Source organism: Nocardioides nitrophenolicus, assembly GCF_016907515.1.
GTDB classification, from domain to species: domain Bacteria; phylum Actinomycetota; class Actinomycetes; order Propionibacteriales; family Nocardioidaceae; genus Nocardioides; species Nocardioides nitrophenolicus.
The window spans coordinates 1,398,012-1,621,728 of the sequence record NZ_JAFBBY010000001.1 but is presented as its reverse complement, the minus strand read 5'-3'; the positions used below and the strand labels follow the sequence as shown (position 1 = coordinate 1,621,728).

The 223,717-nt window shown below is 72.3% G+C and carries 227 protein-coding genes, 4 tRNA genes and 2 pseudogenes (2 of these 233 only partly in view); 128 read left to right on the top strand and 105 right to left on the bottom strand.

The features are described from left to right. Positions 1-334: the 5' portion of an ethanolamine ammonia-lyase subunit EutB gene (locus JOD66_RS08060; RefSeq protein WP_204836374.1), read on the bottom strand. The gene continues 1,067 nt to the left of window position 1, outside the view; only the first 334 of its 1,401 coding nucleotides appear in the window; the start codon lies at positions 332-334; the stop codon falls past the left edge of the window. A 219-nt stretch (positions 335-553) separates the two neighbouring features. Between JOD66_RS08060 and JOD66_RS08055 the strand changes: the two genes are divergently transcribed. From JOD66_RS08055 to JOD66_RS08025, 8 genes are all read left to right on the top strand, one after another. Next, complete coding sequence (locus tag JOD66_RS08055; protein ID WP_204836373.1) at positions 554-1,273, top strand: SDR family NAD(P)-dependent oxidoreductase; 720 nt, start codon at positions 554-556, stop codon at positions 1,271-1,273. Between the two features lie 38 nt (positions 1,274-1,311). Beyond that, positions 1,312-2,037 (top strand): SDR family NAD(P)-dependent oxidoreductase, encoded by a 726-nt coding sequence (locus JOD66_RS08050; RefSeq protein WP_204836372.1) that lies wholly within the window; start codon positions 1,312-1,314, stop codon positions 2,035-2,037. A gap of 28 nt (positions 2,038-2,065) precedes the next feature. Then, positions 2,066-2,938, top strand: a complete 873-nt coding sequence (locus JOD66_RS08045; protein WP_204836371.1) for a nitrilase-related carbon-nitrogen hydrolase — start codon at positions 2,066-2,068, stop codon at positions 2,936-2,938. Positions 2,939-2,993: 55 nt separating this feature from the next. Next, complete coding sequence (locus JOD66_RS08040; protein ID WP_204836370.1) at positions 2,994-3,836, top strand: polysaccharide deacetylase family protein; 843 nt, start codon at positions 2,994-2,996, stop codon at positions 3,834-3,836. Positions 3,837-3,915: 79 nt separating this feature from the next. Further along, positions 3,916-4,947 carry a sugar ABC transporter substrate-binding protein gene (locus tag JOD66_RS08035; protein ID WP_204836369.1) on the top strand — a complete coding sequence of 344 codons (1,032 nt, stop codon included), beginning with the start codon at positions 3,916-3,918 and terminating at the stop codon, positions 4,945-4,947. A 22-nt stretch (positions 4,948-4,969) separates the two neighbouring features. Further along, positions 4,970-6,484 carry a sugar ABC transporter ATP-binding protein gene (locus JOD66_RS08030; protein ID WP_204836368.1) on the top strand — a complete coding sequence of 505 codons (1,515 nt, stop codon included), beginning with the start codon at positions 4,970-4,972 and terminating at the stop codon, positions 6,482-6,484. Continuing rightward, on the top strand, positions 6,468-7,466 hold the full coding sequence (locus JOD66_RS28240) for an ABC transporter permease (protein ID WP_239545135.1): 999 nt from the start codon (positions 6,468-6,470) through the stop codon (positions 7,464-7,466). Before JOD66_RS08030 ends, JOD66_RS28240 begins: the two co-directional genes overlap by 17 nt. A gap of 92 nt (positions 7,467-7,558) precedes the next feature. Next, on the top strand, positions 7,559-9,334 hold the full coding sequence (locus JOD66_RS08025) for an ABC transporter substrate-binding protein (protein WP_307823385.1): 1,776 nt from the start codon (positions 7,559-7,561) through the stop codon (positions 9,332-9,334). 14 nt (positions 9,335-9,348) lie between these two features. Here the strand turns inward: JOD66_RS08025 and JOD66_RS08020 are convergent, their stop codons facing one another. After that, positions 9,349-9,816 (bottom strand): MarR family winged helix-turn-helix transcriptional regulator, encoded by a 468-nt coding sequence (locus JOD66_RS08020; protein WP_204836366.1) that lies wholly within the window; start codon positions 9,814-9,816, stop codon positions 9,349-9,351. A 17-nt stretch (positions 9,817-9,833) separates the two neighbouring features. Here JOD66_RS08020 and JOD66_RS08015 point away from each other — a divergent pair, with 17 nt between their 5' ends. Then, a complete protein-coding gene (locus JOD66_RS08015) occupies positions 9,834-11,888 on the top strand; it encodes an MMPL family transporter (protein WP_204836365.1) in 2,055 nt (684 codons plus the stop codon). Here the strand turns inward: JOD66_RS08015 and JOD66_RS08010 are convergent. Next, positions 11,852-12,928 carry an NADH:flavin oxidoreductase gene (locus tag JOD66_RS08010; RefSeq protein ID WP_204836364.1) on the bottom strand — a complete coding sequence of 359 codons (1,077 nt, stop codon included), beginning with the start codon at positions 12,926-12,928 and terminating at the stop codon, positions 11,852-11,854. The genes JOD66_RS08015 and JOD66_RS08010 overlap by 37 nt on opposite strands. A gap of 77 nt (positions 12,929-13,005) precedes the next feature. Beyond that, positions 13,006-13,079: transfer RNA gene (locus JOD66_RS08005), tRNA-Phe, on the bottom strand. A gap of 167 nt (positions 13,080-13,246) precedes the next feature. On the opposite strand from JOD66_RS08005, the gene JOD66_RS08000 reads away from it, so the two are divergent. From JOD66_RS08000 to JOD66_RS07990, 3 genes are all read left to right on the top strand, one after another. Continuing rightward, positions 13,247-13,319, top strand: a tRNA-Glu gene (locus tag JOD66_RS08000). Between the two features lie 108 nt (positions 13,320-13,427). Further along, positions 13,428-13,504 (top strand) — tRNA-Asp (locus tag JOD66_RS07995). Positions 13,505-13,587: 83 nt separating this feature from the next. Next, positions 13,588-13,944: a metallopeptidase family protein gene (locus tag JOD66_RS07990; RefSeq protein ID WP_307823384.1), complete on the top strand. Its 357-nt coding sequence runs from the start codon at positions 13,588-13,590 to the stop codon at positions 13,942-13,944. Positions 13,945-13,953: 9 nt separating this feature from the next. Here JOD66_RS07990 and JOD66_RS07985 read toward each other — a convergent pair whose 3' ends face one another. Genes JOD66_RS07985 through JOD66_RS07975 form a run of 3 tightly spaced genes read right to left on the bottom strand, consistent with a single transcriptional unit; the run spans position 13,954 to position 15,655 of the window. Next, positions 13,954-14,283, bottom strand: a complete 330-nt coding sequence (locus tag JOD66_RS07985) for a fluoride efflux transporter FluC (RefSeq protein WP_204836363.1) — start codon at positions 14,281-14,283, stop codon at positions 13,954-13,956. Next, a complete protein-coding gene (locus JOD66_RS07980; protein WP_204836362.1) occupies positions 14,280-14,672 on the bottom strand; it encodes a fluoride efflux transporter FluC in 393 nt (130 codons plus the stop codon). Before JOD66_RS07980 ends, JOD66_RS07985 begins: the two co-directional genes overlap by 4 nt. Continuing rightward, positions 14,669-15,655: an ATP-binding protein gene (locus JOD66_RS07975; RefSeq protein WP_204836361.1), complete on the bottom strand. Its 987-nt coding sequence runs from the start codon at positions 15,653-15,655 to the stop codon at positions 14,669-14,671. The genes JOD66_RS07980 and JOD66_RS07975 overlap by 4 nt, the downstream gene beginning before the upstream one ends. Before the next feature lie 250 nt (positions 15,656-15,905). Between JOD66_RS07975 and JOD66_RS07970 the strand changes: the two genes are divergently transcribed. Beyond that, the gene (locus JOD66_RS07970) at positions 15,906-17,396 is read left to right on the top strand and encodes an NAD(P)/FAD-dependent oxidoreductase (RefSeq protein WP_204836360.1); all 1,491 of its coding nucleotides are present in this window, start codon (positions 15,906-15,908) and stop codon (positions 17,394-17,396) included. A gap of 100 nt (positions 17,397-17,496) precedes the next feature. Here the strand turns inward: JOD66_RS07970 and JOD66_RS07965 are convergent, their stop codons facing one another. After that, positions 17,497-18,123 (bottom strand): PaaI family thioesterase, encoded by a 627-nt coding sequence (locus JOD66_RS07965; RefSeq protein WP_204836359.1) that lies wholly within the window; start codon positions 18,121-18,123, stop codon positions 17,497-17,499. 71 nt (positions 18,124-18,194) lie between these two features. Here JOD66_RS07965 and JOD66_RS07960 point away from each other — a divergent pair, with 71 nt between their 5' ends. After that, positions 18,195-18,728 (top strand): GNAT family N-acetyltransferase, encoded by a 534-nt coding sequence (locus JOD66_RS07960; RefSeq protein WP_204836358.1) that lies wholly within the window; start codon positions 18,195-18,197, stop codon positions 18,726-18,728. Here the strand turns inward: JOD66_RS07960 and JOD66_RS07955 are convergent. Then, positions 18,715-19,668 (bottom strand): hypothetical protein, encoded by a 954-nt coding sequence (locus tag JOD66_RS07955; protein WP_204836357.1) that lies wholly within the window; start codon positions 19,666-19,668, stop codon positions 18,715-18,717. The genes JOD66_RS07960 and JOD66_RS07955 overlap by 14 nt on opposite strands. 186 nt (positions 19,669-19,854) lie before the next feature. Between JOD66_RS07955 and JOD66_RS07950 the strand changes: the two genes are divergently transcribed. Further along, positions 19,855-20,268, top strand: a complete 414-nt coding sequence (locus tag JOD66_RS07950) for a Fur family transcriptional regulator (RefSeq protein WP_307823383.1) — start codon at positions 19,855-19,857, stop codon at positions 20,266-20,268. 10 nt (positions 20,269-20,278) lie between these two features. Here JOD66_RS07950 and JOD66_RS07945 read toward each other — a convergent pair. The 5 genes from JOD66_RS07945 to JOD66_RS07925 all read right to left on the bottom strand — a co-directional run bounded on the left by JOD66_RS07945 (position 20,279) and on the right by JOD66_RS07925 (position 23,576). Beyond that, positions 20,279-20,351 (bottom strand) — tRNA-Lys (locus tag JOD66_RS07945). 9 nt (positions 20,352-20,360) lie between these two features. Then, a complete protein-coding gene (locus tag JOD66_RS07940) occupies positions 20,361-21,116 on the bottom strand; it encodes a CPBP family intramembrane glutamic endopeptidase (protein WP_204836355.1) in 756 nt (251 codons plus the stop codon). Next, complete coding sequence (locus tag JOD66_RS07935) at positions 21,113-22,015, bottom strand: NAD(P)H-binding protein (RefSeq protein ID WP_204836354.1); 903 nt, start codon at positions 22,013-22,015, stop codon at positions 21,113-21,115. The genes JOD66_RS07940 and JOD66_RS07935 overlap by 4 nt, the downstream gene beginning before the upstream one ends. After that, positions 22,012-23,271, bottom strand: a complete 1,260-nt coding sequence (locus JOD66_RS07930) for an NAD(P)/FAD-dependent oxidoreductase (protein ID WP_204836353.1) — start codon at positions 23,269-23,271, stop codon at positions 22,012-22,014. The genes JOD66_RS07935 and JOD66_RS07930 overlap by 4 nt, the downstream gene beginning before the upstream one ends. Further along, the gene (locus JOD66_RS07925) at positions 23,268-23,576 is read right to left on the bottom strand and encodes a sigma-70 family RNA polymerase sigma factor (RefSeq protein WP_204836352.1); all 309 of its coding nucleotides are present in this window, start codon (positions 23,574-23,576) and stop codon (positions 23,268-23,270) included. Before JOD66_RS07925 ends, JOD66_RS07930 begins: the two co-directional genes overlap by 4 nt. Before the next feature lie 56 nt (positions 23,577-23,632). Between JOD66_RS07925 and JOD66_RS07920 the strand changes: the two genes are divergently transcribed. From JOD66_RS07920 to JOD66_RS07895, 6 genes are all read left to right on the top strand, one after another. After that, positions 23,633-24,511: a DICT sensory domain-containing protein gene (locus JOD66_RS07920; RefSeq protein WP_204836351.1), complete on the top strand. Its 879-nt coding sequence runs from the start codon at positions 23,633-23,635 to the stop codon at positions 24,509-24,511. A 76-nt stretch (positions 24,512-24,587) separates the two neighbouring features. Further along, the gene (locus JOD66_RS07915) at positions 24,588-25,352 is read left to right on the top strand and encodes a glucose 1-dehydrogenase (RefSeq protein ID WP_204836350.1); all 765 of its coding nucleotides are present in this window, start codon (positions 24,588-24,590) and stop codon (positions 25,350-25,352) included. Positions 25,353-25,470: 118 nt separating this feature from the next. Then, positions 25,471-26,448 carry an alpha/beta hydrolase gene (locus JOD66_RS07910; RefSeq protein WP_307823382.1) on the top strand — a complete coding sequence of 326 codons (978 nt, stop codon included), beginning with the start codon at positions 25,471-25,473 and terminating at the stop codon, positions 26,446-26,448. Next, positions 26,445-28,073 (top strand): flavin-containing monooxygenase, encoded by a 1,629-nt coding sequence (locus JOD66_RS07905; protein WP_204836349.1) that lies wholly within the window; start codon positions 26,445-26,447, stop codon positions 28,071-28,073. The genes JOD66_RS07910 and JOD66_RS07905 overlap by 4 nt, the downstream gene beginning before the upstream one ends. A 279-nt stretch (positions 28,074-28,352) precedes the next feature. After that, complete coding sequence (locus tag JOD66_RS07900; protein WP_036550836.1) at positions 28,353-28,556, top strand: cold-shock protein; 204 nt, start codon at positions 28,353-28,355, stop codon at positions 28,554-28,556. 138 nt (positions 28,557-28,694) lie between these two features. Then, positions 28,695-28,835, top strand: a complete 141-nt coding sequence (locus JOD66_RS07895) for a hypothetical protein (RefSeq protein ID WP_204836348.1) — start codon at positions 28,695-28,697, stop codon at positions 28,833-28,835. A 217-nt stretch (positions 28,836-29,052) separates the two neighbouring features. Here JOD66_RS07895 and JOD66_RS07890 read toward each other — a convergent pair whose 3' ends face one another. Then, positions 29,053-30,102 (bottom strand): hypothetical protein, encoded by a 1,050-nt coding sequence (locus tag JOD66_RS07890; protein ID WP_204836347.1) that lies wholly within the window; start codon positions 30,100-30,102, stop codon positions 29,053-29,055. Between the two features lie 31 nt (positions 30,103-30,133). Between JOD66_RS07890 and JOD66_RS07885 the strand changes: the two genes are divergently transcribed. The 6 genes from JOD66_RS07885 to JOD66_RS07860 all read left to right on the top strand — a co-directional run bounded on the left by JOD66_RS07885 (position 30,134) and on the right by JOD66_RS07860 (position 35,990). Beyond that, complete coding sequence (locus JOD66_RS07885; protein WP_307823380.1) at positions 30,134-30,994, top strand: NUDIX domain-containing protein; 861 nt, start codon at positions 30,134-30,136, stop codon at positions 30,992-30,994. 196 nt (positions 30,995-31,190) lie between these two features. After that, positions 31,191-32,291, top strand: a complete 1,101-nt coding sequence (gene pstS / locus JOD66_RS07880; protein WP_204836345.1) for a phosphate ABC transporter substrate-binding protein PstS — start codon at positions 31,191-31,193, stop codon at positions 32,289-32,291. A 115-nt stretch (positions 32,292-32,406) separates the two neighbouring features. Next, positions 32,407-33,375 carry a phosphate ABC transporter permease subunit PstC gene (gene pstC, locus JOD66_RS07875; RefSeq protein ID WP_307823379.1) on the top strand — a complete coding sequence of 323 codons (969 nt, stop codon included), beginning with the start codon at positions 32,407-32,409 and terminating at the stop codon, positions 33,373-33,375. Further along, positions 33,372-34,427 (top strand): phosphate ABC transporter permease PstA, encoded by a 1,056-nt coding sequence (gene pstA / locus JOD66_RS07870; RefSeq protein WP_204836343.1) that lies wholly within the window; start codon positions 33,372-33,374, stop codon positions 34,425-34,427. Before pstC ends, pstA begins: the two co-directional genes overlap by 4 nt. Positions 34,428-34,438: 11 nt before the next feature. Then, entirely contained in the window at positions 34,439-35,218 is a 780-nt protein-coding gene (gene pstB, locus JOD66_RS07865) for a phosphate ABC transporter ATP-binding protein PstB (RefSeq protein WP_204836342.1), read from the top strand. A gap of 28 nt (positions 35,219-35,246) precedes the next feature. Next, complete coding sequence (locus tag JOD66_RS07860; RefSeq protein WP_204836341.1) at positions 35,247-35,990, top strand: response regulator transcription factor; 744 nt, start codon at positions 35,247-35,249, stop codon at positions 35,988-35,990. On the opposite strand, the gene JOD66_RS07855 is transcribed toward JOD66_RS07860, so the two are convergent. The 3 genes from JOD66_RS07855 to JOD66_RS07845 form a co-directional block, all read right to left on the bottom strand. Further along, positions 35,977-37,005 (bottom strand): inorganic phosphate transporter, encoded by a 1,029-nt coding sequence (locus JOD66_RS07855; RefSeq protein WP_204836340.1) that lies wholly within the window; start codon positions 37,003-37,005, stop codon positions 35,977-35,979. The genes JOD66_RS07860 and JOD66_RS07855 overlap by 14 nt on opposite strands. A 4-nt stretch (positions 37,006-37,009) precedes the next feature. After that, positions 37,010-37,630, bottom strand: coding sequence for a DUF47 domain-containing protein (locus tag JOD66_RS07850; protein ID WP_204836339.1), 621 nt, complete (start codon positions 37,628-37,630; stop codon positions 37,010-37,012). A gap of 141 nt (positions 37,631-37,771) precedes the next feature. Beyond that, the gene (locus JOD66_RS07845) at positions 37,772-39,940 is read right to left on the bottom strand and encodes an RNA degradosome polyphosphate kinase (protein ID WP_204836338.1); all 2,169 of its coding nucleotides are present in this window, start codon (positions 39,938-39,940) and stop codon (positions 37,772-37,774) included. Between the two features lie 84 nt (positions 39,941-40,024). Here JOD66_RS07845 and JOD66_RS07840 point away from each other — a divergent pair, with 84 nt between their 5' ends. Beyond that, complete coding sequence (locus JOD66_RS07840) at positions 40,025-41,044, top strand: alpha/beta hydrolase (RefSeq protein ID WP_307823378.1); 1,020 nt, start codon at positions 40,025-40,027, stop codon at positions 41,042-41,044. A gap of 149 nt (positions 41,045-41,193) precedes the next feature. Here the strand turns inward: JOD66_RS07840 and JOD66_RS07835 are convergent, their stop codons facing one another. The 3 genes from JOD66_RS07835 to mshD are packed head-to-tail and all read right to left on the bottom strand — an operon-like array spanning position 41,194 to position 46,267. After that, on the bottom strand, positions 41,194-41,808 hold the full coding sequence (locus JOD66_RS07835) for a hypothetical protein (protein ID WP_204836337.1): 615 nt from the start codon (positions 41,806-41,808) through the stop codon (positions 41,194-41,196). Next, positions 41,790-45,374, bottom strand: coding sequence for a coiled-coil domain-containing protein (locus tag JOD66_RS07830; protein WP_204836336.1), 3,585 nt, complete (start codon positions 45,372-45,374; stop codon positions 41,790-41,792). The genes JOD66_RS07835 and JOD66_RS07830 overlap by 19 nt, the downstream gene beginning before the upstream one ends. A gap of 11 nt (positions 45,375-45,385) precedes the next feature. After that, positions 45,386-46,267, bottom strand: coding sequence for a mycothiol synthase (mshD, locus tag JOD66_RS07825; RefSeq protein WP_307823377.1), 882 nt, complete (start codon positions 46,265-46,267; stop codon positions 45,386-45,388). A 69-nt stretch (positions 46,268-46,336) separates the two neighbouring features. Between mshD and JOD66_RS07820 the strand changes: the two genes are divergently transcribed. Continuing rightward, entirely contained in the window at positions 46,337-47,884 is a 1,548-nt protein-coding gene (locus tag JOD66_RS07820) for an FMN-binding glutamate synthase family protein (protein ID WP_204836335.1), read from the top strand. Positions 47,885-47,890: 6 nt separating this feature from the next. Here the strand turns inward: JOD66_RS07820 and JOD66_RS07815 are convergent, their stop codons facing one another. Further along, positions 47,891-48,631, bottom strand: coding sequence for a response regulator transcription factor (locus tag JOD66_RS07815; RefSeq protein ID WP_204836334.1), 741 nt, complete (start codon positions 48,629-48,631; stop codon positions 47,891-47,893). A gap of 131 nt (positions 48,632-48,762) precedes the next feature. On the opposite strand from JOD66_RS07815, the gene JOD66_RS07810 reads away from it, so the two are divergent. From JOD66_RS07810 to JOD66_RS07800, 3 genes are all read left to right on the top strand, one after another. Further along, positions 48,763-49,038 (top strand): MoaD/ThiS family protein, encoded by a 276-nt coding sequence (locus JOD66_RS07810; RefSeq protein WP_204836333.1) that lies wholly within the window; start codon positions 48,763-48,765, stop codon positions 49,036-49,038. 74 nt (positions 49,039-49,112) lie between these two features. Then, positions 49,113-50,510, top strand: a complete 1,398-nt coding sequence (locus tag JOD66_RS07805) for an O-antigen ligase family protein (protein ID WP_204836332.1) — start codon at positions 49,113-49,115, stop codon at positions 50,508-50,510. An 82-nt stretch (positions 50,511-50,592) separates the two neighbouring features. Next, entirely contained in the window at positions 50,593-51,318 is a 726-nt protein-coding gene (locus tag JOD66_RS07800) for a TylF/MycF/NovP-related O-methyltransferase (protein ID WP_204836331.1), read from the top strand. Between the two features lie 31 nt (positions 51,319-51,349). On the opposite strand, the gene JOD66_RS07795 is transcribed toward JOD66_RS07800, so the two are convergent. The 3 genes from JOD66_RS07795 to JOD66_RS07785 form a co-directional block, all read right to left on the bottom strand. Beyond that, a complete protein-coding gene (locus JOD66_RS07795) occupies positions 51,350-52,057 on the bottom strand; it encodes a sugar transferase (protein ID WP_204836330.1) in 708 nt (235 codons plus the stop codon). Positions 52,058-52,152: 95 nt separating this feature from the next. Further along, positions 52,153-53,379, bottom strand: a complete 1,227-nt coding sequence (locus tag JOD66_RS07790; protein ID WP_204836329.1) for a glycosyltransferase family 4 protein — start codon at positions 53,377-53,379, stop codon at positions 52,153-52,155. A gap of 14 nt (positions 53,380-53,393) precedes the next feature. Further along, positions 53,394-54,377, bottom strand: a complete 984-nt coding sequence (locus tag JOD66_RS07785) for an NAD-dependent epimerase/dehydratase family protein (RefSeq protein WP_204836328.1) — start codon at positions 54,375-54,377, stop codon at positions 53,394-53,396. A 149-nt stretch (positions 54,378-54,526) separates the two neighbouring features. Between JOD66_RS07785 and JOD66_RS07780 the strand changes: the two genes are divergently transcribed. Then, complete coding sequence (locus JOD66_RS07780; protein WP_204836327.1) at positions 54,527-55,516, top strand: GDP-mannose 4,6-dehydratase; 990 nt, start codon at positions 54,527-54,529, stop codon at positions 55,514-55,516. Between the two features lie 22 nt (positions 55,517-55,538). On the opposite strand, the gene JOD66_RS07775 is transcribed toward JOD66_RS07780, so the two are convergent. Then, on the bottom strand, positions 55,539-56,636 hold the full coding sequence (locus JOD66_RS07775; protein ID WP_204836326.1) for an NAD-dependent epimerase/dehydratase family protein: 1,098 nt from the start codon (positions 56,634-56,636) through the stop codon (positions 55,539-55,541). A 126-nt stretch (positions 56,637-56,762) separates the two neighbouring features. On the opposite strand from JOD66_RS07775, the gene JOD66_RS07770 reads away from it, so the two are divergent. After that, a complete protein-coding gene (locus tag JOD66_RS07770; protein ID WP_204836325.1) occupies positions 56,763-57,770 on the top strand; it encodes a glycosyltransferase family protein in 1,008 nt (335 codons plus the stop codon). A gap of 438 nt (positions 57,771-58,208) precedes the next feature. On the opposite strand, the gene JOD66_RS07765 is transcribed toward JOD66_RS07770, so the two are convergent. Both JOD66_RS07765 and JOD66_RS29420 read right to left on the bottom strand, forming a co-directional pair. Next, positions 58,209-59,102, bottom strand: coding sequence for a class I SAM-dependent methyltransferase (locus tag JOD66_RS07765; protein WP_204836324.1), 894 nt, complete (start codon positions 59,100-59,102; stop codon positions 58,209-58,211). A 57-nt stretch (positions 59,103-59,159) separates the two neighbouring features. After that, positions 59,160-60,203 carry a glycosyltransferase gene (locus JOD66_RS29420; protein WP_204836323.1) on the bottom strand — a complete coding sequence of 348 codons (1,044 nt, stop codon included), beginning with the start codon at positions 60,201-60,203 and terminating at the stop codon, positions 59,160-59,162. A 36-nt stretch (positions 60,204-60,239) separates the two neighbouring features. Between JOD66_RS29420 and gmd the strand changes: the two genes are divergently transcribed. Continuing rightward, a complete protein-coding gene (gene gmd, locus JOD66_RS07755; RefSeq protein WP_204836322.1) occupies positions 60,240-61,235 on the top strand; it encodes a GDP-mannose 4,6-dehydratase in 996 nt (331 codons plus the stop codon). Positions 61,236-61,246: 11 nt separating this feature from the next. Continuing rightward, entirely contained in the window at positions 61,247-62,122 is an 876-nt protein-coding gene (locus JOD66_RS07750; RefSeq protein ID WP_204836321.1) for an FkbM family methyltransferase, read from the top strand. 238 nt (positions 62,123-62,360) lie between these two features. On the opposite strand, the gene JOD66_RS07745 is transcribed toward JOD66_RS07750, so the two are convergent. The 4 genes from JOD66_RS07745 to JOD66_RS07730 form a co-directional block, all read right to left on the bottom strand. Continuing rightward, positions 62,361-63,014 carry an acyltransferase gene (locus tag JOD66_RS07745; protein WP_204836320.1) on the bottom strand — a complete coding sequence of 218 codons (654 nt, stop codon included), beginning with the start codon at positions 63,012-63,014 and terminating at the stop codon, positions 62,361-62,363. Further along, positions 63,011-63,742 (bottom strand): SGNH/GDSL hydrolase family protein, encoded by a 732-nt coding sequence (locus JOD66_RS07740; RefSeq protein WP_204836319.1) that lies wholly within the window; start codon positions 63,740-63,742, stop codon positions 63,011-63,013. Before JOD66_RS07740 ends, JOD66_RS07745 begins: the two co-directional genes overlap by 4 nt. After that, positions 63,739-64,698, bottom strand: a complete 960-nt coding sequence (locus JOD66_RS07735; protein ID WP_204836318.1) for a hypothetical protein — start codon at positions 64,696-64,698, stop codon at positions 63,739-63,741. The genes JOD66_RS07740 and JOD66_RS07735 overlap by 4 nt, the downstream gene beginning before the upstream one ends. A 103-nt stretch (positions 64,699-64,801) precedes the next feature. After that, complete coding sequence (locus JOD66_RS07730; protein ID WP_204836317.1) at positions 64,802-66,190, bottom strand: class I adenylate-forming enzyme family protein; 1,389 nt, start codon at positions 66,188-66,190, stop codon at positions 64,802-64,804. Positions 66,191-66,328: 138 nt separating this feature from the next. Here JOD66_RS07730 and JOD66_RS29415 point away from each other — a divergent pair, with 138 nt between their 5' ends. Genes JOD66_RS29415 through JOD66_RS07710 form a run of 4 tightly spaced genes read left to right on the top strand, consistent with a single transcriptional unit; the run spans position 66,329 to position 70,557 of the window. After that, the gene (locus JOD66_RS29415; RefSeq protein WP_204836316.1) at positions 66,329-67,600 is read left to right on the top strand and encodes a phthiocerol/phthiodiolone dimycocerosyl transferase family protein; all 1,272 of its coding nucleotides are present in this window, start codon (positions 66,329-66,331) and stop codon (positions 67,598-67,600) included. Then, entirely contained in the window at positions 67,597-68,901 is a 1,305-nt protein-coding gene (locus JOD66_RS07720) for an MATE family efflux transporter (protein WP_204836315.1), read from the top strand. Before JOD66_RS29415 ends, JOD66_RS07720 begins: the two co-directional genes overlap by 4 nt. 40 nt (positions 68,902-68,941) lie before the next feature. Next, on the top strand, positions 68,942-69,310 hold the full coding sequence (locus JOD66_RS07715; RefSeq protein ID WP_204836314.1) for a helix-turn-helix domain-containing protein: 369 nt from the start codon (positions 68,942-68,944) through the stop codon (positions 69,308-69,310). A gap of 26 nt (positions 69,311-69,336) precedes the next feature. Beyond that, positions 69,337-70,557, top strand: a complete 1,221-nt coding sequence (locus tag JOD66_RS07710; protein ID WP_204836313.1) for a HipA domain-containing protein — start codon at positions 69,337-69,339, stop codon at positions 70,555-70,557. Positions 70,558-70,627: 70 nt separating this feature from the next. On the opposite strand, the gene JOD66_RS07705 is transcribed toward JOD66_RS07710, so the two are convergent. Genes JOD66_RS07705 through JOD66_RS29015 form a run of 3 tightly spaced genes read right to left on the bottom strand, consistent with a single transcriptional unit; the run spans position 70,628 to position 72,329 of the window. Continuing rightward, complete coding sequence (locus tag JOD66_RS07705; protein ID WP_204836312.1) at positions 70,628-71,365, bottom strand: SDR family NAD(P)-dependent oxidoreductase; 738 nt, start codon at positions 71,363-71,365, stop codon at positions 70,628-70,630. After that, the gene (locus tag JOD66_RS07700) at positions 71,362-71,619 is read right to left on the bottom strand and encodes a phosphopantetheine-binding protein (RefSeq protein ID WP_204836311.1); all 258 of its coding nucleotides are present in this window, start codon (positions 71,617-71,619) and stop codon (positions 71,362-71,364) included. Before JOD66_RS07700 ends, JOD66_RS07705 begins: the two co-directional genes overlap by 4 nt. 8 nt (positions 71,620-71,627) lie before the next feature. Beyond that, positions 71,628-72,329 (bottom strand): acyltransferase, encoded by a 702-nt coding sequence (locus JOD66_RS29015; protein WP_204836310.1) that lies wholly within the window; start codon positions 72,327-72,329, stop codon positions 71,628-71,630. 242 nt (positions 72,330-72,571) lie between these two features. Between JOD66_RS29015 and JOD66_RS07690 the strand changes: the two genes are divergently transcribed. Further along, the gene (locus JOD66_RS07690; protein WP_204836309.1) at positions 72,572-73,633 is read left to right on the top strand and encodes a sulfotransferase family protein; all 1,062 of its coding nucleotides are present in this window, start codon (positions 72,572-72,574) and stop codon (positions 73,631-73,633) included. A 3-nt stretch (positions 73,634-73,636) separates the two neighbouring features. Here the strand turns inward: JOD66_RS07690 and JOD66_RS29410 are convergent, their stop codons facing one another. Further along, positions 73,637-74,686 (bottom strand): putative sugar O-methyltransferase, encoded by a 1,050-nt coding sequence (locus JOD66_RS29410; protein ID WP_204836308.1) that lies wholly within the window; start codon positions 74,684-74,686, stop codon positions 73,637-73,639. A gap of 82 nt (positions 74,687-74,768) precedes the next feature. Between JOD66_RS29410 and JOD66_RS07680 the strand changes: the two genes are divergently transcribed. Genes JOD66_RS07680 through JOD66_RS07670 form a run of 3 tightly spaced genes read left to right on the top strand, consistent with a single transcriptional unit; the run spans position 74,769 to position 77,817 of the window. Beyond that, a complete protein-coding gene (locus tag JOD66_RS07680) occupies positions 74,769-75,785 on the top strand; it encodes a glycosyltransferase family protein (protein WP_204836307.1) in 1,017 nt (338 codons plus the stop codon). Next, on the top strand, positions 75,782-77,026 hold the full coding sequence (locus JOD66_RS07675) for a glycosyltransferase family 61 protein (RefSeq protein ID WP_204836306.1): 1,245 nt from the start codon (positions 75,782-75,784) through the stop codon (positions 77,024-77,026). The genes JOD66_RS07680 and JOD66_RS07675 overlap by 4 nt, the downstream gene beginning before the upstream one ends. Before the next feature lie 23 nt (positions 77,027-77,049). After that, positions 77,050-77,817, top strand: a complete 768-nt coding sequence (locus JOD66_RS07670; RefSeq protein ID WP_204836305.1) for a class I SAM-dependent methyltransferase — start codon at positions 77,050-77,052, stop codon at positions 77,815-77,817. Positions 77,818-77,952: 135 nt separating this feature from the next. On the opposite strand, the gene JOD66_RS07665 is transcribed toward JOD66_RS07670, so the two are convergent. Beyond that, the gene (locus tag JOD66_RS07665; protein ID WP_275579803.1) at positions 77,953-79,413 is read right to left on the bottom strand and encodes a tyrosine-protein kinase domain-containing protein; all 1,461 of its coding nucleotides are present in this window, start codon (positions 79,411-79,413) and stop codon (positions 77,953-77,955) included. A gap of 112 nt (positions 79,414-79,525) precedes the next feature. On the opposite strand from JOD66_RS07665, the gene JOD66_RS07660 reads away from it, so the two are divergent. The 8 genes and pseudogenes from JOD66_RS07660 to JOD66_RS07630 all read left to right on the top strand — a co-directional run. Beyond that, positions 79,526-81,367, top strand: coding sequence for a DUF4012 domain-containing protein (locus tag JOD66_RS07660; protein WP_204836303.1), 1,842 nt, complete (start codon positions 79,526-79,528; stop codon positions 81,365-81,367). Positions 81,368-81,473: 106 nt separating this feature from the next. Next, a complete protein-coding gene (locus JOD66_RS07655) occupies positions 81,474-82,241 on the top strand; it encodes a HoxN/HupN/NixA family nickel/cobalt transporter (RefSeq protein WP_307823374.1) in 768 nt (255 codons plus the stop codon). After that, positions 82,238-82,876, top strand: coding sequence for a hypothetical protein (locus JOD66_RS07650; RefSeq protein WP_204836302.1), 639 nt, complete (start codon positions 82,238-82,240; stop codon positions 82,874-82,876). Before JOD66_RS07655 ends, JOD66_RS07650 begins: the two co-directional genes overlap by 4 nt. Before the next feature lie 11 nt (positions 82,877-82,887). Further along, positions 82,888-87,366: a LamG-like jellyroll fold domain-containing protein gene (locus JOD66_RS07645; protein WP_204836301.1), complete on the top strand. Its 4,479-nt coding sequence runs from the start codon at positions 82,888-82,890 to the stop codon at positions 87,364-87,366. Between the two features lie 75 nt (positions 87,367-87,441). Next, positions 87,442-87,585: a putative leader peptide gene (locus tag JOD66_RS29725; protein ID WP_372442485.1), complete on the top strand. Its 144-nt coding sequence runs from the start codon at positions 87,442-87,444 to the stop codon at positions 87,583-87,585. Positions 87,586-87,750: 165 nt separating this feature from the next. Then, on the top strand, positions 87,751-88,599 hold the full coding sequence (locus tag JOD66_RS07640; protein WP_204836300.1) for a sulfurtransferase: 849 nt from the start codon (positions 87,751-87,753) through the stop codon (positions 88,597-88,599). Next, positions 88,599-88,907 carry a DUF1416 domain-containing protein gene (locus tag JOD66_RS07635; RefSeq protein WP_204836299.1) on the top strand — a complete coding sequence of 103 codons (309 nt, stop codon included), beginning with the start codon at positions 88,599-88,601 and terminating at the stop codon, positions 88,905-88,907. Before JOD66_RS07640 ends, JOD66_RS07635 begins: the two co-directional genes overlap by 1 nt. A 424-nt stretch (positions 88,908-89,331) precedes the next feature. Continuing rightward, positions 89,332-90,507: pseudogene (locus JOD66_RS07630) on the top strand (IS30 family transposase); the annotation flags it as partial. Positions 90,508-90,625: 118 nt separating this feature from the next. Here JOD66_RS07630 and JOD66_RS07625 read toward each other — a convergent pair. The 10 genes from JOD66_RS07625 to JOD66_RS07580 form a co-directional block, all read right to left on the bottom strand. Next, a complete protein-coding gene (locus JOD66_RS07625) occupies positions 90,626-91,417 on the bottom strand; it encodes a GntR family transcriptional regulator (RefSeq protein ID WP_204836298.1) in 792 nt (263 codons plus the stop codon). Between the two features lie 80 nt (positions 91,418-91,497). Further along, complete coding sequence (fabG, locus tag JOD66_RS07620) at positions 91,498-92,268, bottom strand: 3-oxoacyl-ACP reductase FabG (RefSeq protein ID WP_204836297.1); 771 nt, start codon at positions 92,266-92,268, stop codon at positions 91,498-91,500. 27 nt (positions 92,269-92,295) lie between these two features. Beyond that, positions 92,296-93,288, bottom strand: a complete 993-nt coding sequence (locus JOD66_RS07615; RefSeq protein ID WP_204836296.1) for a phosphotransferase enzyme family protein — start codon at positions 93,286-93,288, stop codon at positions 92,296-92,298. Beyond that, on the bottom strand, positions 93,288-93,935 hold the full coding sequence (locus JOD66_RS07610) for a microcompartment protein (protein WP_204836295.1): 648 nt from the start codon (positions 93,933-93,935) through the stop codon (positions 93,288-93,290). The genes JOD66_RS07615 and JOD66_RS07610 overlap by 1 nt, the downstream gene beginning before the upstream one ends. Positions 93,936-93,989: 54 nt before the next feature. After that, on the bottom strand, positions 93,990-94,271 hold the full coding sequence (locus JOD66_RS07605; protein ID WP_204836294.1) for a BMC domain-containing protein: 282 nt from the start codon (positions 94,269-94,271) through the stop codon (positions 93,990-93,992). Between the two features lie 75 nt (positions 94,272-94,346). Further along, complete coding sequence (locus JOD66_RS07600; RefSeq protein ID WP_204836293.1) at positions 94,347-94,595, bottom strand: EutN/CcmL family microcompartment protein; 249 nt, start codon at positions 94,593-94,595, stop codon at positions 94,347-94,349. Beyond that, positions 94,595-95,089, bottom strand: a complete 495-nt coding sequence (locus tag JOD66_RS07595) for a hypothetical protein (RefSeq protein ID WP_204836292.1) — start codon at positions 95,087-95,089, stop codon at positions 94,595-94,597. Before JOD66_RS07595 ends, JOD66_RS07600 begins: the two co-directional genes overlap by 1 nt. Beyond that, a complete protein-coding gene (locus tag JOD66_RS07590) occupies positions 95,086-95,688 on the bottom strand; it encodes a BMC domain-containing protein (RefSeq protein ID WP_204836291.1) in 603 nt (200 codons plus the stop codon). The genes JOD66_RS07595 and JOD66_RS07590 overlap by 4 nt, the downstream gene beginning before the upstream one ends. Positions 95,689-95,691: 3 nt before the next feature. Then, positions 95,692-97,281 (bottom strand): aldehyde dehydrogenase family protein, encoded by a 1,590-nt coding sequence (locus JOD66_RS07585; RefSeq protein WP_204836290.1) that lies wholly within the window; start codon positions 97,279-97,281, stop codon positions 95,692-95,694. Continuing rightward, positions 97,281-98,567 carry a class-III pyridoxal-phosphate-dependent aminotransferase gene (locus JOD66_RS07580; protein WP_204836289.1) on the bottom strand — a complete coding sequence of 429 codons (1,287 nt, stop codon included), beginning with the start codon at positions 98,565-98,567 and terminating at the stop codon, positions 97,281-97,283. The genes JOD66_RS07585 and JOD66_RS07580 overlap by 1 nt, the downstream gene beginning before the upstream one ends. Before the next feature lie 217 nt (positions 98,568-98,784). Between JOD66_RS07580 and JOD66_RS07575 the strand changes: the two genes are divergently transcribed. Next, positions 98,785-100,353: an APC family permease gene (locus JOD66_RS07575; protein ID WP_204836288.1), complete on the top strand. Its 1,569-nt coding sequence runs from the start codon at positions 98,785-98,787 to the stop codon at positions 100,351-100,353. Between the two features lie 72 nt (positions 100,354-100,425). Next, positions 100,426-101,436: a response regulator transcription factor gene (locus JOD66_RS07570; protein WP_204836287.1), complete on the top strand. Its 1,011-nt coding sequence runs from the start codon at positions 100,426-100,428 to the stop codon at positions 101,434-101,436. Between the two features lie 21 nt (positions 101,437-101,457). Here JOD66_RS07570 and JOD66_RS07565 read toward each other — a convergent pair whose 3' ends face one another. From JOD66_RS07565 to JOD66_RS07550, 4 genes are read right to left on the bottom strand one after another with little or no spacing between them, the layout of a single operon-like run. Beyond that, entirely contained in the window at positions 101,458-102,237 is a 780-nt protein-coding gene (locus tag JOD66_RS07565; protein WP_204836286.1) for an SDR family NAD(P)-dependent oxidoreductase, read from the bottom strand. A gap of 28 nt (positions 102,238-102,265) precedes the next feature. After that, positions 102,266-103,591, bottom strand: a complete 1,326-nt coding sequence (locus JOD66_RS07560) for a M20 family metallopeptidase (protein WP_204836285.1) — start codon at positions 103,589-103,591, stop codon at positions 102,266-102,268. A 38-nt stretch (positions 103,592-103,629) separates the two neighbouring features. Continuing rightward, positions 103,630-105,153, bottom strand: coding sequence for a sodium:solute symporter family protein (locus JOD66_RS07555; RefSeq protein ID WP_204836284.1), 1,524 nt, complete (start codon positions 105,151-105,153; stop codon positions 103,630-103,632). Then, on the bottom strand, positions 105,153-105,416 hold the full coding sequence (locus tag JOD66_RS07550) for a hypothetical protein (protein ID WP_204836283.1): 264 nt from the start codon (positions 105,414-105,416) through the stop codon (positions 105,153-105,155). Before JOD66_RS07550 ends, JOD66_RS07555 begins: the two co-directional genes overlap by 1 nt. Before the next feature lie 225 nt (positions 105,417-105,641). On the opposite strand from JOD66_RS07550, the gene JOD66_RS07545 reads away from it, so the two are divergent. After that, a complete protein-coding gene (locus JOD66_RS07545; RefSeq protein WP_307823373.1) occupies positions 105,642-106,067 on the top strand; it encodes a TlpA family protein disulfide reductase in 426 nt (141 codons plus the stop codon). Beyond that, positions 106,067-106,534, top strand: coding sequence for a DUF4395 domain-containing protein (locus JOD66_RS07540; RefSeq protein WP_204836281.1), 468 nt, complete (start codon positions 106,067-106,069; stop codon positions 106,532-106,534). The genes JOD66_RS07545 and JOD66_RS07540 overlap by 1 nt, the downstream gene beginning before the upstream one ends. Before the next feature lie 39 nt (positions 106,535-106,573). Here the strand turns inward: JOD66_RS07540 and JOD66_RS07535 are convergent, their stop codons facing one another. The 4 genes from JOD66_RS07535 to JOD66_RS07520 form a co-directional block, all read right to left on the bottom strand. Beyond that, positions 106,574-107,491, bottom strand: coding sequence for a hypothetical protein (locus JOD66_RS07535; protein WP_204836280.1), 918 nt, complete (start codon positions 107,489-107,491; stop codon positions 106,574-106,576). A gap of 272 nt (positions 107,492-107,763) precedes the next feature. Further along, positions 107,764-108,192: a D-aminoacyl-tRNA deacylase gene (gene dtd, locus JOD66_RS07530; RefSeq protein WP_204836279.1), complete on the bottom strand. Its 429-nt coding sequence runs from the start codon at positions 108,190-108,192 to the stop codon at positions 107,764-107,766. After that, a complete protein-coding gene (locus tag JOD66_RS07525; protein ID WP_204836278.1) occupies positions 108,192-109,046 on the bottom strand; it encodes an SGNH/GDSL hydrolase family protein in 855 nt (284 codons plus the stop codon). The genes dtd and JOD66_RS07525 overlap by 1 nt, the downstream gene beginning before the upstream one ends. A gap of 12 nt (positions 109,047-109,058) precedes the next feature. Beyond that, positions 109,059-109,421, bottom strand: a complete 363-nt coding sequence (locus JOD66_RS07520) for a DsrE family protein (RefSeq protein WP_204836277.1) — start codon at positions 109,419-109,421, stop codon at positions 109,059-109,061. Between the two features lie 54 nt (positions 109,422-109,475). Here JOD66_RS07520 and JOD66_RS07515 point away from each other — a divergent pair, with 54 nt between their 5' ends. From JOD66_RS07515 to ygfZ, 4 genes are read left to right on the top strand one after another with little or no spacing between them, the layout of a single operon-like run. Then, entirely contained in the window at positions 109,476-109,970 is a 495-nt protein-coding gene (locus JOD66_RS07515) for a heme-binding beta-barrel domain-containing protein (protein WP_204836276.1), read from the top strand. Next, complete coding sequence (locus tag JOD66_RS07510; protein WP_204836275.1) at positions 109,963-110,388, top strand: Fur family transcriptional regulator; 426 nt, start codon at positions 109,963-109,965, stop codon at positions 110,386-110,388. Before JOD66_RS07515 ends, JOD66_RS07510 begins: the two co-directional genes overlap by 8 nt. Then, a complete protein-coding gene (locus JOD66_RS07505; protein WP_204836274.1) occupies positions 110,385-110,852 on the top strand; it encodes an adenylyltransferase/cytidyltransferase family protein in 468 nt (155 codons plus the stop codon). The genes JOD66_RS07510 and JOD66_RS07505 overlap by 4 nt, the downstream gene beginning before the upstream one ends. Next, complete coding sequence (gene ygfZ / locus JOD66_RS07500) at positions 110,849-111,814, top strand: CAF17-like 4Fe-4S cluster assembly/insertion protein YgfZ (protein ID WP_204836273.1); 966 nt, start codon at positions 110,849-110,851, stop codon at positions 111,812-111,814. Before JOD66_RS07505 ends, ygfZ begins: the two co-directional genes overlap by 4 nt. Positions 111,815-111,953: 139 nt before the next feature. Here ygfZ and JOD66_RS07495 read toward each other — a convergent pair whose 3' ends face one another. Together JOD66_RS07495 and cysD are read right to left on the bottom strand one after the other, a co-directional pair. Then, on the bottom strand, positions 111,954-113,213 hold the full coding sequence (locus tag JOD66_RS07495) for a sulfate adenylyltransferase subunit 1 (RefSeq protein ID WP_239545127.1): 1,260 nt from the start codon (positions 113,211-113,213) through the stop codon (positions 111,954-111,956). Then, positions 113,213-114,127, bottom strand: a complete 915-nt coding sequence (gene cysD / locus JOD66_RS07490; RefSeq protein WP_204836272.1) for a sulfate adenylyltransferase subunit CysD — start codon at positions 114,125-114,127, stop codon at positions 113,213-113,215. Before cysD ends, JOD66_RS07495 begins: the two co-directional genes overlap by 1 nt. 141 nt (positions 114,128-114,268) lie before the next feature. Between cysD and JOD66_RS28215 the strand changes: the two genes are divergently transcribed. From JOD66_RS28215 to JOD66_RS29010, 3 genes are all read left to right on the top strand, one after another. Continuing rightward, positions 114,269-115,045 (top strand): DUF4143 domain-containing protein, encoded by a 777-nt coding sequence (locus JOD66_RS28215; RefSeq protein WP_204836271.1) that lies wholly within the window; start codon positions 114,269-114,271, stop codon positions 115,043-115,045. Between the two features lie 73 nt (positions 115,046-115,118). Further along, positions 115,119-116,285 (top strand): nucleotide sugar dehydrogenase, encoded by a 1,167-nt coding sequence (locus JOD66_RS07480; protein WP_204836270.1) that lies wholly within the window; start codon positions 115,119-115,121, stop codon positions 116,283-116,285. A 118-nt stretch (positions 116,286-116,403) separates the two neighbouring features. Next, complete coding sequence (locus JOD66_RS29010) at positions 116,404-116,535, top strand: hypothetical protein (RefSeq protein WP_275579802.1); 132 nt, start codon at positions 116,404-116,406, stop codon at positions 116,533-116,535. Between the two features lie 26 nt (positions 116,536-116,561). Here the strand turns inward: JOD66_RS29010 and JOD66_RS07475 are convergent, their stop codons facing one another. Continuing rightward, on the bottom strand, positions 116,562-117,560 hold the full coding sequence (locus JOD66_RS07475; protein WP_307823372.1) for a sulfite exporter TauE/SafE family protein: 999 nt from the start codon (positions 117,558-117,560) through the stop codon (positions 116,562-116,564). After that, positions 117,560-119,458 (bottom strand): adenylyl-sulfate kinase, encoded by a 1,899-nt coding sequence (cysC, locus tag JOD66_RS07470; RefSeq protein WP_204836269.1) that lies wholly within the window; start codon positions 119,456-119,458, stop codon positions 117,560-117,562. The genes JOD66_RS07475 and cysC overlap by 1 nt, the downstream gene beginning before the upstream one ends. A gap of 137 nt (positions 119,459-119,595) precedes the next feature. Here cysC and JOD66_RS07465 point away from each other — a divergent pair, with 137 nt between their 5' ends. Both JOD66_RS07465 and JOD66_RS07460 read left to right on the top strand, forming a co-directional pair. After that, positions 119,596-120,045, top strand: a complete 450-nt coding sequence (locus JOD66_RS07465; protein WP_204836268.1) for a helix-turn-helix domain-containing protein — start codon at positions 119,596-119,598, stop codon at positions 120,043-120,045. An 8-nt stretch (positions 120,046-120,053) separates the two neighbouring features. Next, the gene (locus tag JOD66_RS07460; RefSeq protein ID WP_204836267.1) at positions 120,054-120,710 is read left to right on the top strand and encodes a hypothetical protein; all 657 of its coding nucleotides are present in this window, start codon (positions 120,054-120,056) and stop codon (positions 120,708-120,710) included. 106 nt (positions 120,711-120,816) lie between these two features. Here the strand turns inward: JOD66_RS07460 and JOD66_RS07455 are convergent, their stop codons facing one another. Then, positions 120,817-121,182, bottom strand: coding sequence for a hypothetical protein (locus JOD66_RS07455; RefSeq protein ID WP_204836266.1), 366 nt, complete (start codon positions 121,180-121,182; stop codon positions 120,817-120,819). 160 nt (positions 121,183-121,342) lie between these two features. On the opposite strand from JOD66_RS07455, the gene JOD66_RS07450 reads away from it, so the two are divergent. The 3 genes from JOD66_RS07450 (at position 121,343) to JOD66_RS07440 (ending at position 123,561) form a co-directional block, all read left to right on the top strand. Further along, complete coding sequence (locus JOD66_RS07450; RefSeq protein WP_204836265.1) at positions 121,343-121,663, top strand: DUF2516 family protein; 321 nt, start codon at positions 121,343-121,345, stop codon at positions 121,661-121,663. A gap of 63 nt (positions 121,664-121,726) precedes the next feature. After that, positions 121,727-122,731, top strand: coding sequence for a UDP-glucose 4-epimerase GalE (galE, locus tag JOD66_RS07445; protein ID WP_204836264.1), 1,005 nt, complete (start codon positions 121,727-121,729; stop codon positions 122,729-122,731). Further along, positions 122,728-123,561 (top strand): N-acetylmuramoyl-L-alanine amidase family protein, encoded by an 834-nt coding sequence (locus tag JOD66_RS07440; protein WP_204836263.1) that lies wholly within the window; start codon positions 122,728-122,730, stop codon positions 123,559-123,561. The genes galE and JOD66_RS07440 overlap by 4 nt, the downstream gene beginning before the upstream one ends. 12 nt (positions 123,562-123,573) lie before the next feature. Here JOD66_RS07440 and JOD66_RS07435 read toward each other — a convergent pair whose 3' ends face one another. Beyond that, positions 123,574-123,750 (bottom strand): hypothetical protein, encoded by a 177-nt coding sequence (locus JOD66_RS07435; RefSeq protein ID WP_204836262.1) that lies wholly within the window; start codon positions 123,748-123,750, stop codon positions 123,574-123,576. A 116-nt stretch (positions 123,751-123,866) separates the two neighbouring features. On the opposite strand from JOD66_RS07435, the gene JOD66_RS07430 reads away from it, so the two are divergent. The 6 genes from JOD66_RS07430 to JOD66_RS07405 are packed head-to-tail and all read left to right on the top strand — an operon-like array spanning position 123,867 to position 127,818. Further along, on the top strand, positions 123,867-124,763 hold the full coding sequence (locus tag JOD66_RS07430; protein WP_204836261.1) for a glucosyl-3-phosphoglycerate synthase: 897 nt from the start codon (positions 123,867-123,869) through the stop codon (positions 124,761-124,763). Then, the gene (folP, locus tag JOD66_RS07425; protein ID WP_204836260.1) at positions 124,763-125,620 is read left to right on the top strand and encodes a dihydropteroate synthase; all 858 of its coding nucleotides are present in this window, start codon (positions 124,763-124,765) and stop codon (positions 125,618-125,620) included. Before JOD66_RS07430 ends, folP begins: the two co-directional genes overlap by 1 nt. Further along, a complete protein-coding gene (locus JOD66_RS07420; RefSeq protein ID WP_204836259.1) occupies positions 125,617-126,072 on the top strand; it encodes a class III extradiol ring-cleavage dioxygenase family protein in 456 nt (151 codons plus the stop codon). The genes folP and JOD66_RS07420 overlap by 4 nt, the downstream gene beginning before the upstream one ends. A 17-nt stretch (positions 126,073-126,089) precedes the next feature. Continuing rightward, positions 126,090-126,665: a rhomboid family intramembrane serine protease gene (locus JOD66_RS07415; RefSeq protein ID WP_204836258.1), complete on the top strand. Its 576-nt coding sequence runs from the start codon at positions 126,090-126,092 to the stop codon at positions 126,663-126,665. Further along, positions 126,662-127,048 (top strand): hypothetical protein, encoded by a 387-nt coding sequence (locus tag JOD66_RS07410; RefSeq protein ID WP_204836257.1) that lies wholly within the window; start codon positions 126,662-126,664, stop codon positions 127,046-127,048. Before JOD66_RS07415 ends, JOD66_RS07410 begins: the two co-directional genes overlap by 4 nt. Next, a complete protein-coding gene (locus JOD66_RS07405; protein ID WP_204836256.1) occupies positions 127,045-127,818 on the top strand; it encodes an enoyl-CoA hydratase-related protein in 774 nt (257 codons plus the stop codon). Before JOD66_RS07410 ends, JOD66_RS07405 begins: the two co-directional genes overlap by 4 nt. 170 nt (positions 127,819-127,988) lie before the next feature. Here JOD66_RS07405 and JOD66_RS07400 read toward each other — a convergent pair whose 3' ends face one another. The 3 genes from JOD66_RS07400 to JOD66_RS07390 are packed head-to-tail and all read right to left on the bottom strand — an operon-like array spanning position 127,989 to position 131,932. Further along, the gene (locus JOD66_RS07400; RefSeq protein WP_204836255.1) at positions 127,989-129,005 is read right to left on the bottom strand and encodes a TIGR03617 family F420-dependent LLM class oxidoreductase; all 1,017 of its coding nucleotides are present in this window, start codon (positions 129,003-129,005) and stop codon (positions 127,989-127,991) included. A 40-nt stretch (positions 129,006-129,045) separates the two neighbouring features. Then, positions 129,046-130,035, bottom strand: coding sequence for a 2-oxoacid:ferredoxin oxidoreductase subunit beta (locus JOD66_RS07395; RefSeq protein ID WP_204836254.1), 990 nt, complete (start codon positions 130,033-130,035; stop codon positions 129,046-129,048). 1 nt (position 130,036) lies between these two features. Further along, a complete protein-coding gene (locus JOD66_RS07390) occupies positions 130,037-131,932 on the bottom strand; it encodes a 2-oxoacid:acceptor oxidoreductase subunit alpha (RefSeq protein ID WP_204836253.1) in 1,896 nt (631 codons plus the stop codon). A 124-nt stretch (positions 131,933-132,056) separates the two neighbouring features. On the opposite strand from JOD66_RS07390, the gene JOD66_RS07385 reads away from it, so the two are divergent. Both JOD66_RS07385 and JOD66_RS07380 read left to right on the top strand, forming a co-directional pair. Continuing rightward, positions 132,057-133,784: an FAD-dependent oxidoreductase gene (locus JOD66_RS07385; RefSeq protein WP_204836252.1), complete on the top strand. Its 1,728-nt coding sequence runs from the start codon at positions 132,057-132,059 to the stop codon at positions 133,782-133,784. Beyond that, a complete protein-coding gene (locus JOD66_RS07380) occupies positions 133,781-134,350 on the top strand; it encodes a nuclear transport factor 2 family protein (protein ID WP_204836251.1) in 570 nt (189 codons plus the stop codon). The genes JOD66_RS07385 and JOD66_RS07380 overlap by 4 nt, the downstream gene beginning before the upstream one ends. A 72-nt stretch (positions 134,351-134,422) precedes the next feature. On the opposite strand, the gene JOD66_RS07375 is transcribed toward JOD66_RS07380, so the two are convergent. The 4 genes from JOD66_RS07375 to JOD66_RS07360 are packed head-to-tail and all read right to left on the bottom strand — an operon-like array spanning position 134,423 to position 139,881. Continuing rightward, a complete protein-coding gene (locus JOD66_RS07375; RefSeq protein WP_204836250.1) occupies positions 134,423-135,670 on the bottom strand; it encodes an MFS transporter in 1,248 nt (415 codons plus the stop codon). Continuing rightward, positions 135,667-136,920, bottom strand: coding sequence for an NAD(P)/FAD-dependent oxidoreductase (locus tag JOD66_RS29405; protein ID WP_204836249.1), 1,254 nt, complete (start codon positions 136,918-136,920; stop codon positions 135,667-135,669). Before JOD66_RS29405 ends, JOD66_RS07375 begins: the two co-directional genes overlap by 4 nt. Next, positions 136,917-138,557: an FAD-dependent oxidoreductase gene (locus tag JOD66_RS07365; RefSeq protein WP_204836248.1), complete on the bottom strand. Its 1,641-nt coding sequence runs from the start codon at positions 138,555-138,557 to the stop codon at positions 136,917-136,919. Before JOD66_RS07365 ends, JOD66_RS29405 begins: the two co-directional genes overlap by 4 nt. A 49-nt stretch (positions 138,558-138,606) precedes the next feature. Continuing rightward, positions 138,607-139,881: a cytochrome P450 gene (locus JOD66_RS07360; RefSeq protein WP_204836247.1), complete on the bottom strand. Its 1,275-nt coding sequence runs from the start codon at positions 139,879-139,881 to the stop codon at positions 138,607-138,609. Between the two features lie 169 nt (positions 139,882-140,050). Between JOD66_RS07360 and JOD66_RS07355 the strand changes: the two genes are divergently transcribed. Genes JOD66_RS07355 through JOD66_RS07330 form a run of 6 tightly spaced genes read left to right on the top strand, consistent with a single transcriptional unit; the run spans position 140,051 to position 146,090 of the window. Continuing rightward, positions 140,051-140,242, top strand: coding sequence for a ferredoxin (locus JOD66_RS07355; RefSeq protein ID WP_204836246.1), 192 nt, complete (start codon positions 140,051-140,053; stop codon positions 140,240-140,242). 5 nt (positions 140,243-140,247) lie between these two features. Beyond that, positions 140,248-141,594, top strand: a complete 1,347-nt coding sequence (locus tag JOD66_RS07350; RefSeq protein WP_204836245.1) for an acyclic terpene utilization AtuA family protein — start codon at positions 140,248-140,250, stop codon at positions 141,592-141,594. Then, on the top strand, positions 141,591-141,902 hold the full coding sequence (locus JOD66_RS07345; RefSeq protein ID WP_204836244.1) for an AtuA-related protein: 312 nt from the start codon (positions 141,591-141,593) through the stop codon (positions 141,900-141,902). The genes JOD66_RS07350 and JOD66_RS07345 overlap by 4 nt, the downstream gene beginning before the upstream one ends. Further along, entirely contained in the window at positions 141,899-143,386 is a 1,488-nt protein-coding gene (locus JOD66_RS07340; protein ID WP_204836243.1) for an aldehyde dehydrogenase family protein, read from the top strand. Before JOD66_RS07345 ends, JOD66_RS07340 begins: the two co-directional genes overlap by 4 nt. Then, entirely contained in the window at positions 143,383-144,915 is a 1,533-nt protein-coding gene (locus JOD66_RS07335) for an AMP-binding protein (protein ID WP_204836242.1), read from the top strand. Before JOD66_RS07340 ends, JOD66_RS07335 begins: the two co-directional genes overlap by 4 nt. After that, positions 144,912-146,090: a CaiB/BaiF CoA transferase family protein gene (locus tag JOD66_RS07330; protein ID WP_204836241.1), complete on the top strand. Its 1,179-nt coding sequence runs from the start codon at positions 144,912-144,914 to the stop codon at positions 146,088-146,090. Before JOD66_RS07335 ends, JOD66_RS07330 begins: the two co-directional genes overlap by 4 nt. Here JOD66_RS07330 and JOD66_RS07325 read toward each other — a convergent pair. Continuing rightward, positions 146,077-147,108: an LLM class flavin-dependent oxidoreductase gene (locus tag JOD66_RS07325; protein WP_204836240.1), complete on the bottom strand. Its 1,032-nt coding sequence runs from the start codon at positions 147,106-147,108 to the stop codon at positions 146,077-146,079. The genes JOD66_RS07330 and JOD66_RS07325 overlap by 14 nt on opposite strands. A gap of 329 nt (positions 147,109-147,437) precedes the next feature. On the opposite strand from JOD66_RS07325, the gene JOD66_RS07320 reads away from it, so the two are divergent. From JOD66_RS07320 to JOD66_RS07300, 5 genes are all read left to right on the top strand, one after another. Then, positions 147,438-148,628 carry an ABC transporter substrate-binding protein gene (locus JOD66_RS07320; protein WP_204836239.1) on the top strand — a complete coding sequence of 397 codons (1,191 nt, stop codon included), beginning with the start codon at positions 147,438-147,440 and terminating at the stop codon, positions 148,626-148,628. Between the two features lie 94 nt (positions 148,629-148,722). Next, the gene (locus tag JOD66_RS07315; RefSeq protein WP_204836238.1) at positions 148,723-149,610 is read left to right on the top strand and encodes a branched-chain amino acid ABC transporter permease; all 888 of its coding nucleotides are present in this window, start codon (positions 148,723-148,725) and stop codon (positions 149,608-149,610) included. Continuing rightward, entirely contained in the window at positions 149,607-150,587 is a 981-nt protein-coding gene (locus JOD66_RS07310) for a branched-chain amino acid ABC transporter permease (protein ID WP_204836237.1), read from the top strand. Before JOD66_RS07315 ends, JOD66_RS07310 begins: the two co-directional genes overlap by 4 nt. Beyond that, positions 150,584-151,387: an ABC transporter ATP-binding protein gene (locus JOD66_RS07305; RefSeq protein ID WP_204836236.1), complete on the top strand. Its 804-nt coding sequence runs from the start codon at positions 150,584-150,586 to the stop codon at positions 151,385-151,387. The genes JOD66_RS07310 and JOD66_RS07305 overlap by 4 nt, the downstream gene beginning before the upstream one ends. Next, positions 151,380-152,102: an ABC transporter ATP-binding protein gene (locus JOD66_RS07300; protein ID WP_204836235.1), complete on the top strand. Its 723-nt coding sequence runs from the start codon at positions 151,380-151,382 to the stop codon at positions 152,100-152,102. The genes JOD66_RS07305 and JOD66_RS07300 overlap by 8 nt, the downstream gene beginning before the upstream one ends. A 74-nt stretch (positions 152,103-152,176) precedes the next feature. Here the strand turns inward: JOD66_RS07300 and JOD66_RS07295 are convergent, their stop codons facing one another. Further along, positions 152,177-152,935 carry a FadR/GntR family transcriptional regulator gene (locus tag JOD66_RS07295; protein WP_204836234.1) on the bottom strand — a complete coding sequence of 253 codons (759 nt, stop codon included), beginning with the start codon at positions 152,933-152,935 and terminating at the stop codon, positions 152,177-152,179. Positions 152,936-153,072: 137 nt separating this feature from the next. Here JOD66_RS07295 and JOD66_RS07290 point away from each other — a divergent pair, with 137 nt between their 5' ends. Both JOD66_RS07290 and JOD66_RS07285 read left to right on the top strand, forming a co-directional pair. After that, a complete protein-coding gene (locus JOD66_RS07290) occupies positions 153,073-154,281 on the top strand; it encodes an acyl-CoA dehydrogenase family protein (RefSeq protein WP_204836233.1) in 1,209 nt (402 codons plus the stop codon). Beyond that, positions 154,278-155,042: an enoyl-CoA hydratase/isomerase family protein gene (locus JOD66_RS07285; RefSeq protein ID WP_204836232.1), complete on the top strand. Its 765-nt coding sequence runs from the start codon at positions 154,278-154,280 to the stop codon at positions 155,040-155,042. Before JOD66_RS07290 ends, JOD66_RS07285 begins: the two co-directional genes overlap by 4 nt. A gap of 82 nt (positions 155,043-155,124) precedes the next feature. Here JOD66_RS07285 and JOD66_RS07280 read toward each other — a convergent pair whose 3' ends face one another. From JOD66_RS07280 to JOD66_RS07270, 3 genes are read right to left on the bottom strand one after another with little or no spacing between them, the layout of a single operon-like run. Next, complete coding sequence (locus JOD66_RS07280) at positions 155,125-155,898, bottom strand: crotonase/enoyl-CoA hydratase family protein (RefSeq protein WP_204836231.1); 774 nt, start codon at positions 155,896-155,898, stop codon at positions 155,125-155,127. Next, positions 155,895-156,662: an SDR family NAD(P)-dependent oxidoreductase gene (locus tag JOD66_RS07275; RefSeq protein ID WP_307823367.1), complete on the bottom strand. Its 768-nt coding sequence runs from the start codon at positions 156,660-156,662 to the stop codon at positions 155,895-155,897. Before JOD66_RS07275 ends, JOD66_RS07280 begins: the two co-directional genes overlap by 4 nt. Before the next feature lie 16 nt (positions 156,663-156,678). Then, a complete protein-coding gene (locus JOD66_RS07270; RefSeq protein WP_204836230.1) occupies positions 156,679-157,863 on the bottom strand; it encodes a thiolase family protein in 1,185 nt (394 codons plus the stop codon). 138 nt (positions 157,864-158,001) lie between these two features. Here JOD66_RS07270 and JOD66_RS07265 point away from each other — a divergent pair, with 138 nt between their 5' ends. From JOD66_RS07265 to JOD66_RS07245, 5 genes are all read left to right on the top strand, one after another. After that, positions 158,002-158,580 (top strand): pyridoxamine 5'-phosphate oxidase family protein, encoded by a 579-nt coding sequence (locus JOD66_RS07265; protein ID WP_204836229.1) that lies wholly within the window; start codon positions 158,002-158,004, stop codon positions 158,578-158,580. 2 nt (positions 158,581-158,582) lie between these two features. After that, on the top strand, positions 158,583-158,972 hold the full coding sequence (locus JOD66_RS07260; protein WP_204836228.1) for a hypothetical protein: 390 nt from the start codon (positions 158,583-158,585) through the stop codon (positions 158,970-158,972). Then, positions 158,969-159,757: an SDR family NAD(P)-dependent oxidoreductase gene (locus JOD66_RS07255; RefSeq protein ID WP_204836227.1), complete on the top strand. Its 789-nt coding sequence runs from the start codon at positions 158,969-158,971 to the stop codon at positions 159,755-159,757. The genes JOD66_RS07260 and JOD66_RS07255 overlap by 4 nt, the downstream gene beginning before the upstream one ends. Further along, a complete protein-coding gene (locus tag JOD66_RS07250) occupies positions 159,754-160,212 on the top strand; it encodes a nuclear transport factor 2 family protein (RefSeq protein WP_204836226.1) in 459 nt (152 codons plus the stop codon). Before JOD66_RS07255 ends, JOD66_RS07250 begins: the two co-directional genes overlap by 4 nt. A gap of 306 nt (positions 160,213-160,518) precedes the next feature. Further along, positions 160,519-161,793 (top strand): HNH endonuclease signature motif containing protein, encoded by a 1,275-nt coding sequence (locus tag JOD66_RS07245; protein ID WP_204836225.1) that lies wholly within the window; start codon positions 160,519-160,521, stop codon positions 161,791-161,793. Positions 161,794-161,796: 3 nt separating this feature from the next. Here JOD66_RS07245 and JOD66_RS07240 read toward each other — a convergent pair whose 3' ends face one another. Then, positions 161,797-162,375 carry a nuclear transport factor 2 family protein gene (locus tag JOD66_RS07240; RefSeq protein ID WP_204836224.1) on the bottom strand — a complete coding sequence of 193 codons (579 nt, stop codon included), beginning with the start codon at positions 162,373-162,375 and terminating at the stop codon, positions 161,797-161,799. Positions 162,376-162,475: 100 nt separating this feature from the next. Between JOD66_RS07240 and JOD66_RS07235 the strand changes: the two genes are divergently transcribed. The 6 genes from JOD66_RS07235 to JOD66_RS07210 all read left to right on the top strand — a co-directional run bounded on the left by JOD66_RS07235 (position 162,476) and on the right by JOD66_RS07210 (position 169,944). Then, positions 162,476-163,270, top strand: a complete 795-nt coding sequence (locus tag JOD66_RS07235; protein WP_204836223.1) for an SDR family NAD(P)-dependent oxidoreductase — start codon at positions 162,476-162,478, stop codon at positions 163,268-163,270. An 81-nt stretch (positions 163,271-163,351) separates the two neighbouring features. After that, a complete protein-coding gene (locus JOD66_RS07230) occupies positions 163,352-164,407 on the top strand; it encodes an LLM class flavin-dependent oxidoreductase (RefSeq protein WP_204836222.1) in 1,056 nt (351 codons plus the stop codon). Positions 164,408-164,417: 10 nt separating this feature from the next. After that, positions 164,418-166,055 carry an AMP-binding protein gene (locus tag JOD66_RS07225; RefSeq protein ID WP_239545981.1) on the top strand — a complete coding sequence of 546 codons (1,638 nt, stop codon included), beginning with the start codon at positions 164,418-164,420 and terminating at the stop codon, positions 166,053-166,055. Positions 166,056-166,083: 28 nt separating this feature from the next. Then, positions 166,084-167,250 carry an acyl-CoA dehydrogenase family protein gene (locus JOD66_RS07220; protein WP_204836220.1) on the top strand — a complete coding sequence of 389 codons (1,167 nt, stop codon included), beginning with the start codon at positions 166,084-166,086 and terminating at the stop codon, positions 167,248-167,250. A gap of 43 nt (positions 167,251-167,293) precedes the next feature. After that, positions 167,294-168,775 (top strand): aldehyde dehydrogenase family protein, encoded by a 1,482-nt coding sequence (locus JOD66_RS07215; protein WP_204836219.1) that lies wholly within the window; start codon positions 167,294-167,296, stop codon positions 168,773-168,775. Next, entirely contained in the window at positions 168,775-169,944 is a 1,170-nt protein-coding gene (locus tag JOD66_RS07210) for a CaiB/BaiF CoA transferase family protein (RefSeq protein ID WP_204836218.1), read from the top strand. The genes JOD66_RS07215 and JOD66_RS07210 overlap by 1 nt, the downstream gene beginning before the upstream one ends. Before the next feature lie 32 nt (positions 169,945-169,976). Here JOD66_RS07210 and JOD66_RS07205 read toward each other — a convergent pair whose 3' ends face one another. The 3 genes from JOD66_RS07205 to JOD66_RS07195 are packed head-to-tail and all read right to left on the bottom strand — an operon-like array spanning position 169,977 to position 171,675. Continuing rightward, the gene (locus JOD66_RS07205; RefSeq protein WP_204836217.1) at positions 169,977-170,489 is read right to left on the bottom strand and encodes a carboxymuconolactone decarboxylase family protein; all 513 of its coding nucleotides are present in this window, start codon (positions 170,487-170,489) and stop codon (positions 169,977-169,979) included. Continuing rightward, complete coding sequence (locus JOD66_RS07200) at positions 170,486-170,899, bottom strand: carboxymuconolactone decarboxylase family protein (protein ID WP_204836216.1); 414 nt, start codon at positions 170,897-170,899, stop codon at positions 170,486-170,488. The genes JOD66_RS07205 and JOD66_RS07200 overlap by 4 nt, the downstream gene beginning before the upstream one ends. Then, the gene (locus tag JOD66_RS07195) at positions 170,899-171,675 is read right to left on the bottom strand and encodes an SDR family NAD(P)-dependent oxidoreductase (RefSeq protein ID WP_204836215.1); all 777 of its coding nucleotides are present in this window, start codon (positions 171,673-171,675) and stop codon (positions 170,899-170,901) included. Before JOD66_RS07195 ends, JOD66_RS07200 begins: the two co-directional genes overlap by 1 nt. A 102-nt stretch (positions 171,676-171,777) precedes the next feature. Here JOD66_RS07195 and JOD66_RS07190 point away from each other — a divergent pair, with 102 nt between their 5' ends. Genes JOD66_RS07190 through JOD66_RS07120 form a run of 15 tightly spaced genes read left to right on the top strand, consistent with a single transcriptional unit; the run spans position 171,778 to position 187,083 of the window. Further along, entirely contained in the window at positions 171,778-172,959 is a 1,182-nt protein-coding gene (locus JOD66_RS07190; RefSeq protein WP_204836214.1) for an acyl-CoA dehydrogenase family protein, read from the top strand. Then, positions 172,956-174,122, top strand: coding sequence for an acyl-CoA dehydrogenase family protein (locus tag JOD66_RS07185; RefSeq protein WP_204836213.1), 1,167 nt, complete (start codon positions 172,956-172,958; stop codon positions 174,120-174,122). Before JOD66_RS07190 ends, JOD66_RS07185 begins: the two co-directional genes overlap by 4 nt. Continuing rightward, positions 174,119-174,907, top strand: a complete 789-nt coding sequence (locus JOD66_RS07180; protein ID WP_204836212.1) for an amidohydrolase family protein — start codon at positions 174,119-174,121, stop codon at positions 174,905-174,907. The genes JOD66_RS07185 and JOD66_RS07180 overlap by 4 nt, the downstream gene beginning before the upstream one ends. Continuing rightward, complete coding sequence (locus JOD66_RS07175) at positions 174,904-176,277, top strand: acyclic terpene utilization AtuA family protein (protein ID WP_204836211.1); 1,374 nt, start codon at positions 174,904-174,906, stop codon at positions 176,275-176,277. Before JOD66_RS07180 ends, JOD66_RS07175 begins: the two co-directional genes overlap by 4 nt. A 2-nt stretch (positions 176,278-176,279) precedes the next feature. Next, positions 176,280-176,591, top strand: a complete 312-nt coding sequence (locus JOD66_RS07170) for an AtuA-related protein (RefSeq protein WP_204836210.1) — start codon at positions 176,280-176,282, stop codon at positions 176,589-176,591. Beyond that, positions 176,591-177,412, top strand: coding sequence for an enoyl-CoA hydratase/isomerase family protein (locus tag JOD66_RS07165; protein ID WP_204836209.1), 822 nt, complete (start codon positions 176,591-176,593; stop codon positions 177,410-177,412). The genes JOD66_RS07170 and JOD66_RS07165 overlap by 1 nt, the downstream gene beginning before the upstream one ends. Positions 177,413-177,414: 2 nt before the next feature. Further along, positions 177,415-178,560, top strand: coding sequence for an acetyl-CoA C-acyltransferase (locus JOD66_RS07160; RefSeq protein ID WP_204836208.1), 1,146 nt, complete (start codon positions 177,415-177,417; stop codon positions 178,558-178,560). After that, a complete protein-coding gene (locus JOD66_RS07155) occupies positions 178,557-180,032 on the top strand; it encodes an MFS transporter (protein ID WP_204836207.1) in 1,476 nt (491 codons plus the stop codon). Before JOD66_RS07160 ends, JOD66_RS07155 begins: the two co-directional genes overlap by 4 nt. Positions 180,033-180,091: 59 nt before the next feature. Beyond that, positions 180,092-181,363 carry a cytochrome P450 gene (locus JOD66_RS07150; protein ID WP_204836206.1) on the top strand — a complete coding sequence of 424 codons (1,272 nt, stop codon included), beginning with the start codon at positions 180,092-180,094 and terminating at the stop codon, positions 181,361-181,363. 5 nt (positions 181,364-181,368) lie between these two features. Beyond that, on the top strand, positions 181,369-182,922 hold the full coding sequence (locus tag JOD66_RS07145; RefSeq protein WP_204836205.1) for a class I adenylate-forming enzyme family protein: 1,554 nt from the start codon (positions 181,369-181,371) through the stop codon (positions 182,920-182,922). Beyond that, the gene (locus JOD66_RS07140; protein WP_204836204.1) at positions 182,919-184,355 is read left to right on the top strand and encodes an acyclic terpene utilization AtuA family protein; all 1,437 of its coding nucleotides are present in this window, start codon (positions 182,919-182,921) and stop codon (positions 184,353-184,355) included. The genes JOD66_RS07145 and JOD66_RS07140 overlap by 4 nt, the downstream gene beginning before the upstream one ends. Beyond that, the gene (locus tag JOD66_RS07135; protein WP_204836203.1) at positions 184,342-184,647 is read left to right on the top strand and encodes a DUF4387 family protein; all 306 of its coding nucleotides are present in this window, start codon (positions 184,342-184,344) and stop codon (positions 184,645-184,647) included. Before JOD66_RS07140 ends, JOD66_RS07135 begins: the two co-directional genes overlap by 14 nt. A gap of 22 nt (positions 184,648-184,669) precedes the next feature. Then, a complete protein-coding gene (locus JOD66_RS07130) occupies positions 184,670-185,671 on the top strand; it encodes an LLM class flavin-dependent oxidoreductase (protein WP_204836202.1) in 1,002 nt (333 codons plus the stop codon). Beyond that, entirely contained in the window at positions 185,671-186,483 is an 813-nt protein-coding gene (locus JOD66_RS07125; protein ID WP_204836201.1) for an SDR family NAD(P)-dependent oxidoreductase, read from the top strand. The genes JOD66_RS07130 and JOD66_RS07125 overlap by 1 nt, the downstream gene beginning before the upstream one ends. 36 nt (positions 186,484-186,519) lie before the next feature. Beyond that, positions 186,520-187,083: a carboxymuconolactone decarboxylase family protein gene (locus tag JOD66_RS07120; protein WP_204836200.1), complete on the top strand. Its 564-nt coding sequence runs from the start codon at positions 186,520-186,522 to the stop codon at positions 187,081-187,083. 76 nt (positions 187,084-187,159) lie between these two features. Here the strand turns inward: JOD66_RS07120 and JOD66_RS07115 are convergent, their stop codons facing one another. Beyond that, a complete protein-coding gene (locus JOD66_RS07115; RefSeq protein WP_204836199.1) occupies positions 187,160-187,924 on the bottom strand; it encodes an SDR family NAD(P)-dependent oxidoreductase in 765 nt (254 codons plus the stop codon). A gap of 47 nt (positions 187,925-187,971) precedes the next feature. Beyond that, complete coding sequence (locus JOD66_RS29400) at positions 187,972-189,969, bottom strand: oxidoreductase (RefSeq protein WP_307823363.1); 1,998 nt, start codon at positions 189,967-189,969, stop codon at positions 187,972-187,974. A gap of 108 nt (positions 189,970-190,077) precedes the next feature. Between JOD66_RS29400 and JOD66_RS07105 the strand changes: the two genes are divergently transcribed. After that, positions 190,078-190,941, top strand: coding sequence for an amidohydrolase family protein (locus tag JOD66_RS07105; RefSeq protein WP_204836197.1), 864 nt, complete (start codon positions 190,078-190,080; stop codon positions 190,939-190,941). Here JOD66_RS07105 and JOD66_RS07100 read toward each other — a convergent pair. From JOD66_RS07100 to JOD66_RS07090, 3 genes are read right to left on the bottom strand one after another with little or no spacing between them, the layout of a single operon-like run. Beyond that, the gene (locus JOD66_RS07100) at positions 190,916-191,371 is read right to left on the bottom strand and encodes a MaoC family dehydratase (protein ID WP_204836196.1); all 456 of its coding nucleotides are present in this window, start codon (positions 191,369-191,371) and stop codon (positions 190,916-190,918) included. The two genes, JOD66_RS07105 and JOD66_RS07100, sit on opposite strands and share 26 nt — an antisense overlap. A gap of 50 nt (positions 191,372-191,421) precedes the next feature. Beyond that, positions 191,422-192,315 (bottom strand): HpcH/HpaI aldolase/citrate lyase family protein, encoded by an 894-nt coding sequence (locus JOD66_RS07095; protein WP_204836195.1) that lies wholly within the window; start codon positions 192,313-192,315, stop codon positions 191,422-191,424. 42 nt (positions 192,316-192,357) lie between these two features. Continuing rightward, entirely contained in the window at positions 192,358-193,524 is a 1,167-nt protein-coding gene (locus tag JOD66_RS07090; protein ID WP_204836194.1) for an acyl-CoA dehydrogenase family protein, read from the bottom strand. Positions 193,525-193,605: 81 nt separating this feature from the next. Between JOD66_RS07090 and JOD66_RS07085 the strand changes: the two genes are divergently transcribed. From JOD66_RS07085 to JOD66_RS07060, 6 genes are read left to right on the top strand one after another with little or no spacing between them, the layout of a single operon-like run. Beyond that, the gene (locus JOD66_RS07085) at positions 193,606-194,658 is read left to right on the top strand and encodes an LLM class flavin-dependent oxidoreductase (RefSeq protein ID WP_204836193.1); all 1,053 of its coding nucleotides are present in this window, start codon (positions 193,606-193,608) and stop codon (positions 194,656-194,658) included. After that, complete coding sequence (locus JOD66_RS07080; RefSeq protein ID WP_204836192.1) at positions 194,655-195,509, top strand: SMP-30/gluconolactonase/LRE family protein; 855 nt, start codon at positions 194,655-194,657, stop codon at positions 195,507-195,509. Before JOD66_RS07085 ends, JOD66_RS07080 begins: the two co-directional genes overlap by 4 nt. Positions 195,510-195,566: 57 nt before the next feature. Next, complete coding sequence (locus tag JOD66_RS07075) at positions 195,567-195,947, top strand: SAV_915 family protein (protein WP_204836191.1); 381 nt, start codon at positions 195,567-195,569, stop codon at positions 195,945-195,947. Further along, positions 195,947-196,237: a hypothetical protein gene (locus tag JOD66_RS07070; RefSeq protein ID WP_204836190.1), complete on the top strand. Its 291-nt coding sequence runs from the start codon at positions 195,947-195,949 to the stop codon at positions 196,235-196,237. The genes JOD66_RS07075 and JOD66_RS07070 overlap by 1 nt, the downstream gene beginning before the upstream one ends. After that, entirely contained in the window at positions 196,234-197,337 is a 1,104-nt protein-coding gene (locus tag JOD66_RS07065) for a hypothetical protein (RefSeq protein WP_204836189.1), read from the top strand. Before JOD66_RS07070 ends, JOD66_RS07065 begins: the two co-directional genes overlap by 4 nt. Continuing rightward, positions 197,334-197,999, top strand: a complete 666-nt coding sequence (locus JOD66_RS07060; RefSeq protein ID WP_204836188.1) for a hypothetical protein — start codon at positions 197,334-197,336, stop codon at positions 197,997-197,999. Before JOD66_RS07065 ends, JOD66_RS07060 begins: the two co-directional genes overlap by 4 nt. A 16-nt stretch (positions 198,000-198,015) precedes the next feature. Here the strand turns inward: JOD66_RS07060 and JOD66_RS07055 are convergent, their stop codons facing one another. The 4 genes from JOD66_RS07055 to JOD66_RS07040 form a co-directional block, all read right to left on the bottom strand. After that, the gene (locus tag JOD66_RS07055) at positions 198,016-199,599 is read right to left on the bottom strand and encodes a fatty acyl-CoA synthetase (protein ID WP_204836187.1); all 1,584 of its coding nucleotides are present in this window, start codon (positions 199,597-199,599) and stop codon (positions 198,016-198,018) included. Positions 199,600-199,660: 61 nt separating this feature from the next. After that, a complete protein-coding gene (locus JOD66_RS07050) occupies positions 199,661-200,410 on the bottom strand; it encodes an enoyl-CoA hydratase-related protein (protein WP_307823362.1) in 750 nt (249 codons plus the stop codon). After that, complete coding sequence (locus JOD66_RS07045; protein WP_239545119.1) at positions 200,407-201,075, bottom strand: nitroreductase; 669 nt, start codon at positions 201,073-201,075, stop codon at positions 200,407-200,409. Before JOD66_RS07045 ends, JOD66_RS07050 begins: the two co-directional genes overlap by 4 nt. Before the next feature lie 35 nt (positions 201,076-201,110). Next, positions 201,111-203,078, bottom strand: a complete 1,968-nt coding sequence (locus JOD66_RS07040; RefSeq protein WP_204836186.1) for an MFS transporter — start codon at positions 203,076-203,078, stop codon at positions 201,111-201,113. 46 nt (positions 203,079-203,124) lie between these two features. Here JOD66_RS07040 and JOD66_RS07035 point away from each other — a divergent pair, with 46 nt between their 5' ends. From JOD66_RS07035 to JOD66_RS07025, 3 genes are all read left to right on the top strand, one after another. After that, the gene (locus tag JOD66_RS07035) at positions 203,125-203,466 is read left to right on the top strand and encodes a DUF2200 domain-containing protein (RefSeq protein ID WP_204836185.1); all 342 of its coding nucleotides are present in this window, start codon (positions 203,125-203,127) and stop codon (positions 203,464-203,466) included. A gap of 62 nt (positions 203,467-203,528) precedes the next feature. After that, entirely contained in the window at positions 203,529-204,962 is a 1,434-nt protein-coding gene (locus JOD66_RS07030) for an HNH endonuclease signature motif containing protein (RefSeq protein WP_204836184.1), read from the top strand. A 137-nt stretch (positions 204,963-205,099) separates the two neighbouring features. Beyond that, positions 205,100-205,912 carry an alpha/beta fold hydrolase gene (locus tag JOD66_RS07025; RefSeq protein WP_204836183.1) on the top strand — a complete coding sequence of 271 codons (813 nt, stop codon included), beginning with the start codon at positions 205,100-205,102 and terminating at the stop codon, positions 205,910-205,912. Between the two features lie 17 nt (positions 205,913-205,929). Here JOD66_RS07025 and JOD66_RS29720 read toward each other — a convergent pair whose 3' ends face one another. Continuing rightward, a complete protein-coding gene (locus tag JOD66_RS29720) occupies positions 205,930-206,253 on the bottom strand; it encodes a helix-turn-helix transcriptional regulator (protein ID WP_372442826.1) in 324 nt (107 codons plus the stop codon). Positions 206,254-206,370: 117 nt separating this feature from the next. Beyond that, positions 206,371-206,973 (bottom strand): annotated as a pseudogene (locus JOD66_RS29715) (AraC family transcriptional regulator); the annotation flags it as partial. 70 nt (positions 206,974-207,043) lie between these two features. Here JOD66_RS29715 and JOD66_RS07010 point away from each other — a divergent pair. Further along, a complete protein-coding gene (locus JOD66_RS07010) occupies positions 207,044-207,634 on the top strand; it encodes a hypothetical protein (protein ID WP_204836180.1) in 591 nt (196 codons plus the stop codon). 31 nt (positions 207,635-207,665) lie between these two features. Beyond that, positions 207,666-208,106: a YiiD C-terminal domain-containing protein gene (locus JOD66_RS07005; protein WP_204836179.1), complete on the top strand. Its 441-nt coding sequence runs from the start codon at positions 207,666-207,668 to the stop codon at positions 208,104-208,106. A 22-nt stretch (positions 208,107-208,128) separates the two neighbouring features. Here JOD66_RS07005 and JOD66_RS07000 read toward each other — a convergent pair whose 3' ends face one another. Further along, positions 208,129-210,132, bottom strand: a complete 2,004-nt coding sequence (locus tag JOD66_RS07000; protein ID WP_204836178.1) for a FlgD immunoglobulin-like domain containing protein — start codon at positions 210,130-210,132, stop codon at positions 208,129-208,131. A gap of 207 nt (positions 210,133-210,339) precedes the next feature. On the opposite strand from JOD66_RS07000, the gene JOD66_RS06995 reads away from it, so the two are divergent. After that, positions 210,340-211,920 (top strand): GAF domain-containing sensor histidine kinase, encoded by a 1,581-nt coding sequence (locus tag JOD66_RS06995; protein WP_204836177.1) that lies wholly within the window; start codon positions 210,340-210,342, stop codon positions 211,918-211,920. Here JOD66_RS06995 and JOD66_RS06990 read toward each other — a convergent pair. From JOD66_RS06990 to JOD66_RS06915, 16 genes are all read right to left on the bottom strand, one after another. Next, positions 211,901-212,173: a hypothetical protein gene (locus JOD66_RS06990; RefSeq protein ID WP_204836176.1), complete on the bottom strand. Its 273-nt coding sequence runs from the start codon at positions 212,171-212,173 to the stop codon at positions 211,901-211,903. The genes JOD66_RS06995 and JOD66_RS06990 overlap by 20 nt on opposite strands. A gap of 5 nt (positions 212,174-212,178) precedes the next feature. After that, a complete protein-coding gene (gene flhA, locus JOD66_RS06985; RefSeq protein WP_204836175.1) occupies positions 212,179-214,248 on the bottom strand; it encodes a flagellar biosynthesis protein FlhA in 2,070 nt (689 codons plus the stop codon). Between the two features lie 107 nt (positions 214,249-214,355). Further along, positions 214,356-215,492, bottom strand: coding sequence for an EscU/YscU/HrcU family type III secretion system export apparatus switch protein (locus JOD66_RS06980; RefSeq protein ID WP_204836174.1), 1,137 nt, complete (start codon positions 215,490-215,492; stop codon positions 214,356-214,358). 6 nt (positions 215,493-215,498) lie between these two features. Next, on the bottom strand, positions 215,499-216,266 hold the full coding sequence (locus JOD66_RS06975) for a flagellar biosynthetic protein FliR (protein ID WP_204836173.1): 768 nt from the start codon (positions 216,264-216,266) through the stop codon (positions 215,499-215,501). 8 nt (positions 216,267-216,274) lie between these two features. Further along, positions 216,275-216,544, bottom strand: coding sequence for a flagellar biosynthesis protein FliQ (fliQ, locus tag JOD66_RS06970; RefSeq protein ID WP_204836172.1), 270 nt, complete (start codon positions 216,542-216,544; stop codon positions 216,275-216,277). A 4-nt stretch (positions 216,545-216,548) separates the two neighbouring features. Continuing rightward, positions 216,549-217,319, bottom strand: a complete 771-nt coding sequence (gene fliP, locus JOD66_RS06965) for a flagellar type III secretion system pore protein FliP (protein WP_307823361.1) — start codon at positions 217,317-217,319, stop codon at positions 216,549-216,551. After that, a complete protein-coding gene (locus JOD66_RS06960) occupies positions 217,316-217,732 on the bottom strand; it encodes a flagellar biosynthetic protein FliO (protein WP_204836171.1) in 417 nt (138 codons plus the stop codon). Before JOD66_RS06960 ends, fliP begins: the two co-directional genes overlap by 4 nt. Before the next feature lie 5 nt (positions 217,733-217,737). Continuing rightward, a complete protein-coding gene (fliN, locus tag JOD66_RS06955; protein ID WP_204836170.1) occupies positions 217,738-218,538 on the bottom strand; it encodes a flagellar motor switch protein FliN in 801 nt (266 codons plus the stop codon). A 5-nt stretch (positions 218,539-218,543) separates the two neighbouring features. Further along, complete coding sequence (locus tag JOD66_RS06950) at positions 218,544-219,461, bottom strand: flagellar motor switch protein FliM (protein ID WP_307823360.1); 918 nt, start codon at positions 219,459-219,461, stop codon at positions 218,544-218,546. A gap of 124 nt (positions 219,462-219,585) precedes the next feature. Then, positions 219,586-220,023 (bottom strand): flagellar basal body-associated FliL family protein, encoded by a 438-nt coding sequence (locus tag JOD66_RS28990; RefSeq protein WP_204836169.1) that lies wholly within the window; start codon positions 220,021-220,023, stop codon positions 219,586-219,588. After that, the gene (locus JOD66_RS06940) at positions 220,020-221,054 is read right to left on the bottom strand and encodes an OmpA/MotB family protein (protein ID WP_204836168.1); all 1,035 of its coding nucleotides are present in this window, start codon (positions 221,052-221,054) and stop codon (positions 220,020-220,022) included. Before JOD66_RS06940 ends, JOD66_RS28990 begins: the two co-directional genes overlap by 4 nt. Then, a complete protein-coding gene (locus tag JOD66_RS06935) occupies positions 221,054-221,824 on the bottom strand; it encodes a motility protein A (protein WP_307823359.1) in 771 nt (256 codons plus the stop codon). Before JOD66_RS06935 ends, JOD66_RS06940 begins: the two co-directional genes overlap by 1 nt. After that, complete coding sequence (locus JOD66_RS06930) at positions 221,821-222,093, bottom strand: flagellar FlbD family protein (protein WP_204836167.1); 273 nt, start codon at positions 222,091-222,093, stop codon at positions 221,821-221,823. The genes JOD66_RS06935 and JOD66_RS06930 overlap by 4 nt, the downstream gene beginning before the upstream one ends. Before the next feature lie 159 nt (positions 222,094-222,252). Then, the gene (locus JOD66_RS06925) at positions 222,253-223,101 is read right to left on the bottom strand and encodes a flagellar hook-basal body complex protein (RefSeq protein ID WP_204836166.1); all 849 of its coding nucleotides are present in this window, start codon (positions 223,099-223,101) and stop codon (positions 222,253-222,255) included. Positions 223,102-223,134: 33 nt separating this feature from the next. Next, entirely contained in the window at positions 223,135-223,644 is a 510-nt protein-coding gene (locus JOD66_RS06920; protein WP_204836165.1) for a flagellar hook capping FlgD N-terminal domain-containing protein, read from the bottom strand. A 9-nt stretch (positions 223,645-223,653) separates the two neighbouring features. Then, a protein-coding gene (locus tag JOD66_RS06915; RefSeq protein WP_204836164.1) for a flagellar hook-length control protein FliK crosses the window boundary here: on the bottom strand, positions 223,654-223,717 show its final stretch. It continues 986 nt past the right edge of the window; only the last 64 of its 1,050 coding nucleotides appear in the window; its start codon lies off the right edge, out of view — the gene reads right to left on this strand; the stop codon is at positions 223,654-223,656.

Below are 223,717 nucleotides of genomic sequence, written 5' to 3'. Positions count from 1 at the left end.
CCGCCGCCGGGAACGGCCCGGTCGCGGTGGCGAGCAGCCACTCGCGTAGACCGCCGACGGTGAGCCCGCGCACGGGCGCGAAGGCGGCCGCGTCGTGGCTGTCGAGGATCAGCCGGGTGACCTCGTCGCTCTCGTACGGCACGACCGGCTGCTCCAGGAAGGCGGTCAGCGGTACGTCGGCGAGGACCCACTGGGCGGCCGCGCGCTCGGCGGCCGACGTGGCCCCGCTGCCGGCGAGGACGTCGCCCGAGCGGGGCGGGGACGCCTTGCCGAGGACCTCGACGAGCGAGCCGAACGTGTAGGACCGGCCGCGGACCTGGTGCGTGTAGGGCACGAGCACCTCCCTTCGGCCACCAACGTAGGGACGCCGGCTCGGCACGGGCGTCGGTCGTTCGACGTATCCGGCGGGGTCCGGTCGTAACAGTCGTGTTTCGTCCCCGCGGGCCGGCGCGCAGATACGTAGATCGACCGACGCGCCGCCCGCCGCCGGCTTCCTACGGTCCTCCTCACCGCCGGGCCGTGACCCGGACCGCACTACGAGGAAGCAGGACGCATGGACAACCTGACGGGGCGCGTGGCCCTCGTGACCGGCGCCGCCCAGGGCATCGGGTACGCCGTCGCGACGCGGCTCGCGGAGCTCGGCGCCCGGGTCGTGGCGACCGACGTGCGCGACCAGTCGGACCTGGGGGAGCACATCGTCACCCGCTCGCACGACGTCACCAGCGCCGCGCGGTGGTCCGAGGTCGTCACCGAGACCGTCGCGGAGCACGGCCGGCTCGACATCCTCGTCAACAACGCGGGCGTCTCGGGCTACGACCAGCTGCACGAGCTGGCGCTCGACGAGTGGCGGCGCATCGTGGCGATCAACCAGACCGGCGTGCTGCTCGGCATGCAGGCGGCGCTGCGGCCGATGCGCGAGCAGCGCGCGGGCGCGATCGTGAACATCTCCTCGATCTGCGGGGCGACCTCGGTGGCGGGCGTCGCGGCGTACCACTCCTCGAAGCACGCCGTGCTGACCATGACCAAGAACGCCGCGGTGACCTACGCCCGCGAGGGCATCCGCGCCAATGCGGTGCTCCCGGGCTGGATCCGGACCCCGCTCACCCTCGGTCAGACCGACGACCTCAACGAGGCATTCCTCGAGGCGACCCCGATGGGCGCCGGGGGCGACCCGGAGGACGTGGCGGACGCCGTCTGCTTCCTCGCCTCCGACCGCGCGCGGTTCATCACCGGCGTCGACCTGCCGGTCGACGGCGGCTACCTGGCCCGCTGAGCACCCCGACGCGCACGACACGAACCGGAGAGACTGACATGGACCGACTCAAGGACAAGGTGGCCGTGGTGACCGGCGGCGCCGTCGGCATCGGGCTGGCGACCGCCCGGCTGTTCGCCGAGGAGGGCGCGGCCGTCGTGGTCGCGGACCTGGAGAAGCCGGAGCAGGAGGTCGACGCCCCGCCGCTCGAGTACGCCGAGCTCGACGTCACCGACGAGGCCGCCTGGCAGCGGGTGGTCGAGGAGGTCGTGGCCCGCCACGGCCGGATCGACGTCCTGGTCAACAACGCCGGCGTCATCGACTACGCCGCGATCGACGCGGTCACCCCAGAGGCGTGGGAGCGGGTGATCGGCGTCGACCAGACCGGGGTCTTTCTCGGCATGCGCGCCGTGCTGGGCCCGATGCTCGCGCAGGGTGCGGGCTCGATCATCAACCTGTCCTCCGCCTGGGGCGTGGTCGGCTCGGAGGGCGTGGCGGCCTACCAGGCGGCGAAGGGCGGCGTCCGCGGCCTGACCCGCAACGGCGCGGTGACCTACGCCCGCAGCGGCGTGCGCGTCAACACCGTCATCCCCGGCTGGGTGACCACGCCGCTCACCGACGCTCAGCCGGCCGAGAAGAACGCCGAGGTGATCGCGCTGACCCCGCTCGGCTTCGGCGCCGAGCCGCGCGACATCGCCTGGGGCTGCGTCTACCTGGCCAGCGACGAGGCGCGCTACGTGACCGGCAGCGAGCTGGTCATCGACGGCGGCCTGCTCGCGCAGTGAACCGCCGACCCGACCGAGAGGACCACCGATGAGCCGCACCCTGACCGTCGCCGCCGCGCAGCTCGAGCTGCGCGAGGTCGACTCCTTCGACGCCTGGGCCGAGCAGGTCCGCGACCTGCTGGACCGCACCCCCGACGCCCGGGTCGTGGTGCTCCCCGAGCTGGTCACCGAGTCACTGTTCACCATCGACGCCGACTGGCGCAGCCACGAGATCGCCCAGCTGACCCGGATCAGCGCCTACACCGACGAGTACGTCGCGCTGTTCACCGCCGAGGCGGCCCGGCGCGACCAGTGGATCCTGGCCGGCACGCACCTGGTCGCGACCCCCGGCGGGCACGAGAACGTGGCCTTCCTGTTCGGCCCCGGCGGCGAGGTGCACCGGCACGCCAAGACCCACATCTTCCCCGCCGAGGCGGACTGGGACACCGGTGAGGGCGACGAGCTCGCGGTGCACGAGATCGACGGCGTCACCGTGGGCATCGCGATCTGCTACGAGGCCGAGATCCCCGAGGTCTGCACCACGCTGACCGCGATGGGCGCCGAGGTGCTGCTCGTGCCGTCGTACACCTTCACCGAGGCGGGCTTCTGGCGGGTGCGGCACTGCGCCGCGGCCCGCGCGATCGAGAACCAGGTGTACGTCGTGCACTGCCCGACGGTGTCCCACCTCGACGCGCCGCTGGCCCCCGGCTGGGCGCAGGCGTCGGTGCTCTCGCCGTGCGACCTGGTCTTCCCCGCGGACGGCGTGCTCGTCGAGGCGCGCACCAACGAGCAGGACGCGATCACCCACGTGCTCGACCTGGACGTGCTCGCCGAGAACCGGCGCACCGGCGCGGCCACGACGCACACCGACCGTGGCCGCCGCCGCGACCTGTACGAGAAGTACGCCCACCTCACCCTCTGATCCCGGCTGCCGACCCGACGACCCCAGCCGAACCGACCCAGCAAGGAGCACCGCCATGCCTCTCAACCTCCCCGAGGGCAAGAAGATCGCCGTCAACATCGGCGCCGACTTCGACGCCCATGCCGTGTGGATGGGCACTTTCGGCAAGACCAGCCCGAGCTACCTGTCCCGCGGCGAGTACTGCGCCACCGTCGGCGTACCGCGACTGCTCGACCTGTTCGCGCGCTACGACATCCAGGGCACCTGGTGCACGCCGGTGCACACCATGGAGACCTTCCCCGAGGCCTTCGCCTCGATCGTCGAGGCGGGCCAGGAGATCGCGGCCCACGGCTGCTACCACGAGTCCGTCCCCAGCCTGGACCAGGACACCGAGATCCGGCTGATGGAGCAGACCATCGAGGGCCACCTCAAGCACGTCGGCAAGGCGCCGCGCGGCTACCGCTCACCGGCCTGGGACTTCACCGAGCACACCCTGGACCTGCTCGAGAAGACCGGCTTCGAGTGGGACTCCTCGCTCATGGGCCACGACTTCCAGCCCTACCACCCGCGCCCGGTCGACGTGCGCTGGGAGCAGGGCTCGGTGTTCGGTGCGCCCAGCCCTCTGCTGGAGTTCCCGGTGTCGTGGTACCTCGACGACTTCCCGGTCGGCGAGTACATCCCCGGCGTGAACCCGGGGCTCGGCTCGAGCGAGGTCATGTTCCAGCGCTTCCAGGACCACTTCGACTTCGCCTACGAGCGGGAGACCAACCCGGTCCTGGCGATCACCCTGCACCCGCAGACCGCCGCGCGCGCCCACCACCTGCTGGGCCTCGAGCGGCTGCTCGACCACATGGCGTCCCACGAGGGCGTGTGGTTCGCCTCGTTGAGCGACATCTACGACACCTGGACCGAGGACTGACCAGCTCCTCGCTCCGTCTCGGGCACCCCGGTCGCAGCGCCGCGTCCGTCTCACGACCCCACGTCTGAAGGAAGTTCCCATGTTGCATCGTCCCGCCCTCTCCCTCGCCGCCGCCGGTGTCGCCGCCTGTCTCGCGATGACCGGCTGCTCGTCCGGCGTCAGCGACACCGCGTCCGCGTCGACCGAGATCATCGACGCCCCGGTCAGCGACCCCGCCGACCTCAAGATCGCCTACTTCTCGGCCGGCACCAGCAACGCCTACCTGCAGGCCGCCATCGACGAGGCGAAGAAGACCGCCGGTGAGCTCGGCGCCGACCTCGACGTCTTCGACGGGGCCTTCGACGCCCAGGTGCAGTTCGACCAGATGCAGCAGGCGCTGACCAGCGGCAAGTACAACGCCTTCGTCGTCGAGCCCAACGACGGGAACCTGGTCTGCGACATCCTCACCCAGCAGGCGCCGGAGAAGGAGGTGCTCGTCTCCGTCTTCAACCTGCCGATCTGCGGGCGCGCGACCAACCTGGGCGAGGAGACCCACCAGCCCGGGACGATCACGTACGTCGGCGGCCAGACCCTCGACGTCTACCAGGCCTGGGTGCAGGACGTCATCGACTCCCACCCCGACGGCGCCAAGATCGCACTGGTCTCCGGGCCGGACCTCAACGCCAACACGCTGTGCTTCTTCGAGGCGGCCAAGGCGTTCGCGAAGGTCGACGGCTTCGAGGTGGTCGCCCAGCAGACCACCGACTACACCACCCCGAAGGCGTTCGACGCCGCGCAGACGATCGTCCAGGCGAACCCCGACGTGGACGTCATCATGTCCAACTTCTCGGGCATGACCCGCGGTGTCGTCGAGGCCGTCGGCAACAAGGACGTGGAGATCTACGACTTCGGCGGAGACACCTGGGCGCTGGAGAACGTGGCCTCGGGCAAGCTCACCAGCTCGGTCATGATGCTGCCGCGGCTCGAGACGCGCGAGGCGATCGAGGCGGTCGCCGAGTACGTCCAGGGCAAGGACGTCCCGGTCTTCATCAACCTGGCCGAGTCCGACAGCCTGCCCGGCACGCCCTTCGCGACCAAGCAGAACGTCGGCGAGTTCACGGCCGAGTACTGAGCCGGAGTCCGGGAGAGCTGTCATGAGCGACACCAACACGCCCGCGATCGCCTGTCGCGGAGCCCGCAAGGTCTTCGGTGGCGCGGTCGCCGTCGCCGGGGCGGACCTCACGGTCCGCGCGGGCGAGGTGCACGCGCTGGTCGGTGAGAACGGCGCCGGCAAGTCCACCCTGCTCGGCATGGTCAGCGGCCGGCTGGCCGCCGACGACGGGACGGTCGAGGTCTTCGGCCACCGGATGCACGGCGGCAACCCCCGGGAGAGCCGCGAGCGCGGGCTGGTGGCGGTCTACCAGGAGCTGACCATGGTCCCGGGCCTGACCGCGGAGGCGAACGTCTTCCTCGGCCAGGTCCGGACCCGGCGCGGGCTTCTCGACGGCCGGTCGATGCGCCGGCGCTACCTGGAGCTGTGCGCGGACCTGGAGATCGACGTACCCCCGACGGCGCTGGCGCGCGACCTGTCGGTCTCGCAGCAGCAGATGCTCGAGATCATGCGGGGCGTCGAGAGCAACGGCCGGGTCCTGGTGCTCGACGAGCCGACCGCGGCGCTCGCCGAGCACGAGCGGGAGACCCTGTACCGGATCCTGCGGCGGCTCACCGCGCGCGGGACCACGGTGGTCTTCGTCAGCCACAACCTCGACGAGGTGCTCGACCTCAGCGACACGATCACGGTGCTGCGCGACGGCCAGGTCGTGCGCAGCGCCCCGCGGGCCGAGTGGACCAAGCCGACGCTGATCGAGCACATGGTGGGCCGCAGCGTCGACAAGCTCGCGGACCGCGGCGGCCATGCCTTCGGCGCCGAGGTGCTGGCGGCGCGCCGGGTGAACCTGCCCGGCGTGCTGCACGACATCGACCTCACCGTGCGGGCCGGAGAGATCGTCGGGCTCTGGGGCCTGGTCGGCTCGGGGCGCACCACCTTCCTGCGCTCGCTGGCGGGCGCCGAGCCGGCCTCGTCCGGCGAGCTGCGGCTGGCAGGCACGGACCTGCCGTGGTCGCGATCGGTGCGCGAGGCCGTGGCCCGCGGCGTGGTGATGGTGCCGGAGTCGCGCAAGCAGGCGCTGGTCCTCGGCATGGACGCGACCAGCAACTACTGGCTGGGCCGCGGCGGGCGCCGGGTCTTCCTCGACCGTTCGGCCGAGCGCGCCGAGACCGGCGACACCGCGGACTTCTTCGCGTTCAACCGGGCTCGGCTCGGCGAGCCGGTGCGCAACCTGTCGGGCGGCAACCAGCAGAAGGTGCTGCTCGCCAAGTGGGCCGGACACCGGCCCGACGTCTTCCTCATCGACGAGCCGACCCGCGGCATCGACATCGGCGCCAAGGCCGAGGTGCTCACCTCGCTGGTCCGGCTCGCGGCCGAGGGGGCGGCGGTCGTCGTCACCTCCTCGGAGCTGGAGGAGGTGCTCGCGATCGCGAACCGGCTGCTGGTCTTCGCCCACGGGTCCGTCGTCCGGGAGCTGCCCAGCGACCACCCCGAATTCAACGTCGACGCCGTCGTGCGTCACGGCTTCAGCACAGGAGAGACCCATGAACCCGTCCACTGAACTCTCGCCGGCCGCCGCGGTCGCGACGGCGCCACCGCCGGCCCGGGCCTCGCTGGCGCCCCTGGCCTCGCGGTTCGCCATGATCGCGGTGCTGGTGCTCCTGGTCATCCTGGCCAGCGCGCTCTACCCGGGCTTCCTGGCGCCGGCGAACCTGCGCGACCTGCTTCTGCAGAACACCGCGGTCGGCATCGTCGCGCTCGGCATGACCTTCGTCATCATCTCGGGCGGCTTCGACCTGTCGGTCGGCGCGACCTACGCCCTCGGGGCGACGGTGTCGGCCGGGCTGGCGATCTCGACGGGCTCGCCGCTCGTCGGGATCGGCGCGGCGGTCCTGGCCGGCCTGGCCTGCGGCATCGCCAACGGCCTGCTCGTGGCCCGGGTCGGGATCAACCCCTTCGTCGCCACGCTCGGCAGCGCCTCGGTGATCTCCGGCATCGCCTACCTGTACTCCAACTCGGCGCCGTTCATCGTCGGCGACCCGAACTTCAAGGTGCTCGCCCGGTCCAGCGTGGCCGGCGTACCGACGCCGATCCTGATCCTGCTCGTCACCTTCCTGATCGGCGGCGTCGTCCTCGCGATGACCCGCTACGGCCGTAACATCTACGCCGTGGGCGGCAACCACGAGGCGGGCTGGCTCTCCGGCCTGCGGGTCAAGGACCTGACCGCCAGCGTCTACATGCTGACCGGCGTCCTCGCCGCCTTCGCCGGGACCATCGACGCCTCGCGGCTCGGGGTCGGCCAGGCCGACGTCGGCGCCAACATCGCGCTCGACGCCATCGCGATCGTCATCGTCGGCGGCACCTCGCTGCGCGGTGGCGAGGGCGCGGTGTGGCGCAGCGCGGTCGGGCTGCTGATCTTCGCCACGCTGACCAACCTCTTCTACAGCCTCAACCTGTCGCAGAACTGGCAGCTCATCGCCAAGGGCACGATCGTGCTCCTCGCCGTCGCGCTCGACTCCTGGTCGCGCAACCGGCGTTCCTGACCGCCGCTCGACGAACCGGGCAGGGCCCGCGCCCGCACCTATATCCTCGGTGCACGGGCTCGGGCTCTGCTCGGCAGGGGAAGGAGGGAGCCGTGCCCACCACCGACGACGGCGCGGCGGCGACCGCCCACGAGATCGTGCTGACCCCCGCGGGTGAGCTCTCCACGCTGCGCGGCGTCGGCGCCGAGGCCGCCGAACGACTCGAGGGGCTGCTCGGGATCGCGCGCCGGGCCGGGCGGCTGGCGGGGCACCACGAGCTCTCCTTCTACTGGCGCGACGACGACAACCGGGTGCTGTTCGCGACGGTGCGCTCGCCCGGCCACGAGTCGCGGACCTCGCTGTCCTGGCTCGACGACGCCGTCGTACCCCACCAGATCACCCAGCGCGAGCTCGACGTGCTCACCCTCCTGGTCGGCGGGCTCAGCAACGCCCAGATCGCGGCGCGACTGTGGACCAGCGTGCGCACCATCTCCACCCACGTCGAGCGGGTGCTCGCCAAGCTCGAGGTCTCCTCCCGGGCCGGCGCCGCCGCGGTCGCGGTCGAGGAGAGCCTGCTGGTGCTGCCCGTGCCCGGCGGGCCCGAGGGCTTCGAGCGGCTGCTCATCGGCAAGCTGAGCAGTCCCGAGGAGGAAGTGCCGCCGACGCCGCGCGGACTCCGGCCGCCGCCCCCGCCGCGCAGCGGGAGGCGGTCGGTACGCCGGCCGATCCTGCTCGGCAGCGCCTTCCCGACCACCGGGGCGATCGCCGAGGACGGCCAGGAGATGGTCCGCGCCAGCCAGCTCGCCATCGACGAGATCAACGCCCACGGAGGGATCAGCGGCCGCCCGGTCAAGCTGGTCAACGTCGACCTCGACATCAAGAGCTCGGACTCGGTGAGCCGGGCCTTCGACGAGCTCGCGGGCCTCGACGTCGACGCCATGGTGTCGGGCTATCTCGACGACCAGTTGGTGGCCCACGAGATCGCGGCCGAGCACCAGGCGCCGTACCTGCACGCCGCGACCCTCGACTCGATGGTGCGGATGGTCGAGGACAACCCGGGCCGCTACGGCAACGTCTTCCAGATCTGTCCGAGCGACACCAACTACGGGCCCGGCTTCGTCAACGCGATGACCTTCCTGCGCGACTCCGGCCAGCTCTCGCCCCACTCGCGCTCGCTGGCCGTCGTCCGCGGCCGGTGGAAGCTCGGCGACCTCGGGCTCGAGGTCGCCATCGCCCGGGCCGAGCGCGACGGCTGGCAGATCGACTACCTCGCCGACGACGTCGTCGGCGACGAGGCCTGGCGCGAGCACGGCCGGCTGGTGGCGCGGCGCGCGCCGGCGGCGGTGCTGATCGGGACCTACTTCGAGGACGAGGCGGCGCAGTTCGTGCGCGCCTTCCAGGCCGACCCGGCGCCGACGGTGCTCTACGCGCTGTACGCGCCGTCGATCCCGCGCTTCCGGATGGACCTCGGCCCGGCCGCCGAGGGACTGCTCTGGGCGACCACGACCGGCACCTACTCCGACGAGGTGGCCCGGCGGTTCACCCGGCGCTATCGCGACGCCTGGGCGGTCAGCCCCGGCCGCTCGCACGCCGGCATCGCCTACGACCGCGTGCGGATCCTCGCCTCGGCCTGGTCCCGCGCCGACTCCCCGCGCGACTTCGCCTCGGTGATCGAGTCGCTGCGCCAGGGCGTGCACCGCGGCGTCAACGGCGCCTACAGCTTCGCCAACGCCGGTCAGTCGGCGCTGGCCTACCCGCTCGCCACGCCCGACCCCTCGATCGGCATGGCACACCTGGTCTTCCAGATCCAGGACAACCGGCAGCGGATCGTGCACCCGGCGCCGTACACCGAGGCGCTGTTCCGGCGTCCCGCGTGGTGGCCCGCCTGAGCTCCAGGCTGAGGTCAGGTGCGGTCGGCGAGCTCGCGAGCCTGCTCGGTGGCGCTCGCCAGCCAGCGCTCGACGACGGCGACCTCGGCGTCGTCGAGGTCGCGCAGTGAGGCGCGCAGCGCCTGGGCCAGCGGGCCGAAGAAGGAGCCGGCGACCTGGCGGGCGGTGTCGGTGAGGGTGAGCACCTGGCGCCGGCCGTCGTCGGGGTGGGGCGTGCGCTCCACATGCCCGCTCGCCGCGAGCCGGCGCAACAGGGCGGTGGTCGCGGGGGCGCTCAGCTCGATCGACGCGGCCAGTCGACTCGGGGTCATCTGCTCGCCGCGCAGTGCCGCCTGGTGGAGGTGGGCGAGCGCGTCGACGTCGGTGGCGTGCAGGCCGTGGTGGTGGGCGAACAGGTGGGAGAACCGGGTGAGCTCGTAGGACAGCTGCTGCACCAGCACCGGGACCCGGACGCCGGTCGAGTTGTCTCCGCTGGGGTGCATGCGCATATCCTTCCATCATGGAACTAAATCCGGTGGCTGCTCGCCCTCCCGCGATTCTCCGTCCTCGCTTCGCCTGGATCCTGCCGGTCCTCTACCTGGTCATCGGCAGCGCCCTCATCGGCGCCGTCGGCACGGCGCCCGTCGACCGCTCCGCGACCGACCAGCTGCCCGACGGCTACGACTCCACCGAGGTGGTGCGCCTGCTCGAGGACTTCCCGTCCGGCGACGGACAGGTCGCGGTCGTGCTCTTCTCGGCCGACGAGGCGCTCGACCCGGCCGCGAGCCAGGCCGTCGCCGACGTCTTCGCCCGGGTCGCGGGTCAGGGGGCCGTGCCGCTCCAGGCCTCCGAGGACGGCACCGCCCTGGTCGGCGTGCTCCCGATGCCGAGCACCGACGCGGCCGAGCTGGCCGACGACGTCGACAAGCTGCGCGCCGCGGTCCGTGAGGGACTGCCGGACGGCGTGCGCGCGGAGGTCACCGGACCGGCCGCGATCCAGGGCGACCTGGCCCGGGTCTTCGAGGGGGCCGACGTCACCCTGCTGATCGTGACCGCGTCGGTCGTGGCGCTGCTGCTGATCATCACCTACCGCTCGCCGGTGCTCTGGCTGGTCCCCCTGCTCGTCGTCGGCATCGCCGACCAGGTGGCCGCGGTGACCGCCACCCATGCGCTCACCGGCCTCGGCGTCGCCTTCGACCAGTCCACGACGGGCATCCTCTCCGTGCTGGTGTTCGGCGCCGGCACCGACTACGCCCTGCTGCTCATCTCCCGCTACCGCGACGAGCTGCACCGCACGCCCAGCCGGCCCGAGGCGATGGCCCGGGCCTGGCGGCGTACGGCGGAGGCGGTGCTCGCGAGCGCGGCCACCGTCGTCGTGGCCCTGCTGGCGCTGCTGCTGTCGGCCTTCCCGACGACCCGGGGCCTGGGCCTGGCCTGCGCGATCGGCGTGGTCGTCGCGGCGGGGGCGGTGCTCGTCGTACTGCCGCTCGCGCTCGTCGGCTTCCCGCGCGGCATCTTCTGGCCGCGCCGGCCGGTCGTGGGGGAGCCCACGCTGTCGGAGGGGCGCTCCGCGTGGCGCCGCATCGGCGACGCGGTGGCCCGCCGGCCGCTGTGGTCCGCCACCGCGGGGATGCTGCTGCTGGCGGTGCTCGCCAGCGGCGCCCTCGGCATCCGCAGCGGGCTCTCGGAGGCCGACCAGTTCATCGACACCCCCGAGTCGATCGCCGCCGCCTCCCGCCTCGCCGAGTCGTTCCCGGCCGGCAGCGCCGACCCGGCCGTCGTCCTGACCCGCGACGACGCCGACACGGTGGTCGCGGCGGCCGAGTCCGCCGACGGGGTCGCCTCGGCGCGCGTCGTCGGCGAGCACGACGGCCGGACCCGCGTCGACGTGGTCCTCGACCACGCCCCGGGTACGCCCCAGGCCCAGGCCGACCTGGCCTCGCTGCGGACCGCCCTCGCCGACCTCCCCGACACCCTGGTCGGCGGCACCGACGCCGAGAACGTCGACTCCGACGCCGCCGCCCGCGACGACCGGGCGCTCGTCCTGCCGGTCATCCTGCTCGTGGTCCTGCTCGCGCTCGGCCTGCTGCTGCGCGCGCTCGTCGCCCCGGTCGTGCTGGTCCTCACCGTCGTGGCCACCTACCTGGCGGCCCTCGGCGCCGGCTGGTTGATCAGCCACACCGTGTTCGGCTTCGACCGGCTCGACGTCGGCGTACCCCTGCAGGCGTTCCTGTTCCTGGTCGCGCTCGGGGTCGACTACAACATCTTCCTGGTCGCCCGGGCCGCCGAGGAGGCCGAGGAGCACGGCGCCCGCGAGGGCATGCTGCGCGCGCTCGCCGCCACCGGTGGCGTCATCACCAGCGCCGGGGTGCTGCTCGCCGCGGTGTTCGCGGTGCTCGGCGTGCTGCCGCTCGTCGTGCTCGCCCAGCTCGGGATCGTCATCTGCGTCGGCGTGCTACTCGACACGCTGCTGGTGCGCACCGTGCTGGTGCCGGCGCTCGCGCTCCGGCTCGGTGACCGGTTCTGGTGGCCGCGACGTCAGGCGACCAGGTCGTCCCAGCCGGCGGCGAGGTAGTCGAGGAAGGCCGGGCCGACGTACTCGGCCGCCAGGTCGGCGCGAGGAACCGGCCGCGGCCGGGTGCGGAAGCCGGCGTCGGCCAGCGCCCGGGCGGCGAAGTCGTGGTGCAGGATCGCGCCGGTGCCGACCGTGACGAAGTCGGCGCCCTGGTCCAGGCACCACTGCGCGTCGGCCGTCGTCAGCACGCCGCCCGCCACGCCGAGCAGCGCGCCGTGGCGCGGCAGGTCGGTGAAGTGCTCGATCAGCAGGCCGTCGTAGCCCTCGGCGCGGGGGCGCATCCGGACGTCCCACAGCGACATGTCGAGGTAGTCGAGCAGCCCGGTCGCCAGCAGCTGCCGGGCGGTCTCGCGGCCCTCGCCGAGGGTGATCCCGTAGCCCTCCGGGGTGAGCCGGAGCCCGAGCTGGAAGTCGGGCCCGGTCGCGGCGCGGATCCCCTCGATCACGTCGCGGAGGGGTCGGATCCGGTCCTCGAGCGGGCCGCCGTACCCGTCCTCGCGGTGGTTGGACCGGGCGTCGAGGAACTGCGCCAGCAGGTACCCGTGCGCCCCGTGCAGCTCGACCCCGTCGAAGCCCGCCTGCTCCGCCCGCACCGCCGCCGCGACGAAGTCGGCGACCGCCCGGGCGACGCCCTCGGTGCTGAGCGCCTCGGTCGCCTTGGCGGGGTCGGCCCACGGGCCCACCTTCGCGCGGCCCTCGAGCGGGGCGTCGGCGCGCCGGCCGCCGTGGTGGAGCTGGACGGCCGAGCGGGTGCCGGTCGCCCGCAGGCTCTCGGCGAGCCGGCGCAGCCCGGGCAGGTGCTCGTCGCCGGCGATGCCGAGCTGTCCGGCCCACGCCCGACCCTCCGGGGCGACGTACGCCGCGCAGGTCAGGGTCAGCCCGAACCCACCGCGCCCCCGCGCCACCAGCCAGTCGAGCTCGTCGTCGCTGAGCGTGCCGTCGGCATTGCTCTGCACGTTGGTCAGCGGCGCGAGCGCGAAGCGGTTGGCCCAGGCCGGGCCGTGGGGGAGAGCGACGGAGTCGGCGAGCGTGGAGGTCACCGGCCCATCCTGCCAACGCGCCCGGCGCCGCAACGACGAGACCCCCGCCGGTCGCCCGGCGGGGGTCTCGTTGCTTGTGGGCAGGGGCGGGGTCGAACCGCCGACCTATCACTTTTCAGGCGATCGCTCGTACCAACTGAGCTACCTGCCCAAGCAGTCGCCCACCTTACCGGAGGGTGGGCCCGGGCACGAAAGCGGCGTGCCCTTCGGGCCTTGCGTTGCCTAGCCTGGCCCGATGCCGGCGTCCTCTCGATGAGCGCCCCGGCCCGGCGCGCACTATGCTGGCCCGCGCTGCGGAGGTCTCGTCCTCCACGGTGGGCCCCCATCGTCTAGCGGCCTAGGACACCGCCCTTTCACGGCGGGTACGCCGGTTCGAATCCGGTTGGGGGTGCGCTCCGCGTCGTCCGGGAATCCGGGCGGCGTCCCCGATTGGGACTCGCGGAGGAGGATGGGTTAGAGTTCCTTCCGCTTCACCACGCGAAAGCGGAGTGAGCGAAATGGCCCTGTAGCGCAGTTGGTTAGCGCGCCGCCCTGTCACGGCGGAGGTCGCGAGTTCGAGTCTCGTCAGGGTCGCCAGCCAGAGCCCGGACCGTCAGGTCCGGGCTCTTCGCATTCTCCGGGGTCGGGGCCCGCTGGGCGGGTCCCGGCACAATGTCCCCGTGCCCGTCGAGATGAGCCCCGAGGACTTCGACGCCCTCGTCGACCGCGCCCTCGACGACATCCCCGAGGAGCTGGCCCGGCTGGTCCACAACGTGGTGGTCCTGGTCGAGGACGAGCCGCCGGAGGGCGAGCCCGACGATCTCCTGGGCCTGTACGACGGTGTGGCGCTGACCGAGCGCGGCGGCGGCCTGGAGCCCCAGCTGCCGGACCGGATCTTCCTGTTCCGCGGGCCGCTGCTCGACATGTGCGAGGACGAGGAGGACCTGGCCGAGGAGGTCCGGATCACGGTCGTCCACGAGGTCGCGCACCACTTCGGCATCGACGACGCCCGGCTCCACGACCTCGGCTACGCCTGAGCGACCCGACTATCCCCGAGCGACCAGGTAGCCCAGCGCGCAGGCGCCCAGCCCGAGCGCGATCGTGACCAGCGCGTACGCCGACCCGCGGCGGGGGCCGAGGTCACGGACCTGCACGGCGAGCGAGGAGTACGTCGACAGCCCACCGCAGAACCCGGTGCCGACCAGGGCGAGCGCGGAGCCGTCGACCGACCAGCCGACGCAGGCGCCGAGGACCAGGCTGGCGACGGTGTTGGCGGTGAGGGTGCCGTGGTGCCAGGCGCCGTCGAGGTGCTGGCCGAGGGCGTAGCGCAGCGGGGCGCCGACCGCCGCGCCGAGGGCGACGAGCAGCGCGGTCACAGCTCGTCCTCCTCGGGGAGCGGGGGCGCGGCCCGGCCGACGAGGGCGACCGCGAGCAGGCAGGCGGCGAGGGTGCCGGCGACATAGGCGAGGGCGAGGCCGGGGCGGCCGTCGGCGAGCAGCGCACGGGCCTGCTCGGAGGTCGCCGAGAACGTCGTGTAGCCGCCGAGCACGCCGGGCCCGAGCGCGGCCGCCCACACCGGCGAGCGTCGGGCGAGGGGGAGCAGCAGCAGGCCGGCGAGCAGGGCCGAGCCGGAGACGTTGATCGCGAAGGTGGTCCACGGGAAGCCGGAGCCGTCCGCCGCGACCTGGGTGGCGGCGTACCTCGCCACGGCGCCGACCGCGCCCCCGGCCCCGACGGCGACGAGCAGCCGCGGGGAAGGAGTCACGCCTGCAGACTAGGGCGGGTGCCGGAGCTGGTGCCGGTGCCCTGCCAGGCGACCGGCGGCGCGCCGACCGACTGGCGGCGGAACTCGCCGAGGAACCAGATCTGGAAGGAGCGCTGCTCCGGGGTGCGCGGGGCGGTCAGCAGCCGCTGGGCCCGGGAGAACTCGTCGGCGGCGTCGAGCAGGTCGATCAGGCCGCCGATCTGGCGGGCCGTCTCGCGCGGCATCCGCAGCCGCAGGTCGATGGTCTCGCGGCCGTCGGAGTGCGCCTTGTCGACCTGCTCGCGGCCCATGTTGGCGCGCAGCGGCCGCTCGAGGGCGTCGAAGTGGTCGGAGAGCACCTTCGCGAGCGGGTAGTCGTCCTCGTGGGCGAGCGCGAGCAGGCGGATCTCGCGACGCAGGTCGCGGTAGTGGCGCTGGAAGCGTCCGAAGGCGCCGATCGGCACCCCGTTGATCTGGACGCCGACCTCGCCGACGCGGGTGTGGTCGGCCTGGAGGGCCGGCATGCTGTGGGTCTGCTGGTAGGGCGCCCCGCCGGTCTCGGACAGCTCGGGGGCCGGCTCGAACCAGACCGCCTTGCCGTCCTCGTCGATCTCGGCGCCCCACGCGGCGGAGGCCCGGGCCACGATGTCGAGCCCGCGGCCGACCGTGGTCAGCGCGGCGAGCTGCTCCTCGTCGAGGGCGTCGAAGGCGTCGAGGTCGAAGGCGTCGATGTCGAAGCCCCCGGCCTGGGTCGAGGGCTGCGGCGGGATCACCGAGGCGTCGTGGACCTCGAAGCGGGGGTGGTCGGCGGTGCCGCGGACCTGGAGCCGGATCGGGGCGGTGCCGTGGAGGACGGCGTTGGTGACCAGCTCGGAGACGGCGAGCTCGGCGCAGTCGGCGAGGTCGGTGCGCCCGAGCTGACCGCAGGTCTGGACGACCCAGCGTCGTGCGTCGTGCACGATGCGTGGCCCGGGGGCCAGGTCCAGGGACTGCCGGTGCTGCACGGAGGTACCTTCCGGGTGTCACGGCCCGAGTGTTCTTGATCGATTTCCGGGGGGATGAGGTGCTGTTCCCGGGTGCGATACCCCACCCGATTGACAACTAAACCAACCCCGGGAAGGACGTTTGGTGACGGTCCGGAAGGCATGTGACCTACCAGACCTTGACCTCGGGTTGGGGCTCGTGCAGGCGACGCGGAACAATGATCTCGAACCGACCTCATCGGTCGTCAACAAGGTGCTCCAGGAGGCAGCCATGGCAGCAGGCGACACCCAGCCCGACCTGCCCGATCGCATCATCGTCCCGCGTTCCGACCGTCACCAGGTCGTCGTCATCGGCTCCGGATTCGGTGGCCTGTTCGGCACCAAGCAGCTCCGCAAGGCCGACGTCGACGTCACCATGATCGCGAAGACGACCCACCACCTCTTCCAGCCGCTGCTCTACCAGGTGGCCACCGGCATCCTGTCCGAGGGTGAGATCGCACCACCCACGCGCGAGGTCCTGGCCAACCAGAAGAACGCCCAGGTGCTGCTCGGCGAGGTCACCGACATCGACCTGGCGAACCGCCAGGTCACCTCCCACGTGCTGGGCCGCGAGCTGGTGACGCCGTACGACTCCCTGATCGTGGCCGCCGGCGCCGGCCAGTCGTACTTCGGCAACGACCACTTCGCCGAGTTCGCCCCCGGCATGAAGAGCATCGACGACGCCCTCGAGCTGCGCGGCCGGATCTTCGGCGCCTTCGAGATGGCCGAGCTCGGCGCCTCCCGCGGCGAGAACGTCGACCACCTGCTGACCTTCGTCGTCGTCGGCGCCGGCCCGACCGGCGTCGAGATGGCCGGCCAGATCGCCGAGCTCGCCCACCGCACCCTCACCCGCGACTTCCGCGCGATCTCGACCCGCCACGCCCGGGTGATCCTGGTCGACGCCGCTCCGCAGGTGCTGCCGCCGTTCGGTCACAAGCTCGGCAAGTGGACCCAGGAGAAGCTGGAGAAACTCGGCGTCGAGGTGATGCTCGGCGCCCTGGTCTCCCAGGTCGACGAGCGCGGCCTGACCGTGAAGTACAAGGACGGCTCCGAGGAGCGGATCAACGCCGTCACCAAGGTGTGGGCCGCCGGCGTCCAGGCCAACAAGCTCGGCAAGACCCTGTCCGACCAGACCGGCGCCCCGCTCGACCGCGCCGGCCGGATCTCGGTGAACCCCGACCTCACCCTCCCGGGCTATCCCGAGGTGTTCGTGGTCGGCGACATGATCTCGCTCGACAACCTCCCGGGCGTCGCGCAGGTCGCGATCCAGGGTGCGAAGTACGCCGCGAAGGAGATCGAGGGCCGGCTCCAGGGCAAGCCCGCGCAGCCGCCGTTCAAGTACTTCGACAAGGGCTCGATGGCCATCATCAGCCGCTTCCGGGCGGTGGCGATGGTCGGCAAGCTCCGGCTCACCGGCATCCTCGCCTGGCTGATGTGGCTGGTCGTCCACCTCTTCTACATCACCGGCTTCAAGAACCGGGTCACCGCGGTGATGCACTGGTTCGTCTCGTTCATCGGCAAGGGCCGCTCCGAGCGCACCTCCACCGAGCAGCAGATCTTCGCCCGGGTGGCGCTGCAGCGGCTCGAGCGTGGTGCGACCGACCTGGTCTCCCAGCCGGGGGAGTACGACGAGGCGCTGCGCCGGGCCGAGCTGGAGGCGCAGGCCGCCGAGGAGGCGCGGCTGTCCGACGAGAACAAGCGTGGGGTGAAGGTCGGGGGCTGACGCGGGGGTGCAGGAATCGCCGGTCGACCGGCGATTCCGGCGCTTGTCGGCCGTTGCAACGCCCGACAAGTGCAAGAACTGCCCGACAAGTCCGCGGCGCCTACCGGAACGCCCGGGGCATGATGAACACGCCCTCGGCTTCCGCGGTCACCCCGTCCGGGCCGATCATCCGGGCCTTCGCCCAGGTCTTGATGCCGTCCTCGCGGTCGATCCACGCCTCCGCGCGCAGGTCGCCCAGCGGCGTGCCCCGGCGGTAGACGAGCGTCAGCGTCCCGGTCATCCCGGGTCGCCCGGCCGCGCCCACGGAGTGGCCGAGCACCTGGTCCAGGATGAGCGCGACCACGCCGCCGTGGACCAGCCCCGGTGGTCCCTCGTACGCCGCCCCGCACCGGAAGCTCGTCTCCGCCCGCCCGGTGGGGTCGCTCACGACGGTGAGCGGGGGCGCGATCGGGTTGCGCAGCCCGATCACCGGGTTGCCCCAGGGGCGCCGGCGGCCGGCGGTGAGGTGCTCCTCGCCCAGCGTCCGGGTACGTCGGGCCTTCCGCAGCCGGGCGACGGCCGCCTCGACGTCGGCCCGGGCGGCGCGCACCTCGTCGTCGTCGACGTCCGACATGACGCACAGGTCGACCAGCTCCCGGGCGGCCTCGGTGAGCGGGCGCCAGACCGCGGCCTCCTGCTCCACCACGGCGGCGGGCGTGTCGTCGGTCTCGGGGAGGTGCCAGTTCATCCCGGCATGGTAGAACACGTTCTCGTTTCGCCGAGGAGCAAACCCGTTGACCGGGATGGTGCAATGGCGCCATGACCGCGCTCGTGCCGCCCGATGTCGCCCGCTGGCAGTCCTGGGCGGCGATGGTCGACGACTTCGGCGGGCCCGGCGAGATGCACGGCTCCGGGCACTGGAACCTCGAGGGCGACCCGGTGCCGACCGAGGCCGGGTGCGCGGCGTACGTCGCGATGACCGAGCTCACCTCGACGGCCGACCTCGACGGGACCCGGGTGCCGTCGACGTACTTCTGGATCGCCGACGGCGCCGGCGGGCCCGACGACGACCTGGTGGGCTTCCTCCACCTACGTCACCTGCTCAACGACTGGCTGCTCGAGGAAGGTGGCCACATCGGCTACTCCGTGCGTCCCTCGGCGCGGCGGCGCGGGCACGCCGGCCGGGCGCTCGCGCTCGGGGTCCGGGCGGCCGCCGGGCTCGGCATCGAGCGGGTCCTGGTCACCTGCGACGTCGACAACGAGGCGTCGCGGCGCACCATCGAGAACGGCGGCGGGGTGCTCGAGGACGAGCGCAGGGGAAAGCTGCGGTTCTGGATCGCTACGGCTGGGTGACCGGGGCGGCCTCCGGCCGCAGGCCGGGGCGCAGCCGGTAGAGCACGGTCGTGAACCAGTGCGGGTCGACCATCGCCCGCGTGATCACGACCAGCGGCAGCCCGTCGCGCTCGATGAGGACCGTCCAGTGCCGCTCGCCGGGCTCGCCGACGATCGCCACCGGCGTGTACGGGCTGGCCAGGTCGACCAGCTCGGTCTGCCCGTTGCGCTTGATCGACAGCTGGCCGCGCCTGACCGCGAGCTCGGTGGTCGTGCACCCGGCGCGCACCGCCCACACGACGAGCAGCAGCAGGCCGAGGGTCGCCGCGACGCCGATCGAGGTGGTGGTCGGCTGCGTCGCGGCGGCGTACGACGCCAGGCCGGTGCCGGCCAGCACCGCGAGCAGCACCCAGGAGAGCGTGCGCCGGATGCCGCCCCGGACCGGGAACTGCGCGTCGGTGCTCGCGTTGAGGGCGTTCAGGTTGTCCTCGGGCTCGGTCCAGCGACCGTGCCTGACCTCGGGCTCGGCGCGCACCCGCGGCGGCGGGGCCGGCCGGGTCGGGGCCTGGACGTCGACCGGCGGGGGAGCCGGCTCCGGCGGCGTGGGAGCGGGCGTGCGGCTCGGCGCCGGGCTCGGTCGCGGCTGGTCGGCGCGCAGCGCCTCCACGACGGAGCGGCCCAGGTCGGTGCTGTCGAGCGAACCGGCCCGCGCGATCCGCGACGGCGGCTCGGGCGGCGCCGCGACGCCGAGCGCGTCGAGCACCGAGCGGCCGGCCTGGAGGGAGTCGGCGCGGCCCTGGGGCGTCGTACCGGGGGCGGGGGCCGGGGGAGTGGGCGGCCGCTGGGATACGCCGCCGCGGGGTGCGCCGACGACCCTGGCGTCGCGCGCGTAGGTGGCGCGCTTGTCCAGCCAGGCCCGGATGCTCTCGGTGTCCGGGCCGAACTCGTCCTTGCTCCCCACGAGCGAGTTCCCCTCTCGTTCCCTCTCCCGCGACTCAGGGTACCGGGGGCAGGTCCCGGGCGTCCCCGGTCCGGCGGTCCCGTCCGCATGGCCCGAACGGGCCATCGGCGCCTGGTCCTACCCGTCGACACGGTAGATTTGAGATCGATTCCCAGTCTGTCCCGTCCCGATGCCCCAGGAGGCCCGGTGTCCGACACCGACGCGCGCCCGACCGCGCTCCGGCCGACCCGCCAGCGCCGGGCGATCACCGACGCGCTGGCGCTCGCCGCCGACTTCCAGAGCGCCCAGGAGATCCACGACAGCCTGCGTCGCACCGGCGACAAGGTGGGCCTGGCCACGGTCTACCGCACCCTCCAGGCGATGGCCGAGAGCGGCGACGTCGACGTCCGCCACAACCCGGCCGGCGAGGCGACCTACCGCCGCTGCAGCGACTCCCACCACCATCACCTGGTCTGCCGGTCCTGCGGACGCACCGTGGAGATCACCGGCTCCGCGGTGGAGAGGTGGGCGCGCACCGTCGCCGACGAGCACGGGTTCACCGAGGTCAGCCACACCGTGGAGCTGGTCGGCCTGTGCGCGGAGTGCGCCCGGCGGCAGTGAGGGGTCTGGGTAGGCCGTGTCGGGCTCGAACCGACGACCCTCGGATTAAAAGTCCGGTGCTCTACCAACTGAGCTAACGGCCCGGGGCGAGCCTAGCGAGCGTGCGGATCGGTGTCTGCGGCGGCCGGGGACGCCGGCCGGCGGAACAGCGGCGGCAGGAAGCGCAGCATCAGCGCCGACCAGACCGCGTGGGTCAGCACCGGAGCCTGCAGGCCGCCGGACGCGCGGCGCTGCAGTCCGAACAGCGTGCCCATCGCTCCCGCGGCCAGCACGAGCGCGGGGTTGCGGGTGGTCGTGGTCGCGAGCGCGTAGACGGCCGTCGAGGTGGCGACCGGGTGCCGCGGGCCCAGGGCGGCGTAGAGCGCGCCGCGGAAGAAGACCTCCTCGCCGACGCCGTTGGCGAGCGTGGTCGCCAGGACCAGGCGGTCGTCCCCCTCGTCGGCGAAGCGCAGCACCCGGGCCACCGCGTCCCCCAGCACCGGCACCCGCCGGGCGACCAGCGCCGCGCCGTAGAACAGCCCGAAGGCGGCCACGCCGGTGGCGACCGGGGTGAGCAGCGGACGCCGCAGGGTGGCGTCCCGGCTCTCGATCCAGCCCAGGTGCAGCGGTCCCGAGGCCAGGCCGCCGGCGGTCCACACGCCGGCCACGGCGGCCGTGGACAGGTAGAAGCCGCGCGAGCCCGGCGGCGTCGAGAGCGAGGCGCCGAGCAGCCCGGCGCCGGTCACCGCGGTGGCCGCCACCGCCCGGCGCCGGCGCCGTCGCGCCGCGGGAGTCTCGACCGCGTCGGCCACGACGACGTACGACAGCGGCTTGGGCAGCAGCCGGTCCAGTGCGGCACGACGGCTCATCGGCTCGCCGCGCGCTCCATCAGGGCGGCCCGGACCGCGTCGTCGTACGACATCGGCCGCAAGGGTACGACGTCGCGCACGCTGGTGTCGGTGACCACGACCTCGTTGACCATCGAGTCCACCAGGTTGCGCCCCGCCCGGGCGTCCACGTCGGTGACCAGCGCCAGCCACCGGGAGGACAGGCCGGGCGTCAGCAGCGGGACGGGCACGATGGGCAGCCGGCGGCCCTCGATCGCGGCGACCCGCTGCAGCATCTCGGCGTACTCGAGCACGTCGGGGCCGCCGATCTCGAACACCCGGCCGGCCGCCTCCGGGCGCCCGAGGACGCCGAGCAGGTAGCGCACCACGTCGGCGACGGCGATCGGCTGGGTGCGGGTGCGCACCCAACGCGGGGTCACCATGGCGGGCAGGTGCTCGACGAGCTGGCGGGTGATCTCCCAGGAGATGCCGCCGTGCCCGACGACGATGCCGGCGCGCAACACCGTGACCGGCACGCCGCCGACGCCGAGGAGGGACTCGACCTCGCGCCGGCTGCGCAGGTGGTCCGAGAGCCGGTCGTCGTCCTTGCCGAGGCCGCCGAGATAGACCAGCTGGCTCACCCCGGCCCGTGCCGCCCGGACGCCGAAGGCCTCCGCGGCGCGGGCATCCCTCGTCCGGAAGTCGGCACTCCCGAGCGAGTGGACCAGGTAGTACGCCGCCGCGCAGCCGGCGAGCGCCGGGTCGAGGGTCGCGGGCTCGGCGACGTCGCCGTGCACGGCGGTCCCGGGGCCGGCGTACCGATTGGGATGCCGGGTCATCACGCGCACGTCGCGGCCCTCCTCGACGAGCGCGGCGACCAGGCGGCGGCCGACGAAGCCGGTGCCGCCGGCGACCAGGACCGGCGCGGCCGCGGTGCTCACGGCCTCCTCCCGGGCGTCGGGTCGGCGGCCAGGTGCCGCAGCACCGACCGGGCGACCCGCTCCCCGGACGCCAGCGCGCCCTGGATCGAGCTGGTGTCGCGGTGGTCGCCCGCGACCCACACCCCCGCCTCGGCCAGGTACGCCGGCCGGCGCAGCGGGTGCGGCGCGGGCATGGCGGGCAGCGCGAACGGGACGTCGCGGACCGCGACCAGCTCCCAGTCGTCGTCGGGTGCCCGGTGCAGTGCGGCCGCGGCCCGGCGCGCCGCGTCGGCCGCGAGCCGCGCCCGGCCGCCGGTGTGCAGCACCGAGGTCGCGACCAGCGCCAGACCATCGGGGGCGTAGGACGGCGCCGACGCGCTCAGGACGACCGAGTTGGTGACCCCGGAGCCGTCGGCGTCCACGGTGAGCGTGCCGTCGAGCCCGCGCCAGGGCTCGGCCGCGAAGTAGTAGGTCGTCACGCCGCGCGGCATCGGCGGGCGGCCGAGGGCCGGCACCAGGTTAGGGGCGGTCCACGGGTCGGTGGCCACCACGACCGCGCTCGCCTCGAAGGTGGTGCCGTCGGTGAGCACGACCTCCCGCGGGCCGACCTCGGCGACCGGGCTGCCGAGCCGGACCGCTCCGCGGGGCAGCTGCCGGGCGAGTGCTCGCGGCAGCGCCCGCATGCCGGTGGCGGGCAGCGCCGACCGGCCGGTGGCGAAGGTGCGCAGGACCAGGTCGGTGAACACCCGGCTGGTCGTCAGCTCGTCCTCGAGGACCACCCCGGAGACGAAGGGCGCCAGCAGGTCGCGGACCAGGCCGGAGGGCAGGGTGGCCCAGGCCTCGCCGGTCGAGACGTCGGGCCGCCGCTCGAGGGCGCTCGGTCGGCTGGCGAGCAGGCCGCCGGCGTAGAGCGCGAGCGCGGCCTTGCCGCGCGGTCCGGTGGCCGACGAGGTCAGGGCGCGCAGCGGGGCGGTGGGTGAGGCGGCCGGGTGGGGCAGGTCGTGCAGCCGGCCCGCGCGCCGTAGGCGCACCCCGCGGGGGAGCGGGCGCAGGTCCAGCTCGGCCAGGTCCACGGACCGTCGCAGCGCGGGATAGGCGGTGTTGAGCACCTGGAAGCCCCGGTCGATGACGAACCCGTCCACGACGTCGCTGCGCACCCGTCCGCCCAGGTCGTCCCCGGCCTCGAGCACGACGACCGTGACGCCCGCGCGGTGCAGCCGGAGGGCGGCGGCCAGCCCGGCGAGCCCGGCGCCGACGACGACGGCGGGAGCGGTCATGCGCCGACCCGGAGGGCGGCGCCGCTCGCGGGCGGCAGCAGGTCCGGGGCCAGGCTCAGCAGCCAGGCCCGGGCGCTGAGCCCGGAGCGGGCCTGGGCGCCGGCGTGCAGCCACGCGGCCAGATAGCGCGCGACCGTCGCCTGCTGCGCCAAGGCGTGGTCGCCGTGTCGGCACAGCTCGAGCCGCCAGGTCACGGCGCAGGTGGCGTCGTAGAACTCGAGGAATGCGTCGAGGTCCCCGGTCGCGCCGCGGACCAGGAGTCGGCGCAGGTCCGCGTCGGACGCCTGCTCGGTCGTCTGGATCATCGAAGCTCCACCCTCTACAAAATTCTCAACAACGTGTTTAAGTTTAGGCTATGAGCATGGACCACGACCTCGACGCGGCGCAACCCCGGGAGGAGGCGGGCGGCGAGCTGACCATCGGCGAGCTCGCGCGCCGGGCCGGCGTGAGCACCGCCGTCCTGCGGATGTGGGAGTCACGTCACGGCTTCCCCACGGCCCGCCGGCTGGCCAGTGGCCATCGCCGCTACGCCGAGGCCGAGATCGATCTGGTCCGCCAGGTGCTGCGGCGCAAGGCCGCGGGGACCCGGCTCGAGGTGGCCATTGCCGAGGTGACGGCGGGCCGGTCCCTCGCCAGCCCGTCGATCTTCGCCGAGCTGCGTCGGCGGCATCCCGAGCTCGCGGTCCACCGGCTGCGCAAGTCCACCCTGATCGCCCTCTCCTGGGCCATCGAGGACGAGTGCTGCGCGGTCGCCGAGCGCCCCGTGCTCTTCGGCGCCTTCCAGCGGGGTCGGTTCTACGAGGCGTCCGCCGGCCGCTGGGCCGAGCTCGCCCGGGTGGCCCGCGCCGCGGTCGTGTTCGCCGACGAGTGGGACCCCGGCACCCACGCCGCCGGCGCGCCGGCCCTGGTCGACCTGGCCCGCGACGCCCCGATGCGGCGGGAGTGGGCCGTGGTGTGCGACGCGCCCGACGCGGCCGCCTGCCTGTCGGCCTGGGAGCTCCCCGGCCAGTGGGGCGTGCCGGACCGCGAGCGCATCTTCGAGACGGTCTGGACCGTCGATCCTGGCGCGGTCCGTGACGCGGCCCGGGTCGCGGCCGCCGTGGCCGCCGACGCGGGTCTCGCCGAGGGGGACGCGCTGCTCGCCGAGCTCGCCGAGCCGCCCGCGCCGGGCAGCGCCCCGCTGGCGGCCGTGACGGCGCTGTTCAACCGGGTCGTCCTGTACGTCGACCGGCTGGGCTGAGCCTGATCCACGCCGCGCGGTCCCGCTGGCCGGCATCCCCGGCCGGCACCGCCCCGTCGGGGGTTCTCCTACCGCCATGACCGAGAACCCCACCAGCTCCCTGCCCGTCCCCGGCCGCGTCGCGGGCCGGGTCGTCATCGTCACCGGCGGTGCCCGCGGCATCGGCGCGGCCTGCGTGCGCCGACTGCTCGCCGAGGGCGCCCGCGTGGTCGTCGCCGACGTCCTCGAGGCGGAGGGCGCGGCCCTCGCCGCCGAGCTCGGCGAGCACGCTGCGTACGTCCCCCTCGACGTGACCAGCGAGGACGGCTGGCGGCGTGCGGTCGCCGCCGCCGAGGCCGCCTTCGGGCCGGTGTCGGGTCTCGTCAACAACGCGGGCATCGTCCACGTGGACCCGATCGAGACGCTGAGCGAGGCCGACTACCGGCGGGTGATCGACGTCAACCAGGTCGGGGTCTTCCTCGGGATGAAGGCGGTGATCGGCTCGATGCGGCGGGCCGGCGGCGGATCGATCGTCAACATCTCCTCGACCGGCGGGCTGATCGGCTACTCCCGGATCCTCGGCTACGTCGCGTCGAAGTGGGCCGTGCGCGGGATGACCAAGACCGCGGCCCAGGAGCTCGGCCCGGACGGGATCCGGGTCAACTCGGTGCACCCCGGCTTCACCCGTTCCGAGATGACCGCCGACTCCGCCCGCTCGCACGAGCAGGCGCGGCACCAGCCGCTGGCGCGGCAGGCCGAGCCCCTCGAGATCGCCCACCTGGTCCTGTTCCTGATCAGCGACGAGGCCGGCTACTGCACCGGCTCTGAGTTCGTGGCGGACGGTGGGTTCACGTCGCTGTGAGGCGCTGATATTTCTATTAGGAATATGTCGGTTCCGCCTAGTGGTACGGCCCGGCTCCGCGCCGCGCCCGCTTGCCTACCTTCGACGCACCCACCCCGACTGCCGCTAGGAGGACCCGGTGCCCGACCGGCCCGTGCTCGATCCCGACGACCTGCTCGACGAGGAGGTCGCGGGCTTCCTGAAGGTGCTCGACGAGAGCTTCCCGCCCGTCGCCACGATGAGCGGCGCGGACGCGCGGGCCGCGACCAAGGCACGCCAGGTCCCGCCGACGAACCTCGACGACGTCCGCTCGGCCGAGGACGTGAGGGTGCCGGTCGACGGCGGCACGATCGGCGCCCGGGTCTACCGGCCGCACGGCCCCGACGACGTACGACGCCCGCTGGTGGTCTACCTGCACGGCGGCGGCTTCGTGTTCTGCGACCTGGAGAGCCACGACGGCTTCTGCCGCCAGCTGGCCCGCGAGGTCGACGCGGTGGTCGTGTCGGTCGACTACCGCCTCGCGCCCGAGCACCGCGCGCCGACCGCGGCCGAGGACGCGTACGCCGCCCTGCTCTGGGCGAGCGAGCGGCACGCCGAGCTCGGCACCGACCCGACCCGGGTGCTCGTCGCCGGCGACAGCGCGGGCGGCGCGCTCGCCGCCGTGGTCGCGCTGATGGCACGCGACCGCAAGGGCCCGGCCCTCGCCGGCCAGGCGCTGCTCGGCCCGGTCATCGACCCAGCCGGGGACACCCCCAGCTACGACGCCTACGCCGAGGGCTGGTTCAACACCCGCGCGACCATGGAGTGGTACTGGGAGCAGTATCTCGGCCCCGGGCGCCCGCTGCCCGAGCCGCCCGAGCTGGTCGCGCCCGCCCGCGCGGCCAGCCACGCCGGCCTGCCGCCCGCCGTGGTCGTGGTGACCGGGGCCGACCCACTGGCCGACGAGGGGGAGCGGTACGCCGACCGACTGGCCCGGGCCGGCGTACCCGTCCGCACCCGGATCCACCCCACCCTGTTCCACGGCCTGCTCACCTTCATGACCCTGCGCGCCGGCGCGTCCGCCCGCGAGCTGCTGTACGCCGACCTGCGCGCCCTGCTCAACCAGGAGGACCGATGACCACCCCCGCCACCCGTGACCTCGTCATCGTGGGCGCTGGCCTCGCCGGCATCTACGCGATGTACCGCGCGCTCGAGCGAGGACTCGACGTCGTCGGCGTCGAGGCCGGCGACAGCGTCGGCGGCACCTGGTACTGGAACCGGTATCCCGGCGCGCGCTGCGACGTCGAGAGCGTCGACTACTCGTACTCCTTCGACCGCCGGCTCGAGCAGGAGTGGCGGTGGACCGAGCGGTTCGCCACCCAGCCCGAGATCCGCGCGTACCTCGACCACGTCGCCGACCGCTACGACCTGCGACGCCACTTCACCTTCGGTCGCCGGGTCACCGCGGCCCAGTTCGACGACGACGCGTCCACCTGGACCGTGACCCTCGACGACGGCAGCTCGCTGCGCAGCAGGTGGATGATGATGGCGACCGGGTGCCTGTCCGCGCCCCACCGCCCCGACCTGCCGGGCATCGACGAGTTCGCGGGGACGACGCTCTACACCGCGCAGTGGCCCGACGAGCCGGTCGACCTCGCCGGCAAGCGGGTCGGCCTGATCGGCACCGGGTCCTCCGGCATCCAGGCCGCGCCGCTGCTGGCCGAGCGGGCCCGGTCGCTGACCGTCTTCCAGCGCACCGCCAACTACACCGTCCCCGCGCGCAACCGGCCGCTCACAGACGAGGAGTGGCAGCGGGTCCAGGAGACCTACCCGCAGCGGCGCGAGAGCTCCCGCTACGCGCCCGCCGGGTCCCTGAGCACGACCCACGAGCGCAAGGCGACCGAGGTCAGCGCCGAGGAGCGGCAGCGGGCCTTCGAGGCGCGCTGGCAGGAGGGCGGGGTGCTGTTCGCCAAGACCTTCCCCGACCAGAGCACCGACCTGGTCGCCAACGACTACGCCCGTGAGTTCGCCGAGGCGAAGATCCGGGAGATCGTCGCCGATCCCGCCGTGGCCGACGACCTGGTCCCCGACGACCACCCGATCGGTACCAAGCGGATCGTCACCGACACCGGCTACTACGCGATGTACAACCGGGAGAACGTCGAGCTGGTCAACCTGCGCACGCACCCGATCGAGCAGGTCACCTCCTGGGGGATCAAGACCGCCGACGCGTCGTACGAGCTGGACGTGCTGGTCTTCGCCACCGGCTTCGACGCGCTCACCGGCGCGCTCACCGCGATCGACGTCCGGGGCCCGCGGGGCGCGGTGCTCGCCGACGAGTGGGCCGGCGGGCCCACGACGTACCTCGGGCTCGGGGTGGCCGGCTTCCCCAACCTGGTCACCCTCAACGGCCCGGGCAGCCCCTCGGTGCTGGCGAACATGGCGACCCACACCGAGCAGCAGGTCGACTGGGGCATGGAGCTGATCGGCCACTGCCGTGCCCACGGCATCGACCAGGCCGAGCCGCGCCGCGACGCCGCGGAGAAGTGGACCGAGCACCTCGGCGAGGTCGCCGAGGGGACGCTCTTCGTCAAGGCCGCGTCGTGGTACCTGGGGGCCAACATCGAGGGCAAGAAGCGCACCTTCATGCCCTACATCGGCGGCTTCGGCACCTACCGTCGCGCCTGCGACCGGGCCCGCGACAACGGCTACGAGGGCTACGTCCTGACCCGGGTCGCGGCCCCCGCGGCGGACCCCGACTGAGCCACCCGGACCGGTTTTCCGGGCTGTCACACGTGTGTTGCAGAACCTTCATGACCGAACCGAAGTTCGTGGCGGCACAGAGGTTCCGCTGTCGTCGCAGATTGGTAGTGTCGGATGCGCAGCGGCTGCAGTTCTCGAAGGTGAACGCCTGCGGAGTCTGTGGCCGACGGCGTTCTGGTTTGTGGTGTCGTCATCACGCATCGGAGCGACGCGTCATCGCAGCCGCTGCGGGCCGTCGAGGTGGCGGCTCTCGCCCCGATACGAGGAGTAACGAGCAACATGGCTCAGGGCACCGTGAAGTGGTTCAGCGCCGAGAAGGGCTTCGGCTTCATCGAGCAGGAGGGTGGCGGCGACGACGTCTTCGTCCACTACTCGGCGATCCAGACCAACGGCTACAAGTCGCTGGAGGACAACCAGAAGGTCGAGTTCGACGTCACCCAGGGCCCCAAGGGCCCCCAGGCGGAGAACGTCCGCCCCCTCTGAGCGACCCGTCCTCCGTGAGGCCCCGCCGGCTCGGCGGGGCCTCACGAATTTTTCCGGAACTTTTTGGGTTTGTCGGGGACCGCGCGGGGGATCATGGGATCGGAATACCGTGCTGGCTCAGGTCGAGGGAGGGGAAGGATGGCCGATCAGTTCGACGTGACCCTCGAGGACGGCGACCTCCTCGTGGAGGTCGAGCTGACCACCAACCTGATCATCGCCGCCAGCAACTCCGACGAGCGGCTCACCGTCGAGGAGATCGACCGGATTCTCGGCGTCTGATCTGGATGGCGCGAGGGCGTCGCTCGTTCCTCGCGCCGCGCTGCCGCGCACGCGGTTGGCTCTCGTCGTCGTTCGGTTGGTCTGGCGGCCAGCCGGTCGGCTCGCGGAAAGACTCGCTTCCCGCGAGGGCCGACGCGAGGGGGAGGGCACGGGGCGCGAGCGCGTCGCTCGCGCTACCCGCCGCGCTCGGTCGGTCGCGCTGCCGTCCCTCACGTCCTCAGCAGGTCGCGAAGAGCACCGGCCCGTGGCTGAGGTCGGAGAGCACGTAGGTGCCCTCGACCGGCGTCATCGCCATCGTCAGCACCCGCCCGTTCGCGACCACCTTGCCGAGCTCGAAGCGCTCGGGGAAGCTGCCGCCCTGGCCGGGCGCCGGGCCGGCGGCGAGACGCGAGCGGCTGTCGGCGTCCTCGCGGGCCTGCTCGTCGTTCTCGAACGCCATCGCCACCCGGATCCCGCCGCCGGGCTGCGCGGCGATGGCGAAGCCCGTCAGCGGGTGGACGCCGCCGGCCTGCTCGACCAGCTCGGTGGCGCGGGTCCGGTCGGCGGGGTCGGCGTCGGTCATCGCCAGCTCGGAGCAGGCCTGGTCGCCGGTGGCCACCGAGGCACTGAGCGCGGGACCGACCGCGGTCACCACGTCGCTGACCCCGTCCTCCTCGCCGCCGCGGGCCAGCTCGTCGCGCCGGGCGAGGAAGTCGGGGTCGTCGCTGCCGACCAGGACGCCGGCGTCCTCGTCGATCTGGAGCGCGGCGAGCTCCGGGGTGACCGGGCCGCCGAGTCCCTCGAGCAGGTCGACGCCACCACGCCAGACGCCGTCGGCGTCGTCGGGCTCCTCGAAGCCCACCGCGCGCAGCCGCTCGCGCAGCCCGGCCACGTCGAAGCCGTCGGGCAGCCCCATCAGCACCAGTGCGCCGTCCTTGCCCTGGGTGAACAGCTCCCAGCCGAGGGTGGCGGGGGAGAAGCCCAGCTCGTCCTGCAGGGTCGGCGCAGACGCGTCCAGGGCCGTGGTGGAGGCCAGGTCCCGGTCGAAGGCGTCCTGGAGGAAGTCGTCGACGTCCGCCCCGCTCGAGGACGCCGACAGGTCCGCCCCGAGCTCGCTGCGCACCGCGGCCCAGTCGGTCCAGCTGAACCGGGCCGCGGACGTGGGTGCGAGCTCCAGTGCGGTGGCGAACCGGGAGCGGTCATCGGTGCGCAGCCGCCAGCCGACCACCGCGACCGCCGCCACGACGAGAATCGCGAGGGCGAGGAGCAGGATCCAGCGGCGACGCATGGCTGAACCCTATGGCCCTACGCTGGGGCCCGTGCCCGACATCCTCGCTGCCGGCGTGGTGGTGTTCCGTCCCGGACGGGAGGTGCTGCTGGTCCACCGCCCGAAGTACGACGACTGGTCCTTCCCCAAGGGCAAGCTGGACCGTGGCGAGCATCCCACCGCGGCGGCGGTCCGGGAGGTGGCCGAGGAGACCGGCGTCCACGTCCGCCTGGGCCCGCCGCTGCCCTCGCAGCGCTACCCCGTCGCGCGGCGGATGAAGACCGTCCACTACTGGACCGGCCGGGTCGTGGGCGACGACGACGTGTCGGCGTACCGGCCCAACGACGAGATCGACGCGGTGGCGTGGGTGCCGGTCGACGAGGCGCCGGCGCGACTGAGCTACGAGCACGACCGGGAGACGCTGACGGCGGCGCTGCGGGTGCGCCGCAGGACCCACGCGGTGGTCGTGCTGCGCCATGCCCAGGCCCGCTCGCGGGGAGCCTGGCACGGACCGGACGCCGCACGCACCCTGCTCAAGGTGGGGGAGCTGGAGGCGGACCGCCTGGTCCCACTGCTGGCGGCGTACGACGTCACCCGGATCACCACGTCCACCAGCACCCGGTGCGTGCAGACCGTGCGCCCGTACGCCGAGACGGCCGGGTACGCCCTGGACCTGCGGCCGCGGCTGAGCGAGGAGCACGCCACCCCGCGCGCGGTCGCGAAGATCGTCGAGGAGCTCCTCGCGGGCGAGGAGGGCAGCGTGCTGTGCACCCACCGCCCGGTCCTGTGCCACGTGTACGACGCGCTCGGGGTCGAGCTCGCGCCCGACGCGGGCCTTGCGCCGGCCGAGCTCCTGGTGCTCCACGTGCGCAAGGGCCGCGTGGTGGCGGTGGAGCGCCACCAGCCCCGCTGATCCGGCCCCCGGCTGACCTTCCCGCCCGACCCCGGCCTGAGACGTGGGCCACGGGCCATCGCCGCCCCGACTGCCACTGTTCACCGTTCGTTCAGATCGGCCGGGGAGTTGTGTTACCGACCCTGCCTAACTTCTCGATCGTCCAGTACGAATCGAGGGGCGGGACGAGAGCCCCTCACCTCCGAGAGGCAGTTCCTTGAACCTCAAGTCCATCCGCAACGCCGCGGTGCCCGGCATCGCTGCTCTGGCCCTGCTCATGAGCGCCTGCGGCGCGTCCAACGAGGACGGCGGCAGCGACAACGGCGGCGACTCCGGCAGCAGCCTCAGCGGCAACCTGAAGGGCGGCGGCGCGACGTCGCAGGAGAAGGCCCAGGAGGCGTGGAAGACCGCGTTCCAGGGTCAGAACAGCGGCCTCACCATCGACTACGCCCTGCTCGGCTCGACCGACGGCCGCAGCCAGTTCACCAGCGGCGCGCTGTCCTTCGCCGGCTCCGACTCCTACATCTCCGAGGAGGAGCTCGCGACCGCCAAGGAGCGCTGCGGCGGCAACGTCGTCGAGATCCCGGCCTACATCTCCTCGATCGCCATCGCGTACAACCTGCCGGACGTCGAGACCCTCAACCTCGACGCCGACACGATCGCGAAGATCTTCGACGGCAAGATCGCCAACTGGAACGACAAGGCGATCGCCGACCAGAACCCCGACGCGAAGCTCCCCGACCTGAAGATCACGCCCGTGCACCGCGCCGACGACTCGGGCACGACCAAGAACTTCACCGACTACCTCGGCAAGGTCGCGCCCGACGCCTGGTCGTACGAGGCCGCCGACGCCTTCCCGGTCTCCGGCGGCGTGTCCGCCGAGGGCACCTCGGGTGTCGTCAAGACGATCGGTGACACCGAGGGCACGATCGGCTACGCCGACGCCAGCCAGACGGGCGACCTCAAGCACGTCGACGTGAAGGTCGGCGAGGAGTACGTCGCCCCGTCGCCCGACGGCGCCGCCAAGACCGTCGCCGTCTCGCCGACCGTCGAGGGCCGCGACGCCACCGACATCGCCGTCGACGTGGACCGCACCACCACCGAGGCCGGCGCCTACCCGGTCATCCTGCTGTCCTACCTCATCGCCTGCGAGAAGTACGACGACGCGGCCGAGGCGGCCAACGTCAAGGGCTACCTGAGCTACATCGTCTCCGACGAGGGCCAGGCCGAGGCGGCGGACTTCGCCGGCTCCGCCAAGCTCGCGCCCGAGACCGCCAGCAAGGCCCAGGAGATCGTGGCGGGCATCTCCGCCAAGTGACCCACGGCAGGGGGTGAGGACGGCGATCCCGTCCTCACCCCCTCCGCCCGTGGGGAACCGGGTCCCCACAGCCCCCAGCAGCACCCGAGCAGCACCCGAGCATGAGGTGACAGCAGTGACAGCACCCACCGCCGAGGTCGAGGACGCCTCCGCGAACTGGGCGAAGGCCCGCGCCGGCGTCGGCGACCGGATCTTCGCCGGCACCGCCCTGGCGGCCGGCCTGACCATCCTGGCCGCCCTGGCGGGCGTCTTCATCTTCCTCGCGATCAAGGGCGCGCCGGGCTTCTCGAAGCCGGCCGAGGTCTACGGCCCGCACGCCGAGAGCTTCCTGGGCTATGTCGTCCCGCTGCTCGTCGGCACGTTCACGGCGTCGGTCATCGCGCTGATCATCGCGGTGCCGCTGGCCTTCGGGATCGCGCTGGTGATCAGCCACTACGCGCCCAAGTGGATCGCGGGCCCGGTGGCCTACGTGATCGACCTGCTGGCCGCCGTGCCGTCGGTCGTCTACGGCCTGTGGGGCGCCTTCTTCCTCGCCAACAAGCTGAAGCCGATGCACGTGTGGCTGCACGAGCACCTCGGCCCGATCCCGATCATCGGGAACCTGTTCGGCGAGCCGAACGCGACCGGTCGCTCGATCCTCACCGCGGGCATCGTGCTCGCGATCATGATCCTCCCGATCATCACCGCCATCAGTCGCGAGGTGTTCACCCGGACGCCGCGCCTGCACGAGGAGGCCGCGCTGGCCCTCGGCGCGACGCGGTGGGAGATGATCCGGATGACCGTCTTCCCCTACGCCCGCTCCGGCATGGTGTCCGCCGTGATGCTGGGCCTGGGCCGCGCGCTCGGCGAGACGATGGCGGTCACGATGGTGCTCTCGTTCGGCTTCGACCTGTCCTGGAACGTCATCGGCTCCTCGAGCCCGACCTCGATCGCCGCCAACATCGCGCTCAAGTACAAGGAGCGCAGCGCCGACCTGCTCAACGTGCTGGTCGCGACCGGCCTGGTGCTCTTCTTGATGACCTTCCTGGTCAACTTCCTCGCCCGCTGGATCGTGGGCCGCAGCGAGAGGCGGATGGCGCGATGACCACGCTCGAAGAGGTACAGACCCGGGTGCACGTCCCGCTGGTCCAGCCGCGGCTGCCGCGCCAGGCCGGGCTCATCGTCGGCGTCATCGCCGTCGCGTTCGGCGCCCTGCTGCTGGTGCTCGGCATGGGCCTGGTCGGCTCGGTGCTGCTCGGCGTGCTCGCCTTCCTGGTCGTGCTGCCGGTCTGGTCGCTGGTGATCGAGGGCCGCCGCGGCGCCACCGACCGGCTGATGACCGGCCTGATCTGGACGTCCTTCGGCATCGCCGTCGTCCCGCTGGTCTCGCTGGTCTGGCGGGTCATCGACAAGGGCGCGAGCCGGATCGACGGCACCTTCCTCAGCTACTCCTTCTTCAAGACCCAGATCGACCAGCCCGTCGGCGTCTACCACGCGATCATCGGCACCCTGCTGATCACGCTCGGCGCCGCGGTCATCTCCGTCCCGGTGGGCGTGATGGCGGCGGTCTACCTGGTGGAGTACGGCAAGGGCAACAAGCTGGCCAAGGCGATCACCTTCCTGGTCGACGTGATGACCGGCATCCCCTCGATCGTCGCCGGCCTGTTCGCCTTCGCCCTGTTCACGCTGCTCTTCGGGCCGGCGTACGTGTCCGGCTTCGGAGGATCGGTCGCGCTGTCCTTGCTGATGATCCCGATCGTGGTCCGGGCGACCGAGGAGATGCTGCGGCTGGTGCCCGACGACCTGCGCGAGGCGTCGTACGCGCTCGGTACCCCGAAGTGGAAGACGATCGTGCGGATCGTGCTCCCGACCGCCATCGGCGGCATCCTCACCGGCATCACGCTCGCGATCTCCCGCGTCATCGGCGAGACCGCACCGCTGCTCCTCATCGCCGGCGCCACCGACCGGACCAACATGAACCTGTTCGACGGCGCGATGACGACCCTCCCGGTCCTCATCTACGGACAGAACCTGCGGGGCGACGCCCCCGCGGAGGCGATCGCCTGGGGCGCCGCCTTCATCCTCATCGTCATCGTGATGGTGCTCAACCTCGCAGCACGCATCGTCGGCAAGATCTTCGCGCCCAAGAAGGGCTGAGAGGCAACACCATGGCCAAGAGCATCGACGTCTCCGACGTCAACATCTACTACGGCGACTTCCTCGCCGTGCAGGGCGTCAACATGACGATCCGGGCCGGCGCGGTGACCGCCTTCATCGGTCCGTCGGGCTGCGGCAAGTCGACCTTCCTTCGCTCCCTCAACCGGATGCACGAGGTGATCCCGGGCGCCCGGGTCGAGGGCAAGATCGTCGTCGACGGGCAGGACCTCTACGAGAGCGGCGTCGACCCGGTCGCCGTACGCCGTCAGGTCGGGATGGTCTTCCAGCGCCCCAACCCGTTCCCGACGATGTCGATCTACGACAACGTCCTCGCGGGCCTCAAGCTCAACGCGGGCAAGATGAAGAAGTCTGCGGCCGACGACATCGTCGAGAAGTCGCTGCGCGGCGCCAACCTGTGGAAGGAGGTCAAGGACCGGCTCAACAAGCCGGGCATGGGCCTCTCCGGCGGTCAGCAGCAGCGGCTGTGCATCGCCCGCGCGATCGCCGTCGAGCCGCAGGTGCTGCTCATGGACGAGCCGTGCTCCGCGCTCGACCCGATCTCGACCTCGGCCATCGAGGACCTGATCCACGAGCTCAAGAACGAGTTCACGATCGTCATCGTCACCCACAACATGCAGCAGGCCGCCCGCGTCTCCGACGACACCGGCTTCTTCAACCTCAAGGCGACCGGCGAGCCCGGACACCTGGTCGAGTTCAACCCGACCAAGAAGATGTTCGCCAACCCCGACGACCCGGCCACGGAGGCCTACATCTCCGGCCGCTTCGGCTGAGCCGGCCGGTCCCGGCAAGACGATGGGGATGCGGGACGACGGGCGCCGCGATGCCCGTCGCCAGTCCGTGCGCGCCTACCTGCACCGCTGGGTCGAGTCCTCGGGAGCACAGCTCCTGGTGGTCGACCCCAGCGACGACGGCGGCGCGCTCGCGGAGGCGATGGCGGGCCGCGGGGTCCACGTGACCTGGGTCGGCTCGACCCTCGACGGCCTGGTCGAGTTCGGGCGCACCGACCCCCACGCCGTGGTGGTGGCGCCGAGCGCCCCGGGGATCCCGGCGGAGGAGTTCGTCGGCGTGATCCGCCAGCACGGCTCGCCGTACGTCATCGCGGCGGCGTGCGCCGGCGACGAGGCGGGAGCCGACCGGGTCGGACCGCTCATGCTGGCGGGGGCGTCGGCGGTCGCGGTGCGGCCGTACGCGCCCCAGCACCTGTGGGACCTGCTGACCCACGCGCCGCGCTCGCTGGCCGAGCACGCCCGGCTGGAGTTCGGGCCGGTCGCGCTCGACGCGACGGCGTACAGCGTGCGGGTGGACGGCGAGCGGATCGCCGACCTGCCGCTCAAGGAGTTCGAGCTGCTGCGCGCGCTGCTGCTGGCCGCGCCCGGCGTGGTCACCGACGACGAGCTGCGCGACGCGCTGTGGGGCACCGACGGCAAGCGGCCGGGGGGCAACACCATCGCCATGCACGTCACCCGGCTGCGCTCGCGGCTCGGGTCCGCGGTCGACGTACGACGGATCCGAGGGCGGGGCTACTGCCTCACAGCAGAATGAGGTGCAGGATCTCGTAGCAGCCCCAGGCCGCGAGGGCGGCCGCGGGGAAGGTCGAGACCCAGGCGACCAGGATGGTGCGGGCCATGCCCCAGCGCACCGCCGAGAAGCGCTTGGTCGCGCCGGCGCCCATCACGGCCGAGGTGATGGTGTGGGTGGTCGAGATCGGGGCGTGGAAGACGAACGCCGTCGTGTAGAGCACGCCCGCGCCCACCGACTCGGCGGCGAAGCCCCGCGGCGGGTCGAGGTGGATGATCTTGCGGCCCAGGGTGCGCATGATCCGCCAGCCGCCGGCGTACGTGCCCGCGGAGATGGCGCCCGCGGCGGCGAGCACGACCCAGATCGGCAGCGTCTCGATGTCGTAGCTCGCGGGATAGGCGATGACCAGCGTGAGCAGGATGACGCCCATCGTCTTCTGCGCGTCCTGCAGGCCGTGGCCGAGCGCGAGGGCGGCGGCGGAGATGGTCTGCATGCCGCGGAAGCCGCGGTTGATCCGGTGCGGGTTGCCCTTGCGGAAGATCCACAGGATCGCCGTCATCACGACGAAAGCGGCGCAGAAGCCGAACAGCGGCGAGATCACCATCGGGATCAGCACCTTCTGCACGATGGTGTCCCACTTGACGCTGACGCCACCCGCGATCGCGGCGCCGACCAGCCCGCCGATGAGGGCATGCGAGGACGACGACGGCAGGCCGAAGTACCAGGTGATCAGGTTCCAGATGATCGCGCCGAGCAGGCCGGCCATCACGATCACCAGGCCGTGGTGCACGCCCACCTGCAGTTGGCCGTTGGCGTCCTCGATGGTGATCACGTCGGCGACGGTCTTGGCGACCTCCTGCCCGAGCAGGGCGCCGATGAAGTTCATCAGCGCCGCCAGGGTGAGCGCGATCCGCGGCGTGAGGGCACGCGTCGAGACCGAGGTCGCGATCGCGTTGGCCGCGTCGTGGAAGCCGTTGGTGTAGTCGAACGCCAGGGCGATGACGACCACGGCGATCACGATCGCCAGGGTGAGAGTCACCGACTCAGCCTTCCTTGACGGCGATCTGCTCCACCGTGTTCGCGACCCGCTCGAAGGCGTCGATGGCGCCCTCGAGGGACTCGACGATGTCCTTGAGCTTGAGCACCTCGAGGGTGGGGTACTCGCCGGAGAACAGCTTGGCGAGGGTGCGCCGGTGGTTACGGTCGCCGGCGTTCTCGAGCCGGTTGATCTCGATCCAGTAGTCGTCGAGAGACTGCATCGACTGCAGCCTCGGCATGGCCGCCGCGGTCAGCTCGGCGCAGCGCTGGAGGACCTCGACCTGCTCGGAGAGCTCCGCGGGCAGCGCGACCTGGACCTCGTAGAGGAGGATCAGGTCGACCGCCTCGTCCATCATGTCCATGACGTCGTCGAGGCCCGAGCCGAGGGCGTAGATGTCCTCGCGGTCGAACGGCGTCACGAAGGTGCTGTTGACCTTCTTGACGATCTCGTGGGTGGTCTCGTCGGCGGCATGCTCGGCGGCACGCATCCGTTCGGCCACGTCGTTCTTGTCCGAGGACTCCGACAGCATCTCGGCGAGGAGCTCGGCGCCGCCCACGAGGTGCTGGGCGGACTGGGTGAAGAGGTCGTAGAAGGAGGTATCGACCGGACGCAGACGCAGACCCACATGGACTCCCGTTGAGGCGGAGGCGAACGCGCTCATGCTAGGGGACCACGCGGGCGTGAACGCAACTGCGGGGCTCGCCGCGCGCTGTGGCGCGGGGCACCCCGGCGCGTTGTCGCAGGTCAGCCGGGGGTCAGCCCGGAATCAGTCGCTCGTACGCCGCTTCCGCTGCTGCTCGATCAGGGTCTCCTGGAGGTGGACCGTGCCGGCGTTGCGCTTCCACTCGCCGTCGGCGCCCAGCTCCCACGCCTGGGTGGTCGGGGCGAACGCGAGGTCGAGCAGGCGTCGTACGTCGTCGCGACTGGCGGCGGGCAGGCGGACCAGGACCTCGACCCGGCGGTCGAGGTTGCGATGCATGAGGTCGGCCGAGCCGATCCAGGTGACCGGCTCGCCGCCGCCCTCGAAGGAGAACACCCGGCTGTGCTCGAGGAAGCGGCCGAGGATGGAGCGGACCTTGATGTTCTCGCTCAGCCCGGCGACCCCGGGGCGCAGCGCGCAGATCCCGCGCACGAGCAGCTCGACCGGCACGCCCTCACACGAGGCGAGGTAGAGCGCGTCGATGGTCTCCTCGTCGACGACCGAGTTCGCCTTGAACCGGATGCCCGCCGGGCGGCCGGCCTTGGCGTGGTCGATCTCGCGGTGGATCTGGTCGATCAGGCCGGCGCGCACCGAGTCGGGGGCGACGAGCAGGTCCTCGTAGGTCGCCTTGCGCGACCAGCCGGAGAGGTTGTTGAACAGGTGGGCGACGTCCTCGCCGATCACCTCGTTGGTCGTGAGCAGGCCGAGGTCCTCGTACATCCGCGAGGTCTTCGGGTTGTAGTTGCCCGTGCCGATGTGGGTGTAGCGGCGAATGCCCTCCGGCTCGTCGCGCACCACCATCGCCAGCTTGCAGTGGGTCTTGAGCCCGACCAGGCCGTAGACGACATGGCAGCCGGCCTGCTCCAGCTTGCGCGCCCAGCGGATGTTGGCCTGCTCGTCGAACCGGGCCTTGATCTCGACCAGGACCAGCACCTGCTTGCCGGCCTCGGCGGCGTCGATGAGGGCGTCGATGATCGGGGAGTCGCCGGAGGTGCGGTAGAGCGTCTGCTTGATGGCCAGCACGTGCGGGTCGGCCGCGGCCTGCTCGATGAAGCGCTGCACCGACGTGGCGAAGGAGTCGTAGGGGTGGTGCAGGAGCACGTCGCGGCGACGCAGCGCCTTGAACACGTCGACCGGCGCGGCCGACTCGAAGTCGGCCAGCCGGGTGTGGGTGCTCGGCACGAAGGAGGGGTACTTCAGGTCCTCGCGGGGCAGATCGGCGATCGAGTGCAGGCCGCGCAGGTCGAGCGGCCCCGGCAGCCGGAACACCTCGTTGTCGCTGATCCCGAGCTCGGAGACCAGCAGCTCGAGCACCGACGGCGCGATCGACTCCTCCACCTCCAGGCGCACCGGCGGGCCGAACTTGCGCCGCAGCAGCTCCTTCTCGAGCGCGGCGAGCAGGTTCTCGGCGTCGTCCTCCTCGACCTCGAGGTCCTCGTTGCGGGTGACCCGGAAGGTGTGCGCCTCGAGCACCTCCATCCCGGGGAAGAGCCGGCGCAGGTGGGCGCCGATGACATCCTCCAGCGGCACGAACCGGGCGTTGCCGAGCGAGACGAAGCGGTCGAAGTTCGACGGCACCTTCACCCGGGCGAACAGCTCCTTGCCCGACTTCGGGTTGCGCAGCACGACCGCGAGGTTGAGCGAGAGGCCGGAGATGTAGGGGAAGGGGTGGGCCGGGTCGACGGCCAGCGGGGTCAGCACCGGGAAGATCCGGTCCTTGAACAGCCGCTTGCACTCCTTCTGCTCGTCGCGGTCCAGGTCGGCCCAGCGGACCAGGTCGATCCCCTCCGCGCCCAGCGCCGGCACCACCTCGTCGTGGAAGACCCGCGCGTGACGCTGGCTCAGCTCCGCCGTACGACGCCAGATCGCCTCCAGCACCTCCAGCGGCATCAGGCCGCTCGCCGCCCGCACCGCCAGTCCGGTCGCGATCCGGCGCTTGAGGCCGGCCACCCGGACCATGAAGAACTCGTCGAGGTTGCTGGTGAAGATCGCCAGGAACCGGGCCCGTTCGAGCAGCGGCAGGGACTCGTCCTCGGCCAGCTCCAGCACCCGCTCGTTGAACCGCAACCACGACAGCTCGCGGTCGACGAAGCGGTTGTCGACCGACTCGATCGCCGCGACCAGCGCCGGGTCGGGGACGTAGCCCGGATCCTCCTCGGACACGGCGACGAGAGTACCGGTCTCGGGGCTCTCGGCGTCCGGGAGGAGGGACGTCGGCTGCTGCTCGGTCGACATGTTCGCGAGTGTGGCACCTTCGGGTGAACGTGAGGTGACGCCGACCGGGCCGCACGGTCGGCGTACTCTGAGTATGGTCTCCCCGTGAGCATCCGGAACGCGGCCGAGGCGCGCCTGCTGTCGACCTTGATGGGACTGCCCGCGCGGGCACAGCGGCTGATCACCGGCCCGGCGCTGGTGCTCGACGGGCAGACGCTGGCCCCCGACCTGCAGGTGATGCTGACCCTGCAGCGCCTGGCCCGCAAGGGCGACCTCGCCGGGACCGGTGTCGCCGAGGGGCGGGCCGCGCTGCGGGAGAACGCCGTACTCGTGGGCGGGCGCCAGCCGATCGGCAGCGTGCGCGACCTCGCGGTGGGTGACCTGCCGGGGCGGCTCTACCAGCCGTCGCGGCGCGCCGGGTCCGGACTGCTGGTGTTCTTCCACGGCGGCGGCTTCCTCTACGGCGACCTCGTCTCCCACGACGCGCCTTGCCGGCTGCTCGCGGAGGAGTCGGGCGTGCGGGTGCTCGCGGTGGAGTACCGGGTCGGTCCCGAGGCTGCGTTCCCCGCCGCCTTCGACGACGCGGAGGCCACGCTGCGCTGGGTGCACGAGCACGCCGCCGAGCTCGACGTCGACCCCGAGCGGATCGGCGTCGCCGGCGACTCCGCCGGCGGCAACCTCGCCGCCTGGACCGCGATCGCCGCCGCCCGGGCCGGCCTCCCGCTCGCCTTCCAGCTGCTCGTCTACCCGTGCACCGACGCCGACCGCTCGACCGAGAGCCTGCGGCTGTTCGGCGAGGGGCTCTATCTCACCGCCGAGTCGATCGCCACGTTCAACGACAGCTACCTGCCTCGGCCCGAGGACCGGGCCGACGAGCGGATGAACCTGCTCGACATCGACCTGCCCGCCGGCCTCGCTCCCGCCTTCGTCGCCACCGCGGGCTTCGACCCGCTGCGCGACGAGGGTGAGGACTACGCACGCCGGATGGTGGACGCCGGCGCCGAGGTCGAGCTCAAGCGCTATGTCGACCAGATCCACGGCTTCTTGAACATCCTCGGCGTGGGCCGCTCCAGCCGGGCCGCGGTGCGGGAGATCGCCGGCCGGCTCCGCACCGCCCTCACCTGACCCGGCAGAAAGTGGCCCGGGTTTTGCGCTGACCCGGCAGAAAGTAGTGCCGGGGGTGCGCCGACCCGGCAGAAAGTAGCCCGTCCGCGAACTACTTTCTGCCGGGTCGGCGGAAATCCCGGGCCAGTTTGTGCCGGGTCGGCGGACACTCAGAGTTCGGGGCGGTGTTCGCGCAGCTGGCGGAGGAACTCCTCGGCGTCGACCATCGAGCCGTCGATCACGAACGGCTCCATCGCCTTGCGCGGGAAGCGGACCAGGAAGCCCGGCTCGCCCGGCCGCCCCACCACCTCGACCTGGGTCTCCGGCTTGCGGACGTCGAAGCGGTACGTCGACTCGCCCTGTTCGACGTACACCACACCGCGGACCACGCTCACCTCGACCGGCACCACCCTGGTCTTGGCCGCCGCCCAGGCCAGACCGACCGCCACGAGCACGATGGCCACGCCGAAGGGCGTACCGAGCTTGCCGTTGAGCAGGGTGAGCAGCGCGACCATGCCGGCCACGATCGCCGTCGCCCCGAGCACCATCGACAGCACCCGCGGATCGCTGCCGTCGCCCGTGAGCCGATCACCGGCCTGCGGGTCTCCGTCGAACAGCGACAGCGACTCGCCCGCCTGCAGCGCCGCGACCTCCGCCCGCGAGCTCTCCAACGCCGCCGTCAGCCGCGAGACCTCGTCCTGGCTGGCCGCGAGCCGGCGTGCGAGCTCGTCGCGCTCCAGCCGGAGCGCGACCACCGGGTCGACGTCTAGAGGTCCGGTTGCCACTGGCGCAGGGCCTCCAGGAAGGTGTGGGCGTCGACCATGCGGGAGTCGATGACGACCGGAGCCATGCTGCGCCGCAGGATGAGGACCCGCCAGGCCCGGGAGCCGGGTGTGCCGGTCTGCTCGATCTTGGTGTTCGGGCTGGTCAGGTCGAAGGTGCTGTTGGTGTCGCCCTGGGTGACCTTGAGGACGCCGGTCTCGTCGATGCTGACGCTGCGCGAGGAGTTGCTCGCCTTGAGCGCGTAGCCCAGCAGGATCGCCGCGATGACGGTCAGCGTCGCGCTGAACGTGATGTCGTCCCACAGGGTGCCGCGGATCGCCCGGAGGCCGACCACCGCGGCCAGGCCGAGCGCGAACAGGATCGCGATCGGGGCGAGGGCGTCGGTGCCGCGCTTCGCGTGGAACGGGACGGGCTTCGCGGGCGGGGCCGGGCGAGAGGCGATGGTCGAGGTCGGAGCGGGCTCGGCGAGCACCTCCGGCTCGGGCTCCGGCTCGGGCTCGGGCTCCGGCTCGGCGAGCACCTCCGGCTCGGGCTCCGGCTCGGCGACCGGCTCCTCCTCGGCGGCGACGTCGAGGATGTCGGCGTCGTCGAGGCGATCGTCGGTCTCGTCGGTCTCGTCGAGCTCGTCCGGGGTGCTCGCCGTCGCGCGCCACTGCTCCATCAGCGACGGCGTCCGCTCGGCGTGCCGGCCCAGCACGTCGTCGGGCTCCGCCTCGTCGGACGCGTCGGTCTCGGCCTCGTCGATCGGCTCCGGCTCCGCGCTGAGGGGGACAGCCTCCTCAGCCAGGCGGGCGCGGATCTGGGCCATCTGGGCGGCGAGGTCGGTCGCCGGAGGTACGTCGGTCACCGGCTCGGCCTCGACCAGCGCTGCCACGTCGGGTTCGGTCAGGTCGGGCTGCGCCTCGATCGGGTCCTCGGCCACCGGCTCGGGTTCGATGACCAGGGCGGGCTCCAGCTCGGGCTCCGGCTCGGGCTCCGGCTCGGGCTCCGGCTCCGGCTCCGGCTCGATGAGCACGGCCGGCTCGGGCTCCGGCTCGGGATCGGCGACCGGCTCGGCCAGCTGCTCGGCCTCGACGACCGGCTCGGGCGTGGTCGCCACCTCGTCCGGCGTCACGACCGCGGCGAGCGGGGTGATGTCTGCCGCGGGGTCCGGGGTGAGGGTGGCGCGGATCTGGGCGACCTGCTGGGCGAGGGCGGCGGCGTCGGCGAGGGCGCGTTCGCGTTCCTGGGCGAGCTCGGCGGCGCGGGCCTCGGCCTCGGCGCGGGCGCGGGCGTGCTCGAGGGCGCGGGCCTCGGCCTCGACGAGCTCGGAGCGGAGGTTCTCGAGGGCGGCGGTGTGGGCGGCGGCGGAGTGCTCGAGCTCGGTGAGGGCGGCGGCGGCGCGCTGCTCGGCCTCGGTGCGGGCGCGGGTGGCTTCGGTGGCGACCTCGGAGGCGCGGGCGAGGGCCTCGGTGGCGGCCTTCTTCTCCTCGGCGAGGGCGGCGGCGGAGGCGTGGGCGGCTGCGGCGGCGGCCTGGGCCTCGGTGGCGAGCTCGAGCTGCTGGCGGGCGGCCTCCTCGGCGAGCAGGCGGGCCTGGTGGGCCTCTTCGGCGCGGTGGGCCTGCTGGGTGGCTGACTCGTCGGCGGCGACCCGGGCGGCGGACTGCTCCTCGGCGCGGGCGGCGGCGTCGCCGGCGCGGCGTTCCGCGGCCTCGGCGGTCTCGAGCGCCAGGCGGGCCAGCTCGGCCTGCTCCAGCGCCGCCTCCTCGGCCAGTCGGCGGGAGGCCTGGGCCTCCTGGGCGAGCCGGGCGTGCTCGGCGGCGGCCTGCTCGGCGATCGCACGCTCCTCGACGGCCTGCCGGGCGAGCGCGCCGTGCTCCTCGGCGCTCGCCGCAGCCTGGTCGGCGAGCATCCGGGCGCGCTCCTCGGCGGCCTCGGCGGCGCGGTGGGCGTCCTGGGCGAGGGCGGCCTGCTGGCGGGCGGCCTCCTCGGCGAGGGCGCGAGCCTGGGCGATCTCGGCGGAGGTCCGCTCGGCGGCCTCCCGCTCCTCGAGCATGCGGCGCGCGAACTCGGCGTGCTCGGCGGCACTCACCGCCGCCGCCTCGGCCATCACCCGCGCCCGCGCCTCGGCGGCCTCGCGGGCGGCATGCGCCTCGGCCGCCAGTCGGGCCTGCTCGACGGCACGCAGCTCGGCCTCCTCACGCTGCGCGGACGCCGCGTTCGCCAGCCGGTCGGCCTCGGCCCGGGCCTCGTGGGCCAGCTGGGCGGCCTCCTCGGCGGCCAGTCGCTCGGCGGCCTGCTCGGCCGCGGCCAGCTCGGCGTCGCGCCGCAGCCGCGCTGCCAGGGCGGCGACCACCTCGGCGTTGTCGGGTACGCCTGCCTCGTCGGCCCCGACGCCGTCGGGCGTCTCGGCCGGCGCCACCAGCTCGGCCTCGATCTCGGCCCGCGCATGGGCGAGGACCTCCTCGGGCCGACGCGGGACGTCGTCGATGCGGTCGATGTTGGGGATCGGCTCCTCGAGCAGCGGCGGCTCGACGACCTCCGGCAGGGGGCGTGCGTGCGGCTTCGGCGCCGAGGCCGCGCCCGGGCGGCGCCGCAGCCGGGCCAGGCCCTTGGGCTGGGGGACGGGCGTCGGCTCCGCGAAGCCACCGTCGACGGCGGCCGCGATCACCCGCTGGCCGGCCTCCTCGTCGGTCAGTCGGTGGTCGGGGAGAGCCTGCTCGGCCACCGGCGCCGGCTCGGGCTCCGGCTCGGGCTCCGGCTCCGGCTCGGTCGGGGCCTGCGCCTCGGGCTCCGGCTCGGTCGGGCCCTCGGGCTCCGACTCCTCCTCGAGCCACACCTCCGCGGTCAGCGGGTCGACCGGCTCGGCGTCGGCCTCGTCGGTCTGGGCAGCAGTGATGCCGTGGGCGTCGCCGAACGGGCGCTGGGTGGCGCGGGAGATGATCGCCGACCAGTCGTCGGCGGCATCCGCGTCCGTCTCTTCGCCGGCAGCGGTCTCGTGGGGGCGCTCCGGGGCCTCGCCCCCCTCGGCGCGCATCCGCTCCAGCCGGTCGGTGAGGGTGCCGCGCAGGGTCGGGTCGTCGGCGGTCGCCTCGGAGCCCGCCTCGAACTCGTGGGGCTCGATCTCGGTGAGCGGCCGGCCGAGCGAGCGGTCGATGACGCTGGCCCAGTCGGCGCTGGGGCCGGGACCGAAGCGGTCGGCGCCGGGCGCCTCGCCGGCCGCGTCGTCGGCGTCGTCGGGCTGCTGCGGCTCGACCAGCGCGTCCCAGTCGAGGTCGGTGACGTCGCCGGGGTCGGGCGGCGCGGTGGTGCGGCTGCCGACCCGCGCGGCGATGTCGTCGCCCGGATCGCCGGACCGCTCGTCGGAGCCGGCCGCGGGCGGAGCGGACTCAGCCGCGGACTCGTCGGCCGGCAGCGAGGTGTTGCTGCGGCGCAGCAGCTCCTGGACGTCGTCGTCGGCGAGCTCGCCGACGACGGGGACGTCGTCGTGGCGCCGCCAGAGGCCTCTCCGTCCCCGACCGCGCCCAGCGCGCGAGGCAGCGAACCGGGAGTCCTCGGGACCCGGCTCGCCGTCGGTGACAGAGCTCATGGTGGGTAAATCTACTCAGGAGTCAGGGGGTTACGGGCGACTTCCGCCCGCTGGTACTGGACATGGGTGTCGGCCGCCGCGTGCTGGAAGCCGAGATCCTCGTACAGCCGCCGGGCGGGGGTGTTGTCGGACTCCACGTAGAGCAGCACCTCGGCCACGCCACGCGCCGCGAGATGCTGTAGGCCCGCGATGGTGAGCACGCGGCCCAGCCCACGGCCCTGGGCGGTGGGCGAGACGCCGACGACGTACACCTCGCCCAGGGAGGCGTCGTGCTGCTTGGTCCAGTGGAAGCCCAGCAGATCGCCGGCGTCGTCGACGGCGAGCAGCAGCCCGGCCGGGTCGAACCAGGGCTCCGCCATCCGCTCCGCCAGCCCGGCGGCGTCCAGCCCGCCCTGCTCCGGATGGTGGGCGAAGGCGGCCGCGTTCACGGCGAGCAGCGCCTCGGCGTCGGAGTCGCCGTAGTCGCGGATCCGTACGCCGTCGGGCAGCGTCACGGACGGCAGCGGTACGGCGCTCGGCCGGCGCATCACCCACAGCTCGCGGGTACGGGCGAAACCCCAGCGGCGGGCGAGCGCCGCGGCGGCGGGGTGGTCGCCGTGGGACCAGGCGGTGAGCGGACCCGGCTCGGCGACGGCCAGGGCGCCGAGCGAGGCGCCCAGTCCGTGCCCACGCGCTGAGGGCGCGACGGCCAGGTCGAGCTCGCCGTCGTGACGCAGCGCGAAGCCCTGGTCGCTCACCCAGGCGCCGGCGCCGGCGAGCCCGTGGTGCTTGAGCCGGAGGGCGACCGCCTCGTCGACGGGGTCGGTGCCGTCGTGCTCCCGGCTGGCGTCGCGGACCCGCCCGATCGCGTCGAGGGCGGGGGCGTCGGTCAGCAGGGGGAGCTCCGCGTTCACCTCTCCCACGCTATCCCGCCACCCGCGCGGCGTTTACAGGTGTCAGGGCGAGGGGGTAGGACTGCCACCATGAAGCCGATCCACGCCGTGGGTGGGGCAGTCGTGGCGCTCGGAGCGCTCGCCGCTCGCGATCTCGTCCAGAAGCGGCACGCGCTGCAGCGCAACTTCCCGGTGATCGGGCACGCCCGGTACTGGCTGGAGACGGTCGGGCCGGAGCTGCGGCAGTACATCGTGACCAGCAACGAGGAGGAGCGGCCGTTCAGCCGCGACCAACGGACCTGGATCTATGCCTCCAGCAAGGAGGAGAACAGCTACTTCGGGTTCGGCACGGACGTCGACGTCGAGCACGTCCAGGGCCACGCCTACATCAAGCAGCGCACCTTCGCCGACCGGCTGCCGAGCGACCAGGACGCCAACTGGACGCTGCCCGCGGCCAAGGTGCTCGGCGGTCCGCGCGGCCGGGCGAAGGCGTTCCGGCCCGGGTCGGTCGTCAACGTGTCGGCGATGAGCTTCGGCTCGCTCTCCTCCAACGCGATCACCGCGCTCAACAAGGGTGCCGCCGCGGCGGGCTGCCTCCACAACACGGGCGAGGGCGCGATCTCGCCGTACCACCGCAACGGGGCCGACCTGGTCGTCCAGATCGGTACGGCGTACTTCGGCTGCCGGGACGAGAAGGGCTCCTTCTCGCTGCCGCGGCTCAAGGAGATGATCGCCTCGGCGCCGGTCAAGGCGATCGAGATCAAGCTCAGCCAGGGCGCCAAGCCCGGTCTGGGCGGGCTGCTGCCGGCGGCGAAGGTGACCGCGGAGATCGCCGAGATCCGTGGCATTCCGGAAGGCAGGGACTGCGCGTCGCCGTCGCGCCACACCGCCTTCCACGACGTCGACTCGATGCTCGACTTCGTCGAGCTGCTCGCGGCCGAGACCGGGCTGCCGGTCGGCATCAAGTCCGCGGTCGGCGCGATGGACTTCTGGGAGGAGCTGGCCCGGCTGATGTCGCCGGGGGAGCGCGGGGTCGACTTCATCACCGTCGACGGCGGGGAGGGCGGCACGGGCGCCGCGCCGCTGATCTTCGCCGACTCGGTCGCGCTGCCGTACCGGATGGGCTTCTCCCGGGTCTACGGCACCTTCGCCGAGCTGGGGCTGACCGACGACATCACGTTCATCGGCTCGGCCAAGCTGGGCCTGCCCGACAACGCGATCGTCGCGTTCGCGCTCGGCGCCGACCTGATCAACGTGGCCCGCGAGGCGATGCTCTCGATCGGCTGCATCCAGGCCCAGAAGTGCCACACCGACCACTGCCCGACCGGCGTCGCCACCCAGAACCCGTGGCTGGTCCGCGGTCTCGACCCGGTGTCGAAGGCCGAGCGCTGCGCGGTCTACCTGCGCACCCTGCGCAAGGAGCTGACCCGGGTCTCGGCGGCGGTCGGCGTCGCGCACCCGGGCCTGATCACCTGTGGCGACGTCGACATCTTCAACGGCGACTACGACGCCCGCTCGCTCGCCTCGGTCTACGGCTACAAGGACGGCTGGGGCGAGCTCGGACCGGAGCTGCGCGAGCAGGTGCAGCGGCTGATGCACACCGCCGACCACTTCGACGAGCAGGGCCGAACGTCCTGACGGGAGTCAGGCGTCCTGCTGGTCCCGCTCCGCCACGGTGGCGGCGTCCGCCTCCGCGGCGGACTCCTTCGACGGAAGCACGAACCGGTAGCCGACATTGCGCACGGTCCCGATCAGCGTCTCGTTCTCGGGGCCGAGCTTGGCGCGCAGCCGCCGGACGTGAACGTCGACGGTGCGGGTGCCGCCGAAGTAGTCGTAGCCCCAGACCTCCTGCAGCAGCTGCTGGCGGCTGAACACCCGGCCGGGGTGCTGGGCCAGGAACTTGAGGAGCTCGAACTCCTTGAACGTCAGGTCGAGGGTGCGCCCGCCGACCTTGGCGGTGTACGTCGCCTCGTCGACCACGACCTCGCCGGAGCGGATCAGGTGGGCGTCGGGGTCGGCGGCGTCGCGGGCCGCGGTGAGCCGGCCGATCGCGAGCCGGATCCGGGCCTCGAGCTCGGCCGGGCCGCAGGTGTGGAGCACGACGTCGTCCATGCCCCAGTCGTGGTTGACCACGGCCAGGCCGCCCTCGGTCGCGATGAGCAGGACCGGGACGTCGGTCCCGGTCGTGCGGATCAGCCGGCACAGGTCGCGGGCACCGGCGAGGTCCTGGCGACCGTCGACCAGCAGCAGGTCCGCGTCGGGCGCGTCGAGCAGCGCGCTGCCCTCGGCGGGGAGGATCCTCACCTGATGGCCCAGCAGCGCGAGACCGGGCAGCACCTCGGCCGAGGGTTGCAGCGCGCTGGTCAGCAGAAGGAGAGTGCTCACTCTGGCCTCCTCACCGGCACCGGCCGTTGCGGCGGTACCGAGTCGAGACCGAAACGCAACGTTGAGCAACGGCCAGTTTTCTGGTGAGGGACGATACCGAAATATGCACGCAACGGGGAAGAGGCGAGGACGTGAGTGAGACGCAGGTCATCCGGGTGCGCTACTGGGCGGCCGCCCGCGCGGCCGCCGGCATCGCGGAGGAGGAGGTCGCCGTCGCCGGTCCGGTGAGCCTCGCCGACCTCCGCGCGGAGGTGATGGGCCGCCATCCCGGGACCCGGCTGTCCGAGGTGGTCGGGGTCTGCTCGGTCCTCGTCGGGGAGCGCCCGGTGTCCTCCTCGGACCCGGCCGCGGTCGTCGTCGAGCCGGGGGAGACCGTCGAGTTCCTGCCGCCGTTCGCGGGGGGCTGATCGAGCTCGGACGTGACACTAGACTCCGTCGGGCCGTTGACGGTACGACGACAGCGGACCCGACGAGGAGACCAGTGCCGAACCAGACCACCACGCGCGCGCCGAGCGTGAGAGCGGCCGACGGCACGACCGGCGTGGTCGAGCGCCGGCTCGTCAGCGTGTTCCTGGTGCTGGTGGCGGCGGCGCTCGCGGCGGCGGCCACCCTCGGTCCGATCGCCGCGGTCCTGGCGACCTTCGTCGCCATCCTCGTGTTCCTGTTGGCGGTGCTCGGCCGCGAGCGGGTCGCGATCCTGGGCATGATGGCGGCGTACGCGACGGCGCCGATGAACCGGGGCCTCTCGCCGGGTGGGCCCTCCAACCCGATCACGCCGACCGACCTGCTCTTCGGGCTCGCGGTGATGCTGCTGCTCCCGACCCTGCTCGGACGCAAGCTGCGCCTGCCGCTGACGTACGTCGTCGGCATCACCTTGATCCTGGTCACCGGGACGGTGGCGACGGCCGCCGCCGCGGCCCCGCTGATGAGTGCCCTCCAGTTCGCGCAGTGGCTGGTCGTGATCCTGGGCCTGCTCGTCCTGTTCGCGGCGTGGGCGCCCAGCTGGCGGATGGTGGACCTGCTCCTGTGGAGCTATGTCGCCGGCCAGATGGTGAGCATCCTGTACGCGCCGGTCGGGGGCGCGGTCGGCAACCGCTACCAGGGGCTCTCCCACCATCCCAACGAGTTCGGCGGCGCGGGCGTGATGGCGTTCGCGGCGCTGATGTACCTGTGGCGCCGCAACGACGCGGTCTGGTACCGGGTCCTGGTCGCGCTCGCCGCCAGCGCGTGCGGCGTGTCGGTGCTGATCAGCGGCAGCCGGGCCGCGACCGCGGTGATGGCCGGGCTGATCCTGCTGATCCCGATCATCGAGCGCTCGGCGGTCAAGGGCTTCGTCCTGGCCATCCTCGGTGCGCTCTTCGTCTTCTCGCTGCCGCTCATCATCGGCGAGTCGGGCGAGGGCTCGGCGATCTCGCGGCTCGCCGGCTCGGCCGATGCGCTGGGTGCCGACCGGGCGCGGAGCGAGGCGCAGGACTTCGGCATCCAGATGTTCTTCGAGCACCCGCTGATCGGCAACGGCTTCGCCGACGCCCTCTACGTCCACAACGTGCTCCTGGGGGTCGCGACCAGCGTCGGGATCTTCGGCCTGATCGGCTACCTGCTGGTGCTGTTCACGCTGGCCCGCCCGGTCCTCGGCAACCATCCCAACCGGCGCCTGTGCTACGTCGTGGCGGCCTTCGTGGCGATCACGCCGACCTTCCCGGGGCTGGAGGACCGCACCCTGTGGGCGCCGATGGCACCGGCGATCCTGCTCGCCATCCAGTCTCGGCTGCCGGCGCGCGGCGAGGGTGCGGACGCGGACACCGACGAAGACACCGACGAGGACACCGACGAGCACGTGGTCGAGACCGCGGTCGAGCGCGCGGACCGGCGCGGATAGGGTTCACCAATTCAGGCGAGCAAGCATATGCTTGCCTACGAAGCGGCCCCCCACCCCCCCACTGCCGCCTGGAGTGACGTTCATGCCCACCGCAGTCCAGCGCGCCTTGGCGCACGCCCGGATCAAGTCGAAGGTCGCGATCGCCCGGGTCGGCCGCGACAGCCGGCGCCTCGACACGATCGTCAACCTGCCGAAGATCGAGACCTGGCGCCGCGAGCACGTCCCGGTCGGCACGCCCGCGTTCCCCGACCGCGAGGACATGTACGACCACGTCCACGCCGAGCTGATCGGCGACCAGCCGATCGACTACCTCGAGTTCGGGGTCTTCGAGGGCAGCTCGCTGCGCCACTGGGCCGAGCTCAACACCCACCCCGACTCGCGCTTCTACGGCTTCGACTCCTTCGAGGGCCTGCCCGAGGAGTGGAAGCGGTTCGACCGCAAGATCGACAAGGCCCACTTCGACGTCCAGGGCGCGCTGCCCGACATCGACGACGGCCGGGTCACCTTCGTGCCGGGCTGGTTCCAGGAGAGCGTCGACCCCTTCCTCGACACCTTCGCCCCCGCGCGCACCCCCGAGCGCCAGCTCGTCGTGCACATCGACGCCGACCTCTACTCCTCGACGCTCTACGTGCTGACCCGGCTCGACGCGCTGCTCGTCCCCGGCACCATCGTCATCTTCGACGAGTTCTCCTCGGTGCTCAACGAGTTCGCCGCCCTGGAGCACTACTGCTCGGCGTACGTGCGGGAGTACGACGTGCTCGCCTCGGCCTGGCACTACTTCTGCCAGATCGCGATCCGGATGCGCTGAGCCCCCGCGGGCCCGCACGAGACCGATCGGGTCAGGCGACGTCGGCCTCGGCCGACCCGACGTAGCGCTGGGGAGCCAGCTCGGGGGCGTGCAGGTGGTGGCGGCGCCGCGGCTCGGCGAGGCGCATGGCCTTCTCGAAGGTCATCGGGCGGCGCAGGCCGAAGGTGATCAGCACCGTGTGGAGCAGGATCATGAAGTCCAGCCGGACGCTGGGAGCGGTGGCCGAGCGCAGGGAGTACGCCGACTCCAGGGCCAGCCGCTGCTGGTCGTCGACGCCGTGGCGGCCGATGAGCTGCGGCAGGCCGGTGAGGCCGGCGGGGGTCACCCAGCGCGAGTCGATGTCACCGTGCTGCTCGGTCAGGGCGGTGCGGACCACGTCGGTGAGCGGGCGGGCGCCCACGATGCTCATCTCGCCGCGCAGCACGTGGATGAACTGCGGGATCTCGTTGAGCCCCAGCCGGTCGAGCAGGCGCCCGATCGGGGTGTAGAGCGGCGAGTCGGGCGGCGTGTTGAGGAACCGGCCGGCCTCGACCGGCGCGGTCACCTTGTTGGCATGGGGCACCATCACCCGCAGCTTGACCATCTCGATGGCGGTGCCGGGTCCGACCCAGCGCCGCGACTTGTAGAAGATCGGTCGACCGGACAGCACCAGCACGGCGATCGCGGAGAGCGCCACGACAGGCACCCACACCACGGCAGCCAGGCAGATGACGATCACGTCGAACGCCCGCTTCTTCACCAGTGACCTCCACAGAGAATGTGTCCCCGAATGTGCGGGTGAGGCGATCCCGCGAACCTCTCAACGACCGAGTGACCGATGAGATACGTGTCTCCTCACAACTTTGCGAGGGATCGCCGATCACCGACCGGCGCGCCCACCTGAGCGGCCAGCAGCCGCTCGAACCTGGTCGCACAGCCCTCGAGCGCGAACTCCTGCTCGGCCAGGTCCCGGGAGGCCTCGCCGAGCTCGTCGCGCAGGTCGGCGTCCGCCAGCACCCGACTCACCCAGTCGGCCGCCTCGCGCAGCGAGCCGTCGGCCGGCGGGAGGACCAGGCCGCCCGCACGGGTCACCAGCGACGAGGCGAGGTTCTCGCCCGGCATCAGGCCCAGCACCGGCCGCCCGGCGCACAGGTAGGACAGCGTCTTGGACGGAACCGAGAAGGCGCCGGCCTCCTGCTCGAGCAGCACCACGAGCACGTCGCCGGTGCCGAGCACCTCCGGCAGCCGCTCGTAGGGCTGGAACGGCAGCAGGGTGACGGGTACGTCGAGCCGGCGCGCCTCGTCCTGCAGCACCTCGACCGCCGGGCCCTCGTTGACGACCACGAGCCGCACCGGCTTGCCGGCGTCGTGCACCGCGCGCGCGAGCCGGACCAGCAGTGCGGGGTTGTGCTTGAGGCCGAGGGTGCCGGAGTAGACCAGGGTCGCGACGTCGTCGAGCTCGTGCTCGATCGCCCAGTCGTTCTTGCGCTCGGTCGGGACGATCTCGTCGAGCGGCGCCCAGTTGGGGATCACGGTGACCTTGTCGGCCGTGCCCCACTCCTCGTGCACGGGCACGAAGGAGGGCGCGATCACGACGATCGCCGCGGCCCGCCGCGAGCACCAGCGCTCGGCGACCTCGAAGGCCCATGCGACGAGGGCGAACCGCCTCGGCAGCTTGCTGCCGGTGAACGAGCGCACCGCGACGGCGTAGACGTCCTGGTGCCACAGCACCCACGGGCGCCGCAGCAGTGCCGTCACGAACGCGAAGATCACCAGGGTGGGGATCTGCACGTTGGACAGCATCACGATGTCGGGGTCGACCTTGCGGACGTGCCGCACCAGCTCGAAGCCGCGGCGCACCTCGCGCAGCAGCCGTCGCGCCATCCGCTGGTTGTCGACCTTCTTGGCGCCGCCGATCGCCTCGAAGGTGATCGACTCGCCCGGCCTGGCCTCGAGCCGCCCCTTCCCGGAGACGTAGCCCTCGACGTACGAGTGGGTGACGTCGTGGCCCCGCCGGGCGAGCTCGCGACTGAGCTCGGCCTGGAAGGGATGGCCGCTGTGGTCGTGGACGAGGATCCGCACCGCGCGTCCGCCGGTCAGCCCTGAGCCCGCTTCACCTGGTCATAGACCCACGCATAGGTCTGCGCGAGGCCGTCGGCGAGGCTGATCGACGGCTCCCAGCCGAAGATCTCCTTGATCATCGTGTTGTCGGAGTTGCGGCCGCGCACGCCCTGGGGGGCGGAGAGGTCGTACTTCCGCTCGCACTTGATGCCGGCGATCTCCTCGACGATCGAGTAGAGCTGGTTGATCGAGACCAGCTCGGCGGAGCCCAGGTTGATCGGGTCCTCGACGTCGCTGGCCAGGATCATCTGGGAGCCCTTGACGCAGTCGTCGATGTACATGAACGACCGGGTCTGCTCGCCGTCGCCCCAGATCTCGAGCTCGTGCCTGCCCGAGATGACCGCCTCGGCGATCTTGCGACACACCGCGGCCGGGGCCTTCTCGCGGCCGCCCGTCCAGGTGCCCTCCGGGCCGTAGACGTTGTGGTAGCGGGCCATCCGGGTCGTGAGGCCGAAGTCCTCGCGGAAGTGGCGGGCCATCCGCTCGGTGAACAGCTTCTCCCAGCCGTAGCCGTCCTCCGGCATGGCCGGGTAGGCGTCGGACTCCTTGAGCGCCGTGACGCCCGGGTCGGTCTGCTTGTCGGCGGCGTACACGCACGCCGAGGACGAGTAGAAGAAGCGCTCCACGTCGTACTTCTGCGCGGCCTGCAGCATGTGGGTGCTGGTCAGCACCGTCAGCATGCACAGCGCCTTGTTGTTCTCGATGAAGCCCATGCCGCCCATGTCGGCGGCGAGCATGTAGACCTCGCGGGCGCCCTCTGTGGCGGCCTCGGCCTGCTCCAGCAGCGACAGGTCCCCGACGGAGTTCTGGGCCTCGGGGTGGACCTGGTACCACTGGTCGATCGGCTTCACGTCGACCGAACGCACCGTCTTGCCCTGTGCCAGGAGGTCGGCAACGAGGTGACCTCCGATGAAGCCGCCACCGCCGGCGACGAGCACATCTACGGCGCCAGAGTTCATGCGTGCACTCCTCATGTCGATTGAATCCGCCCCCCAGCGTCGAGTGACCAACGAGACGTCCTCGGGAGCGTCACGCCCTGTTGTCCCCCATTCCGAGGGCAGTGGGAGGCCGGGGCACGCACACGGGGCGGGCCACTACAGTGACGTCCGTGCGTACCGCCCTGGTCACCGGCGTCGCGGGGCAGGACGGGATCTACCTCGCGCGCTCCCTGCGTGCCTCCGGCCTCGCCGTCGTCGGCACCGTCGCGCCGGGCTTCGCCGCCGACGACGCGCGCCGGGTCTACCTCGACGGCGTCGACCTGCGCCCGCTCGACGTACGCGACGGCGCCGCGCTCGAGGCGCTGGTGGTCGAGGTAGCGCCCGACGAGGTCTACAACCTGGCGGCCCTGAGCTCGGTCGGGCGCAGCTGGGAGGAGCCGGAGCTGACCGCCGCGACCAATGCCGCGCCGGTCGAGCGGCTGGTCGCCGCGCTGCTGCGGCTGCGCTCCGAGCGCGGGCACGACGCCCGGCTGTTCCAGGCCTCCTCCGCCGAGGTGCACGGTGGCGCGGCCGACAGCCCGTACGCCCGGGCCAAGGCCGCGGCCGACGACGTGGTGCGCCGGGCGCGCGCCGAGCACGACCTGTTCGCGGTGTGCGGCGTGCTCCACAACCACGAGAGCGCGGTGCGCCCGACCCGCTTCGTGACCCGCAAGATCGCCCGCAGCGCGGCGGAGATCGCGCTCGGTCGGCGCGAGACGGTCAGCCTCGGCAATCTCGACGTGCAGCGGGACTGGGGCTTCGCCGGCGAGTACGTCGAGGCGATGCGACTCCAGCTCGCCCACGACGTCCCGCTCGACCTGCCGATCGGCACCGGCGTCGCGCACTCGCTGGCCGACCTGCTCGCGCTCGCCTTCGCCGCGGCCGGTCTCGGCGATCCGGGGGAGCGCGTCGTGCAGGACCCGGCGCTGCTGCGCCCGGCCGACACCGCGGTCTTCGTCGCCGACCCCGAGCCGGCCGCCGCCGCGCTCGGCTGGCGCGCCGGGGTCGGCTTCGAGACGCTGGTCGCGCACCTGGTGGCCGCCGACCTCGAACGGCTGCGCACCGGGATCGAGGAGGCGCCGGCCTATCTCGACCTGCGCCTGCCCGCCGGCCGCCGGTAGCCGGCGACCGGCGAGCCGGACGTCAGTCCGCGAGGACGTTGCGCGCGCCGGCGCGGGTGAACGCCTCCTGGTTCTTTGCGTACCACTCGACCGTGCGGCTCAGGCCCTCCTCGAAGCTGACCCGCGGGGTGAACCCGAACTCGTGGAGCTTGGTGGAGTCCAGGAACTGGTCGGGGATCTCGATGAAGTTCGCGGGCTTCGGGATGGTGACCGGCTCGCGGGTGCTGCCGAGGATGGTGCCGATCTGCTCGATCACCTGGCGCACGCTGCGGATGTTGCCGTAGTCGCTCGGCTGCTTGCCCGACGTGCTGCTGAAGCTGCCGACGTTGAACGCCGGCCAGCCGTACGTCGCGCGGCCGGTGCGCGGCATGGCGGCGCTGAAGTGCCGCTCGACGTTCTCGGCGAGGTAGAGGTAGGAGTCGACGAGGTCGTCGATGTAGACGTACTCGCGCAGCACGTCGGCGTTGCCGAGGTTGATCACCGGCGCCTTGTCGTTGAGCATCCGCAGGCTGGTGCGGGGGATCAGCCGGGTGAAGTTGAGGTCGCCGGCGCCGTAGATGTTGCAGCTGCGGACGATCAGGGCCGGCACGTTGAACTGGAAGCCGTAGGTCTGCGCGATCAGGTCGGCGCACGCCTTGGACGCGCTGTAGACGTCCATGCCGCGCAGCGCGTGGCCCTCGCGGTAGGGCAGCGGCTCGGGGTCGTCGAGGTCGGCGTGGTCGCCGTACGACTTGTCGGTGGAGGCGATGAGGACCCGCGGGATGTCGTTGATCCGCGCCGCCTCGAGCAGGTTGAGGGTCGGCAGGATGTTGTTGTGGAGCGTGCTCATCGGCGCGTTCGCCGCGTCGGCGACGATCGCGGACGCCGCGAGGTGGAAGATCGTGTCGATCTGGTGGCGGTTGCACAGTCGCTGCACCTGGGTGAAGTCGTCCATCTCGCAGACCTCGACGTCCGGCCGGGAGTCGAAGCCGAGCAGCGCCGCGGTGGGGACCGGCCGGTTGTGCCGCACCGTGATCGTGACCATGGCGCCGCGGCGCAGCAGCGCCTCGGTCAGGTTGCTGGCGACGAAGCCGTCGCCGCCCGTGATCAGCACGCGCTTGCCGTACCAGAAGTCGTTCATGGGTTGGGGGTCCCCTCTAGCGAAACTCGATGACCAGTGGTCGAGCGGGCGCGACCGTATCAACCGCAACAACGGCCTGGGCTCGATATGGTCACCCCCGAATCGCCGACCACAGAGGAGTACGCGGTGCAGACACCTGTCGTCATGTTCGTGTTCAACCGCCCGGATCTGACCCGACGCACCCTCGCGGCGATCCGGGCGGCCAAGCCGGAGCGGCTGTTCGTGATCGCCGACGGCCCGCGCGCCGGCAACGACGACGACGCCCGGCTGTGCGCGCAGGTGCGGGCGCTCTTCGACGAGGTCGACTGGGGCTGCGAGGTGCTGCCGCGCTTCGCCGAGACCAACCGCGGTCTCGACCCCAACATCGAAGCCGGCATCGACTGGGTCTTCTCCCAGGTGGACGAGGCGATCTTCCTCGAGGACGACTGCATCGCCGACCCGACCTTCTTCGTCTACTGCGAGGAGCTGCTCGAGCGCTACCGCGACGACAAGCGGGTCTGGCTGATCTCGGGCGACACCCACGAGGTGCCGGAGTCCTACTTCGGCGACCTCAGCTACGACTTCGCGACCTGGGCCAGCATCTGGGGCTGGGCGAGCTGGGCCGACCGCTGGCAGGCGCACCGCCGGCTGTTCGACCGGGAGCACGTGCCGGTCGACCAGCCGGGCCGGCTGGTTCCGCCCCATCGCGCCGTGCCCGCGCCGCCGCACCCCGACGCGCTGGTCTCCGAGGCGGGCCGCCGGCACTTCACCAAGGTCGCCTACGACGCCGACCCGACGTCGTACTTCTGGGACCACCACTGGTGGGTCACCATCATCAACCAGAACGGGCTGTCCGCCGTCCCTCGACACAACCTGATCGAGAACGACGGCTACGGCGAGGGCGCCACCAACGTGCGCGCGCAGAAGGAGTCGATCCCCGCCCGCCCGCTGGAGCTCCCGCTGCGCCATCCCGCCGCCGTCGAGCGCAACCGGAAGGTCGAGGAGGAGCTCGAGCTGATCATGGTGCGCACCGACAGCTGGATCTCCCGGGTCGCGCGCGCCATCATCCGCCCGCTGTGGCTGCGTGCGATCGTGCGCAAGATCATCACCCAGCCGGTGATCTGGCGGGTGGTGCGGCGGCTGCTGAACCGCTGAGCGGTGCGGGGCGGCGAACCTCAGGGGCGCGCTGTAACACGTTGTCCGCTGCTGTGGTGGGCCCGTGTCGGTGGTACCTGACCCGCACAGAGCCCCTTTCGCGACGTCTGGGGTCGGGTAGGTCGGCGAACAACGTGTTACAGCGCCCGCCCCGACCACCGCAGCGGCGTACCGGTCTGCGGAGCGGGCGCGGCTCAGAGAACGCGCTGTAACACGTTGTCCGCTGCTGTGGTGGGCCCGTGCCGGTGGTACCTGACCCGCACAGAGCCCCTTTCGCGACGTCTGGGGTCGGGTAGGTCGGCGAACAACGTGTTACAGCGCCCCACCGACCACCACCGACCACCACCGACCACCACCGACCGCCCGCCGACCACCGCCGACCACCACCGACCACCGCCGACCAGCAGCCCGCAGCCGGCGGAGTCGCTCAGTGGTCGGCTAGCCCTTGCGGGCGCGTACGTCGAGCACGATCCGCGGCGCCACCGGGCTGGAGACCAGGCGGTCGAGCAGCCGGGCGGCGGGGCGGACCGACCAGGCCGGCGGGTTCATCGAGGCGATGTAGGCCTCCGAGGTGAGCGTGTAGCGCAGCCGGGGCTCCGCGACGACGTCGACGAAGCCGAGCCGGGTCAGCTGGGCGGTGATGCTGCGCCTGGTGTGCAGGATCCAGTGGTGCTGGGCGATCCGGCGGTCCGGCACCTGGCTGGCCCGGCCCCGGGTGGCGCGCTTGACCAGGTGGGCGGCCTGGTCGGCCGCGGTCCAGTGGGGGGTCTGGAGGAAGAGCACCCCGCCGGGACGCAGCATCCGGTGTATGTCGGCCAGCAGGCCGTCGCCCTCGGTGACGTGGGCGAGGACGCACCACAGGGTCACCGCGTCGGCGGTCTCGACGTGGCCGAGCGTCTCCAGGTCCCCGAGGTCGAGGGTCACGCCGTGGCGCTCGCGCGCCAGCTCGACCGCGCCCGCGACGATCTCGTTGCCGGTGACGTCGTAGCCGAACTCGTCGCGGGCCACGCTGAGGAACTCGCCGTCGCCCGCTCCGATGTCGTAGATGAGCGGACGTCGCTCGCCGCGCTCGCCGAGCGCGTCGCCGATCCAGCCGAGTGCCTCGCGCCAGGCGTCGGGCCCCGCGCCCTCGCGCTTGATGTCGACCCAGTCGCCGTAGTCGTCGGCCGACCACTCCTTCTGGATGACGATCGCGTCCATCCGCTCCGCTGCCCGGTGGTCGGACCAGAAGCGGACGCCGCAGTCACGGCAGGTGCTGATCCTCCGGCCGGTGGCGCGTGACGCGACGGCGGTGTGGACTCGGGCGCCCGCGCAGGCAGGGCAGTGGGTCATGCACGTCTCCGGGTGGGGGAGCTGGGACGGGGTGACGGTAGTACAGCAGGTCGTGGGTCACCGCAGGCCGGAACGGACCACTTCCGCCGTACGACGCCACGTGAACGCCTCGGCGAAGGCCTGGCCCTCCGCGAGCCGGTCGGCGGAGAGCTCGCTGGCGCGGCCCATGGCGACTGCGAGGTCGGCCGGCCTCGTCGATGCGGTCACGACGGCGTACCCGCCGGTGACCTCGGCCAGCGCGGGGTCGTCGGAGATCACCGTGGGGATGCCGAGCCGCAGCGCCTCCGCGGCGGGCAGCCCGAAGCCCTCGAAGTCGGAGGGGAAGACGACCATGCCGGCGCCGGCGAAGCACGCGCCGAAGGCGTCGTCGTCGAGCCACGGCATCAGCTCGACGCTGTCGGTGCTGCCGAGCCGGTCGACCTGCGCCTGGGCCGCCTCGCGGTCGGCGCGGCCCATGCCGACCAGGCGCAGGACCCACCCGGGGTGGGCGGCGACGAACTCGGCCCACCCGGCGATCACGGCGTCGGCGTTCTTGTTGCCGAAATGGCCGAAGGCCAGGGCGTAGGGCCGCTCGCCCGGCTCCGGCCGCGGCCAGGCCAGGGCGTGGTCCGACCCGAGCGCGGCGGTGACCGCCGTGCGGGCCAGCCGCGGGTGCCGGCGGCGCAGGTCGGCGTGGCTGCGCTCGGAGATGCAGAAGATCCCGTCGGCCAGGCGCATGCTCCAGGCCCACGACAGCTGCCGCGCCACCCGGGTCCGCAGCGAGAACTGCTCGGGTCGCAGCTCGTGGCGCAGGTCGTAGAAGATCAGCCCGCGCGGCTGGCGGGTGCCGAGCAGGCTGCTCGCCGGGGCCGAGCTGAGGACCGCGTCGACGTCGAGCTCCCGGGCGGCCCGGCGTACGGCACCCGAGCGCGACCACAGCCGGCCGAGCCGGCCCGACGCGGGCAGCTCGGAGACCCGGACCGACGCCGGCGTGGCGAAGCGCTCGCTGTCGGGACCGAGCAGCACGGTGAGCTCGTCGTCGGGGAACGCCTCGGTCCACCCGCGCACCAGATGCTGGACGACGATCGAGACGCTGCCGGGTCGGGCAAGGATCGCATCCACCAGCACATGCACGGTCAGCGACGATACTGTGCCCCCGTGACCAAGCGTGCTCTCATCACCGGAATCACCGGTCAGGACGGTTCATATCTCGCCGAGCTGCTGCTCGGGAAGGGATACGAGGTCCATGGCCTGGTCCGGCGGTCGTCGACCCTCAACCGCAGCCGGATCGACCATCTGCACGGCAAGGCGGACCTCCACCTCCACTACGGCGACCTCACCGACGGGGTCAGCCTGAGCAACCAGCTGCGCGACATCGAGCCGCACGAGGTCTACAACCTGGGTGCGCAGAGCCACGTCAAGGTGTCCTTCGAGCTGCCGGAGTACACCGCCTCGACCGACGCCGTCGGCACGCTGCGGCTGCTCGAGGCGATCCGCGCGGCCAAGCTGGACTGCCGGTTCTACCAGGCGTCCACCTCCGAGATGTTCGGTGCGACCCCGCCGCCGCAGAACGAGTCGACGGTGTTCTACCCGCGCTCGCCCTACGGCGCGGCGAAGCTCTACTCCCACTGGGTGACCGTCAACTACCGCGAGGCCTACGACCTGTACGCCGTCTCCGGCATCCTGTTCAACCACGAGTCGCCGCGCCGTGGCGAGAGCTTCGTGACCCGCAAGATCACCCTCGGCGTCGCGTCGGTCAAGCTCGGCATCGCCGACCACCTCGACCTCGGCAACCTGGAGGCGGTGCGTGACTGGGGCTACGCGCCCGAGTACGTCGAGGGCATGTGGCGGATGCTGCAGCACGACGAGCCGCAGGACTACGTCCTCGCGACCGGCGTCGGCACCACCGTCCGCGAGTTCTGCCAGTACGCCTTCGCGCACGCCGGGCTGAGCTGGGAGGACCACGTCCGCTACGACAAGTCCTTCGAGCGCCCGACCGAGGTCGACGCACTGATCGGCGACGCGTCGAAGGCCGCCGACGTGCTGGGCTGGAAGGCGCAGACGCAGGCCAAGGGCCTGGCCGAGCTGATGGTCGACTCCGACATCGAGCACCTCGGCCGCCTGGTGCAGCACCGCAAGGAGATCGACGGATGATGGGTCCGGGCATGGCGGTCTCGACCGCGAAGCGCCGCCTGGGCTGGCTGATCCGCGACCGGTTCCCGTTCCGGCCGGTGGTGCGCGAGGTCCAGGGCGTGACCCTGGTGCTGCCCTGGTCCCACCGGCTGCCCGACTACGCGCGGTGGGGGCCGACGTACGGACAGAACCTGGTCGAGCTGGCCCGCCTGGTCGCCGAGTCGTCGCCGCTGACGGTGCTCGACGTCGGCGCCAACGTCGGCGACTCGACGGTGCAGATCCTCAACGCCGCGGACGGCCGGGTGCTCTGCATCGAGGCCGACCCGGCGTACCTGGAGTTCCTGCACCGCAACGTCGACGGCGACAAGCGGGTCTCGGTCGTCGAGGCGCTGCTGTCGGTCGACGACGAGCAGGCCGCCCTCACCGCCGTGCGCACCGGCGGCACCACCCGCTTCGCCGAGGGCGGCGACGCCGACGCGATGCCGATGGTCTCGCCGACCCGCCTTCGAGCCGAGCACCCCGAGTTCGACCGGCTGCGACTGGTGAAGTCCGACACCGACGGCTACGACGTCGTCCTGGTGCCCGCGGTGGCCGAGGCCTGGGCCGACGCGCACCCGATCCTGTTCTTCGAGTACGACCCCTATCTCACCCGGATCGCCGGTCACGACCCGGTGAGCGTGTGGACCCGGCTCGAGGCGCTCGGCTATCGCGACGTCGCGGTCTGGGACAACGGCGCCACGCCCGTGGGCCGCACGACCACCGCCGAGGCCGGGCGCCACGGCGCGGTCCTCGACGTACCGGGCAACCAGCGCAGTCGCGGCCGCACCTACTGGGACGTCGCCGTCGTCCACGCCGACGACCTCGCCGGGCAGGCGGCCATCCAGGAGCTGGTGCCGGGCCTGATCTGAGCCCACCGGCTCGACCACCCGGCCGTCCGGCCGGGCGCCGCAGGCGCCGGACGGCCCACCCCTCCGCGGCGAAGTCGGGGTGCCGTCGGCGCTGGATCGACATTCGCCATGCGAAGTGCGGTGGCGCCGACGGCGGGGCCCTCGCTCCGAGCCGCGGAGGGGTGGGCCGGGAGGCGCCGGAGGCGCCTGGCCGGACGGCCTACCCGATCCGCTGGGCTCAGATCAGGCCCCCGCCGGGTCAGCGCCAGGTCACGCCGCGCCGGATGATCTTGGCCGGCACGCCGCCGACCAGGCAGCCGGGCTCGGTGATGGACGAGGTCACCACGGAGCCGCCGGCGACGATGCAGCCGTCGGCGATCCGCACGCCCTTGTAGATCTGGGCATGGCTGCCGATCCAGACCCGGTCGCCGATCGTGATGTCGGGCGCGGTGCCGCGCTCCTCGGACTCGCCCTCGGCGAGGTGGCGGTGGAAGTCGTCGTCGAGCAGCTGCACCCGCCAGCCGATGGCGCAGTCGGAGCCGATGGTGATCCCGCTGTTGCTCACCAGCAGGCCGTCGGGTGAGAAGTAGGTCCTCGCGCCGACCGACACCGTCGACTCCGGGCCGACGTCCCAGCGGTTGCCGGTCGCCACGGTGACGTTGCCGAGCAGGCGCAGCCGGCCCCGGACCCGGATGATCGACCACTCGTGGCCGGTGAGGAAGCCGTAGTAGTTGACGCCCAGCCGCAGGCGGGCGCCGTCGGCGACCTCGATCCGCCGGCGGCCGACGATCCGGAACCGGCGCCCGACCAGCACCGTGCGGTGCATGCTCAGCCGGGCGGCCGCGGTGCGGAGGTAGGAGACGCGGAACGGGCCGACGGCCAGCCCGCGCACGGCCTCGACGCGCTCGTTCATGGGGTGCGCTCGAGCAGGCGGCGCAGGGCGGCCTGGGCGACCTCGCGCCCGGCGTCGTTGGGGTGGACGCCGTCGGTGTGCAGTTCGGCGCGGAACCAGCCGTCGGCGTCGGAGAGCTCGTCGGTGGCGTCGAGGAGGAGCAGCCGGGGGGACGGCGCGGAGCCGGCCAGCTCCTCGACCAGACGCTCGCGCAGGATCCCGTGCGTGGCCAGGCGCTCCTCGTTGGTGCCCCGCACCGGGAAGGACTCGTGGACGAACTGCTGGGTGGCGGGCGGGACCGGGACCATGACGACGCCTCGGTCGAGGCCGAGGTCGCGGAGCAGGCCACGGACCCGGTCGGCGTACGCGGTCACGAAGTCGACGTCGCCTCCCGCCATCACGCGGGGCGCGAGGTGGCAGCGGATGTCGATCTCGCCGAAGCTGAACACCCAGACGACGTCACGGCCGCGGGCGGCGCGCGCGAGCAGCCGGGCGGCGCGGTGCATCGACGGCTTGAAGCCGTCGCGCGCGATGGAGTACATCAGCCGGGGCCCGAGATGCCAGGCCCAGCGGCGCTCGATGGTGCTCCCCACGCCGAGGGGAGGGAAGCGGTCGCCGGCGAAGAAGGCGGCATTGGACTCGCCGACCCACACCTGGTCGACCTGGCCGCGCGAGAGCGCCCGGGCCAGGCGCAGGATGCCGATCCAGGCAAGGACGTGGGCGCGCAGGACGCGGAGCCGGTGCCTCACGCCCTGCCTCGGTCACCGACGGCGGCCGCGACCGTGGTCTCGGTGCCGGTGGTCACGTCGACGACCGGCAGGTCGCCGATCAGGGTGAGCCGCTCCGCGACGCTGCGGGTGCGCGACAGCGTGCCGTCGGGGTTGCGGCCGGTGAGGAAGCGGCTCTCGCGGTAGCCGCTCGCGGCGGTCTGCGCGGGCAGGTCGCCGGCGACGTCCTCCCGGACGAAGAAGGCGTTCGCGCCGTTGCTGGCGCAGCCGACGAACCGGTAGCCGCGCTGAGCGCCGAGGTGGACCAGGGCACCGAGCGAGGCGCCGAAGTAGAGCTGGGAGTAGTGGGCCTCGGAGTTCACGAACGCCGGGTCGTAGGGCACGGTGATCGTGGCCTCGGGCCCGAGGAGGGCGTTGTACTCGGCCACGACGATGGCGGGGTCGACCACGTCGATCGCGTTCCACAGCCAGTAGTCGATGCCGTCGACGTCGACGGACAGCAGGCCGATCCGGCCGCTCAGCCCGGCGTCGGTGATCAGCTGGTTGACGTTCTCCCTGGTCACGAACGCCGACACCGGCTCGACGTCGTAGCGCCAGCTCAGCCCGGAGCCCAGGACGAAGCGGACGTGGTCCTCACCGCCGTCGATCACGACCCCGCGCCAGTTGTCGTTCTGCAGCAGGAAGCGGGTGTTGGACTCGCGGTAGTCGCCGGTCCCGATCTCGACGAAGGTCGTCTCCGCCGGGTCGACGGAGCGCACCAGGTGCTGGATGATGCCGTCCTCGCCGAACTGGGAGAAGACCTTGAACTCGGCGTCCTGCAGCCGCTGCGGACGGCGCAGGTCGAGCAGGTGGCTCTCCAGCCGGCCGATGGCCAGCCGGATCTCGTCCTGCTCGCCGCGCACCCGCTGGATGAGGTGCCGGGCGCCGGGTGCGGAGGCCAGACGTCGCAGGGAGCTGTAGGCGAAGTCAGACGGCAACGGACCTCCAGGCCTTGGGCGCCGGCCGCGGTCGGCCAGCGATCGTGCGGAGAATAACGGACGCCGGACCGGGCCGGTGGGCGAACGGACCGGCCGGTCGGGCTCAGGACTCGGCGGCGGCCATCCCGCGCAGCGTCTTGGTGCCCTTGGTCGCGAGCTCCTCCACGAGGGCGATGCTGCGCGGGCGCCAGGCCGGAGGCAGGTCGGCGACGGCGGCGCGGACCTCGCGCTTCAGCGCCTCGGCGTCGGTGGCCGCGAGCTCGCCCACGGGCACCACCTCGGTGGCGACGATCGCTCCGGTGAGGCGGTTGGGCCGCCCGAACACGCGAGCCATCGAGACGCCCGGCAGGGCCGAGATCCGTTCCTCGACGGGCAGCGGGTGCACCTTCACCCCACCGACGTTGATCACCTCGGAGTCGCGCCCCCGGAACAGCACCCGGTCCTCGACGACCTCGGCGAGGTCGCCGGTGGGGACCCAGCCGTCCTCCTCGACCGGCGTGTCCGAGCGGTCCCCGGCGTACCCGCTCATGCCGGTGCCGGCGCGCACCCACAGCTGTCCGTCGACCACCCGGAGCAGGCCTTCGGGGTTCTCCGGGCTCCACAGGCTGGCGACCGAGAGCCCCGGCCGGCCGTCGCCCACCGAGGCGATCGAGCCGAACTCGGTGGAGGCGTAGACCTGCGAGATCCGGGCGTCCGGGAACGCGGTGCGCAGCTCCTCCAGCAGGTCGGGCGAGCTCGCCTCGCCGCCCAGGGTCACCTGCGCGAGCGGCGGCAGCGCGACACCGCGACCGCGCGCCTCGGCGAGCAGGAAGCGCCAGTACGTCGGCGTCGCGCTCACGCAGTCCGGCCGGCGGTCCGGGCGCGGGTCCAGCAGCGCGTCGAGGCCGTCGCGGGGCTGGCGGGGGAACGGTGCGACCAGGGTGCCCTGGATCGCCAGCACGTGCTGGAGCACCTGGATCCCGGCGAACTGCTGGGGACCGTAGGCCAGCAGCCAGCGCTGGCCGGGCCGCGGCGTCGCGGAGCGGGTGGTGCGGGCGAGCACCGACCAGTCGTGCCGCGCCGCCTTGGGCAGCCCGGTGGTGCCGGTCGTCCGGATCAGGATCGGCTGCTCCTCGGCCGGCGTGGCGGGACCGGTCGCGGTCAGCTCGGCCGGGTCGAGCACGACGAGGCCGTCGCCGGCGAGGTCCGTGCGCCGGGACACCACGAGCGTGTGACCGAGCGCGGCGGCCTGCTCGCGGAACTGCCCGGCGTCGATGTCGGGCTGGTACTGGCAGGGCTCCGTGCCGACCAGCGCGGCCCCGGCGAGCAGCGTGAGCACCCGACCCGCGTCCGGCTCGACGAGCGCGAACCGGTCGATGCCCCGGGCCTGGAGGGCCGCGCCGGTCGCGCGCGCCGCGGCCAGCAGCCCGGCGTACGTCGTGGTGGCCTCGGTCGTGATCACGGCCGGCTGGTCCGGCACTGCGGCGGCGGCTCGTTCGAGCAGGCGGATCATGGCGTCAGTATGGCCGAGCCGCGGCGGGTGGTCTCTCGGATGGAAGGATCGTGACGCTTGTCCGGCGCGAGCGTTGGGCAGGAAGCCGGTGCTGCTCGTACCGCCGGCGGAGACCACGACGGAGAAGGAGTGGCAGGCGTGGGCGTGCACCGTCCGATGACGACCGCGGAGAAGTACTACACCTTCCTCGACCACCAGTGGCCGAGCAATGTGATGATCTCCGCGGACCTCGCGCGCTGCTTCGAGCCCGAGACCGTGGCCGCCGTGTGGGACGAGTTCCGCGAGCGCCGGGTCCTCGGCCGCGCCGTCGCCACCGAGGAGCTCACCCTCGCCGATCCCGGCGTCCGGCCCGGCCACGTCACCACCCGCGATCTCCCGGTCGCCGACTGGGACGCGGTGTTCGACGAGGAGGCCACGGTCCGGCACGAGCTCGGCCTGGCGCCGCGACTGCTCCACCTGCGCAGCCCCGCCGAAGGGCGCTCGCGGCTGATCCTGCTCGGCCATCACGCCCTGCTCGACGGCCGGATCGGCCTCGGCGAGGTGCAGTGGCTGGTCCGGCTGCTCGACGGCCAGGACATCCCCGAGCAGCAGGAGCTGTCGACGCCGGCGCCGGCCGGTGGGTCGACGTACCCGTGGCAGCAGGACCGTGCCGCGATGCTCGACCTGCTCCGCACGATCCGGGCCCGCAACGTCGAGCTCGGAGCCCCCGGTCCGGCGTGGTGGCCCGAGACGTCGGTGCCCTGCCGGCCGCGGCTGCGGCAGCTCGTGCTCGACCCGGAGCCCGCGGCGGAGGTCCTGGCCACCGGGCGAAAGCACGGCTCCAGCGTGTTCGCGACCGTCTCCGCCGCCTGGCTCGGCATCGTGGCCCGCGAGCTGTGCGCCGCCGACGCCGGTGGGGCGACGGTCCAGCTGGCCGTGCCCGCCGACCTCTCGACGCCCAGCCCGACGCCGGATGCCCCGACCGCGATGGTGGTGGCCGTGCTGTCCCGCCCGTTCCGGGTCGACGCGCCCGAGCCGTGGGGCCTGGCGGGTGAGATCGTCGCGACCATCCGCGAGGCGCTGGCGCGCGGCGAGGGCGAGCTCTTCTTCCAGCTCACCCGCACCGAGAAGGTCGAGGACCTCGACGCCGGCCGCGACCTGGTGGCGGCCGCGCTGAGCGCCGGGCCGCCGTGCCTGGTGGTCAGCAACATGGGCGTGATCGACCCCGGCACCGACCCGGAGTGGCTCACCTTCGTGCAGGGCCAGCTCGCGCCCGCGCCGAACCAGGTGGTCTTCGTCGCGACGCTCAGCTACCGCGGCCGGCTGGTCCACACCATCGCCACCGACGACAACCGCATCGACGAGGCCCACGCCGCGCGGCTCGTCGACTCCTACCGGGCCTTCCTGGCCGACGTCGCGGCGGGCCGGTGAGCCGGCAGGCCACCGACCCGGGCGCCGCGGCCGCACCCGCCGAGAACACGCGGGGGGCCGGGAGCCGGCTCAGCCTGATCACCGTCGACCAGGCGCTGTCGAGCCTGTCGAACATCGCGGCGCTGATCTGGGTCGCGCACGCCTTCGCCCCGGTCGACTTCGGCCGGTTCAGCCTGATCGTGATGGTCTACACGGTGGCGCAGGTCGCCGTGCGCAGCCTGATCTCGACCACCGTCGTGGTCCATCCCGAAGAGGCCGACGACCGGCCCCGCACGATCCTGGCGTCCGCGACGGTGACCGGTGTCGCCGCCGGCGTGCTCACCGGCCTGGCGGGCGGCGTCCTGCTGGTCACCGGCAGCGCCCTGGCCTGGCCGGTGCTGGCGCTCGCCGTACCCATGCCGCTGCTGGTCGTCCAGGACGTCGGCCGCTATCTCGGCATCGCCCGGCGCCAGCCCGGGCGGGCCGTGGCGATCGACGCGCTGTGGCTGGTGCTCATGGTCGCCGGCTTCGGCGCCGCGATGGTCCTGGACCTCGACGGCCTGGTCTGGCCGATCCTGATGTGGAGCTGGTCGGGCGGCGTGTCGGGCGTGTGGGTCTTCGTGCAGTACGGCGTGCCCGGCCGCGACGGCGTCGCCTGGCTGCGCGAGCACTGGGCGTTCTCCTGGCGCTCCCTGGTCGGCGGCGTCGCCAGCAGCGGCATCACCTTGCTGTTCGCCTCCCTGATGACGCTGTTCAGCTCGGCGCTCGCCGTCGCGGCGTACCGCGCGGCGACCCTGCTCGCCGCGCCCAGCACCGCCGTCCAGCTGGCGGTCTCGACCGCGGCGGCCACCGACATCGCGCGCGACCGGGCCGAGGAGGGCGCCTGGTGGGGCCATGTCCGCAAGGCGATCGCGATCTGCCTCGCGGTCGGCGTCGTCAACCTCGTGGTCCTGGTGTTCCTCCCCGACCCGATCGGCTGGGCGATCCTGGGCGAGTCGTGGGACGTCGTCCAGCCGCTGATGCTGGCCATCAGCTGCAAGGTGCTGCTGATGGCCGGCCAGAGCGGCCTGCGGGCGGCGCTGATCGGACGCCACCGGATCCAGACCGCCATGGTCACCGACATCGTGGCCCTGCTGCTGATCGGCGTCTGCATGGTCGTCGGCGCGGTCCTCGGCGACGCCGAGGGCGCGCTGTGGGCGATGGCGGTCGGCACCGCGGTGTCCACGGCCTGCTGGTGGATCGCGATCGCCTGGGACGGGCGCGCGCCGCGGGGGCGGCATGCGGCGCGGCGGGGTGAGGTGGTCGCGGCCCGGCAGGGCTGACGGACCTGGCGAGTGGTCACTGATCGATGACGACTCGTCGATGTCACTGAGCGGTGACATCGCCGCAATGTCACCGTACGATGACGTCATGGGTCCGCGGCGGACGATCAGCAACTGGGCATTCCTCGGCCCAGCGGTTCGCGATGCCCGCCTCCGCGCCGGACTCACCCAAGCCGCGCTGGCCGACGAGGCAGGCGTCTCGCGCGGCTGGTTGATCCGCTTCGAGGCCGGGCTTCCGAACGCCGAGCCGGTCACGGTCCTGCGACTGTTGAGGAGTCTCGGGCTCGTGCTCAGCCTGAGCCCGCTGTCCGCCACCGAGGGCGTGCTCGACGACGCCGACCACCCGCCGGTGGACCTCGACACCCTTCTCTCCGAGCTCGACGGATCCGTCGGTGAGGACGGACGATGACCAGCAGCCGCGGGCTCGAGCTCACCGTGGCGCTGCACGGCAGGGCCGTCGCGACCGTCTCGCGCGGTCCGGGAGAGCGTCGCGACGATGTGGCGCTCGCCTACCGCACCGACGCGCGGTGGCCGCTCTGCCCGACGTTGCCGGTGCGACAGCGTCCCCACCGGGGGACTGCGGTTCTCGCCTTCCTCGCCGGACTCCTCCCTGACGTCGCGGACGTTCGCGGCCGGTGGGCACGGGACTTCGGGGTCCCGGACCATCCAGTCGACCTGCTCGCTCACCTCGGCCGCGACTGTGCGGGGGCGGTGCAGTTCGTCAGGGCCGGTGAGGAACACCTCCTCGACGCGGCCGAAGGCAACTACGTCGGCGTATCCGACAGCGACATCGAGACTCGACTCCGGAACCTGCGCGACGGTTCCACGGCCTCGTCGTGGACCCTTCCCCAGGAGAGCTGGTCACTCGGTGGTGCGCAGGCGAAGTTCGCCCTCGCCTTCATCGAGGGCTCCTGGCATGAAGCCACGGGCTCGGCGCCGACCACCCACATCTTCAAGCCGGGCATCGGCCGCATGAGTCATCAGGCCGTGGTCGAGTTCGCGACCATGCGTGCGTCCCGCGCCCTCGGCCTCACGACGGCGCGGGTCGACGTGCGCCGATTCGGGAGCGAGCCGACCCTGGTCGTTCAGCGCTTCGACCGCTGGCGTCCGCGAGCCGTCGCGACGGAAGCGCTGCCCTGGACCCGCGTCCACCAGGTCGACATGTGCCAGGCGCTCGGGATCATGCCTGAGAACAAGTACGCCGCGAACGGCGGGCCGACGGCGCGTTCCATGGCGGACCTGCTGCGGCGTACGTCGTCCGACCCGGATGCGGACGTGATCAGACTCTCCGACGCCCTCCTCTTCAACCTGCTCGCCGAATGTCCGGACGGACACGGGAAGAACCTCGCGCTCCTGAGCTCCGGCGCCCAGGTCCGCCTGGCCCCTCTCTACGATCTGGCGACGGGCGCTCCGTACGACACTGCCGGCGGTGGCACCAAGGCGGCCGTCGCCGTGGGCGGGGTCCGCGACTTCGGTGAGGCCTACCCCAAGACCTTCGCGAGGCATGCCGACGAGATGGGCCTGGACGCCGACGAACGCCTGCGGCGGGTCGTCGACCTGGTCGAGAACCTCCCGGACGCGTTCCGCGATGCCTTCCACGACCCGCTGTCGACGAGATCGAGCCGGGCCTCAGCGCCGTCCTATGGCGCCGCATGAGCGATGGGCCGGGCGCCATCACCCAACGTTGTCGGACCGTCCTCGCCCGCCTGAGCTGACCGGAGCCGACTCAGGCGGTCAGCCCACCATCGACCACCAGCACCTGACCGGTGATCCAGTCGTTGCGCTCGTCGACGAGGAACTCCACGGCGCGGGCGATGTCGTCGGGCTCGCCCAGCCGGCCGGCCGGCGTACGACGGACGATCTGGTTGAGCTGGCCGTCGTCGAGCCCGTGGCTCATCTCGGTCTTCAGGTAGCCCGACGCGATGCTGTTGACCGTGATCCGGCGCGAGCCCACCTCGCGGGCCAGGCCGCGGGTGAACCCGTCGAGCGCGGCCTTGGTGGCGCCGTAGACGCTGAGGCCGCGATAGCCGGTGAGGCCGGTGATCGAGGAGATGTTGACGATCCGCCCGCCACCGTGGGCGAGCATGTTGCGCACGACCTGCTTGGTGAGGTGGATGGTCGCCTTCAGGTTGAGGTCGATCACGGTGTCGGAGTCCTCGTCGCTGAACAGCGCCAGGATGCCGTCGCGGGCGACGCCGGCGTTGTTGACGAGCACGTCGACGGACTTCCACTCCGCGACGACGTCCTTGAAGAACCGGGTGCAGTCGTCGCGGTCGGCCAGGTCGGCCTTGCGGAACAGGAAGCGCCCGTCGTACGCCGGGTCGGCCTGCCACGCGCGGACCGCGTCGGTCTCGCTGCGGGCACAGGTGGCGACCCGGTCGCCGGCGTCGAGGAAGTGCTGGACGATGCCCTCGCCGAGACCGCGGCTGCCGCCGGTGATGACGACGGTGCGGGGTGCGGTCATGCGGACGCGGCGGTGGCGTCGGCGTAGAACGCCACGATGTCACCCACGGTCTCGGGCAGCAGCCCGGCGCCGAACGGGTCGGTGCCGAACTCGTCCTCGAGGATCGCGGACAGCTCGGCGGTCTCCAGCGAGTCCAGCCCGAGCCCGTCGTCGCCGTGGAGCGCGGAGTCGAGGGCGACGCTCTGGTCCTCGCGGTCCGAGCGCTCCAGCAGCTCGGTGACGATGGTGACGATCTTGGGCTCGAACTCGTTCATGGCGACCTCTACTCAGATGGGGGGTTCGCAGGGGCAACGACGTCACGGGGTCCTTGGTAACGGGCCCGGTTGTAGACATGTCTCGGGATGTCGATCGGCGCGAGCCGGCGCGCGGGCACGCCGCCGTGCAGGTGGGCGCCCTTCGCCTCCTGCCCGGTCCAGGTGGTCGAGCCGGCGGCGATCAGCGCGCCCTCGCCGATGACGGTGCCGGGCAGCATCGTGCAGGAGGTCGCGATCACCGCCCGGTCGCCGATCGTGACCGGGTCGAGGATGACACCGCCGTTGGTCGGGTCGAACGCGTGGGAGAGCAGCGTGGAGCGGATCCCGGTGACCCAGGTGTTGTCGCCGAGGACGACGCCGCCGCCGCAGTCGAGGTAGTGCTGGCTGATGATGTGGGAGTCGTCACCCAGCCGCAGGGTGCGCAGGTTCTCGGTCTGGACGGCGCCCGGCTCGTAGCCCGAGTCGCCCACGACCTGGTTGAAGAGCATGATCCGGCAGCCGACGCCGAGCCGCACCAGCCGCAGGTCGCGGAACAGGTTGAAGTGGTGGATCAGCGAGCCCGCGCCGATCTCGAAGCGATCCACCCGGCGGACCAGGCAGACGCCGAGGACGGCCGTGGGATGCACCTGGTGGCCGAGCCGGTTGAGCAGGCGGATCTTGAGGCCACTCGGGGGGAGCAGGAACACCAATGTCGTGAGAGCCTGACGCACGCGGGCGACCTTAGCCTGGATCCGCCGATCTGCCGCTGCTGCGCGCCACCAGCTGGGCACGTTGGCTGCGTTGCCGACGCTCGACAGCCCACCAGGCTGCCTTCGCGCCGGGCGCCTTGCCACCGCACCCATCTGGTGACGCTCGCGACGCGGCAGATCGGTGGATCCAGGCTTCGCCTGGAAACCACGGCTGTTCCGGGCTTCCCCAGCACCCGACCCCCGTGCGCCGTATCCTCACGCCCGTGGTCGTACTTGCCGAGGCGTCCGGGGGCCAGCTCTCCCTCCAGTGCGACGTCTGTGTCCCCCCGGTCCTGACCGTCGGACCGCCCGAGCAGCTCCGGCGCCTGGGCTGGACGCTGCGCTCGGCCGGGCAGCCGGTCGACGCCTGCCTGAACTGCACCGCGCACCTCGCGCCGCGGCAGCGGGTGGCGCGGGCGGACGCGGTGCCGACCAGCCCGGCTCCGGAGCGGATGCCGAACGTCATCGTGATCGGCGCCATGAAGGCCGGGACGACGAGCATGCACAACTACCTCGACGTCCACCCCGAGATCGCGGTGTCGACGGAGAAGGAGATGCGCTTCTTCTCCGACCCGGGCGCGGCCGACTGGGTCGGCCGCTACCAGCAGCACTTCCCCGAGGGCACCCGGCTCCGGGTGGAGTCGTCGCCGCACTACACCAAGTTCCCCGTCGTGCCGGGCGTCGTCGACCGGATGGCCGAGCTGACCCCGGACGCCCGGCTGATCTACCTGGTGCGCGACCCGGTGGAGCGCCTCGTGGCCGAGTACGTCGAGCAGGTGCAGTGGCATGCCGCGCACCGCAGCCTCGACGAGGAGATCGCCGACGCCGCCGATCCCGCGCACGCGCTGATGGCGTCGAGCCGCTACGCCACCCAGCTGACCGAGGTGCTGCGCCGCTTTCCCACCGAGCAGGTGCTGGTGCTCGACCTCGCCGACCTCGGCGCCGACGTGGTCGGCACCATGGCGCGGGTCTTCGCCTTCCTCGGTCTCGACGCGCCCGACGCCACCGCCGAGGACTACGGGCGCCACAACACCCGCGAGGAGAAGTACCAGGTGCCGGGCTGGCTGCTGCGACTGCGGAGGGGACCGCTGCTGCGCGCCTTCCGCAAGCTGCCCGCCGGACCCCGCCGGATGGTCAGCATGGCGGCCTGGCGTCGGTCCTCGAACCTCGTCGAGCGGCCCACGCTCACGCCGGAGACCGAGGCCCGGCTCCGGGAGCTGCTGGCCCCCGAGGCGCGGCGGCTGCGCGAGCTGACCGGGCAGCCGTTCGCCAGCTGGAGCGTGTGAGTCTCAGGCGTCCTTGCGCTTGAACAGGTAGAACCGGTCGTGCAGGTCGATCAGCTCGCGCAGCTCGTCGGACTGGTGGATCGGCCGGTCGTCGACCAGCTCGTAGCCGCGGTCGAGGACGTCCTGGCGGAAGGGCTCCATCGAGCCGTCGGCCTCGGTGCTGCGCAGCTCGTCGGGCGTGTTCGGGACGATCAGCAGCCACGGGATGTCGCGCTCGGCGATCCGGTCCAGCCACCAGCGGATCGCGTCGTGCGAGCACTCCGAGAAGCTGTGGATGTTGACCGCGACGTCGTAGCGCTCGCCGAGGGTCTGGTACTCGTCGAGCCGGACCACCCGCACGGAGTCGGGCAGCTCGCGGAAGCGGGTGTAGTAGGAGCACAGGAAGGTGGAGGTGGCCACCCCGTCGATGCAGTCGTACGCCGCCAGGTTGGGCAGGGCCGTCGACATCCGGTGCGCCAGGCGGCCGTAGCCGGCGCCGATGTCGAGCACCCGCAGCCCCTCGATGGACGCCAGGCCCATCTGGTCGTCGAGGTAGTTGATCTCGTTGATGCTGTCGAGCAGGTCGCGGCTGATCGGCGGCCGGTCGCCGAAGCTGAACGTGAACGCGCCGAACAGCCCGTCCTCGCTCAGCTTGCCGAACAGGCCGAGCCGGTCGCGCTCCAGCACGTCGAGCATCGCCAGGTACATCCGGATCCGCGCGGAGCTGCCGAGCTGGCGGAACTGCCAGACATAGGCGTTGTCGCCGCGGAACCAGGCCAGGGACAGGTTCTTCTTGAGGAAGCTCTGCCGCCACTGGGTGTGGGCCGCGGCGGCGACCCCCAGCGCGTCGTACGCCGCCTCCAGCTCGTCGAGCGCGGGGTTGTCGGGCCGCAGCTCGTGCTCGGCGCCCGCCGGGAGGGGGACGTCGTCGTTGTGGGTGATCTCGACGTAGCGCCGGCTCTCGTCGTTCATCCGGGTGATGAGGAACCCGGCGCGCGCCGCGGCGACCTTGGTGCGCTGGGTGGCCCAGCGGCGGACCAGGGCGGGGTAGGACGAGGGGGAGTTCGGGGGCACGGTCGCTCACTGTAATGGCGCTCGCGCCGATCTGGTCGAATGTCTGCGGAACTCGGAGCAGGCACCCGCGTTGTCCACATCGATGAGCCTTTCCACCCCCGTGGCCCTGGTGGTCTTCAACCGACCCCGCCTCACCGAGCAGACGCTCGCCGCGATCCGTGCCGCGGCGCCGGAGCGCCTCTTCGTGATCGCCGACGGCCCGCGTGCGGATCGTCCCGAGGACGTCGCGCTGTGCGCCGAGACGCGGGCGCTGATCGACACCGTCGACTGGCCGTGCGAGGTGGTCCGCCGCTTCGCGCCCCGCAATCTCGGCCTGGAGGCCAATGTCGAGCTCGGCCTGGACTGGGTCTTCGCGCAGACCGACGCCGCGATCGTGCTCGAGGACGACTGCCACCCGGACCCGTCCTTCTTCCCGTACGTCGAGGAGCTGCTCGCGCGCTACCGCGACGACCCGCGGATCTGGCAGGTGTCGGGCAGCGGCATGGGCGTCCCGGAGCGGCTCTTCGGCGGCGACAGCTATGCGTTCACCGCGTGGGCGAGCGTCTGGGGCTGGGCGACCTGGGCGGACCGGTGGCACCGGCACCGCGCGGTGTTCCCCCGCGACCACGCGCCCAGCGACGCCCCGGTGCGCACGGTCCCCGCGGTCCAGCAGCCCGGCCACCTGGTCACCCGCTCCGGACAGCAGCACTTCGCCGACGCGGCGCGCTCCGACGACACCGTCATCCACGGCTGGGACAAGCACTGGTGGCTCACCATGCTGACCCTCGGCGGGCTGGCGCTCTCGCCGTCGCGCAACCTGGTCGAGAACGTCGGCTGGGGCGAGGACGCCACCCACGGTGCCGCGGCCGGCAAGCGGGACCACGGCGCGAGCGCGATGGAGCTCCCGCTGCGCCATCCCGCCGAGGTCGCCGTCAACGTCGAGGTCGAGCGGGAGCTCGAGCTGGTCCTGAGCCGGGTCGGCGGACGGGCGGCGATGCTCGCCCGGCGGTTCGTGAAGTCGCCCCAGGTACGCCGGGCCGCCCGGGTCGCGGTCAACAGCCGCCCCGCACTGGCGGTGCAGCGCTTCGTGAGCCGCTCGCGGGACCGGGTGGCGCCGTGAGCCTGCCCTCCTGGCTGCGGCCGTGGTGGCCGCTGTTCAAGCGGCTGCACCGCTCGCTGACCCTCGTCCTCGGCCGCGTGTTCCGGGTGCTCTCGCGCCTGCTCGGCGGCCGTGGCGTCCCGGTGCGGGCGACCGAGCGCTCGAGCGACACGGCCGCGCTGGAGCCGGGAGTCGTCGTGCTGCACCCGGGCCGTGCCGAGCAGCCGCTGCCCCGCTCCGCCACCGCGGGCGTGCCCGCCGGGCACTGGCAGTTCACGGCGGTGCACGCCGCCACCGAGCCGACCGAGCTGGTCCCCGCCGTGGGCCTGCCGGCGACCTTCGTGCTCGAGGTCGCCGGCGGCCGGCTGACCGGTGACTACGCCGCGACGACCACGCCGGGCAAGGTGCTCGACCACGAGACGAGCACCTACTTCGGCGTCGAGGACTGGCGCGAGCACCCGCTCTTCCTGCGGCCCACCCTGGGCCCGACCGAGCACGTGCCCGGCACGGTGCTGAGCCTGACCACCCGCGGCACGTCGGTGAACTACTACCATTTCCTCTACGACGCGATCGGCCGGCTGGCGGTGCTGGAGGACGCGCTGCCGCACGCCCTCGCCGAGGCCGACGCGGTCGTCGTACCCCATCGCACGAGATACCAGCGACAGCTCCTCGAGCTGGCGGGGGTGACCACCCGCCTGATCGAGCCCGAGCGGGGCCGGACCGTCTCGGCCGACCGACTGCTGGTGCCGAGCAACCCCAACTGGGCGCTCCAGGCGCCGCCCGCGACCGTGCGCTGGCTGCGCGAGCACCTCCCGCCCACGCCCGGCGTCGACGGGCCGCGGCGGCTCTACATCACCCGTGGCGCCACGCCCCGGACCCGGCGCTACGTGCAGGAGCCCGAGCTGTGGCCCGAGCTCGAGCGTCGCGGCTTCGTCCGGATCGACCCGGGCAGCCACAGCGTGCAGGAGCAGATCGACCTCTTCCACGGGGCGGAGGTAGTCGTCTCCCCGCACGGCGCCGGCCTCTCCAACATCACCTTCGCCCGGCCGGGGGTGCGGGTGCTCGAGATGTTCGCGTCGACGTACGTCCACCTCGGGTTGTGGTCGATCTGCCAGGCCGTCGACGCCGACTACCGCTACCTTGTGGGGGACGGGCCGGCCGGGGGACCGGGCCGCAACTCCGGGGTGCTCGACGACGTCTCCGCGCCGCCGCGGACGGTGCTCGACCTGGTCGACGACATGCTGAGCGGGCTCCACCAGTGACCATCCGACATGAGGGCGAGCAGATGAGTGATGTGGGACGGGAATTCCAGCCGGGCGCGACGCTGTCGCGGCTCTACCCGGAGGTCCGGGCCGGGGGATACACCCGCTACGACGGGTTCATCGAGTTCTACACCCGCGTCAACGCGCTGCTCACCCCCGACAGCCGGGTGCTCGACTTCGGCGCCGGCCGCGGCCTGTGGGCCATCGAGCCGTTCCCCGAGCTGCACCGCCGGCTGCGCTCCTTCCACGAGCGGGTCGCCGAGGTCCACGGCGTCGACGTCGACCCGGTCGTCCTCGACAACGCCACCCTCACCTCCGCCCAGGTGATCGAGCCCGGCGCCCGGCTGCCGTTCGAGGACGCCTCCTTCGACCTGGTCCTCGCCGACCACGTGCTCGAGCACGTCGGCGAGGAGGACGCGCCCACGGTCGCCGCCGAGATCCTGCGGATCCTCGCGCCCGGCGGCTGGCTCGCGGCCCGCACCCCCAACAAGTGGGGCATGATCGGCGTCGGCGCGCGCGTCGTACCCAACGACCTGCACACCCGCGTGCTCCGCCGGCTCCAGCCCGCCCGCAAGGCCGAGGACGTCTTCCCGGTCCGCTACAGCATGAACACCCGGCGCTCGCTCGCCGCGCTGTTCCCGCCGCCCCACGAGCTGGTGGTCTACGGGCACGCCTCCGAGCCGACGTACTTCGGGGCGAACGCGCCCGCCTGGCGGGTCGCCCAGCTGGTCGACCGGCTCACGCCGCCGGCGTTGGCGCCGACGCTGATGGTGTTCGTGCGGAAGGGCTGAGCGCGGGGCTGGCGGACCGGCGGGCGGTCGCGGATTCACCACGGTATGTAGGCGAGCACCGGCTTCTCTAGTGGAACTCCGCTACAGATGCGGCGATTCGGCTACATACCGTGATGAACCCGCGCGGCGGCGACCTCAGGCGCGGCGGCGACCGGACTTGGCGTCGCCCTTGCCGGAGCGGCCGGCGGGGCTGGTCTCCTCGTAGTAGTAGTAGTAATACGAGCCGATGGCGCGCTTGGCGACCATGTTGACCACGACGCCGTAGAGCCGGGCGCCGACCTGGTTGAGCCGGTTGATGGCCTCGTTGACCTGCTCGCGCGTCGTCTTCGCGTGCCGGACGACGATGATCACGCCGTCGGCGAGCTTGGCGAGCACCGACGCGTCGGCGACGGGGAGCAGCGGCGGGGCGTCGATGATCACCATGTCGTACGACGACCGGAGCCGTCGGATCAGGTCGTGGGTGATCTTCGACTGCAGGATCTCGGTCGGGTTGGGCGGCTTGGCGCCCGAGGCGAGGACGTGCAGGCCGCTGGCCTCGTGGACCTGGATCGCGTCGTGGATCTCGGTCTTGCCGACCAGCGCCGTGGTGAGGCCGATGGCGGGGTCCAGGCCGAGGGTGCTGGCGACGCGGGGCCGGCGCAGGTCGGCGTCGATGATCAGCGTGTTGCGGCCGGTCTGCGCCAGCGCCACCGCGAGGTTGGTCGAGGTCATCGTCTTGCCCTCGCCGGGGACGGCGCTGCTGATCACCAGGCAGCGTGGCTGGTGGTCGAGGTCGATGAACTGCAGGTTGGTGCGCAGCAGGCGGAACGCCTCGGTGCGGGCCGCGAAGCCACCCAGGTCGGTGAGCAGGGGCGCCGAGCGGATGTCGCCGTCGAAGCCGATGCTGGCGAGGACGGGCGACTCGGTGAGCTCGGCGACGTGGTCGGCGGTGCGGATGGTGCGGTCGAGCAGCTCGCGGGCCACGGCGAGACCGATGCCGAGCAGGGTGCCGATCAGGATGGCGGCGACCAGGTTGAGCACCACATTGGGCGTGACCTGGGTGGCGACCGTCGCCTTGTCGGTGACCTGGGCCCGGATCTGCGACTCCTGGGCGCTGCCGCTGGTGGTGGTGCCGGAGTCGTCGGTCACGGCGCCGGGCGTCTCGAGCCCGGCGACGTACTCGTTGAACCGCTCGGTCGCGTAGTTGGCGATCATCCGTGCGTCGTTGGGGTTCTCGTCGCGATAGCTGATCTGGATCAGGGAGGTGCTCTCCACGACCTTCGCGTCGAACCGGGAGGCGAGCTCCTCGGCCGACATCTTCAGCTTGAGGTCCTTCTTGACCAGCTCGGCGAGGTTGGTGCTCTTCACCACGTTGGCGTACGACGCCGCCCGGTTGGACGCGAACAGCAGCGCGGCGTAGGCGTCCGTGGTGTCGCGCACGTCGACGGTGAGGAAGATCTGGGTCTTCGACTCGTACATCGGCGTCCGGGTGAACGTGATGACGGAGCTGACCCCGAGCGCGATCAGGATGATCGACACGATGCTCATCCAACGACGTCCCAGCACCGTCAGGAATTGCTTGAAGTCCAAGTCCCGTCCCTTGTTTGTGGCATGCATAACCGGCCAGACCGACTGCCGATCCTAGGCTCCCGCCCCCGTGCCCAACGCTGCAGACCGTCGATGGTCACTGTCCCATGCCCACCAATCCCGCGCTGCTAGTCTCGCGGGCATGTCGCCCGAGATCCGGCGTCGGCGCCGGTCTCGCGGCTTCCGGCGGCTGCAGCGGCAGGTACGCCGGTTCGCCCGGAGCCACCCCCGCCGGACGGTCGCGATCGGCGTGGGCGCGGTCGTGGTGGTCGCGCTCGGCTGGTCGCTGTGGGTGGTCAGCGGCGCCGCTCGCGACCTGCGGGAGGTCGACGACCAGGCGCGGCTGATGCGCGACGCCCTGGTGCAGGGCGACGCCGCCGGGGCCCGCGACGCGCTGCGCGCCTACCAGGCGGCGGCCGACTCCGCCGACGACACCACGCACGGCCTGACCTGGTCGGTCTTCGGCGCGGTGCCGCTGCTCGGCGACGACGCCCGGGGGGTGGCGACCGCCGCCGAGGTGCTGGCCGCGGTCGGCCGTGACGGGCTGACTCCGGTCGTCGACGCCGCCGACCAGGTCACCGCCGACAGCTTCCAGCCGGTCCAGCACACCTTCCCGCTCGACCGGATCGCCGCTCTCGAGGAGCCGGCCGCCCGCAGCGAGAAGGCGTTCGACACGGCCAGCCGGCGGTTGGCCGTGGTGGACTCCGCCGGCTTCGTCGGTCCGATCCGGACGGCCTTCGACGGCCTGCGCGACCTGGTCGACGACGCGCGCGGCACCCTGCAGTCGACCTACCGCGCCTCCCGGCTGATCCCGCGCCTGCTCGGCAGGGGCGAGGCGCGCAACTACCTGCTGGTCCTGCAGAACAACGCCGAGTCGCGCAGCAGCGGCGGCCTCCCGGGCTCGCTGTCGCTCATCCACGCCCGCGACGGCAAGGTCGACATCGTCCGGCAGGTCGACATGGCCGAGCTGGGCGCCACCCCCGGTCACCCGGTGCTGCCCCTGAGCACGGAGGAGGAGCAGCTCTTCGGCGAGATCCTCGGCACCGTCGGCGTGGACGCCACCCTCACCCCCGACATCCCCCGCGCCTCCGAGCTGATCCGCGCGCGCTGGGAGCAGGTCGAGGGCCAGCGCCTCGACGGGGTCCTGTACGTCGACCCGGTGGTGGTGTCGTACCTGCTCGCCGCGATCGGCGAGGTCCCGGTCCCCGGCTACGCACCGGTGAACGCGGCCAACGTGGTCGGCCGGGTCGAGAACGAGATCTATGCCCTGACCCCGGGCACCCAGGCACAGAGCGACTACCAGGAGGCGGTCGCCAAGGCGGTCTTCGACGTCTTCTCCGACGGGCGGGGCGACTCGGCGGACCTGATCCGCGGGCTGGTGACCGGGGTCGAGGAGGGGCGGGTGCGGATGCACTTCTTCGCCGAGGACGCCCAGCGCGAGATCGCCGGCACCAGCATCGCGGGGGAGTTCGTCGACCGCACCGACGGCCCGCCCCTGGTCGGCATCTACGTCAACGACGCGGGCCCGACCAAGATGCAGTACTACCTGCGCCAGCGGGCCACCCTCTACTCCCGCTCCTGCGCCGGCGGCCGCCAGCAGCTCGGCGTCACCCTCTCCTTCACCAATGCCACGCCCCCGCTCGCCGACGAGCTGCCGGACGCGATCACCGGCGAGTTCTTCCCCGGCAACCGCACCGACCCCGGTCAGCAGCTGCTCGTCGTCTACGTCAGCGCCCCCGTCGGCGGCGCCGTCGAGGAGGTGACCGTCGACGGCCAGGACACGGGCAACCCGACGGTGACGACGTACGCCGGGCGCGAGGTCGCGACGATCGGCGTCCTGCTCGACCCCGGCCAGTCCCGGAAGGTCGACGTCCAGCTCCGCACCGCGAAGGGCGACGAGGCGGACCCGCGCCTGGAGATGTCGCCCGGCGCGGCGCCCGGCACGTCGAACGCCACGGCATCCTCGGCCTGCCACACCCGCTGACCGCGACCGATGTGGTGAGGGCTCACCCGTCTCTTTACCTTCGGGTCACCGCGGAGTCATCGATCAACGGCGTTGACGTCACCGGGCGGGGCGAGCATGACTGCCCGTGCCCTCCCTCGACGACCGGTTGGTCGATCTCGTCGGCGCGCCCGGGTTCGTCCCGGTCGCCTTCCTGCTCGCCTTCGCGGCCGGTGCCGCGCACGCGGTCGGCCCCGGCCACGGCAAGAGCCTGGCGGCGGCGTACCTCGTCGGGTCGGACGGCAAGGTGCGTGACGCGGCCTGGCTCGGCGCGTCGGTCGCGATCATGCACACCCTCTCGGTGCTCGTCGTGGCCGTCGCCTGGACCTTCCTGTCGCTCTCGGACCTGCTGTCCCTGGAGCGGCTGACCAGCGGACTGCAGCTGGCCGCCGGGCTGATGGTGGTCGGCGTCGGGGTCTGGCTGTTCCGCAGGCACCTCCGCGGACACGGACATGGGCACGGCCACGGACATGGTCACGGGCACGGACATGGGCACGGCCACGGGCACGGGCACGGCGAGGGGCCCAGCCGTCCCGGGCTGGTCCTGCTCGGGATGTCCGGCGGGCTGACCCCCTCGCCGGCGGCCTTCCTGGTCCTGGTGACCGGCATCTTCACCGGCCGCTCCGGGTTCGCGCTGCTGCTGGTCGTCGCCTTCGGCCTCGGGCTCGCCACCGTGCTGTTCGGGGTGGGCCTGCTGGCCCTGGCCGGACGCGGACTCGTCGTGCGCGCCGCGGAGTCGCGCGCCCTGATCACCGCGGCGACCCGGGTCGCGCCGGTGCTCGCCGCGGCCAGCATCACCGTGATCGGCTGCGTGGTCACCACCGCGGCGCTCGGCCGGCTGGCGGGCGCCGCGTGATCGCCGCGCACCCCTTCGGCGACCCGCAGACCGTCGACATCTCCGCCGACCCCGCCGACCCCGCGGTCGTCCACGTCACCTGGAAGGTCGGCGCCGCCGACGACCTCACCCTGCTCGGGATCGAGCTGGGGGTGCTGCCCGAGGACCGGGTGCTCCTCGACGGGGCGATCACGTACGACGACGGCGACGCGGCGCTCGTCCAGCGGGCGCCGCAGGTCGAGACCTACCTGCTCGACCACGTCGCGGTGAGCTCCGCCGGCGAGCAGTGCCCGGGGCAGCTCGCCGAGTCCGGCGACCTGATCGCCGACGGCGCCGACCTCGTCTTCAGCTGCGCCGGACCGGTGGCGGCCGCGAGCGTCGAGGTCACCACGCTCACCGACCTGCACCCGGCGTACCGCACCCTCGCGACCGGCCCGGACGGCCAGCACCAGGTCTACGGCAGCGACGCGGCCAGCCACGACTGGTCGCTCGGCGGCACGGCCACGGCCACCAGCGGCGACACCACCCACACCGGCAGCAGCGCTGCCCTCCAGATCGGCGGCGTTCTCGGCGCCGCGCTCCTCGTCGCCGTGCTCGGGACCCTCGTGGCCCGGCGCCGGCGTCAGGCAACCGTCACCCCCACCCCCCACCCCTGAGGAGAACCGTCGTGCCCGCACGACCGATGCACAGGCTCCGGCTGCTCGCGACCACCGTGGTCGCGGCAGCCGTCGCCACGAGTGGCCTGATGGCCGCCCCGGGCCAGGCCGCCCCGCCCACCGCGCCGGCGCTGGCGCCGGACGTCCCGGTGGCGGCCACCGCCGAGCCGGCCCCCGTCCCCGACGTCCTCGACGTCTCGTTCGCCGGTGGCGCCCCCGCCGACGCCGCCCAGTCGCTGGCACCGATCACCTACGGCACCCCGACCTTCGGCACCGATGCCCGGCAGGGCCCGGTGATGACCGTCGACGGCGTCGACGACGCCGTCGGCTTCCCGTTCGAGGACCAGTGGAGCAAGCTGACGACCGGGGTCAGCGTCGAGTGCGTGTTCCGCATCGACACCGCGATGCCGGTGGCCAACGAGAAGGACCTGTGCTCCGACAAGGAGGCCGGCGGCATCTCGATGTACGTCACCGGTGGCAACCTCGGGTTCATGGCGCACATCGGTGGCGCCTACAAGAGCGCGCTGACGCCGATCGAGGGCAACCGCTGGTACCACGCGGTCGCGACCTGGGACGGCAGCCAGATCCGGCTCTACGTCAACGGCCAGCTCGCCCAGACCACCGCCGCGACCGGTGCGCTCACCTTCCCGGTGGCGACCGCCCGGCGCTTCATCGTCGGCGCGGACGCCAGCCCGACCGGCGTCGGCCAGCCGGCACCGCCCAGCACCTTCGCGGCGTCCGGCGTGTTCTCCCGCCCGGTCACGGACCAGGAGGTGAAGGCGCTCGCGGCCCAGTGGGACACCGCCGTGCCGACCCCGACGGCCGACGTCCTCGACGTCGACTTCGCCGACGGCACCCCGAAGGACCGGGTCCGCGACCTCGCGGTGAAGACCTTCGGCAGTCCGACGATCGGCCACGACGCCGCGCTGGACCGCGACGTCGTCAGCCTCGACGGCGACGACGCGTACGGCTACGCGCTCACGCCGCACTGGGGCGAGATCAGCAACGCCGTCAGCATCGAGTGCACCTTCCGCTACACCGGCGCGCTGCCGCCGTCCGCCGAGGTGGACCTGTGCTCCGGCAAGGAGGCCGGCGGCTACTCGATCTACGTCAACGACGACAAGGTCGGCCTGATGGCGCACATCGGCGGCGGCTACAAGACCGCCCGCGCCACCATCACCGCCCAGCGCTGGTACCACGTCGTCGGCGTGTGGACCGGCACCGAGCTGAGGCTGTACGTCGACGGCGTGCTCGCCGCGACCACCCCCGCGACCGGCGCGCTGACCCTGCCCGCCGCCACCGCGCGGGCCTGGACCGTCGGCGCCGACTCGGGCCCCAACGCCGGCGCGCAGTTCTACACCAAGGGCAAGATCGCCAACGCCCGCATCTACGGCCGGGCGCTCAACGAGACCGAGGTCCGCGCGCTCGACATCGCGGCCTTCGGCGAGCACCCGGACGCCGGCGTGCGGCTCACCGGCTCGGTGCCCGCGGCCGGAGCGCACCTCTCCTCGCCCGTCGAGCTCGACCTCGACATCGCGCACGAGGACAACGCCACCGGCTGGACCTACCTGCTCGACGGCAAGCCGGTCGCCGAGGGCGACCTGATCGGCGCCGGCCTGCGAGCCGGGGCGCACACGCTCACCGCCACCGCGGTCGACGTGTTCGGCAAGGACGTCGCGTTCACCATCCCGTTCGAGTCCGACACCATCCCGACCGGTGGCGGCACCGGCGCCGGCGAGGGGAAGGGCGTGGTCCAGCTCTCCGCGATCGCGACCAGCCCCGACGGCGGCGAGGTCACCACCACCTTCCGCGAGGCCACCGCGACCGTCGCCGACGGCGGCGTCCAGGGCGTCGTGAAGAAGGTCCCGACCACCCTCGAGTTCGAGCACGAGCAGGAGCAGCCGATCACCGGCCGGCTGGTGCCCGACGACGAGGAGGCGACGTCCAGCGCGACCAGCGGGGACCTCCCGTTCCAGCGCTTCGACGTCGAGGTCGGCCCGGCGGTGACCGGTCAGCAGGTCGTCTGGAAGGGCGTCGTCGACCCCGAGCGGTCGGTCACCCTGCGTGCCTGGAACGCCGAGACCGCGGCCTGGGTGGTGCTCGCCACCGCCCGCGGCGTCCAGGACGGCGACACCGTCCTCAACGCCGCGCTCCGCCCGGCGCTCGTCGACGACGGCACGGTCCACCTGCTGGTGCTCGGCACCGACCCGTTCGCCGACGACCTCGCCCCGCGCGACGAGAAGGCCGCGGTGCCCGACGTCAAGGACCGGTTCGAGGACCCGGAGGACTACGACTTCTCGCTGGCCCACTTCACCGACACCCAGTACCTCGCCGAGGGCGCCGCGGGTGGCACCTACGACGACTGGGACGGCACCGCCGAGCCCTCGGACGTGATGAAGGAGGAGGAGCGGGCGATCTGGGACCGGGCCTACCGGGCCACCACCGAGTGGATCGCCGAGCAGGCCGGGCCCCGCAAGATCAAGTGGGCCGGGCACACCGGCGACATCATCGAGAACGACTACTACAACCCGCTCGCGACCAACGGCAGCGGCGGGCTGCTCTACCCGGGCCTCGACGAGCAGGTCACCCGCGAGTTCCAGTTCACCTCCAGCGCCCAGGAGACGCTCGACTCCTCGGGCATCCCCAACCAGGTGATCGCGGGCAACCACGACAACCAGCTCGGCAACGAGACCGGGCCGGGCTCCCGGTTCAACCAGTACTACGGTCCGGACCGCTACTACGAGGTCTCGAAGTCGTGGCCGGCCGGCGCGTCGTACCACGCGTGGGACGAGACGACCGACAGCCAGGGCAACGTCAGCACGCCGGGTGAGGACAACCAGAACAACTACGTCCTGTTCTCGGCCGGCGGCCTGGACTTCGTCGCGGTCGGGCTGTCCTACGGCGTAACCCAGCAGGAGGCGGACTGGGCCAGCTCGGTGTTCGAGCGCTACCCCGACCGCAACGGCATCCTGCTGACCCACGCCTACATCGCACCCTCGACGGCCAAGGACGGCCGTGGCGCGAGCTTCTCGGGCGACGGCTCGAAGCTGTACGACGAGGTGGTCACCGCGAACCCGAACGTCTTCTTGATCCTCGCCGGCCACGAGCACGGCGTCGGGACCAACCTGAAGACGGGCGTCGGCGCGACGGTGCAGCACAACGTCGTCGAGCTGCTGGCGGACTACCAGTTCTACAAGGTGCCCGCGGCCGAGCTGTGGCCCGACAAGGTCGACGCCTCCGGCAACATCGACCTCGACGGCGACGGCGCCGCCGACCACAAGGCGAGCGACCTGCTCCAGTTCGGCGCCAGCTGGCTGCGACTGCTGCAGTTCGACGTCGACCGCGCCGAGGTCAGCATCGACACCTACTCGCCGCACTTCGAGGACTTCGGCGCGAGCGAGTACGACGACCGCAAGCGCTACAACGGCGCCGAGGACAACCTGACCCTCCCGGTCGACCTGTCCAGCCGGACGACGACCTTCTCGACCGACGGCCTGACGGTGGTCACCCCGACCGACCGGGTGATCGGCGTACAGACGGCGAAGTCGGGCTGGCCGGCGACCGTCTCCTGGGCCGAGCGGGTCGAGGGCGAGGTCTACGCGTGGACCGCGGAGAGCGAGACGGCGTCGGGCGAGCGGATCGGCTCGATCCGGCAGTTCGGCACGGTCTTCCGCGCCACCGCCGCCGGCACCGACGTCACCGCCCCCGTCATCTCGGTGCCGGAGGGCACCACGCTGACGGTGGGAGACGCCTTCGACCCGAAGGCGGGCGTCACGGCGACGGACAACGTCGACGGTGACCTCAGCGCCGAGGTCCAGCCGATCGGAGTGGTCGACACGGCGAAGGCGGGCAGCTACGCGCTCACCTATGTCGTCGCCGACGCCAACGGCAACCAGGCGATCGCGCACCGCGTGGTCCAGGTGGTCGAGCCCGTCGACTCCCGGGCCGTCACGACGGTCACGGTGGCCAACACGAACGCCACCTTCGGCACCGACCTCACGCTGAGCGCGCAGGTCGGCCCGAGCGGAGCCACCGGCCAGGTCCGCTTCCTCAACGGTGAGGAGGTCCTGTGCGAGGCGACCGTCTCCGGAGGCGCCGCGACCTGCGTGGTGCGGATGCTGCCGCCCCCGGGCGACTACGTGGTCACCGCGCTCTACGACGGTGACGAGGCCCACCGGGAGGCGCAGCGCTCCTTCGTGCTGAAGGTCGCGGACGCGGCCAAGGCGGACCCGGGCCTGAAGGCCAAGGCGAAGCCGGGCTCGCTGGCGAAGGGCAAGAAGGTCGTGCTGCGGGCCAGGGTCGCCGCGGGCGCCACCGGCCAGGTGGTCTTCCGCAGCGGCGGGCGCACCCTGTGCACCGCGACGATCGACGCCGGTGTCGCGACCTGCAAGGTGCGGCTCAAGCCGGGGTCGTGGAAGGTGAAGGCGAGGTACGCCGGCAGCACGGCCTACGCGGGCGACAAGGCGGTGTTCACGGTGCGCAAGCGCTGACCCGACGCACCTCCCGATGACCGCCGCCCGGCGGGACCCACCGGTCCCGTCGGGCGGCGTTCTCATCATCCGGACATGCGTCTCGCCATTTGGGAAGCCGAGTTCGTGGATCCGCGAAAGCCGCCTAGGCTCTCTCCCATGTCGACGACTCTGCTGCTGACCAAGCGGCGCGCGGTGGACAACTGCCGCGTCAGCTCGGCGCTGTGTCGACCCTGCTGACGGGTCGCTGAGTCTCCCGGTCTCCGCACCGGCTCACCCGTCGTCTCCGTGGCGCTGTCGCGCGCCCAGGCGTCGTCCTGTGCGTTCGTCGTGCTGCTCGTCCACGAGCAGGCGCCGCAGCATCGTCCGTCGTACCGCACATCGCAACCATCAGAAGGAATCACCATGAGCCGCGAGAATTCGCTCGTCTCCACCCAGTGGGTCGAGGACAACCTCGGCACCGACAAGGTCGTCGTCATCGAGGTCGACGAGGACACCACGGCCTACGACAAGGGTCACATCCCGGGCGCCATCAAGCTCGACTGGACCACCGACCTCCAGGACCAGGTCCGTCGCGACTTCGTCAACAAGGAGCAGTTCGAGGCGCTCCTGTCCTCGCGCGGCGTCGCCAACGACGACACCGTGATCCTCTACGGCGGCAACAACAACTGGTTCGCCGCCTACGCCTACTGGTACTTCAAGCTGTACGGCCACCAGGACGTCAAGCTGATGGACGGCGGCCGCAAGAAGTGGGAGCTCGACAGCCGCGAGCTCACCGACGAGCTGCCGACCCGCGCCGCCACGACGTACGTCGCCCAGGAGCAGGACCGCTCCATCCGGGCCTTCCGTGACGACGTCGTCGCCGCGATCGGCGCCCAGAACCTGGTCGACGTGCGCAGCCCCGACGAGTATGCCGGTCGCCTGCTCGCCCCGGCCCACCTCCCGCAGGAGCAGTCGCAGCGCGCCGGCCACATCCCGACCTCGGTCAACGTCCCGTGGAGCAAGAACGCCAACGACGACGGCACCTTCAAGTCCGACGAGGAGCTGCAGGCGCTGTACGCCGAGGTCGGCTTCGACGAGGACAAGGACACCATCGCGCTGTGCCGCATCGGCGAGCGCTCCTCGCTGACCTGGTTCGTGCTGCAGGAGCTGCTCGGCAAGAAGAACGTCAAGAACTACGACGGCTCGTGGACCGAGTATGGCTCCCTGGTCGGCGTCCCGATCGCGCTCGGCGACGAGCCCGGTGACGCCTGATGTGCGGCGCGAAGGTCGGCGGCCTGTCGCTTGACGGCGTCAACGTCGCCAAGGAGGCCGTGATCCAGGGCCAGGTCGTGCGCGGCACCGGCGACGACGCCACGCCCGTGGCGAGCGCCTACGTCCGGCTGCTCGACAAGACCGGCGAGTTCACCGCCGAGGTGCCCACCTCGGCCACCGGCCACTTCCGGTTCTTCGCCGGCGACGGCCAGTGGACCCTGCGCACCCTGGCGCCCAAGGCCGACCCGGTCGACCGCGTCGTCCAGGCGCAGACCGGCTCGGTCGCCGAGGTCCTCATCTCGCTCTGAGGCACCTGACGCCGACACGGCCCGGACGACGACGCTTGGGTTCACACGGTCGTCGCAACACCTCGAGTTTTGAGGAGTTGCGACGACCGTGTCGTTTTCGGAGGAGAAGGCCCGTCTTCTGCGGTTGGTCGATAGCGGGGTCCCGGTCCCCGCAGCCGCCACGGCTCTGGGAGTTTCGAAGGGTCGGGCTTACGAGCTGCTGCAGGCCGCCGGCCGTGGGCGGGGACCGAAGGCGAGGATCACCGAGGAGCATCGTCGGGTCGTGGTCGAGGTGTTCACCGCGACCGGCAAGGTCAATCGTGCCGCGATCGCGAGCGGACTGAGCCACGACGCCGCGCGTCGGATCCTGGTCGCGGCCGGCCTGGTCGCCCAGACCAAGAACAAGGCCGGCAAAGCGGATGCCAAGGCGAGGTTCTTCGAGCTGATCACCGACGGCTGGTCCTCAGCACGCGCCGCTCGCGAGGTCGGAGTCAACGAGCGCACCGCACGCGACTGGCGACGCGGGATCACCAAGACCAGCAACACGCGGACCTATCCCGACGGCACGGTCGTGGACTACGCCAGCGGCACCCGCTATCAGAAGGCTATGACGCCAGCTGCACGCGCCGAGGTCGCCATCAGTGAGCGGTACCTCTCCCTCGATGACCGGTTGGCGATCGCGGACGGCCTGGTCAACAAACACACACTGACCGCGATCGCGGCCGGGATCGGGAAGAACGTCTCGACCGTGTCACGTGAGGTCGCCCGACACCGTATCGAAGGCATCTACTTACCCCACCAGGCACACCGCGACGCCGCGGCCACGCGTGCCCGCCCCAAGCCGTCGAAGCTGGTCACCAACACCCGACTGCGTGCCGAGGTCGAGCACGGGCTGGAACGAAAGTTGTCGCCCGAGCAGATCTCGAACAGGCTCAGACTCGATCACCCCGACGACGAGAGCATGCGCGTGAGCCACGAGACGATCTACCAGGCGCTGTACTTCCAGGCCCGTGGCGGGCTCAAGCGCGAGGTCCAGACCGCGTTGCGCAGTGGCAGGACCCGCCGCAAACCGCACCGCCAGCCCGGGCAACGAACCCAGCGTTTCGTCGATCCCATGGTGATGATCAGCGACCGGCCGGCCGAGGTCGAGGACCGGGCCGTGCCCGGGCACTGGGAAGGCGACCTGATCATGGGCGCCGGCAACCAGTCAGCGATCGGGACCTTGGTCGAGCGTGCGACCCGGTACACGATGTTGCTGCACCTGCCCGAGGGGCACAACGCAGAACAGGTCCGTGACGCGCTGGTCGCGACCATCGCGACCCTGCCCGCACACCTGCGTGGGTCGTTGACCTGGGACCAGGGCTGCGAGCTGGCGCGGCACAAGGAGATCAAGACCGCGACCGATCTGCAGGTCTACTTCTGCGACCCGGCATCACCGTGGCAGCGCGGCACCAATGAGAACACCAACGGGCTGCTGCGCCAGTACTTCCCCAAGGGCACCGACCTGTCCGTCCACGGTCCAGAAGACCTCGAACACGTCGCCCAGGAACTCAACGGCCGGCCACGCAAAACGCTCGACTGGGAAACCCCAGCCGAGCGCCTGCATGATCTACTCACCACCTAGAACAACCAGCGGTGTTGCGACGACCCCTCGAATCCGCCACGTCGTCCGGGCCGTGTCGCGTTCCGGGCTCCTTCCGCGTCGGCCTGCCGCGCCGTCGGGTGCGTCCGGGGCGGGCTCAGCCGGTGGCCGGGACCGAGGAGATGGTCGCGAAGTGCGAGCCGTCGCGACCGGGCAGCCCGCGCAGGCCGCGGCCGGGGGTCCGCAGCGTGATCCGCACCCGGTCCGAGCGGAACAGGTCGTGGGAGAACTCGAAGGGCGTGCCGGTCGTGTCGTAGGTCGTGCGGGTGATCGACACCAGGGCGTCACCGGCCGCGACCCCGAGGAGCGCGGCCTCCTCGTCGGTGGCGTGCACCACCTCGACGACCTCCTCGGCGTCGGCGATGGCGATGCCGTAGTCGTTCTCGATCAGCTCGTAGATGGAACCGCCCAGGGGCTGCTCCAGCAGGCCGGGGAAGCGGTCGGCGGGCAGCCGGGCCTGGTCGAGCGAGAACGGGGTGCCGTCGGCGAGCCGCAGCCGGCGGATGTCGAGGACGAGGTCGCCCTCGGCGAGCTGGAGCGCGCGGCGCGTGGAGGCGTCGGCGACGCCCATCCGGGTGGCGACCACCCGGGTGCCGGCGGAGTAGCCCTGGCGCGCCAGGTAGGCGGGCACCCCGACCACCTTGGTCAGGTCGTGCTCGACCTTGGCGTGGCTGATGAAGGTGCCGCCACCGCGGCCGGCGACCCGGCGGACCAGGCCGGCCTCCTCGAGCGCGGCGAGCACCTGGCGCAGGGTGGCCCGGCTGACGCCGTAGTGCTCCGACAGCTCGCGCTCGCTGCCGAGCCGGGCACCGGGCGGGAGCGTGCCCGCACCGATGTCGGTCAGCATCCGGCGGCGGAGGTTCTCGGCGATGGCCGACTCGTTCGCCATGACCCGCTCCTCTCGCGACTCTCCCGGTCATCCGCCCGATCGGTCTGACCAGATTGTGAAACGGTACCCGATCGGTCCGCTCAGATCTCCTCGAGCGCCTGCAGCGACTCGGGCAGGATCTGGCCGCCGTCGACGACCAGACTCTGCCCGGTGACGTAGCCGGCCTCCTCGGTGGCGAAGAAGAGCGCGGCGTTGCCGATGTCGGCGACGCCGCCGAGCCGCTTCTGCGGGACGCTCGCGGCCATCGCGGTCAGGTACTCCTCGCCGAGGCCGTCGAGGCCCTCGGTGGCGATGTTGCCGGGCAGCACCGCGTTGATGGTGATCCCGCGCGGGGCCAGCTCGAGGGCGGCGGTGCGCACGAAGCCGAGCTGTGCGGCCTTGCTCGCGCCGTAGTGCGACCACCCCGGGTAGCCGGTGTGGGGACCGGTGATCGACGACGTCACGATCACCCGGCCCCGGCCGCTGGCGGTGAGCGGCTCCAGGCAGGCCTGGACCGCGAACACGGTGCCGTTGAGGTTGGTGGCCATCACCGTGGTGAGATCGTCGGCGGTCATCGCGTCGAGGCGGGCGGCCGGGAAGATGCCCGCGTTGGCGCACAGCACGTCGATGCCGCCGTGGCGCTCGAGCGCCACCGCCGCCATCCGGTCGCAGTCCTCGCGCCGGCTCACGTCGGCGACGACGTACGACGTCTCGCCGCCGAGCTGAGCGCACGCCGCGGTGAGCGACTCCTCGTCGCGCCCGGTGATCAGGACCCGGGCGCCCGCGCCCGCGAAGACGGCGGCGATGCCGCGGCCGATGCCCTTGCTGCCACCGGTGACGACGACCGAGCGTCCGGCGAGTGAGGTGAACATGGTGCTCCGATCGAGGAAGGTGGTCAGCTAGGAGGTGAGAGATGCGCCGTCCGACGCGACATAGCGCCGCGCCAGCTCGACGGTGCCGGCGGTGTAGCCGGGTCCGAGTTCCTGGCACTCACGGGAGTGCGCGTGCGAGCCCATCCAGGCGACGAGGAGCAGGCGGCGCATCATCACGAAGGTCGCGAGCATGTCCTCGTGCTCGGCCGCCAGCTCCGTGACGGAGCGGTAGCCGCGCAGCCACGCGGCCTGCCAGTCCGGCAGCCGCGGGTCGTGCTCGATGAACGAGACCGCCGTGCCGAAGTCGTACATGAACCACGAGTGGCCGCAGTCGTCGAAGTCGATCACGGTGACCTGGTCGCCCTCGACCAGCAGGTTGGCCAGCCGGAGGTCGGCATGGACCAGTCCGAACCGGTCCGCGCCCGTGCCGTACGACGCGAGCCGCTCGCGCACGACCTCGGCGGCGGCGCCGAGCGCCGCCTCCTCGACCGGCCCGACCCCGATCCCGTCCTGCCAGCGCCCCCACCGCGGGCGCTCGCCCAGGGAGTGCTCCCAGTCCCAGCTGAACCGGTGGAAGGCGTGGGGCGGGCGCCACGACCGGGCGTGCACGTGCATCCGCGCCGTGATCGCGCCGAGCGTCTCGAAGTCGGCGGTGCCCAGCGCCACGTCGTCGGGCTCGATCCCCGGCACCAGGTGGAAGAGCACGGCATGGCGCTCCTCGCCGTCGACGACGACCGTGGTGACCCACTCGCCCCCGGCCGTCGGCACCACCTCCGAGGTCGCCACCTCGGACTCCTCGCGCAGCGCCGCCAGCCAGGACAGCTCGCTCTCGATGTCGGCGCGCGAGTGGTAGCCCACCCGGTGCACGCGCAGGATGGCGCTGCGCTCGCCCTCCTCGACCAGGAAGGTCGCGTTCTCGGAGAGGTTGATCATCCGCAGCGTGCTGCCGGGGCCGAAGCCGTAGCGGGGGAGCACCTCCTCGGCGACCCGGGTGTCGGCCGCCGCCGCGGTCGCGGCCATCAGTGCTCCCGTCCCTCGATCGACTCCAGGACCTTGGTGATCCGGTCCCGGGCCACCTCGACGTCCTCGGTGCTGCCGCTGAGGTAGAGCCGGCCGGCCGCACCGATGAACTGCACGTCGACCATCGTGATGCCGGGCGCCGCCCGCTCGGCCTCGTTGGCGGCGACCGCCGCGAACAGGGCGGGCGCCATCTCGTAGACGAGCAGGGACTGTCCCGGCATGATCATCGACCCCGAACGGTTGCGGTTGAGGATCACCGCGTGCTGGTCGGTGATGCCCTCGATGATGTCGTGGTACAGCACCCGCGGGCGCAGCTGGTCACTGGCCGAGCTGCCGGTGCCGTCGAGGACGGCCTGGCCGGCGGCCACCACGTCCTCCAGGGACGAGGCGTGCAGCTCGAGCACCCCGAACTGCCGCTCCACGAAGAGGATGCCGGGCTCGACCGAGGGCGCGGCCCGCAGGGCCAGGTCGATCACGCGCTCGATCGCGAGCGCCGGGGCGACCTCGATGATCAGGGCGTGGTCGCCGGCGTACGGCGGGTAGCCTCGGGCCCGCGTGGGTGTGCCCAGGTAGGCGGCGAACTGCGGCTGCAGGTCCTCGACCATCAGGTAGACCCGCAGCTCCGCGCGGGCGTCGGTGGCGGCCATCGGACCTCCTCTTCTCGTGCTGGTGCTGGCTGGTGCTGGCTGGTGGGGGGCGGGCTACTTCGCGCTGACGTCGAAGTGGCCGCCGAGCTCGGCGTGCGGACGCGGGATCACGTGCACGCTGACGAGCTCGCCGACCTGCGACGCGGTCTCGGCGCCGGCCTCGGTCGCGGCCTTGACCGCGCCCACCTCGCCGGCGATGACGACGGCGACCAGGCCGTCGCCGACCTCCTGGCGGTCGGTGATGGTGACATTGGCGGCCTTGACCATGGCGTCCGCGGCGGCGAGCGCGGCGACGAAGCCCTTGGTCTCGATCATGCCGATGGCGGTGCTGGACATGTGGTGCTCCTTGGTTGTGCGGTGGGTGGTGCGGGTTGCGGTTGGCGGGGGCCGGCGGCGCCCCGACAGCGGGGGTCAGCCCGTGGGCTGGGTGTCGATCGAGCCGATGACCAGCGCGTCGACGGGGGGCGGCGTACCGGGGAACCAGGCGGCGGCGACCGAGCCCTGGGCGACCAGGACGGTCTCGCCGACGCCGCTGCCCAGGACGTCGAAGGCGACCAGGCGGCTGCCGCCCTCCACCTCGACCTCCAGGAAGGCGCCGTTGGGCAGGCCGTCGATCCTCTTGGTGGACCAGACGTTGCCGGTCACGACTGCTCTCAGCATCAGCGCTCCTTCTCGATGGGAACCCCCAGCGCGCGGGCCTTCTCGCGCGCCAGGGGAGTCAGCACGGCCTTCCGGCCGAGGACCAGCCGACGGCCCGCCTCGGCGGCCGCCTTGACCTGCCGCTCGGTCACCGCGCCGGCGTCGATCCGCTGCGCCGCCCGGGCCTCCGGTACGACGGCCGCGGCGCCGCCCTCGAGCCGGAAGCGCAGCCGTCCGGCCCGCAGGTCCTGGCGGTTCTTCGGGTTCTCGAACAGCGCGAGCAGCTGCCGCGCGAACCGGTCCAGGTCGGCGTCGTCCGCGATCCGCACCGGCTCGACGCGCTCGCGCAGCGCCGCCGGGGTCACGTGCTCGGCGCCCGCGACGCCGGCGGGAGGGGCCGGCGCCGCGGCGACCGGGGGTGCGGGCGCCGCCGGGGTCGCGGCGGGACCGACGAGGTCCGCGACGACCTCGCGGACGACGTCCGCGATGAGGGCCCGCAGGTCGGGAGAGGTCACGTGAGCCCTCGCAGCGCGTCCTCGGCCGCCTCGGCGGCCTGGCGTACGTCGGCCTCCTTGCCGGAGAGGTAGACCCGACCGGTGGCGCCGATCATCCGGTAGTCGACCACCTTGATGTCGGCGGCCTTCTCGGCCTCGTTGGTCGCCACGATCGCGTACGACGCGGGCTGCACCTCGAGCACGTACATCGACTCGCCCGGCAGCACCATCGACCCGATCTTGTTGCGGTTGATCAGGAAGGCGTGCTGGTGGTCGATCGAGCTGATGATCTTGCTGGCCAGGATCTGCGGCCGCACCGCGCTCGACGCGTCCGCGCCCAGTGCGTCGAGCACGCCCTCGGCGGCGGCCTTGACCGAGCCGGTCTCGCCGTGGAACTCGAGGTAGCCGAACTGGCGCTCGACCACGAGTACGCCCGCGGCGACCTCGGCGTGCTTGAGCGCGACGTCGGTGATCGGCTCGATGTCGATCCCGGGTGCCACCTCGATGATCTGCGCGGCCATGTGGGCGCGGGGCAGGGTGCCCTTGATCCAGGTGCCGAGATAGCACAGCGTCTGCGGCTGCAGCCGGTCGATGAAGATGAAGGAACGCAGTTCAGCCATGGGTCAGCCCTTGATGAGGTGGGAGAGTTCTTCGACGACGAGACGACGGACCTGCTCGCGGAAGGCCGCGTCGTCGGCACTCCCGCCGGAGGCCGTGGTGCGGGCGCCGATCCGGTCGATCAGCGCGTCGACCTGGACGGCGGCGGGCGCCCGGTCGTCGTTCGAGGCCAGCGGGTACGCCGGCACCGGGCTGCGGTGGTCGGCCCACGGGCTCAGCCCGGCGTACGACGGCATCGCCTCGGCGGGATCGGCGTCGTAGGCGATCCGGGTCCAGTCGACGAGGTGCTTCGGCTGGAGGTTCTCGCTGAGCGCACTGCGCCCGACGAAGCCGGTGCCGATGGTCATCGTCGGCGCCAGGTTGGTGTCGAGGCCCGAGCTGCCGGTGCTGTTGCCGACGTTGACCGACACCCGGAGCACCGGGACGTCGGCGGCATAGCGCATCACCGTGGCCGGATCGGTGGAGTGGATCGCCGCGCTGTGCCCGGCGCCGGCGATGCGTACGATCGCGCGGGCGGTCGCGATGCCGGTCGCCGCGTCGGGCACCCGGATCAGCCCGAGCACGGGGGAGAGCTTCTCGTGGGTGAGCGGCTCCTCGGGTACGGCCACGTCGAACGGAGCCACGAGCACCTGGGTGCGCGGGCCGACCCGGATCCCCGCCTGTTGGGCGATCCACGAGGCGTCCTTGCCGACGACGTCCACGTTGAGCCGGCCGTACGGGAACATGTAGTCGCGCAGCCGCTGGGCGTCGTCAGCGCCGAGCACGGCCGCGCCGGCCCGCTCCATCTCGCGCAGCAGGCGGTCGGCGACGGCGTCCTCGACGACGAGCACCGACTCGTTGGTGCAGAGCACGGAGTTGTCGAATGCCTTGCTCTCGACCAGGCGCCGGGCGGCGGCGCGCACGTCGGCGGTCGCGTCGACGAGCACCGGGACGTTGCCCGGACCGACGCCGATCGCCGGGTTGCCCGAGCTGTACGCCGAGCGCACGACGCCGGTGCCGCCGGTGGCGAGGATGACATTGGTGCGGGCGTCGCCCATGAGCGCCTCGACCAGGGGGATGGTCGGCTCGGCGACGCTCTGCACGATGCCGTCCGGCGCGCCTGCCTCGACCGCGGCCCGGGCCAGCAGCTGGGCCGCGTCGTGGCAGCACTCCTGGGCCATCGGGTGCGGGCTGACGACCACCGCGTTGCGGGTCATCAGGCTCAGGATCACCTTGAAGAAGACGGTGGCGACCGGGTTGGTCGAGGGCGTCAGCGCCAGCACCACGCCGGCCGGGCGGGGGACTTCGACGATCTTGTCGTCGACGCGGATCCGCGGGCTGACGAAGTCCTGGCCGGCATAGGTGTCGAGCAGGCCGCGCGAGCAGGCCTGGTTCTTGCGGACCTTGTGCTCGACGACGCCGAAGCCGGTCTCGCGCACCGCCCACTCGGCGTACTTCTGGGCGTTGGCGTGGGCCACCTCGGCGACCGCGCGGACGATCCGCTCGACGTCGCCGGGGGAGTAGGTCGCGAAGGCGCGGGCGGCCCAGCGGGCACGCTCGAGCATGTGCCCGGCCTGTGCGGGTGCGGTCACGGGTCCGGTCGGCTGGTCGGCCATCAGCTTGCCCTCCGGCGGGAGACAGCGGGATCGGCGGCCGCGCGGCCGATCGCCAGCGCGGTGCGGTCGAGGAGCTCCTCGACGAGCTCGGGGGTCATCAGGATCCCCGGCTTGTACTGCAGGACGCGCGGGTCGAGCGTGGAGAAGATCGCCCACACGCCGAGTGCGTAGAGCTCGCGCATGACGTACTTCGCCCCTTCCGGGTGGGCGAACTCCAGGCCGAGCACCACGCCGTTCTGGCGGATCCCGACGAACCAGTCGGGGTACTGGGCCTGCACCTGGCGCAGCCCGGTGCCGACCAGGTCGGCGATGTAGTGCACCATCGAGCGGACCTCGGGCCGCCGGCTGATCTCCAGGGTCTTGAGCGCGGCGACGCACCCGAGCTCGGCGCCGCCGAAGGTGGAGATGTGGCCGAAGCCGTCCTCGCGCAGCCACGCGCCGGCCCGCTCGCTGAGCAGCACCGCGGCGATCGGGTAGATGCCGCCCGACAGGCCCTTGCCGCTGACCAGGATGTCCGGCTCGATGCCGTGCTTGGTGATCCCCCAGAGCTCACCCGTCCGCATCAGGCCGGTCTGCACCTCGTCAGCGATGTAGAGGGCGTCGTACTTCTCGCAGAGGGCCTTGACCGCCTCGAGGTAGCCGGGGTCCGGCAGCGGGAAGCCGTACGTCGCGGGGATCGTCTCCATGATCACCGCGGCCACGTCGCGACCGCGCAGTGCCTGCTCCATGGCGTCGAGGTCGTTGAACGGGACCTGCGGGAACTCCTCGGGCCGGTCGGCGAGGAAGAGCTTGGAGAAGCGGTCGTCGCCGGTCGCGACGGCGAGCCCGGTGTGGCCGTGGTAGGCCTTCACGATCGAGACGATCTTGCGCTTCTGCATGGCGTGCCGGGCGCTCTTGAGGGCGATGTCGATCGCCTCGCCGCCGCCCGAGGCGTAGGCGACCTTGGTCAGGCTCGCCGGCGCCGACTCGACCAGCGCCTCCGCGAGCGCGGTCCGGCCCAGGGAGGGGAAGTGGTGGTTGCCGACGTCGAAGCGGTCCATCGCCCGCTTGACCGCGCCGACCACCTCGGAGTTGCGGTGCCCGAGGTTGTAGGTGCCGCCGTTGAGGTGGACGTCGATCAGCCGCCGCCCGTCCATGTCCCAGAGCAGGTAGCCCTCGCGGCGGTCGATCACCAGGTCGATCCCGCTGTCGGACCAGAACCTCGTCTTGTCCGGGTTCCAGTAGTGCGCCGACTTCTCGAGCATCTCTGCCTTCGAGTCGAAGCTGAACGCGTCGTAGTCGTGCATCGCCATCCCTTGGTGTCGGCGCCGTCTCGGTGGTCGCCGGAAGCCTTGTACCGAGAAGCCTGTTCAGTCAGACCGAAAAAGTCAATGGTCTGAAACCAGTAGAAATTGGACGAACCAAAACCTTGATTTGGTCTGTTCGGTAGTGCCAGCATGCGGAAGCTGGTGTGAGCCAGGACACAACCGGACGTGCCCGCGGGGCACGGGAGAGAGAGTCCGCATGTCTGCAGAGGAGACGCGTACCGCGTCCGAGGCCGAGACCGGGGTGCAGCGGCTCAAGCCGAACGCCGTCGGTCTGCTCGGGGTCATGTTCATGGCGGTCGCCACCGCAGCGCCGATCACCGCCATGGTCGGCAACGTCCCGATCGCGATCGGCTTCGGCAGTGGTGCGAACGCACCCGCCGGCTACCTGGTCGCGACCATCGTGCTCGGCCTGTTCGCGCTCGGCTACTCGGCGATGGCCAAGCACATCACCTCGACCGGGGCCTTCTACGGCTTCATCTCCCACGGCCTGGGCCGGGTCGTCGGCATGGGCGCGGGATCGCTGACCACGCTGGCGTACGTCGTCTTCGAGGCGGCCCTGGTCGGCATCTTCGCCTTCTTCGCGTCGAGCTTCTTCGCCACGCACACCGCGCTGGACATCTCGTGGATCTGGTACGCGCTGCTGATGCTCGCGGTCAACGCGGTGCTGACCTACTTCGACATCAACCTCACCGCCGTCGTGCTCGGCGGCTTCCTGATCACCGAGGTGGTCATGCTCGCCGCGATGACCATCTCGATCCTGGTCTCCGGCGGCGGCCCGCAGGGCTGGTCGCTGGGCTCGCTGAACCCGCTCAACGCCTTCCACGGACTGAGCGGGTCGGTCACCCATCCCGACACCGGCGCCACCCTCGCCGTCGCGGGCACGGCGGGTATCGGGCTGTTCTTCGCGTTCTGGTCGTGGGTCGGCTTCGAGTCGACCGCGATGTACGGCGAGGAGTCGCGCAACCCCAAGCGGATCATCCCGCTGGCCACCATGCTCTCCGTGCTCGGCATCGGCGGCTTCTACGTGATCGTGTCGTGGTCGGCCATCGTCGGCACCGGGCCGGACAACGCCGTCGCCCTCGCCCAGGACGGCTCGACCGCCGGGCAGATCTTCTTCGGGCCGGTCGAGCAGCACCTCGGGCACTGGGCGGTCGTGCTCTTCGAGTTCCTGCTGATGAGCGGCTCCTACGCGTGCGGCATGGCCTTCCACAACTGCGCTTCGCGCTACATCTACGCGATCGGGCGCGAGGACCTGGTGCCCGGCTTCGGCAAGACGCTGGGCGCGGCGCACCCGGTGCACGGCTCGCCGTACATCGCGGGCTTCGTGCAGACCACGATCGCGACCCTGATCGTGCTCGCGTTCTACCTCACCGACCGCGACCCGTACGCCCAGCTCTACGCGCTGATGGCGATCCTCGGCACCACCGCGATCCTCATCGTCCAGGCGCTGGCGGCGTTCTCCTGCATCGCCTACTTCCACGTGCAGGGCAAGCACCCCGAGACGGCCAACTGGTTCCGCACCCTCCTCGCGCCGCTCGTGGGCGGGATCGGCATGGTCTACGTGATCTGGCTGCTCGTCGAGAACGCCGGCTTCGCGGCCGGCGCGGCCGCCAGCGACATCGTCTTCAAGCTGTCGCCGTGGATCGTCGCCGCGGTCGGCCTGGCCGGGCTCGGCTTCGCGCTGTGGGCCAAGCGGTTCGCGCCGGAGCGGTACGAGACCATCGGCCGGGTCGTGCTCGAGGACACCCAAGAACGTGCCGACTGAGACGTCTCCTCGGACCTGCCCGGGAGGGCGGCGGAGGGCGTACGCTTCAGGGATCGCCAGCAGGGAGTCCCGATGAGCAGTCGTCCTTCGCCGCTCGACCTGGTGGCCGACGTGGCCGCCATCTGCGTCGAGCCCACCCCCGCGGCCGACCGGGCGGCGGCCGTGCTGCACCGGATCGGGGAGGCCATCCCCCTCGAGGCGGCGGCGCTGTCGACCTTCGACCCGGTCGAGGGCCGGCACTTCACCGTCGCCGAGATCGGCTACAGCGACCCGGTGCTCAGCTACCTCAACGACGGCTTCGTCAACGAGGACCCGGCCTTCCTCACCATGCGCTTCCGCAACCCGCGACCGCTGCGCTGGTGCGACATCCCCGACTACCGCAACATGTTCAGCGCCCACGAGGTCTTCATCCCCGGCGGCTTCGCCGAGGGGTCGACGACCTGCCTGTTCACCCGCGACGGGCGCTACACCGGCGCCCTTCACCTGAGCTCCGACTCGCCGTTGCCGATCAGCGACTCCGCCATCGAGACCCTGATCGCGCTGCAGCGGGTGATCGCGCCGGTGATGGACGCGATGCGGCCGCCGGTGGGACACACCTGGACCGACCTGCTCGAGGAGGCGGCCGAGGCGGCGCTGATCACCGCCGACCGCCGGCTGGTCACGCTGCCCGGCCTGCGCCGCGACCGGTGGCTGGCCGACGACTCCCCGCTGACCGCCGAGCTGCTGGCCGCCGCCGACGGCACGGTGCACCGCTTCGCCTGGGTCTCGCCGACCGGTCGCTGCCACGAGGTGCGCCGCACCCGGCTGGCCGCCGGCGTGCTGGTCACGCTGCGCGAGGCGGCGGCGCCGTACCGGCTCTCGCCGCGGGAGGTGCAGGTGCTCACCCTGGTCGCCACCGGCCTCGGCAACCCCGACATCGGGCTCGCGCTCTCGCTCAGCCCGCGCACGGTCGCGACCCACGTCGAGCACATCCTCGCCAAGCTCGGCTGCGCGACCCGGGTCGCCGCGGCGAGCAAGGCGGTGGCGGAGGAGATCGTCCCGCTTCCGGGGCCGCCCGCCACCCCCCTGCTCGTGCGCACCTGAGGCTCCTCGGTCCCGACTGCCTCAGGCGTCCAGCTCGACCGGCGTGCCGATCGTCCAGCCGCCGTCGACCAGCAGGTTGTCGCCGACCACGTGGTCGGCGAGCGGGCTGGCCAGGAAGAGCACCGCGTTGGCGACGTCCTGCGGGCTCGCCCAACGGCCGCGCGGGGTCTGCGCCGCCAGCGCGTCGTGGGTGGCCTGGTCGTAGAGCGCCGTCATGTGGGTGGTGACGAAGCCCGGCGCGACCGCGTTGACGTTGATCCCGTGCGCGGCGTAGTCGAGCGCCACCTGGCGGGTGAAGTTCACGATCGCGCCCTTCGTGGCGCAGTACGCCGCGAAGCCCGGGTTCCCGCGGAAGCCGCTGATCGAGCTGATGTTGACGATCTTGCCGGGGCTCCTGCGCGCCAGCAGGCCGCGCACCATCTCGCGGGTGCAGTGGAAGGTGCCGTCGACGTTGACCAGGAACTGGGTGCGCCAGGTCTCGTCGTCCGTCTCGTGCACGCTGCCCTCCCGCAGCACCCCGGCGTTGTTGACCAGGATGTCGAGGCCGCCGAGTCGCTCCTCGAGGTCGGCGAAGACCGACGCGACGTGAGCACTGGCCGTGACGTCGAGCTTCACGAACTCCGCGGAGCCGCCCGCGGCGACGATGACGGCGGCGGTGGCCTCGCCGCCCTCCCGGGCCTCCTCGGTGAGGTCGGCGACGACGACGTGGGCGCCGGCCTTCGCGAGGGTGGTGGCGATGGCGCGGCCGATGCCGGAGGAGGCTCCGGTGACCACGGCGTTCTTGGCACTGAGGTCGATCATGATCGGGTCCTTTCGGTGGAGGAGGGGTTCACTCGGCGCCGCACCAGTCGAGCGCGAGCGCGGCATAGGTGCGTGCGGCGAGACGCACCTCGTCGATGAGGCAGTACTCGTCGTCGGCGTGGGCGACCCGCAGGTCGCCGGGGCCGTAGCTGATCGCCGGGATCCCGGCGGCCGTCAGGAAGGAGCAGTCCTCGACGGCGCAGAAGCCGGCGACCGGCGGCGGCCCCTGGTACGCCGTCTGGCCCGACACCCGCTCGTGCGCGGCGGCCACCGCGCCGGTGATCGCGCTCGCCGCCTCGCCGGGGTCGTTGGCCGGCCAGTTGAGCTTCCACTCGACGACCGGCGGGTGCTCGCGCAGCCAGCCGTCCGTCTGCGCGATCGCCCGGATCTGGGCCTCGACCTCGGCCTTCACCGTCTCCGGGTCGTCCTGCGGCGGGTACCAGATGCAGTACTCGATCGTCATGTACTCCGAGAGGATGAACGGCACCAGGACCCCGTGCGGCCCGCCCTGGACGACGCCGGGATGGATGGTGAAGTGTCCCGGCGCGAAGAGCGGGTGGGTCTTCGTGAACGCCCACTCCTCCTCGAGGCGCTGCATCGCCTGGAAGACGAGCATGCCCTTGTCGATCGCGTTGACCCCGACGGCGCTGCCGCCGCCCCCGGCCCGGATCGTCTGCCCGCGCATCGAGGAGTGCGTGGCCTTGCCCTGCACGGTGACCGAGAACCAGAGCAGGCCCGGCGTCACCGGGATCACGCCGAGATTGGTCGGGCCGCTCGGCTCGGCGACCACCGCGGCGTCGGCCCGGTAGCCGTGCTCGATCGTCGAGGTCACCCCGCACTCGTGGTCCATCACCTCCTCACCGACGACCGCCTGGACGATCAGGTCGCCCTTCAGCGAGACGCCCGCGCGCTGCAGCGCCTTCACCGCGAACGCCTGGGCGACCAGCCCGGCCTTCATGTCACTGGCGCCACGGCCCCAGACCCGGTCGCCGTCGACCTTGCCGGAGAACGGGTCGCCGGACGTCCAGCGGTCGGGATTGCCGGGAGGGACCACATCGACGTGGCCGTTGAAGATCAGCGAGCGGCCACCGCCGGAGCCGGCGAGGGTGCCGACCGCGTTGTCGCGGCCCTCCTCGACGGCCCAGTACTCGACGTCGGCGCCGGCGTCCTCGTAGATCTCGCCGACCAGGCGGGACACCCGGCCCTCGAGGCCGACCACCTCGTCGTACACCTGGCCCGGGTACTTCGGGTTCACGCTCGGGATCGCGATGACCTCCGACAGCGTGGCGACGAGGTCGTCCTCGAGGGCGTCCACCGCCGCCAGCACGCGGTCATGGGTCTCCTGGGATGTCATGGCACAGCTCCGTTCGGAATCGGGTGGGATCGCGCGGGTCAGGGGGTGGGGGTCAGGGACGGCTCGGGCCGCGACCGGCCGGCCTCGAACAGCTCGTCGACGCGGCGGCGCTCGGCGTCCGAGTGGGGGAGCAGGTAGGCCAGCACGACGTACACGACGAGGTTGATCGCGAGGGCGAGTACGCCGCTGGTGAGGCTGCCGAGCCCCGGCATGTCGTCGGGGTACTTCCAGGTGAGGACCGCCGCGACCACGAAGCCGGTGCACATCGAGGCCAGAGCGGCGACCTTCGTGCCGCGCTTCCAGAACATGCCGAGGAACATCGGCACCGCGAGCTGGACGATGCCCTGGTAGGACATCTGCGCCAGCAGCTGCAGCCGTGGGTAGTCGAAGGCGATGTAGGCCACCACCGCCGAGGCCAGCATGTAGACCACCATCGAGCCCTTGGCGACGACCTTGAGCTGGAAGTCGGTGCGCGGGGAGATGACGTGCACGATGTCGTTGGCGATCTGCGCGCCGCACACCTGGACGCAGCCGTCGATCCAGCCCATGCTCGCGGCCAGCACGATCACCAGCGCCATGCCGAGCAGCCACTGGCCGCCGCGGTCGTAGAGCAGGGTGAACCAGCCGTCCTGCGGGGCGCCGGCGATGTCGGTCATCGAGGCGGCGGCGAGCGCCACCAGGGTCAGCATCAGGTAGAAGCCGCCTGCGACGAGCATCGTCTGCAGGGTGCCCTTCTTGACGCTGCGCACGCCCTTGGCGGTGTAGATCCGCTGGTAGCTCGTGGGCCAGCACAGCGAGCCGATGACGCCGGTGACGATGAGGGAGAAGAGGTACCAGGGGCCGTAGCCGCCACCGTCACCCGGGACCACGAGCAGGCTGTCCGGCAGGTCCTTCAGCGCCGTGAAGCCGCCGGCGTCGGCCGGGCCGAACAGGATGCCGAGGCAGACCAGCGCGGCCAGGCCGTAGGCGACGATGCCCTGCACCAGGTCGGTGATGACCAGGCCGCGCATGCCCATCTGCACGGTCCAGATCTGGCGCACCGCGATCACCGCGACACCCACGACCAGGCAGGTGGTGACCGACCACTGGCCGAAGCTGGCGAAGCGGAAGATCAGGCCCATCGCCTGCATGCCCAGCACGATCCACGGGAACAGGCACACGACGCCGATCGCGCTCGCGATCACCCGCACCGCCTGCGACTGGAAGCGCAGGCCCAGCATGTCCGGCTGGGTCTTCAGGTCGTACCGCTTGCCCCACAGCCAGGCCCGCTCGGCCATCAGGTACATCGCCGTCACGCCGAGCAGCGAGTAGGCGAGGGCGTAGAAGCCGAGCACGCCCGCGCCGACGCTCAGCCCGAAGAAGGCGGTGTACGTCGCGCCCGGCCACCACGAGTTGGTGTAGGACATCGCGATGTACCAGCTGCTGAACGAGCGCCCGCCGACGGCGTAGTCGGAGAACGACTTGGCGCTGCGGTTGGTCGCGTAGAGCACGAAGACGATGAGCGCGAAGAACGCCGTCAGCATGCCGAGCGTGACGGCCATGGAGCCGGTCATGGTGGACATCAGGCCGCCACCTCCTCGGGCTCCTCGCCCACCTCGCCGCGGATGTTCTCGAAGATCCACAGCAGCCACACCGCGCCGGTGGCGAGCAGGGCGTCGAAGATCCAGTACGCGACGCTGAACGGGACGCCGAGGATCGGGCTGTCGATGCCGCTGCCCGCCAGGTACAGCGGCGGGAACACGGCGAGCAGGATGCTGGCTCCGAAGAGCAGCCAGAAGATCGTCATCTTGGTCCGTGACGACATCGCACGGATGGCGCTTGTCATGGGTCCTCCAGGGTTCGGTCTGACCGAGATGGCCCGAAACTATGTGCGCCAGGTCACGTCCGGTATCGGCTCAGGTGCCCGACTCCGGGCCGCCGAAGGCCCCCGGCATCCGTCAGTTGACGGATGCCCACGCCTGGGAAAAGCGGCTCACGCCTCGGACACCACGGTCCGACCGAAGGGCGCCGCGGTGGAATAGCGAGGACCCCGACGAGGTTGGAGGAAGTCGTGACCGGACTCGTGCTCCTCGTGCTCGCCGTCGCCGCGGCGGCCGGCTTCGGGCTGTACCGCCGGCGTACCGACGGCAGCTTCGCGTCCGCGCCGGCCGTCGGTGCCGCGTGGTCCTCGGTCAGCGCCGCCGTTCCCGACGCCGCGCTCGGGGAGCGGGCCACCCTGGTCCAGTTCTCCAGCGCCTTCTGCGCGCCCTGCCGCACCACCCGGGTGGTGCTCGCCGACGTCGCCGGCAAGGTCGACGGCGTCGCCCACGTCGAGATCGACGCCGAGCAGCATCTCGACCTGGTCCGCGCGCTCGACGTCCGGCGCACGCCGACCACCCTGGTCCTCGACCGCCACGGTCACGAGCTCACCCGGGCCGCCGGCGCCCCGCGCCGGGAGCAGGTCCTCGCCGCCCTTCCCGCGCTCCAGGAGTCCTGATGTCCACCCCTGCTCCCACCCCCGCTCCCACCGTCGCCGGCATCGACCCCCGCGGCCCCCGCTTCACCGCCGCGATCACGCTCGTCGTCTTCGCCGTCGCCCTGCTGCTCTCCGACGCCGCGCCCGCCGCCGCCGCGGTCCTCACCGGTGTCCAGGCGGTGCTCTTCGCGGTCGGCGCCGGTCTCGGCGTACAGAGGACGCCGACCGGCCTGCTCTTCCGGCGGCTGGTCCGGCCCCGGCTGTCCGCCCCCGACCACCTCGAGGACCCCGCACCGCCCCGCTTCGCCCAGGGCGTCGGGCTGGTCTTCGCGGTCGTCGCGACGATCGGCTTCGCCACCGGAGCGGTGCTGCTCGGCCAGGTCTTCGCCGCCCTGGCCTTCGTCGCGGCCTTCCTGAACGCGGTGTTCGCGTTCTGCCTGGGGTGCGAGATGTACCTGCTGGGGTTGCGTCTGTCTCGTCGTATCTGACGAACGGGCTGCGAAATCGCGTCGCTGACAGCCCATCCGTCAGATGCGACGACGGCGACCCAGCCACTGCTCGCGCTGGTACGCCGTCAGCGCCCGCCGCGCTGAGACCGTCGAGGTGTCGACCCACCACCAGGGCGGCTCGGTGGTCCACGACCGCCGACCAGCGGAGGCGTCTGCCCCCACGTCCACCCGCTCGTACGCCCCGTGGAGTCGCCGGACGAAGCGCTCGCGCTCGTGTGGTCCCGACAACGTGGTGACGACCTCGATGCGGTGGCGGCGGGCGAGCTCGTGGCGAGTCAGGTCCCGGCTCCGCTGCTCGCGTGGGGCGTGGTCCTCCCCGTCGTACTCGCCGGCGACACCGGCCTCGACATCGAGCAGGTCGGGAGTGAAGAGATGCCTGCCCGCGAGGTCGAAGACGGGTGCGTTGCACACCAGCGTCCGCGCCGGGAAGACTCCCTTCCAGAGCAGCCGCGTCGTGACCTCGGTCGGGGACCAGGCGTTCTCGTCACCCTGCTCGATGGCGCGTCTGAGCCGCCGGGTGCCGGGCCGCGGGCCGAGGCGGGCGGCGTACCTGGCCAGCCCGGAGAGGGAGACCAGGTCGTCGTAGGCCCCCATGTCGACGTACCGCGTCGCCTCGAGGTCGTTGCGCGCGGTGCGCGCGAGGTGGGTCACCGACCGGTCGGGCACGGTCACCGGAATGCCGTCGACCCAGATGACGTCGTCGTCGAAGAGCCACTCCTCGACGAGGTGCACGCCCGGCCGTGGCCGCGCCGTCTGCTGGTGACCGAGCGCGATCTCGACGTCCAGGTGATGTCCGTCGGCGTCGACGCCGTCGAACCACCTGGCGCCCAGCAGGTGGAGCCCGGCCCAACCGGTGACGGCCGATCCAGCGGGGAAGGGCGCGATCGCCTCGACGATGCGCTGGTCGGTCCGGCTCCGGTCGGTGTCTGCCGGCACGTAGTGCCACGGTGCGACCTTGATCCATCGCGGCCCACGGGCCTGGCCTCGGGTGGGTCCGGCCCGCCCGGTCGGATCCACGCGGACGGGCGCCACGACGCCGTCTCGAGAGAGATGGGGCAGTTCCATGCGACCGAGCATGGATCTCATCGGGAGCTCGCGGATTCGCCCTCCACAGGGTGGGGTCACCGGGGAGCCGCGCATCTGACGAATGGGCTGTATCAGGTCGGGCTTGGCAGCCCATTCGTCAGATGCGCGGCGACAACCAGCCCCTACGGCGACTCGAGCAGCACCGTGAACGGGCCGTCGTTGACCGAGCTCACCTTCATGTCCGCGCCGAAGACCCCGCGCTGGACGGGGGTCCCGGCCGCTTCGAGCGCGGCGCACACCGCTTCGTAGAGCGGCTCGCTGACCACGCCGGGAGCGGCGGCGACCCAGGTGGGACGCCGGCCCTTGCGCGCATCGCCGTACAGCGTGAACTGGGAGACGACGAGCACCGGACCGCCGGTCTCGCCGACCGAGCGCTCGCCGTCGAGGATCCGCAGGTCGCGGATCTTGCGGGCCATCCACGCCACCTCGGCGTCGCCGTCGGCGTGGGTGACGCCGAGATAGACGAGCAGCCCGGGGGAGTCGATCGCCCCGACCACGGCGCCGTCGACCACGACGGAGGCCGAGGCCACCCGCTGCAGGACGGCGCGCATCAGTCGACGACCTCGGCGACCAGGTCCGCCACCACGCGCTGCTCCTCGGCGTACGGATGCCAGTACAGGGCCTGCTTGCCCGCGGTCGGCTTGATGCCGGCGATCCACGGGTCCTCGGCGCAGATGTCGTGGCCGCGGGTCGCGTCCACCGTGTCGACGTACGTCGCCCCGCCGGCCTCGGCCGCGGCCTTCGCGGAGGCGTTGAGGCTCGCCACGATGCCCCGGACGAGGGGCAGGTCGCCCCGGGCGATGCCGAGGTTCGCGCAGGTCTCCTGCTCCGGGAAGATCGTCGGGTAGCCGACCAGCACGACCTGGGCGTTCGGCGCCCGCTTCGCGACCGCCTCGACGACGGCGGTCAGCCGCGGGGTCATCTGGGCCAGGGCCGCCCGGGTGCTGTTGGCGCCGGCCGCCGCGTCGGCGTCGGTGCACGGCGTACCGGTCGGATCGGCCATCCCGAGCTGCACGCACTTCACGAAGACCCGGATGGTCAGGCCGAAGTCGTTGAACCCCAGCCCGATCGTGACCAGGTCGGTGTCCTCGCCGACGGCCTCGATCTGCGGGGCCAGCGTGGTGCCGAGCGCGTCGTACTCGCCCAGCACGGCCTCGGTCGACGCCCCCGAGCAGCTGACGTCGGTGAGCTTCAGGTCCAGGTCGTGGGCGAGCAGGTGGGGGTAGTTGTCCTTCGAGCGCCGGCACGCCGCGGGTGAGTCGGCGCTGCCCACACCCGGGGCGGCGGCATAGGAGTCGCCGAGGGCGGCGTACTCGCGCCGCTCGCTGCCGGACGACGACGTCTCGCACGCGCTGAGCGGGACCGCCAGGGCGGCCGCCAGAAGCAGGGCGGTGGGGCGACGCATGGCTGAACTCTCTCAGTAGACGAGGGCCTGGACGTGCTCGCCCAGCACTTCCTCGACGAACACCGGCGCCCCCTTGATCCGTACGCCGGCGACCAGGTCGGACTCGTCGAGGGAGCGTCGCGCGGCGCACTGCCCGCACACCGTCACCGACCCCGACGCCAGGACCGCGTCGATGAGGTCCGGCAGCGGCGTCGCGAGCGGCAGCTCCAGCTCCGCGGCCCGGCCCGGCACCGCCAGCCAGGCCGCCTCGCCGGTCAGCCACAGCGACACCGGCACGCCCGAGACGGCGGCCGCGGCGGCCACGGTGAACGCCTGGTTGCAGCGCTCCGGGTCGTCCGCTCCGCAGGTGACCTTGACGACCAGGCTGCGCGACATGGGGCTGAGCCTACGCAGTCGCCATCGATCAGCGATTCCCTAGACTGGTTGACCGTGGCCTTCGAACTTCCCGACAACCTGCACCCGAACTGCGGCCCGATCGCGTGGATGCTCGGCACCTGGCGTGGCAACGGCCACGGCGACTACCCGACGATCGAGTCCTTCCAGTTCGGTCAGGAGCTGATCTTCACCCACGACGGCCGGCCGTTCTTCCACTACATGGCGCGCTCGTGGATCATCGACGAGAACAACGAGAAGGTCCGCGACGCCGCGATCGAGACCGGCTTCATCCGGGGCGTGGGCGAGGGCCGCTTCGAGATCCTGCTGACCCACAACACGGGGATCGCGGAGATCTGGGAGGGCGAGGCCGACAACGGCAAGTTCGAGTGGACGACCGACGCGGTCGCGCGCACCGAGACCGCCAAGGAGTACGTCGCCGGCAAGCGCCTGTACGGCAACGTCGAGGGCGACCTCCTCTACGCCTTCGACATGGCCGCCATGGGCCAGCCGCTCCAGCCGCACCTGTGGGCGAGGCTGAAGCGTGCCTGACGACGCCGACTGGCGCGCCGCCCTGCGTGAGCGGGGCTACCGCCTCACGCCCCAGCGCGAGCTGATCCTCGGCGCCGTCGACGAGCTCGGCCACGCCACGCCCGACGAGGTGCTCGCCCACGTGCAGCGCACGGTGAGCACGATCAACGCCTCCACCGTCTACCGCACGCTCGAGGTGCTCGAGGAGCTCGGCCTGATCCGGCACGCGCACCTCTCCGACCGGGCGCCGACGTACCACTCGACGCGGGGGCACGTGCACTTCCACCTGGTGTGCCGGGGCTGCGGCGAGGTGATCTCGGTCGACGAGGCCGAGGCGGCGCCCTTCGTGGCGGCCCTGGCCACCCGGGGCTTCGTCCCCGACCTGGGCCACCTCACGGTCTTCGGCCGCTGCGCCCGCTGCGAAGGGGAGAACCCGTGACCACCGTGCTGACCTATGGCACCTTCGACCTGTTCCACATCGGCCACCTGCGGCTGATCGAGCGCCTCGCCGGGCTCGGCGACCGGCTCGTCGTCGGCGTGTCCACCGACGAGTTCAACGCCGGGAAGGGCAAGCGGTCGGTCGTCTCGTACGACGACCGGGCGGCCATCGTCGGCGCCATCAAGGGCGTCGACCTGGTCATCCCCGAGCGCTCCTGGGAGCAGAAGCGCGCCGACATCGTCGAGCACGGCGTCGACCTGTTCGTGATGGGCGACGACTGGGCCGGGAAGTTCGACGACCTCTCCGACGTTTGCGAGGTGAGGTACCTGCCCCGCACCTCGGGTGTGTCGAGCACCGAGATCAAGGAGATGCTCCGCACGCTCGACCCGGCACACATCGAGGAGATGCAGGCAGCCCTCGGCACGTTGACCAGACTCCTCGAGCACTACCGGGACCTCACATGACCTCGCCCCTCCTCGACCTCCCCGGCGCCGTCGCCGGCGAAGGCATCGACGCCGCCGTCGCGGCCCACTACGGCAGCCTCTACGGCGAGCAGCGCGCGCTCGCGGCCGGTGAGGGCTTCGTCGACCTCTCCCACCGCGACGTGCTCCGGATCGCCGGCCCCGACCGGCTGACCTGGCTGCACTCCCTGACCACCCAGTACTTCGAGGGCCTGGCCGCCGGCCAGTGGGTCTCGGCGCTGGTGCTCTCCCCCCAGGGGCACGTCGAGCACGCCTTCACCGGCGTCGACGACGGCGAGGCGTTCACCGCCCACACCGAGCCGGGGCGGGCGGCCGCGCTCATCGAGTTCCTCGAGCGGATGAGGTTCATGATGCGCGTCGAGATCAGCGACGTGACCTCGTCCGTCGCCGTCGCCTGGCGCCCGGTCGGCGAGGGCCGCTACGACCTGGTGCCGCGCGACCAGCTGGCGTCGTACGCCGAGGCGGCGGGGCCGGCCGCGGGCCTGTGGGCCTTCGAGGCGCTGCGGATCGAGCGGGGCGAGCCGCGCTTCGGCATCGACACCGACGAGCGCACCATCCCCAACGAGGTCGGCTGGATCGTCGACCGGCCCTGGGGGGCGGTCCACCTCGACAAGGGCTGCTACCGCGGTCAGGAGACCGTCGCGCGCATCCACAACCTGGGCCGCCCGCCCCGCCGGCTCACCCTGCTCCACCTCGACGGCTCCGAGAACCGGCTCCCGACCCCCGGCACCGAGGTGCTGCCCGAGGCGGGCGGCCGGGCCGCCGGCCTGGTCGGCTCCTCGGCCCGCCACCACGAGCTCGGCCCGATCGCGCTGGCGCTGCTCAAGCGCAACACCGACGTGACCGCGCCGCTCGTCGTCGACGGACTGCCCGCCGCCCAGGAGGTCCTGGTCGACCCCGAGGTCGGCCTGCACTTCCGCCCCCACCGACCCGGCTCGAACTAGCCCCCGAATCGCGCCGACCCGGCAGAAACTGGCTCGTCAATCGGGCCGACCCGGCAGAAACTGGCTCAAAAAGCACGCCGACCCGGCAGAAGTTACCTTCTGCCGGGTCGGCGCGTTCCCGGAGCCAGTTTGTGCCGGGTCAGCCGTTGATCATGCCGGCGCCGACGGTCACGCCGGTCGCCTCGTCGATCAGGATGAACGAGCCGGTGGTGCGGTTCTTGGAGTACGGGTCGCACAGCAGCGGCACGGTGGTGCGCAGCGTGACCCGGCCGATCTCGTTGACGCCGAGCTCGTTGGTGGCCTGGTCGCGGTGCAGCGTGTTGACGTCGAGTCGGTACTGGATGTCCTTGACCAGCGCCCGGCCGGTGCGGGTGGTGTGCTTGATGGCCAGCTTCTGCCGCGGCTGCAGCGGGGAGGTGGTCATCCAGCAGATCATCGCGTCGATGTCCTGGCTGGGGACGGGGGCGTTCTTGACCCGGGCGATCATGTCGCCGCGGGAGACGTCGACGTCGTCCTCGAGGTGGACGGTGACGCTCATCGGCGGGAACGCCTCGGGGATCTCCTTGTCGAACAGGTCGATCTTGGAGATCTTGGAGGTCATCCCCGACGGCAGGACGACCACCTCGTCGCCCGGCTTGAGGACGCCGCCGGCGACCTGACCTGCGTAGCCGCGGTAGTCGTGGAACTCGTCCGACTTGGGCCGTACGACGTACTGCACCGGGAAGCGCGCGTCGATCAGGTCGCGGTCGGAGGCGACGTGGACGTGCTCGAGGTGGTGCATGAGCGTGGGACCGGAGTACCACGGCATGTTCTCGGAGCGGGTCACGACGTTGTCGCCCTGGAGCGCCGAGATCGGGATGACCTCGAGGTCGGGGACGTTCAGCTTGGTCGCGAACTGGGTGAACTCGCGGTAGATGTTCTCGTAGATGGTCTGGTCGAAGTCGACGAGGTCCATCTTGTTGACCGCGAGCACCAGGTGCGGGACGCGCAGCAGGGAGAGGATCACGGCGTGCCGGCGCGACTGCTCGGTGAGGCCCTGGCGGGCGTCGACGAGCACCAGGCCGAGGTCGGCGGTGGAGGCGCCGGTGACCATGTTCCGGGTGTACTGCACGTGCCCGGGGGTGTCGGCGATGATGAACTTGCGGTTGGGCGTCGCGAAGTAGCGGTACGCCACGTCGATGGTGATGCCCTGCTCGCGCTCGGAGCGCAGGCCGTCGGTGAGCAGCGCGAGGTCGGTGTAGTCGTAGCCCTTCGCCTCGCTGGTGGCCTCGACCGCCTCGAGCTGGTCCTCGAAGATCGACTTGGAGTCGAGCAGCAGCCGCCCGATCAGGGTCGACTTGCCGTCGTCGACCGAGCCCGCGGTGGCGAAGCGGAGCAGGTCCATGTTGGTGCCGGCCATCAGAAGTAGCCCTCCTTCTTGCGGTCCTCCATGGCAGCCTCGGAGAACCGGTCGTCACCGCGGGTCGCGCCACGCTCGGTGACCCGGGCGACCGCGACCTCCTCGATGATCTCGGGGATGGTGCTGGCGGTGGACTCCACACAGCCGGTCAGGGTCAGGTCGCCGACGGTGCGGAACCGGACGGTGCGCTCCTCGGCGACCTCGCCGTCGCGGAGCGGGTTGTGCTCGCTCTCGCTGAGCAGCATGCCGTCGCGCTGGAAGACGCGGCGCTGGTGGGAGAAGTAGATGCTGGGGATCTCGATGCCCTCGCGGCCGATGTAGTCCCAGATGTCGAGCTCGGTCCAGTTGGAGATCGGGAAGATCCGCATGTGCTCGCCCTCGTGCAGCCGCCCGTTGTAGAGGCTCCACAGCTCGGGACGCTGGTTCTTCGGGTCCCACTGGCCGAACTCGTCGCGGTGGGAGTAGACGCGCTCCTTGGCGCGGGCCTTCTCCTCGTCGCGCCGCCCGCCACCGAAGGCGGCGGTGAAGCCGTTCTCCTCGATGGCGTTGAGCAGGGTGCCGATCTGGAGCCGGTTGCGCGAGGTCTTGCCGTCGTCGACGACGATGCCGTCCTTGATGGCCTGCTCGACGCTGGCGACGATCAGCTTCACGCCGAGCCGGTCGACCCAGTTGTCACGGGTGGCGAGCACCTCGGGGAAGTCGTAGCCCGTGTCGACCTGCAGCACGGGGAACGGGATCTTCGCCGGGTAGAACGCCTTCTCCGCGAGGCGCATCATCACGATGGAGTCCTTGCCGCCGGAGAACATCAGGACGGGCTTCTCGAACTCGGCCGCGACCTCGCGGAAGATGTGGATCGACTCCGCCTCCAGCTGGTCCAGCTGGCTGAGGCGGTAGTCGCTGTGGGTCTGAGTCATGCCTGGGCGACCTGTCCTTTCGACGTTTCGCTGCCTTCAGGGCCCGCTCATCGTGCCATGCCCGGCCTGCCAGGGGGACATCTGCGCGTGTCGCTCAGACAAATCGACGAGTTTGTCCGTACGACGGCCTACGCTCGCCGCGTGGCCGCCGACCTCGTCGCCCGTCTGGGCTCCCGTGCCCTGGTACCGGGGGAGGTCCGCACGCCATGGTCGGTGCCCGACTACGTGGCGCTGACCGACCGGCCGGGCGTCGCCGACCACCTCGCCGACGTCGTACGACGGGCGCGGGCGCTGCGCCGCCTCGATCCGGACCGGATGTGGGCGGTGCTGCGCGCGCTGGCCGACCCGCCGGCCGCCGAGCTCAACAAGGCCCGGATCGCGGCGGCGGCCGGGCTGCCGGTCACCACGCTGTCGCCGTACGTCGAGCTGCTGGTGCGCCTCGGCGTGGTGGTCCTGCTGCCCGGCAGCCGGGCCGCGGCGGCCAAGCGCGCGATCGGCCGCCCGCGGGCGATGTTCGCGGACCCGGCCGTGGCGCGGCACCTCGCCGGGGTGTCGGTCGAGGAGCTCGGTGAGCTGTCCGGGCGCAGCCGGCTCGCGCCGCTGCTGCGGGGGATGGTGGCCGCCGAGCTGCTCCGGCAGCAGCCGACCAGCGCGGTCGAGTACCGGGTGGCATACCTGCGCGAGCGCAACGGCCTCGAGGTCGACCTGGTGGTCGAGCTGCCCGACGACGGCCTGTACGGGATCGAGGTGCGCACCGCCGCGAGCCTGCGCCCGCACCAGTTCACCGGTCTCGAGGCGCTGTCCCGGCGCGCCGGTGGCCGGTTCCGTGGCGGGGTGGTGCTCAACACCGCCGGCCGGGGGCACGTGCACGGGCCCCGACTGTGGAGCCTGCCGATCGCGACCCTGTGGGAGCAGTGAGCGTCGGCCAACCGTCACCGACCGGTCATGATCTTCTCGTGCGCCCGTTCCCGGGATCTCCTACTGTCGCGGGGTGAAGATCGCGGTGGTGGGGACGGGCTACGTGGGGCTGTCCAATGCGGTGGTGCTGGCGCGCCATCACGAGGTGTGGGCGCTGGATGTGGACCAGGACCGGGTGGATCTGGTCAACCGGCGTACCTCGCCGATCATCGATCCGGAGCTGCAGGACCATCTCAGCAACGCCGAGCTGGACCTGACCGCGACGGTGGACCGGGAGAAGGCGTACGCCGACGCGGTGTACGTGGTGGTCGCGACCCCGACGGACTACGACCCGGTGACCAACTGCTTCGACACCTCGACGGTGGAGGCGGTCACGGCGGAGGCGCTGGCGGTGAACCCGCTGGCGCGGATCGTGATCAAGTCGACGGTGCCCGTGGGGTTCACCAGCAGGTTGCGCGAGCGGCATCTGGGGGCCTCGATCATCTTCAGCCCGGAGTTCCTGCGCGAGGGCAGGGCGCTGCACGACAACCTGCACCCGTCGCGGATCATCGTCGGCTCCGACACCGAGGCGGGCCACCGGTTCGCCGACCTGCTGGTCGAGGGCGCGCTGGACGAGGACGTGCCGGTGCTGTTCACCGGCTCGACGGAGGCGGAGGCGATCAAGCTGTTCGCGAACACCTACCTGGCGTTGCGGGTGGCGTACTTCAACGAGCTGGACACCTATGCGGCGGTGCACGGGCTCGACACCCGGCAGATCATCGAGGGGGTGGGCCTGGATCCGCGGATCGGGACCCACTACAACAACCCGTCGTTCGGGTACGGCGGGTACTGCCTGCCGAAGGACACCAAGCAGCTGCAGGCGAACTACCGGCACGTGCCGCAGAACCTGATCAGCGCGATCGTGGACGCCAACACCACGCGGAAGGACTTCGTGGCGGCCGACATCCTGTTCCGCCGGCCGCGCGTGGTGGGGATCTACCGGTTGACGATGAAGGAGGGGTCGGACAACTTCCGGATGTCGTCGATCCAGGGCGTGATGAAGCGGATCAAGGCGAAGGGCGTGCCGGTGATCGTGTTCGAGCCGGAGCTGGGGGAGGAGACGTTCTTCGGCTCCGAGGTGGTGCGGGACCTGGATGCCTTCAAGGCGGCGGCGGACGTGATCATCGCGAACCGGCGCAGTGAGGCGCTGGCGGACGTGGCGGACAAGGTCTACACCCGCGACATCTACGGCCGCGACTGACCACCCGAGCCGACCACCCGAGCTGACCACCCGAACTGACTACGGGGTGTCCACCGATCAGAGGACGGATCGGGTGGGGCCCCGGGGGTACCGTGGAGGCAGTTCGAGGGGGACTGCCATGGAGATGCTGATCGGAGCCGCGGGCGCGACGTGGATCGCCGCCGCGGCCGTCCTGACGTTCGGGCTGGCGCGAGCCGCCGCGTCCGAGCGTCCGTTCCACGCCGAGGCGCAGCGCGAGCTCGTCGGCTGACCCGAGGCGCCTGAGGCCCAGGGGCCTCAGGCCCGGGTGCGCCTCTTGTCGCGACTGCCGAAGGACTCGATCTCGGCGACCGTGGGCGCGCCGAACATCGGCATCCCTAGCCGCTTGCGGAGCAGGCCCCACACCAGGGGCACCAGCGCCAGCATCGCCACGCCGATCGCGGCGACCAGCACCGCCTCCAGCGTCTCGTGGCCCTCGCCGAACGGGTGCAGGCCGGCCTTGAACAGCAGTGCCACGCCCGACATGGTCAGCACGATCACGATCCCGCGGCGGATGAACGACTGCGGCACCCGCGGCGCGAGCCGCGAGCCGAGCAGGGTGCCGGGCACCGAGCCGACCACGAGCGGGATGAGCAGGTCCCACTCCAGGCCGTGGATGGCGATGTTCGCCAGCGCGGCGCTGAGCACCAGCGGCACCGCCTGCACCAGGTCGGTGCCGACCAGGCGGACCGCCGACAGGCCGGGGTAGAGCATGAGCAGCGCGATCATGATGACCGAGCCGGATCCGACGCTGGTGACGCCGACGAGCAGGCCGCCCAGCATGCCGACGAGCAGCGTCGGGACCGGTCGGATCCGCGGGTCGTCGTCGGGCAGCGCGCCGCCCCGGCGCACCCGCTTCAGGTTGATGTAGAGACGCAGGGCGTACGTCGACGCGGCGAACAGCAGCGCGACGCCGATGCAGAGCTTGAGGGTCTTCTCGAGCTGGGTGGGGTCGTCGGTGAGCGACTTCACCAGCCAGGGGCCGAGGAAGGCCATCGGCACCGAGCCCAGGATCAGCCAGCCGGCCAGTCGCAGGTTGGGCGACCCCTCGCGAGCGTGGGTGATCGCGCCGCCGGTCTTGTAGACCGCGGCCGCGGTCAGGTCGGCGGTGACGATCGCGGAGGTGTGTCCCACGCCCAGGAAGATCAGCGCGGGCGTCATCAACGCCCCGCCGCCCATCCCGGTGAGGCCGACCACGATGCCGACCAGGAAGCCGGCGGCCGCGATGGACAGCGCGGTGAGGGTGAGGAGGTCCACTACGCGTCGCCTGTCTGTGGAGTGGTCGGGGTCGGCGGCGCCAGCCGGCGCAGCACGGCCTGGAGGAGGCCGTCGATCTGGTCGGCCGACACCTCGGCCGCCGCCTTGCCCCGGCGGTAGGGGTCGCGGATGTCGTGATGGTCGGCCGTGCCCGCCCGGCGGTGTCCGACGGCCGTCACCAGCTCGACGCCGTGCAGGTCGGGAGCGACCCGCTCCACCGACTCCGCGAACTGGCCGAGGGTGAACGCCTTGCGGAACGCGCTCGGCACCTCCTCGAGCACGAACTGCCGGTGCGCCGCCTCCGCGGTCAGCACCAGGTCGGCGGCCTCGATCAGGTCGTCGGTGAGTGGGCGGCTGGCGAAGCCGTTGAGCAGCTCGGCCCCCACGCCGCGTTCGGCGAGCACCTCGGCCATGGTCCGGTCCACCCGGTGGGCGTTGAACCCGTGGGTGCCCGCGCTGGCGAACTCGATCCCGCCGTCGGCGCCGGCGAGGGCTCGCGAGCGCAGCTCCATGTACGGCGAGCGGCAGATGTTCGCGGTGCAGACGAAGAGCACCCGCAGCGGGCGGGCCTCGCCGACGGAGGTGCGGGTGCCGGCGGCCACGATCTCGGCGATCTCCGGCGCCGGCTCCGCGGCCTGCTCCGCTCTCGGGGTGGCGGGGGGTGTCGGAGTGGCCCGCCCGGGTGGCGCGGCGGGCGCCGTGAGGTCGACGTAGCCCGCCGCGCGCAGCGCCTGGATCACGTCGTCGAGGGCGTCCTCGATGGTGCGGCCGGTGGTGTCGACCCGGACGTCGGCGTCGGCGGGCTCCTCGTAGGGCGAGGAGATGCCGGTGAACTCGGGGATCTCGCCGCGCCGGGCCTTGGCGTACAGACCCTTGCGGTCGCGCCGCTCGCACTCCTCCAGCGGGGTCGCGACGTGGACCAGGAAGAAGGCGCCGCCGGCCTGCTCGACCATCGCCCGCACCTGCTGGCGGGTCTCGTCGAAGGGCGCGATCGGGCTGCAGACCGCGATCCCCCCGTGGCGGGAGATCTCGGCGGCGACCCAGCCGATCCGGCGGATGTTGGTCTCGCGGTCCTCCTTGGAGAAGGTCAGCCCGGCCGACAGGTTGCGGCGCACGACGTCGCCGTCGAGGCTGGTCAGCGTCCGTCCGCCGTGCTCGAGGAGGCGGTCCATCAGGGCCTGGGCCAGCGTCGACTTGCCGCTGCCCGACAGGCCGGTGAAGAAGAGCACCAGCCCCTGCTGGTCGGGGCGCGGCCGCTCCGCCTCGGCGATGTCGGCGAGCTCCGGGAGCAGGTGACCGCCGTAGGCGAGCTCGACGACGGGGTCGGTGTCGGCGTACGACGTCAGCACGGAGATGCGCAGCGCCGGGTCGGCGAGCGAGGCGTGGTCGGCGAGAGGGACGGCGACCACGGCCGCGTCGAGGGTCTCCGCGACCCGCAGCGTGGCGCGCAGCAGGCCGACCGGGCTGACGGCGGGGGTGCCGGCGCCGACGAGGGCGAGCAGCACGACCGGGCCGAGCCCGCGGAGCTGGTCGACCTGGACGTCGGTCATCAGGTCGGTGACCGGGACGAAGGTGCGGCCCGCGTATTGCTGGCGCACGGCGGCGGGCGTGCGGTGCAGGCGGCGGAAGGCGCCGAACTGCGCGTGCGTGAGCGGTGTGACCGCGAGGCCGCGCAGCGCGCTGGAGACCCGGGCGAGGGGGAGACCCTCGGGGTCGACCAGCTCGACCTCGTGGCCTTCGTCGAGGTGCGCGAGCAGGTCGTCGGGCAGGGAGAGCGTGAGGGGGCTGCCCGGCTCGTTGAACCCGCGGATCGGGTCGGCCGCTCCGGACGTCAGCAGCTCGAGGTCGTCGAGCTCGCGCTGCGTCGGGCAGTGCTGGGGCAGGGGCGGGCGTGACACACGGGTGATCGTACAGAGTCGAGTGAGTTGATCCGATTTGAACAGTGGTAGGTGGGACCGTGCGGGCGGTGGGCTTGTGAACGAGTTCACGCCGTCCCTGCTTGCAATCTGCTAACTACAGCTAGCACCATGGGGTCATGGCGAAGGGCAAGGTCGGAAAGACCGTCGGGTCACTGGGTGACTACCTCAAGGAGCAGCGGGTGTCCGCCCGGCTCTCCCTGCGGCAGCTCGCCGACCAGGCGGGCGTCTCCAACCCCTACCTGAGCCAGATCGAGCGGGGGCTTCGCAAGCCGTCGGCCGAGGTGCTGCAGCAGATCGCCAAGGCCCTGCGGATCTCCGCCGAGCAGCTCTACATCAGGGCCGGGATCCTCAGCCCTGATGACGGCGTGGGGGGATCGGTCGAGCTCGCCATCGTGAGCGACACCGGTCTCACCGAGCGACAGAAGCAGTCGCTCCTCGATGTCTACGCATCGTTCCTCGCGCTCAACGCGGCCGACACGGATGGCTCCACGGACGCCGCTGAGGCGCAGGAGGACGCGCCGACCAACACCGAGACGGACTCAGACGCCGTCGCCAACGAAGGGTGAAACCAGCAATGCCGAAGCTCGAGCTCCCCAAGATCGAGATCCCGACCATCGACCTCAAGAAGGTCGACCTCCCCGAGATCCCCGCGGCCGCCGCGAAGCCGATCTACGCCGGCGTCGGCGTGATCGACCTCGCCGTCGAGGAGGTCCGCACCTACGTCGCCGACGTGCAGGCCAAGGCCATCGCCTACGTCACCGACGTACAGAAGGACGTCACCGCCCGCGTCGCCGACGTGCAGAGCACCGTCAAGGGCACCGTGAAGGGCTTCGAGCTTCCCGAGCCGAAGAGCCTGCAGGGCAAGGCCGTCGCGACCTTCGCCGAGCGTCGTACCCAGGCCGAGGCTCGCATCGCCGGCCTCCAGGCCGACGCCAAGGCGCTCCCCGCCAAGGTGCAGAGCAGCGTGAAGGGTGCGTACGACGACAACGTCGCCACCGCCACCGCGCTGTACGCCGACCTCGCCAAGCGCGGTGAGGGCGTCGTCGTGAAGCTGCGCACCGGCGAGGCCCCCGCGTCGCCCGCCCCCGTCAAGAAGGCGCCCGCCGCCAAGAAGGCTCCCGCCACGAAGGCGCCCGCCGCCAAGAAGGCCCCGGCCAAGAAGGCGCCGGCTGCCAAGAAGGCTCCCGCGAAGAAGGCGCCCGCGGCCAAGAAGGCCACGCCGGCCGGCTGAAGCCGCTGAGCGACGCGGCCCCGAGACTTCTGTCTCGGGGCCGTGCTGCGTTCTCGGGCCGGTGTCGCGTTCTCGGGGGCCGGGGCCGGGGCCCGGGGCGGCGGGCTCAGGCGGAGTGCTGCCTGATCAGGTGGCCCTTGATCAGAGTCAGGTCGGACTCGAGCGCGGCGAGTCGGTGACCGACATCGCTGAACCGGGCGTCCACCAGCTCGAGGTTGAGGTCGATCTTGACTTCCAGGCTGGCGCGGGTGTGGTCGATCTTGGCGTCGAGGGTGGCGAAGCGGTCGTCGATCTTGGCGTCGAGGGTGGCGAAGCGGTCGTCGATCTTGGCGTCGAGCGCGTCCGAGCGCAGGTCCTGGCGGGCGAACCCGGCCGCCATCTCCCGCCGGAGCGAGCTGAAGGACCATTGCTGAACGCCCAGCATGATGCTGGCGAAGACGGCGATCAGCGTCCAGATCTGCGGTTCGGTCAACGGGCCCACCTCGTGATTGTGCGTCGGGAGGATCAGGCTGTCATCCGAGGCGGGGTTCGGGTGCGCGTACCGGCGATGCCTGTGGAGGAAGGGGTGGGAGAAGGGGGCTGTGGACGAACGAGGTCGCGGGGTGGTGCGGGGTGCCGACTACGCTGAGCTCATGAGCGATGCCTTCGTCCCGCCCCTGCCCTCATGGCTGGGTGTGGGCGCCGACATCGAGGCGTGGATCTTCGTCGGCGTCTCGTTCGCGCTACTCGCCATCAAGATCTTCGCCTTCGTCAGCGCCCTGCTGTACTCCGCCGAGTCGTACTCCGCCGCCGACAAGATGTCCAAGGCGGCCTGGTGCGCGATCCTGGGCGTCGGGCTGCTGATCCAGGTGGTGCCGGTGCCGTTGAGCCTGATCAACCTGGCGCTGCTGGTCGCGGCGCTGGTCTACCTCGCCGACGTGCGCCCGGCCCTGGCCGGCCTGCGGCGGCGCTGACCCGGCGGCCGACGACACCGGAGGATCAGATCGTTCCGGGGCCGCCTCAGTAGGGTCGGGGCCATGAAGGTTCTCGTCACCGGTGGCGCCGGCTACCTCGGATCGATCACGGCCCGGGCGCTCGAGCAGGCCGGGCACACCCCGGTGATCCTCGACTCGCTGCTGACCGGTCCGCGTGCGTACGTCGGCGACCGGGTGTTCTACGAGGGCGACATCGCGGACCGTGCGCTGCTGCGCCGGATCGTGGCCGAGCATCCCGACCTGGACGCGACGGTGCACATGGCGGCGCGGATCGTCGTCCCGGAGTCCGTCGAGCTGCCGTACGAGTACTACCGCGACAACGTGGCCAAGTCGCTGGAGATGTTCGACGAGCTGACCGCGCTGGGGAAGCCCCGGATCCTGTTCTCCTCGACGGCCTCCCTCTACGCGCTCACGCCGCGGTTCGAGGTGACCGAGGAGGACCCGGTCGACCCGACCTCGCCGTACGCCCGCACCAAGCGGATGATGGAGCAGGTCCTGGAGGACCTCGCCCGGGCCACGGACCTGCGCGCGATCATCCTGCGCTACTTCAACCCGATCGGCGCCGACCCGGACCTGACCACCGGCTACCACCTGCGCGACGCGACCCACGTGGTGCCGCTGATGGCGCAGACCGCGCTGGGCTTCCGGGAGAGCTTCACGCTCACCGGCACCGACCATCCGACCCGCGACGGCACGGGCATCCGCGACTACATCCACGTCTGGGACCTGGCGCGGGCGCACGTGCGGGCGGTCGAGGAGTTCGACGGCGTGCTCGCGACCGTCGGGGCGCCCTACACCTACATCAACCTCGGCGGGGGCGACGGCGTCACCGTACGCGAGCTGCTCGCCGCGGTGGAGCGGGTCGTGGGCAGGCCGGTCCCGGTGGTGGAGGCGCCGGCGCGGCCGGGCGACGCTCCCGGTGCGTTCGCGAACGCCGACAAGGCGCTGCGGCTGCTGGGCTGGCGCGCCGAGCTGTCGCTCGACGAGGCGATCGCCTCGGCGCTCGCGTGGGGGGAGAAGCGGAAGGACGTGCTGGGGTACGCGTGAGGCCCTGGCCCGTCGTCCTCGTCTGCCTCGCCGCCCTCGCCGCGGGCTGTACGACGGACGCTCCGGCGCGCCCCACGTCCACGCCGACCGGTTCCACCATGGCGTCGAGCCCGCCGACCGCGGAGCCGGCGCCGACGCCACCGACGCCGAGGCCGCTGGCGGGCCGGGTGGTGGTGCTCGACCCGGGACATCAGCTCGGCAATGCCCGGTTCCCGGCGCAGATCAACCGGCTGGTCGACGCCGGCGGCTTCGACAAGGCCTGCAACACCACCGGTACGTCGAGCGACGACGGCTACCCGGAGGCGACCTTCACCTGGCAGGTGGCGACCGAGGTGCGCCGCCGGCTGCGGGCGCTCGGCGCACGAGTGCTGCTGACCCGCGACGAGAACTCGGCCGCCGCGTGGGGACCGTGCATCGACGAGCGGGGCCGGGTCGGCAACCCGGGGGAGCCGGGGCCGACCGCCGAGCTGCGGATCAGCCTGCACGCCGACGGGAACCTGGCGAGCAGCGCCCACGGGTTCCACGTGATCCGGCGGCCGGTGCGCGAGGGCGAGACAGGCGAGCCGGCCGCGCGCGCGGAGCGGCTGGCGCGGGCGCTCCGCGACGCCCTGGTGGCCGCGGGATTCGCGACGTCGACCTATCTCGGCGAGGACGGGATCGACGTCCGCGACGACCTGGGCACCCTGAACCTCTCCGAGGTGCCGGCGGTGATGGCTGAGCTCGGCAACATGCGTCACCCGGGTGACGCGGCGGTGATGGAGAGCGAGGCGGGACGGCGGCGCTATGCGCGGGCGGTGGTCGCGGCGGTCCGCAGCTACCTCGGGGCCTGACCGGCGCCCGGCTCAGTGGCGGGCGTGCCTCCCGAGCGGCGGCGCGTCGAGCGGCGGGGCGAGCGGCGGGGCGGGGGCCGGGAGGGGGCGCCGCTTGGGGCGGCGGGTGTGCCGCTCGATGTGCGGGCAGCCGCGCGGCCCGTGCTTGAGCACGCAGCGCACCTTGCGTCGGAAACGGCGAAACGACATGACCAACTCCAGGAGTGAGGGAGCACCCACTTTCCCGAGACCCTTCGACAGTAACACCGGGTTCCGGGGTTGGGGAGGCGATCGGAGGGGTGAAAGCGAGCGGTAGGTTGGCGGGCATGGGCATCCGGGCCGGTCACTGGGACGACTGGGCCCTCGAGGGGCTGTTGAGGCAGAAGTCCGCCACCGGCCAGCGGGTCAGCCTGGTCGTGCCCGCCCGCAACGAGGCCGCCACCGTCGGTGCGGTCGTCTCGCGAGTCCGGACCGCGCTGATGGACACCGTCTCCCTCGTCGACGAGGTGGTCGTCATCGACAGCGACTCGGTCGACGACACCTACGCCGTCGCGGAGTCGGCCGGCGCCCGGGTGCACCGCGCCGCCGAGATCCGGCCCGACCTCGGCAGCCATCCCGGCAAGGGCGAGGCGATGTGGAAGTCGCTGTTCGTGACGTCCGGCGACCTGGTGGTCTTCATGGACGCCGACCTCCACGACTGGGACACGCATTTCGTGCCCGGCCTGCTCGGCCCGCTGCTGCACGACCCGCGGGTGCGGCTGGTCAAGGGCTTCTACGACCGGCCCGGCGCCGACGGTCCGCTCGAGGGCGGCCGGGTCACCGAGCTGGTCGCGCGCCCGCTGATCGCGCTGCTCTTCCCGGAGCTCGGGCCGCTCGTTCAGCCGCTCGCGGGCGAGTGGGCGGTCCGCCGGTCGTGGTTCGCCGGGCTGAGCGTGCCGACCGGGTACGCCGTCGAGCTGGCCGCGCTGGTCGACACCGTCCGCGCGGCCGGGCCCGCCGCGATCGCCCAGGTGGACCTCGGCGTGCGCGCCCACCGGCACCAGGCGCTGCGCGACCTGGGCGGGATGGCGACCCAGATCATCGCGGCGGCGCTCGCCCGGGCCGGGGTCGCTCCGGCCGACGGGGCGGCCGAGGCGGTGCTGAAGCAGTACCTGCGCGGGCTCGAGCCGGTCGAGCGCGTCGTACCGACTCTCGAGCGACCGGCGGCGGAGGCGTACCTGTGATGAATCTCGGACGGCACGCGTTCGGGGACGACGAGCCGCTGATGATGGCGATCGTCAACCGGACCCCGGACTCGTTCTTCGACAAGGGCGCGACCTGGGCCGAGGACGCCGCGTTCGCGCGGGTCGCCGAGGTGGTTGCGCAGGGCGCGGAGATCGTCGACATCGGCGGGATCAAGGCGGCGCCGGGCGTGGAGATCTCGGCCGCCGAGGAGAGGGAGCGCGTGGTCGACTTCGTCGCCCGGGTCCGTGAGACCTACCCGGACCTCGTCATCTCGGTCGACACCTGGCGGGCCGAGGTCGGCGCGGCCGTGTGCGCCGCCGGCGCCGACGTCCTCAACGACGCGTGGGGCGGCGCGGACCCGGAGCTGGTCGACGTCGCGGCCGAGTACGACGCCGCGATCGTCTGCACCCACACCGGGGGGGTCACGCCCCGGACCCGCCCCTACCGGATCGAGTACGACGACGTGGTCGCCGCCGCGATCGCCGACACCGTCGCGTACGCCGAGCGCGCCCTGGCGGCGGGCGTCGCGCGCGAGTCGATCGTCATCGACCCGGCCCACGACTTCGGCAAGAACACCTTCCACTCGCTCGAGGTCACCCGCCGGCTGGGGGAGATGGTGGCCACCGGCTGGCCGGTGCTGGTGTCGCTGTCCAACAAGGACTTCGTCGGCGAGACGCTCGGGCTCGACGTGGGCGAGCGGCTGCTCGGCACCCTCGCCGCCACCTCGGTCTGCGCGCTCGCGGGCGCGCGGATCTACCGGGTGCACCAGGTGGTCGAGACCCGGCAGACGGTCGACATGGTGTGGTCGATCGCGGGGCGCCGGCCGCCGCTGCGGGCGATCCGGGGCATCCAGTGATCGCCCTGGTGCCGGGCGTCCCGGCCCTGCTGCCGGCGTACGCGTCGCTGGAGGATCCGGTGGCCGAGCTGCGCTCGGCCTGCCTGACGGCGGTCTCCGCGCTGGGGCCGCGGGTGCGGGTGGTCGCGTCCGGAGCCTCCGGTGAGCGGGTCGCGGCCGCGCTGGTGGCCGCGGCCGGAGCCGCGGTCGTCGAGCACGACGAGTCCGGCGTGCTCGTGGTCGGCAACGGCTCGGCGACGCGCACCGAGAAGGCGCCCGGCCACTTCGACGAGCGGGCGGAGGCGTTCGACGCCTCGCTGCGGGAGTCCTTCGCCGGCATCGACCCGGCGCTGGCCGCCGAGCTGTGGGCCGACACCGCCTGCCTGGGCGGGCTGCCGCCGCTGGCCGAGGCCGAGGTGCTCTACGACGCCGCGCCGTACGGCGTCCAGTACTGGGTCGCGACCTGGGGCTGACCCGCCACACTGTCCCCATGCGCCCGACCGACCTCCGCACCCGCCCCGGCTGGCAGGTGGCCGCGATCGGCGCCGCCGGCTTCGTCGCCCTGCTGTGGGCGATCGAGCTCGTCGACGTGGCGGCGTCCCACCGGCTCGACGGGTGGGGGATCCGGCCGCGGTCCGGGGAGGGCCTGCTGGGGATCCTGGCCGCGCCACTGCTGCACGGCGGGTGGGGGCACCTCAGCGCGAACACGGTGCCGGCGCTGGTCCTCGGCTTCCTCGCGCTGGCGACCGGCATCGGCCGCGGCCTCGTGGCGACCGCGATCATCTGGCTGCTCGGCGGGCTGGCGGTGTGGCTGGTCGCGGGCAGCGGCTCGATCCACCTCGGCGCGTCGGGGCTGATCTTCGGGTGGCTGACCTACCTGGTCGCGCAGGGCTTCGTGGACCGCAGGCCGGTGGAGATCGCGGTCGGGCTCGGCGTGCTCGTGGTCTACGGCGGCGTGCTGTGGGGCGTGCTGCCCGGTACGCCGGGCGTCTCGTGGCAGGGTCATCTCTTCGGCGCGGTCGCGGGCGTGGTGGCCGCGGTCGTCGTACGCGAGCGGCGGGTGTGAAGGCGCTGCGCTGGCCCCGGCTGTGGCTGGGGCTGTGGCTGCTGCTGGTGCTCGCGGTCGTGGTGCTCTCGCTGGGCTCGCCCCCGCCGGCGCCGGACGTGCCGGCGAGCGACAAGTGGCAGCACCTGGTGGTGTACGGCGTGCTGGCGGCCGGCGCCGTGCAGCTGTTCCGGCCCGGCCGGCCGCTGCTGCTGGCCGGCGCGCTGCTGGTGCTGCTCGGTGCGGCGCTCGAGGTGGCGCAGGGCACGCTGACGTCCGACCGGATGATGGATTGGCGCGACGCGCTCGCCAACACCCTCGGCGTCGGGCTGGGGCTGCTCACCGGCCGGACCCGGGTGCGGGACGCGCTGCTGCGCGTCGTACCCGTACCCTCGCGACCGTGACTGCTGACCTCCTCGTCGACCGCGACCGCCCCGGCGTCGTCACCGTGGCCTTCCACCGCCCCGAGCGCCGCAACGCCTTCACCACGGCGATGTACGCCGGCATGCTCGAGCTGTGGCGCGAGCTGGCCGAGGACCGGTCGGTGCGGGTGGTGGTGCTCCGCGGCGAGGGCGGCAAGGCGTTCGCGGCGGGCAACGAGATCTCCGACTTCCTCGCGGCCGACGCGGTCGACTACGAGACCTGGATCCGCGAGATGCTCGACGGGCTGTTCGCGCTCCCGCAGGTCACCATCGCCGCGATCGACGGCGTCTGCGTCGGCGGCGGGCTCGCGGTGGCCACCAACTGCGACCTGCGGGTCGCGACGGCGTCCTCGCGCTTCGGGTACCCGATCGCGCGCACCCTCGGGAACGCCCTCTCCTCGCCGGTGCTCTACCGCTGCGCCGAGGTCTTCGGCGAGTCGCTGACCCGGGAGATGCTGCTCGCCTCGCGCCTGGTCACCGCCGACCGCGCGTATGCCGCCGGCGCGATCCTCGCCGAGGTCGCGGACCGCGCCGAGCTCGACGCGGAGGTGAGCGCACTCGTCGACGGGATCCTGCAGGCCTCGCCGGTCACCCTGCGGGTGACCAAGCAGCAGCTGCACCGTCGGGCCGCGATCACCGAGACCGCACCGGCCGACGAGGAGCCGCTGCTCCGGGAGGTGTACGGCGGCCCGGACTTCGCCGAGGGGGTGCGGGCCTTCCTGGCGAAGGAGAAGCCCGCCTTCCGGGGCTGAGGCCGGATCCACCGATCTCCCGCTGCTGCGCGCCACCAGCTGGGCACGTTGGCTGCGTTGCCGACGCTCAACAGCCAACCAGGCTGCCTTCGCGCCGGACGCCTTGCCACCGCACCCATCTGGTGACGCTCGCGACGCGGCAGATCGGTGGATCCAGGCTGAGGCCGGGCTCAGGTGCGACGGAGGGACCCGGCCAGCGCCGCCACCTGGTCCAGCGGCGGGTCGTAGCCGGGGAAGTAGCAGCACACCCGCTCGACGCCGGGGACGTCGCCGAAGCGGCGGTGGAGCTCGGCCGCGCACTCCTCGGGGGTGCCGGCGACCGCGATCGTGTCGAGCAGTGCGTCGTCGACGAGGGCGCCCATCGCGGCGACGTCGCCGGTCTTGGAGAGTCGGTTGAGCTCGGGCTGGAGGTCGGCTCGGCCCTCGACCTCGAGCACCGGCCGGTACGCCGGCGTGGAGCCGTAGAACGCGAGCAGCGCGCGCACCCCCGCTCGGGCGGCGACCACCTCGGCGTCGGTGCGTCCCATCGCCACGATCGCCTGCGGGTGCACCGCGAGCTCGCCCGGCGCCCGCCCGGCGCGGGCCAGTCCCTCGGCGACGGCGGGCAGGGTGCGCTCGCGGACGTGGCGGTGGCTGTGGAAGGGCATGACCAGCAGGCCGTCGGCCACCTCGGCGGCGGTGCGGGTCATCACCGGGCCGAGGGCGCCGAGCAGGACCGGAGGGGGCCCGAACGGGTTCGGTCCCGGGACGAACGTCGGCGGCATCAGCGTGTGGGTGGTGTGCTCGCCGCGGAAGTCCAGCCGCTCGCCGGTCTGCCAGGAGTGCAGGATCGCCTTGACGGCGCCGACGATCTCCCGCATGCGCGCGGCGGGAGGCGACCACCGGGCGCCGTACCTCTTCTCGATGTGGGGCTGGATCTGGGAGCCCAGGCCCAGCCGGAACCGCCCGCCCGACATCAGCTGGAGGTCCCACGCGGTGTGGGCCAGGTGCATCGGCGAGCGCGGCATCGCGATCGCGACATTGGTCATCAGGTCGGCGTCGACCTGACCGGCGACGGCGGCGAGGGGCACGAACACGTCGTGGGGGCCTTCGAAGGTGAACAGCCCGGCGGCACCGGCGGCGGCGAGCTCGCGGGCGCGCGGGCGTACGGCGTCCGGGCGGGCGTCGAGCTGGAGGTCGAGGAGCACGGAGCCATTCAAGCGCGCCGCGCGCCCCTCGCGGCAGTGGTCAGTCCTCGACCGACCAGGTGTCGCCGCTGTCGAGCAGCGCCTGGAGCTCGCCGCGCCCCTGGGTCTCCACGGCGTGCGCGAGCTGGGCGCGGGCCTGGTCGTCGTACGTCGGGCGGGCGACCTGGCGGAAGATCCCGACCGGGACCGCCTCCGCCTCGTCCATCCGGGACAGCGCGAACTGGCGGGCCGGGTTGGGCTCGGCGGGGTCGTGGGTCCAGGTCTGGCCGTCGACGGTGACCTCGAGTCCGGGCTCGAGGCGGACCAGCCGCTGGGCGGCGTCGGGTCCCTTGACGGCGTCGAATGCGCCGTCGTTGAAGATCGGGCAGTTCTGGTAGATCTCGACGAGTGAGGTGCCGCGGTGGGCGGCCGCGGCGGCGAGCACGGCGGTGAGGTGCTTGCGGTCGGAGTCGATGGTGCGGGCCACGAAGGTGGCTTCGGCGCCCAGGGCCAGGGAGACGGGGTTGAAGGGGTGGTCGAGGGAGCCCAGGGGGGTGGACTTGGTGACCTTGCCGACCTCGCTGGTGGGGGAGTACTGGCCCTTGGTGAGGCCGTAGATGCGGTTGTTGAACAGCAGGATGGTCATGTTGACGTTGCGGCGCAGGGCGTGGATGAGGTGGTTGCCGCCGATGGAGAGGGCGTCGCCGTCGCCGGTGACGACCCACACGGAGAGGTCTTCGCGGGCGGTGGCGATGCCGGTGGCGATCGAGGGTGCGCGGCCGTGGATGGAGTGCATGCCGTAGGTGTCGAGGTAGTAGGGGAACCTCGAGGAGCAGCCGATGCCGGAGACGAAGACGATGTTCTCGCGGCGTAGGCCGAGGTCGGGGAGGAAGGACTGGACGGCCTTGAGCACGGCGTAGTCGCCGCAGCCGGGGCACCAGCGGACCTCCTGGTCGCTGGAGAAGTCCTTGGCGGTCTGGGTCTCGCCGTCGGCGAGGATGGGGACCAGGGCGGTCCCGAGCGCGGGCAGGGGCAGGTCGGTCGTCGTCATCTCAGGCCTCCGGGTCCTGGGTCGTGGTGACCTGCTCGAGCACGCCGAGCAGCCCGAGCAGGTCGTGGGCGAGCGCCTCCGCACCGAAGGGCAGCCCGCGCACGGTCGTGATCGACCGGACGTCGACCAGGTACTCCGCGCGCAGCAGTCGGCTGAGCTGGCCCAGGTTCATCTCCGGGCACACCACCCGGTCGTAGCGGGCGAGGAGCTCGCCGAGATCCTTGGGGAACGGGTTGAGGTGGCGCAGGTGCACCTGGGCGATGGCGTGCCCGGCCGTGCGGACCCGGCGGCAGGCCGCGCCGATCGGGCCGTACGTCGAGCCCCAGCCGATCACCAGCACCCTCGCCTCGCCCGACGGGTCGTCGACCTCCAGCGGCGGGAGCGCGTCGGCGACCCGGCGTACCTTGTCGGCACGCAGGTGCACCATCCGCTCGTGGTTCGCTGGGTCGTAGGAGATGTTGCCGCTGCCGTCCTCGACGGTGCCCGCCTTCTCCAGGCCGCCGATGCGGTGCTCCAGGCCCGGGGTCCCCGGGACCGCCCACGGCCGGGCCAGCGTCTCCGGGTCCCGGCGGTAGGGCCAGAACTCCCCGTCGCCTGCGTCGGGGCCGGTCGCGAAGTCCGGCGCGATCCGCGGCAGCGCGCTCGCGTCGGGGATCGCCCACGGCTCGGAGCCGTTGGCGAGATAGCCGTCGGACAGCAGCAGGACCGGCGTCCGGAAGGTGACCGCGATCCGGGCGGCCTCGATCGCCGCGTCGAAGCAGTCGCTCGGCGACCGGGCGGCGAGGACCGGCATCGGTGCCTCGCCGTTGCGCCCGTACATCGCCTGCATCAGGTCGGACTGCTCGGTCTTGGTCGGCAGGCCGGTGGAGGGCCCGCCGCGCTGGACGTCGATGACGACGAGCGGCAGCTCGGTCATCACGGCCAGTCCCATCGCCTCGCTCTTCAGCGCGACACCGGGACCGGAGGTCACCGTGACGCCGAGGGTGCCGGCGAAGGACGCACCGACGGCGGCGCCGATCGCCGCGATCTCGTCCTCCGCCTGGAAGGTCGCGATGCCGAAGTTCTTGTGCCGGCTCAGCTCGTGGAGCACGTCGGAGGCCGGCGTGATCGGGTAGGCGCCCAGGAGCAGCGGCAGCCCGCTGAGCTCGCCGGCCGCGACCAGGCCGTACGCCAGCGCGGTGTTGCCGGTGATGTTGCGGTACCGGCCCGCCCGGACCGGGGCGGGCTTGACGACGTACGACACGGCGAAGGTCTCGGTGGTCTCGCCGAAGTTCCAGCCCGCCCGCAGCGCGGCGATGTTCGCGTCGCGGATGGTCTCCTTCCGGGCGAACTTCTCGGCGAGGTAGGCCGCCGTGCCGTCGACCTCGCGGCCGTAGAGCCAGGACACCAGGCCGAGCGCGAACATGTTCTTCGACCGCGCGGCGTCCTTGCGGGACAGGCCGAAGTCCTTGACCGCCTCGACGGTCATGCCGGTCAGGTCGAGGGCGTGCACCGCGAACTCCGCGAGCGAGCCGTCCTCGAGCGGGTTGCTCGCGTAGCCCACCTTGGCCAGCGCCCGCGGGGTGAAGTCGTGGGTGTCGACGATGACGGTGGCGCCCTTGGGCAGGTCCGCGACGTTGGCCTTGAGTGCCGCCGGGTTCATCGCGACCAGGACGTCGGGCCGGTCGCCGGGGGTGAGGATGTCGTAGTTGGCGAAGTGCAGCTGGAAGGACGAGACGCCGGGGATGGTGCCTTGGGGCGCCCGGATCTCGGCCGGGAAGTTCGGCAGGGTCGACAGGTCGTTCCCGAAGACCGCCGCCTCCTGGGTGAACCGGTCGCCGGTCAGCTGCATGCCGTCGCCCGAGTCTCCCGCGAAGCGGATGACGACCCGGTCGAGCTCGGTCACCGTGCTGCTCATCTGGCTGATCTCCTTCGTGCTGGCCAGGACTCTGGACCATTATCCATGAATATGATTATCCTGCTAGCGCGAGGGGCCGGTGCCGTCGGCCCGCGGCGGCCGCGACAGCGACAGGAGTGATGGTGTGACGACCGGAGGAAGTGCCAGCGCCCAGGACACCGCGGTGCTCGTCGTGGGGGCCGGGCTGTCCGGCCTGGCGACCGCGCTCGGGGTGGCGCTGCGGGGCGGGAGCGCCGAGGTGTTCGAGGCGGCCGACCTGGTGGGCGGCGCGGCCGCCTACTCGGGTGGCCAGGTCTGGGTGGGCGCCAACCACGTGGCCCGTCGCGAGGGCATCGAGGACGACACCCTCGAGCTCGCCGAGCGCTACGTCCGGGCGATCGCCCACGACCATCCCGAGGTGCTCGACGAGGACGCGCTGCGCCGCTGGCTCGCCGTCTCCCCGGAGGCGACGAAGTACTGGGAGGACGAGGGCGCGATCCGCTGGACGGTCATCCCCGGCCTCGCCGACTACCACAACGAGGCGGACGGCGCCCTGCCCGCGGGGCGCTACCTGACCAACGAGGTCATCGACGGCGGCGAGCTCGGCGAGTGGCGCGACCGGCTGCGGGTCAGCCCCTACTTCCCGGTGGGCACGACCTACGCCGACATGTTCGTGAAGGGCCGCCGGCTCACCTACGTCGACGACAACGAGACGGGTGACGAGCAGGCCGGCGTCCAGGCGTTCGGGCTCCCCGAGCGGCGCGAGGACGCCGGAGCGGAGGAGCGCAGCGGCGATCCGCTGACCTTCGGGACCGGCGTCGTGGCGAGCTTCCTGCGCCGGGTGCTGCGCGAGGAGCGGATCACCATCCACACCGGCCACCCGGTCACCGAGCTCCTCGCCGACGGATCCGGCGACGTCCTGGGCCTGCGGGCCACCTCCCCCGACGGCGCCGTCGTCGAGCGCCGCGGGCCGGTGGTGCTGGCCACGAGCACCTACGACTGGGACGCCGAGCTGGTGCGCGAGCTCGTGGGGCTCGGCGAGGACGACTTCGGCAGCGTCGCCCCGGACAGCATCCGCGGCGACGGCATCCGGCTCGCCCGCTCGGTCGGGGGAGCGGTCGCCGTCCTCCCGCCCACGGCCATCCCGATGCTTCCCGGGTGGAAGTCCAGCATCGGCTCGGGCTACGCCTACGGCCCCGACTACGCCATGCCGCACGCGATGATCGTCGACCGGACCGGTCGCCGCTACTGCGACGACTCCTACTGGGTCGACATCGTCGCGAAGACGATGGCTCCCGACGACCCGCACCTCCCGTTCTTCCTCGTCTTCGACGAGCAGCACCACCAGAAGTACGGCCTCGGGGTCACCCCGCCGGGCGGCGACTACCCGGACGGGCTGGTGACCTCGGCCGCCACCCTGCGCGAGCTCGGCGCGGCGCTCGGCATCGACGGCGAGCAGCTCGAGGTGAGTGCCGCGGCGTTCAGCGAGCACGCCCGGGCCGGGGAGGACCCCGACTTCGGCCGCGGCTCGGTCGCCTATGTCCGGCGCTTCGCCGGAGACCCCGCCCAGCAGCCCAACCCGGTGCTCGGCCCGATCGAGCAGGCGCCCTTCCACGGCTTCCGGCTGCGCTTCGTCGGCACCGGCATCGGCTCGAGCGGCGTGCACATCGACGGCGACGGTCACGTCCTCGACGAGAGCGGTACGCCGATCGCCGGGCTGTACGCCGTCGGCTCGTGCGCGGCGCTGACCACGGTGGGCACCGGCTACAACTCCGGCATCGCCCTCGGGCGGGGACTCGCCCTCGCCTATCTCGTCAGCCGGGAGCTGTGTGGCGACCCGGTCCCGACCACCACCAAGGAGAACCGAGCATGACCGCGACCGCCGACACCGACCTGCTCCGGCGCCTGCAGCGCGCCGAGGACCGGGCCGAGATCCAGGAGCTGGCCGTGCTCTACGGCTACATCATGGACGAGCGCGACGAGGAGGGCATCCGGCGGATCTTCACGGCCGACGCGACCCTCCGCTCGGCCGACGGCGTCTTCGCGGCCGACGGGCTGGACGCCATCGTCGAGACCTATCTCGGCCGGTTCGCGGCCCTCGGCCCGACCAACCACTTCAGCCATGGCCACGTCGTCCGGTTCGACGCCGCCGACCCGGACCTGGCCCGCGGGCTGCTCGCCAGCCACGCCGAGGTGGACCGCAACGGGGTGGCGATGCAGGTCGCGTTGCGGTACGTCGACGAGTACCGCCGCGACGGCGGGCGCTGGAGGTTCTCGGCGCGCACGATGTCCTACATGTACTACCTGCCGATCGCCGAGCTGTCCGAGCTCGGCCACGGCGACCGGGCGGTGCGGGCCTATGGCGACCAGCGCCCGGCGGACTGGCCGGTCACGCTGCGCTCCGACGCCGGCAGCGACTGGCTGCGCGCCTGGGTCTGATCGAGCCCACCCGACCGGCCTCGCCGGAGGAGACCGAACGCCCGCGGCCGCCGGCCGCGGGCGTTCGCGTGCTCAGGCGTCGTGGATCGTGCGACCGGGGCGGAACCGGAAGACCACGGCGAGCATCGCGCCGGCCAGGGCGAGCATCACGGCGTACCCGGCGGTGAAGCCGCCGCTGAGGTCGCGCAGCAGGCCGAGCACGAAGGGTCCCAGCGCTCCGGCGAGGAAGGCGATGAGCAGGGTCATCGCACCGAGCCGGGCCGCGTCGGCCTGGCTGTCGGTGCAGTCCACGATCAGGACCAGGCCGAGGGTGGAGCCGCCACCGACGCCGATGCCGAACAGGACGACGGCGGGCACCGCCCAGGTGATCGGGTCCAGCAGGAGCAGGGCGATGCCGGCGCAGGTCGCCAGCACCATCAGGGCCAGCATCGGACGCCGGTCGGTGGTGAAGTCGGTGATCGCCGGCAGGGTCAGCATCGCGAGCAGCTGGACGATCTGGAAGAGCACCAGCATCGAGGCGGCCTCGTGGGGGCTCTTGCCGAGCGAGGCGTAGAGCGGCGTGACCCAGGCCAGGCCGCTGAACCCGACGATCATGTTGCCGGTGGTGAACGCGGTCACCCACCAGGCGGTGCGCGAGCGCAGCGGCATCCGGTGGTCGACCACCACCGTGGCCGCGGGGGCGCCCTCGGTCGAGGCGCGCAGTCGCGGCACGGCGAGCAGCCACAGCGCCCCGGTCGCGGCGGCGATGAAGCCCCAGGCGGCGACCGAGGCCCGCCAGCCGCCGAGCAGGTGCTCCCAGGGCACCGCGACGGCGGCGGCGATCGCCACGCCGCTCGCGAGCCCGGTGGAGTAGAGGCCGACGGTCAGGCCCCGGATGCGGGGCACGTGGTGCGCGATGAGGGCCGGCATCAGCGAGGAGATGCCGCCCATCGCCGCACCCGCCAGCGCCACCGACACGAACAGCAGGGGCAGCCCGCCCCACGCGACGATCCGCATGATGCCGGCGAGCGCCAGCACCTGCATCATCAGCCCGACGGCCATCTCGGCACCGACGCGGGTGCCGAGCCGCTGCCCGACGGGGGCGCACAGGCCCATGAACACGACGGCGACCGAGGTGAGCAGGCCGGCCGCGGTGTTGCTGAGCGGCAGGTCGCCGGCCATGTCGTCGAGCAGCGGCGGGAACGAGCCGAGGCTGGCGCGCAGGTTCAGGCCGACGACGGTGACGAGGAGCACGATCAGCCAGGCGGGCAGCGCGCCGGGGCGGCGGACGGTCGCCGGGGAGCGGGCCGGGGAGGGTGTCGGGACCGCGGGCGAGCTCACCCGGCGGCCACGGTCGCGTCGATCGGGGCGAGCTCGGCGAGCTCGGTGAGGCGGGCGTCGGACACGGCGGTGCGGAAGTCGACCATCCGGCGGGCCATCCCGATCAGCACCACGCCGACCAGCCGACCGTCCCGGTGATAGCCGACCGCGGCCTCCTCGCCCAGCGTGCCCTCGAGCACCCGGACGTCGTCGAGGCCCTGGCTCGGGACGCCGAAGGACTGCATCCGCACGCCGTACTGCTCGCTCCAGAAGGTCGGCAGTGGGGCGAAGCCGGCCTCGTCGGCCCGGCCGCCGGCGATGCCCGCCAACAGGCTCGCGGCCGCGTGCGCGGCCATGTCCGTCGGCATCGTCCAGTGCTCGACCCGCAGGGGCAGCTCGCCGAAGCCGTGGACCGGGAAGCGCGCCACGTCGCCCACCACGACGACGTCGAGCACGGCCCGTCCGTCGCGCAGCGGATGCAGCCCGGCGTCGCAGAGCACGCCGTTCGACAGGTCGAGTCCCTGCCCGGCGAGCGGCTCGGTGTTGGCCTGCGAGCCGACCGCCTCGATGACCACGTCGGCGGGGATCCGGGAGCCGCGGTCGAGTTCGATCTCCAGATGCTCCCCGGCGTCGATCACCGCGGTCACGGTCCGGCCGAGGGCGAACCGGACGCCGCGCACCTCGTGGCGGCGCTGCACCTCGCGACCGACCTCGACGCCGACCGCGCGCTCGAGCGGAGCGCTGAGCGGCTCGACGACCGTCACGTCGCAGCCGAGGCCGACCGCGGTCGCGGCGACCTCGCAGCCGATGAAGCCGGCCCCGATGACGACCACCCGAGTGCCGGCGGTGAGGTTGCGGGCCACCCGCTGCGCGTCCTCGATGGTGCGGATCGTGTGCCGGGTGCCGGGCTCGCCGTCCAGGCTCAGCCGCCGGGCGCGGACCCCGGTGGCGACCACCAGGCCGTCGTACGCCGCCGAGGAGCCGTCGGCGAGGGTCACCTCGCGCCGGGTCAGGTCGACCGCCGTCACCGGCGTGCCGAGGAGCCAGGTGACGTCCTCGGTGGCCGGGCGCTGCTTGAAGGCGAGCTTGTCGACCGTGGTCGTGCCCCGCAGCAGCTCCTTGGAGAGTGGCGGCCGGTTGTAGGGCGGGTGCTCCTCGTCGCCGAAGACCGTGATCGGCCCGTCGTGTCCCGCGGCGCGGAGCCGCTCGCAGACGCGGAGGCCGGCCAGGCCGGCGCCGACGACGACGATGCGGGGAGCGGTCGCGCTCACGACGCCTGCTCCGCGCGGACGGCCGTGCGGGCGACGGCGCTCGCCGCGCGGCCGGCGCGGTAGCCGAACACCATGGCGGGGCCGAGGGTGCCGCCCGCGCCTCCGTAGACCATGCCGGTGGGTGCGGCCATCACGTTGCCGGCGGCGAACAGCCCGGGGATGACCGCGCCGTCGACGTCGAGGACCCGGCCGTCGACGTCGGTTCGGGGACCGCCCTTGGTGCCGAGGGTCGAGGACACGAGGGGGACGGCGTAGTAGGGCGCCTCGTCGAGGGCGCCCAGGGTGGCGGCCCGACCGGGATAGCGGCTGCGGTCGCCGCACCAGCCGTCGTACGCGCTGTCGCCGCGCCCGAAGTCGCTGTCCCGGCCCTCGCCGACCTGGTCGTTCCAGCGCCGGACGGTCGCCTCCAGGGCGTCGGGTGGCACGCCGATCGTCACGGCCAGTTCGGCGAGGGTGTCGGCACGTTCGACGAAGTCGGGCACCGGCGCCCCCGGGGCGTTGCCGAAGCAGCCGTAGCGGGTCGCGAAGCCGTGGTGGAAGACCAGCCAGCAGGGCTGGTTCTGGTAGCGGAAGGACGACGGGTCGAAGGCATGGAAGGCGCCACCGAGGGCGTTGTAGTTGGCGGCCTCGTTGGTGAACCGCCGGCCCTGGTCGTTGACGATGAGCGAACCGGGGAGGGTGCGCTCGCGCAGGATCAGGAAGACGTTGTTGCCGCCGTCGGCCCGCTCGCCCGGGAGCTCGACGACCGGCACCCACCACGCCTCGCGCATGTTGCCGAGCGCGGCGCCCAGCCGCATGGCCATCCGGAGGCCGTCGCCGGTGTTGGTCGGTACGCCGGCGGGCCGGCGCATCGGGCCGCGCAGGAAGTCGCGGACCAGGTCGTCGTCGTACTCGAAGCCGCCGGTGGCCAGGACGACCGCGCCGGCCCCGATCGTCGCCGGGCCGTCGTCGGCCTCGACCTCGACGCCGGTGACCTGCCCGTGCTCGGTCAGCAGCCGGGTCGCGCGGGCGCCGGTCCGGACCGTCACGCCGCGCTCCAGACACCCGGCCAGCAGGCTGCCGACGAGTGCCCGGCCGAGGCCCTCCAGCCCGGCGGCCTCGCGGCGGGCGAGCTCCTCGGCGTCGATCACGCCGGTGCCGCCGCCGGTGGGGGTGTCGGACACGTTCATCCGGCGGGGCGTCCCGACCACGCGGTCGGCCCAGCCGGGCAGGGCGTCGAACGAGAACAGCCGGGGCTCGATCGACCGGCCGCCGCCGGGCATCCCGCCGGGATGCTCGGGGTGGTAGTCGGGGAAGCCGGCGACCAGCTGGAAATGGGAGGGCGTGCTCTCCTCGAGCCAGTCGGTCAGCTCGTCGACGGTGTCGACGAAGGCCTCGGCGAGCTCGGGGAGGATCAGGCCGTGGGACAGGGACTCGAGGTAGGCGAGCCCGGCCTCGCGGGAGTCGGTCACCCCGGCCGCGCGGCCGTAGCGGTTGGCGGGCAGCCAGACCACGGCGCTCGACAGTGCGGTGGTCCCGCCGACCTTGTCGGCCTTCTCCACGAGTGCGACGCGAGCCCCCGAGTGTGCCGCGGCGAGGGCGGCGGTGAGTCCCGCCGCCCCCGAGCCGAGCACGACGACGTCGTAGTGCTGATCCATCGGTGCGGTGCCTGCTCTCTGCTTCCGCGGGCCGAGCCCGCGGTCGCGGTCAGTAGCGGATGTCGGCGGGCTTCCTCGCGTCGGCGGGAAGCACGCGCGGGCCGGGGGTGAAGGTGGCGGGGATCGACTTCCAGCCGTTGTTGGTGCCCTGGTGCGGGTAGGCCTCCAGCGCCGACTCGTCGACGACGTAGTCGCCCATCCGGGCCAGGATCTGGCTCAGCAGCTCGTGGGCCATCGCCCGGCCGAGGTTCGATCCCGCGCACCGGTGGATGCCGATGCCGAAGGCGGTGTGGCGGTTCGGCCAGCGCTCGATGTCGACCTCGTCGGGGTTCTCGAACTGCTCGGTGTCGCGGTTGGCCGACGCCCACGAGAGCAGCACCCGGTCGCCCTTCTGCATCGGGCAGCCCTCGAACTCGACGTCCTTGGTCACGGTGCGGGCCAGCCCCTGGGTCGGGGAGAAGAAGCGGAGGAACTCCTCGATCGCCCGCTGGAGCTTCTCGGGGTGCTCGATCAGGTCCTGGCGCACCTCCTGGTTCTGGTAGAGCCAGACGACGGTGTTGCTCACCAGGGAGGCGGTGGTGCCGACGCCGCCCGAGAGCAGCAGGTCGACGATCGCGAAGACCTCGTCGTCGGTGACCGGACGCTCGTCGACCTCCTGCTTGACCAGGTAGCTGATGATGTCGTCCTGCGGTTCGGCGCGGCGGGCGGCGATGATCTGCCGGGTGACGCCCTCGAGGAAGGGCAGGTCCTCCTCGACGGCCTTGCGGAAGCCCTCGGTGCCCTGCACCTCGACCAGCAGGGCGTGGAACGCCGAGGCGTAGCGCTCCCAGTGCTCGATCGGGAGGCCGAGCCAGTCGACGGTGATGATCGCGGGGACGCCGATGACCGACGTCATGTCGGCCTCGCCGGACTCGATGATGTCGTCGACGAACTTGGTGACGAAGAACTTCACGATCTCCTCCATCCGCGCCACGTGGGCCGGGGCGGTGATCGGGTTGATCAGCTTGCGCCACTTGCGGAAGTTCGGGGGATCGATCTCGATCGGGATGTGGAAGGGCGCCGGCGTCTTGGGGATCACGACGGACAGGCCCTCGCCCCCGTAGCTGTTGCGCTCGGAGGAGAAGGTGTCGTCGTCGCGCGCCGCCTCGAAGACGGGCTTGTAGCCTGACAGCACCCAGTAGCCGCCGTGGGCATCGGTCCAGGCGACCGGGTGCTCCTCGCGGAGGGCGCGGTACGACGCTGCGGGATCCTTGGAGTGCTCGGCCGAGTTGTGGTCGAAGTGGACGACGGGGCAGCGGCCCTGGGTCGCGGCGGTTTCGGTCATCGCTGGTCCTCGTGATCGCAGGTTCAGGGGGGTTCCCATGAATGTGATCATGGTTATACTCGATTCGCTCGCTGTCAATCCGGCGGACCCCGCGAATCGTCGCCGACGAGGGTGGGGGCGAGCACCGAACGGTCGGCGGATCGCCGGCGGGAACCGAGGAGGAGCAGCCATGCGGGTCAAGGTCGACGACGAGCGGTGCCAGGGTCACGGTCTGTGCCGGATCAGCGCGCCCGACCTCTTCTTCGCGCGCGAGGAGGACGGCAACGCCTACGTCAAGGACGAGATCGTCCCGGCGGGCCAGGAGGACGAGGCGCAGCTCGCGGCCGACAGCTGCCCGGAGCTGGCCATCGAGGTCGACTGAGGCCGATGGCTGCCCCCACGCCCTCCCCGGCACGCGTGAGCCTGGGAGCCGGCTCGGCGTACGCCGACGACCGGCTCGACCCGGTCGTCGCGATGGCCGCCAGCGGCCGCGTCGGCTACATCGGCTTCGACTGCCTCGCCGAGCGCACCATGGCGCTGGCGCAGCAGCGCCGCCAGGACGACCCGCACGCCGGCCAGGACCGGCGCATCGCCGAGCTGGTGCCGCTGCTGCGGGAGTACCTCGCGGGCGGCGGCAAGGTCGTCGGCAACTTCGGCGCCGCCAACCCCGACGCCGCCCGCGAGGACTTCGAGCGGGCGCTCAGGGAGGTCGGGCTGCCGGGGGTGCGGATCGGCGTGATCCACGGCGACGACGTGCGCGACCTGGTGAGGGACGTCGATGCGGAGCTGCCCGAGCTCGGGACGACCGTCGGCGCGCTGGGCGACCGGCTGGTCTCGGCCAACGCCTACATCGGCGCCGACGGCATCGTCGAGTGCCTGCGCGACGGCGCCCAGGTCGTGCTCGGCGGCAGGCTCGCCGATCCGTCGCTCTTCGTCGGCCCGCTGTGTCACGAGCTGGGCTGGGAGCTCGACGACTGGGACCGGCTCGGGCACGCGACCATGGTCGGTCACCTGCTCGAGTGCGGGGTGCACTCCACGGGCGGGAACTACGAGGACCCGCCGTACCGGGTGGTGCCGAACCCCCACGACCTCGGCTTCCCCATCGCCGAGGTCGACGAGGACTCGGTCGTCGTCACCAAGCTGCCCGGCACGGGTGGGCTGGTCGACGCGATGACGATGAAGACCCAGCTCTACTACGAGATCCACGACCCGGCGCGCTACCTCACGCCCGATGTCACCGCCGACTTCACCGACATCCGGGTCGAGGACCTCGGCGGGGACCGGGTGCGGCTCTCCGGCGCGCGGGGCACCGCACGCCCCGACACCCTCAAGGTTCTGGTCGGGGTGGACCAGGGCTGGAAGGCGACCGGGGAGATGTCGTATGGCGGCCCCGGCTGCGTCGAGCGGGCTCGGCGCGCCGCCGACATCGTCCGCGCCCGGCTGGAGCCCTACGCCTCGGAGCTCGACGAGCTGCGGATCGACCTGCGGGGCGTCGACTCGCTCTTCGGCGACCGGATGGCCGGCGGCTATCCCGCCGAGGTCCGGCTGCGGCTCGCGGCGCGCACCGGCTCGCTCGAGCTGGCGCGCCGCGCCGCCCACGAGACCGAGCTGCTCTACTTCGGACCCGCGGGCGGCGGCGGCAACGTCACCTCGGTCGTGCCCGCGCTCGGCGTCACGCCGGCGTACGTGCCGCGCGAGCTGGTGCCGGTGACCACGGAGGTGGTCGAGACATGAGACTCCGGGAGATCGCGGCCAGCCGGTCGGGCGACAAGGGCGACGTCAGCAACATCTGCGTCTTCGTCTACGACGAGGCGGACTACCCGCGACTGGTCCGCCAGCTCACCGCGGAGGCGGTCGAGGCGCACTTCGGCGACCTGGTCCGCGGAGCCGTCACCCGCTACGAGCTCCCCAACGTCCACGGGCTCAACTTCGTGCTCGAGGGGGCGCTCGGCGGTGGGGTCTCGATGACGCTGCGGGCCGACCCGCACGGCAAGTCCTACCAGTCCCTGATCCTCGACTACGAGCTGGAGGACGAGTCGTGAGCGACGCCCGGCTGACCGGCCTGGACCTGAGCGCCACCACCTACGTCGACGGCCGCTGGCGTCCCGGTGAGGGGGAGGGGTTCGGCTCCGTCGACCCGGCGACCGGACGCGAGCTGGCGCGGTGGACCGGCTCGTCGACGACGCAGGCGGAGGCGGCGATCGCCGCCGCCCGTGCCTCCCTCGACGACGGCCGCTGGGCCCGGCGCGCGCCCGCCGAGCGGGCCGCCGTGCTGCGCCGGATCGCCGACCTGCTCGAGGCCGACCACGAGCGCCTGGCCCGGCTCGTCACCGCCGAGGTCGGCTCGCCCATCACGCTGGCGCGCAGCCTGCAGACCGCCACCCCGGTCGCGAACTTCCGCTGGGCCGCCGACATGGCCGAGGCGGGGCCGCGCGGTGGCTACCGCGAGCACCTGCCCGCGGCCGGCCCGCCCGCCGCCTCGGAGAGCGTCCTGCTGCGCGAGCCGATCGGCGTCGTCGCCGCCATCACGCCGTACAACTACCCGATCAACATGGTCGCCTGGAAGGTCGGCCCGGCGCTCGCGGCCGGCTGCTCCGTCGTGCTGCTGCCGTCGCCGCGGGGAACCCTGTGCACCCTGGCGTTCGCGCGCCTCGCGGCCGAGGCGGGCCTGCCGCCCGGGGTGCTCAACGTCGTGGTCGGCGGCGCCGACCTGGGCCGGCTCCTCAGCACGCACCCGTCCGTCGACATGGTGACCTTCACCGGCTCCAACGCGGTCGGCGAGACGGTGATGAAGGCGGCCGCGCCGACGAGCAAGAAGGTGGTGCTGGAGCTGGGCGGGAAGTCGCCGACGGTGATCCTGCCCGGCGCCGACCTGGCCCGCGCGGTCGGGCCGTCGCTGCTCCGCTTCTGCCGCAACGCCGGCCAGGGCTGCGGCGCGACCACCCGGATCGTCGTCCCCCGCGACCGGATGGAGGAGTTCGTCGCGGCGGCGACCGCCTTCCTCGACGAGCACGTCCCGGTCGGGGACCCGACCGACGAGCGCACGGAGGTCGGCCCGCTGATCTCCGCGGAGCACCGGGCCCGGGTCGAGGGCTATCTCGAGCGCGCGGTCGCCGACGGCGCCACCCTCGCCTACGGCGGCGACCGGCCCGACCTCGCCGGCTGGTACCTCCGGCCGACGCTGGTGACCGGGGTCGAGCCGGGCCACGAGATCTGCCAGGACGAGCTGTTCGCGCCGGTGGCCGTGCTGCTGCCGTACGACGACGTGGACCAGGCGGTGGCGATCGCCAACGACTCGCGCTACGGCCTCAACGCCCTGGTCTGGGGGCCGCACGAGGAGGCCGTCGAGGTCGCGCTGCGCCTGGAGACCGGAACGGTGGCGATCAACGGCGGCGGCGGTGCGCGCCCGGACGTCCCGTGGGTCGGCGCCAAGCAGTCGGGCGTCGGCATGGAGATGGGCTCCGACGGCTTCGCCGAGTTCTTCACGGTCAAGCACCTGCAGTGGCCGGCGGAGCCCGTGGCGTGAGCGGGTATGCCGGCCGGGACACCGGATGGCTGGTCGAGACCTGGGCCCGCCGGGAGCCGGACCGCCCGTTCCTGGTGTGGGCGCCGTTCGACGAGCCGGCCCGGACCTGGACCCGCGCCGAGTTCGCCGAGGCCGTCGCCCGGGTCGCATCCGGCCTGCGGGCCCGCGGCCTCGGACCGGGCGACCGGCTCGGCCTGGTGCTGCCGAACCGTCCCGAGTTCCTGCTCGCCTGGTGCGCGGCCACCTCGCTCGGCGCGGTCGCCGTCTGTCTCAACCCCGGGCTGAGCCGCGACGAGCTCGGCTACGCGCTCGGGCACAGCGAGGTCACCCTGGTCGTGGCCGAGCCGGACCGGGCCGAGGACGTCGCGGTGGTGCGGCCGGAGGCGCGGGTGCTGCCGACCGGGCCGCACGGCGGGCCCGACGGCTTCGACGTACTCCTGGGCTCGGAGGTCGAGCCCCGGCCCCGGCCCGCCGGGCCCGCGGCGCCGGCCAGCATCCAGTACACCTCGGGCACGACGGCACGTCCCAAGGGCGTCGTCTGGACCCAGGCCAACTGTCTGTGGGCGGGGCAGGTCGGCGCCGGCCACCAGGGCCTGGGGCCCAGCGACGTGAACCTGGTCCACCTGCCCCTGTTCCACACCAATGCGCTGTCGTACTCGTTCCTGTCCTCGCTGTGGTCGGGCGGGACCCTGGTGCTGACCCCGAAGTTCTCCGCGAGCCGGTTCTGGGACGTCTCGCTCGCGCACGGCGTCACCTGGACCTCGGTGGTCTCCTTCTGCCTGCGCGCGCTCGACGGGCGCGAGGTGCCGGAGCGGCACCGCTACCGGGGCTGGGGCAACAGTGCGGTGGTGGCGCCGGCGCCGGTCACCGGAGGCGTGCCGGTCCTGGGCTGGTTCGGCATGACCGAGACCGTGAGCCACCCGATCGTCAGCGAGCTGCTGCATCCCGGCTCGCCCGGCGCGATGGGGCGGGCCGCGCCCGAGTACGGCGTCAGCCTCACCGACGAGTCCGGCGCCCCGCTGGCACCCGGCGAGGTCGGCGAGCTCCGGGTACACGGGCGCCGCGGGATCTCGCTGTTCGCCGAGTACCTCCACGCGCCCGAGCAGACCCGGGCCGCGTTCGACGAGCAGGGCCGCTTCCGCACCGGTGACCGGGTTCGCTGCGACGAGCACGGCGAGTGGTGGTTCGTCGAGCGCGACAAGGACGTGCTCAAGGTGGGCGGCGAGAACATCGGCGCCCCGGAGATCGAGCGGGTGCTGCTCGGCGCGCCGGGGGTGCGCGAGGCCGTCGTCGTCGGCCGTCCGGACCCGATGCTCGGCGAGGTCCCGGTGGCCTTCGTGACGGCGCGGCCGGGGGAGCGGGTCGCGGCCGCCGAGGTCGCGGCCCGGTGCGAGCTGCTGCTGGCCGACTTCAAGAGGCCCCGGGAGATCCGGGTCGTCGAGGAGCTGCCCCGCTCGACCCTGGACAAGGTCGCCAAGGCGGCGCTGCGCGAGCAGCTGCGTCGCGAGACCGAGGAGGGGCGCGGATGAGCGAGCCGGGTACGACGCCGGGGCCGCTCGCCGGCGTCCGCGTGGTCGAGCTGGCCGGGATCGGCCCCGGACCGTTCGCGGTGATGATGCTGGCCGACATGGGGGCCGAGGTGATCCGGGTCGACCGGGTCACCGGCCCCGGCGCCGACTACACGCCCAACCCGGTCATCGAGCGCGGTCGCCGCTCGATCGCCCTGGACCTGAAGGCGGCGGCGGGCGTCGCCGTCCTGCTCGACCTGGTCGAGACCGCCGACGTCCTCGTCGAGAGCTACCGTCCCGGCGTCGCGGAGCGCCTCGGCATCGGCCCCGACGAGTGTGCGCGACGCAACCCGCGCCTGGTCTACGGACGGCTCTCCGCCTGGGGCCAGGACGGGCCGTGGGCGCAGGTCGTCGGCCACGACATCAACTACATCGGCCTCACCGGCGCCCTGCACGCGATCGGCCGAGCCGGCGAGCGGCCGGTCCCGCCGTTGAACCTGGTCGGCGACTTCGGCGGCGGCGCCGCCTCGCTGGCGTTCGGCGTCGTCTGCGCACTGTGGGAGTCGCGGACCTCCGGGCAGGGACAGGTCGTCGACGCCAACGTCCTCGAGTCGACCGCCGGCCTGATGGGGCTGATCCACGGCCTGCGAGCCCAGGGGCGGTGGTCGACCGAGCGCGGTGCGAACCTGCTGGACACCGGCGCCCCGTTCTACGACGTCTACACCTGCGCCGACGGGCGCTGGATGGCCTTCGGCGCCATCGAGGAGCGGTTCTTCCGCAATGCCCTGGTCGTCCTCGGCCTCGGCGACCGCGACGATCTGCTCGGCGCGCACAAGGTCCCCGAGCACTGGCCCGCCCTGCGGGCGGCCCTGACCACGGCGTTCGCGTCGCGGGACCGCGACGCGTGGACCGCCGCCTTCGCCGGCGTCGAGTCCTGCGTGACCCCGGTGCTCGACCTCGACGAGGCGGCCCGGCACGAGCACGCCGTCGCCCGGCGGGGATACGCGCCGATCCCCGGGTCCGACATGGCCCAGGCGGCACCGGCGCCGCGCTTCAGCCGCTCGGCCACCCCGCTGCCGGCCGCGGCGCCCGTGCCCGGCGCCGACACGGCGAGCATCCTGGGTGAGCTGGGCCGCGACGCCGACGAGGTCGCGCGGCTGGCCGCTGATGGCGTGGTCGGGCTCAGCCCGGCCTGACCACCCGGTTCACGCTGCTGATGCCAGCGACGGCGGGGACGATGTCGCGACCGAGGTCGTCGAGGTAGGCCACCACCTCGTCCGAGCTCATGTGCGGCCACTGGGCGCGGACCAGGATCGTGTCGACCGGCGCCAGGGCGGCGAACTCGGTGATCTGGGCGACGCACTCGTCGGGGGTGCCGATGAAGGTCTCCTTGCGGGCGACCTCCCTGAACTCGCGGGCGATCTCGTCGGCGTCGCGGGTCGCGAGCTGGCGGTTGGCGTAGGCGAGGAGGCGCTCCTTGGCCATCCCCTCGAAGCGGGCGAAGGCCGCGTCGGTGGTGGCGGCCGGGATGATCTCGCGCCGCAGCGGGTGCTTGACCTGGGGTCGACCCAGGCGCTCACGCTCGTCCTCGTAGACGGCGAGCAGCCGGAGCAGCTCGGGCAGCCGGGTCTCGGGGGTGATCGGCCAGCCGTCGCCCAACCGGGCCGAGCGGCGTACGCCCTGGTCCTTGAGGGCGCCGATCCAGATCGGGGGGTGGGGCGACTGGACCGGGCGGATGTGCGGCTGGCCGTCGCGGACCGTCCAGAAGGCGCCCTCGAACTCGACGGTGTCGGCGGTCCAGGCCTGCTTCATCAGCTCGATCGCCTCGTCGAACATCGCGAAACGGCGGGAGAAGTCGACGCCGAGCGCGACGAACTCGTCCTCGCGGTAGCCGGCGCCGGCACCGACGACGAGCCGCCCGCGGGTGAGGATGTCGAGGGTCGCGAGATCCTCGGCCAGCATCACCGGGTGGTACAGCGGCACCTGGACGACGGTGGTCGCCACGGTGACGTGGTCGTCGAGCTCCGCGGCGATCCGGGCCAGGGTCGGGATCGGCTGGAGCCAGCGCAGGTCGCCGTAGAGGAAGTGCTGGCCCATGGTGATGTGGCTGACGCCCGCCCGCTGGGCGGCCTCGACCTGGCGCAGCAGCCCGTCGAGGTGGTCGACGGGGGACACGCTCGCATGGACGTCGCCCAGGATCACGCCGATCTGCATCGTCTACTCGCCTCTCGGTCGGCTAAGATGATTCTTATCATAATCATGGATTGGTGCGACGGACGTGAGCGCGGGCCCGTCGAGGCCCGCGGGTGCGCCGGCGCCATCCACGGTCTCGACGTTCTCGCCCCGGTCGTCGGAGTCCCGCGTCGTTTCGCGCGGGGACGCTCGACGGCCCTCGTGCGTTTCCTGGGCATGTCCTGACGCCGGTTTGGGCCGGATCGGCAATCCGCGCGACAGATTGCTGGACAAGGACGTTTCCGGGGGCCTATGGTGTGGATCACATGCGAATGATGCGCATGAATATCAAGAACCTCAGGAGGTATCCCATGGGCCGGATCTTCGGGCGCGGAACGCGTCGCGGAGCCGCGGCGGGGGTGGCGGCGGTCGCGCTGTTCGCCCTGTCTGCGTGTGGCGGGTCGGGAAGCGGTGCCGGACCGGCCGCGGGCGACGAGCTGCCCAAGACCATCAAGGTCGTGTCGATCAACCCGACCACCGGCGTGGTGGCCTTCGCCGGCAACTCGGCCAACAAGGGCTACCAGCTGGCGATCAAGGAGATCAACGACACCGACTTCCTCGAGGGCTCGAAGCTGGAGCTGGACCTCAAGGACACCAAGAGCGAGCCCCAGACCGCTGCCCAGGAGATGACCAAGGCGACCACCGGCGGCGACATCTCGGCCGTCTTCGGCTCGGTCTCCAGCAACGAGGCGGTGGCCATGTCGCCGCTGGCCGAGAAGCAGAAGATGCCGACCATCTACACCCAGGCCGGCTCGGACGGCGTCGTGGTCGGTGACTACACCTGGCGCGCGACGCCGCTGATGCGCGAGTACTACACCAACCTGACCAAGTACCTGAAGGACAGCGGCGCCAAGTCGATCGGCATCATCTACACCGAGGCCACGCCGACCCTGCAGGACATCGGCAAGAACACCCTGCCGGGCATGGCCAAGGACCTCGGCATCGAGGTCACCGCCTCGGTCGGCACCCAGGCGACCACGCAGGACTTCTCCGCGCCGATCTCGCAGATCCTCAAGTCCAAGCCCGACATCGTCTCGATCCTGCTGGTGGGCGCGTCCAACCCGACCGCGATGACGCAGCTGCGCCAGGCCGGGTACGACGGCCCGGTGCTCGGCAACTCGGGCGCCAGCGCCGGCAACCTCAAGCCGGCCGGCGCGGACGCCGACGGCATGGTGTGGGCGGCCGACTTCAACTCGGCGATGTCGGCGGAGTCGAGCCAGACCTTCACGAAGCTCTACCAGGACGAGTACGGCGAGGCGCCGCTGAACTACGCGGCCGAGGCGTACGACGCCGCGTGGTTCCTCGCCCGCTCGCTCAAGGAGGCGCAGTCCGCCGACCGCGAGTCGATCAAGGACGCGATGGCCAAGGTCGCCGAGTCGTCCTTCGACGGCGCGCTCGGCACCGACCTGAAGTGGGTCGACCAGGACCTCGTGGTCCCCGGCGTCGTGATCGAGTACCGCGACGGCGGCGAGCACATCCTCTACGAGGGCTCTGGCGAGTGATCCCGGCCGGTGCGGCGAGGGGTCGGTCCCGACCCCTCGCCGCACCGGTTCTCGTCCACCACCCGACCATCCCCGTCACCTGATTGGAGGAGCTGTGCAGGACCTGCTGAGCGTCGTGACCCTGGGCTCCATCTATCTGCTGTTCGCCCTCGGGATGAGCCTCACCTGGGGCACGATCGACATCCTGAACTTCTCCCACGGCTCGATCTTCATGTTCTCGGTCTTCTCCGGATACCTGATCCTGGAGCACACCACGCTGCCGTTCGTCCCCGTGCTGCTGATCGGCATCGCCGTCGGCGCCGTGATGTCCCTGTTGGTCCAGGTGCTCGCCTTCGAGCAGATCATCAGACGCGCACGTGACAAGCGCACCGCCGAGATGCAGGTGCTCATCGGCGGCATCGGGATCGCGATCATCCCGCTGGCCATCGCCCAGCACAACACGCACTCCGTCCCGTTCGGGCTGCGGGAGTCGTCCTTCACGGTCCACACCTGGCAGGTCGGCGACCTGCGGATCACCAACATCGCGGTGATCACCATCGTGCTGGCCGCGATCCTGTGGGCGGCGATGGCCTTCTGGCTGCGCCGCTCCCGTCAGGGCCTGGCCCTGCGCGCGATCGGCGTCGACACCGAGGTGGCCTCGCTGATGGGCGTGCACCGTCGCCGGCTCGCCCTGGCGACGATGGCGGTCTCGGGTGGTCTCGCCGGCCTCGCCGGCATCCTGTTCACCTTCGGGCTGGGCGCCATCACCGCGGAGAGCGGTGACACCCTGCTCGTCAAGGCCTTCGCCTGCATCATCCTCGGCGGCGTGGGCAGCATGCGCGGCGTCGCCTTCGGCGCCTACGTGCTGGCCGCGTGCGAGGTGTGGGTCCTCACCCAGACCAGTGGCTCCTGGGTCGAGGCCGTGTCCTTCGGCCTCATCTTCCTCGTCCTTCTCGTCCGTCCGACCGGCGTCTTCGGGCGCAAGGAGGTGCGTCGTACGTGAGCTGGTATGACACCAACCTCGTCCTCATCCAGGCGAGCATCACCGGCCTGCTGCTGGCCCTCAGCATCCAGGTCCCGCTCCGGATGGGAGTGTTCTCCTTCGCGGGCGTCGGTGCCTACGGCATCGGCTGCTACGCCGGGGCCGTCCTGGTCCTCGACCACGAGATGACGGCCCTCCCGACGATCCTGATCACGACGGTGCTCGGCGCCGTCGTCGTCCTGATCGTCGGTCTCCTCATCAACCGGCTCAACGGCCTCACCCTCGCCATGGCCACGGTCGCCTTCGACCTGATCATCAGCGTGGTCGCCATCAACGGTGGGGAGACCACCGGCGGTGCGACCGGCCGCTACGGCGTGATCACGGACTTCACGATGACCCATATGTGGACCTTCCTCGTGGTGGTCCTGGTGCTGGTCGCGTTGAGCGAGCGGGGCAAGATCGGCCGCCGGGTGGACGCCGTGCGCGACGACCCGGAGCTCGCGGCCTCGGTCGGCATCCGGGTGCGCCGCTACCGCCTGGTCGCGTTCACGGTCAGCGGCGCGCTCGGCGCCTGCGCCGGCGCGATGAACATCCTGGTGCGCAGCGCCGTGACGCCGCTCGACATCGGCTTCCACCTGATCGTCCTCGCGCTCACGATGATCATCGTCGGCGGCTCGCTGTCGTGGAAGGGCGCGGTCATCGGCGCGGTCGTCTTCACCTGGCTGCCCGACGTGCTCCAGGTCATCGGCGAGTGGCAGGAGCTCGTGTACGGCGTCATCGTCGCCTTCGCGGCGGTCCTGATGCCGCGCGGCATCTACGGCCTCTACGTCCAGGGCAAGCTGGCGGTGCTGCGCCGGCGACGGGCCGGGAGCAGTGAGGTCAGGGCGGCGATGGCCGCCGAGGAGGCGCGCGAGTCCGGCGACGACGGTCCGCACGTCGAGAGCACGATGGCCGAGGCCGCGCATCGCGGTGACGAGCCGATGGGAGCCAAGCTGTGACGACCTCGATCTCCGACCCGACGCCCGCCGTCCCCGCGACCGGTACGCCGGTCTTCGAGGCCCGCGACGTCAAGGTGCACTTCGGTGGCGTCAAGGCCGTCGACGGCGTCTCGCTCCAGCTCATGCCGGGCCTCATCTACGGCATCATCGGGCCCAACGGCTCGGGCAAGAGCACCCTGATCGGCGCGATGACCCGGCTGACGAGGCTGACCAGCGGCGAGCTGCTGTTCGACGGTGAGCCGTACCAGAACGCGCCGGCCTCGGCGATCGCGCGCAAGCGGGTGGCGCGCACCTTCCAGACGGTGCGGCTGCTGCCGGACCTGGACGTGCGCGCGAACGTGCGGTTGGGTGCGGACGGCCGCAAGGACGAGCGGCCCGGCCTGGTCGCGCGGATCCTGGGGACCGGCAGCTCGCCGGCCACCGAGGAGGCGATCAAGCGGGCCGACCTGACCGGCTTCGAGTCGTTCTACCCCTCGGAGCTGTCGTACGGGACGCAGCGGCGCGTCGAGATCGCGCGGGCGATCGCGACCGACCCCCGCCTGCTCCTGCTCGACGAGCCGACCGCGGGCATGAACCAGACCGAGCGCGCGGAGATCAGCGCGCTGCTCAAGCAGCTGCGCTCGGAAGGCCTGTGCCAGCTCCTGGTCGAGCACGACGTCCAGATGATGATCGACACCTGTGACCACGTCTTCGCGATGAACTTCGGCAAGCTGATCGCGCAGGGACGCCCCGAGGACGTGGTCCGCGATCCCCAGGTCCAGGAGGCCTACCTCGGAAGGAAGTGGCGCGAGCATGCTTGAGATCGACGACCTGCATGTCAGCTACGGCAAGGTCCAGGCGGTCCGTGGGGTGTCCATGGCGGCGCACCCGGGACGGATCACGCTGGTCCTCGGCGCCAACGGCGCGGGGAAGACGACCTCGATGAACGCGGTGGCCGGGCTGCTCCGGCCGGACTCGGGCAGCGTGCGGCTCGAGGGCGTCGAGATCGCCGGCATGGCGCCGCACCGGATCGTGCGGCGCGGGGTGGCCCTGGTGCCCGAGGGGCGGCGGGTCTTCGGTCCGCTCACGGTGGCCGAGAACCTCCGGATGGGCGCCTACACCGCGGCGAAGGCCGAGATGGCCGAGACCCTGGCGCGGGTGCACGAGATGTTCCCCATCCTCAAGGATCGGGCCAACTCGGCGGCGGGCCTGCTGAGCGGCGGCGAGCAGCAGATGCTGGCCTTCGGCCGGGCGCTGATGTCGCAGCCGAAGGTGATGCTGCTCGACGAGCCGTCGATGGGCCTGGCGCCCGCGGTCGTCGACTCGATCCTCGCCAAGGCCCGCGAGATGGCCGACTCCGGCATCGCGATCCTCATGGTGGAGCAGAACGCCGAGGCCGGGCTCGACATCGCGGACGACGTGGTGGCGGTGGCCCGCGGCGAGGTGGTCTACACCGGGAAGGCGAGCGAGGCCCGCAACAACGCCTCGGTCCTGCGGGCCTTCCTGGGCGAGGCCGCCCTCGCCGAGCCGCGCTGAGCGAGATGACACGAGAGGTCGCGCCGGGAGGTCGTCCCGACGCGACCTCTCGTCGCGTCCGTCGCGGCCCGGGCTCAGGAGAAGAAGCGCTGCTCCCACGGGATGATCTCGTTCATCACCTGGGGGAACTTGCGCTCGGCGTACCGCTCGTAGGCCTGGATGTGCTCGCGCATCCGGTCCATCGCGACATCGGGGTCGCGGGACTCGAGGGCGTCGTAGATCTCCTGGTGGGCCTTGAGGATCGCCTCGCGGCGGTACTGCGGGTAGTCGATGCCGATCAGGGTGCCGTCCATGATCGAGAGCAGCGACTCGATGAGGTAGCCGAACAGCGCGTTGCCGGACGACCAGGCGATGACGTCGTGGAAGCGCTTGTTGGCGTCGAGGAAGGAGTACTGGTCGTCGATCTCGTCGCGCATCTGGTCGACCGTGCCGCGCAGCTCGAGGAGCTCCTCGTCGGTCATCTTGTTGGCGGCCATGCTGCTGATCATCGGCTCCACGGCCGAGCGCACCTCGACGATCGTCCGGAAGGGCGCCGAGCGCAGCTGCATGAGCAGCACCAGCGTGCTGCCGAGGTGGGTGGCGCTGGGGCTCTGCAGGACCGGGCCGCCGCGGGGACCGGGCTTGAGGGCGATGACTCCCTGGAACTCCAGCAGGCGCAGCGCTTCGCGCAGCGTCCCGCGGCCGGTCTGGTACTTCTCCAGCATCACCTTCTCGGGCGCCAGCAGGTCGCCCTCCCCGAGTCCCGCGCGCAGGGCGTCCTGGACGATCCGCTGGGCCACCAGCATGGCTGCCTTCGGCGGCCGCTGCGCCGCCGACTGGTTCAGAGACGTCATTGGGATGCCCTCCAGTAAATCGATGCCGAACATTATTACAGAACGAGCCGCCCGGACGGCCTGATCCGCGAGTAGTGCCGAAGGGACTCCTTCCGTGGGCCCGGGTGCCGAGATGATCGAACAAGAAAGGGATCGCGATGACCGCAACAACCGAGAGGGACGACCAGGAGTCCGTGGCCGCTGAGATCGGCGCGCTGGTCCGCTCCTGGGGCCTTCGCGAAGTGCGGCCCACCGTAGCCGACCGTGAGGCCGCTGGGGAGTTCCCGCGCGACCTCTATCGCGAGATGGGTGAGCTGGGCTTCTTCGGCTGCTGCTTCGCCGAGCGGTACGGCGGCACCGGGGCCGGGTTCCGGGCGTTGGCCGCGGTGTCCGAGTCGCTGGCCTGGGTCTATCCGCCGCTGTCCGCGTCGATGAACCTGCAGGCCGCGACGGTCCCGTTGACCATCGCGAACTGGGGCTCGCCCACCCAGGCCGAGCGCTGGGTGCCGGGACTGATCGGCGGCGAGCTGCTCGGCGCCAACGCGATGACCGAGCCCGACGGCGGGTCGGACTTCCTGGGCGCGATGCGCACCCGCGCGGTCCGCGACGGGGACTCCTACGTCATCAACGGCGCGAAGCTGTGGATCACCAACGCCAACGTGGCCGACGTGGTCATCGTCTACGCCAAGACCGACCCCGCCGCGGGGCACCGGGGCGTCACGGCCTTCCTGGTGCCGACCGACACTCCCGGCTTCGAGGCGACCCGGGTGCCCTGCCGGGGCCTCGGCAAGCTGATGCCGACCAACGCGGTCAGCCTCACCGACGTCCGGGTGCCGGCGGACGCCGTGCTCGGCGAGGAGGGAGGTGGCTTCGTCGTGGCGATGAACGCGATGGACTACGGCCGCCTGACCGTGGCCTCCCGCTCGGTCGGCCTGGCGCAGGCCTGCCTCGACGCCGCGCTGGAGTACGCCAACCAGCGCACGGCCTTCGGCGAGCCGATCGGCTCCTTCCAGATGGTCAAGAAGCAGCTGGCCGACATGACGGTCGAGGTCGCCGCCGCCCGCTCGCTGGTGCAGGCCGCGGCCGCCCGTTACGACGACGGCGACCTGGCGACCCGGCAGAGCTCGATCGCCAAGTACTACGCGGGCGAGGTCTGCAACCGGGCGGCGCAGGCGACCGCCGAGATCTTCGGGGGTGCGGCGTTCAGCGACGACCTCCCGATCGGGCTCTACCTCAACTTCGCCAAGCTCTGGCAGACGGGGGAGGGCTCGGCGAACATCCAGGCGGTGCTGATCGCGGACGACGCACTGGGCTGGAAGGACATGGACCGGCACCGCTCGGTGCTCAAGACGGAGGTGATGGCATGAACGACGTGCTGATCGAGGAGCGCGGCGCCGCGCTGTGGATCCGGCTGAACCGCCCGGAGCGACGCAATGCGTACGACGCCCCGATGGCTGCCGCGATCACGGAGGCGCTCGAGGACACCTCGACGTACCACGCGGTGGTGATCACCGGCTCGGGTGGCTCCTTCTGCGCGGGAGGCGCGCTGACGAACCTCAGCGAGCCCGACATGGCGTCGATGCGCGGGCTCTACCGCTCCTCGCTGCGCCTCTTCGACGCGGTGCGGACCTGCCCGCGGCCGGTGATCGCGGCGGTCAACGGCGCCGCTGCCGGTGGCGGCAACGAGCTGGTCGTCGCCTGCGACCTGGCCGTGGCCGCCCGCTCGGCGACCTTCGGCCAGACCGGCCCCAAGGTCGGCAGCTCCCCGGTCACCGGTGCCACCAACGTGATGGGCGTGCAGATCGGGGAGAAGCGCGCCAAGGAGCTGGCGATGCTGTGCCGCCGCTACTCGGCCGAGCGCGCGTACGAGATGGGCCTGGTCAACGAGGTCGTCGACGACGACCAGCTCGAGGCGACCGTGGACGGGATGGTCGAGGAGCTCACGCGGCTCAGCCCGCGCTACGTCGAGATCACCAAGATCAGCAGCAACCTGTGGTGGAACGCCGCCCGCGACTCCTTCTCCAACGGTCTCGGCATGCTGGTGCAGGCGATCGGCAGCCCCGACATGCGCGAGGGGGCCGCGTCGTTCATGGAGAAGCGCAAGCCGCGCTTCCCCGACCCGGCCTGAACCTGGCTGAGCCTGGGACGAGCACGAGGGCCGGTCGCCACCGCGGAGGTGGCGACCGGCCCTCGTCGCGTGCGGAGCCCGGTCAGCGACCGGTCCAGCGCGGCGCGCGCTTCTCCTTGAACGCGGTGGCGCCCTCGCGCGCGTCCTCCGAGGCGCGGACCGGGAGACTGATCTCGCGCTGCTTGTCGAACATCTCGGCGCGGGTCCACGCGGGCGACTCGACGATGATCTGCTTCGTGGCGCGCACGGCCAGCGGTCCGTTCTCGGCGATCGCCCGAGCGATCTCGAGCGCGCCGGCGAGCGCGCCCCCCGGCGCGGTCACCCGGTTGACCAGGTGGACCGCGGCGGCCTGCTCGGCGCTGATCATCGCGCCGGTGAGCGCCCACTCCATCGCCAGGTGGTACGGCACCCGCTCGGGCAGCCGCATCAGCCCGCCGCCGGCGGCGACCAGGCCGCGCTTGACCTCGGGCAGGCCGAACCTGGCGTTCTCGGCGGCCACGATCATGTCGCACGCGAGCGCGATCTCGAACCCGCCCGCCAGGGCGTAGCCCTCCACCGCGGCGATGATCGGCTTCTCCGGCGGGCCCTCGACGATGCCGGCGAACCCGCGGCCGGGGATCGACGGCTTCTCGCCGGCCAGGAACGCCTTGAGGTCCATGCCCGCACAGAAGGTGTCGTTGGCGCCGGTGATCACGCCGGACACGAGTGAGGGGTCGGCGTCCAGGCGGTCGATCGCCGCACCGACGGCCACGGCGGTCACGGTGTCGATGGCGTTGCGCGCATCGGGCCGGTCGATGGTGATGACGAGGACGCCGTCGCTCACCTCGGTGCGGACCGGGCCGAGCTCCTCGCTCACCGCGGCGCCATCCGGATCGCGCCGTCGAGGCGGATCGTCTCGCCGTTGAGGTAGTCGTTCTCGAGGATGTGCAGCGCGGTGCTGGCGTACTCCTCGGGGCGGCCCAGCCGTGACGGGTGGGGCACCTGGGCGCCGAGCTTGGCGATGACCTCGTCGCCGTGCCGGCTGAGGATCGGGGTGTCGAAGACACCGGGCGCGATGCTGCAGACCCGCACCAGGGAGCGGGCCAGGTCGCGAGCCGCCACGACGGTCAGCCCGACCACGCCGGCCTTGGCCGAGGCGTACGGCAGCTGGCCGACCTGGCCCTCCCACGCGGCCACGGACGCGGTCAGCACGCAGGCCCCGCGCTGGCCGTCCTCCGGCTCGTTGGCCGCCATGCTCGCGGCCGCGAGGCGCAGCACGTTGAAGGTGCCGTTGAGGTTGATGTCGACGATCTCCCGGTACGCGTCGTAGTCGCCGGCGCTGCCGTCGCGGTTGACGACCCGTACCGTGCCACCGCGACCGGCGCAGTGCACCAGGTGACGAAGCGGTGCCCGCTGGGTCGCGAGGTCGACCGCCCGGCCGACCGCATCGGCGTCGCGCACGTCGGCCGGCGCGAAGCTGGCCAGCTCACCCAGCTTCTCGGCCACCTCGGCCCCGGCCGAGCCGGGGAGGTCGACGATCGTGGTCGGGACGCCCCGGTCCACCAGTCGGGTGACGGTGGCCAGGCCGAGGCCGGAGGCCCCGCCGGTGACGATGGCGGAGCCTGCGCTGCTGAGGATCACGGTGCTGCCTTTCGGGTCAGGAGAGGATCTCGATGATGGTGGCGTTGGCCATGCCGCCCGCCTCGCACATCGACTGCAGGCCGTAGCGGCCGCCGGTCTGCTCGAGGTGGTTGATCAGGGTGGTCATCAGGCGGATGCCCGAGGCGCCCAGCGGGTGGCCCAGCGCGATCGCCCCGCCCCGCGGGTTGAGCCGCTCCGCGGGCAGGCCGGGGAACTCCGCGGCCCAGGCGAGCGGGACCGGCGCGAACGCCTCGTTGATCTCGACCGCGTCCATCTGGTCGATCGACAGCCCGGCGCGGGCCAGCGCCTTGGCGGTCGCGGGGATCGGGCCGGTGAGCATCAGCGTGGGGTCGTCGCCGACGACCGAGGACGCGACGATCCGGGCGCGGGGGCGCAGCCCGAGCTCGGCCGCCCTGGTCGCGCTCATGACCAGGACGGCGCCGGCACCGTCGGTGATCTGGCTGGAGTTGCCCGCGGTGACCTTCCAGTCGACCTGCGGGTGGGCCGCGCGGTTCTCGTCGGTGCCGAAGACCGCCCGCAGCTCGCCGAGCCGGTCGGCCGTCGTACCGCGCCGGATGGACTCGTCGAGTGCCACGACGCCGCCGTCGGGCGTGGTCACGGGGACGATCTCGTCGTCGAAGCCCCCGGAGTCGGCCGCCGCGGCGGCGAGCTCGTGGGAGCGCGCGGAGTACTCGTCGAGCCCGCGCCGGCTCAGTCCCCACTTGTCGGCGACCAGCTCGGCGGCGACGCCCTGACCGCTCAGGTGCGGGAACCGCGCGTGGACGGCGGGCCCGTGCGGGTCCGCGCCCATCCGGGCCGAGCCCATCGGCACCCGGCTCATCGACTCGATGCCGCCGGCGACGACGATGTCGTGCACCCCGGCGCGGACCGCCTGCGCGGCGAACTCGAGGGCCTGCTGACCCGAGCCGCACTTGCGCTCGATCGTCACCGACGGCACGTGCACGGGATAGCCGGACGCGAGCCAGGCCTGGCGGCCCGGCGTGGCCGACTGCTCGCCGGCCTGGCTCACGCAGCCGACCATGAAGTCCTCGACGGTGCCGGGATCGATGCCGGTACGCCGGACCAGGCCCTGCAGTGCCGCCGCGAGGAGGTCCACGGCGTGGACCTCGGACAGTGCGCCGCCCGGCTTGCCCCTGCCCATGGGGGTGCGGACCGCGTCGACGATGACGGCATCGGTCATGGGAACCTCCGAGTCTCATTGATGATCATCATTATCCTATCGTGGTCGGGCTCTTGCGGGAAGACGGAAATCTCGTGTAATCATGATCACAGATCCAGCGACGGGGCCCCGCGCCCGTCGCGACCGCGAGGAGGCGTCATGTCCCAGCCCGCCCAGCCGGCCACGGAGCTCGGCACCCAGAACCTCGAGAAGCTCGCCGGCACCCAGCTCGACCTGAGCGACCGGGTGGAGCTGCTCGACACCCAGACGGAGTGCACCTTCGTCTACGTCAACGACCAGGGCTGGCCGTGCGGCGTCGTGATGAGCTACATCAACGTCGACGGCACCTTCTGGCTGACCGCGGTCGAGGGCCGCGGCCACGTCCGGGCGCTGGCCGCCGACCAGCGGGTCTCGATCGTCGTCTCCAGCACCGGCAGCGGGCTCGAGGGACGCCGGATGCTGTCGGTGCGCGGGCAGGTCACCGTCCACCGCGACCGGGAGACCGTCGACTGGTTCCTGGACCGGTTCACCCGCGCTCTCCAGCCGGCCGACCCGGACTCCTGGCGCGCCCTGCTCGACAGCCCCCAGCGGGTGGTCTTCGAGGTGCGCCCGGTCGGCATCACCGCCAGCCACGACCAGCGCAAGATCCCCGGCAACGGCCGGGGCATGGCCAAGGGCGCCGACGTCGGGCGCGCGAAGGGCGAGGCCGTCTCGTCCTCCACGAGCGCGGGAGCCTGAGCGTGGCCCGGCACCTGATGGTCGTCCTCTCGAACGCCAGGCCGGACCGCGAGGACGAGTTCAACCGCTGGTACGACGCCCACCTGGTCGACACCATCGACAAGCTCGACGGCTTCGCGACCGGGCAGCGGTTCGAGCGGGCCGCACTGCCGGACGCGCCGGAGATGCCGTACCGCTATCTCGCCGTCTACGAGGTCGAGGAGGACCGGCTGGAGGATGCCTACGCCGGCTTCCTGCACGGTCGCCGGGACCGGGCCGAGGCCGCCGCGACCGGGCGGGAGCCGCTGGTGTCGGTCTCCGACAGCCTCGACCCCTCCACCTTCCTGGTCGGCTTCTTCAGTGCGACCGGGGAGGCCCAGGTGTCGCGGCGACTCCTCGGGAGCGACCGATGAGCCCCCGGGGCGTCGGGCCCCGGCTCGCCGACCGGGTGGCGGCCGTGGTCGGCGGCGGCTCCGGCATGGGCCGGGCGGTGTCGCTCCGGCTCGCGGCCGAGGGCGCACACGTCTACGTGGCCGACCTGTCCGTGGAGGCGGCCGACGCCGTGGCCGGCGACATCGTGGCCGCCGGGGGAGCGGCCACGGGCGTCGGGCTCGACGCCACCGACAACGACGCGCTGCGCGCGTTCTACGCGCGGATCGAGACCGAGCACGGCCGGCTGCACGTGCTGCACAACCAGGTCGGCATGCCCGGCGCCGGCGGCATCGACGTCACCGAGGACGACTTCCAGCGCTCGATCGACGTCAACGTCAAGAGCGCCTTCTTCGTCGCCTCGCTCGGCTACGACCTGGTCAAGAGAGCCGGTGGCACGGGGTCGATCACGATGACCGCCTCGACCGCCGCCCTGATCGGCTCGCCCTTCAGCCCGCTCTACTCGCTGTGCAAGGGCGCGCTCACGGCGTACACCCGCGCGCTCGCGCTGGTGGGCGGTCCGGAGGGAGTGCGGGTCAACTGCATCTGCCCGGGGCCGGTCGACACGCCCATGCTGCCGACCTTCTTCGGGCGCGATCCCGGCGCCGACGTCGCCGACCTGATGGGCACCTTCATCTCGCTCATCCCCCTGGGGAGGGCCGCCAGTCCCGACGAGATCGCCGGGGTCGTCGCCTTCCTCGCCAGTGACGACGCCGGCTTCGTGACCGGCGTGACCATCCCGATCGACGGAGGACAGACCGCGAAATGACCACCACCGACCTGACCGACGACCTCGGAGTGCTCGGCGCCCGCAGCGCCCGGGTGTACTTCCGCTATGCCCGCGCGGTCGACGAGGGCGACCTCGACACCCTGCGCGCGCTGGTCACCGACGACATCAAGATCACCCGGGGCGACCACCCGACCGAGGACGGCGTCGAGGCATTCCTCGACGTGTACCGGGCACACAACGCCCTCGGCATCCCGGTCTGCAAGCACGTCGTCACCAATGTGCTCGCCGAGCGCGACGGCGACGACGTCGTGACCCATGCCTACTTCGAGGCCACCATGCTCGAGGAGGAGGGCACCCGCGTGATCATCGGGGTGTACGACGACGTCCACCGCGAGGTCGACGGGGAGCTCAAGCTCGCCCACAAGCGGATCCGGGTGCAGCGGACCCTGCACCTGCCGCCCGCCGGCGCCACGCACGTGCACGTCGGCAAGTGACCACCCGCCGCGGCGGGCAGGCCACGTCGGCCGGCCCGGCGCGGGGGCGGCCGAACGCGTCGAGCTGTGCCTGCGGCTCGGCGAGCGTGGCGGCCCGAGGCTGCTGGTCGAGTCGGGAGGACAGGGTCTGGTGGAACCGCCTCTTCCCGCGAGCTGTGGGCGCGCCGTGCCACCGCCCAGGCCACGGAGGTGTCACCGCTGTCCTGAGACATGACCCGCGCCGGCCACGGGCTCGCGCCCTGTTCGAACATATGTTCGACTTCCGTGGTAGGGTCGACGTACGTCGAATCTCGGGAAGGCCGCTCCATGTCCGTCACGCCACTGTCCGTCCAGCCGTTGCTGGCCGCGGTGGCCGAGGCGCGCGCCGCGCTGGCCCGGGTCGGGGATCTGCAGCCGCTGTACCTGTCGACCGCCGAGAAGGAACGGCTGCTCCTGGAGGCGAGCGCGCTGGCCGCCCAGGTCGAGGAGCTGCGGCTGCGGGCTCTGGGTGATGCGGGTGACGTCGCTGCCGTGCACGGTGCTCGTGACGCGGGGGTGTGGCTGGCTCATGCCGCCCACCTGGATCCCGTCGCCACGCGGGCCGATCTGAAGCTGGCCCGCGCCTTGGGCGAACGGCCGGCCGTGGCGGCGGGGATGCGGACCGGGGCGGTGAATCCCGCGCAGGCGCGGGTGATCGCGGCCGCGGTGGCGGACCTGCCCGCCGCGCTCGGGCCCGAGGTCCGGGCCGACGCCGAGGCCCGGCTGGTGGCATACGCCGGCGAGTTCGGTCCGGTCGAGCTGCGCCGGCTGGGGCGGCGGATCCTCGACGTGGTGGCTCCCGAGATCGCCGAGGGAGAGCTCGCCCGCAGGCTCGAGGCCGAAGAGACGGCTGCCCGTGAGCGGGCGTCGTTGACCTTCCGTGACCTCGGCGACGGAAGGTCCCGGTTCTCCGGTGTGCTGCCCAGGGCTGGGGTGGAGCGGCTCAAGGGCTACCTCGACGCCTTCGCCAACCCCGCCCGCCCCGACCCCGCCGGCCCCGGCGACGATCCGAACCGTGAGGCGAATCCCGACCTCGCGCGAACGCCGTTACGCCGCCGCCGGGCCTGGGTGTTCCTCGAGCTGCTCGAGCCGCTCGACCCCGACCGGCTGCCCGAACACGGTGGCGACGCGACCCAGGTCAGTGTCACGGTCGGGCTGGCGGAGCTGCGGGCCGACCTGGCCGCCGCCGGCGTCCTTGCCGACGACGGCGACCAGGCCATCTCGGCCAGCGAGGCCCGGCGCCTGGCGTGTCAGGCCCGGATCATCCCGGTCGTTCTCGACGGGCGCAGTCGTCCGCTCGACCTGGGGCGTTCCGCGCGGCTGTTCCGACCCGCTCAGCGGGTCGCGGCCCGGCTGCGCGACCACACCTGCCGCGCCGAGGGCTGCGCCGTCCCCGCTCGTTGGTGCCATCTCCACCACGAGGACCCCTGGTCCCGGGGTGGATCGACCGACCTCGATCGAGCCGTGACCCTGTGCGGGTTCCACCACCACCGCATCCACGACCACCGCTACACCCACCAAAGCATGGCCAGCGGCGAGATCCGCTTCCACCGACGGCCCTGAAGCTCACCCCCGGTAGGTCGACCAGGTCGGCAGCGTCTCCGGGAAGTCCCCCTCGACCGGAGCCGTCCCGGGCAGCCGGATCCGTCGTGCGTCCGCGAACCCGGTCGGCATCTGCTCGACCGGCAGGTTGTACATGAACCGCAGCTCCCGCGCGGCGAACACCCAGCGCCCGGTGTCGAGGCGCAGGTAGCTGTCGTCGTAGCGGTAGGCGGCCATCAGCAGCTGGTTCCCGAGGGCGAGCTCGGCCTGGCCGGTGAGCAGGCCGGTCGCGGTGCCGGCCTCGGTGTCGACGTCGATGACGTGGGAGTTCGGGATGTGCAGGGTCGTCACGTACCGGTCCATCATCCCGGCGTAGAACTCCCGCAGCACCGCGTGCCCGGCGTACGTCGTGCCGGCGCGGGTGAACGAGCCGTCGTCGGCGAAGCAGCGCACGACGGTGGCCAGGTCGTGGTCGTCGACGGCGATCGAGTAGAGCGCGCCGAGGGCGCGGATCGCGTCCTTGTCGGCCAGCTCGCGCAGCGCTCGCCGGGTGCTCGTCTCGTCGGTGGCGAGGATGGTCGTGGTCGTGTCGTCGAGGTTCACGGGGGCCCTTCCGGTATCTAGGCGGATCATTGTCAGAATAGGCGAAAGAGTGTTAGCGTCGCCACACCCCGTTCGGGGCTCGACGATCTCAGGAGGAGCCATGACCGCGCCCGCCCAGGAGCTGGACCCGCGACCGAGCGCTGCCGGCCCGGACGCCCGGGGCGTGGTCGTCACCGGGGGTGCCCGCGGGCTCGGCAAGGGCATCGTGGAGGTGCTCGCGGCCGCGGGCCACGCCGTGGTCGCGGTGGACCTCAGCCCCGACGTCGAGGGCCTGGTGACCGGGCTCGGCGACGGGCACGGCTCGGTGGTGGGCGACGTGTGCGACCCGGCGGTGATCGACCGGGCCTGCCGGCTCGCGGCCGAGGCCGGCGACGGCCTGCGCGCGGCGGTCTTCAACGCCGGCGTGATCTCGCCCGGGCCGACCGAGGGCTACCCGCTCGACGAGTGGGACCGGGTCATCGGCGTCAACCTGCGCGGCACCTTCATCGGCGCGCAGGCCGCCCGCCCCTATCTCGGCGAGGGCGGCAGCATGGTCATGCTGAGCTCGATCTGCGCCTCGCAGGGCTTCGGCGCGCGGGCGTCGTACTGCGCGTCCAAGTCCGGCGTCGACGGCCTGGTCCGCTCGCTCTCGACCGAGTGGGCGCCGCAGGGCGTCCGGGTCAACGGGATCGCGCCCGGCACCATCGAGACCGAGATGCAGCAGTCGATGATCGCCAGCGGCCGGGTGTCGGTCGCCGGCTATCTCGAGCGGATCCCGATGAACAAGGTCGGCGCGCCCTCCGACATCGGCAATGCCGCCGCCTTCCTCATCTCCCCGCAGGCCCGCTACATCTCGGGCGTGGTGCTGCCGGTCGACGGCGGCTGGGCGGCCGCGGGGCTGCCGGCCCAGGTCTGAGACGACCGCCCCACCCGACAACCCACCTCGTTCGTCGCCCGAGCGGTCTCGTCCGGGCTCCCGTTCACGAAAGGCACCAGCATGGTCCAGGTCGGTCTTCTCCTCAGCGACGTCCCGAAGTCGGTGACGCCCGCTCAGCAGTTCAAGGACGTGCTGCGCATCGTCGAGGCCGCGCAGGCCAACGGCTTCACCTACATCGCGATCGGCCAGCACTTCCTCTACGGCGAGCTGCGCTGGCTCCAGCCGGTCCCGCTCCTGGCGCGGATCGCGGCCGAGGTCGACCCGAACGTGCGGCTGGCCACCCAGATCATGATCGCGCCGCTCTACCACCCGGTGATGCTCGCCGAGGAGATCGCGACGCTCGACGTGGTCACCGAGGGCCGGCTGATCTTCGGCGCCGGGCTCGGCTACCGGCCCGAGGAGTTCGACTACCTCGGCGTCCCCTACAAGGAGCGCGCCGGCCGGTTCGACGAGTCACTGGAGCTGATGAAGAAGCTGTGGACCCAGGAGTCGGTGACCCACGACGGGAAGTACTGGCAGCTCGACGACGTCAAGCCCCACCTGTTCCCGGTCCAGGACCCGCACCCGCCGATCTGGATCGGCGCCCACGCGATCCCCGGCGTACGCCGCTGCGCGAAGTACGGCGACGCGTACGCCTGCCCGCCGGAGACCCCGATGCACGAGATCGCGGTGCGCCACCAGATCGTGATGGAGGGCTTCGCCGAGCGGGGCAAGGAGTTCACGCCCCAGCCGCTGCGGCGCAACTGCCTGGTCGCCGACACCCGCGAGGAGGCGATCGTCGAGTTCGCCCGGGTCGCCCAGGGCCGCTATCTCACCTATGCCAACAAGGGCCTGGACGTCATGAAGGACACCGACCTGGAGAACGAGTTCGCGAAGGCGGTGTCGGGCCACGCGGTCATCGGCACGCCCGACGACGTCGTCGCCAGCCTGACCGACTACGTCGCGAAGCTGCCGGTCGACCCGATCCTGCTGCGCCCGCAGTGGCCCACCATGGACGGCGACGAGACGATCGCCGCGATCAACCGGCTCGGCAAGGACGTCGTGCCCGCGCTGCTGCCGCTCGAGGCCCGCACCACCATCGACGAGGCCGCCTTCGCCGTGCCCGAGGAGGCCTGAGGTGGGGGAGATGCAGTACTACACCGGGCTGGTCCCGCACTTCCCGGACCCGGAGACCTGGACCCTCGACCACGTGCTGCGCCACCACGCGGCCCGCACCCCCGACAAGGACTGCCTGGAGTTCCCGGAGGAGGACCTGCGGATCACCTACGCCGAGGCGCTCGACTCCGCCGAGCGGGTCGCCTCGGCGGTGTACTCCGCCGGTGCCCGGCAGGGCGACCGCGTGGTGCTGATGGCGGCCAACTCCTCGCGCTTCGTGCGGACCTGGTGGGGCACCGCCGTGGGCGGCCTGGTCGAGGTCCCGATCAACACCAACTACGAGGGCGAGTTCCTGCGCCACCAGCTCGACGTGGCCCAGGCCCGCTGGGCGGTGATCGACGACCACCTCGCCGAGCGGTGGGTGGCCGTGGCCGAGCACGCGCGCGGCATCGAGAAGTTCTGGGTCATCGACACCGGTGCCGGCGTGCGCGACAAGGCCGTCGACCTGCTGGTCGAGAACGGCTGGCAGGCCGCGCCCTGGGAGGACCTGGAGGCCGCGGAGGTCACCGCGCTGCCGACGCCGAGGCCGCAGGACCTCGGCGCGATCTTCTACACCTCGGGGACGACCGGTCCGTCCAAGGGCGTCGCGATGCCGCACTCCCAGCTCTACTTCTTCGCCCAGATCGTGGTCAGCCTGACCCGGCTGACCGAGGACGACGTCTACCTCACGACCACCCCGCTGTTCCACGGCAACGCGACCTTCATGGCCGTCTACCCGGTGATCGTCGCCGGCGGCCGGGCCGTGATCCGCTCGAAGTTCAGCGCCAGCCGCTGGATCGACCACGTCCGCGACTCCGGCGTGACCGCGACCAACTTCGTGGGCGTGATGATGGACTTCGCCTGGAAGCAGGAGCCGCGCCGCGACGACCGCGACAACAGCCTGCGGGTCGTCTACGCCGCGCCCACGGCCAGCACGATCGTCGAGCAGTTCAAGGAGCGCTACGGCATCGAGGCGTTCGTCGACGCCTTCGGCCTCACCGAGACCAGCGCGCCGATCATGTCGCCGTACGGCGTGCCCCGGCCGGCCGGTGCCGCGGGCCTGCAGAACAAGGAGTGGTTCGACATCCGGCTGGTCGACCCGGAGACCGACCGCGAGGTCGCGGTCGGCGAGGTCGGCGAGCTCGTGGTCCGGCCGGTGCACCCGTGGACCTGCAGCCAGGGCTACTACAACATGCCCGAGAAGACCGTCGAGGCCTGGCGCAACCTGTGGTTCCACACCGGCGACGCGCTGCGCAAGGACGAGGACGGCTGGTTCTACTTCATCGACCGCTACAAGGACGCCCTGCGGCGCCGCGGCGAGAACATCAGCTCCTACGAGGTCGAGCAGGCCCTGCTCGGTCACCCGGCCGTGGTCGAGGCGGCGGTGATCGGCGTCCCCGCGGACCAGGAGGCGGGCGAGGACGAGGTGCTCGCCGTCGTGGTCACCCAGGAGGCCGCCGAGCCCGCCGAGATCCTCGAGTGGTGCCGCGGCAAGATCCCGGCCTTCGCCATCCCGCGCTACCTGCGGGTCGCCGACGCCCTGCCCAAGACGCCGTCGGAGAAGGTCCGCAAGGCGGCCCTGCGCGACGAGGGCGTCACGACGGACACCTACGACAGCTCCCGGGCCTGAGCGGCCCCCGCGAACACGAAGGACGAGCATGGACTACAACCCGGACCCGGTGCACGAGGACATCCGCCAGGGGATGCGCACCCTGTGCGAGCGCTTCCCCGACGAGTACTGGGCCGAGCGGGACGAGAAGCACGAGTTCCCGTGGGACTTCTACCGGGCGATCACCGACGGCGGCTGGCTCGGGCTGACCATCCCCGAGGAGTACGGCGGCGGCGGACTCGGCGTGACCGAGGCGGCCATCGTCGAGCGCGAGATCGCGAGCTCCGGGGCGGGCATGGGCGGCTGCAGCTCGGTCCACATCGGCATCTTCGGCTTCGAGCCGATCCTCCACCACGGCAGCGAGGACCTGAAGCGCCGCTTCCTGCCCCGCGTCCCCACGGGCGACCTCCAGATCTCCTTCGCGGTGACCGAGCCCGACGCCGGCACGGACACCACGAACATCTCGACCTTCGCCCGCAAGGTCGACGGCGGCTGGCTGGTGTCGGGCAAGAAGGTGTGGATCTCGAACGCGCAGCAGGCCGAGCGGATGCTCCTGCTCGCCCGGACCACGCCGAAGCAGGACTGCGCCAAGCGCACCGACGGGCTCACCGTGTTCTTCGCCCCGATCGACCGGGAGCGGGTCACGATCCGGTCGATCCCGAAGATGGGCCGCAACTCCGTCGACAGCAACGAGCTGTTCATCGACGACCTGTTCGTCGCCGACGAGGACGTGGTCGGCGAGGTCGGCAAGGGCTTCAAGGTGATCCTCACCGGCCTCAACGCGGAGCGGGTCGTGGCCGCCAACGCCATGCTCGGGATCGGCGAGGCCGCGCTGCGCAGGGGCGTGCGCTACGCCAACGAGCGCGTGGTGTTCGGGCGTCCGATCGGGCAGAACCAGGGCCTGGCGTTCCAGCTGGCCGAGGCCAAGATCCGCATCGAGGCCGCCGACGCGGTCCTGCAGAAGGCCACCTGGCTGGTGGACCAGCAGCAGCCGTGCGGGGCCGAGGCCAACTACGCCAAGTGGCTGTGCGCCGAGGCGGGCTTCTACGCCGCCGACGTCGCGCTCCAGGTCCACGGCGGCATGGGCTACAGCAAGGAGTACCACGTCGAGCGCTACTTCCGGGAGGCGCGGCTGATGCGGATCGCGCCGATCAGCCAGGAGATGGTGCTCAACTACGTCGCCGAGCACGTGCTCGGCCTGCCGCGCAGCTACTGACCAGTCGTCACCCCGAGACCAACGAGCGCCGAAAGAGAGAACCATGACCGCGACCGACGCCCGCACCGAGGAGCTGCGCTCCTGGGTGCCCACGACCCGAACCCTGCTGATCGGCGGCCAGATGGTCGACCCGCGGGGTGAGCAGTGGGACGTCCTCAACCCGGCGACCGAGGAGGTGATCGCGACCGTCGGCGGCGCGACGCCGGACCAGGTCGACGCGGCCGTGTCCGCCGCCCGCGACGCCTTCCCGGCCTGGGCGGCACTCTCGGGCGAGGAGCGCTCGCGCCACATCCACCGCCTGGCCGACGTCCTGGAGAAGGCGGCCGACCGGCTGTTGCCCTCGATCGTCAACGAGGTCGGCACGCCGGTCTCCCTGGCGGAGTACCTCCAGGTGAAGATGGCCGTCGACGAGCACCTGCGCTGGGCGGCCGAGGCGGCCAAGGTGGACCGCACCGTCCACCTCGGCGGCTACGACAAGCCGCACCCGACCGAGAGCGACGTCGTGCACCAGCCGGTCGGCGTGGTCGCCGCGATCACCGGCTACAACTACCCGCTGAACCTGGCCATCTTCAAGTTCGGCGCCGCGCTGGCCGCCGGCTGCACGGTGGTGCTCTTCCCCTCGCCGCGGACCCCGCTCACCACCCTGTTCCTGGGCGAGCTGATCCAGGAGGCCGGCCTGCCGCCGGGTGTCATGAACGTGATCGTCGGCGGCACCGAGGTGGGCGTTCAGCTCAGCTCGCACCGCGGCGTCGACCGGGTGTCCTTCACCGGCTCCGACGGCGTCGGCTCGAAGATCATGGCGCAGGCGGCCGAGAACCTCGTCGGCGTGACGCTCGAGCTCGGCGGCAAGTCGCCGAGCATCGTCACCGACGACGTGGACGTGAAGAAGATCGCCGTCGAGATGCACCTGCGCTGGGCCCGCAACGGCGGCCAGGGCTGCGCCGCGCTGGCCCGGCTGCTGGTCCACGAGAGCCAGTACGACGAGTTCCTCGAGGCCGGCGCCGCGGCGTTCGACCAGATGGTCGTGGGCGACCCGTGGGACCGCGCCACCAACATCGGCCCGATGATCCGCGCCGACCACCGGGCGCGGGTCCAGGGCTTCATCGACGGCTCCGTGGCCGAGGGCGGCGCGAAGCTGCTCGAGGTCACCAAGCCGGTGCCCGAGAAGGGCTTCTTCGTGAACCCGGTGCTGCTCGGCAACCTGCCCCACTCGGCTCGCGCGGTGCAGGAGGAGATCTTCGGCCCGGTCGCGGTCATCGTGCCGTTCAAGGACACCGAGGAGGCGATCCGCCTGGCCAACGACACGGCGTACGGACTCGCGGCGAATGTGTGGTGCGACGACCTGGTCGAGGCGCGCCGGATCGCCGAGCAGGTGCGTGCCGGCACGGTCTGGATCAACGGCGGCGGCGCGATGCGTCCCGACGCCCCCTTCGGCGGCTACGGCCGCTCCGGCGTGGGCCGCGAGCTCGGCGAGTGGGGCATGAAGGAGTACCTCGAGGTCAAGCACATCCAGTGGAGGCTGTGATGACCGACCAGAGCCACGACCGGTCCCGCGGGCCGCTGGCCGGGATCCGGGTGCTGGAGCTCGGCACCATGTACGCCGCGCCGACCTGCGGGCGGATGCTGCGCGACTTCGGCGCCGACGTGATCAAGGTCGAGGATCCCGCGACCGGCGACTACGCCCGTCAGTGGACGCCGATGAAGAACGGCCAGTCCCTCGGCTTCGCCCGCCTCAACAGCGGCAAGCGCTCGGTCGGCGTCGACCTGCGCTCCGCCGAGGGCAAGGACCTGGTCCGCCGCCTCGCGGGCAGGGTCGACGTGGTCATCCAGTCCTTCCGGCCCGGCCGGATGGAGGAGTGGGGCCTCGGCTACGAGGCGCTCGCCGCCGACAACCCCGGCCTGGTCATGACCAGCGTCAGCGGCTTCGGCCAGACCGGCCCGAACCGGGAGCGCCCGGGCTTCGGGACGGTCGCCGAGACCGGCAGCGGCTTCGCCTACATCAACGGCTGGCCGGAGACCCCGCCGACCTCGCCGCCGTTCGGCTTCGCCGACTCGATCGCCGGCATCGCGGCCGCCATGGGCACCTCGATGGCGCTCTACCGGCGTGAGCGCAGCGGGCAGGGCGACCATGTCGACGTCGCGCTCTACGAGCCGCTGATGTTCATCATCGGCGACATGATCATCAACTACAGCGGCACCGGCTTCGTCCAGGGCCGGGTCGGCAACGGCACCGGCTCGGCGTCGCCGCGCGGCGTCTACGAGGCGGCCGACGGGAAGTGGCTCTCGATCGCGGCGTCCAACCAGGGCATCGCCAAGCGGCTGTTCGCCGCGATGGGGCGCCCCGAGATGATCGAGGACCCGCGCTACGCGACCAACGAGGTCCGGATGCAGCACAACGACGAGCTGCAGGAGATCGTCAAGAGCTGGGTGGCGGAGCGTCCGCGCGCGGAGGTCCTCGACGTCCTCGACAAGTTCGAGGTGGTCTGCTCGCAGGTCAACGACGCCAGCGACATCGTCGTGGACCCGCACTTCCTGGAGCGGACCCTGGTGGAGATCACCGGCAGCCAGGCGCTCGGCCGGGTGCTCACGCCCGGCCCGGTCCTCCACGTCGAGGGCTACGACGGCCCGGGGTACCACGGGGTGCCGTCGATCGGCGAGCACACCGACGAGGTGCTGGCCGAGCTGCTCGGCTGAGCCGGGCCGTTCGGCGTCCGGGCCGGGCGGGCTCAGCCGAGCGGCGCGCCGATGCTCGGGTGGCCCGACGCGTCGAACCGGAGCCGGCTCAGGCCCTCGTGGGGCGGCGGCTCGATGCGCAGCGCCACCGATGCCTTCTGCTGGCTCCACTTGACGACGTCGAGGAGCAGCTCGCCGATCTCGGCGGGGGTGAAGTGCGCGTGCGCCGCGGTGCGCAGCTCGGGGCCGGCGCCGGCCGGGTCGAGGATGACCGCGTCGGTCAGGCGCAGGGCCACCTTGGCCCGCTCGGGCAGGTCGCTGGCCTCGTAGTGGTCGATCTTCGCCGCCGTCTCCTCGTCGAGCCGGTCGGGCGCGGTCCGCAGCGAGCGGCACAGCCGGCAGTCGTGGATCCGCGCGCAACGCAGCCGGACCAGCTCGGTGACGACCGGGTCGAGCCGCTCCGCACGCATCGCGGTGGCCGCGAAGTCCGCGACGGCGTAGTCGATCGGCGTACCGTACTTGGGCACCGACGGGTCGTCGGGCAGCGGGATCCGGGGGCCGGTCATGCCAGCACCCGCGCCGCGACGTGGTCGGCACGCAGGGCCAGGTCGATCGACCAGACCACATTGCACAGCTCGTGCACCTCGCGCGGCGAGCGGGTGGCGAGCAGGGCGGCCACCTCGTCGTCGCCCATGCTCCCGACGGCGAACACGAACTGGTCGACGAACGCCAGCAGGCCCCGGGTCGCCTCGTCGAAGAGGGTCGAGGCGTGCCACTCGTCGAGCTCGCACACCCAGGTGTCCGGCAGCGCGCCGCCGGCCGGCGCGGGCAGCCCGAGCAGGCCGGCCACCCGGCGGGCGACGAGCTCGCGGGTGGCGGCGTCCGCGGTCGTCGCGGCGACCCGCTCCACCTCGGCCAGGGCCGCCGCGGTCGCGGGCGCGACCGCGGCGAGGGCGGCGCGACCCTCGGCGGACATCAGGGCTGGCCGCCGTCGACCGCGATGACCGACCCCGTCGTGTACGACGACAGGTCGCTCGCGAGGTAGAGCGCGGCGCCGACGATCTCCTCGGGCTCGCCGCCGCGCTTCGCGGCGAAGCCCTGCGCGCGCCGGGCGAAGGCCTCGGCGTCCCATGCCTTGCTGACGTCGGTGAGGAAGGTGCCGGCCATGATCGCGTTGACCCGCACGCTGGGCCCGAAGGTGTGCGCGAAGCCGATGGTGAGGGCGTTGAGCCCGGCCTTGGCCGCGGAGTAGGGGAGGATCGCCGGGCGCGGGCGGACCGCGCCCATGCTGGTGATGTTGATGATCGAGCCGCCGTCGCCGGCGGCCATCCGCTCGCCGATCAGGGCGGTCAGCCGGAAGGGTCCCTTGAGGTTGACGTCGAGCACCTTGTCGAAGAGTGCCTCGGTCACGTCGGTGACCTTGTCGTAGAGCGGCGACATCCCGGCGTTGTTGATCAGCACGTCCACCTTGCCGAAGGTGTCGTAGGCCTGGTCGACGAGTCCCTCGAGCGCGTCCCACCGACCGACGTGCGCGCCGATGCCGACGGCGCGGCGGCCGGTCGCCGCGCGCAGCTCGGCGGCGTACTCCTCGCAGGCCTCGCCGTTCCTGCTGGCGACGATCAGGTCCGCGCCGCACTGTGCCAGCCCGAGGGCCATGGCGCGGCCGAGGCCTCGGCTGCCGCCGGTGACGAGGGCGACCTTGCCGGTCAGGTCGAAGTGGGGCGCGGGGGAGGGCGGGGGCTGTTCGGTCATGGCTGATTCCTATCGGGTCGCTTGCCGCGGGCTCAATCTATCTATATGGTGATCATAGTTATCATCCATTCGGGTGCCAAGGCATCCAAGGCAGGAGACGCCGTGTTCGGATTCGACCTCTCCCCGGAGCAGAAGCAGCTGCGCGAGCTCGCGCGCCAGGTGGCGGTGGAGGTGTACGCGCCCCTCGCGGCCGACTGGGACCTCAACCGCACCCCCCTGCCCCACGACGAGCTCAAGCGCCTCGCCGACCTCGGCTTCCTCGGGATCACCACCCCGGAGGAGTACGGCGGCCACGGTGGTTCGCTGCTCGACGCGCTGATCGTGCAGGAGGAGATCGCCAAGGAGAACCGGCAGGCGGCCTTCCACGTCTTCGAGTCCAATGTCGGCCCGTGCCGCGTCCTGGAGTTCTTCGGCACCGAGGAGCAGAAGAAGGAGTACCTGCCCAAGGTCGCCACCGGTGACCTCGAGATGGCGATCGGCATCTCCGAGCCCGACGCCGGCTCCGCGGCGACCGACATGAAGACCCGCGCCCGGATCGAGGGCGACGAGATCGTGATCAACGGCAACAAGCGCTGGATCTCCAACGGCGGAGCCTCCAGCCACTACCTCGTCTACTGCCGGCTCAACGACGAGCCCGGCTCCAAGGGGATCGGCGCGGTGATCGTGCCGGCCGACGCCCCCGGCGTCTCGTTCGGCGCGACCGAGAAGCTGATGGGCTTCCGCGGCATCCCGAGCGCGGACATCTACTTCGACGACGTGCGGGTGCCGATCGGCGACCTGGTCGTCGAGGCCGGCGGCTTCAGCAAGCTCTTCGGCGTCTTCGCCATCGAGCGCCTGGGCAATGCCACCATGTCGCTGGCCCTGGCGCAGGCGGCGCTGGACCGGACCCGTCGCTACGTCGAGGAGCGGCACCAGTTCGGCCGCCCCCTCATCGAGTTCCAGAACGTGCAGATGACCGTCGCCACCATGGCGATGCAGGTCGAGGCGAGCCGGCTGCTCATCTACCGGGCCGCGGTCAACGCGGGGGCCGGCCTGCCCAACTCCTACGAGACCTCCCTGGCGAAGTGCTACGCCAACGAGATGGCCAAGGTGGTGACCGACCTCGGCATGCAGATGCACGGTGGCAACGGCTACACCGAGGAGTACGGTCTGGAGCGGCTGCACCGTGACTCCCACGGCTGGGCCATCGCAGGCGGCACGCCGGCGATCCAGCGGGTCCGGATCGCCGCGGACATGTTCGGCCGCAACTTCAACCAGCGGCCCGCGGAGGCGATCATCAAGTGACCGGCGACGACGAGACGGCCCTGTTCCAGCTCCCCCAGCGCTATCTCGACCTGCAGGCCGAGGCGCGGGCGCTCGCCGAGTCCTGTCGGGACATCGCGGCGCGCGCCGACGAGGCCGACCGGTTCGACCCCGACGTGCGGGAGCGGCTGGTCGCCTCGGGTCTCGCCGGGGTCGTCGTACCGGCCGAGTACGGCGGCCGGTTCGAGGCCGTCGACGCACTCGCGGTGACGGTGGTCCGCGAGGCGCTCGCCGGGGTGAGCGCCCATCTCGACTCGATGTTCGCGATGCAGGGCATCGGCAGCTTCTGCGTCACCCGTGCCGCCAGCGAGAGCGTGCGCAAGGAGTGGCTCCCGCGCGTCGCCTCGCTGGAGGCGGTCGCCGCCATCGGCCTGACCGAGCCCGACGTCGGCTCCGACCTCCGCGCGATCTCCACCACCGTGGTCGAGGAGGACGGCGCGCTGGTCGTCAACGGGCACAAGTCGTTCATCACCAATGCTCCCGACGCCTCCTTCTTCGCCATCCTGGCCAAGGAGGGCGCCGGCTACTCGCTGGTCTTCGTGCCGGCCGACGCGCCAGGGGTCAGCGTCACCTCGCCGCACCAGATCATCGCGCCCCATGTGCTCGGCGACGTGGTCCTCCAGGACGTGCGGGTCCCGCTCGACCACCGCATCGGCGAGGCCGGCGCGGGCTTCGGCCTGATGCTGCAGACCCTGGCCACCTTCCGGGTCTCGGTGGCCGGAGCCGCGGTCGGCCTGGCCGAGGCCGCGCTGCGCGAGGCGCTCGGGCACGCCACCCGGCGCGAGCTGTTCGGCAAGCCGCTGGCCCGGCTGGGCGGCGTACCCGAGTCGCTGGCGAGCTGCTGGGTCGAGATCGAGATGGCGCGCGCGATGACCTACCGCGCCGCCGCGGCCTCCGCCCGCGACCCGCTCGCCGGCCTGCACCTGTCGTCGATCGCGAAGGTGGGCGCCACCGAGGCATGCGGTCGGGTCGTCGACCGCGCGGTCCAGGTGATGGGCCGGTTCGGACTGGTGCGCGGCAGCGACATCGAGCGCTTCTACCGCGACGCCCGGCCGATGCGGATCTACGAGGGCTCCACCGAGGTCATCCTCGACTCCCTCGCCAAGAAGCTGGTCAAGGACTTCGAGGCGGAGGGCGAGCGGTGATCATCGACTGCCATCTCCACGTCTGGCCGGACCACATCGCCGACGCGATGCAGGCCCAGCGCCCGGCGGGGATGCCGCTGCGCTTCAACGGCAAGCTGTCCGGCCTCCTCGAGACCATGGACGAGGCGGGCATCGACAAGGGCTTCGCCCTCGGCGTCGGGATCAAGGCGTCGGTCGTGGCCCGCACCAACGAGTTCATCGGCGGCGTGCCGCGGGACCGCCTCATCCCGTTCGGGACCGTGCACCCGGAGCTGTCGGTCGAGGAGAACCTCACGATCCTGAAGGACAACGGGATCGTCGGCGTCAAGCTGCACCCGCTCTTCCAGAGCCTCTCGCTGGCCGACCCGCGCGTCGAGGACATCCTGCACGGCCTGGCCGAGGCCGGGATGCCCGTGATCACCCATGTCGGCTCCGGCGGCGACGACGACGCCAACGAGCGGGGCGCGCCCCACCACCTGGCGGCGCTGGTCCGCAAGGTGCCCGAGCTGACCCTGATCGCCTGCCACTTCGGCGGCTACCACGCGCTCGACGAGGCGGAGCAGCACGTCGTCGCGTCGCGGGTACTGCTCGAGACCTCGTGGCCGCCCACCGTCGGCGACCTCGACAAGGCCCGCCTGGTCGAGCTGATCCGGCGCCACGGCGCCGACCGCGTCGTCTACGGGTCGGACTGGCCGATGGCCGACCCGGCCGCCGAGATCGCGGCGGTGCGCGCGCTCGGACTGACCGAGGAGGAGACCGAGGGGATCCTCGGCGGCAACATCGCCCGGATCCTGGGGATCTCGTGACCGCGCCGGCCAAGACCGTCCGGCTCGGCGCCGGGATGGCGTTCTGGGGCGACCGGGTCCAGCCGGCCATCGACATGGTCGAGCGTGGCGACATCGACTACCTGTGCTGCGACCACCTGGCCGAGCTGACCATGTCGATCCTGGCCAAGCAGCGCGCCCGCGGCGGCGACCGCGGCTACACCCGCGACATCCTCGACCTGCTGCGCGGCGCGCTCCCCGGCATCGTGGCCAAGGGGATCAAGGTCGTCACCAACTCCGGGGGAGCCAATCCCCGGGCCGCCGCGGCCGCGGTCGCGGACCTCGCCAAGGAGCTCGGCCTGTCCGGGCTGCGGATCGCCGTCGTGACCGGCGACGACATCGAGGCCGACATCGACGACCTGATGGAGCGAGGCGTCAGCTTCGAGAACCTCGACACCGGCCGGCCGCTGGCCGAGGTGCGCGAGCGGCTGACCCATGCGGCCGTCTACACCGGCTGCGAGGGCATCGTCGAGGCGCTGGGCCAGGGCGCGCAGATCGTCATCTGCGGCCGGGTCACCGACATCGCGCTCTATCTCGGCCCGCTGATCCACGAGTTCGGCTGGGCGCGCGACGACTGGGACCGGCTCGGCATGGCGACCGTCGTCGCTCACGCGATCGAGTGCGGGGGCCAGGCCACCGGCGGCCTGTACGACGGCGACTGGGCCGGTGTGGCTGGTCTCGAGGACCTCGGCTACCCGATCGCGGAGGTCGCGGAGGACGGCACCGCCGTCCTCACCAAGACCCCGGGCACCGGGGGTCGCGTCGACGTCGGCACGGTGAGCGAGCAGCTCGTCTACGAGATCCTCGACCCGGCCCGCTACCTGACCGCCGACGTCACGGCCGACTTCACCCAGGTCCGGCTCGAGGAGATCGGGCCGGACCGGGTCCGGATCACCGGAGGCACCGGCGGTCCGGCCCCCGCCACGCTCAAGGTCAACATGGGCTACCGCGCCGGCTTCGTCGGCGAGGCGCAGTTCACCTACACCTGGCCGCGCGCGGTCGAGAAGGCCCGGCGGGGGCTGGAGTTCCTGCGCCGGCGGCTCGCCGCGGCGGACTTCAGGTACAGCGAGGACCTCGTCGAGTACCCCGGCCACAGCTCGATGTGGGGTGACCGCGTGCCGCCGCCCGACGACCCGGACCTGCCGGAGGTCGTGGTGCGCTACGCCGCCCGCTGCCCCGACGCCGACGAGGCGCGCAAGGTCTTCACCGAGAGCGTGCCTCTCTACAACAACGGACCCGCCGGCATCGCCGGCATCGGCACCCGCCCGCCGCTGAAGGAGCTCTACGCCATCTGGCCGGCGCTCATCCCGCGCGAGCACGTCGTGCAGTCCGTCGAGATCGTGGAGGTGTGAGCATGCGGGTCGTCGACCTCGCCCACGGTCGCTCCGGCGACAAGGGCGACATCTGCAATGTCGGACTGGTCGCCTGGGACGACGACGGCTACCGGACCCTGTGCCGCGAGCTCACCGAGGAGCGGGTCGCCGCCCACTTCGGCAGCCTGGTCCGCGGCTCGGTGACCCGGTACGAGCTGCCCGGCATCCGCGCCCTCAACTTCGTCCTGACCGGCGCGCTCGACGGCGGCGGGACGCTCTCGCTCCGGTCCGACCACCTCGGCAAGGTGATGTACGCCTGGCTGCTCCGGATGGAGCTGGCGGGCGGGGCCTGATGGGCCCGGCCGTCGTCGCGTCCCGACGCGGCTCGCTGGCGGTGCTCACCCTGAACCGTCCCGACGAGCGCAACCCCCTCAACGCCGAGCTGAGCGCGGCGCTGCTCGTCGGCCTGCGCGAGGCGTACGCCGACGACGGCGTCCGCTCGGTGGCGATCGCCGCCGCCGGCAGCGCCTTCTCCGCGGGCGGGGACCTGCGCCAGATGCGCGAGCTCGCCGCGATGCCGGCCGCCGCGGCCTGGGCCTGGCCGGCCGGGATCGTCGAGCTGCACCAGCTCGCCCTGGAGTCGCCCAAGCCGCTGATCGCGGTGGTCGACGGCCCGGCCTTCGCCGGTGGCATGGGCCTGGCCGGCGCGTGCGACATCGTGCTGGCCGGACCGCGCGCGAGCTTCGCGATGCCCGAGGTGCGGCTCGGGCTGTTCCCGATGATCATCGTGGCGCACCTGGTCCGCGCGCTGCCGCGCAAGGTGCTGCTCGACCTGATGCTGACCGGTCGCGCCATCGACGCCGAGGAGGCCGCCCGGGTGGGCCTGGTGGCCCGGGTCTGCGCCGACGAGGAGGCGCTCTGGGCGGCCGCCGACGACTACGCCGCGATGTTCGAGGAGACCAGCCCCGACGCGCTCCGGCTGGGCCGGCGGGCGTTCGGGCTGCTCGCCGACCTGCCCGCACCGCAGGCGCTCGACGCCGCGCAGTTCCTCAACCTCGCGTTCTTCCACGGCACCGACCTGGCGGAGGGGGCGGCCGCCTTCCTCGACCGCCGGCCCGCGCCGTGGACGCCGGCCGCCCGGGCAGCGGGCGCCCCCACCGGAACAGGAGAGTGACCATGGATGCATTCGTCGTCGGAGCCGTGCGCTCGGCCGTGGGCAAGCGCGGGGGCGCGCTGTCCGCCGTGCACCCGGCCGACCTGGGCGCGGCGGTGCTGCGCGAGCTGGTCCGTCGCACGGCCGTCGACCCGGCGGCGATCGACGACGTGCTCTGGGGCTGTGTCGGCCAGATCGGGCCGCAGGCGTCGAACATCGCGCGCACCACGGTGCTGACCGCGGGTCTGCCCGAGTCGGTCCCCGGCTCGACCATCGACCGCCAGTGCGGCTCGTCCCAGCAGGCCCTGCACTTCGCCGCCCAGGCCGTCATGTCCGGCGTGCAGGACCTGGTCGTCGCCGGCGGCGTCGAGGTGATGAGCCAGGTGCCGATCGCCTCGCCGACCACCCTCGCGCTGCAGCACGACCTGGCGCACCCGCGGGCGGGCGAGGGCTACCGCGAGCGGTACGGCGAGCAGGAGATCTCCCAGTTCCGCGGCGCCGAGCTGATCGCGGAGAAGTGGGGCCTGTCCCGGGAGGCGATGGAGGCGTACGCGCTCGAGAGCCACCGCCGCGCGCTCGCGTCCGCCGCCGCGGGGCAGTTCGACGACGAGATCGTCGAGGTCGCCGGGCTCGGCGCCGACGAGGGGCCGCGGGCTGGCACCACGGCGGAGAAGCTCGCCACGCTGGCCACCCTGCGCGAGGACGGCCGGCTGACGGCGGCCCTGGCGAGCCAGGTCTCCGACGGGGCCGCCGCCCTCCTGGTCGCCTCGGCGGACGCGGTCGAGCGGCACGGCCTGACGCCGATGGCGCGGGTGCACACGATGACGGTGGCCGGCTCCGACCCGGTGCTGATGCTCACCGGGCCGATCCCGGCGACCGAGCAGCTGCTCGCCCGCTCCGGCGTGGCGCTCGACGAGATCGGCTCGTTCGAGGTCAACGAGGCATTCGCCAGCGTCCCGATGGCCTGGCTCGCGGAGACCGGTGCGGACCCGGCCCGCACCAATCCGCAGGGTGGCGCGATCGCCCTCGGTCACCCGCTCGGGGGCACGGGTGCGCGACTCGCCACCACGCTGCTGCACCGGATGCGTCGCGAGGGCCAACGCTACGGCCTGCAGACCATGTGCGAGGGCGGCGGCATGGCGAACGCCACCCTGTTCGAGCTGGTGTGACCGAGCGGGTCCAGGCTGAGACGGGGGCCCGCTCCGAGCAGGTCTCCACGCGGGCCCTGGTCGTCTGCCTGGCCTACGCCGCCCTCACCGGCGGCGTGGTCGCGGGCCTCGGCAACCCGCTCATCTACGAGGTCTCGGTGGCCCGCGACGTACCGGTCGTGGACGCGCAGTGGATGGTGATCGCGACCCTGCTCGCCGGCGCGGTCGGCACGCCGGTGCTGTCCCGGCTGGCCGACGGCCCGGCCCGCAAGCGCGTGCTGATCGGCACCCTGCTCGTGCTCGGGCTGGCCAGCGCGGTGGCGTTGATCCCCACCTTCCCGGCCGTGATCGCGACCCGGTCGGTCCAGGGCCTCGGCTATGCGCTGGTGCCGCTGACCGTCTCCTTGGCGCGGGCGCATCTCGGCGGCGAGGTGCTGACGCGGACCCTGGCCATGCTCTCGCTGAGCGTCTCGCTCGGCGTCGGCCTCGGCAACCCGATGATCGGCCTGCTGGTGGGCGTCGCGGGCTACCGGGCTCCCTTCCTCCTCGTCACCGTCGTCGGCCTCACCGCGGCGTGGCTGGTTGCCCGGACCGTCCCCGCCGCGCCGCGGGGCGATCCCCGGGTCGCCGTGGACCTGCCCGGGGCAGCGCTCCTCGCGCTCGGGCTCGGCGCGCTGCTGCTGGCCGTGGCCCGCGGCGGCGTGTGGGGCTGGACCTCGATCGCCACCGTGCTGGTCGGTGGCGCCGGCGTGGCCCTGCTCGCCGTCTGGGCGCTGGTCGAGCTGCGGGTCACGGCGCCGCTGGTCGACCTGCGGCTGGTCTGCAGCCGCACCCTGCTCGGGGTCAACGTCGTGGCCATGCTGATCGGGATCGGCATGTTCGCCGGCGCCAGCACCGTGATGGTGCTGGTGCAGACCCCCACCGAGCACGGCGTCGGACTGGGCCGGTCGGTGTTCGTGGCGGGCCTGCTGATGCTGCCGATGGCGCTGGTCAGCCTGGTGACGCCACCGGTCGGCCTGTGGGCCGCGCGCCGGATCGGCTACCGGGTGGTCCTCGCCGCCGGTGCGCTGACCACCGCCTGCGCCTTCGGCTACTTCGCCCGCTGGCACGACAGCATCCTCGACATCGTGGTGATGATGGTCGTCATGGGCGTGGGCGTCGGCCTCGCCTACTCGGTGATGCCGGCGGTGGTCGTGGCGGTCACGCCGTACGAGCGGGTCGGGACCGCGATGGGGGTCAACCAGGTGCTCCGCCTCGCCGGCGGCAGCGCGGGGGGTGCGGTCGTCGCCGCGATCCTGGCCGCGCACACCCGACCCGGCGCCCACGACCCGGCGGAGACCGGCTTCGTGCTGGCCGCCGTGTTCGCCAGCGGTGGCGCCCTGGTCGCGGCCCTGGTCGCGCTCCTGCTGCTGCCGCGAGGCACCGGCCGCGGCGCGGGAGACCCGGACGGAGCGGCGGAGGTGACCGTTGACACCCCGGCGACGGCGGCCTAAGTTGAGGATAACCATGATCAAGATATGCACCGTTGAGTGCGGAGGAGCCTGCCGCTGACATGACCGCCCCCACTGTGTCCCCGGTTCAGGACGAGGAGATCGGCGCCTTCTTCGCCGCCGATCCGGCGACGATCGCGTGGCCCTATCCGATGTACGAGCGGTGGCGTGGGGGGACCGGCATCGTGCGCTGGCAGGGCGGCCCGGCGACCGTCGTGACCCGCTACCGCGACGTCAAGGACGTGATGAGCGGGCGCTACCCGATCGGCCAGAACGCCTACCGCTTCGGCGAGCTCGCGGAGGGCACCATCGCCCGGCTGCCGCTGGCGCACCACGAGACGTTCTTCAAGGTCCTCGACTTCGAGAGCCTGTTCATGAGCCGCCAGTCGGCCGAGGCGCACGCGCGGCTGCGCCGGATCGCGGCCCGGGCGTTCACGGCACGCCGCATCGCGCAGCTGCGGGAGTCGATCCAGCATCACGTCGACGAGCTGATCGGCGAGATGGTCGCCGCTCCCGAGGCCGACGTGAAGCGCGATCTCGCCAACAAGCTGCCCGTCCGGGTGATCGTCGACATGCTCGGCGTACCGCAGTCCGACCGTGAGCTGATCTGGGAGTGGTCGGAGGCCGTCGGCCGGCTGTTCTCGCTCGACGAGCGGTCGCTCACCGAGGCGGACCGGGCGATCGACGCCTTCCGCGAGTACGTCGGCCGGACCGTCCACCGGTTCCGGGCGACCGGCGAGGCGCCGGACCTCGCCAAGGCGATGCTGGAGCAGCGGGACAACGAGGCGCTGACCGAGGACGAGCTGGTCGCGATGTACCTGCTCATCCTCTTCGGCGGCAGCGAGACCACGACCAACCTGCTCGGCAACGGCTTCCTCGCGCTCCAGCGGCACCGGGCCCAGTGGGACCTGCTGCGTGAGCGGCCGGACCTGGTGCCGGGGGCGATCGACGAGCTGATCCGCTACGACTCGCCCCACCACTACCTGCCGCGGGTCGCCGACGGCGACTTCGAGATCAACGGGGTGGAGGTGGGCCGCGGCCAGACGGTCATCGTCGTGATGGGCGCGGCGAACCGCGACCCCGAGGTGTTCGCCGATCCGGACCGGCTCGACGTCACGCGGGAGAACAAGAACGAGCACCTGTCCTTCGCGTTCGGTGCCCATTACTGCCTCGGCGCGGCCCTGGCCCGGATCGAGGGCGACGTGGTGTTCTCCACGCTGCTGCGCCGCTTCCCGGACGCGCGGCTCCTCGACGACCGGCCGACGTACGCCGGCAGCGCGATGCTGCGCGCCATCCGCTCGCTCCCGACCGATCTCGGTCGGGACCGGGGCTGAGCGCGGTGGCGGGCTACCGACTCGCCGACCAGGCCCGCCCGACCGGCGAACGGGCCGACCACCCGGCCGTGCTGTACGCCGGCCGGACGCTGAGCTTCCGCGACGTCGACGGGCGCGCGGACCGGTTCGCCGCCGGGCTGCGCCGGGCCGGCGTCGGCGACGGCGACCGGGTCGGCCTGCTGCTGCCCAATGTGCCGGAGTACCTCGAGGCGCTGATCGGGACGGCGCGCGCCGGCGCGGTCGCGGTGCCGCTCAACTGGCGGCTGGCGCCGTCCGAGCTCGCCGGCGTCGTCGCCGACGCGGGCATCCGGCACTTCCTGGTGTCCCCGGCGACCACCGCGCTGCACGACGCGCTGGCCGTCGACGGCGAGCCGTGCCTGGTGCTCCACCTCGGCGACGACTACGAGACCTGGCTCGCCGCGCAGCCGGCGCACGCCGAGCCGGGCTGGGTGCGCGCCCCCGGCCGGACCGTGCTGCAGGTCTACACCTCGGGCACGAGCGGCGCCCCGAAGGGCGTGCTGCTCACCGACGCCAACCTCGGCGCGAAGGTGCCGGCGGTGACGCCGTGGTGGGGCGTGCGCGCCGACAGCCGCACCCTGCTGGCCACGCCGCTCTTCCACGTCGGCGGGCTCAGCTGGGCCCTGGTCGGGCTGCACGCGGGCGCCACGACGGTGCTGACCACCGACACCACGGCCGGCACGCTGATCGAGCACCTGGTCGCCGACCGGATCACCCACACCTTCCTGGTGCCGGCGATGATCCAGCGCCTGTGCGCGGCCGCGACCGACGGGCTCTCCTTCGGCCATCTCGAAGGCGTCATGTTCGGTGCGTCGCCGATCGCCGCGGAGACCCAGCAGGCGGCGTACCGCCTGTTCGGCCCGGTGCTGCGCCAGCTCTACGGGCTCTCCGAGACCACCGGCGCCTTCACCGAGATGCCCGCCCAGCACGACCTGGACCCCAGCGCGCCCCGGTGGCGTTCGGCGGGCCGCGCCTATCCGTGGGTGGAGCTGGAGATCCGCGACCCCGAGAGCGGCCGGCGCCGCGCGCCGGGGGAGTTCGGCGAGGTGTGGACCCGGTCCGCCCAGAACACCCTCGGCTACCACGGGCGGCCCGCGGAGACGGCCGAGCTGCTGACCGGGGACGGCTGGCTGCGCACCGGCGACGGCGGCCACCTCGACGAGGACGGCTACCTGTTCCTCACCGACCGGATCAAGGACCTCATCATCACCGGCGGCGAGAACGTCTACCCGGCCGAGGTCGAGCAGGTGCTGCGCCGCCACCCCGAGGTGGCCGACGTCTCCGTCGTCGGCGTGCCCGACCCGACCTGGGGCGAGGGGGTCGGCGCCGCGGTGGTGCTGCGCCCCGGCAGCGGGCTGGCCCCCGACGAGCTGGTCGCCTGGGCCGCGGCGCACCTGGCCGGCTACAAGCGGCCCCGCCTGGTCCGGGTCCTCGCGGAGCTGCCCCGCAACGCCACCGGCAAGGTGCTGCGCCGCCAGGTGCGCGAGCAGCTCGCCCCCACGCCCGCCCTGACCACCACCCGCTCGCAGGAGGCTCGATGACCGACCCGGTCCGGATACTCGGATTCGTCAACCACATCGCACCGTCGCCCGATATCGAGGAGGCGATCGATCGGGCCTTCGCGTGGGGCGTCGACGTGATCGTCGCCCAGGGCACCGGCAGCGACTGGGGTCCCTACTGGCTCGGCTCGGGTGACCAGCCCTCGGCCAACCAGGCCGCGAACGTCGAGCCCTACGTCCGCGCGGCGCTGCGCCACGGCGTGCCGTTCGTGTTCTCCTTCGGCATCGCCGGCGGCGACCCGCACCTCGACACCTGCCTCGCCGCGTTCGACGAGCTCTGTCGGCGCAACGGCTGGGCGCCGCGGGTCGGCGTGATCCGGTCCGAGATCGCGCCCGAGACACTGAGCGCCGCCGTCACCGACGGCCCGCCGGTGCTCCCGGCAAGCACCGACGCGGGTCTCGCGACCCCGCTGACGGCGGCCGACGTCGCCGAGGCGGAGCGGATCGTCGCGCTGATCGGCCCGGAGCCGGTGATGGCTGCCCTGGACCAGGGCGTCGACGGGGTGATCACCGGTCGCGCGCTGGACATCGGCCTGTTCATGGCGCTGCCGATGCTCCGCGGGCTGCCGACCGCGATCGCCGCGCACGCCGGGAAGATGCTGGAGTGCGGTGGCCTGGCGCTCGAGCCCGGCGACTCGGGACGGTGCATCTGGGCCAGCCTCGACGACACCGGCTTCACCGTGCGCTCGCCCCACGTCGGCGCCGCGCCGTCGGCCCGCAGCCTGGTGTCGCACACCTTCTACGAGCGGTCCCATCCCACCTGGGAGGAGAACCCGGGCGGCGCGCTCGACCTCTCCCGGGCGACGTACGCCGAGCGCGACCGCGGCCATGGCACGGAGGTGCGCTGCGAGGGCGCGGTGTGGCACGAGGCGCCCTACACCGTGCTGATGGAGGGGGCCCGGCGCGAGGGCTTCCGGGCGGTCTCGCTGCTCGGCGTACGGGAGCCGGCACTGCTGGCGCAGGCCCGGTCGTGGACCGACGCGGCGGAGCGCGCGGTCGCCGAGGCGCCCCGCTTCGCCGATGCCGTCCGTGAGGGCCGGCTGCGCCTGCAGACCCGGATCTTCGGGCTGGACGCCGTGCTCGGCGACCTCGAGCCGAACCCGGCGATCACCGGTCACGAGGCCGGTGTCCTGGTCGACGTCGTCGCCGACACCGAGGAGCTCGCCAAGGAGGCGGCGTACTACGCCTTCATCCGGCTCTTCATCGGCCCCTACCCGGGCCGCAAGACGACGGCCGGCAACGCCGCCGCGCCGCTGATGCCGGTCGTGGTCCCGGTCGCCGACGTCTTCTCCTTCAGCATCTACCACCTGCTGCCGCTCGAGGATCCGGTGGCGCCGTTCCCGACCACCGTCGTCACCTTCCCGCGAGCGACGACCCCGATCCGCGAGGAGGTGTCGGCCGATGCAGCTGTATGACGCCGCCACGATCATCCGCAGCAAGAACGCCGGACCGTTCGCGGTCACCGTGGACCTGTTCTTCGACGCCGAGACCTACCCGCTCGCCCGGTCCTCGACCCTGCTGACCCCGGCGGGTGTGGCGGCCGCCTACGGCGTCACCGAGGACCAGGTGAAGGGCGTGTGGTGGGACGACCGCATCCACGCCGCCAAGGTCTCGGTGGTCCGGTGGTCCTCCAGCACCGACCCGTTCTGCGCCGACCTGTTCGGCGCCCACCTGCACACCCCGCTCGCCCAGGCCGAGCTGGTCTGAGCCCTTCGCTCGAGGAGTCCCCATGAAGTTCGGCATCCTGCTCACCTCGGTGTACGACGCGACCACCGACCCACGGGTGCAGCGCGCGGAGCACGAGGAGCTGGTCCGCACCTCCGAGGAGCTCGGCTTCGACACGATGGTCTGCGGCCAGCACTTCCTCGGCTCCGAGCTGCGCTACTTCCAGCCGGTGCCGTGGCTGACCCACATGGGCGGCGTCGCGCCGACCATGCGCACCGCGACCGGCATCGTGCTGCTCTCGATGGTCAACCCGGTCGAGATCGCCGAGCAGATGGCGACCCTCGACGTGTTGACCGACGGGCGTGCGGTGTTCGGCGTCGGGCTCGGCTACAGCCCCCACGAGTTCGCGGCCTTCGGCGTGGAGAAGGGCACCAAGGTGGCCCGCTTCGAGGAGTCGCTGGCGCTGGTCCGCCGGCTCTGGAGCGGCGACACCGTCGACTTCGAGGGCGAGTTCTTCTCGGTGTCGGGCGCCCGTCCGTCGGTGCGCCCGGTCCAGGAGGGCGGCATCCCGGTGTGGATCGGCGGCCAGGCCGCCGGCGCCGTACGCCGGGCCGCGCGCCTGGGCGACGCCTGGTACACGCCGCCGTTCCCCACCCACGACGAGCTGAGGTCCCTGCGCCGGCTGTTCCTCGACACCCGCGCCGAGGCGGGGCTCCCGCTCGACGGCGACTTCCCGGTGCGGCGCGAGCTGCTCATCGCCTCGTCGAAGGAGGCCGGCCTGCAGGCAGCGCTGGAGCGCTACCGGGCGCGCTACGAGACCTACCGGAAGTGGGGTCTCTCCGGTGAGAACACGCCGGTCGGCGACGGCGCGGAGCTGCGCGCCGACATCGAGAACCGCTTCATCCTGGGTTCGGCGGCCGAGTGCGTCGACCAGCTCGGCGCCCTCGGTGAGCAGATCGGCATGACCCACTTCGTCTACAAGCCGCACTGGCCCGGACTCTCGCACCGCGACGCGATGGCGCAGCTGGAGGAGTTCGGCACCAAGGTGCTGCCGGAGCTGGCCTGATGAGGCTGGAGCCGGGCCAGGTCGCCGTCGTCACCGGGGGCGCGAGCGGGATCGGGCGCGGGATCGTGGACGCCCTCGCCGCCCGCGGTCTCACCGTGGTCCTGGTCGACGTCGAGGAGCGGCAGCTCGGCGCCGCGGTCGCCGAGCTGCGCGAGCGCGGCGTCACGGCCGAGGGAGCCCGGGTCGACGTACGCGACGCCGCCGCGATGCTGGCGCTCGCCGACCGGGTGCTCGCCGAGCACGGCCGGGTGGACGTGCTGTGCAACAACGCGGGTGTGATCGCGGCGCGGCGCCCGGTCTGGGAGCACACCGCCGACGACTGGCGCTGGACCGTCGACGTCAACCTGATCGGCGTGGCCAACGGGATCGCGGCCTTCGTCCCGAGCATGGTCGCCGCCGGAGCCGGTCACGTGGTCAACACGTCCAGCATGGCCGGCCTGTGCCCCCTGGACGGCGGCGGGAACGCCGCCTACTCGGCCAGCAAGCACGGCGTCATCGGGCTCTCCGAGACGCTGCGGGCCGACCTCGACGAGGTGGCGCCCGCCGTGGGGGTCACCGTGCTGTGCCCCGGACCGGTGCCCAGCCAGATCCACGACTCCGCACGCAACCGGCCCGCGGAGCTCGCCGACGTCGGTCCGATCGCACCACCGGCGAAGACCACCTCGATGACCGTCCTGGAGCCGGTGCCGGCCGAGGTGGTCGGCGGCCAGGTCGTCGCCGCCGTCGAGTCGAACCGGATGTACCTGCTCACCGACGAGGCGATCGCCCCGCTGGCGCGGGCGCGCATCGACCGCGTGCTCGCCGATCTCTGACCCGCCGTTGCCGTCGCACCGAAGGAGACCCGACCGATGTCACGCATTCCCCCCGCCCCGCCAGAGGCATATGTCCCGCTGTACGGCGCGGACGCCCCGCTCCGCCAGCAGGTCTACGCCAACGCCCCGCACCTGGTGCCGGCGTACCAGACCTGGATGAGCGCGCTGCGGGAGAGCTCCGAGCTCCCGCACCGGCTCCTCGAGCTGCTCCGGCTGCGGGTCGCCTTCCACAACCAGTGCCGCAGCTGCATGGCGATCCGGTACACGAGCGCCGACGACGAGGGCGTGGGGGAGGACCTGGTGTGCTCGCTGGAGCGGCCGATGGAGGCTCCGGACCTCACGGCGGCCGAGAAGGCCGCGCTCGCCTTCGCCGACCGCTTCGCCACCGACCACCTCGCCATCGACGAGGCGATGTTCGACGACCTGCGACTCCACTTCTCCGACCGCGAGATCCTGGACCTCGGCTTCCAGGTCGCCACCTTCGTCGGCTACGGGCGGCTCGCCGCCTCGTTGAACATGGTCGACGACCTGCCGCAGGAGTACGCCGACGTCGAGGCGACGCTGTCGCCGTGGGCGCAGCGGCCGCACTACGTGCTCTGAGGGCTGCGGCCGGACAGCGCGAAGGGGCCGGCGGATCGCCGGCCCCTTCCCCGTCGTCGAGCGCAGTCGGACGGTGCTACTTGGCGGTGATGCCGCCGTCGACCGGGATCGTCACGCCGGTGACGTAGCTGGCCATGTCGCTGGCCAGGAAGAGCGCGACCTGGGCGATCTCCTCGGGCTGCGAGGCCCGGCCGAGGGGGATGGTGGCGAAGAAGGCCGCCTTGCGTCGCTCGATCTCCTCCGGGTCGTCGACGCGGAAGAAGCCGGGCAGGCCGGGGGTCTCCACCGATCCGGGCGCGATCGCGTTGACCCGGATCTTGTCGGCGGCGTGGGCCAGGGCCATCGAGCGGACCAGCGCGATCACGCCACCCTTGGTGAAGGAGTACATCGGGCTGAAGGGCGAGCCGACTAGGCCGGAGGTGGAGCTGGTGAAGATCACCGAGGCGCCGTCCGCGGCCTTGAGCGCGTCCATCAGGTAGCCACTGAGGAAGAAGCTGGCGCGTCCGTTGACCTCCAGGCCGAGGTCCCACTCCTCCTCGGTGAGGTCCAGGCCGGCGGCGCCGGGGATGCCGACGTTGTTGTAGAGCACGTGCAGCCTGCCGTGCTCGGCCGTGACCCGGTCGGCGAGCGCCTTGAGCGCCCTGAGGTCGCGGACGTCCGCCACCTCCGCGACGGCGCTGCCGCCGGCGGCCTCGATGCCGGCGACGGTCTCCTTGGCGGCGGCCCCGTTGAAGTCGACGACGATGACGTGCGCGCCCTCGCGGGCGAAGGCCTCGGCGCCGGCGCGGCCCATGCCGGAGGCACCGGCGGTGATGAGGGCGATCTTGTCCTTGAGCAGCATGACGTGGGTTCTCTTCCTGGGGAGGGTGATCTTCGTGGTCGGTCGGGTCAGGCGAGCGCCGCGGCGCGGTGGGTGGCGGCGAGCTGCTCGGCGAGCGCGTAGGCCTGGCGGGTGGCGAACACCAGGCGGCGTGGTGCGTAGGCGTCACCGAGGATGTGCAGCTCGGGGAGGCTGCCGCGCAGCTCGTCGTAGAGCGTGGACTCCGAGACGCTGCCGCAGGCGAGGACGACGGCGTCGAACTCCCCGAGCGGACGGACCTTCTGGGAGTAGACGTTGCGGGTGGTCACGCTCGGGCCGTCGATCCGCACCACCTCCTCCATGAAGACCATCCGGACGTCGCGGGCGTCGAGGCGGCCGAGGATGCCGCCGATGATGTAGCGGCCGAGCAGCGGCGCCGGCTGGTGGGTCGCGTAGCAGACGGTCACCTCGTGACCGGCCTCGGCGAGGTGGTCGGCGACCGAGAGCGGAGCCACGTGGTCGTCCTGGGCGATCACCAGCACTCGGGAGCCGGGGCCGCCCGGGGCGGCCGCGCCGGCCAGGACGTCGCGACTGTCGAGCACGTGCGGTGCGTCGACGCCGGCGATCGCGGGCCGACGGGCGCGGGCACCGGTCGCGATCGCGACCACGTCGGCCCCGCTGGCCCGCACGTCGTCGGCGCTCACCTCCACGCCCGTCGTGACCGTGACGCCCAGGCCGGCCAGCCGGCGTACCTGCCAGTCGAGATAGGCGGCATAGCCCTCGTGGCGCGGCGCGCGGATGACGTAGCGCAGCTGACCGCCGAGCTCCGGCTCGCGCTCGCGCAGGTCGACCTCGAAGCCGGCCTCGGCGCTCAGCGCGGCGAGCTCCATGCCGGCGGGGCCGCCGCCGACGACCAGCAGGCGGCGCGGCGCGACGCTCGGCCAGGGCACGTCGACCTCGTGGCTGGTGCCGGGGTTGACCGCGCACCCGAACGGCAGGCCCTCGACATAGCGCCGGCTGATGCACTCGTTGCCGCCGACGCACGGGCGGATCTCGTCCTCGCGGCCCTCGCGGGCCTTGACCAGCAGGTCGCCGTCGGCGATGTGGGCGCGGGCCATGCCGACGATGTCGGCGTGCCCCGCCGCGAGGATGTCCTCCGCGACCCGTGGGGAGGTGATCCGGCCGGTGTGCACGACCGGGAGACTCAGCGCGTCCTTGAAGCGCTGCGCGAGCGAGGAGAACCGGCCCGGCTCGAAGTAGGTGGGCTGGATGTAGCTCGGGTTGCCCCAGGGCGAGCCGACCACGCCGTGCACGTAGTCGATCAGGCCGGTGGACTCGAGATACTGCGCGAGCTCCACGCCGCCGTCGACGTCGTAGCCCTCCGGCATCTCCTCGCGGATGTTGAGCCGGATGCCGACCGTCATCGAGCTGCCGACGACGTCGCGGATGGCCCGCAGGCACTCGACCGAGAAGCGGGCACGGGCCTCGAGGGAGCCGCCGTACGCGTCCTCGCGGTGGTTGGTGTAGGCCGAGAGGAACCACTCGTGGAGGTCGTCGTGGTTGAGGTGGAGCTCGACGCCGTCGGCGCGGCCCTCCATCGCGAGCCGGGCCGAGGCGGCGTACTCCGCGACGAAGGCGGCGATGTCGTCGGTGTCCATCACGTGCGGCATCAGGTTGATGACGGGGGCGCTCATCACGGGCGAGGCGCCGTGCGGCATCCCGCCCTGGTGGACCATCTGCACCGTCACGCAGGTGTCCCGGGCGTGCATCGCGTCGGAGAAGGCCTGCACCCGCTCGACGAAGAAGGGCAGCCGGAAGAAGCCGGTCGTCGCGGCGCCGACGCCGGTGGGCTCGAAGCCGGGGATCAGGTGGTTGCGCACGTGCGTGGACAGGCTGCCCACCCAGGCCACGCCCGCCTCGGCCCGCTGCTCGAAGTAGGCGATGTTGCGGCGGGCCTCGTCCTCGGTGCCGTAGATGTTGCCGATCGCGGAGGCATGGGGTGGGAGCATGACCCGGCTGCGGAGGTCCATCGTCCCCACGCGGATGGGCGAGAAGAGATGGGGGTGGCTGGAGCCCGGGTCCGACACAGATCCTCCAATAGATGCGTATGATTATTACTAACGCTCACGGTAGTCGGTGACGGGGGTCACGGCAAGGTCTGCCGGAGCTCCGCACCCGCAGTCGGAGGTCTCGTCGTGATCGATGCCCATGCCCACCTGTGGCGGCTCGGCGACCGGCCGCAGCCCTGGCTCGACCCGGCCACGATGGCGCTCATCCACCGCGACCACGAGTGGCCCGAGCTCGAGGCCGGGCTGGACGCCGCCGGGGTGGCCGAGGCGGTGCTCGTGCAGGTGGTCAACGATCCCGACGAGACGACGGACTTCCTCGACCTCGCCGCGCGCACCGACCGGCTGGCCGGGGTCGTGGGCTGGACCGACCTGCTGGCGCCGGACGTCGGCGACCGCCTCGACGAGCTCGCCGCGCGGGGTCCACTGGTCGGCGTACGGCACCAGGCACAGGCCGAGGCCGACCCCGGCGCCTGGCTGGCCGCCTTCGCCGCCGGTCCCGGACCCCGGGCCCTGGCCGAGCGCGACCTGGCCTGCGACCTGATGCTGCGCCCGGCCCAGCTCGAGCTGTGCGCGGGCGTGGTGGCGTCGTACGACGAGCTGCACTGGGTCCTCGACCACGCGGGCAAGCCGCCCGTCGCCGGCGGCTGGCGTACGCCGGCTGGCCGGGAGTGGGCGCGGCTGGTCGCCCGGCTGGGTGAGCTGCCCCAGCTCCGGGTCAAGCTCTCGGGACTGACCACGATGGCCGACCCGGCGCGCTGGAGCATCGCCGACCTCGAGCCGTGGGTCGACCACCTGCTGGCCGTGTTCGGTCCGGACCGGCTGCTCTTCGGGTCGGACTGGCCGGTGAGCCGTCGCGCGGGGGAGTACGCCCGCACGGTCGACGCCGTGCGGGTCCTGCTCGCTCGGCTCTCGCCGGCCGAGCAGGACCGCATCCTGCGTGGGGTCGCGGTGGAGACCTACCGGCTCAGGCGGTCGGCCGAAGGAGCATGAGGCCCGCACGGTGCGCGATGTGGACCACCTCGTCGCGCTGGTTGAGGCCGATGTGCTCGAAGTAGACGATGCCCGAGTCGGTGCGGCTCTTGGACTCCCGCTTGTCGAGGATGGTGCTCTCGGCCCGCAGGGTGTCGCCGTGGAAGACCGGCTTCGGGAAGTCGAACTTGGTGTAGCCGAGGTTGCCCAGGGTGGTGCCGAGGGTCAGGTCCGGCACGATCATGCCGCCGATGACCCCGGCGGTCCACAGGCTCGGCACCAGGCGCTGGCCGTGGATGGTGCCCTCCATGTAGTGCTGGTCCAGGTGGATCGGCGCGGGGTTCATGGTGATGCCGCAGTAGAGGATCGTGTCGGTCTCGGTGACCGTCCGGGACCACTCGTGCTTGTAGTGCTTGCCGATCTCGAAGTCCTCGAAGTACAGGCCGGCCATGATGTCTCCTTCTGGGTGCGGTGCGTGGGTCGGTGGGGTGGGGGTGCGGGTCACACGCCGCCGTTGAGGTCGGCCAGCTCGTCGACGCGGGCCAGCCACTCCTCCGCCTTGTCGGCGTGGGCCTTGTCGACGTGGATGTCGCCGTACATCACCGCGCCGTCGCCGCGCTTCTCGGCCTCCCGGTAGGTCTCGAGCAGGCCGCGGTAGAAGTCGATCGCCTCGGCGTCGGGTGTGAACACCTCGTTGACCACCGGTACGTGCGTCGGGTGCAGCACCACCTGGCCGCGGAAGCCCATCTTGCGCCCGCGGGTGGTGAACTCGCGCAGTCCGTCGAGGTCGCGGGTCCGCTCCCAGAGCGCGGTGAGCGGGTGCGCGCCGGCCGCCTTCGTCGCGAGCATGATCTTGGTGCGGTGCACCATCGACTCCAGGCCCTCGGGGCTCCACTCGAAGCCCACCGCCTTGGCGATGTCGGCGTGCTCGGCGGTCGGGCCGATCATCGCGCCGACGCGGGGGGACGCGGCGGCGATCTCCTCGCAGTTCTGGATGCCGTGGATGGTCTCGACGGGGATGATGTACTCCAGGCCGCTGACGCCGGCGCGCTGCTCGAAGAAGTCGAGCATGGTGTCGTAGCGCAGCACGTCGACGGCGCTGTTGACCTTCGGCGCGAAGATGCCGGTGACGCCCGGGAGGACGGCGGCCTCGAGGTCGTTGCCGAAGTGCGGCGTCCCGATCGCGTTGACCCGCACGAAGACGCCCATCGCGGGGTGCGAGGCGGCCATCCGCTCGACGCCGGCGGCGACCTGCTCGCGCCCGGCGGGCTTGAGCTCCTCGGGGACGGAGTCCTCGAGGTCGAGGCACACGGCGTCGGCGCCGGCCTCGGCGGCCTTGTCGAGCCAGCTCGCCTTGTGGGCGGGCACGAAGAGCACGGTGCGGTAGGGCTTCACGAGGACTCCTGGGTACGGCGGTCGGTGGCGTGGGCGGGTAGCTCAGTACGAGCGGGGCAGGCCGAGGACGTGCTCACTGAGGTAGTTGAGCACCATCTCCTGGCTGATGGGGGACAGGCGCTTGAGGCGGGCCTCGCGGAAGTAGCGCTCGACGTGGAACTCCTTGCCGTAGCCGAAGCCGCCGTGGGTCTGCAGCGCCCGGTCCGCGGCGAAGAACGCGGCGTCGGCGGCCAGGAACTTCCCCATGTTGGCCTCCTTGCCGCACTCGAAGCCGTGGTCGAGCAGCCAGGCGGCCTTGTCGACCATGAGCTCGGCGGCGTCGAGCCGCATCATCGCCTCTGCGATCGGGTGGGCGATGGCCTGGTTCTGGCCGATCGGGCGCCCGAAGACCTCGCGGTCGTTGGCGTACTCGGTCGCCCGGCGTACGGCGGCGCGGCCGATCCCGAGCGCGGCCTTGGACGCGAGGATCCGCTCGGCGTTGAGGCCGGACAGGATCGCCTTGAAGCCCTTGCCGACCTCGCCCACGACGTCCTCGTCGGCGACGAACAGGTCGTCGATGAACAGCTCGTTGGTGTTCACGGAGTTGCGGCCCAGCTTGGGGATCTCGCGGATCTGCACGTGCGCGGGGTCGAGCTCGGCGAACAGCAGGGTCATCCCGTCGGTGCGCTTGACGCAGTCCTCGCGCTTGGTGGTCCGCACCAGGAGCATCATCCGCTCGGCCTGCTGGGCCTTGGTGATCCAGACCTTCTTGCCCGTCACCCGGAAGCCGCCGTCGACCTTGCGGGCGAAGGTCGAGATGCCGGTCGTGTCGGTGCCCGCGTCCGGCTCGGTCACCGCGAAGGAGATGTGCAGGTCCCCGTTCGGGACGCGGGGGAGGAAGCGTCGCTTCAGGTCCTCCGAGCCGTGCCGGATGATCGGGTCGAGCCCGAAGATGCCGATGTGCACGGCGCTGCAGGCGTTCATGCCGCCGCCGGATGCGGAGATCTCGTGCTCGACGATCGCGGCCTCGGTCACGCCCAGCCCGCCGCCGCCGTACTCCTCGGGGATGGTGATGCCGAGCCAGCCGGCCTGGGCGACCGCGTCGTAGAACTCCCACGGGAAGGCGTGGTCGCGGTCGTGCTCCATCCAGTACTGGTCGTCGAACGGCTTCATCATCTCGCGGACCGCCGAGCGGATGTCCTCATGGAGGGAGTCGGTGCCGAAGTCCACGGGCGTCCTCGTTCCTGGTCTGCCGAGTCTGGCGGGCTGTCGCCGGTTGATGCTAATAATATGCATTGATCGGGGTCAAGGATGCCGGAGGCGCAGATGGTCAGTGTCGGGTTGCTGCTGAGCGACGTGCCGGTGGCGTCGGTCTCGGCCGCCGAGCAGTTCGCCGACGTGCTCGCGATCGTCGAGGCCGGCCAGGAGCTGGGCTTCGACCACTTCACGATCGGCCAGCACTTCCTCTACGGCGAGCAGCGCTGGCTGCAGCCGGTCCCGCTGATGGCGCGGCTGGCCGCCGAGGTCGACCCGCACGTGCGGCTGGTCACCAACATCATCGTCGCGCCGCTCTACCACCCGGTGCTGCTCGCCGAGGAGATCGCGACGCTCGACGTGGTCACCGAGGGCCGGCTGGTCTTCGGCGCCGGCCTCGGCTACCGCGCCGAGGAGTTCGACCACCTCGACGTCCCGTTCCGACAGCGGGCCAGCCGGTTCGACGAGTCGCTGGAGCTGATGCGGCGGCTGTGGACCGAGGACGAGGTCACCCACCACGGGCGCCACTGGCGGCTCGACGGCGTACGGCCGCACCTGCGTCCGGTCCAGGACCCGCACCCGCCCATCTGGATCGGCGCCCAGGCCCTGCCCGGCGTACGACGGTGCGGCCGCTTCGGCGACGGCTACGCCACGCCACCGGAGGCCACCCGGGCCGACATCGCGGAGCGCTTCGCCGTCGTGCGCGACGGCTTCGCCGAGCGCGGCAAGGCGTTCAGGCCCCAGCCGCTGCGCCGCAATGTCACCCTCGGTGCCTCGCGCGACGAGGCCGTCGCCGAGTACGCGCGCGTCGCGCAGGGGAAGTACCTCACCTACGCCCGCAAGGGCTTCGAGGTGATGAGCGGCGAGGACCTCGAGCGGGACTTCGCCGCGACCGTCGCCGACCATGCGGTCCTCGGCACCCCCGAGCAGGTCACCGCCGAGCTGCTCGGCTACGTCCGCGACCTCCCCGTCGATCCGCTCCTGGTCCGTCTCGGCTGGCCGCCGATGAGCCGCCGGGAGAACCTCGACGCGATGCGGCTCTTCGGCCGCGAGGTGCTCCCCGCGCTCCGCGCCCAGCCCGCCCGGCGCGACCTCGCGGACCCCGCATGACCCCTGCGGCGCCGGTGGTGGCGCTCGCCTCGGCCGACCTGCTGGGCGAGGGGCCGTGGTGGGACGAGCGGACCGGCACGCTGGTCCGGGTCGACATCCGCGCCCGCGCCGTCCGGCGCTGGCACCCGGCCAGCGGGAGCACCGCCGAGACCGTGCTCCCCGACGAGGTGAGCCTGGCGCTCCCTCGGCGTACCGGAGGCCTCGTCGTCACCCAGGTCGACCGGGTCGGCCTGCTCGACGCCGACGGCCGGCTCGAGGACCTGGTCGACGTCGAGGCCACCAACCCCGAGACCCGGCTCAACGACGGAGCCTGCGACGACGACGGCCTGCTCTGGGTCGGCACCTACTCGCCCCGCATGAAGCCGGACGCCGGGCTGCACGTGGTCCGGCCCGACGGCTCCGCCGAGCAGGTCCTCGACGGCCTGGTCGCCTCCAACGGACTCGCGTGGCACGGCGACCTGCTCTACGCCGTGGACACCGGCCGCGCCGTCGTCGACCGCTACCGCCGCGGCCCGGGCACCACCCTGCGCCCGCTCGGTCCCCTCGTCGAGCTGGACCCGGCGACCGAGCTGCCCGACGGCATCGCGCTGGACCGCGAGGGCGCGGTGTGGGTCGCCGTCCTGAAGGCGGGAGAGGTGCGGCGCTACCTGCCCGACGGCCGGGTGGACGTCGTCGTACCCGTACCGGTCACCAGCCCCACCTCCGTGGCCTTCGGGGGCGCCGGCCTCGACCGGCTGTTCGTGACCAGCTCCAGCTACGCGCTCCCGCCCGATCACGCCGAGCCCGCGGGGTCGGTGCTGGAGATCCGGCCGGGCGTGCGGGGCGTGCCGGTCCGCCGCTTCGCCGGCTGACCGCCCCCGGGCGGCGCCGGCAGTTTGACCCGGTTCGCGGGAGGGAACCCGGCTCGTGTGCAGAGCCCGCCACCACCGCCTCCGGGGCCACCGCCCCCGGCGCCGGCCACCTTCGCCGTCCCCACCACCGTCGGCGTCGGTTCGCAGCCCGCGGAGAAGACCGTCCCCGGTCCGCCGGTCGTCTACGTGCCGACTCGGCTGGACGAGGACGGCGTGCCGGTCGACGTGCCGCTGCTGCGGCTCGCCGACGGGCGGATCGGCCTCCTGGGCTACTCCGCGCTCGACCGGCTCGTCGACTGCCTGGGCGACGACCAGCCCTGGCTCCTGGCCGATGCCGCGGTGCTCGCCGCGATCGCCGAGGTGCGACCCTATGACGTGAAGCTGCTCGACGTCGCCGTACCCGAGGAGCACCGGACCCGACTGCTGAGGGAGTTCTGATGGCGGAGGTCTCGCTCGACGCCGGCACCGAGGAGCAGCTCGAGCACATGCACCGCCTCGCCCGGCTGCGGATCGCCTCCTCCGACAAGGACTCACCGCTCGAGGTCGACGCCGGCATCGCCGGCGACCACGTCTTCGCGATCCTGTCGGCGCTGGCCACGACCGGAGCGGACTTCGCCTTCGTGCACCAGGGCACCGCGAAGATGATCCTGGACGCCGCCACCGAGCTGGGCCTGACCGAGCAGGCCGTCACCGAGGCGATGCGCAAGCTGGAGAAGCTGCTCGCATGATCGACACCGAGATCGCCGGCGATCCCGCCAACATCCGAGCCTGGGCGACCTGGCTGCGCGCCGGACTGAGGGCGGGCCTGGACGAGACCTCCGACAACGCGGTCAAGGCGCGCAAGGTCGCCCGGGACGGCTGGCACGGTGAGGGCGGCGAGGCCTACCTGGCCTACAACCAGAAGCTGGTCGAGGCGACCGACACCCAGGAGAAGCGGGTCGGGCGAGGGGCGCAGGCGTTGGGCGACCTGGCCGCCGAGCTCACCTCGGCACAGGGCAAGATGACGGCCCTTCGGACCCGGGCGACGAACGGCGGGCTGACCGTGACCGGCTTCGTCATCGAGGCGCCCGCCGACGTCCCCGCGGCGGAGGTCGAGCCGGGCTCGCCCGAGGAGGCGGAGCACGACGCCGCCGTGGGTCGCGTGAAGCTCTACGACACCTTGGCCGACGACGCCGTCAAGATCCGCGGCGACTACGCGGACTGGGTCGACTCCACGATGCCGTCGGCGGTGACCGACGCCGAGGAGGACGACGCGATCCGGCAGCTGGTGAAGTTCATCAAGGCCCAGTACCCGGACCTGGTCGAGCTGACCGCGGTGGGCCTGGCCGCGTTGGCGACCCTGCTCAAGGACAAGCGGGCGAAGTTCCTGCGCGACTCCCGGCGCTCGGGCGACCCGCGCAAGCGGGCGCGAGTCAAGAGCCCCCGCGGCACCCAGTACGCCGACGACCTGGCCAAGCGGAGCAAGTTCCTGGACCGGCTGTCGAAGCTCTTCGGCAAAGCGGGCCTCCCGCTGGCGGTCGGCGCCGGCGTCTACGAGGGCGTCACGACGGGCGACTGGGTGAAGCCGGTGCTGACCGTCGGGGGCGGGATCGTGGCCGGGACCCTGATCGCGGCGGGACTCGCGTCGCTCCCGGTCACCCTCCCCGCGGCGGCGGTGACCGGGATCGTGGTCGTCGGTGCGGGCCTGGCGTCCTGGGGGATCGGCGAGCTCTACGACAAGTTCGAGGTGAAGGACAAGCTCGACGACCTGGGCGGCTGGACCAAGGACAAGCTGGACGACGTGGGCGGCGCGATCTCCGGTGGCTGGGACAAGGTGACCCCGTGGTGAGTGACCAACGCGGGCAGCGGCGGCGCGCCGTCCTGGGCCTGGGGGTGGTCGTTGCGGGTCTGGCCGTGCTGCTCGGCGCCCTGGCGGTGGTCGGCGACGGGCGCGACCGGGTGGCGGCGGCGGTCGGCCTGCTGATCGTGCTGCTGGGCGGCCTGCTGCTCGCCCTGCTGGTCATCCGCCCGCGTCCGGCGGGGTGGCAGCCGAGCGAGACGCTCCGGTTGCGGGCCCGTGCCGGGTTCGAGGTGCCGATGCGCGCGCTCGTCGTGCTGTCGGTGCTGCTCGGCGTCGTCGTCGGGCTGTCGGTCCCGGCCGAGATCGGCGAGCCCGGTCCGGCCTCGGCGACCGGCGTGCTCGCGCGCCTGGCGTTGGCGCTCGGCGCGCTGTGCGCGTTGCCGGTCCTGGTGCGGATGCTGGCCGGCAGGCTGCCGTGGATGACCCTAGAGCTCGGCCCGCGGCTCGTCTACCGCGGGTGGCGCCGGAGCGCGGACCTGGCCTGGGGCGACATCGACGCCATCGAGCAGCACCCGACGGCCGAGCGCGACATCGTCGTCCGGCACGGTCGCGGTGAGGAGCTGCTGATCCACGCCTCGCTCTTCCCCGGTGCGTGGGACGAGCTGCTCGACGAGCTGCGCCGCCGTCGGGCGCTCGCCGGGCGACGCTGAGTCCGGCTGAGCTCCGTTACCCCTCGCCAGCGGCCAGGTCGGCGTGGGCGTCGCGGAGCTGCCGCTTGAGGATCTTGCCGCTCGGGTTCTTGGGCAGGGAGTCCGCGAGGACGACGTACTTCGGCGCCTTGTAGCCCGCGAGCACCGACCGCGCGTGGGCGAGCACGTCCTCGGCGGCCAGCTCGGCGCCGGCGCGAGGAACGACGACCGCGGCGACCGCCTCCACCCAGCGCGGGTGGCTGACGCCGAAGACGGCGACCTCCGCGACGTCGGGGTGGGTGTAGATGGCCTCCTCGACCTCCCGGCTCGCGACGTTCTCGCCGCCGGTCTTGATCATGTCCTTCTTGCGGTCGACGACGTAGAGGTGGCCGGTGTCGTCGAGGTAGCCGAGGTCGCCGGAGTGGAACCAGCCGCCGCGGAACGCCTCGGCGGTCTTGGCCTCGTCGCGGTAGTAGCCGAGGGTGGCGTGCGGGCTGCGGTGCACGATCTCGCCGACCGTCCCCGCCGGCACCGGCTGGTCGTCGTCGTCGACGATCCGGGTCTCGACGTTGAGCGAGGGCCGGCCCGCCGAGCCGGCGTACGGCAGCTGCTCGTCGGGGCCGAGGATCGTGGCGAGCGGGGCCATCTCGGTCTGGCCGTAGAAGTTCCACAGCGCGACGTCGGGGAGCCGCTCCTGGAGCTCGCGGAGCACCTCGACCGGCATCGGCGAGGCGCCGTAGTAGCCCTTGCGCAGGCTGGACAGGTCGGTCGCGTCGAAGTCGGGGTGGCGCAGCAGCCCGATCCACACGGTCGGCGGGGCGAAGAACTTGGTCACCCGGTGCTCGGCGATCGCCCGCAGCACGGTCGCCGGGTCGGGGCCGGGCAGGATGATGCTCGTCGCGCCGAGGTAGACGTCGGTGCCGAGGAAGCAGTCGAGCTGGGCGCAGTGGTAGAGCGGCAGCGTGTGGAGCTCGACGTCGTCGGCGCTCATCGACCCGTCGAGCGCGCACGAGACGTACTGCCACAGCAGCGACCGGCTGCTCAGCAGCGCGCCCTTCGGCCGCGACTCGGTGCCCGACGTGAACATCATCCGCACCGGGTCGTCGTCGGCCATCGGTACGACGACCGCCGGGCCGTCGTGGTCCAGCCACCCGGCGAGGTCCTCCCAGCCGGACGGCGGGGTGGCGCCCGTGGGGAGGATCGCCCGGCGCTCGCGCACCTGCGGGTCGGCCGCCGCGGCGAGCGCGGCGTCCGCCACGGGCACCAACGCGTCCTCGGCCACGAAGCCGGCCGCCCCGCTGTGGTCGAGGATGAAGGCGATCTCGTCGGCGCCGAGCATGAAGTTGATCGGCACCAGCACCACGCCGGCGCGGGCGGCGGCGAAGTCGAGCACGGCGAACTGCCAGCAGTTGTGGCTGAGCAGGGCCAGCCGGTCGCCCTTGCGGAGCCCGGCCGCGGTGAGCGCGGCGGCGGTGCGCTCGACGTACGCGTCCAGCTCGGCGAAGGTCAGCTGCTTCTCGCCGTCGATCACCGCGACCTTCTCGGGAACCCGCTGGGCGGTGCGGCGGGGCAGGTCGCCGAGGGTGTGCTGGCGGGCCGAGGAGACGTCGCTGTCGCTCATGCCGGGCAGGCTATATCGCCTGCCGCCTGAGCGGCCCTCCGGTCGTCGTGGCGCTGGACGGCTACCGGCTCCATCGGGGCGCGCGCTTCTCGAAGAACGCGGTGACCCCCTCGACCCGGTCGGGCGAGCCGGCGACCCGCGCGGCGGCGGCGTCGGTGGCGGTCCAGCCGACCGACTCGGCCGGGCCGCGGGCCTCCTGGACCGCGCGCAGCGTCGTGGCGACCGCGTCGGGGGAGTTGCGCAGGATCCGCTCGGCCAGCTCGCGCGCGGCCGCCGCGGCCCCTCCGGCGTCGACCAGCCGGTTGACCAGGCCGACCTCGTAGGCGCGGGTGGCGTCGATCGGGTCGCCGGTCAGCAGCAGCTCGGTCGCCACCGCGGGCGGCAGCCGGTCCGGCGCGCGGAACAGCGCGCCGCACACCGCGGCCAGGCCGCGCGCGACCTCCGGGAGCCCGAACCGCGCGTCCCGACCGGCGACCACGAGGTCGCAGGCCAGCACCACCTCGAAGCCACCGCCGTACGCCGGGCCCTCGACCGCGGCGATCAGCGGGGTGGCCCGCCGCCGGCGTACGACGCCGTACTCGCCGCCGCGGGACGTGGCCGGGCTGGCCGGCTCGTGCAGGTCGGTGCCGGCGCTGAAGGCGGGGCCGTTGGCAGCCAGGATGCCGACGTGCAGCGACGGGTCGTCGTCCAGCTCGTCGAGCGCGGCCGACAGGGCGTCGGCGAGCGCGCGGTCGAAGGCGTTGCGCTGCGCGGGGCGGTTCAAGGTGAGCAGCAGCACGGCGCCGTCGCGCTCGACGTCCAGGACGCTCACGGGCGCACCACCCGGGTGACGACGTCGGCCAGTCCGGAGCGCTCGGTGCGGAAGCGGTTGACCGGGTGCGCCGTGGCCGGCCGGCCGAAGGCGACGGCGCAGACCACGAGCCGGTCCTCGGGCAGGCCGAGCAGCTCGCGCACCTGGTCGGCGTACATCGCGATCGCGCCCTGGGCGATCGAGCCGACTCCGAGATCGAGCGCGGCGTTCATCAGGTTCGCGACGTAGCCGCCGCAGTCGATGGCGCCGTAGACGCCCTGCTCACGGTCGGTCGTGACGATGACCGCGTGCGGGGCGCCGAAGAACGAGAAGTTCCGCAGCATCTGCTCGGCTCGCGCGCCGAAGTCGGAGCGCTCGATGCCGAGGCTCTCGTAGAGCGCGTAGCCCGCGGCCCGTCGCCGGTCGGCGTACGCGCCGCTGTAGCCCGCCGGCATCGGCAGGTCGGCGGTGCCTGCCGCGCCGGACGCGGCGTGCGCGCCGAGCTCCTTGGCGAACCAGTCCAGCGCGTCGCCGTCGAGCAGGTGGACCTGCCAGGGCTGGGTGTTGCACCAGGAGGCGGTGCGCTGCGCGGTCGTGAGCAGCTCGGTCACCGTCTCCTCGGGGAGCGGCTCGGGCAGGTACTCCCGGCAGCTCCACCTGCTCGCCATCAGCGCGGCGAAGTCCATGGGTCGTCCTCTCGGTCGGGTCGGGTCAGGTCGCGCTACGTCGCCTCGGCCGCGTCGGCCAGCGGCGTCCCGAGCCGCAGGTCGAAGTCCCGGGCCTCCTCCCACACGCTGAGCGTGCGGGCGCCCAGCGCCTCGTCGGGCCCGGCGACGGTGAGCACATAGCGGCCGTTGGCGGGGCGCGGCACCTCGTAGCGGCCCTCGTGGTCGGTGCGGACGGTCGCCACCAGCTCGCCGGTGGTGCGGGTGATGACGACCAGCGCGTCGACGACCGGCCGCTCCTCGGCGTCGCGGATGACGCCGCGCAGGGTGAGCCGCTCGCGCAGCACGATCGGCGGCACCGGCGCCGCGCTGTCGAGGGTCATCATCCGCGAGCGCGGTCGCCAGCCGTCGGCGGAGGTGACCACGAGGTAGTCCGCCGGCTCCGGTACGGCGGCCGCGAACCGACCCTCGGCATCGGCCTGGCCCCAGTCGACCGCCCGGCCGTCCGGGGTCAGCACCGTCACCACGGCGTGCCGGATCGGGTATCCCTTGAGGCTGAGCACCTGGCCCTGCACGATCTGGGCGCGCGTGGTGTTCTCGGACCCGGAGCGATCCGCTGCCTCGGCGTACTCCCGCATCCGCAGCATCGGTACGCCGATCAGCGCCGTCGCCAGCGCGGAGCCCGCGGCCAGCCAGAAGAGCAGCAGCAGCGCGTCGAAGGTCGGCACCTCGCGCCCGGCGAGGGTCAGCGTGGAGGCGGTGGTGATCGCGGCGGTGGCGGCGCTGGCGGTCGAGGTGCCGAAGGAGCGGAGCAGCACGTTGAGGCCGTTGGCCGAGGCGGTCTCGGTGACGGGGACGGCCCGCATGATCAGGGTCGGCAGGGCGCCGTAGACCATGGCGGTGCCGACGCCGACGATCACCGAGCCGGTCACGACCTGCGCCAGGTCGGCGCTGTAGAACACCCGCCAGACGTAGGTCACGCCCATGATCAGGGCGCCGGAGACCAGCGTGGCCTGCGGGCCGATCCGGCGGATCAGCCACGCCGAGACGGGAGCCATCAGGCCGAAGGCAGCGGCGTTCGGCACCATCCACAGGCCGGTGTGCAGGATGTCGAGGCCGCGGCTGTAGCCGGTCTCGACCGGCAGCTGGAGCAGCTGGGTGGTGACCAGCATGTTGGCGAACATCGAGAACCCGGCGAACACCGACGCCAGGTTCACCAGGACGACCGAGCGCCGGGCCGCGACCCGGACGTCGACCAGCGGCCGCGGCGTGCGCAGCTCGAGCGGCACCCAGACCGCGAGCACCGCCGCACCGCCGGCGAGACAGCCCAGCGTCGAGGCCGCGGTCCAGCCCCACTGGCCGCCCTTGGACAGCGCGAGCAGCACCGCGGTCAGCGCCGCCGAGAGCAGGACGGCGCCGCGCAGGTCGAAGGAGCCGCTGGTGCGCACCGGCGACTCCGGCAGCAGGCTCAGGGTGCCGGCGATGAGCGCGAGCCCGACCGCCCCGGTGAGCCAGAACGACGCGTGCCAGTCGAGATGCTCGACGATCAGTCCCGACAGCGGCAGACCCACGCCGGCGCCGATCGCGAGGGTCGCGCTCATCAGCGCCACGCCCAGCGGCACCCGGTCGCGCGGCAGCTCGTCGCGCATGATCGCGATCGCCACCGGGATCAGTGCGACGCCGACCCCCTGCAGCGCCCGTGCCCCGATCAGCAGCGGGAGCGCCTGGCTCACCGCCCCCAGCAGGGACCCCAGCACGGCGACGCCCAGTGCCACCACCATCATCCGGCGCTTGCCGTACATGTCGGCGAGCCGGGAGATCGTCGGCGTCGCCACCGCGCCGCTGAGCAGGGTCGCGGTCACCAGCCAGGAGGCGCTGTCGGCCGACGTACCGATCAGCCGGGGGAGGTCCGGCAGCAGGGGGAGGAGCAGGGTCTGCTGCAGTGACACCACGATGCCGCAGCACGACAGCATCGCCACGATGACCGCAGGGCTCGTGCGTGGCCGGATCGGTTCGACGACCACGCTGGAGGCATCCCTTCTCGATCGCGCCGCATCTACGCTGCGCCCTATGCACCGTATCTTCTCGACGAGCGTCTCGTCGGTCTACTTCCACTACGTGGCCAAGGTGGAGCGCAAGGGCCGCACCCGCGACGAGCTCGACGAGGCGATCTGCTGGCTCACCGGCTTCTCGCCCGCCGAGCTGCACGCCCACCTCGACGCCGGCACGACCTTCGAGGACTTCTTCGCCGCCGCTCGGCTCAACCCGGCGGCCGCCTCGATCACCGGCGTGGTCTGCGGCGTGCGCGTCGAGGACGTCGAGGACCCGCTGATGCAGCGGATCCGGTATCTCGACAAGCTCGTCGACGAGATCGCCCGTGGCAAGGCGATGGACAAGGTGCTGCGCAGCTGACGCTTCCCGGGTGCTTTGACAGGCCGCTTGTGTTCGAACATGTGTTCGAATAGGATGAGCGCATGTCTTCTCTCGGGGCGCTCTCCACGGCTACGGCCGCGGCCGACCGCGCCGCCGAGCTGGCCCGCCTCGACTGGCACGAGCTCGAGGGCCTCGATGCGGTGAATGTGGTCGAGTCGATCACAGCGGCCCGCTCGTTCCTCGACGCCGCCCTGCTGCGAGGCATCGAACGACTCGAGGCCACCGACGCGGTCCGTGAACTGGGCTGGGCCTCGGTCAAGGACTACCTCACCCACCTCACCGGCGGCCACAAGGGCAGCGGCGGCGGACTGGTCCGCGCGGTCGAACAGCTCCGCGACCTGCCCGAGGTCCAGACCGCCCTCGAAACCGGACACGTGACCCTGCCCCAGGCCCGCGCGATCGCGGCCAAGGTCCACACCCTGCCCCGAGTCCCCGAGTTCCGCACCGCCGTCGCGGGAGCGATGCTGGAACTGGTCGACACCCACCATTACGACGCCTCCGACCTGCAGAACGCGTTCGGTGATGTGGTGCGTGGACTCGACCCCGACGCCGCACTCGTCAACGCAGACAAGGAGAAGGCCAAGGCCGAACGCGGTGCCCACCACGCCCGCCACCTGTCCTTCGCCGAGGACGGTCTCGGCGGGGTCCGCCTCAACGGCTACGGCACCCTCGAGGACACCGAGGCGATCAAGGCGGTCCTGCTGCCGCTCGCGGCGCCGGTGACCTCCGCGCCGAGCGCCTGCGGTGGGATCCCCCGGCCGGCCGGGGCCCCGGCCTACGACACCGACGGGGTGGCCACCGCCCGGGCCTGCCTGGACCCCGAATGCGCCCACGACGGACGCGACGTCCGTGACGCCGGCGCCCGGCTATGGGACGCCCTGGTCGAGGCGTGTAACCGGCTCACCCTCACCGACCAACTCACCGGCAACCTCACCGGCAACCTCCCCAGGGACCACGGCGCCCAGCCCCGAGTGGTGGTCCTCATCGACCACGACAGCCTCCGCCAACAAGTCATCGACACCGGACTGGCGCGCAACGGCCAGACCCCGAGCGGCACCCGCCTGTCCGCGACCGCGGTGCGGCGGATGGCCTGTGACGCCGAGATCATCCCCGCCGTCCTCGGCACCCACAGCCAGGTCCTCGACGTGGGCCGGGCCCAACGCCTCGTCACCCCCGCCCTGTGGACCGCGCTGGTGATCCGGGACCGACACTGCGCCTTCCCCGGCTGCACCCGCATGCCACTGGCCTGCGACGCCCACCACATCACCCACTGGGCCGAACAAGGCACCACCAGTCTCGACAACCTCGTCATGCTCTGCCGCCACCACCACACCCTGACCCACCAAACCCCCTGGGTGGTCCGCATCGACGAGGACACCGGACAACCCGTCTGGACACCACCACCACGCAACACCCTCGACAACCTCCGCAAGGCCGGGATGGCCTACGCACCCGCCCGACCACGCGCCGCCTGAGCCGGGAGCGGTGGGGTGACCCGGGGGTGCGACCAGGTGCTTGCGCCTAGCAAGCACGTCCCATACCCTCGGTATCCGCAACTCACCGTTGCACCTATCTGTCGCACCAGCGTCGGTGCGGAGGGAGCGAGGTCGCCATGCTTGCCCACGAACGGATCGGCTCGGGGGAGCCGCTCGTCCTGGTCCACGGGATCGGACACCGCCGGCAGGCGTGGTACCCGGTGGTCGACCGGCTGGCCGAGGAGCGCGAGGTGATCCTCATCGACCTGCCCGGTCACGGGGAGTCGCCGGCGTTGGTGCCCGACGGCCGACCGGTGCGCGACATCCTGCGCGACATCCTCGAGGACTTCTTCGTCGAGCAGGGCCTCGACCGGCCCCATATAGCCGGCAACTCGCTCGGCGGCCGGATCGCCCTGGAGGCGGCGGCCGACGACCTGGTGAGCAGCGCGACCACGCTGGCGCCGGCGGGGTTCTGGCGCAATCGGGTCGACTTCGCCTACATCCGTGCGGTGTTCACCCTGCTCACCGGCGCCGCGACGATCGCGCAGCCGGTGGCGCCCGCGATCCTCAAGACCGGACCCGGCCGGGCGGCGGCGTTCGGGCTGCTGATGACCAAGGGCGGCCGGCTCAGCCCGGAGGCCGCGCTGGGCGACCTGCGCGGGCTGGTCCACGCGCGGCCGGCGCTGGAGACGATCATCGACGGCGGCTTCCCGTTCGACCGCCCGATCGACCCGGCCATCCCGGTCACCGTCGCTTGGGGCACCCGCGACCTGGTGCTGCTCCCGTACCAGGCGGGCCGGGCCCGCCGGGCGCTCCCGGACGCCGTCCACGTGAGCCTGCCCGGCTGCGGTCACGTGCCCATGATCGACGACGTCGACCGGGTGGCCGGCGTGCTGCTCGAGGGCTCCGCGCACCCGCGGCTCGGCCGGGCGACGTACGACGTGGCCTGACCGAGCACGCGGCGGGCTCAGGTCTTGACCTCGCGCGGCACGTTCTGGACCTGCGGTGACACCGCCCGGGCTTCCTGCCGGACCTGCTTCGGTGGCCGGCCGAACCACCGGCGGCTGGCGCGCGAGAGCGCGCTCTGCTCGCTCAGGCCGAGGACGCCGGCGAGCTGGCCGAGCGGCATGTCGGTCTCGCGCAGGTAGCGCTCGGCCTCGTCGCGGCGTACCTGGTCGACGAGCGCGGCGAAGGAGGTGCCCTGCTCGGCGAGCTGGCGCTGGAGGGTGCGCCGGTGCACCGCGAGCTGGCCCGCGACCAGGTCCAGGTCGAGGGTGCCCGTGGGCAGCATGTGCCGCACCAGCTCGGCCACCGCGTCGGCGGTCGCGGAGGCGGCGGGGACCGCGATCGTGCCGAGATACTGCTGCACGACCGCGTGCACGTCGCCGTCGTCGCCGAGGGGCTGGGCGAGCACCGCGGCCGGGAACCGGAAGCCGTAGCCGTCGGTGGCGAACTCGACGGGGCAGCCGAAGTAGGTCCGGTACGCCGCCTCGTCGCCCAGCGGCTGATGGCGCAGCTGGACCGAGCGCGGGACGAAGCCCGCGCCGGCGAGCAGCTGGAAGACCCGGACGGAGACCCCCAGCGCGAGCTCGGCGGCCTGGCGGTGCGGCGGCGGGCGGCGTACGGCGATGCGCCAGGTCAGCTCCGCGAGCCGCCGGCCCGCGGGCGCGGTCACCGTGATCGCGATGGCGGGGCTGTAGACCGAGAGGTATTGTTCGATGGCCTGCAGTGCGGCACCCACCGAGCCGGCGGTGCGCGCGGCGACGCCCAGGGGGCCGAGGATCTCCAGTCCCTAGCGGGTCGCCAGCCGGCGGCCGAAGTCGGCGGCGCCGGTCGCCGTGGCCGCGGCCTCGAGGGCGGTCACCACGCTGCGATAGCTGATGAAGCTGTCGTGGTCGCCCACCGCGGCGGCGGGGAGATGAGCGAGGTCGAGCAGGGCCCGCACGTCGCCGCCCAACTCGGTGACGAGCTCTCCGTAGCCCTGCAGCGAGGTGCCACGAATGAGGGACATGTCGCCCAGGGTCAAGAACCCGTCGCCTGGTGTCAAGACTCAGACCGGCCCGAGCGACGAGGGTGCTGCCATGAGCCGCTTCGACATCACCCAGACCAATGCCGCCGTCCGTCGTCTGATGGAGACCACGACCAAGCCGCGCCACCGCTGGCTGCTGGAGGCCTACGACCGCCACCGCAACCTGGAGATGGCCGGGCGCTGGAAGGAGATCTTCGCGCCCGAGATGACGGTCGAGAGGCCGGTCTACCACTTCAACGTCTTCGGCATCCAGACCGTCCTCGACGGGGCCGAGGCGGTCCAGGCGGTCTACGAGGAGTGGACGGGGACGGCCCAGTGCGTCTTCTACGCCGCCGGTGAGCGGCTGGCCGTCGGCGACAACATGATCGTCTCGACAGCGACCATCTACCAGCAGACGCCCGGCGCGCTGCTGGCGGCGGCCGGCGCTCCCGTCGACCCCGGCGCGCACTACCTGGTCGCCAACGTCGAGCACATGATCTGGCCCTACGACGACGAGGGCCGCCTGGTCGGCGAGGACGTGTGGGAGATCGACGAGTCGCGGCGCGAGATCATCCCGCTCGACCCCGCGGAGGTGCTCACCGTCGAGCAGTCCGCCGCCCTCCTGGCGCCGTACATCCGGGATCTGCCGCCGCGTCCGTGGTGAGCTCGTCCCCGTCGGTCGCTACCGTGGCGCCGTGACCGACCTCCAGCAGACCACCGCCGACGTCCGCGGCATCATCCCGATCCTCGACGCGATGCAGGTCGAGATCGTCGAGCTGGGGCGCAATGCCGTGGCCGCGCGGATCCCCGCCGAGCCGAACGTCAACCACTTCGGCACGGCGTACGCCGGCTCGCTGTTCACGGTCGCCGAGGTCCTCGGCGGCCTGCTCCCGCGCACCTCCCTGGCCGTCGAGGGCGGCGTCCCGCTGATCAAGTCGATGACCATCGACTTCCTGCGGCCCGCCACCACCGCGGTCGTGTCCCGCGCTCGGATCGAGGACGACGAGATCGAGCGGGTGCTGGCGGAGTACGCCGAGCGGGGCAAGTCGGACTTCGAGCTGGTCGCCGAGGTCACCGACGAGGCGGGCACGGTCGTGGCCCGCACCCGCGGGCTGTACCAGCTGCGCCGGTTCTGACCCGCCCCGCCGGTGGGGCGGGTCAGTGGCTGACCTGCACCGCGACCGGCGTGGTCCACACGTAGCCGTACGGGTCGGCCGCGCCCGGGGTGTCCCGCAGCACCAGGCTGGTGAGGTAGTGGGTGCCGGCCGGCCGGCTGTCGAGGTCGACGGTGACCCGGAACCGGCCCGACACCGCGTCCTTCTCCATCGCCGCGTTGCAGCAGCTGGACCCGATCAGCGCGACCCCGGCGGCGTGCACGGTCACGCCCGGCGCGGGCGTGAGCTCGACGGTGACCCGGTTGCCCGTGGCCGCCACGACCGCGAGCGTCCCCGGCAGGATGTCGTCGAGGCGCACCGGCGCGGAGGCGGCGGTCGCGTTGCCGGCCGCGTCGGTGAAGGTGGTGCTGACGACGTAGTCGCCGGCGGGCAGCGCCTTCCCGTCGGGGCCGGTGCCGTCCCAGGTGAAGGACGTGACGTCCGCGCCGCCCTCGGCGACGACGTGGTCCACCACGGTCCCCGCGGCGTTGCGGACCACGAAGTCGGAGGAGCCGACGCTCGACTGGTCGCTCACCGCGAAGCGGAAGGTGCCGGCGGCGTACTGACCGGGCAGGCCGAGGTAGAGCCGGGTGTTGGCCGGCGGGGTGACCGCGGGCGGCGCCTCGTCGGGCAGCACCTCGAGCTGCTGGTCGGCGGTCGTGAAGGTCGTTGCCGCGGCGCCGGTGCCGCGGGTGATCAGAGCGCGGAGCGGGTGGCTCCCGTCGGATCGTCCGGCCAGGCTGAGCAGGGTGCGATAGGTGCCGGAGGCGGCGTCGTACGTGAGGGGCACCAGCTCCGAGGCGGCCTGCGCGCGGGGGGACGTCGACACGGCGACCCCCGTGACGCCGGCGCCGGCCTTCGGGGTCACCACGACCTGCCAGCGGTACCCGTCGACCCGGGTGGTCGCCAGGGTACCGGGAACGGTCGTGTCGAGGTCGAGGACCACCGCCGGACCGGCGGCGGACAGCCCGGCCGCGTCGGTGAACTTGGTGGCGACCCGGTAGCGGCCGGCGGGCAGGCGGGTGCCGTCGTTGCGGGTGCCGTCCCAGCGCAGCACGAGCCGCCGCGCGCGCTCGGGCCACGTACTCCCCTCGCTGACCAGGTCGCCGGTCGCGACCCGCACGCCGATGGGGTTGCGGATGTCGTAGGTGGCCGAGGCGATCTGGTTCGTCTCGCGGACGTCGTACGCGATCTCGCTGGTCTCGTACCGGTCGGGGTCGCGCAGATACAGGGTGTCCGACGACGTCGAGGACGGCGCGATCGCCGGGGCCGGAGCGACCCGGTCGACGATCCGGATCGGGACCGGGGCGGTGTAGCCACGCTGCTGGGCCCCGATCCGGTCGGTGAACTCGACCACGGCGGAGGCGTGGGCGACGCCCTCCCTGCAGTCGGACACCTTGAAGGTCGACTGGACACGCCCGCCGAGGCCGGGGCTCTGCAATGAGCTCAAGGCGCACGCCCGCGTCGGGGAGCCGTCGTTCACCAGGAACTGCGCGGCGCGCAGCGTCACTCCGGGCTTGGGGCCGACGGACATCGTGGCGTTGGTGGCGTAGGTGGCGCCGTTGACCACGCCCTGGAGCGGGATGACGGTGTGCCGGTCGAGCGGCAACGGGTAGCTCTCGACGTCTCGCCCGCCGTCCCTGTCGGTGGCTTCGACCCGCAGCGTGTAGTCGCCCTCGGGAAGGTCGGCGCCGGCCGCGTCCGTGAACCGCCAGGTGAGCTCGTAGAAGACGTCGATCGCCCGGACGGTCTCGAAGGTGCGGACCACGGCGCCCGACGCCGCGAGCACCTGGAGCGTGACCGCGGAGGGACGGGTGACGCGCAGCGTGACGGAGGCGCTCGCGCCGGTCGTGCCCACCGACGAGGTGAGGCCCGTCGCGAAGGTCACCTTCGGCTGGGTGTCGAAGCTGATCTGCACGGCCGGGTCGGCCGCCTGGGCCGCGGGCAGCGCCGCTCCCGAGATGGTCAGCGCGAGCACCGTCGTCGCGATCCTCAGCCAGCGCCCCATGTCCACTCCTTCGTCGGCGTCGCCCCCTCAACCCGCGAGCCAGCACTTTGGTGACGGCTTCCCACGCCTGGTTCCGGGTACCCCGTCCCGGATGCCTCAGGACCTGGGTCCCGGTGCCGATGAACGGCATGCGCGGTTGGTGGCGCGAGAAAGTAAAGGGATAGCCTTCACAGGTCGACGTTCGCTGCGGGAGGGGATCGACACCCGATGGACCTGGACCAGGAGCTCGAGCTGCCGGCCGAGGCCCGCGCCCTGTTGGACGCGGTCGTCGCGATCGGCTCCGACCTGGACCTGCGCGGTGTGCTGACCCGCATCGTCGAGGCATCCTGCGAACTCACCGATGCCGAGTTCGGCGTGCTGGGGATCGTCGACGACCAGGGTGACTTCGTCGACCTGGTGCCCAATGCGGCCGTGGGGGAGCGCTTCGACAAGATCGGGCGGATGCCGGAGGGGCACGGCCTGCTGGGGCTGGTGCCCCGCGAGCGGCGCTCGATCCGGGTGGCGCACGTCGCCGAGCACCCGGTCTCGTCCGGCTCGTTCCCCGACAGCCACCCGACGATCGACCGCTTCCTCGGCGCGCCGGTGCTGGTCCGCGAGCGTGCCTTCGGCCATCTCTACCTCGGCAACAAGCGCGGCGGCGTCGAGTTCACCGCGACCGACCAGGCGCTGGTCGAGGCGCTCGCGCGCGCGGCCGGCACGATGATCGACAACGCCCGCGCCTACGAGCAGGTCGAGTGGCGCCGCCGGTGGCTTGCCGCCACCGGTGAGATCGGCCGCGACCTGACCGGGACCGCCAGCGTCGAGGAGGCCCTCGACGAGCTGGTGATCTCGCTGCGCGAGCTGTGCGGCGCGCGGCTGGTGGCCTACGTCCGGGTCGACACCGGGCTGCTCGAGGTCCGCCAGGTCACCGGCGACACCTTGGCCGCGCCGCGCGTGGTGGAGCGGTACGCCGAGCAGATCCGCGAGGTGACCGCCTCCCGGATCCCGGCCCGACTGCCGGGGGAGCACCACCGCACGACGCTCGTCGTCCCCGTCCACACCCGGCTCGCCGGTCCGGGCGTGATCCTCGTCGACCGTGCCGAGGAGTCGCCGTCGTTGCGCGAGATCATGCTCGACCTTGTCGCGGTGACCGCGGCCCAGCTCGGGCTGATCCTCGACCGGCGACAGGCGCTGCGGGAGCGGGCCCAGCTGCTCGTGGCGCGGGACCGTGACCGGATCGCCCGCGACCTCCACGACCTGGTCATCCAGCGGCTGTTCGCGACCGGGATGCAGCTCCAGGGTGCTCGCGACCTCGACCCGGCCGAGCTGCGGACCCGGGTCGACGGCGCGGTGGCCGAGCTCGACGGCGTGATCAAGGAGCTGCGCTCGGTGATCTTCGAGCTCGGCACCGGCTCGGACCGGCCGCTGCTCGAGGACGTGCGCGGGCTGCTCACCGAGTACGCCCCCGTGCTGGGCTTCCAGCCGCTGCTGCGCATCCAGGGCCCGGTCGACCGCGCACTCGTGCCCGAGGCCGGCGCGCACGTCCTGGGCACGCTGCGCGAGGCGCTGTCGAACGTCGCCCGGCACGCCGCGGCGTCCACCGTGACCGTGGAGCTGACCGCCTCGTCGGCCTGGTTCCGGCTCCGGGTGGTCGACGACGGCGTGGGCTTCGACCCGACGGTAGCGTCCGCCGGGCACGGCACCGGCAACCTGCGCTCCCGGGCCGAGGAGCTCGGTGGGCACCTGCTGGTGAGCTCGGCGCCCGGTCAGGGCACCGTGCTCGAGTGGGTCATTCCGGCCGTGGGCTGAGCTCGTCGGCCGGATCCGCGACCTCGGCCGGTTCGGCGACCTCGGCCGGTTCGGCGTCGAGCGGCTCCGGCGTCGCGCCGGCGAGCAGCGGCCACAGGGTGCGGATCGTGAGGGCGGCAGCCGTGGCGCCCACCATCACCACCAGCAGCCGGGTCAGTGCCTCGTCGAGGGTGAGCTCGCCGTGTGCCACCAGGTAGGCGGCGGGCGAGGCGACGACGGCGGCGAGCACGAACACGCGCAGGTCGAGCATCATGACGATCAGACTCCTGCTCCGAGTGCGGGACGGGCCCCGGTGGCGGACACGACGGCGACCGAGCGGACCTCGTGGGCCGCGCCGAGCTCGGCGTACGAGAGGACGGGGAGGCGCTCGACGGTCGGCGCCACCAGCCGGCGTACGGCGGCACGAAGCGCGGGCGCGCAGACCAGGACCGGACGCACGTCGGTGTTCTCGGCCGCCTGCACGGCCTGGGCCAGGTTGACCAGCAGCCGCTGCGCGAGGTCGGGGTCCAGCACCACCACGGCGCCCTGCTCGGTCGGCCGCAGCGCCTCCAGCAGGTGCTGCTCGAGCAGCGGTTCGAAGCTGATCGCGTGCAGCACCCCGTCGGTGACGTACGGCGCGGCGAGCGCGGGCTCGAGCGCGGAGCGGGCGGCCTCGACCAGGCCGTCGAGGTCCTTGCTGACGGCGGCGCGGACCGAGAGGGCCTCGAAGATCCGTACCAGGTCGCGGATGGGGATCCGCTCGTCCAGCAGTGCCCGGAGCACCCGCTGCACCTCGCCGAGCGGAAGCTGGGTGGGGGTGAGCTCCTCGATGACGACGGGGTGGCTGCGCTTGACCACGTCGGTGAGCAGCCGGACGTCCTCGCGGCCGAGCAGCCGGCTGGCGTGCTGGTGCACGACCTCGGCCAGGTGGGTGGTGACCACGGACGCGCGGTCGACGACCGTCGCGCCGCCGATCTCGGCCTGGTGCCGCAGCTCGGCCGGGATCCACTTCGCGTCCAGGCCGAACACCGGCTCCCGGGTCGGGGTGCCCGGCAGTGAGTCGAGGAACTCGCCGATCGCCAGCACCGTCCCGCGCGGCGCCTCGCCGCGGGCCAGCTCGGCGCCGTACAGCGTGATGGCGTAGGTGCTCGCCGGCAGCTCGAGGTTGTCGCGGGTGCGCACCGGCGGGATCACGATGCCGAGCTCGCCGGCCACCTTGCGGCGCAGCGCCTTGACCCGGTCCAGCAGGTCGCCACCGGAGCGGGCGTCGACGAGGTCGATCAGGTCGGCGGACAGCTCGAGCCCCAGCGGGTCGACCCGGATCTCGTTGATCAGCGCCTCGGGGGTGTCGGGGACCTGCGCCAGCTCGCCGGCGGCGGTCTCCGCGTCGGTGCTCGCCGTACCGTCGCCGGCGGACTCGTCGATCCGGCTCGCGCCGAGCAGCATCAGCCCGCCCGCCACCAGGAAGGGCAGCTTCGGCAGGCCGGGGATCGCGCAGAGGGCGAGCGCGCCGAAGCCGGCGACGCGCAGCGGCATCCTGCGCTTGAAGATCTGGCCGACGATGTCGGAGCCCATGTCGGAGTCGGCCACCGCGCGGGTCACGATCAGGCCGGTCGCGACGCTGAGCAGCAGCGCGGGCACCTGGGAGACCAGGCCGTCGCCGATCGACAGCAGCGAGTAGGTGTTGATCGCCTCCCCGAAGGGCATGCCGTACTGGGCGACGCCGATCGCGAACCCGCCGAGCAGGTTGACCAACGTGATCACGATCGCCGCGATCGCGTCGCCCTTCACGAACTTGGACGCACCGTCCATCGCGCCGTGGAAGTCCGCCTCCGCGTGCACCTCCGCCCGCCGTCGCCGGGCCTCCTCCTCGTCGATGAGGCCCGAGTTCAGGTCCGCGTCGATCGCCATCTGCTTGCCCGGCATCGCGTCGAGGGTGAACCGCGCGCCGACCTCGGCGACCCGGCCGGCGCCATTGGTGATGACGACGAACTGGATGACGAGCAGGATCGCGAACACGATCAGCCCGACGATCAGGGAGCCGCCGACCACGAAGTGGCCGAAGGTGTCGATCACCTTGCCGGCGTACCCGTCGAGGAGGACCAGGCGGGTGGCGCTCACGTTGAGAGCCAGCCGGAACAGCGTCATGACGAGGATGACGGACGGGAACGCGGAGAACTCCAGGGGCTTGTGGATGAACATCGCGACCATCAGCACCAGCAGGGCACCGGTGATGTTGAGCGCGATCATCAGGTCCAGGACGACCGCCGGCAGCGGCACCACGAGCATGACGACGATCAGCACGATGCCCAGGGGCACTCCGAGCCGGGTCAGCGACTTCACGGACATGCGGTGGCTACAGCCTCTCGACCGGTCGCGCCGTCCGTGGCACTGCGGGGTGGCGCCGTCCTGGCGTCGTTCGGGTCATCGGCCGGGTGGGGCTGTGGATGAGGGATTCATGCATCCTCCACCACCCGCCGCCGCCGGGCGTGGGCGAGCACCTCCGGCAGGTCGTCGGTACGCCGAGGGGTGCGGTGCTCGCCGCCGTACTGACCGGCGTGGCGGCGGCTGAGCACGAACGCCAGCACCTGCGCCACCGCGGCCCACAGCTCCCGGGGGATCTCCTGGCCGACCTGGCAGTGCCGGTACAGCGCCCGTGCCAGCGGGACGTCCTGGACGAGCGGGACGCGCTCCTCGGCGGCCACCGACCGGATCCGGGCGGCGATGGCGCCGGCGCCGCGGGCGACGACGCGCGGCGCGCCCTGCTCGGGGTCGTAGCGGAGGGCGACGGCCACGTGGGTGGGGTTGACGAGCAGCACGTCGGCGGTGGCGACGTCGGCGATCATCCGGTTCCGGGCGGCGGCGAGCTGGCGCGCCCGGATGGCGCCCTTGACCAGGGGGTCGCCCTCGGACTGCTTGTGCTCCTGCTTGATCTCGCTGTGGCTCATCCGCAGCTGCTTGCCGATCCGGCGTCGCATCATCGCGTAGTCGGCGGCCGCCATCACCAGGCCGGCGACGGCGACGGTGAGCAGCAGGCGGGAGACCTCGGCGGTGACCTGGTGCAGCACGACGCCGATCGGGAGCAGGCCGCCGACGAGCGGCATCATCGACGTCACGGCTCCCCAGGCGAGGAAGGCGACGACGCTGCTCTTGCCGAGCACCTTCACGCCCTCCCACACGGCGTGGGGTCCGAGCAGGCGCTTGGCTCCCTTGAACGGGTCGAGCTTCTTGGGATCGGGCTTGGCGAGCTTGGGGGAGAGGTAGAAGCCGCCTTGGGCGAGCGCGGAGAGCACGCCGACGACGAGCATCATCGAGCCCAGCACGAGCAGGGTGAGGAAGACGTGGCGCCCGGCATCGCCGAGCAGCGTCAGGGCGAGGGAGACCGAGGGATCGGCGGCGGAGCGCAGCGAGGTCGCCATCAGCGTGCGCAGCGTGTCCAGCTCATGGTCGAGCAGCGGGCCCATGGCCAGCGCCGCGACCAGGAGTCCGAGCCAGCCACCGAGCTCGGGGGTACGCGGGACCTGGCCGTCCTTGCGGGCCTGCTTCTTCCGCTTCGGTGTGGGCTTCTCGGTCTTCTCCTCGCTCGCCGCCATCGCGCGTCACCCCGCCCCGGCCATGGTCGCCATCGCCTGGTTCGCATAGGTGACCAGTCGGTCCAAGGCGCCGGGCAGCATCGGGAAGGACAGTCCGAGCAGCAGCAGGGTCAGTCCGACCTTGGCGGGGAACATCATGCTGAGCGCGTTCAGCTGGGGCGCGACCTTGGTCAGCAGGGCGAGCGCCAGGTCCGCGACGAAGAGGACCGCGATCATCGGCAGGGCCATCTGCACCGCCACGGTGAAGAACATGGAGAACGCCGTCAGCAGCACGCCGTCCCAGCTCGACACGTCGGGCATGCCGGTGAGCGGCAGGTAGCGGAAGGTGCTCAGCAGGCCGCCGATCACGATCAGGTGCCCACCCGACACCACGAGGAGGGCGGTCGCGAGCAGCTGGTGGAAGCGGCCGAAGACGGTGTTGGAGTTCATCGCCAGCGGGTCCCAGGCGGCGGCCAGCGCGAAGCCCCCGAACACGTCCACCAGCGAGCCGGCGGCACCGACCGCCGAGAACAGCAGCATCGTCACGTAGCCCATGCCCACGCCGATCAGCGCCTGCGCCGCGGTGGCCAGCACGAGGGCGGGCGTCGTACCCGGCAGGTCCTGGGTGGCCAGGGTCGGCGCCATCGCGAGCGAGAGCCCCAACGCCAGGACCACCTTGGCCATGGTGGGGATGCCCCGGGTCGCGAACGGGGGTACGACGACCAGCCACGCCACCACCCGCACCGAGGCGAGCAGCAGTGCGCTGAGGGCGGCACCGTCGACGGAGAGGACCACGGCCGGGCCTAGGTGAGCAGGCCGGGGAGCAGGTCGAACAGCTCGCGGGTGAACGCCATCAGGGTGTGCAGCATCCAGTTGCCGCAGAACAGCAGCGCCAGTCCGACGCCCACCAGCTTGGGCACGAAGGAGAGCGTGAACTCCTGGACCTGCGTCATCGCCTGGAACAGCGAGATGGCGAAGCCGATCACCAGCGACGTGGCGAGGATCGGCGCCGACAGCTTGAGCGCCACCAGCATCGTCTTGAGGGCGATCTCGATGATCGCGGTGTCGGTCACGGCGCTAACCCGTCCCGTACGACGCGACCAGCGCCTTGATCACCAGGGCCCACCCGTCGACCATCACGAACAGCAGCAGCTTGAACGGCAGGGACACCATCACCGGCGGCATCATCATCATGCCGAGGCTCATCAGCGCGCCGCTCACGACGATGTCGATGACCAGGAACGGGATGAAGATGATGAACCCGATCACGAAGGCGTCCTTGAGCTCGGAGAGCACGAACGCCGGGATCAGGGTCGCGGTCGAGACGTCGTCGCGGTTCTCGGGGAGCTTGCGGTCGGCGACGCTGGTGAGCAGCTGGAGCTCCCCGTCGTCGGTGTTGTCGAGCATGAACGCGCGCAGCGGCTCCATGCCGTCGTGGAACGCGGCCGAGGTGGTCTTGTCGCCGTCGAGGTAGGGCTGGACGCCGTCGTCGTTCACCTGCGAGAGCACCGGCGCCATGATGAACAGGCTCAGGAAGAGCGCGAGTCCCGCGAGCACCTGGTTGTTCGGGGTCTGCTGGAGTCCGAGCGCGTTGCGGGTCAGGCCGAGCACGACGAGCACCTTCGTGAAGCTGGTGCAGGTCAGCACGATCGCCGGCAGCAGGCTGAGCAGGGTCAGCGCGAGGAAGACGAGCAGGCTGTTGCTCGGCTTGTCGGTCATGCCCGACAGGTCGATCCGGACGCTGCCGCCGCCGGTGCCGCCGCCCGGGCCGTTCGGTCCGGTCGGTCCCGCCGGGTCGGCGAGGACCAGGGCGAGCCGGGTCACGCCGCTCGACAGGGTCGTGATCACGACGCCCGCTTCCCGGTGACGGCGGCCATGGCGTCCTTCCAGGTCTGCGGGGAGAGCACGGATCCGCTGAGCGCACCGGGGGTGGGGCTCGCTCCGTCCGGTACGACGGGGGCCGCCTCGTCCGGGTCGCCGGCGGTCGGGTCCAGCCCGATCTCGTCCGGCTCGACCTCGGCGAGCAGCGTGATCTGCTGCTCGGTGGTGCCGAGGACCAGGATCCGGGTGCCGACGGAGACCACGGCCACGCCCTGGCCCCGACCGAGCGCTTGGCGCTGGACGACCTGGATCGCCGCACCGGCCGGTGCCTTGAACCGGCGGTTGGCGAGGCGGGCGATGACCAGCAGCAGCCCGACGACGAGTGCCAGGGAGCCGACCAGGCGGACGGCCAGCTCCCCGAGACCGATGCTGTCGGACATCGGCGTCAGACCGCGGCGTTCGCGTCGAGGATCTCGGTGACCCGCAGGCCGAAGTCCTCGTCGACCACGACGACCTCGCCGCGGGCGACCAGGCGGCCGTTGACGAGCAGGTCGGCGGGGCTGCCGGCGGCCCGGTCCAGCTCGAGCACGGCGCCCGGCGTCAGGGCGAGCAGGTCGCGCACGGTCATCCGGGTCCGGCCGAGCTCGACGGTGACCTCCATGTCGACGCCTTGGAGCAGCTCCAGGCCGCGCGGAGGCGCGGCGGCGGTGAAGGCGGGCACGAACGGCTCGGGCTCGGCGTCCTCGACGGCGGCGGCGAGCACGGACGCGGCGGGCTCGGCCTCCTCGGCGATCGGCTCGCGGGCGCCGGCGAGGGTCGCGTCGGGGATGAGGACCGCGGCGGCGATGCCGACGCCGATGAGCGGCACCGTGGTGAAGGCGCCGCCGAGCTCGGTGGTGATGTCATGCCCGTCGGCGCCGAGGTCGAGGGTGCGGGCCCCGCGTGCGTGCGCGCCGAGGCGGCGGGCGGCGGCGTCCAGTGCCGGCTGGACCGCGGCGGCGACGTCGAGTGCGCCGATCGGGCTGCTGGCGAGGGCCTCGACCAGCTCGGTGCCGACGAGGACCACGACGCCGCCGGGCACTCCGCCGTCGAGCTCGGCGATCGCGCCGCCCGCGAAGGCGGCGGTGACGTGCGGCGAGCCGGGCTGGGCCGGGCCCGGCGTCAGCGGCGTGACGGCCGGGAGCGATCCGGCGGCGGCGACCGCGACGGCCTCGGCGAGCAGGGTGGGGTCGAGCACATCGGTCATGGGGATCAGGACTCCTCGGGCGTGGTGACGATCAGGGCGGCGAGGCGCTGGCCACGGGCGCCGGGGGTGGCATGGGCGAAGGTGTTGCCGGCGACGGTCACGTCCAGCGGCGCGGACGCCGGGTGGGTGAGCCGGAGCACGGATCCGGGGCGCAGGTCGGCCAGCGTCGCCGGGTCGACCGGGATCGGGCGGAAGCGCACCGACACCGACACCGGGACCCGCTGGAACTGCTCCTGCAGCAGCAGGGCGGACTGCGCGCGCTGCGCCCGCTCGCGGTCGGAGACCGCGCCCTTGCCGGTCGCGTTGGCGAGGTGGGGGAGCAGCCCGCTGAACGGCAGGCACACCGAGACCCGGTGCGGACGCTCGCCGATCTTGAGCTCGAGGCTCACCACGACCATCACGTCCGCCGCGCTGGCGACCTGCGCGAACTGCGGGCTGTACTCGATGCCGGTGACCTTCGGCTCGAGGGTCACGATCCCGTCCAGGGCGTAGCGCATCTCCCCGAGCAGACGCTCGACCAGGCCGCGGATCACCCCGTCCTCGATCTCGGTCAGCGGCCGGTCGGGCTGCTCGTCGGAGCCGGGGCCGCCGAGCATATGGTCCAGGCAGGACATGGTCGCGAACAGCGGGATCTCCAGCACTCCGGTGCCGGGGATCGGGTCGGCGGTGAACAGCGTCATGTACGTCGACGGGCCGAGGCTGTCGACGTACTCGGCATAGGTGCGCTGCTCGATGCCGATCAGGGTCACCGTGCACACCGTCCGCAGCGAGCTGGTGAAGACCGTCGTGGCCTGGCGCGCGAAGCTGTCGAACCCGAGCTGCAGGGTGCGCTGGTGCTCCCGCGAGAGCTGGATGGGCCGCCGGAAGTCGTACGGCGTGGGTTCGGCCGTGCGGGGTCGGCGGCGCGGCCGCTGGAGGGTCACGACGAGCCCATCGTCGCGGTGGCGGCGGACCTGAGGGGTCACCAGGACGCCGGGCGGTCAGGGTCCCGTGGCCCGTTCGGACTACGGAGGGTCCCGGGGAGGGTCCCGGAGGCGGCGACGCCGGCTACTGGGTGACGTACTCGGTGAAGTACACCTCCATCACCTCGTGGTGGTAGCGCACCTCGAGCTGGTCGAGCAGCTGCTTGCGCAGCGTCTCGCGCACGTCGGGCTTGTTGACCTCGCCGACGGGGAGCCCGCTGAACACGGTGATCGCGGCGTCGAGGGCCTTGCTGCCGTCGGCCTCCTTGGTGCCCTTGGTGAGCTGCAGTGCCATGCCGAGGCGCAGGTAGTGGCCGCCGGCGAGGTTGATCTGGATCGACTCGAGCGAGACCACGTCGCCGGGCTTCGGCGCGGAGTCGCCACTCGGCTTGAGCACGAAGAACCAGGCGCCGCCGCCGAGCAGGGCGAGGACCAGGACGGCGATGCCGATGGTGCGGCCGCGGCCGGGCCGGTCGGCGGCGTCCTCTGCGGTGGCCGCCGGGGCGGCGAGGGTCGTGGTCACGGTTGGTCCTCTCGGCTGTCGTCGGAGCGGGAGCGGATCGGTGCGCCGGCCGCGGCAGGTTCGGCGCCGGTGCCGTCGCCGGCGGGGTCGGTGGGCAGGCCGTCGAGTCCGGCCTCGCGGCGCAGCTCGGCGTACGCCTGCCCCATCAGGGCGCGGGTCTCGGCCGGCTGTTGGCTGAGCACCAGGATGTCGACCCGCTTGTTGACCCGCTGCGAGCCGTGCCGCGCGGGGTCGACGAGCGGTTTGGTGTGCCCGAAGCCGGTGGCGCGCAGTCGGCGGGCGGGGATGCGGTGGCTGTCCTCGAGCCGGTGCAGCACGTGGGCGGCCCGGGCCAGCGAGAGCTCCCAGTCGGAGGGGTAGTAGCGCGGCTTCACCGGCTCCTGGTTGGTGTGGCCGTCGAGCTCGATCGGCTCGGGCAGCTCGGCGAGCACCGGCGCGATGGTGTCGACCACCCGGCGGCCGCGCTCGGTCAGCTCGGCGACGTCGGGCTCGAAGACGACGTGCTGCGAGACCAGGCTGACGATCAGGCCTCGCTCGTCGATGGTGGCGCGCACGTCGTCGCGCAGCCCCTGGTCGCGCAGCGCCTCGTCGATCCGCTTCCAGACCCCGAGCAGCCGGTCGACCTCGGCCCGGGCGGCGCCCTGGGCGCGCTCGTTGCGCAGCCGGTCCGACTCCTGCAGGATCTTGGTCACCGTCTCGCGCTGGGACTCGGGCACCTGGGCCAGGAGCATCTCGTACGACGCCTCGCCGGGGTCGCTCGCGCCCTTGGCGTTGCTGATCGGGCTGGCGCCGTTGAGGATCGACTGCTCGCGGCCGAAGCCGACGGCGAGACCCTCCTTGAGGGCGGCGTACTTCTTCTCGTCGACCGTCGACATCGCGAACATCACGATGAACAGCACCATCAGCAAGGTGACCATGTCGGCGTAGGTCACCAGCCAGCGCTCGTGTCCGGCGCCGTGCTCCTCGTGGTCCTCGTCGTGGTGGCGCCGCCGGGGCGGCCCGGCGCCCTTGCCCGCCTTGCCGGCCGACATCAGGCGGCCTCGCGCTCGACGGTGCCGGTGGGCAGCAGGGAGCGCAGCTTCTCCGCGACCAGGCGCGGGTTGGCGCCGGCCTGGATGGCGGCGACGCCCTCGATGGCGACCTCCATCCGGGCGCACTCCAGCTCGCCGAGCCGCTTGAGCCGGCTGGAGATCGGCAGCCAGATCACGTTGGCCGACATGACGCCCCACAGGGTGGCGACGAAGGCGCCGGCGATCAGGTGGCCGAGCTCGTCGGGGGTGGCCAGGTTCTCCAGCACGTGCACCAGGCCCATGACGGTGCCGATGATGCCGATGGTGGGCGCGTAGGCGCCGGCGTCGCCGAAGAACTTCGCGGCCTGCTTGTCGTCGCGCTTCTTGGCCCGCAGCTCGGCCTCGAGGATGTCGCGCACGTCCTCGGGGTCGGTGCCGTCGATCGCCATCGTCACGCCCTTGACCAGGAACGGGTCGTCGATCTCGCGCAGGCTGTCCTCGAGCGCGAGCAGACCCTCGCGACGGGCGCGCTCGGCGAGCGAGACGACCTGCGGCACGAGCGACTCGGCCGGCTCGACCGAGCCCGTGAACGCACGCTTGACGTCCTTGACCGCGGCCTTGGCGTCGCTCATCGTGCCGCCCGCGACGGTGACCATGACCGTCGTACCCAGCACCAGCAGCATCGGCGGCAGCAGCAGCAGGCTCATCGGGTTGCCGCCCTCGAGCACGTTGGCCGCGACGATGATCACCAGGCCGACGACGATGCCGACCGGGGTTGCGATGTCCTTCACGGGGTCACTCCTCGCGGGGGTACGGCGGTCAGCCGGCCCTGGCGGGCCCGGACCGGGGCGACCGTCGACGCGTCCGGCAGGGCCGCCCGCGCCACGATGGCCGAGCGGTAGGCGATGACGGCGTCGCGCACCTCGTCGAGCGACTCGGCCACGATGTACTTGGTGCCGTCGACCAGCGTCACCACGGTGTCCGGGGTGCAGTCGACGCGCTCGATCAGGTCCGCGTTCAGCAGGAACGTGGTCCCCGAGAGTCGGGTCAGCGAGATCACCGCGGCACCTCCGTGTGCGTGGCTGAGGCAATGCTTGGGGGAGCGCCGTCCGTGGCGTTCCGCAGGTCCCATCGGCCGGTGGCGATAGTCCCTGACCAAAAGCACCGGCTTCTTACGTGTCGCGGTGCTTTTGAGCAGGGACTATCCCGGCGGAGCCGGTCAGCGCTTGATGTTGACCAGCTCCTCCAGCACCTGGTCGCTGGTGGTGATCACCCGCGAGCTGGCCTGGAAGCCGCGCTGGGCGAGGATCAGGTTGGTGAACTCGGCCGACAGGTCGACGTTCGACATCTCCAGCGCACCGGCCATGATCTGGCCGCGCTGGCCCTGGCCGGCGACGCCGAGCTGGACGGCGCCGGAGTTGGCGGACTCGCGGAAGGCGGTGTCGCCGATCTTCTCCAGGCCCATCGGGTTGGTGAAGTCCGCGACCGCGAGCTGGCAGATGTCGCGCTGGACGCCGTCGGAGAAGACGCCGCGGACCTTGCCGTCCGCGCCGATGGAGTACGACGTCAGGTTCACGCCGGCCGGCAGCGTCGCGTTGATCAGGTTCAGGTCGACGTCGATCGGGCCGCCGGTCGGCAGGCCCGCGGCGTCGAGGGCGTAGCCCTGTACCCGCATGCCGCTGGGCGCGACGAGGATCCCGGTCTGGTCGAAGGTGAACGCGCCCGCGCGGGTGTAGACGTTCTCGGCGCCGTCGCGCAGCACGAAGAAGCCGTCGCCCTGCAGCATCACGTCGGTCGGGCGGCCGGTGAGCTGCGCCGAGCCCTGGCCGAAATTGGCCATGGTCGCCGCGAGCTGGACGCCGAGCCCGATCTGGATCGGGTTGGTGCCGCCGCGCTCCGCGTTGCCGCCCGAGGCGGCGGTGAGCATCTGGCTCAGGGTGTCGGAGAAGACGGTGGTGCTCGACTTGAAGCCGGTCGTGTTGGCGTTGGCGATGTTGTTGCCGGTGACGTCGAGCATGGTCTGGTTCACGCGGAGGCCGGAGATGCCGGCGAAGAGCGAGCGAAGCATGGTGGTTCTCCTTCAGGCGGTGGGTGAGGCGGGTCAGGCGGGTCGGGCGGTGGTGGACGGGACACCACTCGGTGGCACGTAGGTGCCACCACCGCTGGTGGTGGGCGCCTCGATCGTGGGTGCGGTGCCGACGCTGACGACGTCGGTGACGGCGACGGACTTCCCGTCGACGCTGAGCACCGGGCCGGTGGCCAGGTAGGTCGTGCCCTGCACGACACCGGACTGCTCGGCGCCCGTGGCGTCGTACCAGCGCACCGTCTGGCCGATCAGCGAGCTGGCGCCGAAGGCGAGCTGGGTGCTGAGCAGCATCGCGGTCTGGTCAGCGACGTCCTGCATCTTCTCCAGGGCGGTGAACTGCGCCGTCTGGGCGAGGAACTGTGAGGAGTCCGTGGGGTTGAGCGGGTCCTGGTACTTCATCTGCGCGACCATCAGCTGCAGGAACATGTCCTTGTCAGCGGTGTTCGAGCCGCCGGACGCGCCGGTGGTGCCGGTCGCGGTGCCGGTCACGCCGTAGCCGATGCCTTCGGTGCCGGAGACGGTCATGGTTCCTCCTCACAGGGTCCGGTCGAGCTGACCGGCGGGGGTGGTCGGGGTCGGAGTGAGCGCGGGCGCCGGC

Coding starts and splice junctions, on each gene's coding strand:
- JOD66_RS07430 (WP_204836261.1), top strand. CDS start 123,867: ATGGGCATCCGGGCCGGTCACTGGGACGACTGGGCCCTCGAGGGGCTG.
- JOD66_RS06990 (WP_204836176.1), bottom strand. CDS start 212,173: ATGATGCTCGACCTGCGCGTGTTCGTGCTCGCCGCCGTCGTCGCCTCG.
- JOD66_RS07745 (WP_204836320.1), bottom strand. CDS start 63,014: ATGAACGAGCGCGTCGAGGCCGTGCGCGGGCTGGCCGTCGGCCCGTTC.
- JOD66_RS07920 (WP_204836351.1), top strand. CDS start 23,633: ATGGACCACGACCTCGACGCGGCGCAACCCCGGGAGGAGGCGGGCGGC.
- JOD66_RS07115 (WP_204836199.1), bottom strand. CDS start 187,924: ATGCTGCTCAAGGACAAGATCGCCCTCATCACCGCCGGTGCCTCCGGC.
- JOD66_RS07925 (WP_204836352.1), bottom strand. CDS start 23,576: ATGATCCAGACGACCGAGCAGGCGTCCGACGCGGACCTGCGCCGACTC.
- JOD66_RS07360 (WP_204836247.1), bottom strand. CDS start 139,881: ATGACCGAAACCGCCGCGACCCAGGGCCGCTGCCCCGTCGTCCACTTC.
- JOD66_RS07100 (WP_204836196.1), bottom strand. CDS start 191,371: ATGGCCGGCCTGTACTTCGAGGACTTCGAGATCGGCAAGCACTACAAG.
- JOD66_RS07715 (WP_204836314.1), top strand. CDS start 68,942: ATGTCACTGAGCGGTGACATCGCCGCAATGTCACCGTACGATGACGTC.
- JOD66_RS07560 (WP_204836285.1), bottom strand. CDS start 103,591: ATGACATCCCAGGAGACCCATGACCGCGTGCTGGCGGCGGTGGACGCC.
- JOD66_RS07495 (WP_239545127.1), bottom strand. CDS start 113,213: ATGGCCGGCACCAACATGGACCTGCTCCGCTTCGCCACCGCGGGCTCG.
- JOD66_RS06980 (WP_204836174.1), bottom strand. CDS start 215,492: ATGGCGGCGAGCGAGGAGAAGACCGAGAAGCCCACACCGAAGCGGAAG.
- JOD66_RS07150 (WP_204836206.1), top strand. CDS start 180,092: ATGACCGCCCCCACTGTGTCCCCGGTTCAGGACGAGGAGATCGGCGCC.
- JOD66_RS07590 (WP_204836291.1), bottom strand. CDS start 95,688: ATGGCTGAACTGCGTTCCTTCATCTTCATCGACCGGCTGCAGCCGCAG.
- JOD66_RS07765 (WP_204836324.1), bottom strand. CDS start 59,102: ATGACCCACTGCCCTGCCTGCGCGGGCGCCCGAGTCCACACCGCCGTC.
- JOD66_RS08040 (WP_204836370.1), top strand. CDS start 2,994: ATGCCTCTCAACCTCCCCGAGGGCAAGAAGATCGCCGTCAACATCGGC.
- JOD66_RS07565 (WP_204836286.1), bottom strand. CDS start 102,237: ATGATCGACCTCAGTGCCAAGAACGCCGTGGTCACCGGAGCCTCCTCC.
- JOD66_RS07450 (WP_204836265.1), top strand. CDS start 121,343: ATGAGCGATGCCTTCGTCCCGCCCCTGCCCTCATGGCTGGGTGTGGGC.
- JOD66_RS07195 (WP_204836215.1), bottom strand. CDS start 171,675: ATGACCGAACAGCCCCCGCCCTCCCCCGCGCCCCACTTCGACCTGACC.
- JOD66_RS07395 (WP_204836254.1), bottom strand. CDS start 130,035: ATGACGACGACCGACCTGCCCCTGCCCGCGCTCGGGACCGCCCTGGTC.
- JOD66_RS07000 (WP_204836178.1), bottom strand. CDS start 210,132: ATGGGGCGCTGGCTGAGGATCGCGACGACGGTGCTCGCGCTGACCATC.
- JOD66_RS07245 (WP_204836225.1), top strand. CDS start 160,519: ATGTCCGTCACGCCACTGTCCGTCCAGCCGTTGCTGGCCGCGGTGGCC.
- JOD66_RS07125 (WP_204836201.1), top strand. CDS start 185,671: ATGAGGCTGGAGCCGGGCCAGGTCGCCGTCGTCACCGGGGGCGCGAGC.
- JOD66_RS07085 (WP_204836193.1), top strand. CDS start 193,606: ATGCCGGAGGCGCAGATGGTCAGTGTCGGGTTGCTGCTGAGCGACGTG.
- JOD66_RS07055 (WP_204836187.1), bottom strand. CDS start 199,599: ATGAGCGACAGCGACGTCTCCTCGGCCCGCCAGCACACCCTCGGCGAC.
- JOD66_RS07665 (WP_275579803.1), bottom strand. CDS start 79,413: ATGCATGCCACAAACAAGGGACGGGACTTGGACTTCAAGCAATTCCTG.
- JOD66_RS07895 (WP_204836348.1), top strand. CDS start 28,695: ATGGCCGATCAGTTCGACGTGACCCTCGAGGACGGCGACCTCCTCGTG.
- JOD66_RS07390 (WP_204836253.1), bottom strand. CDS start 131,932: ATGAGCAGCACGGTGACCGAGCTCGACCGGGTCGTCATCCGCTTCGCG.
- JOD66_RS07120 (WP_204836200.1), top strand. CDS start 186,520: ATGTCACGCATTCCCCCCGCCCCGCCAGAGGCATATGTCCCGCTGTAC.
- JOD66_RS07585 (WP_204836290.1), bottom strand. CDS start 97,281: ATGGCCGACCAGCCGACCGGACCCGTGACCGCACCCGCACAGGCCGGG.
- JOD66_RS07575 (WP_204836288.1), top strand. CDS start 98,785: ATGTCTGCAGAGGAGACGCGTACCGCGTCCGAGGCCGAGACCGGGGTG.
- JOD66_RS07860 (WP_204836341.1), top strand. CDS start 35,247: ATGCGGGACGACGGGCGCCGCGATGCCCGTCGCCAGTCCGTGCGCGCC.
- folP (WP_204836260.1), top strand. CDS start 124,763: ATGAATCTCGGACGGCACGCGTTCGGGGACGACGAGCCGCTGATGATG.
- JOD66_RS07325 (WP_204836240.1), bottom strand. CDS start 147,108: ATGCAGATCGGCGTGATCCTGGGCGACGTCCATGCGAGCGTGTCCCCC.
- JOD66_RS08050 (WP_204836372.1), top strand. CDS start 1,312: ATGGACCGACTCAAGGACAAGGTGGCCGTGGTGACCGGCGGCGCCGTC.
- JOD66_RS07890 (WP_204836347.1), bottom strand. CDS start 30,102: ATGCGTCGCCGCTGGATCCTGCTCCTCGCCCTCGCGATTCTCGTCGTG.
- JOD66_RS07080 (WP_204836192.1), top strand. CDS start 194,655: ATGACCCCTGCGGCGCCGGTGGTGGCGCTCGCCTCGGCCGACCTGCTG.
- JOD66_RS07130 (WP_204836202.1), top strand. CDS start 184,670: ATGAAGTTCGGCATCCTGCTCACCTCGGTGTACGACGCGACCACCGAC.
- fabG (WP_204836297.1), bottom strand. CDS start 92,268: ATGTTCACCTCACTCGCCGGACGCTCGGTCGTCGTCACCGGTGGCAGC.
- JOD66_RS07750 (WP_204836321.1), top strand. CDS start 61,247: ATGGCGGTCTCGACCGCGAAGCGCCGCCTGGGCTGGCTGATCCGCGAC.
- JOD66_RS07415 (WP_204836258.1), top strand. CDS start 126,090: ATGCGCCCGACCGACCTCCGCACCCGCCCCGGCTGGCAGGTGGCCGCG.
- JOD66_RS07065 (WP_204836189.1), top strand. CDS start 196,234: ATGATCGACACCGAGATCGCCGGCGATCCCGCCAACATCCGAGCCTGG.
- JOD66_RS07970 (WP_204836360.1), top strand. CDS start 15,906: ATGGCAGCAGGCGACACCCAGCCCGACCTGCCCGATCGCATCATCGTC.
- JOD66_RS07165 (WP_204836209.1), top strand. CDS start 176,591: ATGGGCCCGGCCGTCGTCGCGTCCCGACGCGGCTCGCTGGCGGTGCTC.
- JOD66_RS08035 (WP_204836369.1), top strand. CDS start 3,916: ATGTTGCATCGTCCCGCCCTCTCCCTCGCCGCCGCCGGTGTCGCCGCC.
- JOD66_RS07525 (WP_204836278.1), bottom strand. CDS start 109,046: ATGCGTCGCCCCACCGCCCTGCTTCTGGCGGCCGCCCTGGCGGTCCCG.
- JOD66_RS29725 (WP_372442485.1), top strand. CDS start 87,442: ATGCGTCTCGCCATTTGGGAAGCCGAGTTCGTGGATCCGCGAAAGCCG.
- JOD66_RS07210 (WP_204836218.1), top strand. CDS start 168,775: ATGACCGACCAGAGCCACGACCGGTCCCGCGGGCCGCTGGCCGGGATC.
- JOD66_RS07830 (WP_204836336.1), bottom strand. CDS start 45,374: ATGAGCTCTGTCACCGACGGCGAGCCGGGTCCCGAGGACTCCCGGTTC.
- JOD66_RS07170 (WP_204836210.1), top strand. CDS start 176,280: ATGCGGGTCGTCGACCTCGCCCACGGTCGCTCCGGCGACAAGGGCGAC.
- JOD66_RS07465 (WP_204836268.1), top strand. CDS start 119,596: ATGGCGAAGGGCAAGGTCGGAAAGACCGTCGGGTCACTGGGTGACTAC.
- JOD66_RS07555 (WP_204836284.1), bottom strand. CDS start 105,153: ATGTCCACCATGACCGGCTCCATGGCCGTCACGCTCGGCATGCTGACG.
- galE (WP_204836264.1), top strand. CDS start 121,727: ATGAAGGTTCTCGTCACCGGTGGCGCCGGCTACCTCGGATCGATCACG.
- cysD (WP_204836272.1), bottom strand. CDS start 114,127: ATGACTCAGACCCACAGCGACTACCGCCTCAGCCAGCTGGACCAGCTG.
- JOD66_RS07905 (WP_204836349.1), top strand. CDS start 26,445: ATGACCACCCCCGCCACCCGTGACCTCGTCATCGTGGGCGCTGGCCTC.
- dtd (WP_204836279.1), bottom strand. CDS start 108,192: ATGCGCGCCGTCCTGCAGCGGGTGGCCTCGGCCTCCGTCGTGGTCGAC.
- JOD66_RS07330 (WP_204836241.1), top strand. CDS start 144,912: ATGAGCGAGCCGGGTACGACGCCGGGGCCGCTCGCCGGCGTCCGCGTG.
- JOD66_RS07460 (WP_204836267.1), top strand. CDS start 120,054: ATGCCGAAGCTCGAGCTCCCCAAGATCGAGATCCCGACCATCGACCTC.
- JOD66_RS06995 (WP_204836177.1), top strand. CDS start 210,340: ATGGACCTGGACCAGGAGCTCGAGCTGCCGGCCGAGGCCCGCGCCCTG.
- JOD66_RS07680 (WP_204836307.1), top strand. CDS start 74,769: ATGAGCCTTTCCACCCCCGTGGCCCTGGTGGTCTTCAACCGACCCCGC.
- pstA (WP_204836343.1), top strand. CDS start 33,372: ATGACCACGCTCGAAGAGGTACAGACCCGGGTGCACGTCCCGCTGGTC.
- JOD66_RS07215 (WP_204836219.1), top strand. CDS start 167,294: ATGACCGCGACCGACGCCCGCACCGAGGAGCTGCGCTCCTGGGTGCCC.
- JOD66_RS07670 (WP_204836305.1), top strand. CDS start 77,050: ATGAGTGATGTGGGACGGGAATTCCAGCCGGGCGCGACGCTGTCGCGG.
- JOD66_RS07345 (WP_204836244.1), top strand. CDS start 141,591: ATGAGACTCCGGGAGATCGCGGCCAGCCGGTCGGGCGACAAGGGCGAC.
- JOD66_RS08030 (WP_204836368.1), top strand. CDS start 4,970: ATGAGCGACACCAACACGCCCGCGATCGCCTGTCGCGGAGCCCGCAAG.
- JOD66_RS07520 (WP_204836277.1), bottom strand. CDS start 109,421: ATGTCGCGCAGCCTGGTCGTCAAGGTCACCTGCGGAGCGGACGACCCG.
- JOD66_RS06920 (WP_204836165.1), bottom strand. CDS start 223,644: ATGACCGTCTCCGGCACCGAAGGCATCGGCTACGGCGTGACCGGCACC.
- JOD66_RS07820 (WP_204836335.1), top strand. CDS start 46,337: ATGAAGCCGATCCACGCCGTGGGTGGGGCAGTCGTGGCGCTCGGAGCG.
- JOD66_RS07265 (WP_204836229.1), top strand. CDS start 158,002: ATGTCCCAGCCCGCCCAGCCGGCCACGGAGCTCGGCACCCAGAACCTC.
- JOD66_RS07300 (WP_204836235.1), top strand. CDS start 151,380: ATGCTTGAGATCGACGACCTGCATGTCAGCTACGGCAAGGTCCAGGCG.
- JOD66_RS07140 (WP_204836204.1), top strand. CDS start 182,919: ATGACCGACCCGGTCCGGATACTCGGATTCGTCAACCACATCGCACCG.
- JOD66_RS07600 (WP_204836293.1), bottom strand. CDS start 94,595: ATGCTGAGAGCAGTCGTGACCGGCAACGTCTGGTCCACCAAGAGGATC.
- JOD66_RS29010 (WP_275579802.1), top strand. CDS start 116,404: ATGGAGATGCTGATCGGAGCCGCGGGCGCGACGTGGATCGCCGCCGCG.
- JOD66_RS07930 (WP_204836353.1), bottom strand. CDS start 23,271: ATGACCGCTCCCGCCGTCGTCGTCGGCGCCGGGCTCGCCGGGCTGGCC.
- JOD66_RS07435 (WP_204836262.1), bottom strand. CDS start 123,750: ATGTCGTTTCGCCGTTTCCGACGCAAGGTGCGCTGCGTGCTCAAGCAC.
- JOD66_RS07625 (WP_204836298.1), bottom strand. CDS start 91,417: ATGGCGAACGAGTCGGCCATCGCCGAGAACCTCCGCCGCCGGATGCTG.
- JOD66_RS07550 (WP_204836283.1), bottom strand. CDS start 105,416: ATGACAAGCGCCATCCGTGCGATGTCGTCACGGACCAAGATGACGATC.
- JOD66_RS07030 (WP_204836184.1), top strand. CDS start 203,529: ATGTCTTCTCTCGGGGCGCTCTCCACGGCTACGGCCGCGGCCGACCGC.
- JOD66_RS28240 (WP_239545135.1), top strand. CDS start 6,468: ATGAACCCGTCCACTGAACTCTCGCCGGCCGCCGCGGTCGCGACGGCG.
- JOD66_RS07570 (WP_204836287.1), top strand. CDS start 100,426: ATGAGCAGTCGTCCTTCGCCGCTCGACCTGGTGGCCGACGTGGCCGCC.
- JOD66_RS07960 (WP_204836358.1), top strand. CDS start 18,195: ATGACCGCGCTCGTGCCGCCCGATGTCGCCCGCTGGCAGTCCTGGGCG.
- JOD66_RS07035 (WP_204836185.1), top strand. CDS start 203,125: ATGCACCGTATCTTCTCGACGAGCGTCTCGTCGGTCTACTTCCACTAC.
- JOD66_RS07355 (WP_204836246.1), top strand. CDS start 140,051: ATGCGGGTCAAGGTCGACGACGAGCGGTGCCAGGGTCACGGTCTGTGC.
- JOD66_RS07700 (WP_204836311.1), bottom strand. CDS start 71,619: ATGAACGAGTTCGAGCCCAAGATCGTCACCATCGTCACCGAGCTGCTG.
- JOD66_RS07160 (WP_204836208.1), top strand. CDS start 177,415: ATGGATGCATTCGTCGTCGGAGCCGTGCGCTCGGCCGTGGGCAAGCGC.
- JOD66_RS07025 (WP_204836183.1), top strand. CDS start 205,100: ATGCTTGCCCACGAACGGATCGGCTCGGGGGAGCCGCTCGTCCTGGTC.
- JOD66_RS07365 (WP_204836248.1), bottom strand. CDS start 138,557: ATGGATCAGCACTACGACGTCGTCGTGCTCGGCTCGGGGGCGGCGGGA.
- fliN (WP_204836170.1), bottom strand. CDS start 218,538: ATGACCGATGTGCTCGACCCCACCCTGCTCGCCGAGGCCGTCGCGGTC.
- JOD66_RS07225 (WP_239545981.1), top strand. CDS start 164,418: ATGCAGTACTACACCGGGCTGGTCCCGCACTTCCCGGACCCGGAGACC.
- JOD66_RS07235 (WP_204836223.1), top strand. CDS start 162,476: ATGACCGCGCCCGCCCAGGAGCTGGACCCGCGACCGAGCGCTGCCGGC.
- JOD66_RS07200 (WP_204836216.1), bottom strand. CDS start 170,899: ATGTCCGCCGAGGGTCGCGCCGCCCTCGCCGCGGTCGCGCCCGCGACC.
- JOD66_RS08055 (WP_204836373.1), top strand. CDS start 554: ATGGACAACCTGACGGGGCGCGTGGCCCTCGTGACCGGCGCCGCCCAG.
- JOD66_RS08015 (WP_204836365.1), top strand. CDS start 9,834: ATGGAACTAAATCCGGTGGCTGCTCGCCCTCCCGCGATTCTCCGTCCT.
- JOD66_RS07580 (WP_204836289.1), bottom strand. CDS start 98,567: ATGCACGACTACGACGCGTTCAGCTTCGACTCGAAGGCAGAGATGCTC.
- JOD66_RS07205 (WP_204836217.1), bottom strand. CDS start 170,489: ATGACCGGCCCCCGGATCCCGCTGCCCGACGACCCGTCGGTGCCCAAG.
- JOD66_RS07290 (WP_204836233.1), top strand. CDS start 153,073: ATGACCGCAACAACCGAGAGGGACGACCAGGAGTCCGTGGCCGCTGAG.
- JOD66_RS08020 (WP_204836366.1), bottom strand. CDS start 9,816: ATGCACCCCAGCGGAGACAACTCGACCGGCGTCCGGGTCCCGGTGCTG.
- JOD66_RS07845 (WP_204836338.1), bottom strand. CDS start 39,940: ATGTCGACCGAGCAGCAGCCGACGTCCCTCCTCCCGGACGCCGAGAGC.
- JOD66_RS06940 (WP_204836168.1), bottom strand. CDS start 221,054: ATGTCGGCCGGCAAGGCGGGCAAGGGCGCCGGGCCGCCCCGGCGGCGC.
- JOD66_RS07295 (WP_204836234.1), bottom strand. CDS start 152,935: ATGACGTCTCTGAACCAGTCGGCGGCGCAGCGGCCGCCGAAGGCAGCC.
- JOD66_RS07615 (WP_204836296.1), bottom strand. CDS start 93,288: ATGGCCGCGACCGCGGCGGCGGCCGACACCCGGGTCGCCGAGGAGGTG.
- JOD66_RS07220 (WP_204836220.1), top strand. CDS start 166,084: ATGGACTACAACCCGGACCCGGTGCACGAGGACATCCGCCAGGGGATG.
- JOD66_RS07785 (WP_204836328.1), bottom strand. CDS start 54,377: ATGAACTCTGGCGCCGTAGATGTGCTCGTCGCCGGCGGTGGCGGCTTC.
- JOD66_RS07730 (WP_204836317.1), bottom strand. CDS start 66,190: ATGATCCGCCTGCTCGAACGAGCCGCCGCCGCAGTGCCGGACCAGCCG.
- JOD66_RS07610 (WP_204836295.1), bottom strand. CDS start 93,935: ATGGCCGCCACCGACGCCCGCGCGGAGCTGCGGGTCTACCTGATGGTC.
- JOD66_RS07230 (WP_204836222.1), top strand. CDS start 163,352: ATGGTCCAGGTCGGTCTTCTCCTCAGCGACGTCCCGAAGTCGGTGACG.
- JOD66_RS07285 (WP_204836232.1), top strand. CDS start 154,278: ATGAACGACGTGCTGATCGAGGAGCGCGGCGCCGCGCTGTGGATCCGG.
- ygfZ (WP_204836273.1), top strand. CDS start 110,849: ATGACCTCGCCCCTCCTCGACCTCCCCGGCGCCGTCGCCGGCGAAGGC.
- JOD66_RS07660 (WP_204836303.1), top strand. CDS start 79,526: ATGTCGCCCGAGATCCGGCGTCGGCGCCGGTCTCGCGGCTTCCGGCGG.
- JOD66_RS07010 (WP_204836180.1), top strand. CDS start 207,044: ATGAGCCGCTTCGACATCACCCAGACCAATGCCGCCGTCCGTCGTCTG.
- JOD66_RS07250 (WP_204836226.1), top strand. CDS start 159,754: ATGACCACCACCGACCTGACCGACGACCTCGGAGTGCTCGGCGCCCGC.
- JOD66_RS07350 (WP_204836245.1), top strand. CDS start 140,248: ATGGCTGCCCCCACGCCCTCCCCGGCACGCGTGAGCCTGGGAGCCGGC.
- JOD66_RS07320 (WP_204836239.1), top strand. CDS start 147,438: ATGGGCCGGATCTTCGGGCGCGGAACGCGTCGCGGAGCCGCGGCGGGG.
- JOD66_RS07270 (WP_204836230.1), bottom strand. CDS start 157,863: ATGACCGATGCCGTCATCGTCGACGCGGTCCGCACCCCCATGGGCAGG.
- JOD66_RS07045 (WP_239545119.1), bottom strand. CDS start 201,075: ATGGACTTCGCCGCGCTGATGGCGAGCAGGTGGAGCTGCCGGGAGTAC.
- pstB (WP_204836342.1), top strand. CDS start 34,439: ATGGCCAAGAGCATCGACGTCTCCGACGTCAACATCTACTACGGCGAC.
- JOD66_RS07070 (WP_204836190.1), top strand. CDS start 195,947: ATGGCGGAGGTCTCGCTCGACGCCGGCACCGAGGAGCAGCTCGAGCAC.
- JOD66_RS07605 (WP_204836294.1), bottom strand. CDS start 94,271: ATGTCCAGCACCGCCATCGGCATGATCGAGACCAAGGGCTTCGTCGCC.
- JOD66_RS07635 (WP_204836299.1), top strand. CDS start 88,599: ATGTGCGGCGCGAAGGTCGGCGGCCTGTCGCTTGACGGCGTCAACGTC.
- JOD66_RS07965 (WP_204836359.1), bottom strand. CDS start 18,123: ATGAACTGGCACCTCCCCGAGACCGACGACACGCCCGCCGCCGTGGTG.
- JOD66_RS29720 (WP_372442826.1), bottom strand. CDS start 206,253: ATGCTGCCCACGGGCACCCTCGACCTGGACCTGGTCGCGGGCCAGCTC.
- JOD66_RS07775 (WP_204836326.1), bottom strand. CDS start 56,636: ATGAACGACTTCTGGTACGGCAAGCGCGTGCTGATCACGGGCGGCGAC.
- JOD66_RS07135 (WP_204836203.1), top strand. CDS start 184,342: ATGCAGCTGTATGACGCCGCCACGATCATCCGCAGCAAGAACGCCGGA.
- JOD66_RS07800 (WP_204836331.1), top strand. CDS start 50,593: ATGCCCACCGCAGTCCAGCGCGCCTTGGCGCACGCCCGGATCAAGTCG.
- JOD66_RS07255 (WP_204836227.1), top strand. CDS start 158,969: ATGAGCCCCCGGGGCGTCGGGCCCCGGCTCGCCGACCGGGTGGCGGCC.
- JOD66_RS08045 (WP_204836371.1), top strand. CDS start 2,066: ATGAGCCGCACCCTGACCGTCGCCGCCGCGCAGCTCGAGCTGCGCGAG.
- JOD66_RS06960 (WP_204836171.1), bottom strand. CDS start 217,732: ATGTCCGACAGCATCGGTCTCGGGGAGCTGGCCGTCCGCCTGGTCGGC.
- flhA (WP_204836175.1), bottom strand. CDS start 214,248: ATGTCCGTGAAGTCGCTGACCCGGCTCGGAGTGCCCCTGGGCATCGTG.
- JOD66_RS07900 (WP_036550836.1), top strand. CDS start 28,353: ATGGCTCAGGGCACCGTGAAGTGGTTCAGCGCCGAGAAGGGCTTCGGC.
- JOD66_RS07380 (WP_204836251.1), top strand. CDS start 133,781: ATGACCGCGACCGCCGACACCGACCTGCTCCGGCGCCTGCAGCGCGCC.
- JOD66_RS07915 (WP_204836350.1), top strand. CDS start 24,588: ATGACCGAGAACCCCACCAGCTCCCTGCCCGTCCCCGGCCGCGTCGCG.
- JOD66_RS07640 (WP_204836300.1), top strand. CDS start 87,751: ATGAGCCGCGAGAATTCGCTCGTCTCCACCCAGTGGGTCGAGGACAAC.
- JOD66_RS07540 (WP_204836281.1), top strand. CDS start 106,067: ATGTCCACCCCTGCTCCCACCCCCGCTCCCACCGTCGCCGGCATCGAC.
- JOD66_RS07940 (WP_204836355.1), bottom strand. CDS start 21,116: ATGAGCCGTCGTGCCGCACTGGACCGGCTGCTGCCCAAGCCGCTGTCG.
- JOD66_RS07705 (WP_204836312.1), bottom strand. CDS start 71,365: ATGACCGCACCCCGCACCGTCGTCATCACCGGCGGCAGCCGCGGTCTC.
- JOD66_RS06925 (WP_204836166.1), bottom strand. CDS start 223,101: ATGCTTCGCTCGCTCTTCGCCGGCATCTCCGGCCTCCGCGTGAACCAG.